The sequence below is a fragment of the Streptomyces sp. NPDC002896 genome, from assembly GCF_040295225.1.
Lineage (GTDB): Bacteria > Actinomycetota > Actinomycetes > Streptomycetales > Streptomycetaceae > Streptomyces.
This window is the reverse complement of sequence record NZ_JBEOVA010000009.1, coordinates 1-230,686: the sequence shown is the minus strand read 5'-3', so window position 1 is coordinate 230,686 and position 230,686 is coordinate 1. Positions and strand designations below refer to the sequence as shown.

At 70.5% G+C, this 230,686-nt stretch carries 197 protein-coding genes and 9 pseudogenes (1 of these 206 cut by a window edge); 79 read left to right on the top strand and 127 right to left on the bottom strand.

Features of this window, described 5'->3' with window-relative positions; all coding sequences use genetic code 11:
- Together ABT009_RS18910 and ABT009_RS18905 are read right to left on the bottom strand one after the other, a co-directional pair.
- Positions 1–2,280, bottom strand: the 5' portion of a protein-coding gene (locus tag ABT009_RS18910; protein ID WP_351295612.1) for an ATP-dependent helicase. It extends 1,599 nt beyond the left edge of the window; the window shows 2,280 of its 3,879 coding nt (coding positions 1–2,280); the start codon lies at positions 2,278–2,280; the stop codon falls past the left edge of the window.
- Between the two features lie 300 nt (positions 2,281–2,580).
- Positions 2,581–2,943: an MGMT family protein gene (locus ABT009_RS18905; protein ID WP_351296013.1), complete on the bottom strand. Its 363-nt coding sequence runs from the start codon at positions 2,941–2,943 to the stop codon at positions 2,581–2,583.
- Positions 2,944–3,107: 164 nt separating this feature from the next.
- Here ABT009_RS18905 and ABT009_RS18900 point away from each other — a divergent pair, with 164 nt between their 5' ends.
- The 3 genes from ABT009_RS18900 to ABT009_RS18890 all read left to right on the top strand — a co-directional run bounded on the left by ABT009_RS18900 (position 3,108) and on the right by ABT009_RS18890 (position 9,181).
- Entirely contained in the window at positions 3,108–5,879 is a 2,772-nt protein-coding gene (locus ABT009_RS18900; RefSeq protein ID WP_351295609.1) for a lysylphosphatidylglycerol synthase transmembrane domain-containing protein, read from the top strand.
- A 111-nt stretch (positions 5,880–5,990) separates the two neighbouring features.
- Positions 5,991–7,538 (top strand): alpha/beta hydrolase, encoded by a 1,548-nt coding sequence (locus tag ABT009_RS18895; RefSeq protein ID WP_351295606.1) that lies wholly within the window; start codon positions 5,991–5,993, stop codon positions 7,536–7,538.
- Positions 7,539–7,633: 95 nt separating this feature from the next.
- Positions 7,634–9,181, top strand: coding sequence for an alpha/beta hydrolase (locus tag ABT009_RS18890; RefSeq protein ID WP_351295603.1), 1,548 nt, complete (start codon positions 7,634–7,636; stop codon positions 9,179–9,181).
- Between the two features lie 113 nt (positions 9,182–9,294).
- Here the strand turns inward: ABT009_RS18890 and moeZ are convergent, their stop codons facing one another.
- The 7 genes from moeZ to ABT009_RS18855 form a co-directional block, all read right to left on the bottom strand.
- Complete coding sequence (moeZ, locus tag ABT009_RS18885) at positions 9,295–10,473, bottom strand: adenylyltransferase/sulfurtransferase MoeZ (protein WP_351295600.1); 1,179 nt, start codon at positions 10,471–10,473, stop codon at positions 9,295–9,297.
- 62 nt (positions 10,474–10,535) lie between these two features.
- Entirely contained in the window at positions 10,536–11,336 is an 801-nt protein-coding gene (locus ABT009_RS18880) for a spherulation-specific family 4 protein (protein ID WP_351295597.1), read from the bottom strand.
- Positions 11,324–12,289 carry an NAD-dependent epimerase/dehydratase family protein gene (locus ABT009_RS18875; protein WP_351295595.1) on the bottom strand — a complete coding sequence of 322 codons (966 nt, stop codon included), beginning with the start codon at positions 12,287–12,289 and terminating at the stop codon, positions 11,324–11,326. The genes ABT009_RS18880 and ABT009_RS18875 overlap by 13 nt, the downstream gene beginning before the upstream one ends.
- A 160-nt stretch (positions 12,290–12,449) precedes the next feature.
- Complete coding sequence (locus ABT009_RS18870) at positions 12,450–13,748, bottom strand: hypothetical protein (protein ID WP_351295592.1); 1,299 nt, start codon at positions 13,746–13,748, stop codon at positions 12,450–12,452.
- 434 nt (positions 13,749–14,182) lie between these two features.
- Positions 14,183–16,096, bottom strand: coding sequence for a DUF3492 domain-containing protein (locus ABT009_RS18865; protein ID WP_351295589.1), 1,914 nt, complete (start codon positions 16,094–16,096; stop codon positions 14,183–14,185).
- A gap of 298 nt (positions 16,097–16,394) precedes the next feature.
- Complete coding sequence (locus ABT009_RS18860; RefSeq protein ID WP_502989909.1) at positions 16,395–17,624, bottom strand: DUF3152 domain-containing protein; 1,230 nt, start codon at positions 17,622–17,624, stop codon at positions 16,395–16,397.
- Between the two features lie 662 nt (positions 17,625–18,286).
- Positions 18,287–19,267: an alpha/beta fold hydrolase gene (locus ABT009_RS18855; protein ID WP_351295583.1), complete on the bottom strand. Its 981-nt coding sequence runs from the start codon at positions 19,265–19,267 to the stop codon at positions 18,287–18,289.
- A 264-nt stretch (positions 19,268–19,531) separates the two neighbouring features.
- On the opposite strand from ABT009_RS18855, the gene ABT009_RS18850 reads away from it, so the two are divergent.
- The 4 genes from ABT009_RS18850 (at position 19,532) to ABT009_RS18835 (ending at position 21,592) form a co-directional block, all read left to right on the top strand.
- Complete coding sequence (locus tag ABT009_RS18850) at positions 19,532–19,753, top strand: Rv3202a family protein (RefSeq protein WP_351295580.1); 222 nt, start codon at positions 19,532–19,534, stop codon at positions 19,751–19,753.
- 228 nt (positions 19,754–19,981) lie between these two features.
- Complete coding sequence (locus ABT009_RS18845; RefSeq protein ID WP_351295577.1) at positions 19,982–20,623, top strand: TetR/AcrR family transcriptional regulator; 642 nt, start codon at positions 19,982–19,984, stop codon at positions 20,621–20,623.
- Between the two features lie 144 nt (positions 20,624–20,767).
- On the top strand, positions 20,768–20,995 hold the full coding sequence (locus tag ABT009_RS18840) for a DUF3107 domain-containing protein (protein WP_351295574.1): 228 nt from the start codon (positions 20,768–20,770) through the stop codon (positions 20,993–20,995).
- Positions 20,996–21,328: 333 nt separating this feature from the next.
- A complete protein-coding gene (locus ABT009_RS18835) occupies positions 21,329–21,592 on the top strand; it encodes a hypothetical protein (protein ID WP_351295571.1) in 264 nt (87 codons plus the stop codon).
- Positions 21,593–21,828: 236 nt separating this feature from the next.
- On the opposite strand, the gene ABT009_RS18830 is transcribed toward ABT009_RS18835, so the two are convergent.
- Positions 21,829–22,578: a ferritin-like fold-containing protein gene (locus ABT009_RS18830; protein WP_351295568.1), complete on the bottom strand. Its 750-nt coding sequence runs from the start codon at positions 22,576–22,578 to the stop codon at positions 21,829–21,831.
- A gap of 335 nt (positions 22,579–22,913) precedes the next feature.
- On the opposite strand from ABT009_RS18830, the gene ABT009_RS18825 reads away from it, so the two are divergent.
- Both ABT009_RS18825 and ABT009_RS18820 read left to right on the top strand, forming a co-directional pair.
- Positions 22,914–25,316: a DEAD/DEAH box helicase gene (locus ABT009_RS18825; protein WP_351295565.1), complete on the top strand. Its 2,403-nt coding sequence runs from the start codon at positions 22,914–22,916 to the stop codon at positions 25,314–25,316.
- A gap of 220 nt (positions 25,317–25,536) precedes the next feature.
- Positions 25,537–26,436: an alpha/beta fold hydrolase gene (locus ABT009_RS18820; protein ID WP_351295562.1), complete on the top strand. Its 900-nt coding sequence runs from the start codon at positions 25,537–25,539 to the stop codon at positions 26,434–26,436.
- Positions 26,437–26,479: 43 nt separating this feature from the next.
- On the opposite strand, the gene ABT009_RS18815 is transcribed toward ABT009_RS18820, so the two are convergent.
- Positions 26,480–27,394, bottom strand: a complete 915-nt coding sequence (locus ABT009_RS18815) for an NYN domain-containing protein (protein WP_351295559.1) — start codon at positions 27,392–27,394, stop codon at positions 26,480–26,482.
- Between the two features lie 265 nt (positions 27,395–27,659).
- Here ABT009_RS18815 and ABT009_RS18810 point away from each other — a divergent pair, with 265 nt between their 5' ends.
- Positions 27,660–27,812, top strand: coding sequence for a DUF8834 family protein (locus ABT009_RS18810; protein ID WP_198547427.1), 153 nt, complete (start codon positions 27,660–27,662; stop codon positions 27,810–27,812).
- A gap of 195 nt (positions 27,813–28,007) precedes the next feature.
- On the opposite strand, the gene ABT009_RS18805 is transcribed toward ABT009_RS18810, so the two are convergent.
- The 4 genes from ABT009_RS18805 to ABT009_RS18790 form a co-directional block, all read right to left on the bottom strand.
- Positions 28,008–28,613, bottom strand: coding sequence for a MarC family protein (locus ABT009_RS18805; RefSeq protein WP_351295556.1), 606 nt, complete (start codon positions 28,611–28,613; stop codon positions 28,008–28,010).
- A 220-nt stretch (positions 28,614–28,833) separates the two neighbouring features.
- Entirely contained in the window at positions 28,834–29,694 is an 861-nt protein-coding gene (locus ABT009_RS18800) for a PHP domain-containing protein (RefSeq protein ID WP_351295554.1), read from the bottom strand.
- A gap of 174 nt (positions 29,695–29,868) precedes the next feature.
- Complete coding sequence (locus tag ABT009_RS18795; protein ID WP_351295552.1) at positions 29,869–30,510, bottom strand: DUF6758 family protein; 642 nt, start codon at positions 30,508–30,510, stop codon at positions 29,869–29,871.
- Positions 30,511–30,662: 152 nt separating this feature from the next.
- A complete protein-coding gene (locus ABT009_RS18790) occupies positions 30,663–31,247 on the bottom strand; it encodes a suppressor of fused domain protein (protein WP_351295549.1) in 585 nt (194 codons plus the stop codon).
- Between the two features lie 498 nt (positions 31,248–31,745).
- Between ABT009_RS18790 and ABT009_RS18785 the strand changes: the two genes are divergently transcribed.
- The 5 genes and pseudogenes from ABT009_RS18785 to ABT009_RS18765 all read left to right on the top strand — a co-directional run.
- Positions 31,746–32,864, top strand: coding sequence for a magnesium and cobalt transport protein CorA (locus ABT009_RS18785; protein ID WP_351295546.1), 1,119 nt, complete (start codon positions 31,746–31,748; stop codon positions 32,862–32,864).
- A gap of 135 nt (positions 32,865–32,999) precedes the next feature.
- Positions 33,000–33,506, top strand: coding sequence for a hypothetical protein (locus ABT009_RS18780; RefSeq protein ID WP_351295543.1), 507 nt, complete (start codon positions 33,000–33,002; stop codon positions 33,504–33,506).
- A 597-nt stretch (positions 33,507–34,103) separates the two neighbouring features.
- Entirely contained in the window at positions 34,104–34,754 is a 651-nt protein-coding gene (locus tag ABT009_RS18775; RefSeq protein ID WP_351295540.1) for a DUF4230 domain-containing protein, read from the top strand.
- Positions 34,741–35,616 carry a DUF1206 domain-containing protein gene (locus ABT009_RS18770; RefSeq protein ID WP_351295538.1) on the top strand — a complete coding sequence of 292 codons (876 nt, stop codon included), beginning with the start codon at positions 34,741–34,743 and terminating at the stop codon, positions 35,614–35,616. Before ABT009_RS18775 ends, ABT009_RS18770 begins: the two co-directional genes overlap by 14 nt.
- A 95-nt stretch (positions 35,617–35,711) precedes the next feature.
- Positions 35,712–36,146 (top strand): annotated as a pseudogene (locus ABT009_RS18765) (VanZ family protein); the annotation flags it as partial.
- A gap of 40 nt (positions 36,147–36,186) precedes the next feature.
- On the opposite strand, the gene ABT009_RS18760 reads toward ABT009_RS18765, so the two are convergent.
- A complete protein-coding gene (locus ABT009_RS18760) occupies positions 36,187–36,942 on the bottom strand; it encodes a hypothetical protein (protein ID WP_351295536.1) in 756 nt (251 codons plus the stop codon).
- A 176-nt stretch (positions 36,943–37,118) separates the two neighbouring features.
- Here ABT009_RS18760 and ABT009_RS18755 point away from each other — a divergent pair, with 176 nt between their 5' ends.
- From ABT009_RS18755 to ABT009_RS18745, 3 genes are all read left to right on the top strand, one after another.
- Positions 37,119–38,441 (top strand): magnesium transporter MgtE N-terminal domain-containing protein, encoded by a 1,323-nt coding sequence (locus ABT009_RS18755; protein ID WP_351295534.1) that lies wholly within the window; start codon positions 37,119–37,121, stop codon positions 38,439–38,441.
- The gene (locus tag ABT009_RS18750; protein WP_351295532.1) at positions 38,431–38,991 is read left to right on the top strand and encodes a DUF1003 domain-containing protein; all 561 of its coding nucleotides are present in this window, start codon (positions 38,431–38,433) and stop codon (positions 38,989–38,991) included. The genes ABT009_RS18755 and ABT009_RS18750 overlap by 11 nt, the downstream gene beginning before the upstream one ends.
- Positions 38,992–39,103: 112 nt before the next feature.
- The gene (locus tag ABT009_RS18745; RefSeq protein WP_351295529.1) at positions 39,104–40,237 is read left to right on the top strand and encodes an Mrp/NBP35 family ATP-binding protein; all 1,134 of its coding nucleotides are present in this window, start codon (positions 39,104–39,106) and stop codon (positions 40,235–40,237) included.
- A gap of 60 nt (positions 40,238–40,297) precedes the next feature.
- Here the strand turns inward: ABT009_RS18745 and ABT009_RS18740 are convergent, their stop codons facing one another.
- From ABT009_RS18740 to ABT009_RS18730, 3 genes are all read right to left on the bottom strand, one after another.
- Complete coding sequence (locus ABT009_RS18740; RefSeq protein WP_351295526.1) at positions 40,298–40,960, bottom strand: hypothetical protein; 663 nt, start codon at positions 40,958–40,960, stop codon at positions 40,298–40,300.
- A 223-nt stretch (positions 40,961–41,183) separates the two neighbouring features.
- On the bottom strand, positions 41,184–41,642 hold the full coding sequence (locus tag ABT009_RS18735; RefSeq protein WP_351295523.1) for a sec-independent translocase: 459 nt from the start codon (positions 41,640–41,642) through the stop codon (positions 41,184–41,186).
- Between the two features lie 257 nt (positions 41,643–41,899).
- Positions 41,900–43,693 (bottom strand): S1C family serine protease, encoded by a 1,794-nt coding sequence (locus ABT009_RS18730; RefSeq protein WP_502989918.1) that lies wholly within the window; start codon positions 43,691–43,693, stop codon positions 41,900–41,902.
- Between ABT009_RS18730 and ABT009_RS18725 the strand changes: the two genes are divergently transcribed.
- Positions 43,625–44,026: a hypothetical protein gene (locus tag ABT009_RS18725; RefSeq protein ID WP_351296059.1), complete on the top strand. Its 402-nt coding sequence runs from the start codon at positions 43,625–43,627 to the stop codon at positions 44,024–44,026. The two genes, ABT009_RS18730 and ABT009_RS18725, sit on opposite strands and share 69 nt — an antisense overlap.
- Positions 44,027–44,512: 486 nt before the next feature.
- Here the strand turns inward: ABT009_RS18725 and ABT009_RS18720 are convergent, their stop codons facing one another.
- A complete protein-coding gene (locus ABT009_RS18720; protein ID WP_351295520.1) occupies positions 44,513–45,457 on the bottom strand; it encodes an anti-sigma factor family protein in 945 nt (314 codons plus the stop codon).
- The gene (sigE, locus tag ABT009_RS18715) at positions 45,454–46,257 is read right to left on the bottom strand and encodes an RNA polymerase sigma factor SigE (protein ID WP_351295518.1); all 804 of its coding nucleotides are present in this window, start codon (positions 46,255–46,257) and stop codon (positions 45,454–45,456) included. The genes ABT009_RS18720 and sigE overlap by 4 nt, the downstream gene beginning before the upstream one ends.
- A 142-nt stretch (positions 46,258–46,399) precedes the next feature.
- Here sigE and ABT009_RS18710 point away from each other — a divergent pair.
- Positions 46,400–47,099, top strand: a pseudogene (locus tag ABT009_RS18710) (O-methyltransferase).
- A 93-nt stretch (positions 47,100–47,192) separates the two neighbouring features.
- On the opposite strand, the gene ABT009_RS18705 reads toward ABT009_RS18710, so the two are convergent.
- Complete coding sequence (locus tag ABT009_RS18705) at positions 47,193–47,360, bottom strand: DUF3117 domain-containing protein (protein ID WP_003966491.1); 168 nt, start codon at positions 47,358–47,360, stop codon at positions 47,193–47,195.
- Positions 47,361–47,680: 320 nt separating this feature from the next.
- Between ABT009_RS18705 and chcB the strand changes: the two genes are divergently transcribed.
- Positions 47,681–48,484: a 2-cyclohexenylcarbonyl CoA isomerase gene (gene chcB / locus ABT009_RS18700; protein WP_351295515.1), complete on the top strand. Its 804-nt coding sequence runs from the start codon at positions 47,681–47,683 to the stop codon at positions 48,482–48,484.
- Between the two features lie 28 nt (positions 48,485–48,512).
- Here chcB and ABT009_RS18695 read toward each other — a convergent pair whose 3' ends face one another.
- A complete protein-coding gene (locus ABT009_RS18695; RefSeq protein ID WP_351295512.1) occupies positions 48,513–49,094 on the bottom strand; it encodes a DNA-3-methyladenine glycosylase I in 582 nt (193 codons plus the stop codon).
- Positions 49,095–49,297: 203 nt separating this feature from the next.
- Positions 49,298–49,609 (bottom strand): annotated as a pseudogene (locus ABT009_RS47455) (DivIVA domain-containing protein); the annotation flags it as partial.
- Positions 49,610–49,834: 225 nt separating this feature from the next.
- Here ABT009_RS47455 and folP point away from each other — a divergent pair.
- On the top strand, positions 49,835–50,695 hold the full coding sequence (gene folP / locus ABT009_RS18685; RefSeq protein ID WP_351295506.1) for a dihydropteroate synthase: 861 nt from the start codon (positions 49,835–49,837) through the stop codon (positions 50,693–50,695).
- 81 nt (positions 50,696–50,776) lie between these two features.
- Here folP and ABT009_RS18680 read toward each other — a convergent pair whose 3' ends face one another.
- Together ABT009_RS18680 and dapE are read right to left on the bottom strand one after the other, a co-directional pair.
- Positions 50,777–51,529 carry an LOG family protein gene (locus ABT009_RS18680; protein WP_351295503.1) on the bottom strand — a complete coding sequence of 251 codons (753 nt, stop codon included), beginning with the start codon at positions 51,527–51,529 and terminating at the stop codon, positions 50,777–50,779.
- A gap of 162 nt (positions 51,530–51,691) precedes the next feature.
- Positions 51,692–52,771: a succinyl-diaminopimelate desuccinylase gene (gene dapE / locus ABT009_RS18675; protein WP_351295500.1), complete on the bottom strand. Its 1,080-nt coding sequence runs from the start codon at positions 52,769–52,771 to the stop codon at positions 51,692–51,694.
- Between the two features lie 70 nt (positions 52,772–52,841).
- On the opposite strand from dapE, the gene ABT009_RS18670 reads away from it, so the two are divergent.
- Positions 52,842–53,858 carry a VldE C-terminal domain-containing protein gene (locus ABT009_RS18670; RefSeq protein ID WP_351295497.1) on the top strand — a complete coding sequence of 339 codons (1,017 nt, stop codon included), beginning with the start codon at positions 52,842–52,844 and terminating at the stop codon, positions 53,856–53,858.
- 328 nt (positions 53,859–54,186) lie between these two features.
- The gene (locus tag ABT009_RS18665) at positions 54,187–54,513 is read left to right on the top strand and encodes an ATP-binding protein (RefSeq protein ID WP_351295494.1); all 327 of its coding nucleotides are present in this window, start codon (positions 54,187–54,189) and stop codon (positions 54,511–54,513) included.
- Between the two features lie 77 nt (positions 54,514–54,590).
- Here ABT009_RS18665 and ABT009_RS18660 read toward each other — a convergent pair whose 3' ends face one another.
- Both ABT009_RS18660 and fdxA read right to left on the bottom strand, forming a co-directional pair.
- A complete protein-coding gene (locus ABT009_RS18660) occupies positions 54,591–55,685 on the bottom strand; it encodes a bifunctional succinyldiaminopimelate transaminase/glutamate-prephenate aminotransferase (RefSeq protein ID WP_351295491.1) in 1,095 nt (364 codons plus the stop codon).
- A gap of 166 nt (positions 55,686–55,851) precedes the next feature.
- Positions 55,852–56,172, bottom strand: coding sequence for a ferredoxin (fdxA, locus tag ABT009_RS18655; RefSeq protein ID WP_018089397.1), 321 nt, complete (start codon positions 56,170–56,172; stop codon positions 55,852–55,854).
- 140 nt (positions 56,173–56,312) lie between these two features.
- Between fdxA and ABT009_RS18650 the strand changes: the two genes are divergently transcribed.
- Complete coding sequence (locus tag ABT009_RS18650) at positions 56,313–57,335, top strand: GNAT family N-acetyltransferase (protein WP_502989917.1); 1,023 nt, start codon at positions 56,313–56,315, stop codon at positions 57,333–57,335.
- Between the two features lie 298 nt (positions 57,336–57,633).
- Positions 57,634–58,467 (top strand): transglutaminase family protein, encoded by an 834-nt coding sequence (locus ABT009_RS18645; RefSeq protein ID WP_351295486.1) that lies wholly within the window; start codon positions 57,634–57,636, stop codon positions 58,465–58,467.
- A 42-nt stretch (positions 58,468–58,509) separates the two neighbouring features.
- On the opposite strand, the gene ABT009_RS18640 is transcribed toward ABT009_RS18645, so the two are convergent.
- From ABT009_RS18640 to ABT009_RS18625, 4 genes and pseudogenes are all read right to left on the bottom strand, one after another.
- Positions 58,510–60,768: a hypothetical protein gene (locus ABT009_RS18640; RefSeq protein ID WP_351295483.1), complete on the bottom strand. Its 2,259-nt coding sequence runs from the start codon at positions 60,766–60,768 to the stop codon at positions 58,510–58,512.
- A 213-nt stretch (positions 60,769–60,981) separates the two neighbouring features.
- A pseudogene (locus ABT009_RS18635) lies at positions 60,982–61,368 on the bottom strand (DUF6113 family protein); the annotation flags it as partial.
- A gap of 233 nt (positions 61,369–61,601) precedes the next feature.
- Positions 61,602–62,558, bottom strand: a complete 957-nt coding sequence (mshB, locus tag ABT009_RS18630; protein WP_351295480.1) for an N-acetyl-1-D-myo-inositol-2-amino-2-deoxy-alpha-D-glucopyranoside deacetylase — start codon at positions 62,556–62,558, stop codon at positions 61,602–61,604.
- A gap of 85 nt (positions 62,559–62,643) precedes the next feature.
- A complete protein-coding gene (locus ABT009_RS18625; RefSeq protein ID WP_351295477.1) occupies positions 62,644–62,838 on the bottom strand; it encodes a hypothetical protein in 195 nt (64 codons plus the stop codon).
- A 199-nt stretch (positions 62,839–63,037) separates the two neighbouring features.
- On the opposite strand from ABT009_RS18625, the gene ABT009_RS18620 reads away from it, so the two are divergent.
- Positions 63,038–65,167 (top strand): S9 family peptidase, encoded by a 2,130-nt coding sequence (locus tag ABT009_RS18620; protein WP_351295474.1) that lies wholly within the window; start codon positions 63,038–63,040, stop codon positions 65,165–65,167.
- Between the two features lie 262 nt (positions 65,168–65,429).
- Here the strand turns inward: ABT009_RS18620 and ABT009_RS18615 are convergent, their stop codons facing one another.
- From ABT009_RS18615 to ABT009_RS18525, 19 genes are all read right to left on the bottom strand, one after another.
- Entirely contained in the window at positions 65,430–66,512 is a 1,083-nt protein-coding gene (locus ABT009_RS18615; protein ID WP_351295471.1) for an ABC transporter ATP-binding protein, read from the bottom strand.
- Positions 66,505–67,479: an ABC transporter ATP-binding protein gene (locus ABT009_RS18610; RefSeq protein ID WP_351295468.1), complete on the bottom strand. Its 975-nt coding sequence runs from the start codon at positions 67,477–67,479 to the stop codon at positions 66,505–66,507. Before ABT009_RS18610 ends, ABT009_RS18615 begins: the two co-directional genes overlap by 8 nt.
- 8 nt (positions 67,480–67,487) lie before the next feature.
- On the bottom strand, positions 67,488–68,510 hold the full coding sequence (locus ABT009_RS18605; protein ID WP_502989908.1) for an ABC transporter permease: 1,023 nt from the start codon (positions 68,508–68,510) through the stop codon (positions 67,488–67,490).
- Entirely contained in the window at positions 68,503–69,426 is a 924-nt protein-coding gene (locus ABT009_RS18600) for an ABC transporter permease (RefSeq protein ID WP_351295465.1), read from the bottom strand. The genes ABT009_RS18605 and ABT009_RS18600 overlap by 8 nt, the downstream gene beginning before the upstream one ends.
- Positions 69,427–69,469: 43 nt before the next feature.
- Positions 69,470–71,101 carry a peptide ABC transporter substrate-binding protein gene (locus ABT009_RS18595; RefSeq protein WP_351295462.1) on the bottom strand — a complete coding sequence of 544 codons (1,632 nt, stop codon included), beginning with the start codon at positions 71,099–71,101 and terminating at the stop codon, positions 69,470–69,472.
- 122 nt (positions 71,102–71,223) lie between these two features.
- Positions 71,224–72,354, bottom strand: a complete 1,131-nt coding sequence (locus ABT009_RS18590) for an ABC transporter ATP-binding protein (RefSeq protein WP_351295459.1) — start codon at positions 72,352–72,354, stop codon at positions 71,224–71,226.
- A gap of 26 nt (positions 72,355–72,380) precedes the next feature.
- Entirely contained in the window at positions 72,381–73,454 is a 1,074-nt protein-coding gene (locus ABT009_RS18585) for an ABC transporter ATP-binding protein (RefSeq protein WP_351295456.1), read from the bottom strand.
- A 33-nt stretch (positions 73,455–73,487) separates the two neighbouring features.
- Positions 73,488–74,480 carry an ABC transporter permease gene (locus tag ABT009_RS18580; RefSeq protein ID WP_351295453.1) on the bottom strand — a complete coding sequence of 331 codons (993 nt, stop codon included), beginning with the start codon at positions 74,478–74,480 and terminating at the stop codon, positions 73,488–73,490.
- 134 nt (positions 74,481–74,614) lie between these two features.
- On the bottom strand, positions 74,615–76,282 hold the full coding sequence (locus ABT009_RS18575; RefSeq protein ID WP_351295450.1) for an ABC transporter substrate-binding protein: 1,668 nt from the start codon (positions 76,280–76,282) through the stop codon (positions 74,615–74,617).
- Between the two features lie 83 nt (positions 76,283–76,365).
- Positions 76,366–77,397 (bottom strand): ABC transporter permease, encoded by a 1,032-nt coding sequence (locus ABT009_RS18570; protein WP_351295447.1) that lies wholly within the window; start codon positions 77,395–77,397, stop codon positions 76,366–76,368.
- 636 nt (positions 77,398–78,033) lie between these two features.
- On the bottom strand, positions 78,034–78,435 hold the full coding sequence (locus tag ABT009_RS18565; protein ID WP_351295445.1) for a VOC family protein: 402 nt from the start codon (positions 78,433–78,435) through the stop codon (positions 78,034–78,036).
- 116 nt (positions 78,436–78,551) lie between these two features.
- Entirely contained in the window at positions 78,552–79,571 is a 1,020-nt protein-coding gene (locus tag ABT009_RS18560; RefSeq protein ID WP_351295442.1) for an aldo/keto reductase family protein, read from the bottom strand.
- 191 nt (positions 79,572–79,762) lie between these two features.
- Positions 79,763–80,920: an ABC transporter ATP-binding protein gene (locus tag ABT009_RS18555; protein WP_351295440.1), complete on the bottom strand. Its 1,158-nt coding sequence runs from the start codon at positions 80,918–80,920 to the stop codon at positions 79,763–79,765.
- On the bottom strand, positions 80,913–81,962 hold the full coding sequence (locus ABT009_RS18550) for an ABC transporter ATP-binding protein (protein WP_351295437.1): 1,050 nt from the start codon (positions 81,960–81,962) through the stop codon (positions 80,913–80,915). The genes ABT009_RS18555 and ABT009_RS18550 overlap by 8 nt, the downstream gene beginning before the upstream one ends.
- An 11-nt stretch (positions 81,963–81,973) precedes the next feature.
- Positions 81,974–82,927 (bottom strand): ABC transporter permease, encoded by a 954-nt coding sequence (locus tag ABT009_RS18545; RefSeq protein ID WP_351295434.1) that lies wholly within the window; start codon positions 82,925–82,927, stop codon positions 81,974–81,976.
- On the bottom strand, positions 82,920–83,852 hold the full coding sequence (locus ABT009_RS18540; protein ID WP_351296004.1) for an ABC transporter permease: 933 nt from the start codon (positions 83,850–83,852) through the stop codon (positions 82,920–82,922). Before ABT009_RS18540 ends, ABT009_RS18545 begins: the two co-directional genes overlap by 8 nt.
- A 165-nt stretch (positions 83,853–84,017) precedes the next feature.
- Positions 84,018–85,643 carry a peptide ABC transporter substrate-binding protein gene (locus ABT009_RS18535; protein ID WP_351295431.1) on the bottom strand — a complete coding sequence of 542 codons (1,626 nt, stop codon included), beginning with the start codon at positions 85,641–85,643 and terminating at the stop codon, positions 84,018–84,020.
- Between the two features lie 1,040 nt (positions 85,644–86,683).
- Complete coding sequence (gene typA / locus ABT009_RS18530; RefSeq protein WP_351295428.1) at positions 86,684–88,591, bottom strand: translational GTPase TypA; 1,908 nt, start codon at positions 88,589–88,591, stop codon at positions 86,684–86,686.
- A gap of 197 nt (positions 88,592–88,788) precedes the next feature.
- Positions 88,789–91,254, bottom strand: a complete 2,466-nt coding sequence (locus ABT009_RS18525; protein WP_351295425.1) for an ABC transporter family substrate-binding protein — start codon at positions 91,252–91,254, stop codon at positions 88,789–88,791.
- 398 nt (positions 91,255–91,652) lie between these two features.
- On the opposite strand from ABT009_RS18525, the gene ABT009_RS18520 reads away from it, so the two are divergent.
- The 6 genes from ABT009_RS18520 (at position 91,653) to ABT009_RS18495 (ending at position 98,683) form a co-directional block, all read left to right on the top strand.
- Positions 91,653–91,940, top strand: a complete 288-nt coding sequence (locus ABT009_RS18520; RefSeq protein WP_351295422.1) for an Rv0250c family protein — start codon at positions 91,653–91,655, stop codon at positions 91,938–91,940.
- A gap of 67 nt (positions 91,941–92,007) precedes the next feature.
- Complete coding sequence (gene sdhC, locus ABT009_RS18515; RefSeq protein WP_351295419.1) at positions 92,008–92,829, top strand: succinate dehydrogenase subunit SdhC; 822 nt, start codon at positions 92,008–92,010, stop codon at positions 92,827–92,829.
- Positions 92,829–94,766 carry a fumarate reductase/succinate dehydrogenase flavoprotein subunit gene (locus ABT009_RS18510; RefSeq protein ID WP_351295416.1) on the top strand — a complete coding sequence of 646 codons (1,938 nt, stop codon included), beginning with the start codon at positions 92,829–92,831 and terminating at the stop codon, positions 94,764–94,766. The genes sdhC and ABT009_RS18510 overlap by 1 nt, the downstream gene beginning before the upstream one ends.
- Positions 94,763–95,533, top strand: coding sequence for a succinate dehydrogenase/fumarate reductase iron-sulfur subunit (locus ABT009_RS18505; RefSeq protein ID WP_351295413.1), 771 nt, complete (start codon positions 94,763–94,765; stop codon positions 95,531–95,533). Before ABT009_RS18510 ends, ABT009_RS18505 begins: the two co-directional genes overlap by 4 nt.
- Before the next feature lie 227 nt (positions 95,534–95,760).
- On the top strand, positions 95,761–97,914 hold the full coding sequence (locus tag ABT009_RS18500; protein ID WP_502989916.1) for a TPM domain-containing protein: 2,154 nt from the start codon (positions 95,761–95,763) through the stop codon (positions 97,912–97,914).
- A 55-nt stretch (positions 97,915–97,969) separates the two neighbouring features.
- Positions 97,970–98,683, top strand: a complete 714-nt coding sequence (locus ABT009_RS18495) for a PspA/IM30 family protein (protein WP_351295410.1) — start codon at positions 97,970–97,972, stop codon at positions 98,681–98,683.
- Positions 98,684–98,798: 115 nt separating this feature from the next.
- Here the strand turns inward: ABT009_RS18495 and ABT009_RS18490 are convergent, their stop codons facing one another.
- The 6 genes from ABT009_RS18490 to ABT009_RS18465 all read right to left on the bottom strand — a co-directional run bounded on the left by ABT009_RS18490 (position 98,799) and on the right by ABT009_RS18465 (position 105,529).
- Entirely contained in the window at positions 98,799–101,510 is a 2,712-nt protein-coding gene (locus ABT009_RS18490) for a SpoIIE family protein phosphatase (RefSeq protein WP_351295407.1), read from the bottom strand.
- Positions 101,511–101,746: 236 nt separating this feature from the next.
- The gene (locus ABT009_RS18485) at positions 101,747–102,154 is read right to left on the bottom strand and encodes an ATP-binding protein (RefSeq protein ID WP_351295998.1); all 408 of its coding nucleotides are present in this window, start codon (positions 102,152–102,154) and stop codon (positions 101,747–101,749) included.
- A 151-nt stretch (positions 102,155–102,305) separates the two neighbouring features.
- The gene (locus ABT009_RS18480) at positions 102,306–102,719 is read right to left on the bottom strand and encodes a (deoxy)nucleoside triphosphate pyrophosphohydrolase (RefSeq protein WP_351295404.1); all 414 of its coding nucleotides are present in this window, start codon (positions 102,717–102,719) and stop codon (positions 102,306–102,308) included.
- An 85-nt stretch (positions 102,720–102,804) separates the two neighbouring features.
- The gene (locus ABT009_RS18475) at positions 102,805–103,011 is read right to left on the bottom strand and encodes an SPOR domain-containing protein (RefSeq protein WP_351295401.1); all 207 of its coding nucleotides are present in this window, start codon (positions 103,009–103,011) and stop codon (positions 102,805–102,807) included.
- A 321-nt stretch (positions 103,012–103,332) separates the two neighbouring features.
- The gene (locus tag ABT009_RS18470) at positions 103,333–104,085 is read right to left on the bottom strand and encodes a GntR family transcriptional regulator (protein ID WP_351295398.1); all 753 of its coding nucleotides are present in this window, start codon (positions 104,083–104,085) and stop codon (positions 103,333–103,335) included.
- 172 nt (positions 104,086–104,257) lie between these two features.
- Positions 104,258–105,529: a DUF4190 domain-containing protein gene (locus ABT009_RS18465; protein WP_351295395.1), complete on the bottom strand. Its 1,272-nt coding sequence runs from the start codon at positions 105,527–105,529 to the stop codon at positions 104,258–104,260.
- A 244-nt stretch (positions 105,530–105,773) separates the two neighbouring features.
- On the opposite strand from ABT009_RS18465, the gene ABT009_RS18460 reads away from it, so the two are divergent.
- Positions 105,774–106,889, top strand: coding sequence for a pyridoxal-phosphate dependent enzyme (locus ABT009_RS18460; RefSeq protein ID WP_351295392.1), 1,116 nt, complete (start codon positions 105,774–105,776; stop codon positions 106,887–106,889).
- A 96-nt stretch (positions 106,890–106,985) separates the two neighbouring features.
- A complete protein-coding gene (locus ABT009_RS18455; RefSeq protein ID WP_502989907.1) occupies positions 106,986–109,610 on the top strand; it encodes a glycosyl hydrolase family 65 domain-containing protein in 2,625 nt (874 codons plus the stop codon).
- 38 nt (positions 109,611–109,648) lie between these two features.
- Here ABT009_RS18455 and ABT009_RS18450 read toward each other — a convergent pair whose 3' ends face one another.
- Positions 109,649–110,482, bottom strand: coding sequence for an oxidoreductase (locus ABT009_RS18450; RefSeq protein WP_351295389.1), 834 nt, complete (start codon positions 110,480–110,482; stop codon positions 109,649–109,651).
- 125 nt (positions 110,483–110,607) lie between these two features.
- Between ABT009_RS18450 and ABT009_RS18445 the strand changes: the two genes are divergently transcribed.
- Positions 110,608–111,522: a LysR family transcriptional regulator gene (locus ABT009_RS18445; protein WP_351295386.1), complete on the top strand. Its 915-nt coding sequence runs from the start codon at positions 110,608–110,610 to the stop codon at positions 111,520–111,522.
- Between the two features lie 30 nt (positions 111,523–111,552).
- On the opposite strand, the gene ABT009_RS18440 is transcribed toward ABT009_RS18445, so the two are convergent.
- Complete coding sequence (locus ABT009_RS18440) at positions 111,553–111,909, bottom strand: YybH family protein (protein WP_351295384.1); 357 nt, start codon at positions 111,907–111,909, stop codon at positions 111,553–111,555.
- Positions 111,910–112,014: 105 nt separating this feature from the next.
- Here ABT009_RS18440 and ABT009_RS18435 point away from each other — a divergent pair, with 105 nt between their 5' ends.
- Positions 112,015–112,920 (top strand): LysR family transcriptional regulator, encoded by a 906-nt coding sequence (locus tag ABT009_RS18435; protein WP_351295381.1) that lies wholly within the window; start codon positions 112,015–112,017, stop codon positions 112,918–112,920.
- A 278-nt stretch (positions 112,921–113,198) separates the two neighbouring features.
- Here the strand turns inward: ABT009_RS18435 and ABT009_RS18430 are convergent.
- The 9 genes and pseudogenes from ABT009_RS18430 to ychF form a co-directional block, all read right to left on the bottom strand.
- Positions 113,199–113,594: pseudogene (locus ABT009_RS18430) on the bottom strand (response regulator); the annotation flags it as partial.
- A gap of 210 nt (positions 113,595–113,804) precedes the next feature.
- The gene (locus ABT009_RS18425; protein ID WP_351295378.1) at positions 113,805–114,194 is read right to left on the bottom strand and encodes a glycosyltransferase; all 390 of its coding nucleotides are present in this window, start codon (positions 114,192–114,194) and stop codon (positions 113,805–113,807) included.
- A gap of 229 nt (positions 114,195–114,423) precedes the next feature.
- On the bottom strand, positions 114,424–116,640 hold the full coding sequence (locus ABT009_RS18420) for an MMPL family transporter (RefSeq protein WP_351295375.1): 2,217 nt from the start codon (positions 116,638–116,640) through the stop codon (positions 114,424–114,426).
- A gap of 5 nt (positions 116,641–116,645) precedes the next feature.
- Positions 116,646–116,861: a hypothetical protein gene (locus ABT009_RS18415; protein WP_351295372.1), complete on the bottom strand. Its 216-nt coding sequence runs from the start codon at positions 116,859–116,861 to the stop codon at positions 116,646–116,648.
- A gap of 430 nt (positions 116,862–117,291) precedes the next feature.
- Positions 117,292–117,786 (bottom strand): annotated as a pseudogene (locus ABT009_RS18410) (SpoIIE family protein phosphatase); the annotation flags it as partial.
- Positions 117,787–118,138: 352 nt separating this feature from the next.
- Positions 118,139–118,807, bottom strand: a complete 669-nt coding sequence (locus ABT009_RS18405) for a response regulator (RefSeq protein ID WP_351295369.1) — start codon at positions 118,805–118,807, stop codon at positions 118,139–118,141.
- Positions 118,804–119,964 (bottom strand): sensor histidine kinase, encoded by a 1,161-nt coding sequence (locus ABT009_RS18400; RefSeq protein WP_351295366.1) that lies wholly within the window; start codon positions 119,962–119,964, stop codon positions 118,804–118,806. The genes ABT009_RS18405 and ABT009_RS18400 overlap by 4 nt, the downstream gene beginning before the upstream one ends.
- Positions 119,965–120,443: 479 nt before the next feature.
- The gene (locus ABT009_RS18395) at positions 120,444–121,862 is read right to left on the bottom strand and encodes an ATP-binding protein (RefSeq protein WP_351295363.1); all 1,419 of its coding nucleotides are present in this window, start codon (positions 121,860–121,862) and stop codon (positions 120,444–120,446) included.
- Between the two features lie 341 nt (positions 121,863–122,203).
- On the bottom strand, positions 122,204–123,292 hold the full coding sequence (gene ychF, locus ABT009_RS18390; RefSeq protein WP_351295360.1) for a redox-regulated ATPase YchF: 1,089 nt from the start codon (positions 123,290–123,292) through the stop codon (positions 122,204–122,206).
- 438 nt (positions 123,293–123,730) lie between these two features.
- Here ychF and ABT009_RS18385 point away from each other — a divergent pair, with 438 nt between their 5' ends.
- Entirely contained in the window at positions 123,731–124,156 is a 426-nt protein-coding gene (locus ABT009_RS18385; protein WP_351295357.1) for a DUF6542 domain-containing protein, read from the top strand.
- A 38-nt stretch (positions 124,157–124,194) separates the two neighbouring features.
- Here ABT009_RS18385 and ppgK read toward each other — a convergent pair whose 3' ends face one another.
- Both ppgK and ABT009_RS18375 read right to left on the bottom strand, forming a co-directional pair.
- Complete coding sequence (gene ppgK / locus ABT009_RS18380) at positions 124,195–124,944, bottom strand: polyphosphate--glucose phosphotransferase (RefSeq protein ID WP_351295354.1); 750 nt, start codon at positions 124,942–124,944, stop codon at positions 124,195–124,197.
- 75 nt (positions 124,945–125,019) lie between these two features.
- Positions 125,020–126,024 carry a 4-hydroxy-3-methylbut-2-enyl diphosphate reductase gene (locus tag ABT009_RS18375; RefSeq protein WP_351295351.1) on the bottom strand — a complete coding sequence of 335 codons (1,005 nt, stop codon included), beginning with the start codon at positions 126,022–126,024 and terminating at the stop codon, positions 125,020–125,022.
- A gap of 99 nt (positions 126,025–126,123) precedes the next feature.
- On the opposite strand from ABT009_RS18375, the gene xseA reads away from it, so the two are divergent.
- From xseA to ABT009_RS18360, 3 genes are all read left to right on the top strand, one after another.
- Positions 126,124–127,359 carry an exodeoxyribonuclease VII large subunit gene (xseA, locus tag ABT009_RS18370; RefSeq protein ID WP_351295348.1) on the top strand — a complete coding sequence of 412 codons (1,236 nt, stop codon included), beginning with the start codon at positions 126,124–126,126 and terminating at the stop codon, positions 127,357–127,359.
- A 9-nt stretch (positions 127,360–127,368) separates the two neighbouring features.
- The gene (locus ABT009_RS18365; RefSeq protein WP_351295345.1) at positions 127,369–127,635 is read left to right on the top strand and encodes an exodeoxyribonuclease VII small subunit; all 267 of its coding nucleotides are present in this window, start codon (positions 127,369–127,371) and stop codon (positions 127,633–127,635) included.
- Between the two features lie 313 nt (positions 127,636–127,948).
- Entirely contained in the window at positions 127,949–128,539 is a 591-nt protein-coding gene (locus tag ABT009_RS18360) for a malonic semialdehyde reductase (protein WP_351295342.1), read from the top strand.
- A gap of 203 nt (positions 128,540–128,742) precedes the next feature.
- Here ABT009_RS18360 and ABT009_RS18355 read toward each other — a convergent pair whose 3' ends face one another.
- Complete coding sequence (locus ABT009_RS18355) at positions 128,743–129,261, bottom strand: DUF4245 domain-containing protein (protein WP_351295339.1); 519 nt, start codon at positions 129,259–129,261, stop codon at positions 128,743–128,745.
- A gap of 197 nt (positions 129,262–129,458) precedes the next feature.
- Here ABT009_RS18355 and glpX point away from each other — a divergent pair, with 197 nt between their 5' ends.
- Entirely contained in the window at positions 129,459–130,490 is a 1,032-nt protein-coding gene (gene glpX, locus ABT009_RS18350) for a class II fructose-bisphosphatase (RefSeq protein WP_351295336.1), read from the top strand.
- Between the two features lie 134 nt (positions 130,491–130,624).
- Here glpX and ABT009_RS18345 read toward each other — a convergent pair whose 3' ends face one another.
- On the bottom strand, positions 130,625–131,002 hold the full coding sequence (locus ABT009_RS18345) for a WhiB family transcriptional regulator (protein ID WP_351295333.1): 378 nt from the start codon (positions 131,000–131,002) through the stop codon (positions 130,625–130,627).
- A 157-nt stretch (positions 131,003–131,159) separates the two neighbouring features.
- The gene (locus ABT009_RS18340) at positions 131,160–131,915 is read right to left on the bottom strand and encodes a DUF1707 SHOCT-like domain-containing protein (RefSeq protein WP_351295330.1); all 756 of its coding nucleotides are present in this window, start codon (positions 131,913–131,915) and stop codon (positions 131,160–131,162) included.
- 215 nt (positions 131,916–132,130) lie between these two features.
- On the opposite strand from ABT009_RS18340, the gene ABT009_RS18335 reads away from it, so the two are divergent.
- On the top strand, positions 132,131–133,798 hold the full coding sequence (locus ABT009_RS18335) for a fumarate hydratase (RefSeq protein WP_351295327.1): 1,668 nt from the start codon (positions 132,131–132,133) through the stop codon (positions 133,796–133,798).
- Here the strand turns inward: ABT009_RS18335 and ABT009_RS18330 are convergent.
- A complete protein-coding gene (locus tag ABT009_RS18330) occupies positions 133,761–134,204 on the bottom strand; it encodes an ATP-binding protein (protein WP_502989906.1) in 444 nt (147 codons plus the stop codon). The genes ABT009_RS18335 and ABT009_RS18330 overlap by 38 nt on opposite strands.
- Positions 134,205–134,291: 87 nt before the next feature.
- Between ABT009_RS18330 and ABT009_RS18325 the strand changes: the two genes are divergently transcribed.
- Complete coding sequence (locus tag ABT009_RS18325; protein WP_502989905.1) at positions 134,292–135,068, top strand: DUF5753 domain-containing protein; 777 nt, start codon at positions 134,292–134,294, stop codon at positions 135,066–135,068.
- 14 nt (positions 135,069–135,082) lie between these two features.
- A complete protein-coding gene (locus ABT009_RS18320; RefSeq protein ID WP_351295320.1) occupies positions 135,083–135,277 on the top strand; it encodes a DUF397 domain-containing protein in 195 nt (64 codons plus the stop codon).
- A gap of 30 nt (positions 135,278–135,307) precedes the next feature.
- Here ABT009_RS18320 and ABT009_RS18315 read toward each other — a convergent pair whose 3' ends face one another.
- The gene (locus ABT009_RS18315) at positions 135,308–136,414 is read right to left on the bottom strand and encodes a serine hydrolase domain-containing protein (RefSeq protein ID WP_351295318.1); all 1,107 of its coding nucleotides are present in this window, start codon (positions 136,412–136,414) and stop codon (positions 135,308–135,310) included.
- A gap of 176 nt (positions 136,415–136,590) precedes the next feature.
- On the opposite strand from ABT009_RS18315, the gene ABT009_RS18310 reads away from it, so the two are divergent.
- The 5 genes from ABT009_RS18310 to ABT009_RS18290 all read left to right on the top strand — a co-directional run bounded on the left by ABT009_RS18310 (position 136,591) and on the right by ABT009_RS18290 (position 143,201).
- A complete protein-coding gene (locus tag ABT009_RS18310) occupies positions 136,591–138,000 on the top strand; it encodes a class II fumarate hydratase (protein ID WP_351295315.1) in 1,410 nt (469 codons plus the stop codon).
- A gap of 172 nt (positions 138,001–138,172) precedes the next feature.
- Positions 138,173–138,859 carry a cytidylyl-2-hydroxypropylphosphonate hydrolase gene (gene fomD, locus ABT009_RS18305; RefSeq protein WP_351295313.1) on the top strand — a complete coding sequence of 229 codons (687 nt, stop codon included), beginning with the start codon at positions 138,173–138,175 and terminating at the stop codon, positions 138,857–138,859.
- Positions 138,860–138,984: 125 nt separating this feature from the next.
- Positions 138,985–139,218: a hypothetical protein gene (locus tag ABT009_RS18300; RefSeq protein ID WP_351295310.1), complete on the top strand. Its 234-nt coding sequence runs from the start codon at positions 138,985–138,987 to the stop codon at positions 139,216–139,218.
- A 176-nt stretch (positions 139,219–139,394) separates the two neighbouring features.
- Complete coding sequence (locus ABT009_RS18295; protein ID WP_502989915.1) at positions 139,395–141,560, top strand: SpoIIE family protein phosphatase; 2,166 nt, start codon at positions 139,395–139,397, stop codon at positions 141,558–141,560.
- A gap of 177 nt (positions 141,561–141,737) precedes the next feature.
- A complete protein-coding gene (locus ABT009_RS18290; protein WP_351295305.1) occupies positions 141,738–143,201 on the top strand; it encodes a catalase in 1,464 nt (487 codons plus the stop codon).
- A gap of 72 nt (positions 143,202–143,273) precedes the next feature.
- Here the strand turns inward: ABT009_RS18290 and ABT009_RS18285 are convergent, their stop codons facing one another.
- Both ABT009_RS18285 and ABT009_RS18280 read right to left on the bottom strand, forming a co-directional pair.
- A complete protein-coding gene (locus tag ABT009_RS18285; RefSeq protein ID WP_351295302.1) occupies positions 143,274–145,589 on the bottom strand; it encodes a transglycosylase domain-containing protein in 2,316 nt (771 codons plus the stop codon).
- A gap of 242 nt (positions 145,590–145,831) precedes the next feature.
- On the bottom strand, positions 145,832–146,788 hold the full coding sequence (locus tag ABT009_RS18280) for a LysR substrate-binding domain-containing protein (protein ID WP_351295299.1): 957 nt from the start codon (positions 146,786–146,788) through the stop codon (positions 145,832–145,834).
- Between the two features lie 218 nt (positions 146,789–147,006).
- On the opposite strand from ABT009_RS18280, the gene ABT009_RS18275 reads away from it, so the two are divergent.
- Together ABT009_RS18275 and ABT009_RS18270 are read left to right on the top strand one after the other, a co-directional pair.
- Positions 147,007–147,561, top strand: a complete 555-nt coding sequence (locus tag ABT009_RS18275) for a peroxiredoxin (protein WP_351295297.1) — start codon at positions 147,007–147,009, stop codon at positions 147,559–147,561.
- Positions 147,562–147,581: 20 nt separating this feature from the next.
- The gene (locus ABT009_RS18270) at positions 147,582–148,115 is read left to right on the top strand and encodes an alkyl hydroperoxide reductase (RefSeq protein ID WP_351295294.1); all 534 of its coding nucleotides are present in this window, start codon (positions 147,582–147,584) and stop codon (positions 148,113–148,115) included.
- A 129-nt stretch (positions 148,116–148,244) separates the two neighbouring features.
- On the opposite strand, the gene ABT009_RS18265 is transcribed toward ABT009_RS18270, so the two are convergent.
- From ABT009_RS18265 to ABT009_RS18240, 6 genes are all read right to left on the bottom strand, one after another.
- Positions 148,245–149,654 carry an AI-2E family transporter gene (locus tag ABT009_RS18265; protein WP_351295291.1) on the bottom strand — a complete coding sequence of 470 codons (1,410 nt, stop codon included), beginning with the start codon at positions 149,652–149,654 and terminating at the stop codon, positions 148,245–148,247.
- A 141-nt stretch (positions 149,655–149,795) separates the two neighbouring features.
- Positions 149,796–150,494: an aggregation-promoting factor C-terminal-like domain-containing protein gene (locus tag ABT009_RS18260; RefSeq protein ID WP_502989904.1), complete on the bottom strand. Its 699-nt coding sequence runs from the start codon at positions 150,492–150,494 to the stop codon at positions 149,796–149,798.
- 428 nt (positions 150,495–150,922) lie between these two features.
- Positions 150,923–152,245, bottom strand: a complete 1,323-nt coding sequence (gene phoH2 / locus ABT009_RS18255; RefSeq protein WP_351295285.1) for an RNA 5'-3' helicase PhoH2 — start codon at positions 152,243–152,245, stop codon at positions 150,923–150,925.
- Positions 152,246–152,561: 316 nt separating this feature from the next.
- On the bottom strand, positions 152,562–153,323 hold the full coding sequence (locus ABT009_RS18250; protein ID WP_351295283.1) for an isoprenyl transferase: 762 nt from the start codon (positions 153,321–153,323) through the stop codon (positions 152,562–152,564).
- Positions 153,324–153,645: 322 nt separating this feature from the next.
- Entirely contained in the window at positions 153,646–154,404 is a 759-nt protein-coding gene (locus ABT009_RS18245; RefSeq protein ID WP_351295281.1) for a class I SAM-dependent methyltransferase, read from the bottom strand.
- Between the two features lie 75 nt (positions 154,405–154,479).
- Positions 154,480–155,214, bottom strand: a complete 735-nt coding sequence (locus tag ABT009_RS18240) for a prepilin peptidase (protein WP_351295278.1) — start codon at positions 155,212–155,214, stop codon at positions 154,480–154,482.
- Positions 155,215–155,359: 145 nt separating this feature from the next.
- On the opposite strand from ABT009_RS18240, the gene ABT009_RS18235 reads away from it, so the two are divergent.
- Positions 155,360–155,770: a DUF192 domain-containing protein gene (locus tag ABT009_RS18235; protein WP_351295275.1), complete on the top strand. Its 411-nt coding sequence runs from the start codon at positions 155,360–155,362 to the stop codon at positions 155,768–155,770.
- Between the two features lie 7 nt (positions 155,771–155,777).
- On the opposite strand, the gene ABT009_RS18230 is transcribed toward ABT009_RS18235, so the two are convergent.
- The 3 genes from ABT009_RS18230 to ABT009_RS18220 form a co-directional block, all read right to left on the bottom strand.
- Positions 155,778–156,503: a Rho GTPase-activating protein gene (locus tag ABT009_RS18230; protein WP_351295272.1), complete on the bottom strand. Its 726-nt coding sequence runs from the start codon at positions 156,501–156,503 to the stop codon at positions 155,778–155,780.
- Positions 156,504–156,524: 21 nt separating this feature from the next.
- Entirely contained in the window at positions 156,525–159,158 is a 2,634-nt protein-coding gene (locus tag ABT009_RS18225; RefSeq protein WP_351295269.1) for a hypothetical protein, read from the bottom strand.
- A 113-nt stretch (positions 159,159–159,271) separates the two neighbouring features.
- Entirely contained in the window at positions 159,272–160,405 is a 1,134-nt protein-coding gene (locus ABT009_RS18220) for a peptidoglycan recognition protein family protein (RefSeq protein ID WP_351295266.1), read from the bottom strand.
- A 390-nt stretch (positions 160,406–160,795) separates the two neighbouring features.
- Here ABT009_RS18220 and ABT009_RS18215 point away from each other — a divergent pair, with 390 nt between their 5' ends.
- The gene (locus tag ABT009_RS18215; RefSeq protein ID WP_351295263.1) at positions 160,796–162,232 is read left to right on the top strand and encodes an FAD-binding oxidoreductase; all 1,437 of its coding nucleotides are present in this window, start codon (positions 160,796–160,798) and stop codon (positions 162,230–162,232) included.
- An 18-nt stretch (positions 162,233–162,250) separates the two neighbouring features.
- Here the strand turns inward: ABT009_RS18215 and ABT009_RS18210 are convergent, their stop codons facing one another.
- The 8 genes from ABT009_RS18210 to ABT009_RS18175 form a co-directional block, all read right to left on the bottom strand.
- On the bottom strand, positions 162,251–162,679 hold the full coding sequence (locus ABT009_RS18210; protein ID WP_351295260.1) for a hypothetical protein: 429 nt from the start codon (positions 162,677–162,679) through the stop codon (positions 162,251–162,253).
- Between the two features lie 11 nt (positions 162,680–162,690).
- A complete protein-coding gene (locus ABT009_RS18205) occupies positions 162,691–163,407 on the bottom strand; it encodes a hypothetical protein (RefSeq protein WP_351295257.1) in 717 nt (238 codons plus the stop codon).
- Positions 163,408–163,424: 17 nt separating this feature from the next.
- A complete protein-coding gene (locus ABT009_RS18200; RefSeq protein ID WP_351295254.1) occupies positions 163,425–165,860 on the bottom strand; it encodes a Tox-REase-5 domain-containing protein in 2,436 nt (811 codons plus the stop codon).
- Between the two features lie 313 nt (positions 165,861–166,173).
- Complete coding sequence (locus ABT009_RS18195; RefSeq protein WP_351295251.1) at positions 166,174–167,448, bottom strand: hypothetical protein; 1,275 nt, start codon at positions 167,446–167,448, stop codon at positions 166,174–166,176.
- A 25-nt stretch (positions 167,449–167,473) separates the two neighbouring features.
- Complete coding sequence (locus ABT009_RS18190; RefSeq protein WP_351295248.1) at positions 167,474–170,065, bottom strand: hypothetical protein; 2,592 nt, start codon at positions 170,063–170,065, stop codon at positions 167,474–167,476.
- Positions 170,066–170,351: 286 nt separating this feature from the next.
- The gene (locus ABT009_RS18185) at positions 170,352–170,660 is read right to left on the bottom strand and encodes a helix-turn-helix domain-containing protein (protein ID WP_351295245.1); all 309 of its coding nucleotides are present in this window, start codon (positions 170,658–170,660) and stop codon (positions 170,352–170,354) included.
- The gene (locus tag ABT009_RS18180; protein ID WP_351295242.1) at positions 170,660–171,031 is read right to left on the bottom strand and encodes a type II toxin-antitoxin system RelE/ParE family toxin; all 372 of its coding nucleotides are present in this window, start codon (positions 171,029–171,031) and stop codon (positions 170,660–170,662) included. Before ABT009_RS18180 ends, ABT009_RS18185 begins: the two co-directional genes overlap by 1 nt.
- A 118-nt stretch (positions 171,032–171,149) precedes the next feature.
- On the bottom strand, positions 171,150–171,671 hold the full coding sequence (locus ABT009_RS18175; RefSeq protein WP_351295239.1) for an ATP-binding protein: 522 nt from the start codon (positions 171,669–171,671) through the stop codon (positions 171,150–171,152).
- Positions 171,672–171,960: 289 nt separating this feature from the next.
- Between ABT009_RS18175 and ABT009_RS18170 the strand changes: the two genes are divergently transcribed.
- The 3 genes from ABT009_RS18170 to ABT009_RS18160 all read left to right on the top strand — a co-directional run bounded on the left by ABT009_RS18170 (position 171,961) and on the right by ABT009_RS18160 (position 173,413).
- Entirely contained in the window at positions 171,961–172,812 is an 852-nt protein-coding gene (locus ABT009_RS18170) for a helix-turn-helix domain-containing protein (protein WP_351295236.1), read from the top strand.
- A 9-nt stretch (positions 172,813–172,821) separates the two neighbouring features.
- The gene (locus tag ABT009_RS18165; protein WP_351295233.1) at positions 172,822–173,013 is read left to right on the top strand and encodes a hypothetical protein; all 192 of its coding nucleotides are present in this window, start codon (positions 172,822–172,824) and stop codon (positions 173,011–173,013) included.
- 100 nt (positions 173,014–173,113) lie between these two features.
- Positions 173,114–173,413 carry an NIPSNAP family protein gene (locus tag ABT009_RS18160; RefSeq protein WP_351295230.1) on the top strand — a complete coding sequence of 100 codons (300 nt, stop codon included), beginning with the start codon at positions 173,114–173,116 and terminating at the stop codon, positions 173,411–173,413.
- An 86-nt stretch (positions 173,414–173,499) separates the two neighbouring features.
- On the opposite strand, the gene ABT009_RS18155 is transcribed toward ABT009_RS18160, so the two are convergent.
- From ABT009_RS18155 to ABT009_RS18090, 14 genes are all read right to left on the bottom strand, one after another.
- Positions 173,500–174,135 carry an OmpA family protein gene (locus ABT009_RS18155; protein ID WP_351295227.1) on the bottom strand — a complete coding sequence of 212 codons (636 nt, stop codon included), beginning with the start codon at positions 174,133–174,135 and terminating at the stop codon, positions 173,500–173,502.
- A complete protein-coding gene (locus ABT009_RS18150) occupies positions 174,135–174,728 on the bottom strand; it encodes a hypothetical protein (RefSeq protein ID WP_351295224.1) in 594 nt (197 codons plus the stop codon). Before ABT009_RS18150 ends, ABT009_RS18155 begins: the two co-directional genes overlap by 1 nt.
- Before the next feature lie 29 nt (positions 174,729–174,757).
- Positions 174,758–175,426 (bottom strand): pilus assembly protein TadG-related protein, encoded by a 669-nt coding sequence (locus ABT009_RS18145; RefSeq protein ID WP_351295221.1) that lies wholly within the window; start codon positions 175,424–175,426, stop codon positions 174,758–174,760.
- The gene (locus ABT009_RS18140; RefSeq protein WP_351295214.1) at positions 175,423–175,656 is read right to left on the bottom strand and encodes a hypothetical protein; all 234 of its coding nucleotides are present in this window, start codon (positions 175,654–175,656) and stop codon (positions 175,423–175,425) included. Before ABT009_RS18140 ends, ABT009_RS18145 begins: the two co-directional genes overlap by 4 nt.
- A gap of 254 nt (positions 175,657–175,910) precedes the next feature.
- The gene (locus ABT009_RS18135) at positions 175,911–177,041 is read right to left on the bottom strand and encodes a response regulator transcription factor (RefSeq protein WP_351295211.1); all 1,131 of its coding nucleotides are present in this window, start codon (positions 177,039–177,041) and stop codon (positions 175,911–175,913) included.
- Between the two features lie 84 nt (positions 177,042–177,125).
- A complete protein-coding gene (locus tag ABT009_RS18130; protein WP_502989903.1) occupies positions 177,126–178,469 on the bottom strand; it encodes a sensor histidine kinase in 1,344 nt (447 codons plus the stop codon).
- Between the two features lie 21 nt (positions 178,470–178,490).
- The gene (locus ABT009_RS18125) at positions 178,491–179,378 is read right to left on the bottom strand and encodes a DUF5936 domain-containing protein (protein ID WP_351295208.1); all 888 of its coding nucleotides are present in this window, start codon (positions 179,376–179,378) and stop codon (positions 178,491–178,493) included.
- Between the two features lie 35 nt (positions 179,379–179,413).
- A complete protein-coding gene (locus ABT009_RS18120; RefSeq protein ID WP_351295205.1) occupies positions 179,414–180,352 on the bottom strand; it encodes a type II secretion system F family protein in 939 nt (312 codons plus the stop codon).
- An 85-nt stretch (positions 180,353–180,437) separates the two neighbouring features.
- Positions 180,438–181,778, bottom strand: a complete 1,341-nt coding sequence (locus tag ABT009_RS18115) for a TadA family conjugal transfer-associated ATPase (RefSeq protein ID WP_351295202.1) — start codon at positions 181,776–181,778, stop codon at positions 180,438–180,440.
- Positions 181,779–181,803: 25 nt separating this feature from the next.
- Entirely contained in the window at positions 181,804–182,205 is a 402-nt protein-coding gene (locus ABT009_RS18110) for a TadE/TadG family type IV pilus assembly protein (RefSeq protein WP_351295199.1), read from the bottom strand.
- Between the two features lie 3 nt (positions 182,206–182,208).
- A complete protein-coding gene (locus ABT009_RS18105) occupies positions 182,209–182,535 on the bottom strand; it encodes a pilus assembly protein (protein ID WP_351295196.1) in 327 nt (108 codons plus the stop codon).
- Between the two features lie 120 nt (positions 182,536–182,655).
- Positions 182,656–183,942, bottom strand: a complete 1,287-nt coding sequence (locus tag ABT009_RS18100) for a CpaE/TadZ family protein (protein ID WP_351295193.1) — start codon at positions 183,940–183,942, stop codon at positions 182,656–182,658.
- Positions 183,943–183,949: 7 nt separating this feature from the next.
- Entirely contained in the window at positions 183,950–184,654 is a 705-nt protein-coding gene (cpaB, locus tag ABT009_RS18095) for a Flp pilus assembly protein CpaB (protein ID WP_351295190.1), read from the bottom strand.
- A 115-nt stretch (positions 184,655–184,769) separates the two neighbouring features.
- Complete coding sequence (locus tag ABT009_RS18090) at positions 184,770–185,651, bottom strand: hypothetical protein (RefSeq protein WP_351295187.1); 882 nt, start codon at positions 185,649–185,651, stop codon at positions 184,770–184,772.
- Positions 185,652–186,191: 540 nt separating this feature from the next.
- Between ABT009_RS18090 and ABT009_RS18085 the strand changes: the two genes are divergently transcribed.
- Genes ABT009_RS18085 through ABT009_RS18070 form a run of 4 tightly spaced genes read left to right on the top strand, consistent with a single transcriptional unit; the run spans position 186,192 to position 189,249 of the window.
- Entirely contained in the window at positions 186,192–187,652 is a 1,461-nt protein-coding gene (locus ABT009_RS18085; protein ID WP_351295989.1) for a hypothetical protein, read from the top strand.
- A gap of 41 nt (positions 187,653–187,693) precedes the next feature.
- Entirely contained in the window at positions 187,694–188,332 is a 639-nt protein-coding gene (locus ABT009_RS18080; protein ID WP_351295184.1) for a hypothetical protein, read from the top strand.
- A gap of 2 nt (positions 188,333–188,334) precedes the next feature.
- Positions 188,335–188,766: a DUF3592 domain-containing protein gene (locus ABT009_RS18075; protein WP_351295181.1), complete on the top strand. Its 432-nt coding sequence runs from the start codon at positions 188,335–188,337 to the stop codon at positions 188,764–188,766.
- A 30-nt stretch (positions 188,767–188,796) separates the two neighbouring features.
- Positions 188,797–189,249: a hypothetical protein gene (locus ABT009_RS18070; protein WP_351295178.1), complete on the top strand. Its 453-nt coding sequence runs from the start codon at positions 188,797–188,799 to the stop codon at positions 189,247–189,249.
- Positions 189,250–189,260: 11 nt separating this feature from the next.
- Here the strand turns inward: ABT009_RS18070 and ABT009_RS18065 are convergent, their stop codons facing one another.
- The 6 genes from ABT009_RS18065 to ABT009_RS18040 form a co-directional block, all read right to left on the bottom strand.
- Positions 189,261–190,670, bottom strand: coding sequence for an Nramp family divalent metal transporter (locus ABT009_RS18065; protein ID WP_351295175.1), 1,410 nt, complete (start codon positions 190,668–190,670; stop codon positions 189,261–189,263).
- A gap of 116 nt (positions 190,671–190,786) precedes the next feature.
- Positions 190,787–191,560, bottom strand: a complete 774-nt coding sequence (locus ABT009_RS18060; protein WP_351295172.1) for a hypothetical protein — start codon at positions 191,558–191,560, stop codon at positions 190,787–190,789.
- 139 nt (positions 191,561–191,699) lie between these two features.
- A complete protein-coding gene (locus tag ABT009_RS18055) occupies positions 191,700–193,229 on the bottom strand; it encodes a GntP family permease (protein ID WP_351295169.1) in 1,530 nt (509 codons plus the stop codon).
- Between the two features lie 273 nt (positions 193,230–193,502).
- Positions 193,503–193,913: a RidA family protein gene (locus tag ABT009_RS18050; RefSeq protein ID WP_351295166.1), complete on the bottom strand. Its 411-nt coding sequence runs from the start codon at positions 193,911–193,913 to the stop codon at positions 193,503–193,505.
- A 14-nt stretch (positions 193,914–193,927) separates the two neighbouring features.
- On the bottom strand, positions 193,928–194,719 hold the full coding sequence (locus ABT009_RS18045; RefSeq protein ID WP_351295163.1) for an IclR family transcriptional regulator: 792 nt from the start codon (positions 194,717–194,719) through the stop codon (positions 193,928–193,930).
- On the bottom strand, positions 194,716–195,789 hold the full coding sequence (locus tag ABT009_RS18040) for a sugar kinase (RefSeq protein ID WP_351295160.1): 1,074 nt from the start codon (positions 195,787–195,789) through the stop codon (positions 194,716–194,718). The genes ABT009_RS18045 and ABT009_RS18040 overlap by 4 nt, the downstream gene beginning before the upstream one ends.
- Before the next feature lie 131 nt (positions 195,790–195,920).
- Between ABT009_RS18040 and ABT009_RS18035 the strand changes: the two genes are divergently transcribed.
- Together ABT009_RS18035 and ABT009_RS18030 are read left to right on the top strand one after the other, a co-directional pair.
- Positions 195,921–197,186: an amino acid deaminase gene (locus tag ABT009_RS18035; protein WP_351295157.1), complete on the top strand. Its 1,266-nt coding sequence runs from the start codon at positions 195,921–195,923 to the stop codon at positions 197,184–197,186.
- A 9-nt stretch (positions 197,187–197,195) separates the two neighbouring features.
- The gene (locus ABT009_RS18030) at positions 197,196–198,830 is read left to right on the top strand and encodes an N-acyl-D-amino-acid deacylase family protein (RefSeq protein WP_351295154.1); all 1,635 of its coding nucleotides are present in this window, start codon (positions 197,196–197,198) and stop codon (positions 198,828–198,830) included.
- A 22-nt stretch (positions 198,831–198,852) separates the two neighbouring features.
- On the opposite strand, the gene ABT009_RS18025 is transcribed toward ABT009_RS18030, so the two are convergent.
- The 3 genes from ABT009_RS18025 to ABT009_RS18015 form a co-directional block, all read right to left on the bottom strand.
- Positions 198,853–199,524 (bottom strand): alpha-ketoglutarate-dependent dioxygenase AlkB, encoded by a 672-nt coding sequence (locus ABT009_RS18025; protein ID WP_351295152.1) that lies wholly within the window; start codon positions 199,522–199,524, stop codon positions 198,853–198,855.
- A 78-nt stretch (positions 199,525–199,602) separates the two neighbouring features.
- Positions 199,603–201,792, bottom strand: coding sequence for a bifunctional polysaccharide deacetylase/glycosyltransferase family 2 protein (locus ABT009_RS18020; protein ID WP_351295149.1), 2,190 nt, complete (start codon positions 201,790–201,792; stop codon positions 199,603–199,605).
- Positions 201,789–202,619, bottom strand: a complete 831-nt coding sequence (locus tag ABT009_RS18015) for a hypothetical protein (protein ID WP_351295146.1) — start codon at positions 202,617–202,619, stop codon at positions 201,789–201,791. Before ABT009_RS18015 ends, ABT009_RS18020 begins: the two co-directional genes overlap by 4 nt.
- 125 nt (positions 202,620–202,744) lie before the next feature.
- Between ABT009_RS18015 and ABT009_RS18010 the strand changes: the two genes are divergently transcribed.
- The 3 genes and pseudogenes from ABT009_RS18010 to ABT009_RS18000 form a co-directional block, all read left to right on the top strand.
- Positions 202,745–203,956 (top strand): pyridoxal phosphate-dependent aminotransferase, encoded by a 1,212-nt coding sequence (locus ABT009_RS18010; protein WP_351295143.1) that lies wholly within the window; start codon positions 202,745–202,747, stop codon positions 203,954–203,956.
- A gap of 158 nt (positions 203,957–204,114) precedes the next feature.
- Complete coding sequence (locus ABT009_RS18005) at positions 204,115–204,567, top strand: SCO4983 family protein (RefSeq protein WP_351295141.1); 453 nt, start codon at positions 204,115–204,117, stop codon at positions 204,565–204,567.
- 146 nt (positions 204,568–204,713) lie between these two features.
- Positions 204,714–204,896, top strand: a pseudogene (locus ABT009_RS18000) (hypothetical protein); the annotation flags it as partial.
- A 73-nt stretch (positions 204,897–204,969) separates the two neighbouring features.
- Here ABT009_RS18000 and ABT009_RS17995 read toward each other — a convergent pair.
- Together ABT009_RS17995 and ABT009_RS17990 are read right to left on the bottom strand one after the other, a co-directional pair.
- On the bottom strand, positions 204,970–206,700 hold the full coding sequence (locus tag ABT009_RS17995; protein WP_351295139.1) for a WD40 repeat domain-containing protein: 1,731 nt from the start codon (positions 206,698–206,700) through the stop codon (positions 204,970–204,972).
- 279 nt (positions 206,701–206,979) lie between these two features.
- Positions 206,980–208,812 (bottom strand): phosphoenolpyruvate carboxykinase (GTP), encoded by a 1,833-nt coding sequence (locus ABT009_RS17990; protein WP_351295136.1) that lies wholly within the window; start codon positions 208,810–208,812, stop codon positions 206,980–206,982.
- Between the two features lie 238 nt (positions 208,813–209,050).
- Here ABT009_RS17990 and trhA point away from each other — a divergent pair, with 238 nt between their 5' ends.
- The 3 genes from trhA to ABT009_RS17975 all read left to right on the top strand — a co-directional run bounded on the left by trhA (position 209,051) and on the right by ABT009_RS17975 (position 211,329).
- Positions 209,051–209,794, top strand: a complete 744-nt coding sequence (trhA, locus tag ABT009_RS17985; RefSeq protein WP_351295133.1) for a PAQR family membrane homeostasis protein TrhA — start codon at positions 209,051–209,053, stop codon at positions 209,792–209,794.
- A gap of 90 nt (positions 209,795–209,884) precedes the next feature.
- Entirely contained in the window at positions 209,885–210,505 is a 621-nt protein-coding gene (locus tag ABT009_RS17980) for a TetR/AcrR family transcriptional regulator (protein WP_502989902.1), read from the top strand.
- Positions 210,506–210,606: 101 nt separating this feature from the next.
- On the top strand, positions 210,607–211,329 hold the full coding sequence (locus ABT009_RS17975; RefSeq protein WP_351295127.1) for a Mut7-C RNAse domain-containing protein: 723 nt from the start codon (positions 210,607–210,609) through the stop codon (positions 211,327–211,329).
- Positions 211,330–211,404: 75 nt separating this feature from the next.
- Here ABT009_RS17975 and ABT009_RS17970 read toward each other — a convergent pair whose 3' ends face one another.
- Positions 211,405–213,438, bottom strand: coding sequence for a thioredoxin domain-containing protein (locus ABT009_RS17970; RefSeq protein WP_351295124.1), 2,034 nt, complete (start codon positions 213,436–213,438; stop codon positions 211,405–211,407).
- A gap of 54 nt (positions 213,439–213,492) precedes the next feature.
- Between ABT009_RS17970 and ABT009_RS17965 the strand changes: the two genes are divergently transcribed.
- Both ABT009_RS17965 and ABT009_RS17960 read left to right on the top strand, forming a co-directional pair.
- Positions 213,493–214,302: a class I SAM-dependent methyltransferase gene (locus ABT009_RS17965; RefSeq protein WP_351295121.1), complete on the top strand. Its 810-nt coding sequence runs from the start codon at positions 213,493–213,495 to the stop codon at positions 214,300–214,302.
- A 120-nt stretch (positions 214,303–214,422) separates the two neighbouring features.
- A complete protein-coding gene (locus ABT009_RS17960) occupies positions 214,423–217,644 on the top strand; it encodes a tetratricopeptide repeat protein (RefSeq protein WP_351295118.1) in 3,222 nt (1,073 codons plus the stop codon).
- An 85-nt stretch (positions 217,645–217,729) separates the two neighbouring features.
- On the opposite strand, the gene ABT009_RS17955 is transcribed toward ABT009_RS17960, so the two are convergent.
- Entirely contained in the window at positions 217,730–217,984 is a 255-nt protein-coding gene (locus tag ABT009_RS17955; protein ID WP_351295115.1) for a hypothetical protein, read from the bottom strand.
- Positions 217,977–218,858: a mycothiol conjugate amidase Mca gene (gene mca / locus ABT009_RS17950; protein ID WP_351295112.1), complete on the bottom strand. Its 882-nt coding sequence runs from the start codon at positions 218,856–218,858 to the stop codon at positions 217,977–217,979. Before mca ends, ABT009_RS17955 begins: the two co-directional genes overlap by 8 nt.
- 194 nt (positions 218,859–219,052) lie before the next feature.
- Here mca and ABT009_RS17945 point away from each other — a divergent pair, with 194 nt between their 5' ends.
- Both ABT009_RS17945 and greA read left to right on the top strand, forming a co-directional pair.
- Positions 219,053–219,484: a DUF4307 domain-containing protein gene (locus tag ABT009_RS17945; RefSeq protein WP_351295109.1), complete on the top strand. Its 432-nt coding sequence runs from the start codon at positions 219,053–219,055 to the stop codon at positions 219,482–219,484.
- Between the two features lie 223 nt (positions 219,485–219,707).
- Entirely contained in the window at positions 219,708–220,205 is a 498-nt protein-coding gene (greA, locus tag ABT009_RS17940) for a transcription elongation factor GreA (RefSeq protein WP_351295106.1), read from the top strand.
- Between the two features lie 81 nt (positions 220,206–220,286).
- Here the strand turns inward: greA and ABT009_RS17935 are convergent, their stop codons facing one another.
- The 3 genes from ABT009_RS17935 to ilvA form a co-directional block, all read right to left on the bottom strand.
- Complete coding sequence (locus ABT009_RS17935; RefSeq protein WP_351295103.1) at positions 220,287–221,138, bottom strand: ABC transporter permease; 852 nt, start codon at positions 221,136–221,138, stop codon at positions 220,287–220,289.
- Positions 221,135–222,169, bottom strand: coding sequence for an ATP-binding cassette domain-containing protein (locus ABT009_RS17930; protein ID WP_351295100.1), 1,035 nt, complete (start codon positions 222,167–222,169; stop codon positions 221,135–221,137). The genes ABT009_RS17935 and ABT009_RS17930 overlap by 4 nt, the downstream gene beginning before the upstream one ends.
- Positions 222,170–222,411: 242 nt before the next feature.
- Entirely contained in the window at positions 222,412–223,641 is a 1,230-nt protein-coding gene (gene ilvA / locus ABT009_RS17925) for a threonine ammonia-lyase (RefSeq protein WP_351295097.1), read from the bottom strand.
- Positions 223,642–223,797: 156 nt separating this feature from the next.
- Here ilvA and ABT009_RS17920 point away from each other — a divergent pair, with 156 nt between their 5' ends.
- From ABT009_RS17920 to ABT009_RS17910, 3 genes are all read left to right on the top strand, one after another.
- Complete coding sequence (locus tag ABT009_RS17920) at positions 223,798–224,298, top strand: MarR family winged helix-turn-helix transcriptional regulator (protein WP_502989914.1); 501 nt, start codon at positions 223,798–223,800, stop codon at positions 224,296–224,298.
- Positions 224,299–224,675: 377 nt separating this feature from the next.
- Positions 224,676–225,236, top strand: coding sequence for a sigma factor-like helix-turn-helix DNA-binding protein (locus ABT009_RS17915; protein ID WP_351295092.1), 561 nt, complete (start codon positions 224,676–224,678; stop codon positions 225,234–225,236).
- Positions 225,233–225,484: a hypothetical protein gene (locus tag ABT009_RS17910; RefSeq protein WP_351295089.1), complete on the top strand. Its 252-nt coding sequence runs from the start codon at positions 225,233–225,235 to the stop codon at positions 225,482–225,484. Before ABT009_RS17915 ends, ABT009_RS17910 begins: the two co-directional genes overlap by 4 nt.
- A gap of 37 nt (positions 225,485–225,521) precedes the next feature.
- Here the strand turns inward: ABT009_RS17910 and ABT009_RS17905 are convergent, their stop codons facing one another.
- The gene (locus ABT009_RS17905) at positions 225,522–226,676 is read right to left on the bottom strand and encodes a cystathionine gamma-synthase (RefSeq protein ID WP_351295086.1); all 1,155 of its coding nucleotides are present in this window, start codon (positions 226,674–226,676) and stop codon (positions 225,522–225,524) included.
- 134 nt (positions 226,677–226,810) lie between these two features.
- On the opposite strand from ABT009_RS17905, the gene ABT009_RS17900 reads away from it, so the two are divergent.
- Both ABT009_RS17900 and ABT009_RS17895 read left to right on the top strand, forming a co-directional pair.
- Complete coding sequence (locus tag ABT009_RS17900) at positions 226,811–227,929, top strand: hypothetical protein (RefSeq protein ID WP_351295083.1); 1,119 nt, start codon at positions 226,811–226,813, stop codon at positions 227,927–227,929.
- Between the two features lie 128 nt (positions 227,930–228,057).
- Positions 228,058–229,164, top strand: a pseudogene (locus ABT009_RS17895) (M48 family metalloprotease); the annotation flags it as partial.
- Between the two features lie 343 nt (positions 229,165–229,507).
- Here ABT009_RS17895 and msrA read toward each other — a convergent pair.
- Positions 229,508–230,020 (bottom strand): peptide-methionine (S)-S-oxide reductase MsrA, encoded by a 513-nt coding sequence (gene msrA, locus ABT009_RS17885; protein ID WP_351295080.1) that lies wholly within the window; start codon positions 230,018–230,020, stop codon positions 229,508–229,510.
- A gap of 385 nt (positions 230,021–230,405) precedes the next feature.
- Between msrA and ABT009_RS17880 the strand changes: the two are divergent.
- Positions 230,406–230,591, top strand: a pseudogene (locus ABT009_RS17880) (hypothetical protein); the annotation flags it as partial.
- Positions 230,592–230,686: the final 95 nt, after the last annotated feature.

Below are 230,686 nucleotides of genomic sequence, written 5' to 3'. Positions count from 1 at the left end.
CTCCGCGGTGCCTCCGCCCGCGAGCAGCTCACGCACCCTGTGCAGGAGCGCGCCCAGTCGCTGGGCGCCGCGCGCGTACGACGCGTCGTGCGCGGCGAGCCGCTCGGGCTCCGCGAGGGCGCGCGCGAGCAGCTCGTCGGAGGGCGGCGGCACGTGGTTGCCGCCGGCCCGCTCCTCCTCCCGCAGGGCGCGGCCCAGGCGGCGCAGATCGGCGGCGTCCATACCGCCCAGGGGCGAGGTGAGGAGGGTGAGCGCGGTCTCGACGTCGAGCCAAAGGGTGCCGGGGGCGCTGAACGCGTCGGCTCCGTTGGGCGCGGACGGCTCCTCCGGCCTGGCGGCTGGGTTGGGCGCGGACGGCTCCTCCGGCCTGGCGGCCGCATCCGCCGTATCGGCGGCATCGGCTGCATCGGCTGCGGACGACTGCCCGGGAGCGTCGGACGCCGCCGACTGCACACGCGCGTCCGATACGCCGGACTCCCCCGACCCACCGGCCGCCTCCGACGCAGGTGACTCCTGCCTGCTGGCGGCATCGGTCGCGCATGACTCCCCAGGAACGTCGGACGCCACCGACTGCGCACGCACGCGCGCGTGCGAAGCTGCCGACTCCTCCGGCCCACCGACTGCATCCGACGCGGGCGCCTGCCCGGGAGCGTCGGAAGCGCGCGGCTCCTCATGCGCGGCGGAGCGCTCGGCTGCGGCCGGGTGCTCGGGCTGCGGCCCGGCAGCGGGCGGCTGCTGAGGCATGCCGGGCTCCCCGGGCGCCAGCGCCGCCGTCGCCACCGCCCTGAGGGCGGTGAGCAGCGGTGCGACGGCCGGTTCGTGGCGGAGCGGGAGGTCGTCGCCGTCGATGTCGAGCGGGACGCCTGCCGAGGTCAGGGCGCGGCGTATCGAGGGGATGGTGCGGGATCCGGCGCGCACCAGGACGGCCATGTCGCTCCAGGGGACGCCGTCCTCCAGGTGTGCGCGGCGCAGGATGTCCGCGATGTTGTCGAGCTCCGTGCCGGGCGTCGGATACGTGTAGACCTCGACCCCGCCGCCGTCCCGCACCGCGGTCAGCTCGCGGTGCGCGCGCACCCTGTCGGCGGGCAGGCGGGTCAGCGGCATGCGCTGGGTGAGCAGCCGGGTGGCCGCCAGCAGTCCGGAACCCGAGCGGCGGGAGGTACGCAGCACCTCCACGGGCGCGGGTGTGCCGTCCGCGCGCCGGAAGTTATCCGGGAAGTCCAGGATGCCGTTCACGTCGGCACCCCGGAACGCGTAGATCGACTGGTCCGGATCTCCGAACGCGACGAGCGTACGGCTGGCCCCCCACACGCCGCCCCCACGCGCGTCGGCACCCCGCACGCCAACCACCGGCGAGTCGGCCCCACGCACGCCGGACCCGTGACGCGCGCGTGCGCCCTCGCCCGAGGACCGCCCTCCGCCGTTCCCGGCAAGCGCGACCAGCAGCCGCACCTGCGCCGGATCGGTGTCCTGGTACTCGTCCACGAAGACCGCGTCATAGCGCCCGGACAGCTCGTCCGCGACCGCGGGCCGCTGGGCGAGCAGCACCGCGCGGTGCACCAGTTCCGCGTAGTCGAGGACGCCCTGCATGTCGAGCACGTCGAGGTACTCGGCGAGGAACGCGGCCGCGGCACCCCAGTCCGGGCGGCCGATGCGCGCGGCGAAGGCCGCCAGCGAGTCCGGCCCCAGGCCGAGCTCGCGGCTGCGGGCCAGCACGGCGCGCACCTCGTCGGCGAAACCGCGCGTCGTCAGGCACGCGCGCAGCTCGTCCGGCCACCGGACGTGGGCCAGGCCCTCCTGCGCGAGGGCGGTCTGGCCGGCCAGCAGCTCGCGCACCGTCACGTCCTGCTCGGGCCCGGAGAGCAGCCGCAGCGGCTCCACGAACATCTCGGCGTCCTGATGGGCCCGTACGAGTGCGTAGCAGAATGAATGGAAGGTGGTGGCCTGCGGGGCGCGTGCGGCTCCGATGCGCAGCGCCATGCGGTCGCGCAGCTCCACGGCCGCCTTGCGGCTGAAGGTCAGGACCAGGATGCGCTCCGGGTCGGTGCCCTTCGCGATCCGCGCGGCGACGGCCTCCACCAGTGTGGTGGTCTTGCCCGTGCCCGGTCCCGCCAGGACGAGCAACGGACCGCCCGGATGGTCAACCACCGCGCGCTGCCGTGCGTCCAGACGAGGGGGATCCACCGGCACCGGCGGGGTACGCACCAGTCGGTACGCACCGCGGGTCCCCTGTCGTACCTGGGGGTGCGACAGGTGCCGGGTGGAAGAAGAGGAGCTCACGTGGTTCGCCGGTCCTGGTTGGTGTGCTGGTTGTCGGGCAGTCGCGCGGGCGGAGCGGCGGCTGCGTTGAGGGCGACGAGCGCGAAGCGCTCTTGGCTGAGGGCGGGGGAAGGTCCCGGCGCCCCCGGCCTCGAAGGTATCGCGGTCATCGGCGGCGCCCCGCTTCCCCCGTACGGGCCACCGGGCCTCCGCGCCGCCCCGGAATGCCGGAAGCTTTCTGGTGTGAACCCGCACGTGTGCCCCGGTTCCCTGTCCCGGGGAGCACCGCGACCCGACGGCCGTGGTGCCGGCGGCTGCGCCCTAGGTGCCTCTCTCGCCGTCCCATCTGGCCCGTCTCATGTCGATACGTGGCAGATGCCCCTCCGCGGAGCCGGCGGCCTCGCGCAGCGGGGTGCCCTCCGTGCGGTAGTGCCCCAGCGCCCGGAGCTCATGGCCGGGGAGCAGGACCCCGTCCGCGCGCACCACGCGCCACCACGGCACGGCGCCTCCGTAGAGCGCCATCACACGGCCGACCTGGCGCGGCCCTCCCTCCGCCAGCCACTCGGCCACGTCGCCGTACGTCATCACGCGGCCCGCCGGGATCAGCTCAGCGACCTCCAGCACCCGCTCCGCGTACTCCGGCAGCTCCCCCGCCGGGGGGCTCTCCTCGCTCATCCGACCCATCCTGCCGCACGCCACCGACACCGCGGCGGAGTCCTGACGGAGCGTGCACATATGAGCACCGAGCGGCAGACGGGGGCGCTTCGGCGGGGCCATGCTCCCCCGCAATGCACCCTGATGCCCACGTCTGTCGGCGGGGCATGCCACCATCGTGCGGGCGGTGTCTGGTGATACGAGATCAGGAAGAGACGACGGAGCAGCAGGGCGTGCACCCCGACGAGACGGCGGGCACCTCTGCGGCTGCCTCGCGCCCGGAGACCGGCCGGGACCCTGACCAGGGCAAAGGCCGGGCCGCCGGCCCGGACCCCACGGATGCCCACGCCGAAGAAGTCGAGGGCGACGAACCGCTGCTCCCCGCGCGCGTGCACCGTCCCTCCGACCTGATGCGGCTGCTCGTCGGCATCCTGGCGATCGTGGTGCTGCTGGCGATCGCCGGGTTCGCGCACGGCACGACGTCGGGGCTCGAGCAGGACATCAACAAGGGCACTGGCCAGGCGCCCGATCTGCTGATCAAGATCGCGGGCCTGGCGTCCAGCATCGCGATCCTCCTCGTGCCGGTCGCCTTCGCGATCGAGCGGTTGATCAAGCGGGACGGGCTGCGCATCGCGGACGGCGTCCTGGCAGCGGTCCTCGCACACGGCGTGACGCTCGCCACCGACCTGTGGGTCGCGAAGGCCGCCCCCGACTCCATCCAGGACGCGCTCACGCAGCCCTCGCCGGGCGACATACACGCGCTCACCGACCCGGTCCACGGCTATCTCGCCCCCGTCATCGCGTACATGACGGCCGTCGGCATGTCCCGCAGACCCCGCTGGCGCGGGGTGCTGTGGGTGGTCGTCGTGCTCGACGCCTTCTCGATGCTGGTCACGGGCTATACGACGGCGTTCTCGATCCTCCTGACGGTGCTGATCGGCTGGACCGTCGCGTACGGCACGCTGTACGCGGTCGGTTCCCCGAACGTCCGGCCGACCGGCCAGACGCTGCTCGCCGGTCTGCGGCACGTCGGGTTCCATCCGGTCAGCGCGGCCCGTGTCGAGGCCCCGGACGCCGCGTCCGAGAACGGCGACCGCGGCCGCCGCTACTTCGTCACGCTGGAGGACGGCCCGCCCCTCGACGTCACGGTGGTCGACCGTGAGCAGCAGGCACAGGGCTTCTTCTACCGCGTCTGGCGCAGGCTGACGCTGCGCGGCATCACGACGCGCAGGAGCCTGCAGTCGCTGCGCCAGGCGCTGGAGCAGGAGGCGCTCCTGGCGTACGCGGCGATCGCGGCCGGCGCCAACGCCCCCCGGCTGATCGCCACGTCCGAGCTCGGCCCGGACGCGGTGATCCTCGTCTACGAGCACCTGGGCGGTCGCACCCTCGACGCGGTGCCGGACGAGGAGATCACCGACGCGCTGCTGCACGACACCTGGCGCCAGGTGAAGGCGCTGCAGTCGCGGCGCATCGCGCACCGGCGGCTCGCGGGCGACGCGATCCTGGTGGACCCTTCCGGCAAGGTGATGCTCACCGATCTGCGCGGCGGCGAGATCGCGGCCGGTGATCTGGTGCTGCGCATGGACATCGCGCAGCTGCTGACCACCCTCGGCCTGCGGGTGGGCGCCGAACGGGCGGTCGCATCCGCGGTCGCCGTGCTGGGTCCGGACGCGGTCGCCGACTGTCTGCCGATGCTGCAGCCGATCGCGCTGACCCGCACCACGCGCGCGACGCTGCGCAGGCTGGCCCGCGAGCGCTCGCAGCGCGAACGCGAGGCTGTGCTGGCGGCAGCCGCGGCGGGCAAGGCGGCAGGCCCGGAGGAGGCGGAGGACGCCGGGGACCGGGTACTGGACAAACGGTCCGGCAACGAGGCCGCCCGAGCCGAGAAGCACGCGGTCCGCGCGGCGAAACGGGCCGAGAAGCGGGCGATCGACGAAGCCCTGGAGGAGGCACGCGAGGAGGATCTGCTCACCCAGATCCGCCACCAGGTGCTGCTCATCAGGCCGCAGGCGCCGGTCGAGCCGGCCCGGCTCGAGCGGATCAGGCCGCGCACACTGGTCAGCTTCATGGCCGGGGCGATCGCTGCGTACTTCCTGCTGTCGCAGCTGACCCACGTCAAGTTCGGCACGCTCTTCGCCGAGGCCGAGTGGGGCTGGGTGGCCGCGGCCGTGCTGTTCTCGGCGCTCAGCTACTTCGCGGCGGCGATGAGCCTGCTCGGTTTCGTGCCGGAGAGAGTGCCGTTCCTGAGGGCCGTGGCGGCGCAGGTCGCCGGGTCGTTCGTGAAGATCGTGGCGCCCGCGGCCGTGGGCGGTGTCGCGCTCAACACGCGCTTCCTGCAGCGCGCCGGGGTGCGGCCGGGGCTCGCGGTGGCGAGTGTCGGCGCCTCCCAGCTGGTGGGCCTCGGAGCCCACATCCTGCTCCTCGGCGCCTTCGGTTATCTGACGGGTACGGAGAAGACGCCTTCGCTGTCGCCGTCCCGCACCGTCATCGCGGGTCTGCTGACGGTCGCCGTGCTGGTGCTGGTCGTGACGTCGATCCCGTTCCTGCGGAAGTTCGTGGTCACGCGCGTGCGGTCGCTGTTCGCGGGTGTCGTGCCGCGCATGCTCGACGTACTGCAGCGGCCGCAGAAGGTGGTCACCGGAATCGGCGGCGTCCTGCTGCTGACCGCGTGCTTCGTGATGTGTCTGGACGCCTCGATCCGGGCCTTCGGCGACGAGTCGATGTCGCTGAGCCTGGCCAGCGTGGCCGTCGTCTTCCTCGCCGGCAACGCGCTGGGCTCGGCGGCGCCGACGCCCGGCGGCGTGGGTGCGGTCGAGGCAACGCTGACGGTGGGTCTGATCGCCGTGGGCCTGCCCCAGGCAGTCGCGGTGCCGGCGGTGCTGCTGTACCGGCTGCTGACGCTGTGGCTGCCGGTCCTTCCGGGCTGGCTGTTCTTCAACCATCTGACGCGCAAGGGCGCGCTCTGAGGCTCCACCGCCTCTCGCGCCCTGCACTGCGGGTCACGGCCGCTCCCGCTTCTCACCCGCACGGCCCGCGCCCCGCGCGCGGCAGGTCCACCGCCGCCGCAGGATTAAGGCATGCCGAACCCAGCTCGTCTGCGTACTGCTGCCCTCCTCGCCACCGCCGCCCTGCTGTCCCTCTCGGTCGCGGGCTGCAGCGACGACAGTCCGAAGGACGAGGACCTGACGACCCAGGAGCTGAAGTGGAAGGCCTGCCCGGTCCCGTCGCCGCTGGAGGGCAGCAGCCAGTCCCCGTCACCGCTGCCGGGCGGCGACGAATGGGAGTGCGCCACCATGAAGGCGCCCCTCGACTGGAGCGACCCCAAGGGCGACACCATCGGCATCGCGCTCATCCGCGCCAAGGCCAGCGGTCCCGAGAACAAGCGGATCGGCTCCCTCATCTTCAACTTCGGCGGCCCCGGAGGCTCGGGCGTGACCACGCTGCCCGCCTTCGGCGACCAGTACACGAAGCTGCGTACCCGCTACGACCTGGTGAGTTTCGACCCGCGCGGCGTCGGCCGCAGCGATCCCGTGGTGTGCGAGGACAACGAGCAGCTCGACGAGTTCTTCGAGCAGGACGGCACGCCCGACGACGCCGCGGAGCGGACGGCGCTCGTCGACAACACCAAGTCGTTCAACGCCGCCTGCGAGAAGAACTCCGGCACGATCCTGCCTCACGTCCGCACGACGGACGCGGCCCGTGACATGGATCTGATGCGTCAGGTCCTGGGCGACGACAAGCTGCACTACTTCGGCATCTCGTACGGCACGGAACTGGGCGGTGTCTACGCACATCTGTTCCCGAAGAGGGTCGGCCGTGCCGTGTTCGACGCCGTCGTCGACCCCACCCTGACGCCCGAGGAGAGCTCTCTCGCCCAGGCCGGCGGGTTCCAGCTCGCGCTCGACAACTACGCGAAGGACTGCACGTCCCAGGTCGAGGACTGCCCGGTCGGCGACACCGAGCAGGACGTCAAGGACCGGATCGCGAAGCTGCTGAAGGACCTCGAGGCCAAGCCGATCCCCGGCATCTTCCCGCGCGACCTGACCCAGACCGCCGCCACGAACGGGATCGTGCAGGCGCTGTACTCGAAGGACTTCTGGCAGTACCTCACCGACGGGCTGCAGCAGGCGTACGAGGGCAACGGCCAGATCCTGATGTTCCTGTCGGACTCGCTGACCGGGCGCAACGAGGACGGCGAGTACAGCAATCTCGTACCGGCCAACGTCGCGATCAACTGCTCCGACGACAAGCCGCGCTACACCGAGGCGGACGTGGACGCGAACCTCCCGGAGTTCCGCAAGGAGTCGCCGATGTTCGGCGACTATCTCGCGTGGGGCCTGCTCGGCTGCACCGACTGGGCCGTCCCCGGAGCGGCCGACCACCCCGACGTGAGCGCGGCCGGGGCGGCGCCGATCGTGGTCATCGGCAACACCGGCGACCCGGCCACGCCGTACGAGGGCGCGCGCAGGATGGCCCAGGCACTGGGCAAGGGCGTGGGCGTGGAGCTGACGTACAAGGGCCAGGGGCACGGTGCCTACGACAGCGGCAGCAGCTGCGTGACGGGCGCGGTGAACAACTATCTGCTGGACGGCACGGTGCCGAAGGCGGGCACGGTCTGCACGTGACGATGCGGCCCTCGGCCCCGACTGCCGTTGTCGGTGGGCCTGCCTACTATGGCCTGAAGTCGTCCGTGGGGCTGTCGTAGGGGGAAGGAAGTGCCATGCCGCGCTTTGTACGGTCAGCTGCGCTGGCCGCCGCAGCACTGCTGGTGGCCGGTTGCAGCGGCGCGGGCGACGGCGCCGCGACGGACGACTCGAAGCCGTCGGCTACCGCCTCGTCGTCGTCGGCGGGCGGCGAGGGCTCCGGCCTGCCCGCGTCCCTCACATCGCAGAAGCTCGACTGGGGCCGCTGCAGGGCCACAGCGGACGCCCCCGCCCCGGGCGGCGACTGGCAGTGCGCGACCCTGAAGGTGCCGCTGGACTACGCGAAGCCGGACGGCGAGACCATAGGCATCGCGCTCATCCGCGCCAGGTCCACCGGCAAGGACGAGCGCATGGGCTCGCTGCTCTTCAACTTCGGCGGTCCGGGCGGTTCGGGCGTCTCGATGCTCCCGTCCTTCGCCAACCAGTACGGGAAGCTGCGCGAGCGGTACGACCTGGTGAGCTTCGACCCGCGCGGGGTCGCCGCCAGCGAGGGCGTGCGCTGCCGCAGCGACAAGGAGCTCCAGACCGCAGAGTCGGTCGACCTCACCCCGGACACGGCGGCCGAGGAGAAGACGTACTTCAAGGACGCGGACGACTTCGGAACGGGCTGCGAGCGCGACGCGGGGAAGCTGCTGGCGCACGTCTCCACGGAGGAAGCCGCCCGCGACATGGACCTGACGCGCCAGGTCCTCGGCGACGACAAGCTGCACTACTTCGGCATCTCGTACGGCACCGAGCTGGGCGGTGTGTACGCACACCTGTTCCCGAAGAACACGGGCCGGCTGGTGCTCGACGCCGTGGTCGACCCCAGCGTCGGCGCGGTGGGCCATGCCGAGAACCAGACCCGCGGCTTCCAGCGGGCCCTGGACAACTACCTGAAGTCCACCGGCCAGGACCCGAAACAGGGCACCCAGAAGATAGTGGCTCTTCTCAAGGGGATAGACGCGAAGCCGCTGCCGACGTCGAGCGGCCGTCAGCTCAACCAGTCCCTGGCGATCATAGGAATCACGGTCACGCTTTACAGCCAGCAGTCCTGGCCCTCGCTGACCAGCGCGCTTCAGGCGGCGGAGGCGGGCGACGGCACGGAGCTGCTGGCGCTGGCCGACTACTACAACGAGCGCGACGCGTCGGGGCACTACAGCACGCAGAGCCACTCCCAGCGCGCGATCTCCTGCCTCGACGACAAGGAGCGCCCGACGCCCGAGGAGGCCGAGCAGCGGCTGGCCCGCTTCCGGCAGATATCACCGGTCTTCGGGCCGTTCCTGGGCTGGGACACGGCGGGATGGTGCCACGACTGGCCGGTGCAGGGGCTGAACGAAACCCCCGACGTGAGCGCACCGGGTGCCGCGCCGATCCTGGTCGTCGGCAACACGGGGGACCCGGCCACGCCGTACGAGGGCGCCCGGAAGATGGCCGACGAGCTGGGCGAGGGCGTCGGTGTGGAGCTCACCTGGAAGGGCGAGGGCCACGGGGCGTACGGGAGCGGAAGCGACTGCGTCGACGGGGCGGTGAACGACTACCTGCTGGACGGCACGGTGCCGAAGGACGGCAAGGTCTGCTCCTGACCTGCGTCGGAGCGCCGCATGCCGTGGCATGCAGAAGGGCCCCGCTCGCATGCCGCGAGCAGGGCCCCTTCCGAGAGAGCGAGGTGCGCGAAGGCCGAGCAGGCCCGCGCGGCCTAGTAGACCGGCTTCTGGGGCTCGATCTGGTTGACCCAGCCGATCACGCCGCCGCCGACGTGCACCGCGTCCGCGAAGCCCGCGGACTTCAGCACGGCGAGGACTTCCGCACTGCGGACACCCGTCTTGCAATGCAGGACGATCTTCTTGTCCTGCGGAAGGTCCTGCAGGGCGTTGCCCATGAGGAACTCGTTCTTCGGGATCAGACGGGCGCCGGGGATCGAGACGATCTCGTACTCGTTCGGCTCGCGGACATCGATGATGTCGATGTTCTCGCCGTCGTCGATCCACTCCTTGAGCTGCTTCGGAGTGATCGTCGAACCGGCGGCCGCCTCCTGGGCCTCCTCGGACACGACGCCGCAGAAGGCCTCGTAGTCGATCAGCTCGGTGACGGTCGGGTTCTCACCGCAGACCGCGCAGTTGGGGTCCTTGCGGACCTTGACCTGGCGGTACTGCATCTCCAGGGCGTCGTAGATCATCAGGCGGCCGACGAGGGGCTCGCCGATGCCCGCGAGGAGCTTGATGGCCTCATTGACCTGGATGGAGCCGATGGACGCGCACAGCACACCGAGCACGCCGCCCTCGGCGCAGGAGGGGACCATGCCCGGCGGCGGGGGCTCCGGGTAGAGGCAGCGGTAGCAGGGCCCGTGCTCGGACCAGAAGACGGACGCCTGGCCGTCGAAGCGGTAGATCGAACCCCAGACGTACGGCTTGTTGAGCAGCACGCAGGCGTCGTTGACCAGGTAGCGGGTCGCGAAGTTGTCCGTGCCGTCGACGATCAGGTCGTACTGGCTGAAGATGTCCATCACGTTCTCGGCCTCGAGCCGCTCTTCGTGAAGGATCACGTTCACGTACGGGTTGATGCCCTTGACGGAGTCACGCGCGGACTCCGCCTTGGAACGGCCGATGTCCGCCTGGCTGTGGATGATCTGGCGCTGCAGGTTCGACTCGTCGACCTCGTCGAACTCCACGATGCCGAGCGTGCCGACGCCGGCCGCGGCGAGGTACATCAGGGCCGGCGATCCGAGGCCGCCGGCGCCCACACACAGCACCTTGGCGTTCTTCAGCCGCTTCTGCCCGTCCATCCCGACGTCGGGGATGATCAGGTGGCGGGAGTACCTGCGGACCTCGTCTACGGTGAGCTCAGCTGCTGGCTCGACCAGGGGTGGCAGCGACACGGGGACTCCGTTGATCGGTATTACGGAAGGTTGTTCTCCGAGTAACACTGCCACGCCCATCTTCATTCCGAGACACCTGGTCCGAGCATCGAGACGATTTCGTCCCAGTAGCCGGGCATGCCCGCCCAGGGATCGGCCGAGCCCGCGCGGGCGGTGCGGTCGGTGAAGTAGATGGTCGAGGCGCCCTGCCAGCGGGCGATCCGCAGCGCCTCGTCGAGGTGGCCGCGGGGCACGCCGTGCACCAGGTGGCAGAAGCGTTCGGGCGGATGGTCGGCGGTCCACTCCGCCACCTGCGACCAGCGGTAGTCGCTCCACGGCCCGGAGAAGGTCACCAGCTGGTCGGCGACTTCGGCGTAGCCCGGGTACGGGTGCGTGCCGTGGCCGAACACGATGTGGGGGTCGCCGAGCAGGCCGCGGAGGGTGCCGACGGTCCGCTGTATCTCCGGCAGCGCGGCGCGCTCGGTCGGGCAGTGGTCGATGAGGAAACCGTCGACCTGGTACCAGTCGAGATAGCGGTGCGCGTCGGAGACGAGCTCACCGAAGGAGCGGGCGCCGTAGCGCGCGTCCAGGTGACCGAGAACACGCCCGGCGCCCGCCGGACGGCGGGCGCCCCGCGCGGCGTCGCGCGCCTGTGCCCGCGCGGTGTTCCGTACGCGACCCACCGCCTCCAGGCAGTGGGGGTCGGGCCATACGCCCGGCCCGCCCGCGACATTCAGGACGACCCAGTCCAGGGGGGTACCCGGGCGGGCGAGTTCGGCCCATTCCACCGGGGCGACGAGGGGGTGGGCGTAGCCGGGGACGCCGAAGCCGACACCTACATCGGTGCTCGTGGTGCCCATGGCGGTGCTGGTCAGATGCGGCATGCCGCCTCCATCCAGATGTCGGCGAGGGACTCCTCGAGGTGGATCCGGGGCCGCCAGCCGAGCCTGTCGCGTGCGGTGCGCACATCGGCCTGCTGCCAGCTGCCGCAGCCGTCCGGGTAGGGGACCGCGGTGGCGGGCGGGGCCGGATGGTCGGGGTCGGGGCGGGGGTGCCCGAGGACCGGCCGTACCGGCCCTGGGGGTGTGTCGAGTTCGTGCAGCGCGCCGCCGAAACCGGCCACCCGTGCGAGGACGGCGGCGGCGTCCCGCAGCCGCACGGCACGCCCCGAACCGATGTTGACGACGCCCTGCGCGGCCGACAGCGAGGCGGCATGCACGGCGCGCGCCACGTCGCGTACGTCGACGAAGTCGCGTTGTACGCCGAGTCCGCCGAGCTTGAGCTCGCCGTCGCCGGACTGCATGGCGCGCCGCATGGCCTCGGCGAGCCGGCCGAGCGGGGATCCGGCGGGCGTGCCGGGTCCGGCAGGCGAGAACACGCGCAGCACGACCGCGTCGAGCCCCGACCCGAGGACCAGCTCGGTCGCGGCGAGCTTGCTGACGCCGTACGGGCCGCCCGGGCGCGGTACGGCGTCCTCGGCGGTGGAGGATCCGGGCTGGCTCGGCCCGTACTCGGCGCCGCAGCCGATCTGCACGAGGCGTGCCGCGCAGCCGCTGCGGCGCATGGCCTCGCAGACGGTGGCGACGGCGACGGTGTTGTGCCGGGTCAGTTCCCGGGCGCCGCCTCTGGTGGTGCCTGCGCAGTTGATGACGACCCCGGGGTGCACGGCGTCCAGGAAGCGGGTGAGCGCGCCGGGGCTGCCGCTGGCGAGGTCGAACCGCACGTCTGCGTCGTCGCCGCGGCCGAGCGTGGTGAGCTGGACGGCCGGGTCGGCCACCAGCCGGTCGGCGACGAACCGTCCGAGGTATCCGTTGGCTCCGATCAGCAACACCCTCATCGGGCGGCTCCTGGGACGGACTCTCCGGGGAGAGTGGTGGTCATCTGGTCTTCTCCTTCGGGGACTTGCCGTGGGTCAAGGGGTGAGTACGTGGCTGCTTCTCGTGGCGCAGCGCCGGCCGGGGCGCTGCGCAGAGCGGGCCCAGCCCCGCTCGTATGCCTCATGACGCGTCCTCGGTCGTCGCATGGGCGGAGGCGCAGGCCAGCTTGCGGACCGCATGGACCAGCAGGACCAGAGCCGCGGCACCGCAGGCGGCGGCCGGGACCAGTCCGGGCCCTCCGGCGTCGACGGCGGCCTCGACGGGCACGGCCAGGACCGAGAAGCCTGGGAGTCGTCCCGCGAACGCCGAGGCCAGGGCCAGCAGCTCCGTGCCGGCCGCCGCGCCGAGCACGACCGCGGGAACGTGGCCCGCACCGTGCGCGGCGAGGAGGCGCCCGAGCAGCAGCAGGGCCCCGAGGGCACCGGCTCCCGCGTATGCGGCGTCCTCGCCGAGAAACGCCCCTGACAGCCCGAGCAGCGCGGCCAGCGCGGTCAGGAACAGGGCGAAGACGCCGAGCAGCAACGGCCGTACGGCTGCGCCGAACTCGTCCAGGCCCCGGCTGACGGCCAGTTTGCTGCGGGCTTTGGCGGCGAAGAGGTACGCGCCCCAGGTGGCAGGCGCCACGGCGAGCGCGAGGCCGAGGGCAGGCGCAGTCGCAAGCGGCCACGGCCCGTCGGGCCCGCCCGCGAGGACGGCTGCCAGCAGCCCGTCGCCGCACACGGCGTAGACGATGAGCCAGCCCGTCCACGCGCGCGTGGCGGTTCCGGCACGTCCCGGGGACTGCAGGGGTCCGTGGCGGAGTGCGAGGCACAGGGCGGCCGTGACGGCGATGGCGCCGGCGATGGCAGCGACCGGCCGGAGGTGGCCGCCGAGGGCATGCATGCCGACGACCGCGAGACCGCACACGGCGCCGGGCAGCAGCGCCGACGCGGCCCATGCGGCGCGCGGCTCGGGCGTGCCACGCGTCGCGGGCGTCTCGGCGGGCTCGCCGGCGCGCGGCACGCGCGCGTACATCTCCTCGGCGAGCGAGAAAACGTCCCTGTGCCGGAATCGTGCGGCCGTCCGGTCAGTCAGGCCGTGGCCCTCGAGCCCGGCGGCGATCTCGAGCGGGTCGATGGCCCGCTCGCAGAGCTCGCGGTGCTGGTGCATCAGCCCTTTGACGGGGTCGACGGCCCGGCGCCGGGCGCCATCGGGCCGCCGCTCGCGCCGGTCCTGACGCCCGTCACGCGGGGTTGTGCGGCCCTCGCCCTCGGTACGGACTGCGGCGCGACCGCCGTCGCCGTAGCCGCCATCGCCGACGGCACGGTCAGGGATGCCGTGATCCAGGGCAGCCTCCGCGGTACCCGAGGCTGCCGGACCACTCCCCTCGGCCGAACTCCGTCCGGGCAGCTCCACGAAACGGTCCGTTGCCGCAGCCATGGACCGGCCCCCTGCCGCAGCCACTGAATCGCGCTCCGCGAGAAACAGAGAACCGTCGCCCGCCGACGACCCCGAACCGCCCTTCTCCGCAGAGCCCGTGTGGCCCTCCGCCTCGGATTCGGGCCCTCGGCGCCCCATCGAGCCGGGCTCCGACCCCAGTCCGGAGCCCAACCGGGCCCACGGATCCAGCAGGGCCCAAGCGTTCGGTTCACCCCACGCGCCCGACCCGGCCCCGGCCTCCGCCTCCGGCGCAGTAGCCGTCCCCGACGCCGGCTCCAGCTCCGGCCCAGGGTCCGGCGAAAGCGCAGACCCGTCCAAGAACATCCCGGACAACCCTCTCGACGCCTCGTCACCCGACGAGCCCGACGCAGCCGACGAGCCCGGGGAGCCCGCCGCGTCGAACGCCGCCCGTGCCTCCTCCGTGTCCTGCATGTTCACAGTGCCCCCTCCCCCGGGATGAAGGCGGCCCGGGCACCGGCAGCGGACCCGCCCCGGGCCCCTGCCCTCATCGGCGTCACCCAGCGCGGCGCCGTCCGCCCGGACGCCGGTCCGCCGGCCCGTCCGTCTCCGGACCGCCCTGCCGCCTCGGACGCCGCCGTCCAGGTGCCTGGCACATGGGCCTCGGGCGGCACGCCGAAGGGCAGTGGTTCTCCGGTGTCGTCCACGGCCTCACGGCGTACGGGGCAGTGCGAGACGATCTCCAGGTAGAGCGAGCCGAACGCCGCGATGTTCTGCTCGACCGTGAACAGTTCGAGCGCCCGCGCACGCGCCGCCGCACCCAGCCGCGCGCGCCGCTCGGGGTCACGCAGCAGCGCGAGGCACGCCTCGGCGAGGGCGCGCGGATTGCGTGGCGGTACGACGAGCCCGGTGCCGCCGATGACCTCCACCACGGCGCCGACGTCGGTGGACACGGTCGCGCGCCCGCAGAACATCGCCTCGACGAGGCCGATGGGGAAGCCCTCCACGACGCTCGACAGCACGACCACGCTCCCGGCGGCGTACGCCTCCGCGAGATCCGGCACCGCGGGCGCGCCCAGCTCCTCGAACGACACCGGGTTGTCGCCGACCGCGTGCACGCCCTCCGCCTCGTCCGGGAAGAGCTGCGCGGCCAGTGCGCGGCACTGCGCGAGATACGTCGCGGCTTCCGCGCCCTCGGCGGGCGCGCCGACGATCCGCAGCCGTGCCTTCGGCTCGTCCTTGCGGATCTCAGCGAACGCGTGCAGTAGCGAGACCAGGTCCTTGCCGGGTTCGATGCGGCCGACCCACACGAGGGTGCCGGGGTCGGCGCACTCGGTGCTCTCGCCGACCTCCGCGAAGTGGGAGGCCTCCATGCCGGGGTAGACGGTGCGCAGTTTGGCGCGGTCGGCGCCGCACCGCTCCTGCCAGCGCCGGGCGTGCGTATTGCCGGGGGTGATGAGCGCGGCCTTCCGGTAGACCTCGGCCGCGAGCCGCCCGTGGAACGCGGCCAGCAGCGTGCGGACCGGTGCACTCGAGTACTCCTGGGCCGCCGCCAGGTAGTGCGCCCGCAGCTGCACGCCGTACTCGGTGACGAGCAGGGGGACTCCGGAGAACTCCTTGGCGAGCAGTCCGGCCAGGGCGGCCGCGCCGCCGGACGTGGCGTGGCACAGGTCGACCGAGCCGAGCCCGTCGTCCTCGTACCAGTCGAGCGAGAGGGGGCGCAGTGCGCGTTCCAGGTGGGCGGTGACGGCGAGCAGGTCGGGCACTCGGGCGAGTTGTGCGGCGCGTGGTGCGCCGGGCGCCCGGCAGGCGCGCTCGAGTGCCTGTACCGCCGTCTCGGAGCGCAGGGCGGCGGCCAGTCCGCCCTCGTCGCGGGCGAGTTCGGCGAGCCCGTACAGCGCACTGCAGAAACGGTCCTCCTTGGTGCCGACGCAGGTGTCGGCGCCGTCGGATGCCTCCGCGGATCCCGGCTGCGAGCGCGGCGCCGGAACGCGGGCGGACCCGTCAGCCGATGCCTCGGCCGCGTCGTGACCGCGCACGCGGCGTGCGCCCCCAGCGCTGCCCGTGCCACCGGCAACTGCGCCTGCGACGCCGGCCCCGCCCGCGCACAGCGCCGCCGCCAACTCTCCGTAGCACTCGGCGAACCGCCGCCGCGCGCGCCGCCCGTACGCCACGCCCCCGCCGTCCGCGGACCACAGCGACGCCGTCCGGACCCGGTTGACCTGCGGCGGCAGCGCGATCCAGCCCTCGTCCTCCTGCTGCCGGCTGCGGCTGAACGCGTAGACGTCGAATTCGTGCTGCCCGAGCCCGCGCACGAGCCGGTCGCACCAGAGCCTGGCATCACCGCTCATATACGGATAGCCACCCTCCGTAAGTAGTCCGATGCGCACGAGTACACCCCCGATCTCCCGTAGGCCGCCGCCAATGGCCGGGCGGCCCGCAGCAGGACGAACGTATGCGGACATGCCGGTGGCGCGATGGACGGTTGTCCATCGCGCCACCAAAAGGGGTGAACGGACGTAACTTTCCCGTGCAGGGTGCGTTTCGTCGCGCTAGGAGATTGCTTGGCTACGTATCGTCACACTGTGGCCAATTCCCGCCGACCGGAGCGTCGTTGCGCAGCGAGGTCCGGGTGGAGGGAGGGGCGCAGCGGTCACCTCCCGCCGGCCCACCGGCTCCTCGGATGAATCAACTGTTGGGGTACGGCCAGGGGTTTGGCTTGCAGGTGATTCCGCCGTACGTCAGGAACTTCGTCTGCTGCTGCATGACCGGTGCGAGCGCACCGTTCCGGGTGCAGGTCACATGGTTGAAGCCGAGGCGGTGGCCGACCTCGTGGTTGATGAGCATCTGCCGGTACGCGTAGATGCGGTCGCCGTAGGTCTTCGCGCCCTGTGCCCAGCGGTAGGCGTTGATCATGACGCGTTCCGTGGCGGCCGAGTCGCAGGACACGTTGTCCTCGGTCGTGTCGAGCCCGGACTTGGCGCACCAGACCGCCGTCGTGCCGGGGCTCGCCAGCGTGATGACGAAGTCGGCCTTGCCCGATGAGACCCGCTCGAAGGTGCGGCCGCCGTTGTGGGCCCAACTCCGGTCGTCGTTCAGGGTCTTCTGCACGGCCTCCGCGAAGAGTTCGCCGTCCAGGCCGAGCCCCTGCTCGACATCCACGCGGTAGCGGAACAACTGCCCCTTTCCGGGCGCCTTGTCGAACCCCGGGACGACCTCGAACTTCCCCGAACCCTTCAGCTGCGGGTCGAGAGCGTACTTCTTGCTCATCTTCACGGCGTACGTCGCCGGGACCGCGGCAGCCGTCTCGGAGGGCGTGGCCCGGCCGTCGGAGCGCGAGGCCTGGGCGTCGGTGTCCCGATCGGCCTCCGCGGCCTGCGTCTGCGTGCCGGCGCTGTCGTGGCCGCCGGCCACCTGCCCGGCGACGACCACGGCGAGGACGGTGGCGACGGCGGCGGCCGCGACACCGGTCAGGGCGCGGCCCTTGCCGCCCTTGGCCTCCTTGGCGCGCGTCGGTCCGTCGAAGCCGTCGGGGTCGTCGGGTCCGCCCGGCGCGGCTGTCGGCGGCTCGTCGGTGCCATCCGCCGTGCGCCGGCCGGTGACGGGCGCGTACGGGCCGGCGGGCGCCGTCGGGCTCGCCGCCGGGTTGACCGTCGGGGCGTTGCGCGGGGCGAACACGTCCACGTCGTCGAACGCGTCGAGGTACTCCCTGCGCGGCCCGGGGATCCGCGGACCGGCAGGCGCGACCGAACCGGCATACGCACCGCCCGCCCGCGGCGCACCACCACGGGCGCCCCAGCCACCGCCGGTCGCCGACTCCCGCTCCTCGGGGTGCCCACCGCGCACATGCGGTACGCCGTGGGCTGGGGTGCCGTCGGCTATCCGCGGAACACCACGTGCCGGCGTGCCATCCCACATACGGGGAACGCCCTGAGCCGGAGTCCCGTCCGGCACCCGAGGAACCCCATGGGCCGGAGTCCCGTCGGGAAGTCGAGGCACTCCGTGGGCCGGAGTCCCGTCGGAAGATCTGGGCACCCCACGCGCGGGAGTACCGTCAGGGAGCCGCGGCACCCCATGGGCCGGAGTGCCGTCCGGCAGCCGCGGCACCCCACGAGCCGGAGTCCCATCAGGCAATCGCGGGACCCCGCGAGCCGGAGTCCCGTCCCACATCCGCGGACCGCCAGGCCCAGGGGTGCCGTCGTTCATACGCGGGGCGGCACCCCCAGGGGTGCCGTCCTGTCGTGCCCTTGGAACGCCATGTGCAGGCGTCCCGTCCCACATCCGCGCTGCGCTGTTCGCCGGAGTCCCCTCCGGCCAGGGCGCCGGTGCCTGGCCCGATACCTGTGGCCGCTGCGGAACCGGCCGCGCCTGCCCCTGGCTCCCCGGCTGCCCCTGGCTCCCCGGCCCCGGCCGGTGCGCCGAGCCGGGAGCCGTGGGGCGGGCCTCCGGCCCCGTCTCCGGCGGCGCGGCAACGCCCGCCCGGATGTCCGCTGTCCGAATGTCGGTGGTGCCGCCGGCGTCTGCCGGCCCGCGGCGGTTTTCCACCGGACCCCGGCGGCTATGACGTCCCACGCGCCGTCTCAGCTCCCCGCGCTCACGTAGGCCTGCCCGTCCGTTTCGGCGAGCAGTTCCCGGAAGGCCTTCGCGACCGCCTCCGGGTACTCCATCATCGCGACGTGCCCGGCGTCCGGCAGGGTCAGCAGCCGGGAGTCGCGGAAGGCACGCGCCGCCCGCTGCGCCATGCGGTACGCGACCAGCTGGTCGCGACCGCCGTAGATGAGCTGGGTCGGGGCGAGTACCCGCTCGGCCTGGCGCCACAGCCCGTGCTGACCGCCCAGCGTGTAGGCGTTCACGATGCCGCGCGCCGAGCGCGCCATGGCATCCCAGAAGTAGGGGAGCCGGAGCCGTCGCTCCATCTCCTCTACGGCGGCCCTGAATCCCTCCGCCGTGACCCGCCCGGGGTCGCCGTAGCAGAGCTGCATGACGCCGTGGACCCGCTGCTCCGCCGTCCAGTCCCGCGTCATCCGGGTGAACAGCAGGCTGACCCCGGGCAGCGCGAGCAGGGCCGTCGGCACCGCACCCCGCTGCACCCGGAGCTCCGGCAGTGCGGGGGAGATCAGTGTCAGGGTGCGCACGAGGTCGGGCCGGACCGCGGCGACGCGTGTGGCGACCGCGCCGCCCAGCGAGTTACCGAAGAGATGGACGGGCCCGCGCTCCTGCGCGTCGAGATAGCGGATGACGGCCCGGGCGTGCCCGGTGACCGAGTAGTCGCCGTCGTCCGGCGGCGGGGAGTCCCCGAAGCCGGGCAGGTCGACCGCCTCGCCGTCCACGACGTCCTCGAGCAGCGGCATCAGGTCCGACCAGTTCTGCGAGGAGCCGCCCAATCCGTGGACGTACAGCGCCGACGGCAGTCCCTCGCGGGCCGGCGGCCGTGCGCGGACGCTCAGTGTGAGTCCCGAAAGGGCCACCGAGCGGAGCTGCTCACCGTCCGCGACCCTGACAGCGCCCACCCTGGGCGCGACAGTGGCGGCGAGGGCAGGCGGCAGCTCGGTCGAAGACATGCGGCAATGTTACGAGACGATCACGCGCCTGTTTGTGTGTTCGCCGTCACAGATCGCGTAGCGCTGGGATCGGGTGTTTCCTACGCTCTTAAGGAGAGCACTCGGACGTCGCACACGGTTCATCGGCCCGCAGAGGGCCGGAGCTCGGACCGCAACGAGAACACAATCGGACCATACGAGGACACACTCGGACCGCACGAGAACAACCTCGGACCGACTGCACTCGGACAACGAGCGCGCTCGCACCGCTCGGGAAGAGGACACATGACCGTCGACCCCACCGACCCCGAGACGTTCGAGGACGCCGCGGAACCCGTACCCGAGATCGACGTCGAGGCTCCGGAGGCGGACGCCGCCGAACAGCACGCGGATCTCGCGCCGAACCGCGACGACTCACTGCAGGACTCGGACCCGGACAAGGCCAACGAGGCGGACCGGGTGGAACAGGCACGCGTGGTCGCCCTCGACGAGGACGACTACCGATGAACAGCACCCATGGACCGGTACCGCCGGCCGGCTGCCGCTGACAGACCGCCGGTGACCGGCCACCGCGACCGACCACCAGGAGATCTTGCCCCCGTCCGGCCGTTTATGTTCCGATCCGACCCTGTCCGGTCCGTGAAATTCTGCACGCGCACCGCGCACACCACGGTTACTGAAAAGTACGATGGCGGACGCGGCGCACACCGCACTTGGACGATCTTGGGAGGCGGCGTGACAGCCATCGAGCAGACAGAGGCGGCGCGCCCGCGGGGTACGCGCCTGCCGCGCCGTGCCCGACGGAACCAGCTGCTGGGCGCGGCACAGGAGGTCTTCGTCGCGCAGGGCTACCACTCGGCCGCGATGGACGACATCGCCGAGCGTGCGGGCGTCAGCAAACCCGTCCTCTACCAGCACTTCCCCGGCAAGCTCGACCTCTATCTCGCCCTGCTGGACCAGCACTGCGAGTCCCTGCTGCAGTCGGTGCGCACCGCGCTCGCGTCGACGACCGACAACAAGCAGCGCGTCGCGGCCACGATGGACGCCTACTTCGCGTACGTCGAGGACGAGGGCGGCGCGTTCCGGCTCGTCTTCGAGTCCGACCTGACGAACGAGGGCGCGGTACGCGAGCGCGTGGACAGGGTCACGCTGCAGTGCGCCGAGGCCATCTGCGACGTGATCGCGGAGGACACCGGTCTTTCCAGGGGCGAGTCCATGCTGCTGGCGTCCGGCCTGGGCGGCCTGGCGCAGGTCGTCGCGCGGTACTGGCTGCACAGCGACCGCAGCGTGTCGCGCGACCAGGCGGTGCAGCTGCTGACCTCGCTGGCGTGGCGCGGCATCGCGGGCTTCCCGCTGCACGGCATCGAACACCCCTGACGGCACCGCACCGCGTTTTTGTTCCCGTCCGCTGTTCGCTACCGGCGTGTATGCCCGGCGGCTGAGCATCCCCTCACCGGGCTAGTGTGTGCTGGTACGGCGCGGACGGCCGCGCACATCACTGACCGTCGGAGGGACAAAGCCGTGGAGGTCAAGATCGGCGTGCAGTACGCGCCCCGCGAGATCGTTCTGGAGAGCGGTCAGACCGCCGAGGAGGTCGAGAAGGCGGTGTCCGAGGCGCTGTCCGGGAAGGCTCCGCTGCTGAGCCTCATGGACGACCACGGCCGCAAGGTCCTGGTGCCGGCCGACCGCCTCGCGTACGTGGAGATCGGCGAGCCGACCGCCCGCAAGGTGGGCTTCAGCGCCCTCTAGGCGCGAACAGGCGCGAACGCGACCAGTAAGGGGTGCGGCCCGGCAGACCAACTGCCGGGCCGCACCCCTGTGTTGCGTGCACCGCGGACGGAGTACGGGTTCCACTGCGGACGGAGTACGTCTTCACCCATGGGCGCGGCCGAATTCACCCATGGGTGCGGCCGAACCGCGGCTGCGCCGTGACCTGGCGGGCCACCTGCGGGCATGGCGGATATGCGGTGACGCCTTCACAGTTGCGCCACATGTTCCTCTCAGCGGAGGATTGCGTTCCGGACGCCCCGGGTAGGACGGGCTACGACCGACACGACATGGCCGCGCGGGAGGGAACCACAGATGGTGTTGGAAGCGCTCGGCTCCGCAGTCATCGGTCTTGCGCTGGCCTGGGTGGCGACACGGCTCCTGCCGCACCGCCTCCCTGCCCGCACCCTCGTTCTACCGACGGGTGTCGTCGGGGCACTGTTCGGGGCATTCGTCACGCACAGCGCCCTGGGCGCGGGCCACACACCGCTCACACTCCTCGGCGCGCTGGCCGTCGCGGCGGCTCTGCTCTCGCTGCTGATCCGCCCGGCGGGACTGCGCCGATCAGCCACCGCCTAGGGACCGGCCCCTTGGCGACCGGCCCCTGGGCGAGGGAAACCGAGCACCGGCTCTGACCATTGCGGGCGACTCTGACCGCTGCGGCCGGCGTCTCCGACCACTGCGAGCAGCCTCTCCAACCACTGCGGGCAAACCACTGCGGGCAGCCGTTCCGCCCCCGGCCGGCGCCCGAAGGCGCCACCGACGCCCGAAGGCGCCCCAGGGCGAACGACTGCCCGCAGGCTGTCCCTGTCGCGCTACGCCGCCAGCCCCAGCGCGGCCATCCGCTTCGTGTGCGCCTCGGTGATACGCGAGAACATCCGCCCGACCTCCGCAAGGTCGAACCCGTCCGCGACACCCCCCACCAGCATCGTCGACAGCGCATCGCGCTCGGCGACCACCCGCTGGGACTGCGAGAGGGCCTCGCCCATCAGCCGCCGCGCCCACAGCGCGAGCCGCCCGCCCACACGCGGCTCCGCGTCGATGGCGGCGCGCACCTTCTCCACGGCGAAGCTCGCGTGCCCGGTGTCGTCGAGGACGCCCAGCACCAGAGCGCGCGTGTCGGAGTCCAGGCGCGCGGCCACCTCGCGGTAGAAGTCGCTCGCGATCGAGTCGCCGACGTAGGCCTTGACCAGGCCCTCCAGCCAGTCCGACGGCGCCGTCTGCTTGTGGAAGCCCTCGTACGCGGCCACGAACGGCTCCATCGCCCCGGTCGGCTCCTCGCCGATGGACGCAAGCCGGTCCCTGAGCTGCTCGAAGTGGTGGAACTCGGCCGACGCCATCTTCGCCAGCTCAGCCTTGTCGGCGAGGGTCGGCGCCAGCTTCGCGTCCTCCGCGAGGCGCTCGAACGCCGCCAGCTCCCCGTACGCCAGGGCGCCGAGCAGATCGACGACCGCGGCACGGTACTGGGGATCGGCGGAGGCCGTCGCCCAGTCCTGGGCGGCGATTCCGGTCGGCTCAGCGGATGCGTCGGCGGCTTTGTCAGGGGCGTTGTCAGGCGAGGTCATGCAGCGCACAATAGTCCGCTTGCCGTCGCACGGAAGTCCCTGGTCAATCACTGTGACGACGACTACGTGACCAATTCGGCCATCGAGTGTGCGCCGTTCCGGGGTACAGTGGTAATGCGCTCGCCGAGTTCATCGCCGCATCTTGACGGTAAACCGACGAGCCGCACGAATGAGGATGCCCGGTCGGTGGCCCGATCGGCTCCGACCCGACAGCCCTCCAGCCGTACGCCTCAGTGCGTACGGCTTCCCATGGAGGGGCCCTCAGCGGTTCGAGCGCTCGAGCGTCGGCAGTGGTCCCGCGCCGTCCGCCCCGCGAAAACAAGGCGGCCGGCGTCATGACGGCACGGTCACGACCCCCAGCGTTCGCCTCGCACCGCATACACAGAAGAGGCAACACCCTGACTACGCAGCGTACGACTTTCCGAGAGCTCGGGATTCTCCCCGAGACCGCCGAGGCCCTCGAGGCCGTCGGCATCGTCCACCCCTTCCCCATCCAGGAGATGACGCTCCCCGTCGCGCTCTCCGGCACCGACGTCATCGGCCAGGCCAAGACCGGTACCGGCAAGACGCTGGGCTTCGGTCTCCCCCTCCTCGAGCGCGTCACCGTTCCGGCGGACGTCGAGGCCGGCCGGGCGCAGCCCGAGCAGCTGACCGACGCGCCGCAGGCGCTCGTCGTCGTCCCCACCCGCGAGCTGTGCACGCAGGTCACCAACGACCTGCTGACCGCGGGCAAGGTCCGCAACGTCCGCGTCCTCGCGATCTACGGCGGCCGGGCCTACGAGCCGCAGGTCGACGCCCTGAAGAAGGGCGTCGACGTCGTCGTCGGCACCCCCGGCCGACTGCTCGACCTCGCCGGCCAGAAGAAGCTCGACCTGAGCCACGTGAAGTGCCTGGTCCTCGACGAGGCCGACGAGATGCTCGACCTGGGCTTCCTGCCCGACGTCGAGAAGATCATCAACATGCTGCCGGCCCGCCGCCAGACGATGCTCTTCTCCGCGACCATGCCGGGCGCCGTCATCGGCCTCGCCCGCCGCTACATGTCGCAGCCCACGCACATCCGCGCCACCGCGCCGGACGACGAGGGCGCGACGGTCGCCAACATCTCGCAGCACGTGTACCGCGCGCACTCCATGGACAAGCCGGAGATGGTCTCGCGCATACTGCAGGCCGAAGGCCGCGCTCTCGCCATGATCTTCTGCCGTACGAAGCGGACGGCCGCCGACATCGCCGAGCAGCTGCAGCGCCGCGGGTTCGCCTCCGGCGCCGTGCACGGCGACCTCGGCCAGGGCGCCCGCGAGCAGGCGCTGCGCGCCTTCCGCAACGGCAAGGTGGACGTGCTCGTCTGCACCGACGTCGCGGCCCGCGGCATCGACGTCGAGGGCGTCACACACGTCATCAACTACCAGTCTCCTGAAGAGGAGAAAACGTACCTGCACCGCATCGGCCGCACGGGCCGAGCGGGTAACTCTGGTACGGCGATCACGCTGGTCGACTGGGACGACATCCCGCGCTGGCAGCTGATCAACAAGGCGCTGGACCTCCCCTTCAACGACCCGCCCGAGACGTACTCGACCTCGCCGCACCTCTTCGAGGAGCTGCGGATCCCCGAGGGTACGAAGGGTGTCCTCCCCCGCTCCGAGCGCACCCGTGCCGGGCTGGCGGCCGAGGAGATCGAGGACCTGGGCGAGACGGGTGGCCGCGGGCCGCGTGGCCGCGGTGGTCGTGGTGGTCACTCGCAGTCGGCGGAGCGCGAGCACGAGCGGGAGCGTCCGGCGCGTACGCCGCGGCGGCGCCGCCGTACGCGCAGTGGGGCGCCGGTGGACGGTGCCGCTGCCGCCACGGACGGTGCCACGACCGCGGGGACCGCGGAGGCTGCCGAGTCGGCCCTCTCCGCTTCCGCTTCCGCGAGCGAGTCGGCTGAGGCGCGTACGCCGCGCCGTCGTCGCCGTACCCGCAGCGGTGTGAAGACCGAGGCGTCGGTTGCCGCGGTCGGTGTCGACGTGGCCGAGGCCCCGGTCACGCCCCTGCCCGAGCAGACGGCTCCGGCTGCGGACACGACTGCTCCGGCTGCGTCGGATGCTGCGGCGGCCGTGACGGCGCCCGTGTCGGAGAGCACCGAGACGCCGCGGCGCCGCCGTACCCGCAAGGCCGCGGGAACGGCACCGGCGACTGCGACTGCGACGGCGACCGAGGCCGCCCCGGCGGCGGAGGCGGTTGCGACGGTCGAGGCCGGAATCCCCGCCCAGACGACGCACGAGCCCGAGCCGAAGCCGCGCCGCCGCACCCGCAAGGCTGCGGCGGCAGCGGTGACCACGGCGGACGGCACGGCAACCGCCGAGGAGGCGGAGGCCAAGCCGAAGCGACGCACCCGCAAGGCGGCCGAGGCAGCAGTGGCCACGGCCGAAGGCACCGCGGACACCGAGGCGCCCGAGGCCAAGCCCAAGCGACGCACCCGCAAGGCTGCGGAGACAGCGGTGACCACGGCAGAGGGCGCGGCAACCGCCGAGGAGGCGGAGGCCAAGCCCAAGCGACGCACCCGCAAGAGCGTCGCTGCCGCCGAGGCCACGACCGCCGACGAGGCGACGGCGCCCGCGGCCGAAGCCAAGCCGCGCCGCACTCGGGCGAAGGCGGCTCCGAAGGCCGCTGCCGTCGAGGCGGGCGCGGACGCGGCGGAGGCCCCGGAGGGCGCACCGCGTCGCCGTCGTACCCGCAAGGCTGCGGAGGCGGCGGAAGCCTGATCCACCCACCATTGTGATGGCCCGACCCCGTTTCCTGGGGCCGGGCCATCACGCACGGGTGCGGGGTTCTCTGGAGCGAGCCCGTTTCTCCCCCACCCCACCCCTTCCCGAAACTGAGGGCTCCGCCCCCAGACCCCCGGATCGCCTCGGGCTCGTCCTCAAACGCCGGACGGGCTGCATGCCCGCCCGGACCCGTCGGACGACCCGCTAGCCTCGTCGCATGAGCAGGCCGCCGACCTTCGACCCGCCGCCCGGCGCCCGGGCCTGTCGCCTCGTCACCGAACGGGGCGACTTCGCCGTCATCGACGCACCGCCGGCAACGGGTCGGCCGTACAAGGGAACCGCCCTCCTGCTCCCCGGTTTCACCGGAAGCAAGGAGGACTTCATCGCCCTCCACCCGCTGCTCGCCGCCGCCGGCTACCGCACGGTCGCCGTCGACGGCCGCGGACAGTACGAGTCGGACGGCCCACTCGACGACGAATCTCCCTACGCACAGGCCGAGTTGGCGCGTGACGTCCTCGCCCAGGCCGCCGCGCTCGGCACGTCCGTGCACCTCCTCGGCCACTCGCTCGGCGGCCAGATCGCCCGCGCGGCCGTACTCCTGGACCACACGCCCTTCGTCTCACTCACCCTCATGTCCTCGGGCCCCGCCCAGATCTCCCCCTCCCAGCAGGAGCGCGTGAAGCTGCTGCAGGAGGTGCTCTACCTGATGGACATGGCCGAGGTGTGGGAGGCCATGCAGGCCGTCGAGACGCCCGAGGACACGGAATTGGATGGCCCTCCGGGCGACCCGGACCCCGCTCCGGACCCCGATCCGGGGCTCGACGGCGCACGGGACCTGCGCCACCGCTGGCTGCGCAACAGCCCCGCCCAGCTCATCGCCACCGGCCGTCAGCTGTGCACCGAACCCGACCGCGTCACCGAGCTCAGCGCCGTACCGCTGCCCAAACACGTGCTCTCCGGCGAGCGCGACGACACCTGGCCGTTGCCGCTGCTTGACGACATGGCCGCACGTCTCGCCGCACACCGCACCGTCGTACACGGGGCCGAGCACTCCCCCAACACGGACCGCCCGCAGGAGACGGCGGCGGCCATCGCCGCGTTCTGGGACGCCTGCTGAGCGGTACAGCGGTATCGCACGTCGCGCCGCCCAGCGCAGCGTTTCAGTACTGCGCCTGCAGGTGATCCCAGAAACCGTCCCGCAGCGACCGCCGCAGGTCCGACTGCCCGCGCAACGAGTACTGCAGCAGCCCCTCCGCCTCCACCAGCAGGTCCTGGTCGACCGAACCGGGCAGATACGGATGCCCGGGCAGCAGCTCGGCCAGACTCTCCCGCCCCCGCGCCGCGAGCCACTTCGCCGCGATCTGGGCGCCCACGAACCGCACCTCGTCGCGTGTGGGCCGCGGCACCGACGGCGTCTCGTACGAGGGGACGGTGCGCCGCGTTATGTACGGCTTGAAGAACTCGAGGTCGAAGGTGCGCTGGCTGTCGACCTCCCAGAGCAGCGGCTCGGCCTGGTTGCGGCCCTCCGGCGCCTCGACGCCCCAGAGGTGGACGCGCGCGCCGTATCCCTGCGCCGCCTCCACCGCGGGGACCAGGTCCTCGTCGCCGCCTATGAGCGCCGCGTCGCTGATGGCCCGATGGCGTGCCAGTGACTCCAGGTCGCTTCTGATCAGGGAGTCGACGCCCTTCTGCTGGTTGTTGGCGTTGAGGTTGCCGAGCCGTACCTTGACGTCCGGCAGCTCCGCGATGGACTGCTGCTCCGCGGTGTGGATACGGCGGCGGGCGCCGTCGTACCAGTACACGCGCAGCAGCCGGCTGTCCGCGAATATCGAGCGGGCCTTGTCGATCAGTGCGTCGATGAGCCCTTCGGCGTCGAGGTCGAAGGCCCTGCGGTCCTCCGTGCCGGCGGCGAGGCGTCCCGCGGCCGCGTAGAGATACCCGGCGTCGACGAAGATCGCGTGGGTCGAGGGGGTCTTCGCCACCTCGGCGAGCATGCGCTCGAGCAGCTCGTTGGTGCGGTCGATGCGGGCGCCCAGCGCCGCAGGTCCGTCGCGTCCCACGAGTTCGTCGTTCATATGTGCCTCATTGTCCGTGTGGTCACGGAGAGAGCACAAGCCGTCCACCCGCGGCACCTAATTAGGCTCTCGAAAAATTTCCTTAGCGTAGGGAATGTTGGCCCCATGCAACGTGTTGTGACCATACGGAGCGCGGTGCACTGTAGCCACGCAATCCACTCTTAACGGTCGGGCAACTGCCCGGCCGCAGCCCGGGGCGAGAATCGTGTCCCGGATCACAGCAGTTCTCCTTCAGGAGGATCACCAGACGAAGGGAGAAGCCTTGTTGCGCTTCGAAATCATGCGACTCGACGACGTCGACGGCACCGCCGTGGACAGCACCGTCGTGGACGCCGCCTCCGTCAACCGGATCGTGCAGCAGGCAGCCGCCATCGGGCAGCGCCTCTACATCCGACCGGCCGAAACCTCGGCCTCGTAACTCCGGCACCGGCTCGCGCCCCCTCGTAACGGGTCGCGGCCGCGACATCTCGTAACGCGTCGTATCGACGCCGCCGACGACGCCACCGCGTCGACGACGCTGCACAGCACTGCAGAGCCCCCGTACCCAGCGGTACGGGGGCTCTGCGTGTGTGTGCGGCCCGCGCGCTCGTGCGGCCAGGCTCGGCCCGCGGGCTCAGGCGCCCTGGATCACCTGCGTCACGCCGTTGATGATCTGCTGCACGGCGATGGCGGAGAGCATCATGCCCGCGAGCCGCGTCACCAGCACCACACCACCGTCCTTGATCACGCGGATGATCAGCAGCGAGTAGCGCATGACCACCCACAGCACGAGGTGGATCGCCACGATCGCCGCCCACACCGACAGCTGCGTCCCGAAGCTGTCGGCCTTCTGCACCGCCAGGATCACCGAGACGATCGCGCCGGGACCGGCCAGCAGCGGCATGCCGAGCGGTACGAGCGCGACGTTGACGTCCTTGGTCTGCTTGGGCTCGTCGGTCTTGCCGGTGAGCAGGTCGAGCGCGATCAGCAGGAGCAGCAGACCGCCCGCGATCATCAGCGCGGGCACGGAGACGTGCAGGTAGTCCAGGATCTGGTGACCGAGCACGCCGAAGACGGCGATCACTCCGAAGGCCACGCACACAGCCTGGAAGGCCATCTTCCGCTGCGCCTTGGCGGGACGGCCCGCGGTCAGCGCGAGGAAGATCGGAGTGACCCCGGGGGGATCCATGATCACGAAGAGGGTGAGGAAGAGGGAACCGAAGACAGCGAGATCGAACACGGAAGGCCTTGCAGGGTGTTGGGTCGGTCGTACGACGGGCACGGGGATACGGCGGCGGTCTCTTGCCGCCGTACCGGGGGAGCTTCAGGCGCGGTGCGCGGGGATGACGAGATGCGGTCCGCGCTTACGCGGGACAGGCCGCGGATGACGAGGTGCGGTCCGCGCTTACGCGGGACGAGCCACGGTTTGCGAGGTGCGGTGCACGCTCACGCGGGACGGGCTACGGGCGCCCGCCGGTGCCCGGCACGGGAAACGCCCCGGTGGCCCGTCGCGTGATCTCCCCGAAGATCTCGGGGTCGGTGGTGAACTCGCCGAGGACGCACGTCTTCCGGCTGCCGTGGTAGTCACTGGACCCCGTGGTCAGCAGCCCCAGGTCGGCGGCGAGCCCCCGCAGCCGTGCGCGGGTGGCCTGGTCGTGGTCCATGTGGTCGACCTCGACGCCGTCGAGTCCGGCGGCGGCGAGCTCCGCGATCGCGGTCTCGGGGACGACCTCGCCGCGCTTGACGGCGAGCGGGTGCGCGAAGACGGCGACCCCGCCCGCGGCCTTGATCAGCCGGATGGCGTCGAAGGGGTCGAGTTCGTGCTTCTCGACGTATGCGCGTCCGCCGTCCGCGATCCAGTCCGGCGTGAACGCGTCCGAGACACTGGAGACGACGCCGAGCTCGACCAGCGCCTCCGCGATGTGCGGGCGCCCCACGGAGCCGTCGCCCGCGATGCGCGCGACCTGCTCCCAGGTGACCGGGACGCCCAGCTCCTGGAGCTTGGCGATCATGCCCTTCGCGCGCGGCACCCGGTCGTCGCGCACCAGCTCGCGCTCGCGCAGCAGCTCGGGCTCCTCGGCGTCGAACAGGTACGCCAGCATGTGCAGGCCGACGCCGTCGAGGCGGCAGGAGAGCTCGGCGCCGGTGACCAGCGTCAGCCCGGCCGGCACGGCGGCGATCGCCTCGGCGTGTCCGCGGGTGGTGTCGTGATCGGTCAGCGCGACGACGTCCAGACCGGCGGCGGCCGCGTTGTGGACGAGCTCGGCTGGGGTGTCCGTGCCGTCCGAGGCGGTGGAGTGGGTGTGCAGATCGATGCGCACGACGCGTACTCCATGCTCTGACGGGACCGCTACGAAGGGGACGCTCAAGGATAACGGGAATCGAACACGTCCCTGTCCCGGGCCCAGCCCCGTTCGCGTCCCGGCCCCACGAGGCGCCCGAGCGGGCGCGCCGACCGCGCGCCGTACATGCCCACAGCGGGCTGGTGCGGGCGCCTACGGCGACAGGATCCGCGGTGTCAGTGCCCCGCACGGCAGCAGGTCCATTTCTGCTCCCGCCTCGCGCAGATCCGTCAGCACCAGTTCGTCGTACATCAGCAGGCCCGACTGCTCGGGCCATACGACCGCCCACAGCCACAGCCCGAGGGCCTCGCCCGCGAAGACGGCACGGTCGTCGGGGGTACCGCCCACAAGCCACAGCGGGGTCGGCCGGCCGGCGGCGAGGACCTTGGCCTGGGGCGGTTTCTCGACGTCCAGGTACGGGCCGGGGTCAGGGCCCTCGATGCCCGCGTACCGCGCGCCGAGCCCGACGCCGAGCTCCTCGGCGACCAGTATCAACTCACCCATACCGCCGAGCGGTCCCGGCCCGGAGCACGCCACCGCGGTGGCGCGCCCTCCGGTGCGGTCGTCGCCCGCTGAGGCCACCCCGGTGAAGAGCCAGCCGACCGGCAGCGGCCACGGCATCCACACCGGTACCTGCGCACGGTGCACCACGACGCTGAGGGCCTCGACGCTGGGCGGGATCACGGGCTGCAGCGGGTGCACGGGCCCGTGCACATCACACTGCCAGGAGTCGGCAAAGAGTCCGGGAGCCCTGACCCGGCCACCACACTTCGGGCAACTGGGTTCGCCCCTCATAGGGCTCAACGGTCCTCCCCGGCTGTCGCCGCGTCAAGGACGATCACCCGTCCGGAGTGCGCGACCGCCGGCCCAATTTAGATGTAGCTTGCATCGATCAGGTGTCTGACTTTCGCCCGCTTTCGATCGAGTGCCGGCGGGCTCAGTCGGGTTCAGTCGAGCGCGACGGACCTGCGCAGCGGATCACGCAGATCCGTCCCGCTGCCGAGCCACCGCTCCTGAAGCGCCCCCGCGCCGTGCACGCGCTTCCAGGCGGCCTCGTTCGGCGTCATCGGCAGCAGCGGCAGAAAACGTACGGGGTCCAGGGGCGCGTCCAGATCGAGGTCCTCGACGAGGCCGCCGGACTCGGCCACCAGCACGGTGGTGAACGGCGCACCGGGCCACAGCGGTTCGCCCACGTCGAGCGAGGCGCCCGGGGCCACGACCACCCCCTCGACCTGGGGCGACGCGGCCAGCACGGCGAGCGGGCGCAGCACCTTGTCGGTGTCGGCGAGGCCCGCTCGCACGGAGAGCAGGAGCTCCGCCCGCGGGCCCTCGACCGGGTCCGCCAGCGGCGATGTGGGGTCGGCCATCGGGGCCGCCGACATCCCGAGCGTGGCGTATCTCACGATGTCCCCGTCGGTGAACCGCAGGACCTCGATGCGGTCCGCTCCGAGGAACGTCACCGCAGCACGCGCGTCCGGTTCGCCCAGCGCCATACGCAAACGAGCCTCGACCAGAGCAAGTACATCAGCCATGCCGCGAGCATAGAACTGGTCAGTGACGGGCAAACTGGCGACTTGACACTTCAGTTCGCTGATAAGCTGAGCCGCCGGTCGGGCAGCACTGCAGACGGGGCCCTCGCAGCAGCAGCTGGAGTCGCTCCCGCGCCCCGACCGCGTGGGACATCCCTTACGGGGGACCGGCCGGAGGAGGTGGGGCTGCAATGGACCGAAGTCGACCGTGCAGTACCACCCGCTCTTCCGGCCGCTGAGTCGCACAGCTTTCGCAAGCTGTCCCACCCTGCGCGCGCATTTCCGGCGCTCGACGGAAGAGCACTTCGTTTCCGCCTGATCTGTCTGATCTGTATCAGTACCGCTGGTCTCAGTACTGCTGATCTGAGTCAGCGGCGAAGCTGCCACCGCGACGATGCGGTGCTCCCCGCTTTGTGGACGAGCCAAACATCGAAGTCAGGACGTCCTCATTCCGGGTAGTTCCACCCGTCGCCGGCGGCTCTGTTGCGAAGGAGCCAGCCCATGTCGATGATCCGTGACCTGCGTGCCGCCGTCCGTCCCGCCCAGCGCAAGGACGGCGGCAGCCACAGCGCGTACGACACGACCCGTGACCCCGCGACGCCCTCCGCCGTCGTGGACTGCGCCGTCTACCGCGACGGCCACCGCGTGACCTCCTACGACACCCTGACGCCGCACCAGGCGATGCTCCAGGTCCGCCGCGACGGCGGTTTCGCCTGGATCGGGCTGCACGAGCCGACGGAGGCCGAATTCGCCGGTATCGCCGCCGAGTTCGGGCTGCACCCGCTGGCCGTGGAGGACGCCGTCCACGCCCACCAGCGGCCCAAGCTGGAGCGCTACGACGAGACGCTGTTCGCCGTCTTCAAGACCGTCCACTACGTCGAGCACGCCGAACTCACCGCGACCAGCGAGGTCGTGGAGACCGGTGAGGTGATGTGCTTCACCGGCCGGGACTTCTTCATCACCGTGCGGCACGGCGGCCAGGGGTCGCTTCGCGCTCTGCGGCACCGGCTGCAGGAGGAGCCCGAGCTGCTCGCCAAGGGGCCGTCGGCCGTGCTGCACGCCGTCGCCGACCATGTCGTCGACGGCTATCTCGCGGTCGCCGACGCCATGCAGGACGACATCGACGAGGTCGAGACCGAGGTCTTCACGCCGGGCCGCAAGGGCGGCGTCTCGCGCGGTGTCGACGCCGGGCGGATCTACCAGCTCAAGCGTGAGGTCCTGGAGTTCAAGCGCGCGGTGGCGCCGCTCGCGCGGCCCATGCAGCTGCTGAGCGAGCGGCCGATGCGGCTGATCGACCCGGACATCCAGAAGTACTTCCGGGACGTGGCCGACCACCTCGCGCGCGTGCAGGAGCAGGTCGTCGGCTTCGACGAGCTGCTCAACTCGATCCTGCAGGCCAACCTCGCGCAGGCGTCCGTCGCGCAGAACGAGGACATGCGCAAGATCACGTCCTGGGCGGCGATCATCGCCGTGCCGACGATGGTGTGCGGTGTGTACGGGATGAACTTCCAGTACATGCCGGAGCTGCACTGGAAGTTCGGGTACCCGCTGGTGCTCGGGGTGACGGTGGGGATCTGTCTGACCATCCACCGCACGCTGAAGCGCAACGGGTGGCTCTGAGGGGGCCCCGGGTGGCTCTGACGGGGCCGGGGCATGGGGGTCCCCCCTACTCGAGCGCAGCCGAGAGCTTGGGGGAGGCCGGCTGTCGGGCGACGCGGTTGTCGCCCGCCGCCCGGGCCTCACTACGCTGGTCCCATGACGGATCCCCTGCTCGACCAGGCCCTCGTCGAGGAGGCCACCAAGAAGTCCGGGCTCATCTGGGTACAGGGCAGCGGCCCGGCCCGGGCGCTGTGGCACGCGTGGCACGAGGGCGCGGCCCATGTGGTCGGCGACGGGCCCGGCGAGCAGCCGCTCCCGGGGCTCGCCGACGGGGGCACCGCGACCGTCACCGTGCGCAGCAAGGACAAGGGCGGCCGCATCGTCGAGTGGGCCGCGAAGATCGTAGAACTTCCGGCGGGCTCGCCCGAGTGGGAGGCCGCCGTCGCCGAGCTCAAGGGCAAGCGGCTGAACGCGGTCGACGGCGAGGCGATGCCGGAACGCTGGGCGCGCGAATGCCGCGTGCTGCGGCTGGAGCCGCTGGGGACGACGGCGGAGCTGCCCGGAGGCTCGCTGGCCGCCGCGCCCCTGCCGAGCGGGGCGACGACGCGCCGGCCGATCCCGGCGGCGCTGCCCCGCCTGCTGCTCCGCCGGAAGCGCCGGTAGTTCCCCCGCGCGTCGCCGAGCCGGGCCGGTCCCGGCATGGAGGGAACCTGGCGTTCCGCAGCCAAGAAGCATCCGCGCGGCAGGGGACGGCGGAGCGACATCCGGACGACCGACGCAGCATGGGGACACCCCGGCGACGTCCGCAAGACCGCGCGGCATGGGACACCCCGGCGACGTCCGCAAGACCGCGCGGCACGCGGACGACCGGGGCCACAGGCCGGCCAAGCGACATGGGGACGATCCGCAGCGAGGGCCGCCGAGCAGTACGAGAGCCGCCCAGCACTACGAGACCCGCCGCGCGGCGAAGGTGCAGGAGGCCTGGGCCGGGAAACTCGAGAGGCTGCTCGCCAGGCGACGGACGGGCGACGGGGTACCGTCCGGGCCGCCCGAGCTCGGCTTCCCAGGAGGCGAGACCCGGCTGATCGGGCCCCGTCCGCCCTGCCGAAGCCTCAGCCCCATGGCGATGTCCAGCCGACAGGCACCGTCGGGGGCTCCCGGACGCGAGCCCCCAGCGGCGACATCCGGCCGACCTGCGCGTCCGGTGCCTGATCGCGCATGCCGCGGGCACTCGTGGCGACGGAAAGGAGTACCGCCGCCATGACGTCTGGCAAACGTGTGACCTGGTGGGCCCGTGTGGCCGGCGCTGCAGTGCTGCTCTTCGCCGCGCTGTTCGCCGTGGGCCGTTTCGATCTGCTGCCGGGACCCGGCGACTTATTCGAAGAGGACACCCACGACCGCTCTGGACCCGCGCTCCTCAAGTCCCTTCAGGACATCAGCCGTTACGACGCGGCGTCGGGCAACTTCCAGGTCGTCGTGGACCTGGAGAAGGATGCCCGGTTCCTGCCCGACGCCATCCGCGGGACACGGACCCTGTACGTAGGGGCGGGCACCGTGGACGCCTATGTCGACCTCGGGAAGATCGGGCAGGACGACGTCGTCGACGACGACGACCGCACGGCGGCCTCCCTCGAGCTGCCGCACGCCCGGCTGGGCGAACCCGCACTGGATGCGGACCGCTCGTACGCCGTGTCCAAGCAGCGGGGCCTGCTGGACCGGCTCGGTGACTTCTTCTCCGACAACCCCAGCAGCGAGCGGGCCGTGCAGCGGCTCGCGGTGCGGCACATCGCGGACGCGGCCGAGGAGAGCGGCCTGACGGCGCGCGCGGAGAAGAACACCACCAGCATGCTCGACGGCCTGCTGCGCTCCCTCGGGTTCAAGGAGGTGAAGGTCACCTATGGCCACGCGTGAGGGACATCTGCGGCGGCCGAGGCACATTCGGCTGCGCAGCGCGGACCCCGGCAGGGCGGCCGGTGCCCCGCCCGAGCGGGCCGCGGTCTCGGCCGGAGCCCGGGCCGGATTCGCCGCGCTCGGGGTGCTGTACTTCCTGGTCGGGGTGCTGGCCCTGAGGATCGCTCTCAACGACAGTGAGGGGCAACAGGCGGACCGCGGTGGTGTGCTCGCCGAGCTCTCCGACAAGCCCTTCGGGGGCGTCCTGCTGTGGGCGCTCGGGATCGGCCTGGCGGGCATGGCCCTGTGGCGGCTGTCCGAAGCGGTGTCCGGGGGCGGTCGGCCGGCCGGCAAGGGGACGGGCAGGCGGCTGCTGTCGGTCGGCAGCTTCCTCTTCTACGGATTCGTCTCCTACTCCGTTCTCGCGTTCGCACTCGGCGACAAGGGCAGCGGCAGCGGCTCGAGCGACCGCCAGTCTCAGGACGTCACGGCGAAGGCGCTGGACCTGCCGGGCGGGCGGTGGCTCGTCGGGGCCGTGGCGGTGGCGCTGGTGGTGGCGGGCCTCTGGCTGGCCGGCCAAGCAGTGCTCGGCCACTACCGCCGGGATCTCGACCGTGCCGCGATACCGCGGCGGCTGCGTCCCTGCGTCGATGCCTGCGGGGTGTTCGGCGGCGCGGTGCGCGGAATCGTGCTGGCAGCGGCCGGGGGATTCGCCCTCACGGCGGCCGTACGGTACGAGCCCGGCCAGGCCAAGGGGGTGGACGACACACTGCGCTCGTTCGCCGAGGCCCCCGCGGGCCCGTGGCTCCTCGGTCTCGTCGCCCTGGGTCTCGCCGCGTTCGGTCTGCACTCCTTCGCACACGCGCGCTGGCACAGGCTGTGATGAGGCCTTCGATGAGCACTGTGCTGCGGCCGGGCCACCGTCGACGCGGAAGGGGAAGGCGTTCCCGCGCGCCCCGCACCCGGGGCCGTCCGCTGATGCGTCTGGTGATGTTCGGCGCGGCCTTCGTCGCGCTCGTCGCGTTCTCTGCCGTGCTGGCCAAGCTGACGCTGACACCGTCTCCGGCGTCCGCGCAGGTCGCGGGCGCCAATCTGCGGCCGGGCCACTCGCTGCGGCAGTACGCGGAGGACTATCCGTTCCTCGCCGCATGCCGGCAGGTCGGCGGCAATCTGCTGCTCGGCGCGCCGTTCGGGCTTCTGCTGCCGGTGCTGGTGCCGCGGCGGCTGCGGCTGGTGCGCGTGGTGGTGCTGACCGCGCTCGTGATGGTGCTGGTGGAGCTCGCGCAGGGCGCCGTCGTCCGCGGGCGCGCCTTCGACGTGGACGATGTGATCCTCAACACCGCGGGCGCACTCATCGCGTACGCAGCGGCAGGCCACCGTATCGGGCGCCGATTCCACGCACTTGCCGCACCGACGGGACGTACGCCTTCGGGCCGCGTCCGGGCATGAGGGCCTACGACCGGGGCAGCTGCTTCCCGTAGTCCACCATCTCCTTCTCCGTGGGCTCAGCGAGCTTGAAGTCCTTGCCCCACTCGGAGAGTTCGAGCGTGCCGCCGTTCCCGGCACGCTCGAGGAGGAGGGGGTAGGGCTCGCCCTCCAGGGACACCGCGAGCGTGCCGCCCGCACCCTTGTCCCCGGTGACCTCGACGGTGCGGACCCCGTCCGCGGTGGAGCGGTCCCCCTGGGCCAGCGTCCCGTGCAGCGTCAGCAGCCCGTCGAGCAGCACGTCCTTGTCCGTGAAGCCGCTGAGCTGCTTGTACGAGGGGTCGCCCTGCGGCACCTTCACGTACTTGTCGTCGAGTTTGCCGGCCGCCGCCCCGGCCGACTGACCGCCGCCCGCCTCGTCGTCCTGGGCCCAGAACCCCGCGTCGGCCTTGAGATAGAGGTGCGTACCGACCCGCAGCAGCCAGAACGTACTGCCCTTCGTGGTGACCGAACCGCTTCCGCCGTCGTCCTTGAGGCGCATGTCCAGCTTGTACGTGCGGCCGCTCACCACGACCTTGCCGGACAGCCGGACGGAGTCCGCGGCCTCGGCGGCCTTGCGCGTCTTGCTCTGGATCTGTGCCGGGGGCAGTTTGCCGACCCCGTTCGTGCCCGCGTCGGGGTCCTCGCTGCAGCCCGTCAGCACACCCCCCACGGCGACCAGCCCGGCGCACATCGTGCTGATCAATGACGCCCTGCGGGTGCGGCCCAGGGGAAATGCAGACACAGGTGGGGCTGCCTCTCATGCGGTTGTCCTCGACGGCGTACGGCAGCGTACCTGTGCCTCAGTGCCGTAGCGGAGCCAGTCCGTCCGGACCGCCTGCCAGGGCGGACGCGACCTGCACGGGCTAGCCTGAAGCCCGTAGTAACGGGACAAACCGGCGTGAAAAGGAGGCGCGTGGCATGGCAGCGAGCGCCCCTCGGATCTTCGTCTCGCATCTCGCCGGTGTCGCCGTCTTCGACCCGAACGGCGATCAGGTGGGGCGCGTGCGCGACCTCGTCGCCATGCTCAGGGTCGGGCGCCGGCCGCCGCGGCTCCTCGGGCTCGTCGTGGAACTCTCCAGCCGCCGCCGGATCTTCCTCCCCATGACCCGCGTGACCGGTATCGAGTCTGGCCAGGTCATCAGCACCGGCGTCATGAACGTGCGGCGCTTCGAGCAGCGGCCGACCGAGCGGCTCGTCCTCGGCGAGATGCTCGACCGCCGGGTGCGCCTCGTCGAGATGGACCAGGAGGTGACCGTCCTGGACGTGTCGATCCACTCGCTGCCGGCCCGCCGCGACTGGGAGATCGACCGCGTGTTCGTACGGAAGGAACCGGAGAAGCGCGGAGGTCTTTCCTGGTCGAGCGCCGGCAGGCGGGCGGGCGGCGCCTTCCGGCGGCACAAGGGCGAGACGCTCACTGTCGAGTGGTCGGCCGTCACGGGCTTCTCGCTGGAGGAGACCGGGCAGGGCGCCGAGAGCCTGCTGGCCACCTTCGAACAGCTGCGTCCCGCGGACCTGGCGAACGTGCTGCACCACCTCTCCGCCAAGCGCCGAGCCGAGGTCGCCGCGGCCCTGGACGACGACCGGCTCGCCGACGTGCTCGAGGAGCTGCCCGAGGACGACCAGATCGAGATCCTCGGCAAGCTGAAGGAGGAGCGGGCAGCGGACGTCCTGGAGGCGATGGACCCGGACGACGCGGCCGATCTGCTCTCCGAGCTGCCCGAGGACGACCAGGAACGGCTGCTGAGCCTGATGCAGCCGGGCGACGCCGCGGACATGCGCCGGCTGATGGCGTACGAGGAGCGCACGGCGGGCGGACTGATGACGACCGAGCCGATCGTGCTGCGGCCCGACGCGACGGTCGCGGACGCCCTCGCGCGCGTCCGCAACCCGGACCTGTCGCCCGCGCTCGCCGCCCAGGTCTATGTGTGCCGCCCGCCGGACGAGACCCCGACCGGCAAGTTCCTGGGCACCGTGCACTTCCAGCGGCTGCTGCGCGACCCCCCGTTCACGCTGGTCGGCTCGCTGCTCGAGGAGGATCCGCAGGCGCTCACGCCGGAGACCGCGCTGCCCGCGGTGGCAGGGTTCTTCGCGACGTACGACATGGTCGCTGCGCCCGTCGTGGACGACAGCGGATCGCTCCTCGGCGCGGTCACGGTGGACGACGTGCTCGACCACATGCTGCCCGAGGACTGGCGGGAGTCGGAGTTCCACATGGCCGGGGAGGCCGGCGGTGGCGCCTGACCGCGATCGCGAAGTCCGCACCGAGGCGCCCCGGCAGCCCAGGTTCCGTCTGGACCAGCCGCTGCCGCAGCGCCGCAGGATGCTGCCCGAGTACGACCCGGAGACCTTCGGGCGGTTCTCGGAGCGGATCGCCCGGTTCCTCGGCACCTGGCGGTTCATCCTGTGGATGACCGTCACGATCATCGTGTGGGTCATCTGGAACGTCTTCGGCCCACCGGGGCTGCGCTGGGACGAGTACCCGTTCATCTTCCTGACGCTGATGCTCTCGCTGCAGGCCTCCTACGCGGCCCCGCTCATCCTCCTCGCGCAGAACCGCCAGGCCGACCGCGACCGCGTCCAGTACGAACAGGACCGCAAGCAGAACGAGCGCTCCATCTCGGACACCGAGTACCTCACCCGGGAGATCGCCGCGCTGCGCATGGGCCTGGGCGAGGTGGCCACCCGCGACTGGATCCGCTCAGAAATCCAGGACCTGATGAGGGACCTCGAGGAACAGCAGGTCGTCATCCGGCCGGACGGCGGCCGCGGAAGTGATCTGAGCGACCGTTGAGACGTGAGCCACACAACAGCTGAGACGTGACCCACACGACTGCCAGGACGTGACCTAAGCGACCGCTGAGGGCCTTTCCGGGCCCCCCGCCCGGCGCCGTACCATCGTGCGTATGGCTACGGAAGACGCGGTGCGCGCAGCACTGGCGACGGTGAACGACCCCGAGATCGGACGACCCATCACCGAGCTGGGGATGGTCAAGTCGGTGGAGATCGGTGAGGACGGTGCCGTCGCGGTCACCGTCTACCTCACGGTCTCCGGCTGCCCGATGCGCGACACGATCACGAAGCGCGTGACGGACGCGGTCTCGAAGGTCGAGGGCGTCACACGCGTCGACGTGTCGCTGGACGTGATGAGCGACGAGCAGCGTCGCGAGCTCGCCACCGCGCTGCGCGGCGGCCAGGCCGAGCGCGAGGTGCCGTTCGCCAAGCCGGGCTCGCTGACGCGTGTGTACGCGGTGGCGTCCGGCAAGGGCGGCGTCGGCAAGTCCTCGGTGACGGTCAACCTGGCGGCCGCGATGGCGGCGGACGGGCTGAAGGTCGGCGTCGTGGACGCGGACATCTACGGCCACTCCGTGCCCCGGATGCTGGGCGTGGACGGGCGTCCGACCCAGGTCGAGAACATGATCATGCCGCCGTCGGCGAACGGCGTGAAGGTCATCTCGATCGGCATGTTCACGCCGGGCAACGCGCCCGTCGTCTGGCGCGGCCCGATGCTCCACCGCGCGCTGCAGCAGTTCCTCGCGGACGTCTTCTGGGGCGACCTGGACGTCCTGCTCCTCGACCTGCCGCCGGGCACGGGCGACATCGCGATCTCGGTCGCGCAGCTCGTCCCGAACGCCGAGATCCTCGTCGTCACCACGCCCCAAATGGCGGCGGCCGAGGTCGCCGAGCGGGCCGGCGCGATCGCCGTCCAGACCCACCAGAAGATCGTGGGTGTCGTCGAGAACATGTCGGGCCTGCCGTGCCCGCACTGCGACGAGATGGTCGACGTGTTCGGCACGGGCGGTGGCCAGCTGGTCGCGGACGGCCTGACGAAGACCACCGGCGCGACCGTCCCGGTCCTCGGCTCCATCCCGATCGACGTACGCCTGCGCGAGGGCGGCGACGAGGGCAAGCCGGTCGTCCTGACGGACCCTGACTCCCCGGCTGGCACGGCCCTCCGCGCCATCGCCGGCAAACTGGGCGGCCGCCAGCGTGGCCTTTCGGGGATGTCCCTGGGCATCACCCCGAAGAACAAGTTCTAGCCGGACCACGCGAAGGGGGCACCGTCAAAAGACGGTGCCCCCTTCGCGTTCAGCCCGCTGCTAGGCGTACGTCGCGATGTCCTTGATCATCGAGAAGCCCACCCCATACGCACTCATCCCCCGCCCGTACGCCCCCACATGAACCCCTTCCGGCGTGGACCCGGCCAGCACCCACCCGAACTCGGACTCGCGGTAGTGGAACTGCGTCGGCACCCCGTCGACCGGCAGGGACAGCGTCGACCACTCGGACCCCGCAAGGTCGTCCGCAAGCGCCCACGCGGTCTCGGTCTGCTGCTCCAGCCAGTCGTCACGCAGCGTGTAGTCCATCTGGGCGGGCCAGGTGACCGACAGCAGACCGACCCCGGCGAGCCACGCCGCCGAGGACACCGAGGTCGCCTCGAGCACGCCCGTCCCGTCGGCGCTGCGCCGCACGGGGTTCGCCGCGACGGTCACCACGACGGCGAAGCGCTCCTTCTCCTCCTGGGCATCGGCGCGCACCGTGGGCTCGTCGCCGTGGGCGATCGAACCGTGTTCCACGCAGCCGTCCGCGGCAGTGCCGACGCTCAGCAGCCGGCGCGGACCCGTGAAGGCCTCGTCGAGGCCGTACCAGGGAAAGGGCGCCAGCAGGAAACTTTCGACCGTCTCCGTCTCCCGGGCGACAAGGGCCTGTTGTTCGCCCTCCGCGGCCGACGGCTGCGCATCTACCCGACTTGTCGTCTCCATCTGGCCGGACGCCTCCTCGCTCTCGTCGGACCGGGGCGGCCCGCCCCCCACGGGCGACCTCACGTCCGGTCCGTACAACAACAAGGCAGGATAGCCACACCGGTTCCAGGAGTCCGGTATGCGGGAAATACGTGGGTCGTACCTGTCGGACTTATATAGGCTGAATGGCCCATCGGTCGAACCGTGTGACGGCCGCGTGCCAGGCCGGGGCCCCGCGATCGGCTCAGGTCGCGTCGGCGTCGAACGGCGGGCGCTCGTCCGGCTCGAGACTCTGACGCTTCTTGGTCATGTCGACGCTGCCGCCGGAAGTCCCCGACGAGGAGCCCGAGGAGCCGGACGACGCGGCGGCCGAGTCGCTGTCGCGGCCGTGCACGGCGTCCGTGACCTCGGCCATCTCCTTCTTGAGGTCGAAGCCGTTACGGATCTCCTTCAGCCCCAGGTCGTCGTTGTCCAGCTGCTTGCGGATGAACGTCCTGGGGTTGAGGTCCTCGAACTCGAAGTCCTTGAACTCCGGGCCGAGTTCCTGCCGGATGTCCTGTTTGGCGCTCTCCGAGAACTCGCGGATCTTACGAATGGTCCGCGAGACGTCCTGAATCATTTTGGGGAGCTTGTCCGGGCCGAAGACGAGCACGGCAAGGACGACGAGCGTCACCAGCTCGAGTGGTCCTATGTCATTGAACACCTTGCGCTCCTTGCGATGTCCTCGGCCCGCGGCAGGTCGTGCGTGGTCCGGACCGGCTCCACGGTACCCGCCGATCCTGTCGATCCGGTACTGTCCTGGGCGCCCGGATTCATGGCACGGCCATTCGCGGGGAATTCACGGCCGACTCCCGGGCACCGCCGGGGCGGCCACTGTCAGCCGGTGCCTGCCGACAGCCCTCGAAAGGCCGTGGAAGAGCCCCCGGACGGCCGCTGGACGGCCGTCGGCCGTCCGGGCGCTCAGTCGCCCTCCGACGAGCCGAGGACCAGTGTGACCTTCTTCTCGTCTCCGTCCCGCTTCAGCGTCAGCTCCAGGCGGTCGCCGGGGCGATGGGCCCGGATCTTGACGATGAGCTCCTCGCCCGAGTGAACGCGCTGGCCGTCGACGTCGGTGATGACGTCGCCCGCCGTGATCCCCGCCTTGTCGCCGGGGCCGCCCCGGTTGACCGGCGAGCCGCCGTCGTTGCCCTTCGTGGCGACGCGGGCACCGTCGCCCGTGTAGTCCATGTCGAGTGTGACGCCGATCACGGGGTGCGTGGCCTTCCCGGTGTTGATGAGCTCCTCGGCGACGCGCTTGCCCTGGTTGATGGGGATGGCGAAGCCCAGCCCGATCGAGCCGGCCTGGCCGCCGTCCAGATCCGATCCGCTGTCGGCGGACCGGATGGCGCTGTTTATACCGATGACGCGGGCCTTGGAGTCGACCAGAGGGCCGCCCGAGTTGCCGGGGTTGATGGGTGCGTCGGTCTGCAGCGCGTCGACGTACGAGATGTCGCTGCCGTCGCCCTTCTCGCCGCCCGCCGTGATGGGCCGCTCCTTGGCGCTGATGATGCCGGACGTCACGGTGTTGGCCAGGTCGAAGGGGGCGCCGATGGCCACGACCGGATCGCCGACCCGGACGTTGTCGGAGTTCCCGAGCGGCAGCGGCTTGAGGCCGCTCACGCCGGAGACCTTGACGACGGCGAGGTCGTAGCCGCTGTCGCGTCCCACGACCTCCGCCTCGGCTGTCTCGCCTCCGCTGAACGTCACCGATATCTTGCCGCCGGTTCCCGCGGGCTCCACGACGTGGTTGTTGGTCAGGATGTGACCACGGTCGTCGAGGACGAACCCGGTGCCGGTGCCCTGTCCGTCGTCGCCGCTCACGTGCAGCGTCACGACGCTCGGCAGAGCACTGGCCGCGATCCCGGCGACGCTGCCCGGGGTACGGTCCGCGGACTCCTTCCCGGCCTGCGGGAGTTCGACCTCGCTCACTCCGCCGTTGCGCTCCAGGTAGGCGCCGATCACGCCGCCCACACCGCCGGAGATGAGAGCGATGAGCGCGGCTCCGACGACCAGCACCCTCTTGGCCTGCTTCCGCCGCCGCTCCCTGGACACCGGCACGGCCCCGTTCTGCTGAAGCGGCGCCGCCCGCCAGGGGTCGTACTGCTGCCAGTGCGCACCGGAACCGGCCGGGGGCTGGGGCATGTGAGTGGACTGGGGCATGTGGGGCTGAGGCATGTGGGGCTGGGGCATGTGAGGCTGGGGCATGTGGGGCTGCGGCGCGGGCCCGGCCCCGTGCGCCGGCAACGCTTGTTGGGGTACGGCGCCTTGCGGCAGGCCTGGCTGCGGGGGTACGGGGCCCTGGGCGACCTGCTGATGCGGGGGCTGCGGGACGGCTCCCTGCGGGGGTGCCACCTGCGGCGCACCGCCGTACGGAGGCGGGGGGGTGCCGTGCGCGGGGGTGCCGAGCGGTTGGGCGGCATGGGCCGCGGTGCCGTATGCCGCAGTGCCGTGCGCCGGAGTGCCGTGGCCCGCCGCTGCGGCGGGCGCCCCTTGGAACGGAGCGCCCCCAGCGGGGACCGCCCCCGTGAGCGGCGGTCCGGAGACAGAGGTGCCCTGCGCAGGAGTGGCCCCCGGGTGCTGCACCGGCGGCGCAGGCGCCCACGGCCCCGGCTCGCCGTACGGCGGGGTGCTGTAGGGGTCCGGATCATGCAACGGCCGCACCTGCCCGGCGACCGAGCCCCCGGAACCACCCGAGGCACCCGACTCACCGGGCACCGAACCGCCCGCCACACCCTCTTCGACGGGCGCCGAACCAGCCACCACGTGACCGTCCGCCACCGGCTCCCCGACGGCGGTCTGGCCGTCTGTCACCGACTCTTCTATAAAGCCGCCCGGCAATGCGGCACCGCCGGACGCGCCCGCGGCCGCTCCGTTGGCTTCGCCGCCCCCGGCGTACGGCTCGCTGGGCTCCGCCGCCGATCCGTCGTCCACGCCCGGTACAGCATCAACCGGTTCAGCCACCGTCGAGGCCACGCCGTCCGCTCCGCCGAAGTCTGGACCCGCGCCACCGTCCGCTGCCGCCACCGTCAGCTCGGCGTCGCCTCGTGAAGCGTCCCCGGCCACCGCCTCGGTGCGATCCCCGGCCAGCGCCTGCGGGGACGATTCGCCGCCCACCGCCTGCGACTCGCGACCCCCGCCGTGCCCCTCCGAAACGTGCCCGCCGCCCGGCCCCTGTCGGACGTCCCCGGCCCCTGCCTGCGGCTCGGCTCCGGCGCCCGGCACATGCGGCCGGGGGCGGCTCCACCACTTCGGCTTCGTGGGCTTCCCCTCGTCCATGCTCTCCCCACACCTGGCCCGCGAGGCGCCCCACGGGCAGCCCCACGGTGATCACCGCGGACCGAATCATCAACGCCACGCCCGTCGTCGACCATCGGGCGCGACCCTCCCCCCCAGCTCTTGGCTTCTCCCCCAGTGCCTCAAGGGCCTGGGAGGTGCCCCCAGAGCAGGGGGGACCCCCAGCGATTCAACCAGGTTCACGCGCCACGGCGCAGAGCAAGGTTCAGCCGAGCAAGGGTTGCCCTGGCGGAGCAGGCGTCAGTGGAGAGGTGCCGAAGGCGTATGGGACGACGAGGATCCGGGCGCCGGCGTCGCGGCGATCTCCCACATGGGGCCCGCGGGCCCCATGAGCTCCGCGGACGCGTCGGTCGTCGCCGCGGCGGGCGGGAGCGGACGTATGAGCGGGGACATGGCGGCCGCCCCGGCCACGATGGGCGCCATGAGCGGGTGCAGCGTCTGCCCCGTGCCGAACCCCGCACCGAAGGCCGGTGAAGGCAACGCGGGCAGCAGCGGGGCACCCACCCCCGTGGCGTCGACCGGATCCGAGAGGGCACCGCCCGGCCGCTGTCCCTGCGCCAGCAGCGGACCGCCACTGCGGCGGCGCAGGGATTCGGGGGTGCCGAAGGCGCCCCCGCTCTGCGTACGGAACGGCGTCACGTTGGTGCCGCCGCCGGAGCCGCCGCGCGCATCGGCGGTGCCCGTCGGCACACCGGTGGACACCCCGCCCAGCGCGATCGCGGCCAGCGACACCGCACCGGCCGCGGCGAAGGCGAACCGCCTTCCGCGCGACGCGGAGCGGCCGTCGTGACGGCCGACGTCATGGATGCGGAAACCGCGCTCCTCACCGGGGAGGACCCCGGTGTGGGCGGCCGTCGGGACGAACCCGAAGGACGTGCCCTGCCTTACTCCGAAGACTCCGTTCCCCCCGAGGCCTCCCCCGCCGAAGGGATCCCCTTCGTTGTCATCACCTCCGGGCAGCCCCTGAAGGCGTGCGAGGAAGGTTTCGGAGGGCGGCGGAGGGGCGACTTCCGCGAAGACGTTCTTCAGCCGCCGCTGGGCGTCGGCTTCGGCCTTGCACTTGGGACAGGTGGCGAGGTGCGCGAGGACACGCTCGCGCGAGTCATGGCCGAGCTCTCCGTCGACCAGGGCGGCGAGCCGGTCTCCCAGATGCTGCTCTGCGGGTGTAGGACGTGATCCACTCACGCGGTCGCGCCCCCTCCTCCCAGCGCGGGTACCGCGGTCACGAGGGTGCGACGCCCCGCACGCGCCTCGGGCGACCGGTGCTGGAGGGCCTTGCGCAGCTGCGAGCGCCCGCGGTGGATCCGGCTGCGGACGGTGCCGAGCTTGACGCCCAGGGTCGCGGCGATCTCCTCGTACGACAGTCCTTCGATGTCGCACAGCACGACGGCGGCGCGGAACTCGGGCGCCAGGGTGTCGAGGGCCTGCTGGACATCGGCGTCGAAGTGGGTGTCGTGGAAGGCCTGCTGCGGGGTGGGCTCACGGCTGGGCAGCCGCTCCGCCGCGTCATCCCCGAGGGCGTCGAACCGGATGCGCTGCTTGCGGCGCACCATGTCCAGGAACAGGTTCGTCGTGATGCGGTGCAGCCAGCCCTCGAAGGTGCCCGGCGTGTACGTCGACAGGGAGCGGAAGACGCGGACGAAGACCTCCTGCGTGAGGTCCTCGGCGTCGTGCTGGTTGCCGGTCAGGCGGTACGCCAGCCGGTAGACCCGCCCGCTGTGGGTGCTGACGATCTCCTCCCACGTGGGCGGAGTCCACGCCTGGGAATCCGCGTCGGTGGCGAAGGTCGCGGTCGATACGGATTCGGCGGTGGACGCGCCTCCCATGCCCTTGAAGGCCTGGGTGCGGAATCGATCAGCGGTGTCGGTCACGGATTTCGGCTCACCCGCCGACCTGAGAAAGCGCCGAAGCACGCTTCTCCGATCCACAGGCGCAGCCGCACCTCCCCTGTCGGCTCTGGTGGTGTCCAGTGGAGCCCCTACCATAGCCACCTCGCCCGTTAGCTCCGTATAAGCGCTTTTCCGTGAATTTGGTGTGCGCTTCTGGTCTTGCGTCGCGACTTGCTCGCTGTCCTGATCCATCCGATAGCCCCCCGTCCCCTTCCCTCCCCTCTAAACGCCCGGTCCCATCTCCGGGTTCCCGGGGTCAGCGGCTACAGTCACGGCCAGGCAACTACGGGGAACAGGAGAGGGCCATTACCGGCTACCGGCAGACGAGCTGGGCGTTCGCCGACGCCTATGTCGCCGAGGACGAAGCACTGCTCTGGGCCCGCGACCGGGCCCGGGACGCAGGGCTGCGCTCGGTGTCGCCCAGCACCGGCGCCGCGCTGCGGATGCTCGCCGCCACCGTGGGCGCCAAGGCCGTGGCCGAAATCGGCACCGGCACCGGGGTGTCCGGAATTCATCTGTTGCACGGGATGCGCGCCGACGGGGTGCTGACCACGGTGGACCCCGAGCCGGAGCGCCAGCAGTTCGCGCGCCAGGCATTCCGTGCGGCCGGTTTCGCGGGAAACCGCGCCCGGTTCATCCCCGGCCGCGCTCTCGACGTACTGCCGCGGCTCGCGGACAGCGGTTATGACCTCGTCTTCTGCGACGGCGACCGCCTGGAGTGCCTGGACTATCTCGCTGAATCGTTGCGGCTTCTGCGTCCCGGCGGTCTCGTCTGTTTCGAGGGCGTCTTCTCGGACGGCCGGACGATCGGCTCGGGCCCGCAGCCGGCCGAGGTGCTGCGCCAGCGTGAGCTGCTGCGTGCGGTGCGGGAGAGTCAGGACCTGGTGCCTTCGCTGCTGCCGGTGGGCGACGGGCTGCTCTGCGCGGTCAAGAAATAGCGGTCAAGAAACAGGAAAGACCCCCTGATACAGCTCTGCCCCGGCACGACGTACGATGCCGGGGCAGCTGCAAAAAGGTGTGGGCGTTATGCGTCAGCCGACGACCTTCTTGAGGGCGTCGCCGAGCGCGTCGGCCTCGTCCGGGGTCAGCTCGACGACAAGCCGTCCGCCGCCTTCGAGCGGAACGCGCATGACGATGCCCCGCCCCTCCTTGGTCACCTCGAGCGGGCCATCACCCGTCCGCGGCTTCATGGCCGCCATGCTCGTTCCCCTTCCTGAAACCGCTCATCGTCAGCCGTCGGCCCACGAAGGGCACGCGTAACGGCCTCGAACACATTGCTTCCAGGCCATTATCCCGCATCTCATGACCCGATGACCAACATCGGTCGGCATCGCTTGGGCAACGCACTTTCGCAAAACCACTCAATTCGGCGATGTGGTTGCGATACTGCTCCGAATCGCGCGTTCGGCCGGACTGGAATTCTTTGATGCAGGTCACATACGCACGCCAGATGATCTCCGACATGCTGTCCTGAGACGTCGAGACAACACCTGAGCCGCTACACAGGAGGGGACCCGCCATGCCCGACACCGTGCTCTACGAGGTGCGCGACGGACTCGCGACGATCACGCTCAACCGCCCCGAGGCGATGAACGCGCTGAACACCGAGACCAAGGTCGCCCTGCGGGACGCGGCCGAGTCGGCCGCCCGGGACGAGTCGGTCCGTGCCGTGCTGCTCACGGCCGCCGGTGACCGGGCGTTCTGCGTCGGCCAGGACCTCAAGGAGCACATCGGCCTGCTGGCGGCGGACCGCAAGACGGGGGCGGGGGTCACCATGAGCACGGTCCAGGAGCACTACAACCCCATCGTCCGCGCGCTCACCGGTATGCCGAAGCCCGTGGTGGCGGGCGTCAACGGCGTCGCGGCCGGGGCCGGCTTCGGCTTCGCCCTCGCCGCCGACTACCGCGTCGTCGCGGACACGGCCAGCTTCAACACCTCCTTCGCCGGGGTCGCCCTGACCGCCGACTCGGGCGTCTCGTGGACGCTGCCGCGGATCGTGGGCCCGGGCCGCGCCGCCGACCTGCTGCTCTTCCCGCGCACCATCAAGGCGCAGGAGGCGTACGAGCTGGGCATCGCGAGCCGCCTCGTACCGGCGGCGGACCTGGCCGCCGAGGCCCAGCAGGTGGCCCGGGCGCTGGCCGAGGGGCCGACGCTGGCGTACGCGGCGCTCAAGGAGTCAGTCGCGTACGGGGCGTCCCACTCGCTCGGCGAGACGCTGGAGAAGGAGGACGAGCTCCAGACGCGGGCGGGCAGCTCCGAGGACCACGCGATCGCGGTGCAGGCGTTCGTGGAGAAGGCGAAGCCGACGTATCTCGGCCGCTAGGTCCAAAGCGCCGGACGGGCTGAAGGTGTCACGGGCGGCGCGCTACGCAGTCCACGAGGTGGTCGTCGACCAGCCCGCAGGCCTGCATCAGCGCGTACGCCGTCGTCGGGCCGACGAAGCGCAGCCCGCGCTTCTTGAGGGCCTTGGACAGGGCCGTCGACTCGTCCGTGACCGCGGGCACGTCCGCGACGGAGCGCGGGACCGGGCGGGACGCCGGATCCGGTGCATACGACCAGATCAGGGCGTCCAGCTCGCCCGGGGACCAGTCGGCGAGCACGCGCGCGTTGGCGAGCGTCGCGTCGATCTTGGCGCGGTTGCGGATGATGCCGGGGTCGGCGAGCAGACGCTCGCGGTCGGCGTCCGTGAAGGCCGCCACCGATGCGACCTTGAAGTCCGCGAAGGCGGCGCGGAAACCCTCGCGGCGGCGCAGGATCGTGATCCACGACAGCCCCGACTGGAACGCCTCCAGGGACAGCCGCTCGTACAGCGCGTCGTCGCCGTGGACCGGTCGGCCCCACTCCTCGTCGTGGTACGCCACATAGTCCTCGGTGGACAGGGCCCAGGGGCAGCGCAGCCCTCCGTCGGGACCTGCCAGCGCGGTGCCGGTCACCGGTCCTCCTCGGGAGTCGGACGCCCGGGCGCGTCCTCGGGGGCCTTGGCGTCGTACGACCCTGGCCCGGATCCGTACGACCCTGGCCCGGATCCGTACGACCCAGGGCCGGATCCGTACGACCCAGGGCCGGATCCGTACGGCCCAGGGCCGGATCCGTACGCCTCGGACGGGCCCGGGGCACCCGTGCCCGGGAGCCCGCCGGCGGACCGGGTACGGGCGCCGGCCAGCGCCGACTCAAGCTCCTCGATGCGTGCCTCCCGCTCGGCCAGCTCGGCGCCGAGACGGCCGAGCGCATCGTCCACGTCCGCCATGCGGTAGCCGCGGACGGTCACCGGGAAGCGCAGCGACTCCACGTCTGCCCGGCCCACCGGGCGGTCCGGGGGCAGTGGGTCCGCGAGCCGCTCGGGCGGCACCTCGGGCAGCGCGGCGCTCTCGCCGCCGCCCACGACGGCCAGCGTCACCGCGGCGACCACCACGACGAGCGCGACGACCAAGAACAAGAACAAGACCATCTCTGCGGTCCCCCACGCTCGGATACCGACTGACTCTGAAAAGCTGCTCGTAACCCCTCGTATGGAGAATCCGTACGAGCAAACCCGCACGGAATGCCCGCGCAGACGCCTCCGGCACGAAGCCAGGGGCCTCGAAACCGTCAGAGTCCGATCGTGCCATGCGACGCTGACAGTTAAGGTCGCAGGCGGCCGAACAGGGAAACCGGATCAGGAGGGTCACAGGGGATGCTCAGGCTGGGCAGGCGCGAATTCGAGGCGCACGAGCCGGTGATCATGGCGATCGTCAACCGGACCCCGGACTCCTTCTACGACCAGGGCGCCACGTTCCGCGACGAGCCCGCGCTCGCCCGCGTCGAGCAGGCGGTGTCAGAGGGCGCTGCCATCATCGACATCGGTGGGGTCAAGGCCGGTCCCGGCGATGAGGTCTCGGCGGAGGAGGAGGCGCGCCGCACGGTCGGCTTCGTGGCCGAAGTGCGCAGGCGCTTCCCCGACGTGATCATCAGCGTCGACACCTGGCGGCACGAGGTCGGCGAGGCGGTCTGCGAGGCGGGCGCGGATCTGCTGAACGACGCGTGGGGCGGGGTCGACCCGAAGCTGGCCGAGGTCGCTGCGCGGCACGGCGTGGGCCTGGTGTGCACGCACGCGGGAGGGGTGCAGCCGCGCACGCGCCCGCACCGGACCGAGTACGACGACGTGATGGCCGACATCCTGCGGGTCACCCTGGGGCTGGCCGAGCGGGCGGTGGCGCTCGGGGTGCCGCGCGAGTCGGTGCTGATCGACCCGGGGCACGATTTCGGCAAGAACACCCGGCACAGCCTCGAGGCGACGCGCCGGCTGGGCGAGATGGTGGAGACGGGCTGGCCCGTGCTCGTCTCGCTGTCCAACAAGGACTTCGTCGGCGAGACCCTGGACAAGCCCGTCAAGGAGCGGGTCTTGGGCACCCTCGCCACGACGGCCGTCTCGGCGTGGCTGGGGGCCCAGGTCTACCGGGTGCACGAGGTGGCGGAGACGCGGCAGGTCCTCGACATGGTGGCCTCCATCGCCGGCCACCGGCCTCCGGCGGTGGCCCGCCGGGGGCTGGCCTGAGCCGCCCCCGGCGCGCGCCTGCCACACGCTGTCCCCACAACGGAAACGGCCCGCCCACCGAAGTGGCGCGGGCCGCAGGCCTCAGCGGCCCGCTTCCTTGGTCACCAGGGTCACCGCCTCTTCCACGTCGTCCGTGACGTGGAACAGCAGCAGGTCCCTCGCGGATGCCTTGCCCTGGGAGACCACCGTGTTGTGGAGCCAGTCGACGAGGCCGCCCCAGTAGTACGACCCGTACAAAACGATCGGGAAGCGGGTCACCTTGCGGGTCTGGACGAGGGTGAGCGCCTCGAAGAGCTCGTCGAGGGTGCCGAAACCGCCGGGCAGGACCACGAACCCCTGCGCGTACTTCACGAACATCGTCTTGCGGACGAAGAAGTAGCGGAAGTTGACGCCGATGTCGACGTGCGGGTTGAGCCCCTCCTCGTACGGGAGCTCGATGCCGAGGCCGACCGAGATGCCGCCCGCCTCCCGCGCACCCTTGTTGGCGGCCTCCATCGCTCCGGGCCCGCCGCCCGTGATCACCGCGAAGCCCGCCTCGGAGAGCCCCTTGCCGAGGCGTACACCGGCCTCGTACTCGGGATCGCCCGGTCGTGTGCGCGCGGAGCCGAAGACGCTGATCGCGCTGGGAAGCTCGGCGAGGGCGCCGAAGCCTTCCACGAACTCGGACTGTATGCGCATGACCCGCCACGGATCGGTGTGCACCCAGTCGGAGTCGCCGACGGTGTCCAACAGCCGCTGATCGGTGGTGCCGGGCTTGACCTGCTGGCGCCGTCGCACCACCGGCCCGAGGCGCTGCTCCTCCGGTGGCGGGCCCTGCGCTTCCGGACTCCCCATGTGCCTCCCCTTCCGCTGACGTCCTGCCGTATCAGCGTAGGTCTACGGGCGTTACGAACGCTGTAACACGGCATGTCCGGGGAACTGCGGAGCGTCCCAGGCGTGGGACACGGGGCGGATCAGCACGGGCCGCGGCACGGGTGCAGGCCCAGCACGGCCCGGTCAGGCCGTCAGCCAGGCCCGCAGCCGCTCCTCGCCCGCGAGGATCTTCGCGGTCTCGACGCGCTCGTCGCGCTTGTGCGCCAGGTGCGGGTTGCCAGGCCCGTAGTTGACGGCGGGGACGCCGAGAGCGCTGAAGCGGGAGACGTCCGTCCAGCCGTACTTGGGCTGCGCGGTCCCGCCGACAGCCTCGATGAAGGCCGCTGCGGCCGGATGCGAGAGGCCGGGCAGCGCGCCGCCGCTGTGGTCGTCGACGACGAACTCCTCGACACCGCAGTCCGCGAAGACCTCATGCACATGCGCAAGGGCCTCCTCCTCGCTGCGGTCGGGGGCGTAGCGGAAGTTGACGGCGACGACGCACTCGTCAGGAATGACGTTTCCGGCGACACCGCCCTCGATACGGACGGCGTTGAGGCCCTCGCGGTACTCGAGCCCGTCGATCACGGGGTAGCGCGGCTCGTACGCGGCCAGGCGGGCGAGGATCGGGGAGGCCGCGTGGATGGCGTTGGACCCCATCCAGCTGCGCGCCGAGTGCGCCCGCTCGCCCTTGGTCTTCAGCAGGACACGCAGGGTGCCCTGGCAGCCGCCCTCGACCTGCCCGTCGGAGGGCTCGAGGAGGATCGCGAAGTCACCCTCCAGCCAGTCGGGGTGAGCGTCGGCCACATGACCCAGGCCGTTCAGATGGGCTTCGACCTCCTCGTTGTCGTAGAAGACAAACGTCAGATCGCGATTCGGCTCGGGCACGGTGGCCGCGATGCGCAACTGCACCGCCACACCCGCCTTCATGTCGCAGGTGCCGCAGCCCCAGAGCACACCATCCTCGTCGAGCCGGGACGGCACGTTGTCCGCGATCGGCACGGTGTCGATGTGCCCGGCGAGGATCACCCGCTCCGGGCGTCCCAGCTGCGTACGTGCCACGACGTTGTTGCCGTAGCGGTCCACCGTGAGGTGCGGGAGCGCGCGCAGCGCCGCCTCCACGGCGTCGGCGAGCGGCTTCTCCTGGCCGCTCTCGGACGGGAAGTCGACGAGCTGAGCGGTGAGCTGAGCGGCATCCAGCGAGAGGTCGAGCGAGGTGCGGTCCATGCTGTGACCCTAACCCGCCCCCGCAGACCGGCCTGCCGGCCCCCTTGTGACCCTCCAGTACCTTGTACGCGTGTCACAGCCCCGCACCCCCGTCCGGCGCAGCCGTCTCCTCCGTACCGTGGTGGCCGTCGCGACACTGCTCGCGCTCGCGGCCTACCTGATCGTGCAGTACGTCTACGGAGGCCGGGCCGCCCCGCGCTGCGAGGTCGTGGCGGGCGACGGCGACGGTGCCTCGTACGAGCTCACTCCCGAGCAGGCGGTGAACGCCGCGACGATCTCGGCAGTCGGCACCTCGCGCGGCATGCCCGAGCGGGCGGTGACGATCGCACTGGCCACCGCGCTCCAGGAGTCCGGGCTGGACAACATCCGCCACGGCGACCGGGATTCGCTCGGCCTGTTCCAGCAGCGGCCCTCGCAGGGGTGGGGAACGCCGAAGCAGATCCTGGACCCGGCGTACTCGGCGGAAGAGTTCTACAAGCATCTGGCCAAGATCCCGGGATATTCGCGGCTTCCGCTGACGGTCGCCGCCCAGCGCGTGCAGCGCAGCGGCTATCCGCAGGCGTACGCGAAGCACGAGCCGGACGCCGCGCTGCTGGCCGCCGCCCTGACCGGCCGCGCGGCCGCATCCCTGACCTGTACGACGCGTCCCGCCACCCAGGCCGGCGACCCGTCACGGGTGCGCACGGCCCTCGTACGCGACTTCGGAACGGACGTGCTGCAGGACAGCGCCGCGACGGTATCGGAGGAGGCCGCGTCGTCGCCGTCCGCGGCGTCTCCGTCGCCTTCGCCCAGCAGGAGCGGCACGGTGGTCGTGCCGGTCGCCGAGACCGCGTCGGCCGGGGGCAGCGCGCGGCAGCGCGGCTGGGAACTGGCGCACTGGGCCGTGGCCAACGCGACCGCGCTGTCCATCGACCGGGTCTCCTACGGGGGCCGGGTCTGGATCGCCGCGGATTCGGAGGACGGGTGGCAGACGGAGGGCACCGCCGGCGACAGCGCGGCCGGTGACACCTCGGACGGCGCCGGTCAGCGCGCCGCCCGCAGCGGCGGGAAGGCCCTCGGCGAGGTCCGTATCGTGTGCGGCCAGTAGTTCGGGCTCTCACCCTTGAGGGGCGCCCGGGGCTGCGTCCCGCACATCCTTTGGCCTGTGGTCGCACCGACCGCCAACGCCCTTGAGAACTCCGCGGAGTAAGGAATCAGCAGCAGCTTCGGACGGCACTGCGGATGGCGCTGATTTGCCCGCTTTTATCCGGAGCCGATAATGCGACGCATTGCCAATTCTTTACGTTCGGCCACCGCAACCTTCGCGGTCCTCGAGCGGTAGTCACTGCGTCCGAGCGCCGGGGGCGATCAAGCGGATCGGCCGCTGAAGGGGCCCGGACTTCTCGACCTTTCTCTCTTGTTCTCGAAGGAGCACCATGTCCCTCCCTCTGTCCCGCCGGATCGCCCGTGCCGCGCTGCTCGTCGCGGCGGGAGCGGCGCCCGTGGTCGGTGCGGCCGGGTCCGCCAGTGCCGTCGACCTGCCTACCGCCGCGCCGAACCTGGGCGGGCTGACCGCGCTCGACGCCGGCTCCGTCGAGTCCGCCGCGCCTGCCGTCGAGTCCGGCGTTACGCCCGTTGTGGGGCACGCGCAGGGGGCGGTCGGGGACGCCGTGGGTTCCGCGGAGGGGCTGCCGAAGGCGGACCTTCCGCCGGCGGACCTTCCGGCGCCGGAGCTGCCGGCGGCCGAGCTGCCGCTTGGCTGAGCGCCTCGGCTGTTACGACAAGGGGTCCAGGAAGCGTGAAGCTTCCTGGACCCCTTCGCGTACCCCCCACGGTGCAGTCACCCCAGGCGCCGTACCGCCTCCGCCACCCGCTCGTCCGTTGCCGTCAAGGCGACCCGTACGAAGTGGTCGCCCGCCGGGCCGTAGAAGTCGCCCGGGGCCACCAGGATGCCGAGGTCGGCGAGGTGGCCGACGGTGTCCCAGCAGGACTCGTCGCGGGTGGCCCACAGGTAGAGGCTGGCCTCGCTGTGCTCGATGCGGAAGCCGTGTCGCAGCAGGGCGTCACGCAGGGCGGCACGGCGCGCGGCGTACCGCTCGCGCTGCTCGTGGACGTGGCGCTCGTCGCCGAGCGCGGCGACCACGGCGGCCTGGGTCGGCGCGGACGTCATCATCCCGCCGTGCTTGCGGATCTGCAGCAGGTCGCCGAGCACGGCCGGGTCGCCTGCCAGGAACGCGGCCCGGTAGCCCGCCAGGTTCGAGCGCTTCGACAGCGAGTGGACGGAGACGATCCCCTCGTACGAGCCGCCGCAGACCTCCGGGTGCAGCACCGACAGCGGGTCGGCCTCCCAGCCCAGCTCGATGTAGCACTCGTCGCTGAAGATCAGGATGCCGTGCTCGCGTGCCCAGGCGACGATGCGGGTCAGCTCGTCCTTGGCCAGCACCCGGCCGGTCGGGTTCGAGGGCGAGTTGAGCCAGAGCAGCTTCAGGCCGGTGGGGTCCAGCTCGGTCGGGTCGTCGTAGACGACGTGGTCGGCGCGGGCCAGGCGAGCGCCGACCTCGTACGTCGGGTAGGCGAGCCGGGGGTAGGCGACCTTGTCGCCGGGGCCGAGGCCGAGCTGGGTCGGCAGCCAGGCCACGAGCTCCTTGGAGCCGACGATCGGGAGGACGTGGCGGTGCGTGATGCCCTGCGCGCCCAGACGCCGCTCACACCACCCGGTGATGGCGTCCCGCAGCTCGGGCGTGCCCCACACGGTGGGGTAGCCCGGGGAGTCGGCGGCCGCGATCAGGGCTTTCTGGATGAGCTCCGGGACCGGGTCGACCGGGGTGCCGACGGACAGGTCGACGATGCCGTCGGGGTGTGCGGCGGCCGTCGCCTTGTACGGCTCGAGCTTGTCCCAGGGGAAGGTGGGAAGCCTGTCGGAGACTGCGGACACGGGATCGGGCTCACTTTCTCGTACGTCGTGCCGTACCGGCGTTTCCGTATGTGCGCTGTATGTGGCTGCGCATACGGGCAAATGCCTCGGTCCCGTACGGCGGGCGACCGTACGGGACCGAGGCGACGCTCCTCCAGCGACGGCTGGGATGCTCCCAGCGGGCCGCTTACTGGTTCTGCGGCGGAAGCGCGGCGATGAAGGGGTGGTCGCGCTCGATCAGGCCGAGCTTGCTGGCGCCGCCGGGCGAGCCGAGCTCGTCGAAGAACTCGACGTTCGCCTTGTAGTAGTCCTTCCACTCTTCCGGAGTGTCGTCCTCGTAGAAGATCGCCTCGACCGGGCAGACCGGCTCACAGGCACCACAGTCGACGCATTCGTCCGGGTGGATGTACAAGGACCGGGAGCCCTCGTAGATGCAGTCGACCGGGCACTCCTCAATGCACGCCTTGTCCTTCACGTCGACACAAGGCTGCGCGATGACGTAGGTCACGCTGTCGTTCCTCCTCGATAGGGCGCTGGCGGGCCGCTTCAGGCTCCGCCGCCTGGCGCGCGGGAGCGCGGCGTCGTCGATGCCCGCACCTAGTATCTCCGTTCCTGGGCATGATCCGAACAGGAGGGGTGGACACAGCTGTGGAATTCATGGCGGGCGGTCGGCTCGAGGTCCGTATTTCCGGCTCTGACGTGGGCAAACGCGTTTCGGTACGACGCTTGGAGGAACACGCTGCCGAGGGTGAGAAGTTCACCGACACGGTCGGTGTTCTCACATCCTGGGACGAGGGTGTGCTCGTGATCACACGGCGTACCGGCGAGAGCGTCCGGATTCCGGAATCCTCGCTGGTCGCGGCCAAGGTCGTGCCCGCCGCCCCGGCACGCCGTCGGGGTCCCGCAGCGTCGTACGAGGAGCTGTCGAGGGTCGCGGCGCGGGCCTGGCCGCCGGTGGAGAGCGAGCGGCTCGGCGAGTGGGAGTTGCGGGCGGCCGGCGGGTTCACCCGGCGAGCGAACTCCGTTCTGCCGACCGGCGACCCGGGTGTGCCGCTCGACGAGGCGCTCGCGTACGTACGGGACTGGTACGGGAAGCGGGGGCTGCCCGCGTACATCCAGACGGCCACGGGCGCGGAGGGCACGCAGGAGGTGCTCTGCGCGGAACTGGAGCGGCGCGGCTGGGTCCGGGAGGTGACCGCGCTGCTGCGGATCGCGCCGCTGGCGCCGATCGCGGATGCGGGCACGGACGACGCGGTGGCGCGGGTGCGGCTGGCGCGCTCGCTCGACGAGGCCGGCGAGGGGTGGCTCCTGCGTTACCAGCGGACCAGTGTGCCTGGGCCCCATGTGCGGGCGGTACTGGCCGGGGGCCCGTCGGTGTGGTTCGCGTACGTACCAGGCGCCGCCGGGGAGGTGCCCGCAGCGATCGGCCGGTGTGTGGTGGACGGCCGTTGGGCGGGGTTCATGGCGGTCGAGGTGGATCCGGCGCACCGCCGCCAGGGGCTGGCCACCGCCGTGATGGCGGCCCTTGCGCGCCAGGCCCTGTCCGAGGGGGCCTCGGCGGCGTGGCTGCAGGTGGAGGACGACAACGGGGGTGCAGGGGCGCTGTACGACGGGCTGGGGTTCGCGACGCATCACGCGTACCACCACTATCGGGCGGCGGACGCGCGGTGACGGAGGGCCGTTCCGTTGTGGGCATGCGTTCCTCCCCCAGTGCCTTAAGGGCCTGGGACGTACCCCCAGGGCGATGGGGGTCCCCCCTGCTCGAGCGAAGCCGAGAGCTTGGGGGAGGGTGGGCAGAGCCCACGACGGCCGGCGCCCTCGCGCATGACGTGCATCCGGCGTCGGGTGGGACGCACCGCGGACGGCGGTGCGCCCCGGCGGGGGCGGCGGCCCCCGCCCATCGGCAGTTCCCGGCCAAGCCGGGAACGGCCCCCGTATCGAACGCCCCCTGAGAGGGCACGAGGCACATATGCGCGCAGAGCACGTCAGTGAAGGACGGCGGCGGTTCGCCGAGGAGGCGCGGGCCGAGCGGCCGGACCTGTCGCTGCTGTGTCTGCTGGTGGCCGCGGAAGCGGACCCGACACTGGACGAGGCGGGCATGGACGCGGCGCAGATCGAGCTCGACCGGCTGGCCGGGCAGCTGCCCTTCCGGCCGGGCGGCCCGCGCTCCTGGGCCACCGCCCTCGCCGAGCTGCTGGGCCGCCGCTGCGACTTCCGCGGTACGCCCGGCGACTACCAGCGCCTGGAGTCCTCGCTCCTGCACGAGGTCCTGCGCCGCCGCCGCGGGCTGCCGATCCTGCTGTCGGTGGTCTGGATGGAGGTCGCCCGGCGGGCGGGCGCACCGGTGTACGGGGTGGCGCTGCCGGGCCATTTCGTCGTGGGGTTCGGGCCTCCCGACGAGCAGGTGCTGGCGGATCCGTTCGACGGCGGCCGCGTGCTGACGGGCCCCGACGCGGAGCTGCTGGTGGCGGGGGCCACCGGGTCGCCGCTCGACCCGTCGATGCTGATCCCGGCCGATCCGCTGGATGTGATCCTGCGCATCCTGAACAACATCCGCGCCTGGGCCGCCGCCCGCCCCGAGCGCTCGGACGTGGCCCTGTGGGCGGTAGAGCTGTCCCTGCTCCTGCCGTCGCACCCGGCCCGCCTGCGCCATGAACACGCCCAGCTCCTCGTCCGGCGGGGCGACTTCCTGACGGGCGCCGAGGAACTCGACGCGTACGCGGACGTGGTGGCCGCGGTCGACGAGTCGGCGGCCGACAGCATCCGCAGCCAGGCGCGGGCGGCCCGGGCGATGCTCAACTGACGTCGGCGCACCGGGCGAGGACCGCCGCGGCCCAGGGGCCCCTTATCGAGGGTTCGTCGGGATCGTCACGACCCGCTCCGCGGCCGTCTTCCCGCGCAGCGCCTGACCGAGCGCGGAGGCCACGTCCTGCGGACTGACCGGCTTCTTGCTGCCGTCGCCCTTGGTGATCGTGACACCGTCGAAGGCACTGCCGTACAGGCTCTCGAGCACCTTGAGGTCGTAGTGCTCGACCAGCTTGCCGTCGACAGCCCGCACGCTCAGGAACTTGTAGATCGAACGCTCCGGGCTGAAGCTCACCAAGTGCGCTGCGTCCGTTTGCACCGTCACCAATCCGGACATCGCGGGCTTCGCGAACGCCTTCATCATGCGGTCGACCTCGGCGTTGGTGACGGTCGGCCGACGCGTGGTGGTGGGGACCTGCACCGGGGCGGTCCGGCCGGTCTCCACCTGGGTGCGGTAGGCCTCCTCGATCGCCGTCGCCGCCTTGGCGGGGTCTATGCCCTTGCCGGCCTTGCCGTAGACGGCGACGGCCTTGCCGGACTGGAACTTGATCGTGCCCTCGGTCACGGAGCCGGACTCGCCGGCGACCAGCTCGAGCGCGGCCTGCAGCTTCTCCCCGTCGACGGGCATCACCGGGTCGACGACACGCTCGCCGCCGAACAGCGAGCCGATCACGGACACGGGGTTGTAGTCGCTGCCCGCGGCGGCGCTGACCGTGGACTGGCTGTCGAGCCGCAGACCCGCCTGATCCGGCTTGAGTGCGACCGTCTTGCCGTCGACCGACAGCTGGAGCGCCTTGGTGGTCCGGTCGTCCAGGGCGCTGTCGAGCTTCTGGACGGCCTCGTCGCGGGTGCCGCCGCCGATGTCGACGCCGAGCACGGTGGTGCCCTTCGGCACGTCGGAGTGGTTCATCAGCAGCCCGGCGCCGTAAGCGACACCGCCCGCAAAGACGACACCGACGGCCGCGAGCACCAGCTTGCTGCGCCCCTTCTTCTTGGGGGGCGTGGCGGCCTGCACGGTGGACCGGGAGGGCTCGGGCAGCCTCGGGGTGCTGTGCGGCACCGGCCCGTCGGTGTGCCCTCCGGGTGCGAACGGGGAGTTCGGCGACGGGGGCACGACGGGGATGCCGCTGGTGACGGTGTGCCCGGAGATGTTGTCCCCCGGGATCCCCGGCGCTCCCGCGCCGGGTCCGCCAGGTCCTGCCGGTCCGCCCGGACCCGGCACGGGTGCGGGCCGCTGGGGGGTGAGTATCGCGGTGTCGTCGCTCATGCGCGGGCTCGCCGACGGTGCCGGGTCCCCCGGCGGTACGAGCAGTGGGCCTTCGCCGGTCGCGGTGCCACCGGTCGGGCCCGCGGGGCCGCGGCCGTTGCCGCTCTCGGAGAAGTACGGGAGGCCGCTGCTCTGCGGGTCGGGCCCGAGCGATCCGTGCTCCCCCAGTGCCTTAAAGGCCTGGGAGGCACCCCCATCGGGGGCCGACGTGTCGTACGAGTCGAACGGGCTGGTGCCGCCGGTTCCGGCACCGGAGCCGGAGACGCGCGGCGAACCCGGCGCGCCGGGGCCACCGGGGCCGCCCGGCCCCGCAGGACCGGAAGCTCCGCGCGCCGGGGGCCTGGAGCCGAACGGTCCCGGACCACCCGGTCCCGCACCGAGTCCCGCGCCCGTACCGGAGGTGCCCGCGCCCGCGGCCCCGGGGCCGCGCCCGGGACCACCCGTGGCGCCCGCACCGGTCCCAAGTCCCGTGCCCACACCGGCCCCTGAGCCCTGCGGGCCCGAGCCGCCCGGCGTCGTAGGCGAGTTGGCCGAGCTGCCGCCCGCCGTGCCGCCGCCTGCCGGGGCGCCGCCGCGGCCCGCGGCCGGCTTGCGCGGCGCGAACCAGTCGCTGGTCTTCTCCTCCGCCGACGCGGAAGGCGCGGCGGCGGGGGACGAACCGGTGCCGGACGGTGCCGACGACCCGGACGCGGCGGCGCCCGGCCCGGACGCGCCCGCGTCGCTCCGCGGACCCCCCGCACCGTCGGTGCCCTCGGTCCGGCCCGCCGGCCCCTTCGCGGCCGACGCGTCCGCGTCGGAGACCGGTGTCCGCATGACGACGGGCGGAATGGGCCGCGAACCCGGGATGTTGATCCGGATCCGCGTGGTCAGCGTCGTCTCGGTCTTGCGCTCCTCCGGCCGCGCGGCGGCGTCGGCACCGTCCTCGGGAGCGGCGCCCTGGGCGGGAATCCCGTACGGCGGCGTGCCGGACGGATATGCGGCTCCGCCGCGCCCCTGGGGCCCGGAGGACGAAGTGTCAGTTTCACGACTCAAGGCAAGTTCTCCCGGTTGGCTCCGCCGCCCGTCCCGTTGTCGCTCTGGGTCCCCTGGCTCTGGGGGCGCCTCCCAGGCCACTGGGGAGGAGCCGAGAGCGTGGGGGAAGCTCGGCAGCGGCACAACCATACTGGCCGTCGTCGGCCGGTAACCCGCGACCGCGGAGGAAAACCGCGCGGCCCAGGGCCCGTCCTGGTACGGAGAAGCGGTACGTCAATTGGCAAGTCGGGCAGGCGGGCCGTCGGGTTGCCGGGTCCGCCCAAGGGTGGCACACATCACAGCGACGGCGATGCCGCCGAGCAGGAAGAGATAGGAGCCGGCTCCCGCGGCGAACATGAAGTCCCCTTCCGGGCGGCTCGTGGTGAGCAGGATGACGGCGACCAGCCACCCGGCGGCGGGGGCCACGGCCCCGGCTCGGGTGCCGGTCACGCGCGCCCCGCCGAGGAAGAGCCCTGCCGCACCGGCCAGCGCGAGCAGCAACCCGCCCGGAAACCAGCCGCCTTGTACGATCGCCCCGGCGACGCCGACCAGCACGCCGAGCACGAACAGCCCTACGTAGGCGGCCGCACGTCCCGGCCGTGGCGGCTCGGCGAGATAACTCCCGCCCGCACCACCCGAACCCGCCGAACGGGCCGCAGCCGGACGGACTGCCGCCGAACCCGGCTTGCCCGCACCGGACTTACCCGCCGAAGACCTGCCCGTCCCGGCCGCGCCCGCACCGGACTTACCCGCCGAGGACCTGCCCGTCCCAGAGGGTCTGCCCGTCCCGGGCTCACCCGCACCGGCCTTACCCACTCCCGGCCTGCCCTCTCCCGGCTTACCCGTCGCGCCCATCAGGCAGCACCTTCTTCCGTCACAACCACCCCGGCGAACAGGTCCGTCTCCGGCGACCCGTCGGAGGCGTCGACGCCCCGCTCGCCCCGCACCAGCTCGTAGTACTCCACCGCGGACAGCGGCTGCGCGAGCTGGTTCGACAGGGCGAACCACTCCTCGACGACCTCGATCTGTGTGGCGTGGGCGCGCATCGCAGCCGCCTTGGCGGCCACGAAGCCGCTGCCGTCGATCACCGTGGTGATCACGTCGTCGTCCACCACGCCCGGCACGTCGGCGACGGACGCAGCGGCCGGGAACGGCAGCTCGGGAAGCGCGTCCTTCAGGCGGGCGAAGCCCTCCTCGACCACGGAACGCGGGGCCCGGTTCCAGTAGATCTTGGCGATGGTGTGCGGCCGGCCGAGGTCCGGGCGGTGGGCGGGCTCGGCGGCGAGGTCCGCGGCGCGCATGGCGACGCGGTGGGCCTGGATGTGGTCGGGGTGGCCGTACCCGCCGGCAGGGTCGTAGGTGATGAGGACCTGCGGGCGGACCTCGCGGATGACCTGGGCCAGCGCGGCCGCCGCCTCGTCGATGTCGGCCTGCCAGAAGCAGTGGTGCCGCTCGTTCTGCGGGGCGCCCAGCATTCCGGAGTCGCGGTACCGCCCGGCGCCGCCCAGGAAGCGGTGGTCGGTGACGCCCAGCTCGGCCATCGCGGCGGTGAGCTCCCCGACCCGGTGGTCGCCGAGGCGATCGTCGCGGTCGGGCGCCAGATGTGCCAGCTCCGGCGGGATGACCTCGCCCTCCTCGCCGAGGGTGCAGGTCACGAGCGTGACATGGGCGCCGTCGGCCGCGTACTTGGCCATGGTCGCGCCATTGTTGATCGACTCGTCGTCGGGGTGAGCGTGCACGAGGAGCAGGCGCCGTGGGGGTCCCCCCTGCTCGAGCGAAGCCGAGAGCTTGGGGGAGGGCAGGTCCGTCATGCGCCCAAGCCTACGAGGGCGGTCCGACAGAGCGATCGAGGGCGCCGCAGGCGCCCCCGAGCAGGACAAACCCGTGGCGGGCGGCTCAGAACTTGATGGAGCCGATCATCCCGGCGACGTTCGTGGTGAGCTCGCTGATCGTGGGAGCTATGGAGGAGCTCGCCAGGTAGAAGCCCAGAAGCATGCACACGACCGCGTGCCCCGCCTTCAGGCCTGACTTCTTGATCAGCAGGAAGACGACGATCACCAGCAGCACCACCGCCGAAATCGAGAGTGCCACGGCGGTCCACCTCCCCAGACTCGTCCCGCGTCTTGATCACCGCGGCCGTCGATTACGGTCAGCACGATCACCGGCACGGAGAAACCTGGTGGCCCCCGTCCGGTCTTAGGGATCATAACTATGCATCCCAGGTCATGGATCGGAGCACGGCAGCACGAGGGGGCGCATGGATCAGGCCCTGTCGGCCTAGGCTCGGGGGATGACCACCGAGCCTGTCTCATTTCCGCGTCAGCACGCCCGTACCCAGCGCTTCTCGCTCGGTTCGCCCCGCGCCTTCACGGTGGCGCCCGACGGGTCCCATGTCGCGTTTCTGCGCTCACGTTCCGGCACCGATCGGGCGAACCTTCTCTGGGTCCTGGATCTCGCGGACGGCGGGGAGCGGGTCGCCGCCGACCCTGCGGTGCTGCTGGGCGGCGCGACGGAGCGCCTGTCGGCCGAGGAGCGGGCGCGCCGCGAGCGCAGCCGTGAAGGCGGGGCGGGCATCGTGGGCTATGCGACGGACACGGCCGTGGAGTTGGCGGCGTTCGCCCTCTCGGGCCGGCTGTTCGCGGCAGAGCTGCGCGCCGGCACGGCCCGCGAACTGCCCGTTCCCGGACCGGTGATCGACCCTCGCCCCTCCCCGGACGGACGGCACATCGCGTACGTCGTCCGGGGCGCCCTGCGCGTGGTGGGCGCCGAGGGCGACGGCGACCGGGCGCTCGCTCAGGCCGAGTCCGAGACGGTGACGTACGGCCTCGCGGAGTTCATCGCGGCCGAGGAGATGGCGCGTTCGCGCGGTTTCTGGTGGTCGCCGGACTCGGACCGGCTGCTGGTCGCCCGGGTCGACGACGCCCCCGTACGGCGCTGGTGGATCGCGGACCCGGCGCAGCCGGACCGGGAGCCGGCGCGCGTGGCGTATCCGGCGGCCGGCACGAACAACGCGGAAGTGCGCCTCTTCGTCATCGGCCTGGACGGCTCGCGCACCGAGGTCGCGTGGGACCGCGCCCGCTACCCGTATCTGGCGCGGGTGCACTGGTCGGAGTCCGGGGCTCCGCTGCTGCTCGTACAGGCGCGCGACCAGCTCAGCCAGGTGTACCTCGCGGTGGACCCGGACGACGGGTCGACGCGCATGGTCCACGCGGACGGCGCCGCAGGGGACACGGGCTGGCTGGAGCTGTTCGCCGGGGTGCCGTGCTGGTCGCCGAGCGGGCAGCTGGTGCGGATCGCCGACGAGGGCGGGGCGCGGGTGCTGGCGGTGGGCGAGCGCCCGCTGACGGGGCCGCAGCTGCATGTCCGCGCGGTGCTCGACGTGACGGGCGACGATGCGCTGGTCTCGGCTTCGGCTGGGGACGCGGCGGCCGATCCGGAGATCGGCGAGGTGCACGTGTACCGCGTCAACGAGCTGGGGGTGGAGCGCGTCTCGCAGGAGCCCGGCGTCCACTCAGCTGTGCGCTCGGGCGGGGTGACGGTTCTCGTCTCGGCGAACCTCGGCGCTCCCGGCTCGCGTGTCCAGGTGCTGCGTGAGGGCAAGCCGGTGGCGACCGTCGCGTCGTACGCGGAGCGCCCGGTTCTCGCCCCGCGCGTGACGCTCACGCAAGGGGGCACGCGCCGGATCCCGTGCGCCGTCCTGCTTCCGGCCGGTTATGAGGAGGGCAACGGGCCGCTGCCCGTGCTGCTCGACCCGTACGGCGGTCCGCACGGCCAGCGCGTCGTGGCCGCGCACAACGCGCACCTGACCTCGCAGTGGTTCGCCGACCAGGGCTTCGCGGTGGTGGTCGCGGACGGGCGTGGGACGCCCGGCCGCTCCCCCGCATGGGAGAAGGCGATCCGGGGCGACTTCACGATCACGCTGGACGATCAGGTCGACGCGCTCCTGGGGCTGGCCGAGTCGTATCCGCTGGACCTGGCGAAGGTGGCGATCCGCGGCTGGTCGTACGGCGGCTATCTGGCGGCGCTCGCGGTGCTGCGCCGCCCTGACGTCTTCCATGCGGGCATCGCGGGCGCTCCGGTCACGGACTGGCGGCTGTACGACACCCACTACACGGAGCGCTATCTCGGCGACCCGGGCCGCACCCCGGAAACGTATGCGACGAGTTCGCTGGTGACCGACGACGGACTGTCCGATCCCGCCGGGACGCACCGCCCACTGATGATCATCCACGGTCTGGCCGATGACAACGTCGTGGCGGCCCACACCCTGCGCCTGTCATCGGCCCTGCTCGCCTCGGGCCGTCCGCACGAGGTGCTGCCGCTGTCCGGAGTGACGCACATGACCCCGCAGGAGCAAGTGGCGGAGAATCTGCTGCTGCTCCAGGTGGACTTCCTCAAGCGCCATCTGGGGCTGAGCTAACCGCGAAGAAGTCTGTGCCACCGGCCTCAACCATTAATTGAGGAACCCAGACGAAGCACCAACCAGGTCCGCGAGAGCGGCGCCGGTTTAGGCGCAAAGGGGGGACATGCAACCGGCCGGGGCGACATGGCGCGCCCCGGCCGGTCTACGGCACCCGCACGGCCGTACGCTGTTCAGCCTGACGCGTCCGTATATCGGAGCTGCGTCAGGCAAGTTGCCTACGTGTTAACGAAATTGATGGGCATTTATCGTGTTATGTCGCTTACTGCGCAGGCACGACGCGTTTCTCCTCTGCGAAGTGGCAGGCCGAGTCATGGGCTGCAGGCCCCGACGCCGACCGGAACTCCTCGGGCACCGCGAGCAGCGGCACCTCGATCTCGCACCGCTTCTGCGCCTTCCAGCAGCGAGTGCGGAAACGGCAGCCGGACGGGATGTTGGCCGGTGACGGCACGTCCCCGGTGAGGACGATCCGTTCGCGGTGCTCACGCGCCTCCGGGTCCGGCACGGGGACGGCGGACAGCAGCGCCTGCGTGTAGGGATGTGTGGGGTGTTCGTAGATCTCCTCGTCCGTGCCGATCTCGACGATCCGGCCCAGGTACATCACCCCGACCCGGTCCGAGATGTGCCGCACGATGGACAGGTCGTGGGCGATGAAGACGTAGGACAGGTCGAACTCGTCCTGCAGCCGCTCCATCAGGTTGATGACCTGCGCCTGCACGGACACGTCGAGGGCCGAGACCGGCTCGTCGGCGACGATGATCTCGGGGCGCAGGGCGAGTCCGCGGGCGATGCCGATGCGCTGCCGCTGGCCGCCGGAGAACTGGTGCGGATAGCGGTTGATGTACTCGGGGTTGAGGCCCACCACGTCGAGGAGCTCCTGAACGCGCTGCCGGCGCGAGCCCTTCGGCGCTGCCTCGGGGTGGATCTCGAAGGGCTCGCCGATGATGTCGCCGACGGTCATCCGCGGGTTGAGGGACGTGTAGGGGTCCTGGAAGACCATCTGGATGTTGCGGCGTACGGCTCTGAGGGCGCGGCCGGACAGCGCGCCGATGTCCTCTCCCCGGTATGTGATCCGCCCGGCCGTCGGCCTCTCAAGCTGGACGAGGAGCTTCGCAAGCGTCGACTTGCCGCACCCGGACTCGCCGACGATGCCGAGGGTCTCGCCGTGCCCGAGGTCGAAGTCGACGCCGTCGACGGCCTTGACGGAGCCGATCTGCTTCTTCAGGACGATGCCCTGGGTGAGCGGGAAGTGTTTGACGAGGCCGCGCACCTGGAGGACGGGCTCGCCGACGGCGGGCGGGGCGACATGCCCAGCCGCTCCGAAAGACTCGGCAGACTCAGCCATGGAGCGTCTCCCTCCAGTAGAAGCACGCGCTCCGGCGTTCCCCCGACACCTCGAAGAGGTCGGGAACGTCGGTGCGGCACACGTCCTGGGCCAGCGGGCAGCGCGGGTGGAAGGCGCAGCCGGGCGGGATGTGCATCAGGTTCGGCGGCAGTCCCTTGATCGCGTAGAGCTCCTGGCCCTTGCGGTCGAGCCGGGGGATCGACTCCAGCAGGCCCTTCGTATAGGGGTGGGCCGGTGCCTTGTAGATGTCGTGGACGGGTGCCGACTCCACGATGCGGCCCGCGTACATGACAGCGATCCGGTCGGCGACGTCCGCGACCACGCCCAGGTCGTGGGTGATCAGGACGAGGCCCATGTGGTACTCGCGCTGCAGGTCGGCCAGCAGGTCCATGACCTGGGCCTGGACCGTGACGTCGAGGGCGGTCGTCGGCTCGTCGGCGATGATCAGGGCGGGTTCCAGGGCCATCGCCATGGCGATCATGATGCGCTGGCGCATGCCGCCGGAGAACTGGTGCGGGTACTGCCCCACGCGCTCCTTCGCGGCCGGGATCCGCACCCGCTCCATGAGCTCGACGGCTTTCGCCCGCGCGTCCTTCCGCGACATGCCCTGGTGGACGCGGAACATCTCGCCGAGCTGGTCGCCGACGCTCAGCACGGGGTTCAGCGAGGACAGCGCGTCCTGGAAGATCATCGCCATTCCGGCGCCGCGGACCTTCCGCCGCTCGTCCTCCTTGAGCTTCAGCAGGTCCCGGCCCTGGAAGAGGACCTCGCCGCCGGTGATCCGGGCGGGCGGGGTGTCGAGGATGCCCATGACGGCCTGTGCGGTGACCGACTTGCCGGAGCCGGACTCGCCGAGGACGGCCAGCGTCTCGCCCTCGTCCACGTGGAGATCGACCCCGTTGACGGCCTTGGCGATTCCGTCCCGGGTCCTGAACTCCACGTGCAGATCGCGCACTTCGAGCAGCACGACGCGACTCACCTCAGCTTCGGGTCGAGGGCGTCGCGCACGGCGTCGCCGAGCATGATGAACGCGAGCACCGTGATCGCCAGCGCGCCGGCCGGCCAGAGCAGCATGTGCGGGGCGTTGCGGATGTACGGGGACGCCGCCGAGATGTCGATGCCCCAGCTCACGCTCGGCGGCTTCAGCCCGACCCCGAGGTACGAGAGGGTCGCCTCGAGCGCGATGAACGTACCGAGCGCGATGGTCGCCACGACGATGACCGGTGCGACCGCGTTGGGCGTGATGTGCCGCAGCAGGATCCGCGTGCTGGAGGCGCCGAGGGCCCGCGCGGCCTGGACGTAGTCGTGCTGCTTGGCGGTGATGACCGCCCCGCGGGCGATACGGGAGATCTGCGGCCAGCCGAGCAGCACCATGAACCCGACGACGGGCCACACGGTGGAGCTGGTCACCACGGACAGCAGCACCAGGCCGCCGAGGACGACCGGGATGGCGAAGAAGACGTCCGTGACGCGGGAGAGGATCGCGTCCCACCCTCCCCCGAAGAATCCAGCAAGGCCGCCGAGGACCGAGCCGAGCAGGGCGACGCCGAGGGTGGCGCAGACGCCGACGGTGACCGAGGTGCGGGCGCCGTACACGGTGCGCGTGTAGACGTCGCAGCCCTGGCCGTCGAATCCGAAGGGGTGCCCTGGCTGGGAGCCTTGCTGGGCCTTGGCGAGATCGCAGCTGAGCGGGTTGCCCGATGCGATCAGCGACGGCCAGATCGCGATGAGGACCAGGAAGACGATGACCAGGCCGGAGACGACGAAGACGGGGTTGCGGCGCAGGTCGTGCCACGCGTCGGACCACAGGGAGCGGGGCCTGCCGGACGGGCCCCTCTCCCCCGGTCCGCCGGGTGCGCCCGGTGGCCTCTCGAGCGTCGTCGCCTCGCTCGCCGCGAGGTCCATCGCGCCGCCCGCGCCGGTCGCGGCGATACGGCCGTCGTCAGGGGAGCGGCCCCCGGATCCCCGCAGAGCCTCCGGCCGCTCGGTCTCAGGCATAGCGGATCCTCGGGTCGAGTACGGCGTAGAGGAGGTCGACGAGCAGGTTGGCCACCAGGAAGACCAACACGAGGACGGTCACGAAGCCGACGACGGTCTGGGTGTTCTGCCGCAGAATGCCCTGGTAGAGCTGGTAGCCGACGCCGTGGATGTTGAAGATGCGCTCCGTGACGATCGCGCCGCCCATCAGCGCGCCGATGTCCGTGCCGATGAAGGTGACCACCGGGATCAGCGAGTTGCGCAGCAGATGCCGGACGATCACCCGCTGCCGCGGCAGGCCCTTGGCGATGGCGGTGCGGACGTAGTCGGCGCGGCGGTTCTCGGCGATCGAGGTGCGGGTGAGCCGGGTGACGTACGCCAGTGAGACCGACGCGAGGACCAGGCCGGGGACGAGCAGTTCGTTGAACGGGGCGTCGGGGGAAACGGACGGCTTGATGACGCCCCATTCGACGCCGAGCAGGAGCTGCAGCAGCAGACCGGTGACGAAGGTCGGGACCGAGATGACGACCAGCGTCACGAGCAGCACGCCGGTGTCGACGGGACGTCCGCGGCGCAGGCCGGTGAGCACACCGAGCGTGATGCCGATGACGATCTCGAAGACGATGGCGACGATCGTGAGCCGGATCGTCACGGGGAAGGCCGAGCCCATCAGCTCGGTCACCGGCTGGCCGTTGAAGGCGGTCCCGAAGTCGCCGGTGAACACATTCCCCATGTACGTCAGATATTGCTGCCACACGGGCTTGTCGAGGCCGAACTCCTTCTTGAGCTGGGCGGCCGTCGCCGGGTCGCACTGCCGGTCCCCGCACAGTCCCGCGATGGGATCGCCCATCACGTTCACCATCAGGAAGATCAGCAGGGTGGCGCCGAGAAAGACCGGGATCATCTGCAGCAGACGCCGGATCACATAGCGTCCCATGGCGGGCTCCGTGGGTGGCTCCGTTGGGTGGCTCCGTGGGTGGTCAGCCGACCTTGATTTCTTCGTACACCGGAACGCTGAACTGGTTCAGCGCCACATTGGAGAGCCGCTCCGAATAGCCGGCGCTGCCGTTCTGGTACCAGAGGGGAATCGCGGCCATGTTGTCCCGGACCACCTCCTCGGCTTGCTGGAAGATGCCGACGGCCTTGGGCGCCTCGGTCTCGGCGTTGGCCTTGTCCACGAGGTCGTCGAATTCCTTGTTCGACCATTTTCCGTCGTTGGACGAGGCGCCGGTGTAGTAGAGCGGCTGAAGGAAGTTCTGGATCAGCGGATAGTCCATCTGCCAGCCGGCCCGGAAGGGACCCGTCAACTTGGACTGGGTGATCTGGTTCCGGAAGTCGGCGAAGGTGCCTACCGGGTTTCCGACGCAGGCCCGGTTGTTGCCGAGCGCGTTGTTGATGGAGTTGCAGACCGCGTCCACCCACTCCTTGTGCGAGCCGGCGTCCGCGTTGTACGAGATCTTGACCTGTCCGCCGGGGAGGCCGCCGCCCTCCTGGACCAGCTTCTTCGCCTCGTCCGGGTGGTACTCGCAGGCCTCGCCGCACAGGCCCGCCTTGAAGCCGCCCTCCTCGCCGAGGACCGGCGAGGTCCAGTCGGTGGCGGGGGTGCGGGTCTTCTGGAAGATCGTGTCGGTGATCTGGTTCCGGTCGATGGCCATGGACAGGCCCGTGCGGACCTTTTCCATGCCGGGCTTGGACCACGCCTCGTCGTAGAACGGGAAGGCGATGGTCTGGATGATTCCGGCCGGGGTGTTGATGTACCGGCCACCGAGGTCGGCCTGGACGTTTCTGAGCTGTGCCGCCGGGATATCGTCGACGAGGTCGAGATTTCCCGCCATGAGGTCGGTGTAGGCGGTGTTGTTGTCGGTGTAGACCTTGAGGTCCACTCCGCCGTTCTGCGCCTTGTCGTCTCCCGGATAGCCGTCCCATCTGCGCAGGGACATCTGCGAGCCCCTGGTGTACGAGTCGACGGTGTACGGGCCGTTGCCGATCGGTTTCTTCAGCCAGGCGTCGTGGTCGTCGAAGAACGCCCGGGGAAGTGGGGCGAAGGCCACATAGCCCAGAGTGTCGGGGAACGTCGAGAACCGCTGGTTGAGCCGGACGGTGAAGGTCCGGTCGTCGACGACTTTCAGCCCGGAGAGCGTGTCGGCGGTCTGGCTGCCGGATGTCGGGTGGACCTTGTCGTATCCGTCGATGTAGCCGAAGAAATAGGCGTTCCGCTGGTTGTTCTTCAGGCTTGCGCCGTAGTTCCAGGCGTCCACGAAGGACTTCGCGGTGACCTTCTCGCCGTTACTGAAGGTCCAGCCATCCTTGATGGTGATCGTGAAGTTCTGCGAGTCGGAGGTCTCGATCTTCTCGGCGAGCATGTTCTCGGCCTCGCCGGTCTTGGCGTCGTACCGCTTCAGGCCGCGGAAGATCATGTCGAGGACCTTGCCGCCCTGCACCTCGTTCGTGTTCGCCGGTTCGAGCGGGTTCTGCGGGTCGCCCCACGAGGAGCTGAGGATTCCGGAGCCGTCGCTGCCGCCGGTGCCGCCGCCCCCGCCCCCGCAGGCCGTCGCCGCGAGTGCGACGGCCACCGCGCTCGCGGCCCACCGGGCGTGCGTGGCTCCACGCATGGAGTTCCTCCTCTGAGTGCGCTGTGCTCCAGCGCCGGGGGCGCTGTCCCGCTATCGGACGATATAGACCAATAACGCACACACCACACATTGACCCCGCCCGTCTGGGTGCGGCGTCGCCGTCAGGAGGTCCTCTCGGCACGTGTCTCCTCGAGCGCGGCGAGCGCCGGGTCGAGGACGATGTCCTCGTCACGTGCCTCGACCGTCGGCTCCTCGGGGAAGTGGCAGGCAGTCAGATGACCCTCGGGGTTGCCTTCGACACGGACCAGCGGCGGCTCTTCGGCCGCGCACTTGTCCTGGGCCTTCCAGCAGCGCGTGCGGAAGCGGCAGCCGGAAGGCGGGAGGATCGGGGAGGGCACGTCCCCGGCGAGACGGATGCGCTCGCGCCGCTGCGTGCCGTCCGGATCGGCCTCGGGGACGGCGGACAGCAGGGCGTGCGTGTAGGGGTGCCGCGGCCGTGCGTAGAGCGTCTCCCGGTCGGCGACCTCCACGATCTTCCCGAGGTACATCACCGCGACGCGCTCGGAGAAGTGGCGGACGACGGCGAGGTCGTGGGCGATGAAGAGGAAGGCGATGTCGAACTCCCGCTGCAGGTCCTGCAGCAGGTTGACGATCTGAGCCTGGATGGACACGTCCAGCGCCGACACCGGTTCGTCGGCCACGATGAGCTTCGGCCGCAGGGCGAGCGCGCGGGCGATGCCGATGCGCTGGCGTTGGCCGCCGGAGAACTCGTTCGGGTAGCGGTTGTAGTGCTCGGGATTGAGGCCCACCGTCTCCAGCAGTTCCTGAGCGCGCCTCTTGTGGCCCCCCGGCGGGTCGATGCCGTTGAGCTTCATCGGCGTCTCGATGATGGTGCCGACCGTGTGCCGGGGATTCAGCGAGGAGTACGGATCCTGGAAGATCATCTGGAGATGCCGGCGCGCCTGCCGCATCTTCGATGCAGGCGTGTGGGCGATGTCCTCGCCGTCGAACATGATGGTGCCGGCGGTGGGTTCCAGCAGCCGGGTGACCAGGCGGCCCGTCGTCGACTTCCCGCAGCCGGACTCGCCGACCAGGCCCAGCGACTCTCCGGCCCTGACCGAGAAGTCGATTCCGTCGACAGCGCGCACGGCCCCGATCTGCCGCTGGAACACGATGCCGTGCCGGATGGGGAAGTGCTTCTGCAGACCGCTGACCTCGAGCAGGTTCTCGCCGGCCGGTGGCTTCGCGGCAGAAGCGGCCTGCTGCTCGGGGATGGGCTTGGTGGTGCTCACGCCATGCTCCTGTTCGTCCGCCGCCGTCACTTCTCGGCCCCGGCGGTTCCGCCACGGATCTGTTGCTTGGTCTCCGCCGTGAGGTGGCACGCGGCGATGTGCTTGGCGGTGCCGGAGACCGCCAGCAACTCGGGCCGTTCCACCGTGCAACGCCCCTGAAGCTCCCAGCCCTTGTAGGGGCAGCGCGGGTGGAAGGCGCAACCGCTCGGGAGGTTGATCAGACTCGGCGGGGAGCCGGGGATCGGGTTCAGCCGGCGGCCGACGTCGCCGGCGATGTGCGGCATCGACTGGAGCAGCCCCCAGGTGTAGGGGTGCTCGGGCTGCTTCAGTACGTCGCGTGCGGTGCCGTACTCGATCCGGCGGCCGCCGTACATCACCAGGATGTCGTCGGCGACATCGGCCACCACGCCCAGGTCGTGCGTGATGATGATGACCGCGGAGCCGAACGCCTCCTGGAGGTCGCGGATCAGGTCCAGGATCTGCGCCTGGACGGTGACGTCCAGTGCGGTCGTGGGCTCGTCGGCGATGAGCAGTGCGGGGTCGCAGACCAGGGACATGGCGATCATGACGCGCTGCCGCATTCCGCCGGAGAACTGGTGCGGGTAGTCCCTGACCCGGCGCTCGGGCTGCGGGATGCCGACCCGCTTCAGCATCTCCACCGCCCGGTCCTTGGCCTCTTTCTTGGAGACCTTGTGGTGCACCTGGAAGGCCTCGGCAATCTGGGCGCCCACGGTGAAGAACGGGTGCAGCGCGGACAGCGGGTCCTGGAAGATCATGGAGACCGTGTCGCCGCGTAGCTCGCGCATCTCGTTCTCGGGCAGGGCGACGAGTTCCCTGCCCTCCAGCCAGATCTCGCCGGAGACCTCGGCGCGCGTGCCCTTGTGCAGCCCGAGCAGGGCCAGCGAGGTCACCGACTTGCCCGAGCCGGACTCGCCGACGATGCCGAGGGTCTTGCCCTTCTCCAGGGTGAAGGACACTCCGTCGACGGACTTGACGATGCCGTCCTCGGTCGGGAAGTGCACGCGCAGGTCTCGCACGTCGAGGAAGGAGGAGGACTCGGACGTGACGTCCGCGGGCTGTGGCGAGGTCTGCAGGGACACTGGTGTTTCCTTGGGGGGCTGCGGGGTCGGGTGTCAGGCGAGGCGTACGCGCGGGTCGATGAGTCCGTACACCAGGTCGACCGCCACGTTGGCGAGGACGACGAACGTGGCGGCGAAGAGAGTGGTGCCGAGGATGACCGGCAGGTCGGAGTTCTGCACCGAGTCCACCGCCAGCTTGCCGATGCCGTTGATGCCGAACACCGACTCGGTGATGACCGCTGAGCCGCCGATCAGCGAGCCGACGTCCATGCCGAAGATGGTGATGATCGGAGTGATCGCGGCCCGCAGCCCGTGCTTGAGGACGACCTTGCCGGCCGGCAGGCCCTTGGCCCTGGCGGTGCGTACGTAGTCCTCGCTGAAGACCTCCAGCATTGAGGAGCGCGTGAGCCGGGTGTAGAGGGCGAGGTAGAGGATGACCAGGGTCGCCCAGGGCAGGATGAGTCCCTGGAACCAGCCTGCCGGGTCCTGGGTGATCGGGGTGTAGCCGGCGGTGGGCAGGATCTGCCACTTGTCGACGAACACGTACAGCAGCAGCAGACCGACGAAGTAGATCTGCGTGGAGACGCCCAACAGCGCCAGTCCGACCGCCGCCTTGTCGGCGGCCTTGCCCCTGCGGACGGCGGCCAGCACGCCGAGGCCCACACCGAGGATCAGGAAGACCACCGCGGCGCCGAGGCCGAGCGACAGGTCTGCCGGGAAGTCGTCCAGCAGGGTGGTGAGGACAGGCGTGTCGGTCTGGAAGGAGACCCCGAGGCAGGGCGCGCCGCAGTGGATGCGCATGCTCTGGTCGCCGTAGTCGCGGCCCACGAAGAGCCCCTTGAAGAACTCCCAGAACTGCGTCGTGATGCCCTGGTCGAGGCCCAGCGAGTGCTTGATTTCGGCGAGACGGGAGGGGGAGCAGGTCTTTCCGCAGGCCAGGAGTGCGGGGTCGGACGGCAGCGCGAAGAAGATGAAGAACGTGATCACGCTGATCACCAGCAGGATCACGGCCGCTGCCAGCAGGCGTCGGATGAGATAACGAAGCATGTCGTGCTGGGACCTGGCGGGTGCCCGGTCCGCCTCCCTCTAGCTGTGGGCCGATGGGCTGGTGCCTGCGCCCGGTGGGGATGGACGTGGGTGGGTGCCCCGTCGGCGGCGGACCGCCGACGGGGCGACCGGGGTTACTGCTTCACGTAGACGTGCAGGAGGCTCGGCTCGGCCAGGATGGTGTCCGCGATGACACCGCCCACCTTGGAGCCGCTCACTGCGCTGAAGTTCATGTACATGAGCGGAACTACGGAGGTGTCCTTCATGATCTGCTCGTCGAGCTTGCCGTAAGCGGCGTTGCGCCGGTTGATATCGGCCATCGTCGCGATCTTGGTGATCTGCGTGTTGACCTTGGGGTCGTTCAGGTACGACAGGTCCTGGTTCGCCTGCGGGTTCTTCGCGATCAGCCGGCCGTCGAACAGGGTGGGGAGCACGGTCGAGGCGTTCGGCCAGTCCGCGATCCAGTCGCCCCAGGTCAGGTCGTACTGGTTCTTGGTGTTGCTCACGGTGTTGAAGTAGTTCGCCAGCTGGATCGGCACGAGGTTCACCTTGATGCCGATCTTGGCGAGGGAGGTCTTCACCGCGTCACCGAAATGCGCCTGGGTGGGCGTGTTCTCGAGCGCCATCGACATGGTGAGCTTCGGGTTGCCGGCCTGCTTCATCAGCGCCTTGGCCTTGGTGACGTCACCGGCCGGGTTGGTGCTGTACAGGTCGAACTTCTTGTAACCGCCGACGCCGGGGCTCAGCATCGTGCTCGCGTAGTCGCCGTACGCCGAGCCGCCGAAGGCGCCGCGGACGGTGGTCTTGTCGATCGCGGACTCGATCGCCTCGCGGACCTTGATGTCCTTGACCCGGCGGGTGTTGATCGCCAGGTAGTTGATGCCCGGAGCCGAGTTGTTGTAGTAACGCGACTTGAGCGCCGCGTCGTTGGCGAACGAGTTGAGGTCGGAACCGGCGAGCGGATACTGCTCGAGCGCGGTCTGGGCGACCCCGGCGTCCGACTTGATCTGCTGGTCGATGGCCGCCTGGTCCTGGCCGAACTTGAAGTCGAACTCGTCGACGTTCTGCTGGCGGATCGGGTCGGACGACTTCTGCCAGTACTTGTTCTTGACGGCGATGAGTTCCTTGTTCTTGGTGTACGACTTGATCATGTACGCGCCGTCGGACCAGACGTGCGTGTCGTACGTCGAGCCCGTGTCGTGGGCCTTGGGCACCGCCGACCACCCGGACATGGCCGTCGTCTCGTTGAAGTCGGCGACCGGCTGGTTCAGGTGGAAGACGACGGTGTACTTGTCCGGCGTCTGGATGGAGTCCAGCTGCTTACCGCTGTACGGGCCCTTGTAGTCGGCGCCACCGACGAGCCACTGCGCCGCGTACGGCGGGCCTCCGTTGATGTCGCCGGAGAAGGCGCGCTCCACACCGTATTTGACGTCCTGGGCGGTGACTTCGGTACCGTCCTGCCACTTGATGCCGTGGCGCAGCTGGAAGGTCCACACCGTGTCGCCCTTGCTGGGTGTTCCCGTGGTGGAGGCCAGGTCACCGACCAGCTTCGGCGTGGAGCCCGACTCGTCCCATCCGGTGAGGGCACGGACGAACAGCTCGTCCGTGCTCTGCCCCTCGGTCGTGTAGGTGCGCTGCGGGTCGAGGTGGTCGAAGTCCGACTCGTCGAGGACCGACAGCGTGCCCCCCTTGGCCGGGGCGCTGCTGCTGGTGTTGCTGGAGGAACCACCGCACGCGGTGGCCGCCAGGGCTATCGCCACGGCTGATGCCGTAAGAGCGACCGTGCGCGTTCTGCGCATCATCTGGAAACACTCCGTTCTTTACATGGGCTCGGCCACGGCCGTCGTTTGTGGGATTGCCGGTGCCGACACTCGGGAGCAGCGCTTCAGCTGCGGTGGGCACGGGGATCGAGGGCGTCCCGTACGCCGTCCCCGAGGAGATTGAGAGCAAGGACGAGGATGAGCAGCAGGACACCGGGGATGAACAGGTACATCGGGTCCTGGAGGAAGAACTCCGAAGCGTCCGACAGCAGGGCTCCCCAGTCCGGAGCGGGCGGGACGACGCCGACGCCCAGGTAGGACAGGGCAGCCTCGGTGGAGATGTTCTGCGGGACGGCGAGCGCGAACGAGATCAGGATCGGTGCCCACAGGTTCGGCAGCAGCTGACGGAAGAGGATGTGACGCCGGCCGGCGCTCATGATCCGCGCGGCGTCGACGAATTCCCGCTCGCGCAGGGACAGCACCTGACCGCGTACCAGGCGGGCGGTGTAGGCCCAGGCGAAGATCGCGATGTTGAGGACCAGGACCAGCAGCCGGAGGTTCTCGTCGGTACCGCCGTGGCTGTTGGTCTGCAGCGCGTTCTGGATCACCGGGGTGAGCGCGATGATGAACAGGAGCTGCGGGAACGCCAGCATCACGTCCATGATCCGCGACAGCACGGAGTCGACCCAGCCGCCGAAGTAGCCGGCCGCCAGCCCGGCCACGACTCCGACCACGGTGGACACCACAGCCGACGCGAAGCCGACGAAGAGCGAGGTGCGCAGGCCGTAGACCACTCGGGCGAAGAGGTCGAACCCCGTCCCCGGCTCGACCCCGAGCAGGTGATTGAGGCTGATCCCGCCCAGCGATCCGTACGGCTGGTTGCCCGTGTCCGGGTTGATCGCCTTGTTGTCCGGGGTGATCGGCCCCCAGCTGGTCAGCCAGGTGAGCACCGGGGCCAGCAGGGCGATCACGATGAACAGGACGGTGATGACCAGTGCGGTCATGGTGGCCTTGTCCTGCCGGATGCGCTTCCAGGCCATCCGGGACGGTGAGCGCCCGGCGATGGCGGTGCCGCCGGGCCGGGAGTCCTGCGTCGGTTCGTCGGCCAGAAGCGCGGTGCCGCTGCCGGTCTCGACCGGCTGGTGTTGCATGGTCATCGTACGGACATCCCGGATATGAGCTCAGACTGTCGCGGGGAGCACCCGCCCAGCACACATGCGACCGTTGCTCTTCTCTCGCCGGCGGGGCGCGAGCAGACCGGGACCGGGCGCGCGGCCGCCGTCGTGGTCGGAATCGTCATTCGGAATTGCCCCTGGGCGAAAGAGAAAATGAGTGGCGGCCGTTGCCGACACCATGAGACTCTGCGGACTTTCGCAACCGTGAGCGCAACCGGTCAACCCGGATAGGAGTTCAGAGGTTGGTTTTTTCTGCTTGTTGACGAGAACTGGCGAGAGTGGGATAGATGAGTGACTCTGACTTGAACTGATTACTACCATTCCCTGGAAATCGCCGAGCGTGACGCAGGCCTCCACCTCGGAGCGGACTCGCGCGCAGCTCCGACCTCGTCGGGCGAACCGCAGCACCCGACAACGCAGATCGATTCCCAAAGCTTGGGGAATAGTTGATTCATCTATTGGGCGATCGTGAATAGGATTTGGGGCCCCCGGGGAAACCGAAGGCCCATGCCGCCCCCTTGCGGGGTGGGCACGGGCCTCCGGCAGCGGGTCCGGCCGAAATCGGAAGGCGGCGTTTTACGCGCGAATTCCGCGGTCTTTACTCTCCGCCCCGCACCCTCACTCGCGCACCAGGCAGAACGGGTGGCCCGCCGGATCCGCGTACACGCGCCAACTGCGGGTGCCGCCCCCGTCGTCGAGACTCACGGCCCCCAGCTCGAGGGCCCGGGCCTCGGCCACATCGAGGTCGTCGACCCCGACGTCCAGGTGGAACTGCTGCGGGGCGGACGGGTCCGGCCACCGCGGCGGCCGGTAGTCGTCGGCACGCTGGAAAGCCAGCACCAGGCCGGTGGCGGTGTGCAGGGTGGACCACTCGTCGTCCAGCGACCACCGCGGGTCGGGCCGGTCGACCTCACCGCCGAGGAGCCCGCGGTAGAAGCGGGAGAGAGCGCGGGGGTCGGGGCAGTCGAGTACGACGCACTGCAGGGAGGCGCGTGCCCTCGGCTCATCCTCGTCCGTCATGCCCGCCCCTCTACCCGCTCCGCAGCCCCTGCGCTGCCACCAGTTCGACTTCGAATCCGTCCGCGTCCTCGAGATACGCAGCGTAGTGCCCAGAACCGCCGGCGTAGGGACCTCCCTCAGCCCTGCCATTCACCGCGGACCGCCATCATTCGCGCCGTTTTGGACGGGTCGTGGTCGACCAGCCCCTCGAGCACGCCGTCAACGCGCTGCACCACCTCGTCGTCGAGTGCGCGCCCGGCCGCTGCTGCGTTCTCGACGACCTGCTCGGGCCGAGAGGCACCGATCAGCGCGGTGGAGACACCGGGCCGGCTCAGGACCCAGGCGATCGCCAGCTGGGCCATGGTCAGCCCGGCCTCGTCCGCGATCGGGCGGAGCCGCTGCACCCGGGCCAGCAGCTCGTCGCCGAGCACCCGGCCGATGAAGCGCGGGGCGCGCCCCCCGGCGACGGCTCGGGAGTGTGCAGGCGGGGCCTCTCCCGGAACGTACTTGCCGGTCAACACCCCCTGCGCCAACGGCTGGAAGGCGAGCTGGCCAATGCCCTCCTTGCGGCACAGCGGCAGCACCTCGGGTTCGATGACCCGCCAGAGCATGTTGTACTGCGGCTGGTTGGAGACGATGCGGCTGCGCAGTCCCAACTCATCGGCAAGCGCGAGCGCGGACTCGATCTGGGCAGCGGTCCACTCCGAGACTCCGAGGTACATCACCTTGCCCTGACGTACCAGATCGTCGAAGGCGACCAGCGTCTCCTCCAGCGGTACCCGGTCGTCGAACCGGTGGGCCTGGTAGAGGTCGACGTAGTCGGTGCCGAGCCTGCGCAGCGAGGCGTGGCAGGACTCCATGATGTGTTTGCGGGACAGCCCCCGGTCGTTGGGTCCGTCCCCGGTCGGCAGGCAGACCTTGGTGGCGATCTCCACCGAGGACCGCCTGACGTCGGACAGCGCCTCGCCCAGCAGTTCCTCTGCGGCACCCTGGGCGTATACGTCCGCCGTGTCGAACGTCGTGATGCCCGCGTCAAGGGCGGCTCCGACGCAGGCCACGGCCGCCTCGCGGGCGACGGTCTCACCGTGGGTGAGCCAGTTGCCGTACGTGATCTCACTGATCATGAGGCCGCTTCGGCCGAGCGCTCGATGCTCCATGGCAGCGACACTAACCAGCGCCGGCCACGACCGTTCGCAGTTCGATCATTTGTGTCCGCCGGCAGGCGCGCACAGTGCTGCGCCACAACCAACCGTCTCATCCATGTGTATGGATTACGACGACGAGGGCGCCCGGAACCATCAAGGGATTCCGGGCGCCCTCGTGCGTGTACGAAGTGCTGTGCCGCGAACTATGCCGCGTGCACCACGTCCTTCTCCTCAGCGAAGTGGCACGCCGACTCGTGCGCGGCCGGGGTGTCTTGCCCGGCGAACCGCTCAGGCACCGCGAGCAGCGGCACCTCGGTGGCGCACTTATCCTGCGCCTTCCAGCAGCGGGTGCGGAAGCGGCAGCCGGACGGCGGGTTGGCGGGCGAGGGCACGTCCCCGGTGAGGATGATGCGCTCGCGGCCCTCGCGGGCCTCCGGGTCGGGCACCGGGACCGCCGACAGCAGCGCCTGCGTGTAGGGGTGCGTCGGGTGGTCGTAGATCTGCTGGTCGGTGCCGATCTCGGCCATCTTGCCGAGGTACATCACGCCGACCCGGTCCGAGATGTGCCGGACGATCGACAGGTCGTGCGCGATGAAGATGTAGGACAGATTGAACTCGTCCTGCAGCTTCTCCATCAGGTTGATGACCTGTGCCTGGACGGAGACGTCCAGGGCGGAGACCGGCTCGTCGCAGATGATGATCTCGGGGTTGAGCGCGAGGCCGCGGGCGATGCCGATGCGCTGGCGCTGACCGCCGGAGAACTGGTGCGGATAGCGGTTGATGTACTCGGGGTTGAGGCCGACGACGTCCAGGAGCTCCTGGACCTTCCGCCGCCGGTCACCCTTCGGCGCCACCTCGGGGTGGATGTCGAAGGGCTCACCGATGATGTCGCCCACCGTCATACGGGGGTTGAGCGAGGTGTACGGGTCCTGGAACACCATCTGGATGTTCCGGCGAACCGCCTTCAGCGCGCGCCCGGACAGCTTGGTGATGTCCTGGCCCTTGTAGAAGACCTCGCCCGCCGTGGCGCGCTCGAGGTTCATCAGGAGCTTGGCCACGGTGGACTTGCCGCAGCCGGACTCGCCGACGATGCCGAGCGTCTCGCCCTGGTAGAGGTCGAAGGAGACCCCGTCCACGGCCTTGACCGCACCGACCTGGCGCTTGAAGAGGATGCCCTGGGTCAGCGGGAAGTGCTTGACCAGGTTGCGCACCTGCAGGATCGGCTCGCCGCGCTCGACGGGCGCTTCGATGGCCGCGACCATCTCGGCCTCGGAGTGGGCGTCGACGACCTCCACGTCGCTGACGTTCGGAGTCGCGTCCACGGCGTCCTGCGGCTCGTCCGACTTCCTGAGCTCAGCCATGGATCGTCTCCTTCCAGAAGTGGCACGCGCTGCCGCGGCCGACCAGCTCGCTGCCGTCCCGCTCGGTCACGGGGTGCAGTGCCGGGATCTCGGTACGGCAGATGTCCTGCGCCTTCGGGCAGCGCGGGTTGAAGGCACAACCGGTCGGGACGCGCAGCAGGTTGGGCGGCAGGCCCTTGATCGCGTACAGCTCCTGGCCCTTCTGGTCCAGGCGCGGGATCGAGTCCAGCAGGCCCCGGGTGTACGGGTGCGCCGGGCGCTTGTAGAGCTCGTGGACCGGGGCGCGCTCGACGATCCGGCCCGCGTACATCACCGCGATCTTGTCGGCAACGTCCGCGACCACACCTAGGTCGTGGGTGATCAGGATCAGGCCCATGTTGTACTCGCGCTGCAGCTCCGCGAGCAGGTCCATGACCTGGGCCTGGACCGTCACGTCGAGAGCCGTGGTCGGCTCGTCGGCGATGATCAGCTCCGGCTCCAGGGCGAGCGCCATCGCGATCATGATGCGCTGGCGCATACCGCCCGAGAACTGGTGCGGGTAGTCGCTGACCCGGGCCGCGGCGGCCGGGATCTTGACCTTGTCCATCAGCTCGATGGCCTTGACCTTGGCCTCCTTCTTGGAGAGGCCCTGGTGGACGCGGAACATCTCGCCGAGCTGGTAGCCGACGCTGAGCACCGGGTTGAGCGAGCTCAGCGCGTCCTGGAAGATCATGGCGATGCGGCGGCCGCGGATCTTGCGGCGCTCCTCGGCGGACATCTTCAGCATGTCCTGGCCACGGAAGAGGATCTCCCCCTGAGGGATCTTCGCCGGCGGCATGTCGAGGATGCCCATGATGGCCTGCGCGGTGACGGACTTACCGGAGCCCGACTCGCCGAGCACGGCGAGCGTCTCGCCCGCCTGCACGCTGTAGTTGACGCCGTTGACGGCCTTGGCGACGCCCTCGCGGGTGTGGAACTCGACGTGCAGGTCACGCACTTCGAGCAGCGGGCCGCCGTCGCCGTCGCGAGGCGAGGGCACGGCTACTTCTTCGATGATGGTCACGTACGCCTCCCTCAGCGCATCTTCGGGTCGAGGGCGTTGCGGACCGCCTCACCGAGCATGATGAACGCCAGCACCGTGATGCTGAGCATGATCGACGGGTAAAGCATGATCCACTGGGCCACGCGGATCTGGTTGCCGCCGTCGGAGATGTCGTTGCCCCACGAGACGCCGTTCAGGCCGAGGCCCAGGAAGGACAGCGTGGCCTCGGCGCCGATGTAGACACCGAGCGAGATGGTGGCGACGACGATCACCGGGGCGAGGGTGTTCGGCAGGATGTGCCGGAACATGATCCGCGGGGTGCTCGCGCCCAGCGCCTTGGCGGCATGCACGTAGTCGGCCTGCTTGGTGGTGATGACCGCGCCGCGCATCACACGGGCGATCTGCGTCCAGCCGAAGAAGCCCAGCGCTCCGATGACCACCCAGGGCGTGCGGTCCTGGAAGGAGTTCAACACGACCATCGTGCCGAGCAGGAACGGGATTCCGAAGAAGACGTCCGTCAGCCGCGACAGGATCGAGTCGACGACGCCGCCGAAGTATCCGGCGATCATGCCCATCAGGCCGCCCAGCAGCGTGACGACGACGGTGGTGCCGAAGCCGACGGCCACGGAGGCCCGGGTGCCGTAGATGACGCGGGCGTAGACGCTGCGGCCTTGCTGGTCGTAGCCGAGCCAGTCGGGCGAGCCGACGTTGCCCAGCTTGGGCTTCTGCAGGTAGTGCTTGGCCAGGTCGCCGAGGATCGGGTCCGCGCTGGTGAACCACCCGGGGAAGAAGGTGATCAGCAGCAGGATGAAGATCAGCACGCTGGAGGTGAGGAAGATCCAGCTGCGGCGCAGGTCGGCCCAGGCGTCGCCCCACAGGCTGCGGGTCTTCTCCGACTTGCCGGGCTTCGGGGCGATCTCGGCGGCGACGACCGCGTTCTGCGCGTCGATGGCCCCGTCCGAAACGGTCTTGGTCACGTCAGGCATAGCGAATCCTCGGGTCAAGGACCGCGTAGAGCAGGTCGACGAGCAGGTTGGCAAGGAGGTAGACGATGACGAGGATCGTCACCAGACCGACCACGGTGGTCCCCTCACGGCGCACGATCGACTCGTAGATCGTGCCGCCGACGCCCTGGATGTTGAACAGACCCTCGGTGACGACGGCGCCGCCCATCAGGGCGCCGATGTCGGTGCCCAGGTAGGTGACCACGGGGATCAGCGAGTTGCGCATGAGATGGACGCCCACCACACGGCTCTTCGGCAGGCCCTTGGCGATCGCGGTGCGGATGTAGTCGGCCCGCAGGTTCTCGGCGATCGAGGTCCGGGCGAGTCGGGTCACGTAGGCCAGCGACGCGGTCGCCAAGACGATGGCGGGCATCAACAACTGACCGTAGTCGGTGGAGTCGTTGACGTTCGGATCCAGCCAGTGGAGCTGCTCGGCGAAGACCAGCTTGAGGATGAAGCCGAGGACGAAGACCGGTACGGAGATGAACAGCAGTGTGACAAGCAGGACCGCGTTGTCCGTGAACCGCCCGGCGCGCATACCCGCCAGGACTCCCAGGCCGATGCCCAGGACGACCTCGATGGCGAAGGCCAGGGAGGCGAGGCGGAGAGTCACCGGAAAAGCGTCACCCAGCACGTCGGTGACGGGGCGGCCGCTGGCGACCTGCGTGCCGAAGTCACCATGCAGGATCATGTCCTTCATGTAGTTCCAGTACTGCACCAGGATCGGCTGGTCCAGGCCGTACTCATGCCTCAGGGCCGCGATCACCTGCGGGCTTCCGGCCTTGTCGCCGAAGAGCCCTCGCACGGGGTCGCCGGGCAGGGCGTAGACCATGAGGAAGATCAGCAGGGTTGTCCCGATGAAGACCGGGATCATCTGGAGCAGTCGTCGTGCGACATAGCGCCCCATCATGCCTCCATGTAAGTCACAGCGGCAGCCGACGGGCCCTTCCCGTGCGAACGCGTACGTAGATCGTACGGATTTGCACGGAAAGGGCCCCCCGGCCGCTACCGCCAACCCGGCGGCGGGTGTGACGCGTGGTCACCCCGCCGCCGGAGGACGGGCTGTTCTTGGTTACTTCTTGACCTGAACGCCGGTCAGGATCGGGTCTCCGTCCTGGGCGTACTTGACGCCGCTGACCTTCTCCGAGTAGCCCGCGTTGACCTTGTAGTACCAGAGCGGAATGCTCGGCATGTACTCAGGGAGCTTCTTCTCGATCTCCTGGTACAGCTTCTCGGACTCCTCCTGCGTGGCGGCGGAGTCGGCCTTCTTGATCAGCGCGTCGATCTCCTTGTTGGAGAAGCCGCTCTGGTTACCGGCCGACTTGGTGCCGAACAGGTCGCGGATGAAGTTGGCGTTGAACGGGTAGTCGAGCACCCAGCCGGAGCGGTACATCGACTTGACCTCCTGCGCGTCACGCGCGTTGAGGTCGGCCTGGAAGTCGGCCTTGGAGTCACCGGTGCACTTCACGCCGGTGGCCTTGGTGATGGAGTTGCAGACCGCCTCCACCCACTCCTTGTGACCGCCGTCGGCGTTGTACTGGATGGAGATGGCGTTGCCCGGAACGCCGCCGCCCTCCTTGATGAGCTCCTTGGCCTTGGCCGGGTCGTACTTGAAGATGTCGGTGCCCAGGTCCGCCTGGTAGCCGAGGACGCCCTTGGCGACCCAGCCGGTGGCCGGCTCACGGGTGCCCTGGAGCACCGTCTTGGTGATGGTGTCGCGGTCGATCGCCATCGACAGGCCCTGCAGGACCTTGGGGTCGATGTCCTTCCACTGCTTGGTGTAGAAGGCCGGGGCGACCGTCTGGATGGCAGAGTACGCCTGGTCCACGGCGCGGTCGCCGAGGTCCTGCTTGTAGACGGGCAGGTCCTTCGGGGCGATCTGACGCAGGACGTCGACGTTGCCGGACTTCAGGTCCTCGTAGGCCGTCTCCAGGTTGGTGTAGTTCTTGAAGATCACACCACCGTTCTTGGCCTTGTTCGGACCCTTGTAGTCGTCGTAGCGGACGACCTCGATCTGCTTCTTGTGGTCCCAGCTCTTGAACTTGTAGGGACCGTTGCCGACCGGGTTCTCGCCCGCGGCCTTCGGGTCCTTGTAGAAGGACTCGGGCAGCGGCGAGAAGACCTCGTAGCCGAGCTTGTAGACGAAGTACGGGATCGGCGAGTTCAGCTCGATGGTGAACGTGGTGTCGTCGACGACCTTCAGACCGGACATCGTGTCCTTCTTCGGGTCACCCTTCGCGGGCGCGACATCGTCGTAACCCTTGATGTCGGAGAACCAGAAGCCGTTGGTCTGCTTGTTCTTGACGTTGGCGGCCCAGTTCCACGCCTTGACGTAGGACTCGGCGGTCACCGGGGTGCCGTCGTGGAACTTCCAGCCGTCCTTCAGCTTGACGGTGAAGGTCTTGTTGTCCTTGGTGTCCACCGACTCGGCGTTCACCATGACGATGTTGCCCTTGGAGTCATAGTCGACGAGCCCGGAGAAGAGCGCCCTCGTGACGATGCTGCCGTTGGACTCCATGGTGTTGGCGGGCTGCAGCGGGTTCTGCGGCTCACCGACCTCGATGGAGAACACGCCGTCCGGGTCGATGGCGGCCTTGCTCTCGCCGCCCTTGTCACCGTCGCCGCCACCACAGGCGGTTGCTGCCAACGCGACGACGATTGCCCCCGCGACCCACTTGGCGCTCTTGGCACCGCGCATGGGTTCCTCCTCATGAGTCCACTTGTTCACTGCAAGAGGGGGCACATGACACGACGCCGCCACCCCTGACGGCGAAGAGTTCCGGTGCCCCAGTGTGCTCGTGAGTCGGCGCTCCCCACAGCGCGTGACCCATTGACCCGAGCTCTACGCGCCTAACTATTAGCCATGGGGTACGGCCCGGCCACACCCTTTTGGTCTCGGTTCGATCACACCTGACACGTACTTAGTCCAAAATCCGGACAAACCGATCCGAGATAGAGGACCACGAAACGGACGCGTTACATATCTATCGGGCAGCGGTGTCCGCATTCCGGACACCCACTTAAGGAAAACCAGTTGTGGACATGGCGATGATCTGCCGTACCCTTCCCGGCACCCCACGCCTCAACCCTCGCCCGCCCCTAACAGGAAGGGTAGCTGCCAGTCCCCGCGCGTAGATATGGGTGTGACGCGCTCCTCTGGCGGCGTCAATGGGGGCCCAAGTTCGCAAACTTGGGCATTCCGGTACGACAGCGCTTCGGGCGCCCCCTGGTCGGAAGCGTCCGGGTCTGTGGTATCGGCCGGATGTTTCGGCTGAATGCCGACGTTGTATCCGTCGGCGTCGGGAGGCGGCGCTGAGGTCGGGCGCGAGGGCACCGTACGTCGTGGGTTGTGCCCACCCTCCCCCAAGCTCTCGGCTCCGCTCGAGCAGGGGGGGGACCCCCATCTCCTGGGGTACCTCCCAGGCCCTTAAGGCACTGGGGGAGGAACGCCTGCCCGCAACAGGTGAGACCTGCAGCCGCCCGACGGCCGAAGGGGACGTGGCGGGATGTGCGCCCGCAGCGGCTGGCGCAAACTCCGGGCTCGCCTGACGACGTACGGCTCGGCACCAGACCGAGGACGTACATCCCGGCACGGCCCCGACCCACCCACCGACGGGTGGCGAACCACCGACCGCCCGGAGGCAGCCGTCAGGCGTCAGCCGCACCGCGCGGCGCAGCCGAAGGCCGAAGCTGCGTGCGCCGGGCCCCCAGGGGCCCGGCGCACAGAAGCAGGAAACGTCAGGCGTGCTTCGCGCGCGACGCCGCGCGAGCGCGGTCCCGCTGGTCCAGCACCACCTTGCGGATGCGGACGGCCTCCGGGGTGACCTCGACGCACTCGTCGTCGCGGCAGAACTCCAGCGACTGCTCCAGCGAGAGCTTGCGCGGCGGGACGATCGCCTCGAACGAGTCAGCCGAGGACGACCGCATGTTCGTGAGCTTCTTCTCCTTGGTGATGTTCACGTCCATGTCGTCGGAGCGCGAGTTCTCGCCGACGATCATGCCCTCGTACACCTCGGTGCCGGGGTCGGTGAACAGCACACCGCGCTCCTGCAGGTTCGTCATCGCGAACGCGGTGACGGCGCCGGCGCGGTCGGCGACCAGCGAACCGTTGTTACGGGTCGTCAGCGTGCCGAACCACGGCTCGTGGCCCTCGTGGATGGAGTGGGCGATGCCCGTGCCGCGCGTGCCGGTCAGGAACTCCGTACGGAAGCCGATCAGACCGCGGGACGGTACGACGAACTCCATGCGGACCCAGCCGGAGCCGTGGTTGGACATGTTGTCCATACGGCCCTTGCGGACACCCATGAGCTGCGTGACCGCGCCCATGTGCTCCTCAGGCACGTCGATCGTCATGCGCTCGACGGGCTCGTGGACCTTGCCGTCGACCTCCTTGGTGACCACCTGGGGCTTGCCGATGGTCAGCTCGAAGCCCTCGCGGCGCATCTGCTCGACCAGGATGGCGAGCGCGAGCTCACCACGGCCCTGGACCTCCCAGGCGTCCGGTCGCTCGGTGTCGAGCACACGGAGGGAGACGTTACCGATCAGCTCGCGGTCGAGACGGTCCTTGACCTGGCGGGCGGTGACCTTGCGGTCCTTGACCGCGGCCTTGGCGTCCGCGCCCTTGCCGGTGCCACCACGGCCGACCAGCGGCGAGGTGTTCGTACCGATGGTCATGGAGATCGCCGGCTCATCGACCGTGATCAGCGGCAGCGCGATCGGGTTCTCGGGGTCGGCGAGGGTCTCGCCGATCATGATGTCCGGGATACCGGCAACCGCGCAGATGTCACCCGGGCCAGCCTTCTCGGCGGGCTTGCGGGTGAGCGCCTCGGTCATCAGCAGCTCGGTGATGCGCACGTTGGACATCGAGCCGTCGCGCTTGATCCACGTGACGGTCTGGCCCTTGCGCAGCTCGCCCTGCTCGACGCGGAGCAGCGCGATACGGCCGAGGAAGTTGTCGGCGTCGAGGTTGGTGACGTGGGCCTGGAGGGGGGCGTCCTCGTCGTAGGACGGGGCCGGGATGGTGTCCAGGATCGTCGAGAAGAACGGCTCCAGGCTGTCGCTGTCGGCCGGGACGGTGCCGTCCTCCGGCTTGGTCAGCGAGGCGATGCCGTCGCGGGCGCAGGCGTAGACGATCGGGAACTCGATCTGGTCCTCGTCCGCGTCCAGGTCCAGGAACAAGTCGTACGTCTCGTTGACGACCTCGTCGATCCGGGAGTCCGGGCGGTCCGTCTTGTTGATGCAGAGGATCACCGGGAGGCGGGCGGCGAGGGCCTTGCGCAGCACGAAGCGCGTCTGCGGGAGCGGGCCCTCCGAGGCGTCGACGAGCAGGACGACGCCGTCGACCATCGACAGGCCGCGCTCGACCTCGCCGCCGAAGTCGGCGTGGCCGGGGGTGTCGATGATGTTGATGGTGATGGGCTCGCCGCCGGCCTTCGGGTGATACTTCACCGCGGTGTTCTTGGCGAGGATCGTGATGCCCTTCTCACGCTCCAGGTCGTTCGAGTCCATCATCCGGTCGTCGAGGTTCTCGGCGGCGTGGGCTGCGAAGGCGCCGGCCTGCTTGAGCATGCCGTCGACGAGGGTGGTCTTGCCGTGGTCGACGTGGGCGACGATGGCGACGTTGCGGATGTCTTGGCGCGTGGCCATAGTGCGGCGCTTCTCCCGGGGTGAGTGGACGGCCTGCGCGTACGTCTCTTCGTACGCGGGCCCTGCCGGGCTGGACACGCCACGGCCTCACCCCATCGTACGGTGCCCTCCGGGGTGGGGCTTCCTCGGGCCTTTGGGTGCCCTCCCTTGGGGGTGCCCTGGCCCAGAATGGTGGCGACGGCGCCTGCCCTCGACAGTCAGCGGGTCGGGCTCTCCTTGGGGGCGCCCGGATGGACCCCCTGCTTCAGGAAGCCCATGTCCTCGTAGGCCGGGGTCTCGAAGCCGAAGGCGCCTGCGTTGGCGAGGCTGGGGCGGGCGGCGACCAGCTGGGGGCGCTGGTAGAGGGGGATGGAGCCGGCCGCGGCCCAGATGCGGGCGTCGGCCTGCTTCATCAGCGACGTCGCCTCCTTCTCGTCCAGCTCGGCGATCGCCTGGCTGAAGAGCTGGTCGATCTGGTCGGTGCCGACGCGTGTGTAGTTCTGTTCGATGCTCAGCGAGCCGTCCGCGGCGGGCACCGGCTTGGCGAAGATCGGCCGGTCGTCGGTCGCCGGGAAGGCGGTCGCGGGCCACGAGTACAGCGCGAGGTCGTACTGGCCGGACGCGATGTGGTCCTTGAAGTAGCTGTCGTCGGAGACCTTGGACATCTCCGTGCGGATTCCGATGCGCTCCAGCATCTGCGTGATCCGTTCGCCCACGGCGCGCAGCTGCTCCGATCCGGGGCCCGAGGGCAGCACGAAGCGGAGCGTCAGGGGCTTGCCGTCCTTGGCCACCTGACCTGCGGCGACACCGTCGGCTACGGCATCGGCCGGGGATGCCGGGGTCCCGCTCGGCTTGGGGGCGGCCGTGCCCTTCGGCGCGTAAGCGCCCGGGACGCCGCCACCCCTGGCCTGCTGCCTGCCCTCCTGGCCCCGCGGGTCCTGCTGCTTCTCCCGGTCGGCCTCACGGGGCATGAGCAGGGCGTCCGCCTGGCGGACGAGCGCCGCTCGCTGGAGAGCGACGGCCGGGGACGGCGCGAGCACCGCGTTGCCGCTGTCGCCCGGCTTGTCGTCATCCCTGCGATCGCCAGGCTCGTCGTCATCCCTGCGGTCGCCCGGCTTGCCGTCCTCGCTGCGGTCGCCGGGCTTGTCGTCCTCCTCGCCGACGATGTACACGCCGTCGTCGTCCTCGGCCGCGTCCTCCGAGACACCGGCCTCGTCGGACCGCTCGGAGTGCCCCGAGGTGTCGGAGGAGCGGCCCGGTGCCCCGCCGGCGGGCTTCCCGGAGTCCTGGCCCTGGCTGCCCGCGGCGTTCCCGGTCCCCTTGTCCGTGCCGCCCGGCACCCACCCGGCATCCGCCAGCAGCGCCCGCGCCGCCTCCGTGTCCTGGCCTCCGATGGCTCCGCTGTTGTCGGCGTACGCCACCTGGCCGGCCAGTGCGAGATGGCTGCCGACCGGCTCGGCGGGCAGTCCGAGCGGCGTCAGTACGAGCCGGGCGAGTTCCTCGCGGTTGAGGGCGCGGGCCACTGCGCGGCGTACGCGTTCGTCGGCGAGCGGGCCCTGGGCGCCGTTGAGGGCCAGCTGCGTGTAGGCGGGCTCCAGGGACTTGCGGAGGACGTAGTCGCGCAGGTCGGCCTGCTCCTCGGCGTACTTCTCGGCCGCCTCGCTCAGCTTCTCGCGGGCGAGCTTCTCGGCCTGGGCCGCCTGCTGGTCCGAGCCGTGCGCGATGGCCCAGGAGCGCAGCGCCTGGCCGGGAGTGGTCGCGGCGGCGGGCCCGCCCAGGGGCGCCCCCTCGGCTCCCTTGTCGCGGGCGGCGAGTGCGATGCGCTGGGCGTCGGCCGGCTCGACGTCGGCGAGGTCGAGGCGGCCCTCGGCGAGCGCGGCGGCCCGCTGGTCGCGTGGCACGGCGCGCAGCACGATCGTGGAGAGCTTGGCCTGCCTGCCCCACCAGCGCGGGTTGCGCTCCAGCGTCACGTCGCCCGCCGCCCGGTCGATCTTCGTGAGGGTGAACGGCCCGGCGTTGACCTTCAGCTTGGCCCGCGCACCGTCGTTGAAGGTGTCCGGGGTGCCCATGACGTCCTTCGGATACAGCGGCGAGAACAGCGAGCGCCAGTCCGCGTACGGCTTGCCGAAGGTGACGCGTACCTCCAGGTCGTTGGCGCCTCGCTCGACCTTCTCGATCCGGTCGTAGCCGGCGTTGCGCGCGGTCCAGTACGCGGTGTCCTTGCCGGACAGGGCCCGCCACTGGGCGGCGAAGTCGGCGGCGCCGATCTCGCGGCCGTCGCTCCACACCGCCTGCTGGTTGATCTTGTAGAGCACGACCTGCTTGGGTTCGCGCTGGACGATCTCGGCGGACTCCAGGAAGTCGGGGTTGCGCTGCGGACGGCCCAGCTTGTCGACCCGGAACAGGGACGGCAGGACGGCGCCGGCGATGCGCGAGGTGGTCGCGTCGGCGTCGGCCTGGAAGGCGTTGAGCGTCTCGGGCAGGGCGTCGACGGCCCAGTGGAGGGTGCCGCCGTCGCTGATCAGATCGCGCCCCGCCGACGCGATGTCCTGCCCGGCGGCCGGGCGGCTCGCCTCCTCGCTCTCGCTGCTGCAGCCGGTCAGGGCGGGCACGACGAGGACTCCGGCCGCGAGGAACGCGACACATCGCAGGACATGGCGCAGCCTGCCGCCGTCGAGAGACATCACTGGTACCTCCGGGGCTCGCGCGGGCGCCCGCCGCCCGGGCCGGGTCGGACCCGGACTGCTCAGGTTGTACGGAATGCTGTGCGGAATATGGAGCTGATCACACGTATCGCCCTACTGAAGTGGATCGTGCGGGTTTGTCCTTGGCGACACGACGACGAGAGCACCAACGTCACCCATGCGGCGGAAGTGGCCGGAGAGGCCGGCGCGGCTCCTGTAAACAGCGAAAGCCCACGTGACCGGTGGGGCCCACTGGGCCGATCGGGGGCGCGTACGGGGCGCATGTGTGGCACACGAGCCAGGAATCCGGCCGGATCCCTTCACAAGGCCAGATGTGACGCGCGACACTCGCAGGCGCGTGAGCGTTGCCACCGCAATCGCGGAAGTGAGGGCAAGTCATGTCCCTGCAGGACGATCTGACCGCCGTACAACGCTGCATCGACGACCTCGTCCGGTCCGTCGGACGACTCGAGCAGCAGGCCGGGAGCAGCCTGGAGATCCGCCGGGTGCGCACCGACGCCGACCATTTGCGGGAGAGCGTCGCGCTACTGCGCGAGGCCGCCCCCACCCTCCGGGCGCAGAAGAAACCCGAGCTCGTGGGCATCCCGGACACGCCGTACGACAGCGCGCTGTGGACGGACTCGGACGACGAGGGGCTGGGGGCCCGCGACCGGCACGCTCCCTGAAACCCGCCACGGCCCGTCGGCGCATCCCGTCCACAGACGAGTCGTCCACGAAGGAGTGGAAGCTCAGTTGGCCACTGGTACCGAACCTCAAGTGAATAGCGGCGGTGTACGAGAAGGCACCCGCGCCGCCATCGCCTCCCCGCATCTGCGGACCGACCGCTGGTGGCTGGCGCCTGCCGCGACCGCGGCCGGGCTGCTGGCCTTCGTCGTCTACTCGACGTGGCGGGCCTTCTCGAACGCCGACTACTACGCGGCACCCTACGTCTCGCCGTTCTACTCGCCCTGTCTGGCCGAGAACTGCAAGCCGATGCACGCGGGCCCGAACTGGGAGATCTTCGGCAGCTGGTGGGGCCTCTCCCCCGCCCTGCTCATCCTGATCTTCCCGCTGGGCTTCCGGCTGACCTGCTACTACTACCGCAAGGCCTACTACCGGGGCTTCTGGGCGTCCCCGCCGGCCTGCGCGGTCGCCGAGCCGCACAAGAAGTACACCGGCGAGACCCGCTTCCCGCTGATCCTGCAGAACATCCACCGGTACTTCTTCTACGCGGCGATCCCGGTCGCCGGGATCCTGACGTACGACACGGTGCTCGCCTTCCGCGACGAGAACTACGAGTGGGGCCACATGGGCCTCGGCACGCTCGTGTTCCTGGTCAACATCGTGCTGATCTGGGCGTACACCTTCTCCTGCCACTCCTGCCGGCACATCGTCGGCGGCAAGCTGAAGCACTTCTCCAAGCATCCCGTGCGCTACCGGCTGTGGCAGTGGATCGGCAAACTCAACGCCCGGCACATGCTGCTCGCGTGGACCTCCCTGGTGAGCGTCGCGCTCGCCGACTTCTACGTGTTTCTGGTCGCCAGCGGTGCCTTCGACGATCCGAGGTTTTTCTGATGTCCGAAGTGGAACGGCAGCAGTGGGACGTCGTCGTGGTGGGCGCCGGCGGCGCGGGGCTGCGGGCCGCGATCGAGGCGCGCGAGCAGGGTGCGCGTACGGCCGTGATCTGCAAGTCGCTGTTCGGCAAGGCCCACACGGTGATGGCCGAGGGCGGCATCGCGGCGGCTATGGGCAACGTCAACGAGCGCGACAACTGGCAGGTGCACTTCCGCGACACGATGCGCGGCGGCAAGTTCCTCAACCAGTGGCGGATGGCGGAGCTGCACGCCCAGGAGGCTCCGGACCGGGTCTGGGAGCTGGAGACCTGGGGCGCGCTCTTCGACCGTACGAAGGACGGGCGGATCTCGCAGCGGAACTTCGGCGGGCACGAGTACCCGCGGCTCGCGCACGTCGGCGACCGTACAGGCCTGGAGCTGATCCGCACGCTCCAGCAGAAGATCGTTTCGCTGCAGCAGGAGGACAAGCGCGAGTTCGGCGACTACGAGGCGCGGCTGAAGGTCTTCCAGGAATGCACGGTGACACGCGTGCTCAAAGACGCTGACGGCCGTGTCTCGGGCGTCTTCTGCTACGACCGCGAGTCCGGCCGCTTCTTCGTCCTGGAGGCGCCCTCGGTGGTCGTGGCCACCGGTGGCATCGGCAAGTCCTTCAAGGTGACGTCGAACTCGTGGGAGTACACGGGTGACGGGCACGCGCTGGCGCTGCTGGCGGGGGCGCCGCTGCTGAACATGGAGTTCGTGCAGTTCCACCCGACGGGCATGGTCTGGCCGCCGTCGGTGAAGGGCATCCTCGTCACCGAGTCGGTCCGCGGCGACGGCGGTGTGCTGCGCAACTCCGAGGGCAAGCGGTTCATGTTCGACTACATCCCCGACGTCTTCAAGGACAAGTACGCCGAGTCGGAGGACGAGAGCGACCGCTGGTACGACGACCCGGACAACAACCGGCGCCCGCCCGAGCTGCTGCCGCGCGACGAGGTGGCGCGGGCCATCAACGCCGAGGTGAAGGAGGGACGCGGTTCGCCGCACGGCGGGGTCTTCCTCGATGTGTCGACGCGTATGCCCGCCGAGGTGATCAAGCGGCGGCTGCCATCCATGTACCACCAGTTCAAGGAGCTCGCCGACGTCGACATCACGGCCGAGGCGATGGAGGTCGGCCCGACCTGCCACTACGTGATGGGCGGCATCGCGGTCGACTCGGACACGGCGGCGGCCCGTGGGGTGCCCGGCCTGTACGCGGCCGGGGAGGTCGCCGGCGGCATGCACGGCTCCAACCGGCTCGGCGGGAACTCGCTGTCCGACCTGCTGGTCTTCGGGCGGCGGGCCGGCCTGCACGCCGCTGAGTACGCGTCCGGGCTCACCGGAGAGCGCCGTCCGGCCGTGGACGCCGAACAGGTGGACGCGGCGGCGGCCGAGGCGCTGCGCCCGTTCTCGGCGGAGGGCCCGACGCCCGGGGAGCCGCCCGAGAACCCGTACACCCTCCACCAGGAGCTCCAGCAGACGATGAACGACCTGGTCGGCATCATCCGCCGCGAGGCGGAGATGGAGCAGGCGCTGAGGAAGCTCGGTGAGCTGCGGGTACGGGCGCGGCGGGCCGGCGTCGAGGGGCACCGCCAGTTCAACCCCGGCTGGCACCTGGCCCTCGACCTGCGCAACATGCTGCTGGTCAGCGAGTGCATCGCGAGGGCCGCGCTGGAGCGTACGGAGAGCCGCGGCGGCCACACCCGTGAGGACCATCCGACGATGGACCGCGAGTGGCGGCACATCAATCTGCTCTGCCGGCTCGCGGACCCGACAGGCGGTCTCGCGGCCACCGACCCCGTCCGCGGCCAGATCTCCCTGGAGCGGGAGACGACGGAGCCGATCCGACCCGACCTGCTCGCCCTGTTCGACAAGGAAGAGCTGGTCAAGTACCTCGCCGAAGAGGAGCTGTACGAATGAGTTCGTACGAGGCGCGATTCAAGGTGTGGCGGGGGGACATCGAGGGCGGGGGGCTCGAGGACTTCAAGGTCGAGGTGAACGACGGTGAGGTGGTGCTCGACATCATCCACCGCCTCCAGGCGACCCAGGTCCCCGATCTCGCGGTCCGCTGGAACTGCAAGGCGGGCAAGTGCGGTTCGTGCAGTGCCGAGATCAACGGGCGGCCGCGGCTGATGTGCATGACCCGCATGTCCGTGTTCTCGCGCGAGGAGACGATCACGGTGACGCCGCTGCGGGCGTTCCCGGTGGTACGGGACCTCGTGACGGACGTCGGTTTCAACTACGAGAAGGCGCGGGAGATCCCCTCGTTCGTGCCCCCCGCGGGGCTGGGTCCGGGCGAGTACCGGATGCAGCAGGAGGACGTCGACCGCTCGCAGGAGTTCCGCAAGTGCATCGAGTGCTTCCTGTGCCAGGACACCTGCCATGTGGTGCGCGACCACGAGGAGAACAAGGCGGCCTTCGCCGGCCCCCGCTTCCTGATGCGCGTGGCCGAACTGGACATGCACCCGCTGGACGCGGCCGAGCAGACCGGCATCGACCGCAAACGCACGGCCCAGGACGAGCACGGCCTCGGCTACTGCAACATCACCAAGTGCTGCACGGAGGTCTGCCCCGAGGGCATCAAGATCACGGACAACGCGCTCATCCCCCTGAAGGAACGGGCGGTCGACCGGAAGTACGACCCGCTGGTGTGGCTGGGGTCGAAGATCGGGCGGCGATCACCGTGAGGACCAGTGACGGTCTCGGGACCAGGGTCGGTCTCGGGACCAGGGTCGGTCTCGGGACCGGGGACGGTCCCGGTCGCCCTGGTCCGGCGCCCGCATCATGGCGCCGGGATATCGGTCTCCGCAGGTCCCGCCCCAGCCCGGGGCGGGCCCGGTCGCGATAGGCCAGAAGCGGTCATACCCTCACAAACGTGACGCTTCCCCGGAGCCGAGGTCCGTCGCAGAGCGGCATACGCTCCCCGCACACCCTGCGCCTCGCGTATGCCCTGCTCTGCGCGCTGGCGGCACTGTGCTGGCTCGTCGCGCCCGCCTCGGGCGCCCGTGCCGACGACCCGATCACGCTGTCGCGGACCGGCCAGATCACCGACAAGGTCGACGCGCTCGGCGACCGCAAGAGCGCCGTCCAGGCGGCACTGGAGGATCTCGACAGCGATCAGGGCGTCCAGCTCTTCGTCGCCTACGTGCGTGACTTCTCCGGCCGCACCGCGCAGAGCTGGGCCGACGCGACCGCCCAGCGCAACGGGCTCGGCCTGAACGACGTACTGCTGGCCGTCGCCACGCACGACCGGCAGTACGCGTACTCCGTGGACCAGGACATGCGGCTGACCGACGCCGAGCTGCGAGACGTCGCCCAGACCGCCATCGAACCGGCGCTGCGGCAGAACGACTGGGCGGGTGCCGCCATCGGCGCGGCGGACGGCATCGGCGCGGTCCTCGCGGGCCGGCCCGTGCCCACTCCGGCGATCACCCCGGGCGAGTCCGACCCCGGCGGCGCCGACGGCGAAGCCTTCATCGGCGACCTCTTGCTGCCGATCGCGGCGCTCGGAGTCGCGGCCGCCCTCGCCGCGTACACGTACACCCGGCGCAAGAAACGCGTCCAGACCCGCACCACCCCCGGCGGAGGCTGGGGCAGGCGCGGTGAGCAGGCCGTGCCCCTGCCCGAGCTCGACCAGCGGGCGAGGCAGCTGCTCGTCGAGACGGACGACGCGGTCCGCACCAGCACCGAGGAACTCGGCTTCGCCACCGCCCAGTTCGGCGAAGAGGCGGCCGCTCCGTTCGGCGAGGCGCTCGCGTACGCGAAGGCTGAGCTCACGGCGGCCTTCCGGCTGCGGCAGCGGCTCGACGACGCGATACCGGAGGACGATGCGACGAAGCGCCGCATGCTGGACGAGATCATCGCGCGCTGCACGGAGGCCAATCGCCGGCTCGACGCGGAGGCCGAGGGCTTCGACCGGCTGCGCGCCCTGGAGCAGAACGCGCCCCAGGCGCTGGAGCACGCCGAGGCGAGGCTGCGGGACATCACCGGCCGCACCGACACCGCGCAGGCCACGCTCACCGCGCTCGGCACGCGGTACGCGCCCACCGCGGTCCTGCCCGTCAGGGGCCACGTCGAGCAGGCCAAGGATCGGCTCGCGTTCGCCGCGACCCACATCGGCCAGGCCCGCGAGGCGATCGGGGCGGGCGCGGGCGGCACGGCCGCGGTGCATCTGCGGGCCGCCGAAGGCGCCGTCGACCAGGCGGGCACGTTCGTGGACGCCGTCGACCGGCTGGCGAAGGAACTCGCGGAGGCGGTCGGCAAGCTGCCCGGCGCACTGACCGAGACCGAGACCGACCTCGCGGAGGCGCGGGGCATGCTCGTCGGCACCCCCGAGGGCATCTCCACCGCCGACCTGCACGGCCGTATCGCCCGCGCCGAATCGGTCGTCAGCGAGGTGCGGACGCAGGTCGCCGCGGGATCGTACGACCCCATCGACGCGCTTCGCCGTGTGGAGGAGGCCGACGCGGCCCTCGACGACGCCCTCGCGGGAGCGCGCGCCCGCGAGGTGAGCAACCAGAAGGCGCGCGCCCTGCTCGACCAGGCTCTGCTCACCGCGCGCAGCGCCGTGGGCGCCGCGTCGGACTTCATCACCACGCATCGGGCCGCGGTGGGCAGCGAGGCCAGGACGCGCCTCGCCGAGGCCCAGCGGCACCTCGCGCTGGCACGGGCTTCCGCGAACGGCGACGGCACGGGCGGCGCCGGACCGGCAGCCGGGGTGCCCGCCGATCCCTCGGCCGCGCTCGCCGAGGCCCAGCGGGCGGACGCGCTGGCCCGCGAGGCGCAGCAGCTGGCCGAGCGGGACGTGCGCATGTACGGCAATCCGTACGGCGGTCCTATGGGTGGCGGGCGCGGGGGCGGCGGCATGGGCGGTGCGGTGCTCGGCGGCATCGTGCTCGGGGGCATCCTCGGCGGTATGGGCCGTGGGACGGGTGGCGGCGGCGGCTTCGGCGGGGGACGCGGTGGCGGCTACGGCGGCGGCTTCGGCGGAGGTTTTGGTGGGGGCGGCCCCGGCAGCTTCGGCGGCGGAGGGACGCGCGGGCGGAGGGGCGGGGGCGGCAGGTTCTGAGCGAGGCAGTCCAAGCAACGCAACTCGGGGGAAAGCGAGAACGAGAGGTGGTCCCATGACCAAGCAGACGATCCTCGGCCGCGTCGCACAGCTGGCGAAGGCGAACATCAATGCCCTACTGGACCAGGCGGAAGACCCGCAGAAGATGCTCGACCAGCTGATCCGCGACTACAGCAACAACATCCGCGAGGCCGAGCAGGCGGTCGCGACCACCATCGGCAATCTGCGCCTGCTGGAGCAGGACCACCAGGAGGACGTGGAGGCGGCCACCGAGTGGGGCAGAAAGGCACTGGCCGCCAGTAAGAAGGCGGACGAGCTGCGGGCCGCCGGTTCCGGCGCCGAGGCCGACACGTTCGACGGCCTCGCCAAGGTGGCGTTGCAGCGGCAGCTCCAGTCGGAGCGCGAGGCGAAGGACGCCGAACCGACGATCGCCACGCAACGGGAGGTGGTCGACAAACTGAAGTCCGGCCTCGACCAGATGAAGACCAAGCTGACGGAGCTCCAGTCCAGGCGCGACCAGTTGATGGCCCGCGCCAAGACGGCCCAGGCGCAGAACCAGATGCTGGACGCCGCCAAGAACATCAATGTGCTCGATCCGACGACCGAGTTGAGCCGCTTCGAGGAGAAGGTACGCCGCGAGGAGGCGAAGGCACTCGGCAAGCAGGAACTCGCCGACTCCTCGCTGGACGCTCAGTTCGAACAGCTCGACAGCATGGGTGACACGGCGGAGATCGAGGCCCGGCTGGCCGCGCTCAAAGCGCACGCGTGAAGCGCATGCCTGAATCGCACTGCTGAAGCGTGTGCCCGAATCACACGTCTGAACCGCACGCGTGAACCGCCCGTGTGCTCGCGCGGCAGAGCCAGAACGGGAACAGCCATCGGCCTCAGAACAGGCTGAGCAACGCCTCCGTAGGATCCGCAGGCCCCGAGTCCCCATCCGGCAGCGGCAGTTCGAACCACACCGTCTTGCCGCGGTGCGTCCGCCGTGAGCCCCACGACGCGCTCAGCAGTCCGACGAGCTGCAGTCCGCGGCCGCCCTCGTCCGTGGCGCGCGCTCTGCGGCGGCGCGGCTGGACGAGTCCGGCGTCCCACACCTCGCACACGAGCGTACGGTCGAGCAGCAGCCGGAGCCTGATCTCGCCCTCGCCGTAGCGCAGGGCGTTGGTGACGAGCTCGCTGACCAGCAGTTCGGTGGTGTCGACCAGGGGCTCGAGGTCCCAGGTCAGCAGCTGGGCGCGGGCGTACTCGCGGGCGCGGCCGACGCTGCGCGGTTCGCGTGGCAGCGTCCAGTCGCCGACGGCATCCGCGGGCAGGCCCTGGACGCGGGCCATGAGCAGCGCGACGTCGTCCTCGCCGTGGTGGGTGTCCAGGGTGCCTAGGACGTGATCGCAGACGTCCTCGAGCTCCGGACCGGGATCGGCGAGTGCTCCGAGGAAGGCCTGCAGGCCCTCGTCGAGCGGATGGTCGCGGGACTCGACGAGCCCGTCGGTGTAGAGCGCGAGCAGCGCTCCCTCGGGGAGCTCGACCTCGACCTCCTCGAACGGCTCGCCGCCGACGCCGAGCGGCAGGCCCGGCGGTACGTCGAGCATGAGGGCCGGTTCGCCGGGCTCGACGAGGACCGGCGGGAGGTGGCCGGCGTTGGCGAAGGTGCAGCGGCGGGTGACGGAGTCGTAGACCGCGTACACGCAGGTGGCGAGGTAGACCTCGGAGAGGTCGGCGTCCTGCGACTTGCGGGCCGTGCGCGTGGCCTGCCGGACGCCGCCGGGGGCGCCGAGACCGCGGGCGATCTCGTCCAGTTGCGAGAGCACTTCGGCGGGTTCGAGGTCGAGCAGCGCCAGGGTGCGTACGGCCGTGCGGAGTTCGCCCATCGCGACGGCGGCGCGCAGGCCGCGGCCCATGACGTCGCCGACGACCAACGCCGTGCGGTGGCCGGGCAGTTCGATGACGTCGAACCAGTCGCCGCCGACCTCGCTCGGCCGGCCTGTGGCCCCGCTGCCCGGCAGGTAGCGGCAGGCGATCTCGAGGCCGGACGCCTCGGGGGCACCGGGCGGGAGGAGGGAGCGCTGCAGGATCAGGGCGCGCTGGTGTTCGCGGCGGTAGAGGCGGGCGTTGTCGATGCAGACGGCGGCGCGTGCGGCGAGTTCCACGGCGAGGGCCCGGTCCCGTTCGCCGAAGGGTTCGCTGCCCTTCGTACGGGAGAACTGGACGAGGCCGACGACGGTGTCGTGGGCGACCATCGGCACGGCGAGCGTGGACTGTATGAGGCTCCCGCCCTCGGCGGGGACCAGCCGGGGGCGGGCCGTGCGCAGGGCTTCGGCGGGGGCCGAGTTGAAGGGGTAGTGGTGGACGGCTCCCGCGGCGACGGGCGCGGGTCCCGCCATGTACGGCGTGTCGGCGACCGCGCTCGCGAAGGCGACGCGGCGCAGCGCGGCGCTGCCTCCGGCGGTCTCGGGCCGGGACGTGCCCCACCCGCCCGCCGACGCCTCGTCTCCTTCAAGGAGGCCCTGGTAGAGGTCGACGGAGGCGAGGTCGCAGAAGCCGGGGACGGTGACGTCGAGGAGTTCGCGGGCGGTGGTCTCCAGGTCGAGGGAGTTGCCGATGCGGGCGCCGGCCTCGTTCAGCAAGGCGAGGTTGCGGCGGGCGTGGGCGGCCTCGCGGGCGGCGGCGCGGCGGGCGGTGACGTCGGTGCCGAGCCAGGCGATCCCGATCGGCCGGCCCGTTCCGCTGTGCACCCGGTAGAGGTTGACGGACCAGTGGCGGCTCGCAGTGGAGCCGGGGACGGTGCCGGTGATCAGCATGTCGGTGACGGCCTCGCCGGTCTCCAGGACGCGGCGCAGGGTGGCGACCACGCGGTCGGCCTCGGGGCGCGGCAGATAGTCGTGGACTTCCCGTCCGCGGTGGGCGTCGACGTCGCCGCCGAAGACCGAGGCGAAGCGCTTGTTGGCGCGCCGGACCCGCAGATCCGTGTCGAACAGGAGGAAGCCGAAAGGAGATTGGCCGAATATCGCCTGCGACGCGGCAAGATCCGTCTCGATGCGGCGGAGCGTCCGGACGTCGACGACGATGCAGACGGCGGCCTGTTCGCCGGACTCCGTCTCGGTCGGCATCACATAGACCTCGGCGATCCCGTCCCTACCGTCGGCGCGGCCCCTACGGGCGGTACCGCCGACGGCGCCCGAACCGGCGACGCTGCCCGAACCGGAGCCGACGCCCGCACGGGACCCGACGCCCGAACCGCCGACCTCGCCGATGCCGCTGTCGTAGTCGCTGCCGCCGTCCCGCTGCGCCGGCATCCGGAACGGGACCACGCCCGTCCACTCCCGGCCGTCGAGAATCTCCGCCATCTTGCGGCGACCGCTGTCCCGCAGGTCATCGGGCACGAACGCCTCGATGGGGTCCTTGCCCACGGCATCCCTGGCCGACAGGCCGAACAACTGCTCCGCGCGGCGGCTCCACTGGTCGATCAGGCCGTCAGGGCCGATCGAGAACGAGGCGACCTTGATGTAGTCGTAGATCGAACCGGGCGGACTGCTCTGCCATGTCGCGTCGCCCGACGGGTCCTCGGACGCCGTGGCCTTCGCTGGTATCTCGCTCACGCGAACCGTCCCCTCCAGCTCACCGCGTCCGGCACCGGTCACCGGAGGCGGCTGCCCGCAGTATCCAGCACTACGGAGCCGCAGGGCACGGCGTTCACGATCACAGCACGGTCTCGACGGTTTTTGGTCCGTAACGTCCGGACCGGTTTGAACCTGTTCGAACCGCCCGACCGGCCCGAACCGCCCTGACCAGCTCTACTGTCCTCTCACCGTCTTCTCACCGGCGGAGCGCTGCGCTAATCCGGCAACGACAGTTCGAACCACACGGTCTTGCCGCGTTCGCCGCGCCGGGTCCCCCAGCGGCGTGCGGTGTGTGCCACCAGCTGCAGCCCGCGGCCCCCCTCGTCGTCGAGCGCGACAGGGCGGGTGCGGGGCGGCTCGGGAAGCGGGTCGGAGACCTCGACGAGCAGGGCGCCTATCGACGCGAGCCGCACCAGCCGTACGCCGATGGGACCGGAGGTGTAGCGCAGGGAATTGGTCACCAGTTCGCTCACCAGCAGGGCGGCGATGTCCCCGAGCGCGTCGAGCCCCCAGTCGGCCAGCCGTTTGCGGACGAGGGCCCGGGCGGTGCGTACGGCGCCGGGCTGCGCAGGGAAGGTCCACTCGGCGCAGTCGACGTCGGAGTCGTCGCTCACGCCGACCACTTCCAAGACGAGCTGGGGCGACCGGGAGGGGTTTTCGTCCGGTGTCGTGGGGCCGTTCATAGGCGTTCAACAACCCCATACCCGATGCGCCGGACGCAGTACCACATATAGGGACATCTCATCGGGGCGTCTGGCGAGTGTGCGCCGCGGTTCAGGCTCTCGGTGGCCGGGCGGCCGCCTGGCGGCGCGTCGCCTCCTTCACGGCGGGAACGTCCGCGTCCAGCCAGGGCACGTCCCAGACCTCGTCGGGGCCGAGCCAGCGCAGGTCGTCGTGGTCCTGGAGCGGCTTCGGATGCCCGGAGACCAGGCGCGCGGTCCACACCTGCAGTGCGTACCCGGGCTTCAGCGGCCATTCGCCGGGCACGCGCGCCACCGCCTCCGCCTCGACGCCCAGTTCCTCGCGCAGCTCGCGCACCAGCGCCTGCTCGGGGAGCTCACCCGGCTCGACCTTGCCGCCGGGCAGTTCCCAGCGGCCGGCGAGTTCGGGGGGCGCACTCCGGCGCGCGGCCAGCAGACGGCCCCGGTCGTACAGGGCGGCGCCGACCACCACGATCCGTTCGCTCATGCGCCGGAGCCTACGGGAGTCGACAGTGCTCGCCCACGTGGGCCGCACCCAGAGCCCGAACGCGCGCGAGCGGCAAACTGCGCGGTCAGCGCATGCCGTTCTGGTCGGAGTCCGACGTGCCGCTCTGGCCGACGCGCTCGACCCAATAAAGCTGCTTGTGACCGCGGCCGTCGAGGCTGTCCGCGATCTTCTGGGCCTCCGCCCTGGTCGCGTACCTGCCCACGCGATAGCGGTTGCCGTTGTCGTCCTGCCGTATGACGAGCCATGGGAGTGTCGCCATGCTGTCGTTCATCGCGCCCCTCCTCTGACCGCCACCAGCCCGTGCTCCGCCCCGATCTCTAAGGAAACCGCAATCCGCATATGCCTGAGCCTACGCCCGACCTTCACGCAGCGGATACGGGTTTTCACAAAGAGGTACGCAACAAGCCATGACCGATGGTCAATGAAGCCGCTTTCGAAGTGGCAAGAAGCGGACGTCAAGGCACAAAAGAGGGGGCGCATCCTTCCGGATGCGCCCCTCTTGGTTCAGGCGTTCGGCCCGAGCGTCAGTCGGTCGGCCCGAGTGTCGGGGGCCCGGCCCGAGGCCGCGCTCACCTCACCGGCGGCGGATGTCTCACTTCACCGGCAGGTGATACGCCACCCGGTACCGGTCGGCGGGCACGACGAGGTCGGCCGTTTCGACGGGTCGCCCCGATGCGTAGTACGTCCGCTGGATGACGATGACGACATGGCCGGGGACCCCGCCGAGCGCCTGGAGCTCCTCCGCCAGCCCCGGGCGCGCGCCGACCTCCTCCGTCACGTTGTCCACGACCAGGTCGATCGCCGCCATGCGCTCGACCACGCCCATGCCGCCGACGGGCCCCTCCTCGGGGAGCATGACCGGCGTGCGCCCCGTGACGGCGAGGGGTTCCCAGGACGTGGAGAGCATCATCGCCTCGCCCGCGTCCCGGAAGACGTACTTGGTGCACATCACGCGGTCGCCGGCTTTGACCGCGAGGCGCTCGGCGATCGCGGCGCTCGCCTCCGTCTGCTCGCTGCGGGACTCCCAGGTGCCGCGCGCCGCGGTGTCGGCCTGCTCCTGCCGGAAGGGGCTGGCGCCGCTCGGCGGCCGGAACCCGGAGCGGGCGATACGGCGGGGCACGGGCCGCTCGCGCACATACGTGCCGGATCCGGAGCGGCCCTCGACGAGCCCTTCGGCCATCAGCACCTTGCGGGCCTCCAGTGCGACGGTGTCCGAGACGCCGTACTCCTCGCGGATCCGGGCCTGGGACGGCAACCGGGTGTGCGGCGGCAGCGAACCGCTGACGATCTTCTTTCGGAGATCACCCGCAACGCGCAGATAGGCAGGCTGCTCACCGAAGGTCACGTGCCACTCCCATCAGATTGACAGACAGCAACAGCCTGGCAACCGTGGGTTGTTGGCCGCAAGCAAGGGCCAAAGAATCACTCGATGTGATGGGTCTGCGTTTACGCAGCACCTTTCCGAGCCGCCTCCGGCGCGCGTCGATCAGGACGAGACTTCCTCGATCCTTGCGCGCTCACACCTCGGTGCCGACCGCCGAACCGCTCGCGCCCGATCCCTCATTGCTCAGCGTCGTATCGAGCCCCAGAGCCTTGCGCACCGCAATCACCTTTTCGTGGCCGAGGAGCTTGTCCCCCGCCTTGTAGTGCTTGTAGAAGGTGTCCGCGTCGGCGGCGCGCGCGGCGAGGGCCCAGTGCTTGCGGGCCGCCTCGATGTCGCGCAGAAGCGCAGCGACCTGGCTTTTCGCCTTGGCGGGCCAGATGTGCGAGCGCAGGCCGCGCGACTCGTCGGCGAGCGCCGACGACACCCGGCCCGCCCATCTCTTGTGGCCGGGCAGATCGTCCTCGACGTACTCCTCGTCGGGGGCCGAGGCGTACGCGTCGTCGAGGATGTTGGCCGCCTTCAGATAGGCCACCTGGTCGTCGTCGAGGGTCGTCTCGTCGCGGCGCAGCGAGCCCTTCAGGGTGCCGCCCCCGTCGGTGCTGCCGAAGAAGCAGGTGATCTCGCGGTCACCGAGCTGCCAGCTCTGGCGGGTGGGTGTGAAGTAGTAGACGTCGACGTCGTCGGGCATCGCCCAGGTGTCCATCACGTAGGACTCCCGCAGCGCGTAGCACTTCTCGTCGGCGACCTCGGTGATCCTGCTGTCGCCGGGGTACGTTCCGCCGGTCATGCGGAAGGCCGCGAACACTTCGCCGTCGTGCTCGCCCGAGCACGGCACCTCGTCGACGTCGTACGCCACGCCTTCGAGCGAATCGCCGGGCGAGTCGAAGCACTGGCCCTTGTCGACCGAGAACGTGCCGCCGTTCTCGCCCGCCTCCCCGGCGGCGTCGCGGAATCCGTCGACGAAGTCGCCCGCGGCGCCCGTGACGAGGGAGACGGCCAGCAGCACCACGCCGAGCGAGGACAGCGTCATCCCGGCGACGGCCATGCCCTTGCCGCGCTCACCCTTCCGCTTGATCTGCCCCAGCGCGACGAGGCCGAGGACCAGGCCGACGGCGGGCAGGAAGCACAGGATGCCCAGCACGAGGGCGGCGATGGCGAGGCCGTTGACGGGTGGCTGGGCGGGCGGCGGGACGGGCGCGAAGTAGGGCGGCTGCGGCCAGGGCTGGTACGGGGGCTGGGGCGGCGGCTGGTACGGGGGCGTGGGCTGGTACGGGGGCTGGGGCTGGTCTCCGGCCGCGGGCCGACCGCCCTCGTACGCGCCGTACGGGCTCTGGCCCGGAGGGGCGTAAGGGCTCTGTGGCGGCTGCTGGGGGCCGCCGGTGCGGGGCGACGGCGGTATGTCCACGAGTTGCTTGCTCCTCGGGCAGAACAGGGAGAACACGGATGAACAGGGGGAACAGACAGGACGCGGAGCACGTGCAGAACGTGCGTACGACTTGGCGCATCGTAGGGGCAGCGGGCCGCCCGGGCGGAACGCGGGCCCGCGGTGGACGCATGCTCCGGGGCGGCCGGGTGGTTGCGGGCCGAAAGCCCAGGGGCTCGGCCGCCATAACACAACGTCACGAAACAGTGCAAACTAGCCTGTTCCCATGACGCCACTGCCGGACTCCTTCTGCCCGAGCGACGGCACGCGGGTGCCCTCGGGGTCGCTCGCCTGGTGCTGCCCGCTCTGCCGCGGCCCCCTCGACCTGGACTTCTCACCCACGCCCGCGCCCCTGAAATCGCTGACCGGGCGCGTGAATTCGCTGTGGCGGTACGCCGAGGTGCTGCCGCTGGCCACACCGTCGGTCTCCCTCGGCGAGGGCCGGACCCCGCTCGTGGCCCTGAAGGACGGCATCTCGGCGAAGCTCGACTACCTGATGCCGACCCTGTCCTTCAAGGACCGCGGCGCCGTCATGCTCGCCGAACTGGCGCTCCAGCTGCGGCCGTCGCGGATCATCGCCGACAGCAGCGGCAACGCGGGCACGGCGATCGCGGCGTACTGCGCCCGCGCCGCGCTGCCGTGCACGGTGTACGTCCCCTTCGGTACGTCGTCGAAGAAGCTGGAGCAGATCCGTGCGCACGGCGCGCGCGTGGAGGTCGTCCGCGGCGGCCGTGAGGCGACGGCGACGGTGGCGCGCGAGGCGGCCGACGACCCGGACGCGTTCTATGCGAGCCACGCCTACAACCCGTACTTCCTGCACGGCACCAAGACGTACGTTCACGAGTTGTGGGAGGACCTCGGCGGGCGGCTGCCCCAGGTAGTGGTGGTGCCCGCCGGCAACGGCACGCTGCTGCTGGGCGCGGCCCTCGCGGTCGCCGAGCTGTACGGGGCGGGCCTGCTGGACCGCCGTCCGGCGCTGTACGCGGTGCAGGCCGAGGCCGTCGCCCCGCTCGCCGCGGCGTGGCGAGCGGGCGCCGACGACCTCGTGGAGGAGACCCCGGCCGCGGACACCTTCGCGGAGGGCATCGCGATCCCGCGTCCGCCGCGGGCGCGGCAGATCCTGCGGGCCGTAAGGGACTCGGGCGGCACGTTCGTGACCGTCACCGAGGACCAGATCCGGCACGCGCAGCTCGATCTGGCGTCGCGTGGGCTGTATGTGGAGTCGACGGCCGCCGCGTGCTGGGCCGCGGTACGGGACGGGGCGGTCGGGGAGCGGACGGCGGTGGTGCCGCTGTGCGGGGCGGGGTTGAAGTCGGGGCTTGCGGGATCGTCGGCCGCCTGAGAGGCGGGGCTCGGCACCGGAGCCGATCCCTCCATCCGGGGGACACCCGCGTGCCGTGCGCCGGGCGCGGACGCGGCATCAGCGCATCGTCGGGGAGTGAACGTCTCGCGTACGTACCCGCTCATCGCCCCGTTCGCCGCGGCCGCCCTGATCCTGCCGCCTCCCGCAGCGCACGCCGAGCACGGGCCGCGGCCCGTCGGCGTCTGCGAGCCCTCGCCCGGCTGGGCGCCCACGGCGGACCGGATCGATCCGCAGGACTCGTACCACGCGTACGTGGGCAACGGATATCTCGGCGCGCGCGTACCACCCACCGGTGCCGGCTACGCCGCGACGGGCGAGAAGACCGGTTGGCCGCTGTACACGCCGCGCTACGACGGTGCGTTCGTCTCCGGGCTCTACGGGCGCGGCCCGGCGAGCACCGAGGGGCGGGATGCGATCGCCGCCCTGCCCACCTGGACGGGGCTGGACATCAGCGCGGGCGGCGAGACGTACGGCCAGGGCAGCCGGATCTCCCACTACCGCCAGACGCTGTTCCTGCGCTGCGGTTTCGTCCGCACCGCGGTCACCTGGACCGCCGCCGACGGCCGCCGCACGGACCTGGTGTACGACGTGCTGACGGACCGCACCGCCGCGCACACCGCCGCCGTACGGCTGCGGCTGACGCCCCACTGGGACGGAGAGGCGACGGTCACCGACCGGATCGACGGGCGCGGTGCCCGGCGCATCGCCCAGACGGGCGGCGGGGCGGCTGGGGCACGGACGATGGACATCGCCTTCCGGACGGACGGCACGGGCGTGGAGGGCGCCGTGGCCTCGACGCTGCGGGCGCCGGGAGGGTTCCGCCGGGCCGCTGCCGCACGGGAGTTGAGCGCCGAGCAGTCCGCCACCTTCGCCGTCCGGAGCGGCAAAACGTACGACATCTCGAAGTACGTCGGGGTCGACACCGCGCTCACCTCCCGATCCCCGCGCGCGGCAGCGCAGCGGGCCTCTCGGCTGGCCGCCGAGCGCGGCTGGCCCACCCTGTTCGCCGCGCACACCGCCGCTTGGCGCGGCCTGTGGTCGTCGACCATCGAGGTGCCGGGGCGGCCGGACATCCGGCTGTGGGTGCGTTCCGCGCAGTACGGACTGCTGGCCGGCACGCGCCGCGGCGCTCGCGACAGCATCGCGCCCACTGGCCTGACCAGCGACAACTACGCGGGCATGGTGTTCTGGGACGCCGAGACGTGGATGTTCCCCGCGCTGCTGGCAACGCGGCCCGAATTCGCCCGGACTGTGCTGGAGTACCGGTACAGGACGCGCGCTGCCGCCGCTGACAACGCGGCGGAGACCTCCGTGAAGGGCCTGTTCTATCCGTGGACGAGCGCGAGCCGCGGCGCGCTGTACTCGGAGTGCCAGAGCTGGGACCCGCCGCACTGCCTCACCCAGAACCACCTCCAGGGCGACATCGCGCTGGCCGCCTGGCAGTACTACCTGGCCACGGGCGACCGCGGGTGGCTGCGCTCGCGCGGCTGGCCGCTGCTGCGCGGCCTCGCGGAGTACTGGGCGTCGCGTGTGACGGCGAACAGCGACGGCAGCTACTCGATCAAGAACGTGGCGGGCCCGGACGAGTACAGCAACGGCGTCGACGACGGCGCCTACACCAACGCCGTGGCCGCCACCGCCCTGCGCAACGCCACGCGCGCGTCCGCCCTCGTCGGCGCCACCGCCCCGCCCGCCTGGACGAGGATCGCCGACGGCTTGCGGATCCCGTACGACGCGCAGCGCAAGGTCTTCCTGCAGTACGACGGCTACGCGGGTTCGCAGATCAAGCAGGCGGACACGGTGCTGCTGACGTACCCGCTGGAGTGGCCCATGCCGGACGGCGCCGCTGCCGCCACGCTCGACTACTACACCGAGCGGACCGACCCGGACGGCCCCGCGATGACGGACTCCGTCCACGCGATCGACGCGGCCGCCATCGGTGAGCCGGGCTGTGCCGCGTACACCTTCCTGCAGCGCGCCTACCGGCCCTTCGCGCGTGGCCCGTTCGCGCTCTTCTCGGAGGCGCGCGGCGACAAGGCGGGCGAGGGCGATCCGCTCGCGGGATCGCCCGCGCAGGACTTCCTCACCGGCAAGGGCGGCTTCCTGCAGGTCTTCACCCACGGCCTGACGGGCCTGCGCCTCCGCGAGAAAACGGTCCGTCTGGACCCGACACTGCCGCCTCAACTCGACGACGGCGTACGGCTGTCGGGGCTGCGCTGGCAGGGGCGTACGTACGACATCGCGATCGGGCCCGAGGAGACGACGGTACGGCTGGTGTCCGGCGAGCCGTTCACCGTCGAGTCGCCGCAGGGGCGCGTGACGGTGAGCGAGGGCTTCCCCGCCCGTCTCAAGACCCGCCGCCCTGACCTGGAGCCGACGACGAACACGGCCCGCTGCCGCCCGGCGACGGCGACCTCCGAGGAACCGGGGCTGTACGCGGCCGCGGCCGTCGACGGCAACCCAGCGACGTACTGGCGCCCCGAGGTCCCCGACGCCTCCCTGACCGTCGCGCTCGCCCGCACGGCACCGCTCTCCGAGATCCGGGTGACGGGCACGCGCGCGTACACCACCGAAACGTCGACGGACGGGGCGCACTGGCAGCCGCACGAGCCGGGGGTCGCCGCCCGCTACGTGCGCATCACTCTGACGGGGCGTGAGGGAGACGATCCGGGGGAGGTGCGGGAGCTGAGCGTGCGCTGACGGCCTCTGCGTACGGGCTGCCTGCTCCACTCAGCGTGTCACTCGTCGAACGCCGTGGCCCTGGTGCGCTTCTCCCAGGCCGCGATGTCGGCGCGCACCTGGTCGAGGTGGCCGAGCACTGCGGTGACGCCGTCGTCGCCGAGCGGCAGCCGCAGCGGGGTCTCGTCCGCGTCGAGTGCCGCCAGGATGAGGTCTGCCGCCTTCGCGGGGTCGCCGGGCTGGGTGCCGTTCCCCTCGGCGACCATGCGCCGTGTCGCACCGACGGTGGCCGCGTAGTCCTCCAGTTCCGCGCTCGCGCCGGCGCTGCCCGCCTGGAACAGCGACGTGCGGAACGCCCCAGGCTCGACGATCAGCACCTTGATGCCGAACTCCCGCACCTCGTCCGCGAGCGCCTCCGACATCCCCTCCAGCGCGAACTTCGTACCGCTGTACGCCGAGAACCCGGCGAAGGACATCTGCCCGCCCACGCTGCTCATCTGCACGATGGCGCCCGACCGCCGGGCCCGCATGTGCGGCAGCACGGCGCGCACGAGCGCCGCTGGACCGAAGACATGCAGCTCGAAGAGGTCGCGCAGTTCGCCGTCCGTGGTCTCCTCGAAGGCGCCGACGTGGGTACGGCCCGCGTTGTCGACCAGGACGTCGACACGTCCGTGACGGGCGAGCACCTCGCGTACGGCCGTGTCGATCCGGGCCGTGTCCGTGACGTCCAGGCGCAGCGCCTCCACCTGGTCGGGGTGGGCCGCGACCAGGTCGTCCAGCGCCTCGGGCCGCCGCGCGGCGCCCACGACCACATCCCCGGCGGCCACCGCCGCCTCGGCGATCGCCCGCCCGAAGCCGCTGGTCGCGCCCGTGATCAGCCAGACCTTGTTCATGGCGTAAGTCCCTTCGTTCCGGTCGTGCGCTTAAGGTCCTGCTCCGCGATTTCAGTAAGGTCCTGCTCTGCGATCCAGCCTGTCGGGCGATGCCGTGGACCGTCCAAGACACACCGTGATAGCCGTTGGTTATGGATGTGCACGGGCGCGATCTGCGGTACTTCGTGGCAGTGGCCGAGGAGCTGCACTTCACGCACGCGGCGGAGCGGCTCTACGTGTCCCAGCCCGCGCTCAGCAAGCAGATCCGCGCGCTGGAACGGCAGCTCGGTACGCCCCTCTTCGAACGGGACCGGCAGGGTGTGGCGCTCACCGCGGCGGGCGCGGCGCTGCTGCCCCACGCACGGCGGGTGCTGGACGCCTGGAGCGAGGCCTCAGCCGCGGTCGAGCACGCCAAGGCGGCCCAGCGCAGCACGCTCGTGGTCGGCATGAGCACCAGTCCGGGCCGCGGCGGGCTGCTGCCCGCCATCCGCTCGCGGTTCACGGGCGCGCACCCGCAGGCTGTGGTGCGGCTTCGGCAGGTGACGTGGGAGGACCCGTCGGCGGGCCTGTCGAGCAGCGAGAGCGACGTCGCCTTCGTCTGGCTGCCGCTGCCCGACCAGGAGCGGTACGCGTGGACGGTGGTCGCCGAGGAGCCGCGTCTGGTCGCCCTCCCGGACGCACATCCGCTCGCGTCCCATGAGGAGATCGACTTCGCCGATCTCCTCGACGAGCCCTTCCTCGCCCTGCCCGAGAGCGCAGGGCCCCTGCGCGACTACTGGCTGGCCACCGACGCCCGCGGCGGCCGCCCGCCGCGCATCGGTGCCGAGATCGCGAGCACGGAGGAGACCTACGAGGCCCTCGTCGGCGGCCTCGGCGTGGCACTGCTGGCCTCGGGCAACGCCCCGCTGGTGACCCTCGGCGGAGTGACCACACGCCCCGTACGCGGCATCAGCCCGAGCCGGTACGCCCTCGCCTGGCGTACGGACGACGACCGCCCGCTCGTACGCGCGTATGTGGAGGCGTGCCGGGCGGCCACGGGACACAGCCCGGACCCTCGATAACCCGGCATGCCCGGCCGTCTCGCTTTGCGGCTACCGGGCCTCGGGGCGGTCGATGATCCGCAGCCAGGTGCCGTCCGGCTGGCGGCGGGCGACCTGGACGCGGCCGCCGGTGTTGTCGGCCGGACGCGTCGACGTGAGGGCGAGGTCGCCGTACCGGACCGTGGGCAGCGGTTCCTCCAGCGCGAAGTGCGGCCGGTCGGCGAGCAGCTTTTCGACCACGGCCCGGATGGCCTCGCGTCCGACGGTCTCGCTGCCGGGCGGGAAGGCCAACACGGCGTCGGGCTCGTAGAGTTCGGCGATCCCTTCGGCGTCACCGGCGTTCCCCAGCTCCACGAACAGCCGCGCCAGGTCCTCGGGCTGCTGGGCCTTCTCGCGTACGTCACTCATCTCGGCGCCTCCTGCCTCGGTTCTCGGTGCCTCTGTCCACCATGCTGCGCGGGCGCCGATCAGAAGTCCAAGATCTGGATCGTCTGGGAACTAGAATCACTGGTTATGGAACTGCGCCAGCTCGCGTACTTCGTGGCCGTGACGGAAGAGGCGAACTTCACCAGGGCGGCCGCCCGGCTGCACGTCGCCCAGCCGGGTGTGAGCGCGCAGATCCGCCAACTGGAGGCGGAGCTCGGCCAGCCGCTGCTGGACCGCTCGGGGCGAACGGTCCGCCTCACGGAGGTGGGCGAAGCGGTGCTTCCGTACGCACGGGCCGCACTCGCCGCGGTGGAGGGAGCGCGGCTCGCGGTCGAGGAGCTCACCGGGCTGATGCGCGGACACGTCACGGTCGGAATGATGACGTCGCGTGCCGAACTGGGCCTTCCGGCCCTCTTGGCCGACTTCCAACAGGCCCATCCGGCCGTGGAGATCACGCTCACCGCGGACCACTCGGACCGCCTGCTGGAAGCCCTGCGGACCGGGCGGCTGGACCTGGCGGTGGTGGGTCTGGCGTCCCCCGAGGCGCCCCCGGGCGTCACGATCCAGGTCGTCGTGGACGCGCCACTCGTCGCCGCCGTCGGCCACGGCCACCGACTCGCCACGAAGACCACGATGCCGGTAGCCGGCCTCGATGAGCACGCTCTCATCAGCCTTACGCGCGGTACGGGACTGCGCACCAGCCTCGACCAGGCCTGCGCCGCGGCAGGCTTCCGCCCGCGGATCGCCTTCGAGGCCGGCGACCCGAACCTGCTGGTCGAACTGGCGGGCCGCGGCCTCGGCGTCGCCATCCTGCCCGAGTCGCTGGCCGCGGCCCACCCCGACGAACTGCACACCGTCCGCCTGACCGACCCGGCTCTGCATTCGTACCTGGCCCTGGCATGGCGGAGCGCCGACCAGGGGCCCGTCAGCCCGGCGGCCCGGGCGCTCATCCGGCGTGCGCGGGAGGCACTACGACCGTCGGCGGACCGCTGACATGATGCCCCGCCGCCCGGGGCGGGGCCATCATCGGGGACCTACCGCGACGGGCCTACCGTGACAGGACCCACCGCGACGGGCCGTACCGCCACGGGACCTAACGCGACGTCGTCCCATCCGACACCGCTCCCCGGCACAGGCGCGTAACCGGTGGCCCGGGTGGTGAGGTCCCCCGGCCCTGGGTCCGGCTACGCAGGGGCATGGAAGGAATCGGCAACGCACCCACGCTGCCGAGCCACACGACCATGCCGCGCCCGAAAAGCCCGGAACCCCTGACGCCGGGTCAGGCTGGGGGCCACGACGGCGTCGCCGGTGGCGACCGCGTGGATGCCGGCCACGATCCCCTCGGGGCGGGCGTCCTTGAGCAGGAAGCCGCTGGCTCCGGCGCGCAGTCCGTCGTGGGCGTACTCGTCGAGGTCGAAGGTGGTCACGATGAGGATGCGCGTCCGGCCGCCGGCGGCGGTGATCCGGCGAGTTGCCTCCAGGCCGTCCATGCCGGGCATGCGGATGTCCATCAGGACGACGTCGGGGCGCAGTTCGGCTGCCATGCGGACGGCCTGGGCGCCGTGCTCGGCCTCGCCGACGCAGGTCAGGCCCGGGGTGCCCTCGATGAGCATGCGAAAGCCCATGCGCTGCAAGGGCTGGTCGTCCGCGATCAGCACGGTGGTCATGGCAGGGGTTCTTCTCCTGGTGCCGGCGGGCCGGGCGCGTCGGATGCGTGGAGTACGACGTCGACGATCCAGCCGGGCCGGTCGTCGCGCGGGCCGATGGTGGTGGCTCTTCGAGGGCTCACTGGTACTGCGGTACCAGGGAGCCCTCACCAGCAGGACAACGCGGCGGGGACGCCGGGGTGTCAACGGCCGTGTAGTGAGTGCTCCCCGTCAGCCGGGCGCCGGAAGGCCACGCAGGGCTCGCGCCGCCTGGTCATAGAGACCCTCGAACGCGGTCAGGGTACGGGTGATGTCGTGGTCGGTGATGAGGGCGCGGCTTGCCTCGCCCATCCGCACCCGGGCTTCGGCGTCGTCCAGGACAGCGGCGAGAGCTGCGGTCAGGGACCGGATATCGCCGGGAGGACAGAGATGGCCGTTGTACCCGTGATGCACCGGATGTGGCAGTGCCGTAGCCGCGGCGGCGACCACTGGTTTGCCGGCGGCCATGGCCTCCGTGGTGACCAGGCTCTGCAGCTCGGCTGTGCCTGGCATGCACAACACATCACAGCGGGCGTACGCCTGGAGAACGTCCTGGGGGGAAGCCCCCTGGTGCGGGGGCACGCTCCGCACCACAAGTGATCGCGTACGAGCGCGACGGCGGGGAGCTCGCCCGACGACGGGGCCGCTCCGCTGTCCCGATGCCCGTGCCGTTCGGAGGGCCCTGCGCCCAGTTGCAGCTGTGTCCAACTGCCGTCCACGCGCTGGGCTCGGATGGGTGTCCAGCCGAACCCGGCGCGGGGACGTGACGCCGCCTGATCAACGCGTAGCGGCAATCATGGGGACCTGCCGGTCAAGGGGCAGGGCTCTCGCTGGACGCTGGTGGACTGTCCGCGGGGCGTTCCAGCGACACCTTGGGCAGCCACCGGGCGAGCGGGGCGGGTAGCCACCAGGCCCACTTGCCGAACAGCTGCATGAGGGCCGGAACCATCAGGCAACGGATGACCAGCGCGTCCATCAGAATCGCCACCGCGAGGCCGAGGCCGAACTCCTGGAGCATCCGGTCGGCACTCAGCATGAAGGCGCCGAACACCACGATCATGATGGCTCCGGCCGCCGTGATCACCTTGCCGGTGGAGGCCAGTCCCTCCCGTACCGCGAGGGAATGGTCCTTCGTGCGCTCCCACTCCTCGTGCATGCGCCCGCCGAGGAACACCTCGTAGTCCATGGAGAGCCCGAACACGATCGCGAAGATCAGTACGGGGAGGAAGGCTTCGATCGGGCCTGGCTGCACCCCGAACAAGCCGTGCTGGAACACGAGGGTCATCGCGCCGAGCGCGGCAGTGATCGAGATCAGGTTCAGCAGAGCTGCCTTGATGGGAATCAGGATCGACCGGAAGACCAGCATCAGCAGCAGTGACGAAAGCCCGACCACGACGGCGATGAAGAGCGGCATCCGCTTGGAGACGGTCTCCGAGAAGTCCTGGGAGGCGGCGACTGCTCCGCCGACGTAGACCTTGGCGCCGGTGTCCTGCTCGACCTGCGGGGCCACGTCGTCGCGCAGATGGTGCACGAGGTCGGCGGTGCCCTCCGACTGCGGGGACGTCTCCGGGTAGACGATCACGGTGGACAGGGCGCCGTCCTCGGAAGGCATCGCGGGACTGGCCGCAGCCACGCCCTCGGTCTCGGCCAGGGCGGACGACACGGCCTTGCCGGCTGCCTCGTCTCCTTGCGCCAGGACGACCAGCGGACCGTTGAAGCCCGGGCCGAAGCCCTCGGCGAGCAGGTCGTACGCCTGCCGGGAGGTCGTGGACTTCGGGTCGTTGCCCGCGTCGGCGAAACCGAGGCGCATGCCCAGCGCCGGTGCGGACAGCGCCAGCAGGGCGATGACGGCGGCCAACAGGGCCGGCAGCGGACGGCGCTGAACCGCTGCGGCCAGGGCCCTCCAGCGACGGCCTTCGACCTTGCCCTTGGCCTCGCTCTTGGCCGCATGCTTGAGCACATGGCGCTGAATGCGCTTGCCGAACAGCGCCAACAGCGCGGGCAGCAGGATCAGCGAGGCGGCCATCGTGGTCAGCACGGTCAGGGCCAGGGCGAGGGCCACGCCCTGCAGTGAGCCGAGGCCGAGCGCGACCAGGCCGAGCAAGGCGATGATCACGGTGCAGCCGGCGAAGAAGACCGTACGTCCGGCGGCATCCAGGGCCTTGCGGCCGGCTTCGGCCGGGTCGGTACCGTCGGTGAGCTCGTGCCGGTAGCGGTAGAAGATCAGCAGGGCGTAGTCGACGCCGACACCGAGCCCGACGAGCATGGTGATGGGCGGTGTGAAGTCGGCGATGGTGAAGACGTGCGAGGCGAGCACGATCAGGCCGAGGGCGCTGCCGACTGCGAAGAGGGCGGTGATCAGCGGCACGGCAGCTGCTACCAGCGAGCCGAAGAGCAGTCCGAGGATGACCAGGGCGGCTGCGATGCCGGCCAGTTCCGCGGTCGGGCTGCCCTTCTCCTCGGCGCCGCGCACCGCCTCGCCGCCGACCTCGACCTGGAGATCGCCTGACGCGGCGCCCTGGGCGGTGTCGATGATCTTGGCGACGTCCTCCTTGGGCACGGCCTCGGCCTTGCCGTCGAGCGTGACGGTGGCGTAGCCGATCGTGCCGTCCTTCGACACGGCGGAGGTGTCCGTGTAGGGACTGCGTACCTCTGCGACGCCCGGCAGCCGCTCGACCTTGGCGAGCATCGTCTCCACGGCGGCCTTGGGCTGGTCGATGCCCCGGGTGTCCTTGAGGACGATGTCGACGCTGTCCCCGGCCTGATCGGAACCGTGCTTGGTGAACAGGTCGGTGGCGGTCTGCGAGTCGGTGCCCGGCAGCGCGAAGTTGTTCTTGTACGCGGAGCCTGCGGCCTGCGAGCCCAGCGTGACGGCGGCCAGGACGGCCACCCAGATCAGCAGGGCGGCCCAGCGGTGACGCTGGGCCCAGCCGGCCAGGGCACCGAACCGGCCGACGCGCGCTTTGGCTCGTCGGCCTGGTGGTGCGGGTGGGGCAGGGGGCGCGGGTGCGCCTCGGGTGGGAGACATGGTGACTACCTCCGATTCGAGCGTGAGTTGCCAGGCATGACGAACGCGCCCACTACCGCGCCGCACAACGTGGGTACGCCGATCGCCGGGATGGCGAACACTCCGTCGATCTCCAAGGCCAGGGCCCCCGCAGCCGTGACCAGCAGAATTCCGGCGGCAGCTCCGACGAGAGCGCCGACGAGCACGGTCGTGACCCGTCCGGGAGAGGGAGGTGCGTTCATGCCCTTGATCGTGCACGCGCGACGAGGTCGAAATCGTCAGTCCCGGGACGACACTGGGCGTACCACTGCGGATGTACGCGACGCGGCACCCCAGAGGTAGGGCGGCGTCCGCGGGCGGCTGGTCAACCGGGGCGAACTCGGCTGTCCAGCCCGGATTGGCCGGGGGTGATCACCGACTGGCCCGGTGCCATCGCGGTCGCCGTACTGGGGTGCGGCGGGCCCGGATGGCCGAGGCAGCGGGGAACGTCGGCATCAGCATGCTCGGCGGCCGGCTCGCCGACGCTGCGCCCCGACGGCCATGGGGCCGCCGGTGGTGCGGGCTGGATTCGCTGGACGTCTGCTGTCGGCAGCACGCGGTCAGCGCGTCATCACAGGGCGTCCGTCGGAAGAGCGCCGTCGGGCTGTGGTTCCGGTGGCTGATGCGAGGAGCGGCGGTGAGCGTCGGCTCGCGATGTGCGGCCTCGCGGAAGGCGCCGACGACGGCCATGGCAGCGCCGATGGCGGCGAGCCCCTTCCCCTGGACGTCGCCGATCAGGACCCGGGTGCCCCAGGGGGTGGCGGCGACCTCGTAGATGTCACCGCCGACGAGCTCGTCCTGCTGTACCGGCTCGTACGCCGTCCACCAGAACGTCGTCCGTGAGCACTGGCAGCGGCCGCAGGATCTGCCGTTGCATCGCGGCCGCGGACGACCGCAGTCGCACCAGCTCCGGGTGCGCAGTGCGGCGGCGAACGCCGGCAGGAACACGAGCAGGCCGAGGAGGAACACTGGGTTCCCGGTCAGCAGGCCGACGGCGACCACCACGGCGGTCGCCACCACCATGGCCAGGACGACGGTGCGCGTGGGAGGAGTGCGGATGGACGCGCTCTCGCCCCCGCCCGCCTGACGGTCCAGCGACGCGAGCACCGCGCGCAAGGGACGGGACATGCGTACTTCCCGGGCAAGCGAGGTGATCCAAACAGGTACAGGTGCAGGTACAGGTGCCGTTGCCCGGCAGCAGGCATGCCGGGTCAGCGAACCACCCCGGACGGCCGCGAAGAACCCCGCCCACGCTCCAGCGGCGGCTGGTCATACCGAAAGCCCAGGGCCGTCAGCACGCAGCGGACTTCCGTGGCCTGTACCGAGGAGGGGTGCGTTCGTACCCTTGATGGTGCACGCGGGACCAGGTTGAAATCGTCAGTCTCGGGATGACACAGGGCTTACCTCAGCGGATGTACGTAAAGCGGTACCCCGGGGGTAGTACCGCGCCTGCGGTCAGGCAGGTGAGGGCCGGGCCTGCCTAGCCCTCCAGCCAGCCGGGGCTGACCATTCCGGACTCGTACGCCAGCACCACGAGCTGTGACCTGTCTCGTGCACCCAGCTTCGTCAGGATGCGGCTGACGTGCGTCTTCGCCGTCGACAGTTGCAGTACCAGCCGCTCGGCGATCTCGTCGTTCGTGCATCCCGCGGCCACCAGCCGCATGACCTCGCGCTCCCGGTCGGTGAGCACATCGAGCCGAGGGTCCGGCCGAGGGCCCTTCACCCGGCCGGCGAACTCAGCGATGAGCCGCCGGGTGACCGACGGGCTGATCAGGGCATCGCCCCGGGCGGCGACCCGCACCGCGTGCAGCAGTTCCGCTGGCTCGGTGTCCTTCACCAAGAAGCCTGTCGCCCCGGCGCGCAGCGCCCCGTACACGTAGTCGTCGAGATCGAAGGTCGTCAGGATGACCACCTTCACCGCCGCCAGCCGCTCGTCCTCCGTGATCACCAGGGTGGCGTCCAGACCATCCAGCCCCGGCATCCGGATGTCCATCAACACCACGTCCGGCTTCAGCTCGCGGCAGGCCGAGACCGCGGCTTGCCCGTCGGAAGCCTCGCCCACCACCTCGATGTCGTCCTCGTCCTCCAGGACCGACCGGAACCCTGCCCGGACCAGCCAGTGGTCATCCACCAGCAGGACCCTGATCATCGGCTGCTCCGCTCCGTCGGCTGTCCTGTGATCCCGTACGGTAGCCGGGCCCGCACCGCGAATCCGCCTTCCGGCCGTGGGCCCGCGACCAGTTCGCCCCCCAATGCCCGCGCCCGCTCCGTCATGCCGGCAATGCCGCTGCCGCCGCCCGCCCTGGCCGGGCGGGCGGCCGCGCCCTGGCCGTCGTCCTCGACGGCCACAGTCAGATCCCGGTCCCCGTAGGCGATCCGGATCGTGACGTGTCCGGCGCCGCTGTGCCGGGCAGCGTTGGTCAGCGACTCCTGCACGATCCGGTACGCGGCCAGGTCGACTTGGGCGGGCAACGCGCGCTCAGCCCCGGTCCGCTCGATCCGCACCGCGAGCCCCGCGAGCTCTGCCGAGGCCACCAGCGCATCCGTCCGGGCCAGCCCCGGCGCGGGTGCCCTGGGCGCGTCCTCGTCGACCCGGCGAAGCACGTCGAGGGTGGCCCGCAGCTCCTGCAAGGTCTCCCGACTACCCGCCTTGATGGCGCTCAGCGCCGCCTCAGCTTGCGCAGGGTCCTTCTTCAGCCGGTGCAGGGCCGCACCCGACTGCACGTTGATCATCGAAATGTTGTGCCCGATCACATCGTGCAACTCCCGGGCGATGCGCAGCCGTTCCTCGGTGGCCCGCAGCCGCGCCTCCTCCTCGGCGTACGCCACCCGGCCGTGCCGCACACTGCCGAGCGCCACGACGGCGACCAGCCAGCCGGCGAGCATGAACACCGCCGTACCCGTGACATCGCTGTGGGGCATAAGGGCGCCCACGCCGACGCCGATCACCATCGCCGCCGCGATGGCGATGGCCGCCTGCATCCGGCCCTGGGACGCGATGGCGTACAACGCCACGATCGGAACCAAGACCAACGGCCCGTCGACGGCACTCAGTGCGTAGTAGCCCCCGGTGGCCAGCGCCGTGAACCAGCCCACCGCCACCGGACACCGGCGCCGGAAGAACAGCGCGCCGCACACCGCGACGATCATCAGCCAGGACACGATCAGCGAGGACATCGAGCCCTCTCCGCCGCGCAGCCGCTGCCCCTCGGCGATCGCCACCAACACGAACGTCCCCAAAGCCAGTGCGGCGTCAGCACGGGTGCCACGAGGTAGCCGGAAGCGGGTCTGGGTGAGAGGCGGCACGAGTCCATTCTGCCCGTGATGCCGATCTGAGCCGTTCCGGGCAGTCCAGAGCCTCCGATGATCCCGGAACGGTTCATTCAAAGGTGGCCACCAGGGTGGGCAGGCAGGCGGCCAGGGGACCCGCGGCACGCAGGGGCCATGGACCGCTTCACCGGCATAGTCCTGATCGACTTCGCGTGGAGGTCGCCACGAGACGTGGCGTATCAGAATCGGCGTTCGCCCGTGCATTCCCTGTCGCCAGGCACTGGACAGTGCCCGACCCGGCACGGGCGTCCTCATCCCATCCCAGCACGATCCCAGCACGGGAGCCGCGACAAAGTACGAGAAGGCTCAGGACCGCCAACGCTACACAACAGCGCCGACAACGGGCCGAGGTCTGTCGGGCTTCTCCGCAACGTCTTCGACCTGATCGCGCCCGCCAAGTCCGTCATCTCGATCTTCCGCAAACAGCGCACGTCGCCTCGCCTGCGATCCGCCGCTCACAGCGGCCAAGCTGTCAGCAAGTCGCCGGGGCCGTAGACGGCATCGAGCCCCGGGCAGTCGACTCCGCTGCGCGAGACCGCCACGGCTGGAACGGGTTCATCGGTGAGGGCGGCCCGGTGGCGGTGGAGGGCTGCCAGGTCGTGCCGGTCGAAGGGCGACTGCTCCAGCCACTTGATGGAGCCTACGAAGAGCAGCTCCTTGGCGATGGGTGCGCGGTCCGCCCCGACGATGTCGATTTCGACGTTGTGGGTACGCGTCCAGTAGCCACCCACCGCCGGGGCAGCAGGCAGCTGCTCGTCGGGCAGTATCCGGGCGAGCGCCTCGCGGATGAGCGGCTCGACGGCCCGGCCGCGCCAACTGGTCCAGTTCTCCCGGATCCGCGCCAGGGTCAGGTCGCCCCGCCCCCGCTCGATCTCCCCCATGGAGGGCCCGAGCAGATGCAGCCAGAACCGCAGATAGGGATCCGTCACCCGGTAGCGACGGTCCTTCGACGGACGCAGCGATACGGGCAGCTCCCCGGCGACAATCCGCTTGTCCGCCAGCAGCTCCAGCGCTCGCTGCAGCGGGGTCGCTCCGATCCCGCCAGCCGAGCGGGCGATGTTGGTGAAGGTCCGCTCGCCACTGCCGATCGCCGCCAGCACCGCACGGGCCTGGGCCTGGGGCGGGAACTCCGCTGCCAGCGAGCGCTCGGCCGATACCAGTAGAGCTGAGACCGGATCGTTCAGCGCCTCGCCGAGGAAGTCCCACAACCCCGCGCCGTGCGGCCACTCCGCGCAGATCAGCGGCAGCCCGCCGGTGACCAGCGCGGCGTCGGCGGCATCCGCCGGATCCAACCCGAGCATGCGCCCCACCTCGGCGGGGTTCAGTGGCCCGAGCACCATCTCCCGGCCGCGCTGATGGAAGGGTCGCCCGTAGCTGTTCAGCGCCTCCATCATCGACAGATCCGAGCCGATGAGTACCAGCAACACAGGTTTGGTCTCCAGCACCCGGTCCCAGGCCCGCTGCAGCATTCCCTCGAAGGCCCCATCGGCATCCATCAGGTACGGCACTTCGTCGATGACCAGCACGCTCGCCCGGTCGGCGGGCAGCGCCGCGGCCAGCACATCGAACGCGGCATCCCAGCTCTCCGGCCGCGCGGCAGCCACCAGCTGCGCCAGCGGCAACGTCGACGCCTGAGCATCCCGAGCCAGCCGCGCCAGATCATCCCTGGGGGACGCACCGGTGGCCGCGTAGAACAAGAAGGGCACCCCGGACTGCTCCGCAAACCGCTCGACCAGCCGCGACTTGCCCACCCGGCGCCGCCCACGCAGCATCACGCAACGACCCGGCCGCTCGCTCCCTGCGCCTGTCGCCACCTTCCGCAGCTCGCGGTCCAGCGTCGCCAGCTCCTGCCGACGACCCACGAAGTCCACCATGCCCGCCGACCTCCACGCATGATACTAACAACAATGTTAGTAACTTCGACATTAGCATCATGAACGTCTGCGGTAACACCCGATCGCGCGAAGCGGCTCACCAGCCAGGAGACTGACGACGTCGGGGCGCCGCACGGTTCACGCCCCAGCACGGGCGTCCTCATCCCATCCCGGCACGATCCCAGCACGGCAGGGATGACCAGGGGTGATGACAGGTGACGAGGGGTCAGATTTCCCAGCATCATCCCAGCACGGGAAAAAACCAGGGGCCCGACTCCGAAAAGTCGAACCCCCTCTGACCTGGATATTTGCCAGATCAGCGCGTGGTGATATAGCGCCCGCTACACGTTGAAGCGGAACTCCACCACGTCCCCGTCCCGCATCACATAGTCCTTGCCCTCCATGCGGGCCTTGCCGGCCGCGCGGGCGTCATGGACCGAGCCGCATTCGACCAGGTCCTCGAAGGAGATGACCTCGGCCTTGATGAAGCCCTTCTGGAAGTCGGTGTGGATGACGCCGGCCGCCTCGGGGGCCGTGGCGCCCCTCTTGATGGTCCAGGCGCGGGACTCCTTGGGGCCCGCGGTCAGGTACGTCTGCAGGCCCAGCGTGTTGAAGCCGACGCGGGCCAGCGTGGCGAGGCCGGGCTCGTCCTGGCCGACGGACTGGAGGAGCTCGAGGGCCTCGTCCTCGTCGAGCTCGGCAAGGTCCGCCTCGAGCTTCGCGTTGAGGAAGATCGCCTCGGCGGGGGCGACGAGGGCGCGCTGCTCCGCCTTGAAGGCCTCGTCGATCAGCTCTTCCTCGTCGACGTTGAAGACGTAGAGGAAGGGCTTGGCGGTGAGCAGGTGCAGGTCATGGAGGAGGTCCTCGTTGGCCTCGCCCTGCTTGATGCCGGCCGCGAACAGGGTGCGGCCGCCCTCCAGGATCTCCTTGGCCTCCTCGACCGCCTTGACCTTCGGCTGGATGTCCTTCTTGATGCGCGACTCCTTCTGGAGGCGCGGCAGGACCTTCTCGATGGTCTGCAGGTCGGCCAGGATCAGCTCGGTGTTGATCGTCTCGATGTCGCCCTTCGGCGAGACCTTGCCGTCCACGTGGACGACGTTCTCGTCCTTGAAGGCGCGGATGACCTGGCAGATCGCGTCGGACTCGCGGATGTTCGCGAGGAACTTGTTGCCCAGGCCCTCGCCCTCGCTGGCGCCGCGGACGATGCCGGCGATGTCGACGAAGTCGACCGTGGCGGGCAGGGTGCGCTGCGAAGAGAAGATTTCGGCCAGCTTGGTGAGGCGGACGTCCGGGACGCCGACCACGCCGACGTTGGGCTCGATCGTGGCGAACGGATAGTTGGCCGCCAGCACGTCGTTCTTGGTCAGGGCGTTGAACAGGGTCGACTTGCCGACATTCGGCAGACCGACGATTCCGATCGTGAGCGACACGTTGCGACTTCCCGTACGTGAGACGTGGGGCTGGGTGGACGGCGCCCGGGGCAGCGGGCGGACCGATCCACCAGTCTACGGCGTGCGGGGGCCGGGGCCCCCGCCGTCCCGGAAGCCGCCCCTGAGCCGCCCCTGAGCCGTCCTCGGCCGTAAGGGCCCATGGCGTCCCGCAGTACGGCCAGGCGCGGGGAACGGATGGCCAAGGTCGGCCAAAACGCGTGTCTCTGGACGTATTCCGCCTATTACCCGACCTAGGTTGGACCGGTGGAGCAACACAGGATGCGTCCCCCCAAGCCCCGGCCGCGACGCACCGCGCCTCTCCCCCCGCAGAGCGGACGTGGCCGGCCTGCCACGGTCGAGCGGACGGCGTCCCGTCCGGACCGCCCCGCGGCATCCTTCGTGCTCAGTGTGCGCAGGCTGGTGCAGGCCGTGCGCCGGATGCCGAATCCGCGCCTCACCGGGATCGGCATCGGGCTGTTCTGCACCGCCTCCATGTTCGTGCTCGCCTGTGTCGACCAGGTGGTGTTCGGCGGCTCACTCACTGTGTACGGCGTGCTGTTCCTGCCGGTGAGCGCGCTGACCGCGCTCTGGGTGCGGCCGGCCGACCTGGTCACAGCGCCGATCGTGGTGCCGATCGCCTTCGTCGTCGGGCTGCTGCCGATCACCGACGGCTCGGGCGGCTTCGGCGAGCGGATCATGGGGCTGGTCACGGCGCTGGCGATGCACGCCGGCTGGCTGTACGGCGGCACGCTGATCACCGGGGTCATCACGACCGTGCGCAAGATCAGGCTGATGGCGCGTAAACGCGCACAGCTGCGGCGCCGCCCGCCACGACCGCCTCGGCCGCGGCGCCGTACCGCCTAGCCTGAGGCGCCGGGGCGTCGGCTCCCCCGTGCCGCGTCTTACGCCTGCTCCGCCGCCGCCCGCATCGCCGCCCCCACGATGCCCGCGTTGTTCTGCAGCTCCGCGGGCACGATCTCGGCCTTGATGCCCTTGATCAGCGGCAGGAACTTCTGTGCCTTACGGCTGACGCCGCCGCCGATGATGAACAACTCGGGCGAGAACAGCATCTCGACGTGCGCCAGGTACTTCTGCACGCGGTGCGCCCACTGCTCCCAGCTCAGGCCCTCGTCGTCCTTGACCTTCGTCGAGGCGTGCTTCTCGGCGTCGTGGCCGTGCAGCTCCAGGTGGCCCATCTCCGTGTTCGGCACGAGCCTGCCGTCGATGAAGAGCGCGCTGCCGATGCCGGTGCCGAAGGTGAGCAGGATGACCGTGCCCTTACGGTCACGCCCAGCGCCGAATTGCATCTCGGCGACGCCCGCCGCGTCCGCGTCGTTCAGCACGGTCACCGGGAGGCCGCCGAGCCGCTCGCTGAGCAGGGCGCGCGCGTCGACGTCGATCCAGCTCTTGTCGACGTTGGCCGCCGTGCGGATGGTGGCGCCGCCGGTGACCACACCGGGGAACGTGACACCGACCGGGCCGCTCCACTCGAAGTGGTCCACGACCTCCTTGACGCAGTCGGCGACCCCGTCCGGTGTGGCCGGATGCGGCGTCAGCACCTTGAAGCGGTCGTCCGCCAGATCGCCCCGATCCAGGTTCACGGGAGCGCCCTTGATCCCTGAGCCGCCGATGTCCACACCGAAGATCTGCATGGGCACCACGTTACGGCGCCCGGCCGACACTCTCTTCCGGACCGCGCGAACCACCGGAGGTTCAGGGGCGGGCGGTCACTTCCCCTCGGTGCGCTCCGCGATCAGCGCCGCCGCCTCGTCACGCAGATCGCGGCGGAGCTCCTTGGGCAGCGAGAAGGTGATCGACTCCTCGGCGGCCTTGACGATCTCCACGTCCTCGAAGCCGCGGCCCGCAAGCCACTCCAGTACGCCTTCGACGAGCACCTCGGGGACGGAGGCGCCGGAGGTGACGCCGACCGTCGCCACGCCCTCCAGCCAGGCCTCGTCGATCTCCTCGGCGAAGTCGACGAGATACGCCTCGCGCGCGCCCGCGAGCTTGGCGACCTCGACGAGCCGTTTGGAGTTGGAGGAGTTGCGGGAGCCGACGACGATGACGAGGTCGGCCTCGGCGCCCATCTGCTTCACGGCCAGCTGGCGGTTCTGCGTCGCGTAGCAGATGTCGTCGCTGGGCGGGGAGATGAGCTGCGGGAACTTCTCCTTGAGCGCGTCGACGGTCTCCATGGTCTCGTCGACGGACAGCGTGGTCTGGGAGAGCCAGACCACCTTCGACGGGTCGCGCACCTCGACGTTCGCCACGTCCTCGGGGCCGTCGACCAGCGTGATGTGGTCGGGTGCCTCACCGGACGTGCCGATGACCTCCTCGTGGCCCTCGTGGCCGATCAGGAGGATGTCGTAGTCATCGTTGGCGAAGCGGACGGCTTCCTTGTGCACCTTGGTGACCAGCGGGCAGGTCGCGTCGATCGTCGCGAGCTTGCCCTTGGCCGCCTCCTCGTGGACGACCGGCGCGACACCGTGCGCCGAGAACATCACGATCGACCCCTCGGGGACCTCCGCCGTCTGCTCGACGAAGATCGCGCCCTTCCGCTCCAGGGTCTGCACGACGTACTTGTTGTGGACGATCTCGTGACGGACGTAGATCGGGGCCCCGTACTGCTCAAGGGCCTTCTCGACGGCGATGACGGCGCGGTCCACACCCGCGCAGTAGCCACGGGGGGCGGCGAGCAGGACCTTGCGGGAAGGCGAAGCAGTCATGCCCACCATCGTAAAGGCCGCACCCGGCGGCCCGGAGATCCACTCCTCGGCCCCTGGGGGGAGAGGAGAGCCCCCGGGATTGTCGGTGTCGGCGGCTAGGCTCGCCGCATGGCTGTGAACTCGTCTGTCGAAGCACCGCTGCCCGTCGGTGAGGTGTCGCGGCTCATCGGGGGCTGGATCGACCGGCTCGGGGCCGTGTGGGTCGAGGGCCAGATCACCCAGCTCTCGCGGCGCCCGGGTGCGGGCGTCGTCTTCATGACGCTGCGCGACCCGTCGTACGACATCTCGGTCGGCGTCACCTGCTACCGCCAGGTGTTCGACGCGGTGGCCGACGTAGTGTCCGAGGGCGCCCGCGTGGTGGTGCACGCCAAGCCGGAGTGGTACGCGCCGCGGGGGCAGCTGTCGCTGCGGGCCGCCGAGATACGGCCCGTGGGAATGGGCGAGCTGCTGGCCCGGCTGGAGCGGCTCAAGAAGACACTGGCAGGCGAGGGACTCTTCGCGCCCGAGCGCAAGAAGCCCCTGCCCTTCCTGCCGCAGCTCATCGGCCTGGTCTGCGGCCGCGCCTCGGCGGCCGAGCGGGACGTACTGGAGAACGCCCGGCACCGCTGGCCGGCCGTCCGCTTCGAGGTGCGCAACGTCGCCGTGCAGGGCGTGCACGCGGTCCCGCAGGTCGTGCAGGCCGTGAAGGACCTGGACGCGCTCGACGAGGTCGATGTGATCATCGTCGCTCGCGGCGGCGGCAGCGTGGAGGACCTGCTCCCGTTCTCGGACGAGCAGCTGGTACGGGCGGTGGCGTCCTGTCGTACGCCGGTGGTCTCGGCGATCGGGCACGAGCCGGACAACCCGCTCCTCGACTTCGTGGCGGACCTGCGCGCCTCCACGCCGACCGACGCGGCCAAGAAGGTCGTGCCGGACGTCGGCGAGGAGCTGGAGCGGGTTCAGTCGCTGCGGAACCGGGCCCGGCGCTGCGCGGAGGCCTTCGTCGACCGCGAGGAGCGGGGGCTCATGCACGCCCTGAGCAGGCCCTGCATGCAGGATCCGCACCGCATGGTCGAGGAGCGCGAGCAGCACGTCGAGGCCCTCCTCGCGCGCAGCCGCCGCACACTGGCCCACTGCCTGGACCGCGCGGACTCGGAGCTCACGCACACGCACGCGCGCGTGGTGGCCCTCTCACCCGCGGCGACGCTGCGACGGGGGTACGCGGTCCTGCAGAAGGCCGACGGCCACGTGGTCCGGGCGCCGGACGAGGTGGCGGCCGACGAGGAGCTCCGGGCCCGGGTCGCCGAGGGCGAGTTCACGGTGCGGGCCACAGGGCCGGCACGGACGGGACGAGTCGATGCATAGGGTGGGCGCATGACCAGCAGGACGGACGGGGCCAGGCCGAACGAGTCGGCGAGCACTCTCGGCTACGAGCAGGCGCGGGACGAGCTGATCGAGGTCGTACGACGCCTCGAGGCGGGCGGCACCACGCTCGAGGAGTCCCTGGCCCTGTGGGAGCGGGGCGAGGAGCTGGCCAAGGTGTGCCGGCACTGGCTGGAGGGTGCTCGGGCTCGGCTGGACGCCGCACTGGCGGCGGACGAGGAGGCCGACGGGGGTACGGGGGACGGCGCCGACGGCTGATAGGCCTCTGGGCGGATGGCTGGACCCGTATATCGGGGGCCCGTGGCCGGGCCCTTCGCCCATACCGAGAGGGCACTTCGCCCGTCCGGCTCAGGCACATCGGCCGTGGAGGCCGACGGCCCGCGCCCGGCACCGTGGAAGTGTCACTCCACCGAGGGTGCGGCCGTCCCAGGCGTAGCAGGTTCGTGAAACCGGTCACCGGAGCCCCCGGCTTTGGTTGAACTTTAAACGTCATCTGGGTACGGTCGCTCCTGCCAGCTTGATCCGCGCCCTGACCTGCCGGATCGAACGCGTATCTCGAAAAGGTTCATTCATGTCCCTCGTTCTTGACCCCGCCGCCCAGGACCTGCTCTTCCGTGAGGCCCGCACCGCGAACACCTTCACCGACGAGCCGGTGACCGAGGAGCAGGTGCAGGCGATCTACGACCTGGTCAAGTACGGTCCGACCGCCTTCAACCAGTCCCCGCTGCGCATCACCCTGGTCCGCTCCCCCGAGGCCCGTGAGCGCCTGGTGAAGCACATGGCCGAGGGCAACCAGCCGAAGACCGCCTCCGCCCCGCTCGTCGCGATCCTCTCCGCGGACAACGAGTTCCACGAGGAGCTGCCGCAGCTCTTCCCGCACTTCCCGCAGGCCAAGGACGCCTTCTTCTCGGAGCGCCCGGTCCGCGAGCAGGCCGCGGGCCTGAACGCCGCGCTGCAGGCCGCGTACTTCATCGTCGGTGTGCGTGCCGCCGGGCTGGCCGCCGGGCCGATGACCGGCTTCGACTTCGCGGGCGTCCAGAAGGAGTTCCTGGACGACGAACACACGCCGCTGATGATCGTCAACATCGGCAAGCCCGGTGAGAACGCGTGGTTCCCGCGGTCTCCGCGGCTGGAGTTCGAGCAGGTCGTGACCACGGTCTGACGTTCCTGCGCCAGCGAGAAGGCCCCCGGCGAATGCCGGGGGCCTTCCTTTTTCTCACCTACGCCTTAAGGGGCACCGTACGTCGTGGGTTGTGCCCGCCCTCCCCCAAGCTCTCGGCTTCGCTCGAGCAGGGAGGGACCCCCATCGCCCTGTGGAACGCCTGCCCACAACGGTTAACGCCTGCCCACAGCGGTCAAGACGTCTCACGTCGCCTTCAGCGCGCCCGCCATCTTCGTGAGCTGGCCGAACGAACCCGTGCCCGTCACCACCGTCGTGTAGCCATCGCCCTCGAGTACGAGCGCGTCGTACTTCGGGCCCTCGTAGCGCTGCCACGTCTGGTCGCCGATCTGCTGGGTGACCTTCGTCTTCTCGGCGCCCTGGCTCTTGCTCTCGATGAACTGGGACGGCTTCTCGGTGGACTGCTCGATGGCGACGTACTGGCCGTCGGCCGTGTGGAAGCCCAGGTGCCACGCGTCATGGTCGGCGCCCTGATACCGCACCGACGTCGGCTTCCACTCCTTGGGCAGGCCCTCTGGCGCCGCCACCGGGTACGCCGCCGCGCGGCGCGCCGTCAGCAGCTCGACGCGGTAGTCGACACGCTTCACGGGTGTTTGGGAGCCGTCGTGCGGGATGAAGAGGTATATGAAGAACGCGACGAGGACGATCACGCCCATCGACAGCACCATGTCCCGAACGGTCTGCTTGCCTTTCATGCCTGCCACGCCCCCATCGTCGCAGGTCCCCCGCGGCCGCCCGGCACCACCCTGCATGGAAAGGGACGAAGTGTGACGAGCGCTATGCCCGGCCCCCATCCCACCCGCTCAAACGTGGGGCCCACTGCTCATTTTGTCAGCCTGCCGATAGAGTCAGGACACATCACCCTCGTCCGGCCGTCGTCGTATCAGAAAGGTGCGTCTCGATGACCGAGAATCATCTGCCTTCCGAACTCGAGGTCTCACCTGAGGCCCCCGACCGCAACCTCGCCATGGAACTCGTCCGTGTCACCGAGGCCGCAGCGATGGCCGCGGGCCGCTGGGTCGGCCGCGGGGACAAGAACGGCGCCGACGGCGCCGCGGTACGGGCCATGCGCACCCTCGTCTCCACCGTCTCGATGAACGGCGTCGTCGTCATCGGCGAGGGGGAGAAGGACGAGGCGCCCATGCTCTTCAACGGAGAGCACGTCGGCGACGGCACCGGGGCCGAGTGCGACATCGCGGTCGACCCGATCGACGGCACCACGCTGTGCGCCAAGGGCATGCCGAACGCCATCGCGGTGCTGGCCGCCGCCGACCGCGGCACGATGTTCGACCCGTCCGCCGTCTTCTACATGGACAAGCTCGTCACCGGCCCCGAGGCCGCGGACTTCGTCGACATCAACGCTCCGGTCTCCGTGAACATCCGCCGGGTCGCCAAAGCGAAGGGGTGCTCCGCCGGGGACGTGACCGTCGTCATCCTCGACCGGCCGCGCCACGACGGGATCATCAAGGAGATCCGGGAGACCGGCGCCCGTATCAAGCTGATCTCCGACGGCGATGTCGCGGGCTCCATCCTGGCCGTCCGCGAGGGCAGCGGCATCGACCTGCTGATGGGCATCGGCGGTACGCCGGAGGGCATCATCTCGGCGTGCGCGATCAAGTGCCTGGGCGGCACCATCCAGGGCAAGCTGTGGCCCAAGGACGACGAGGAGCGGCAGCGCGCCATCGACGCCGGCCATGACCTCGACCGCGTCCTGTCCACCAACGACCTGGTCTCCGGCGAGAACGTGTTCTTCGTCGCGACCGGCATCACCGACGGTGAGCTGCTGCGCGGTGTGCAGTACCGAGCGGAGACGGCGTCGACCTCGTCGCTGGTCATGCGGTCCAAGTCCGGCACGATCCGGCAGATCGACTCGGTGCACCGTCTGTCGAAGCTGCGTGCCTACAGCGCCATCGACTTCGACCGCGCGAAGTAACGAACGGCCGGTCTCCGGCCACGCGACGTGGGGCGCCCTCTGTGCGGGAGGGCGCCCCACGTCACGTACGGGCTTTCGGGTGCGGGCTCTCTCGTACGGACTGCCTCGCCGTACGGAGTGCGTCTCCGTACGGACTATCCAGCCGCAGCCATAGGGTCCGCGGCCCGGGCCGTCTTCTTCAGCTCCAGCTCGCGCCTGCGGCGGCGGGCCAGGACCACGCGGCGCTCGGCGGCGGTGAGGCCGCCCCAGACCCCGTAGGGCTCGGGCTGCAGCAGGGCGTGTTCGCGGCACTCGACCATGACGGGACAGCGGGCGCAGACACGCTTGGCCGCCTCTTCACGGGAGAGCCGTGCGGCGGTGGGCTCCTTGGACGGGGCGAAGAACAGTCCGGCCTCGTCACGGCGGCACACGGCCTCCGTGTGCCATGGATTGTCCTGATCGCGGTCTCGCACTGGGACCCGCCGGGGCGGAACGGCAGCTACCTGCAGGGACTGATGCGGCGGTTGCAGCACGGTCTACTCCTGACGACGGCTTCGCGAGCGGCGGCGATGCAGCATGGTCTACCCGCTGTGCGCGCGCCTATGCACTGAGTTCCGATGCACGGGCGTTCGCCGCACAAAAGCCGCGTTCGCTCACCACCCCCGGACGCCCCGGGAGGCGCGAACCGGCTCAGTGCCCCAGGTGCTTACGCAGGTGGCGGTCGAGACGGTCCTGCAGGTCGCGGACGAGCCTGCCCCGCTTGGGCCTTGCCTCGATGTTGCCGAGGACGGCGAGGCCGTCGACGAAGACAACGGGGGCGTCGCGCTCGGCCGAGTCGAGCGTGTCCACCTCGAAGTTGCCCAGCACACCGCCGCCGTTGCCGCGCAGCGAGATGTTCTCCGGGACGCGGATCTCCACGTTGCCGAAGACCGAGATCGCCTTGATCACGACCTGCTGGTACTCGAAGATCGCCTCGCTGAGGTCGATCTCGACGCTGCCGAAGATCGCGTACGCATGGGTCCTGCGGCCCACGCGCCAGCGGCCCTTGCGGACGGAGCTGCTGAACACCGCGACCAGGTTGTCGTCGGCGACCGCCGGCACCGCGCCCTCGGTCGGCCGCGACGGCGCCGTGACGTAGTCCGCGGAGGCCGAGGCGGCACCGGATGCGGCGGCCTCGCGGCCTGCCGGCAGATCGCGGATCAGCGGTTCCAGCTCGGCGACGGTCTTCGCGCGATAGACGCCGTCGATCCGCTCGGCGTGCTCGTCGGCCGTGAGCCTGCCCTCGGCGAGGGCCTCGCGGAGGATGTCCGCGATCCGGTCCCGGTCCGCGTCGGAGGCACGGAGCGCCACGGGCTCCGGGTCCGGGGCCGCGGCCGGAAACGCGCCCGCCGCCTGAGCCCGGCCGTCGCCTTGAGCCATCGCTGATTCTCGCTTCTCGAGGTCCACGACAGCAGCGTACCCAAACGCGATAGATCGCGACTACCCCACAATCCGGCCGGAGCGGCCACCGACCGCGACCGATTCGCCGCGACCGATTCCGCACAGACGAACTGAGCCTTACCTCACAACCTCAGCCGACTCGCCAAGTTCTACGCTGGTGGACGCTGTGAGCGCTGCCGATGAGGGCCGCCGCCACGTCTGTCGAGTGAGGAATGGGCGAAATGCCGGAGTTCGCATATACCGATCTGCTGCCGACGGGAGAGGACACCACGCCGTACCGGCTGGTGACCTCCGAGGGTGTCTCCACCTTCGAGGCCGACGGGCGGACGTTCCTCAAGGTCGAGCCGGAGGCGCTGCGCAAGCTCGCCGAGGAGGCCATCCACGACATCCAGCACTACCTCCGCCCGGCGCACCTCGCGCAGCTGCGGCGCATCATCGACGACCCCGAGGCGTCGTCGAACGACAAGTTCGTGGCCCTCGACCTGCTCAAGAACGCGAACATCGCGGCCGCGGGCGTGCTGCCGATGTGCCAGGACACCGGCACCGCGATCGTGATGGGCAAGCGCGGCCAGAACGTCCTCACGGAGGGCGGCGACGAGGAGGCCCTGAGCCGCGGCATCTACGACGCGTACACCAAGCTCAACCTGCGCTACTCGCAGATGGCTCCGCTCACCATGTGGGAGGAGAAGAACACCGGCTCCAACCTCCCGGCGCAGATCGAGCTGTACGCGACGGACGGCGGCGCGTACAAGTTCCTGTTCATGGCCAAGGGCGGCGGAAGCGCCAACAAGTCGTTCCTGTACCAGGAGACGAAGGCGGTCCTCAACGAGGCTTCGATGATGAAGTTCCTCGAGGAGAAGATCCGTTCGCTCGGTACGGCCGCCTGCCCGCCGTACCACCTGGCGATCGTCGTCGGCGGCACGAGCGCCGAGTTCGCCCTGAAGACCGCGAAGTACGCCTCCGCGCACTACCTCGACGAGCTGCCGAGCGAGGGCTCCCCGCTGGGCAACGGCTTCCGTGACAAGGAGCTGGAGGAGAAGGTCTTCGAGCTCACGCAGAAGATCGGTATCGGTGCGCAGTTCGGCGGCAAGTACTTCTGCCACGACGTCCGGGTCGTCCGCCTCCCCCGCCACGGCGCGTCCTGCCCGGTCGCCATCGCCGTCTCCTGCTCGGCCGACCGCCAGGCCGTCGCGAAGATCACCGCCGAGGGCGTCTTCCTTGAGCAGCTGGAGACCGACCCGGCGCGCTTCCTGCCGGACACCACGGACGAGCACCTCGAGCAGGACGGCGACGTCGTCAAGATCGACCTCAACCAGCCGATGGACGACATCCTCGCCGAGCTGACGAAGTACCCGGTGAAGACCCGCCTGTCCCTGTCCGGCCCGCTGGTCGTGGCCCGCGACATCGCCCACGCGAAGATCAAGGAGCGCCTTGACGCGGGCGAGGAGATGCCGCAGTACCTGAAGGACCACCCGGTCTACTACGCGGGTCCGGCCAAGACCCCCGAGGGCTACGCGTCCGGTTCCTTCGGCCCGACGACGGCCGGCCGCATGGACTCGTACGTCGAGCAGTTCCAGGCGGCGGGCGGCTCCAAGGTCATGCTCGCCAAGGGCAACCGCAGCAAGCAGGTCACGGACGCGTGCGACGCCCACGGCGGCTTCTACCTCGGCTCCATCGGCGGCCCCGCCGCCCGCCTCGCCCAGGACTGCATCAAGAAGGTCGAGGTCGTCGAGTACGAGGAGCTCGGCATGGAGGCCATCTGGAAGATCGAGGTCGAGGACTTCCCGGCGTTCATCGTCGTAGACGACAAGGGCAACGACTTCTTCCAGGACCCGGCACCGGCTCCGACGTTCACGTCGATTCCGGTTCGGGGACCCGGGCTGGCGTAACCGCATATGTCTGATGGACCGCCCTCACCTGCGTCGCGTCGCAGGTGAGGGCGGTGCCGTTTGGGGCAGGAAACCGGGCGGCACCGAGTTCACACCACAGCAGCTTTCCGCCCCTGCCGAAGAGGTCATCACCCAAGGGCCAGCCACCCCAGGCCTGCGCGTAATGGCATACGAGAAACAACCCGCGCCCGCGCTCGGCCTCCCCCGGTACGACCACTGGGCGAAACGGACCGTGCCCACGGTCGAAGGGAGGCGGGATGTGCGGATTGCTGTCCCACACGCTCAGCCGCAGCCGCCCACCGTCTAGCGCGCGCAGCCGCAGGGCGGCGGGCCCCTTGGAGTGCCGGTAGGCATTGGTGACGAGCTCGCACGTCAACAGCTCTGCTGGATCAGCCAGTTCGGTCATGCCGTGCTCGGCGAGGACGGCGCGCAGGGTTCGGCGGGCGATACGTGCGACACGGGGGTCGTACGTGTACGGAATGGAGCTAGCGACATGGCCCCGAGGAGTGCCCCGACGGCGCGCCGACTCCGCGAGCGAGCAGGCATGACCGCCGCTCAGGCCGCCCGCGCCCTGGGCGACGCGGATCGCGTACGCACCCTCGCCCACATCTACGGCTGTACCGATCATGCTCTGGTCGAAGCCCTCGCCGGCATGGCGGCGGAGCGCACACGCGGATGGTGGGAGGAGTACCGCGACACCCTGCCATCCCCGCTACTGGACCTGGCCGAGATGGAGCACCACGCGACCGCCTTGCGTGTCGCCCAGGTCATCAACATCCCCGGGCTGCTGCAAACCCCCGAACACGCTCGCGCGCTGTTCCGGGAAGTCGTGCCCGCCCTACGCCCACACGAGATCGAGTTCCGCGTCTCACACCGCGTCAAGCGCCAGGCGGTCCTCGTACGCGACCAACCGGTGCCGTACACCGCGATCATCCACGAGGCCGCCCTGCGCATGCAGTTCGGTGGCCGCGAGGTGAGCCGGGCTCAGCTTGGTCACATCGCCGAGATCAGCGAACAGCCGCACATCACCGTCCGCGTCATCCCGTTCGACGGCACCTCGTTCCCTACTGCGGGCCATGGTGTGGATTACGCCTACGGCCCCGTGACGACCCTGGACACCGCACAGCTGGACACCACTCACGGCAGTGAACTCGTCGATGCAGCAGGAAAATTGGAGTCCTACAGGCTCGTACTGGACCGCATGGAGCAAGCCGCCCTCGCGCCGCACGCGTCCCGAGACCTGATCCACAACATCGCCAAGAACCTCTGACGGAAGACGTAACCGTGACCGAACTCAACTGGCAGAAGTCCACCTACAGCGAGACAGCCTCCTCCTGCGTCTACCTGGCCGCCGCTCCGGACGGAACGATCCTCCTCCGAGAGAGCGATGAGCCTGAGGTGATCCTGTCCACCGGCCCGCGCCAACTCCGGGCTCTCATAGCCAACTTGCGGACCGTAGATCTCACGAAGCCCGTATGACGCTGGTGGGGCTCGTTTCATGCTGCCCTATCAGGCCAGTTCGGACGAGTTGGGCACCACCGCCCGCGAGACGCCCACCAGGAGCGACTCGACCCCCGCCCCCCAGCGCGAGCTGATCACCAGGTCACGCGCCGGATCGACCCACAACAGGTGGCTACCGCCGTTGCCGCGGGCGCAGCGCCCGGTCGCGGGCGCTGCGGGCCACACCGCGCGGTCGTCGTTCAACCACCAGGACAGGCCGTAGTTCGGCTTGACACGGCAGGGCGTCCACAGCTCCTCGATCCACCGCTGCGAGACGACCCGACGCTCGCCCCACAGCCCGCCGCGCAGACAGAGCTGGCCGATGCGAGCCAGGTCGAGGGCGCTGATCCACAGGCCGCCGCCCCAGTGTGCGCCGCCGGACACCACGGGCACCCGGGCGCCGTCGACCTCGACCACCGAGTTCTCGTAGCCGTGCCAGGACCACCCGTCGGATGCGCCGATCGCCGTCATGATCCCCTCGCGCAGGACGTCCGGCAGGGAACGGCCCGACAAGGCCGTGAGCGCGAGGGCGGTGAGGTTCACGCGTACGTCGTTGTAGGCCCAGCCCTCGCCGGGCGGGCCGCCCGCCGACTCCGTGCCCTCACGGGTGCGCTGCGCGTCGACTCGCGTCGGCTTGCCCCACAGCTCGCCCTCCCACTGGCTGGTCTGGTCGAGCAGATGCCGCCACGTGATCGCGCGCCCATGGGCGTCGGCGAACTGTGGCAGGTCGACCGACGTGGACACCGGCTCGTCCAGGCGCAGCAGCCCGTCGTCGAAGGCGACGCCGGCCACCAGGGACAGGACGCTCTTGGTCGCGCTGTAGGCCATCTCCTCGCGCGCCGGGTCGCCCCACGAGGCGATGACCACGCCACGCCGCACCACGACACCGCTCGCGCCCTGACCGTCGAGGAGCGGGCCCACCACCTCGCGGTGCGAGGTGTCCGACACCTGGGCCGCGAGATAGGACGCCATGTCGTCCACGCCGAGCACCGGCCGCTCGGACTGCTCACGGACGGCCCGTGCCAGGGCATCCCCGTCCACTCCCTGCCAGGGGTCGCCGAGCTGGGCCCCGCCCTCCATGACGTCCCTGTCGCGCTGCGGCGTCACTGCACCCATCCCAAACCTCCGTCAAACATCCAGCAGCCGCATTCGACCGAGAGCTCCCTACCCTCGTGATCGGGAAGGCCTAACCGAGTCCTACTCGCGCCTGAACGGAAAGACCTGTGAGGGGAAGATCCCGAAAGGGGAATACGTCCCACCGACCCCACGCTCTCCTCCCTGGAGGTACGACGATGACGACGACCGAAGACAGCGGCGGCCAGCGCTACCGCATCGAGCACGACTCCATGGGCGAAGTACGCGTCCCCGCGCACGCCAAGTGGCGGGCCCAGACGCAGCGGGCCGTGGAGAACTTCCCAGTCTCCGGGCAGCGTCTCGAGCGGGCGCACATCGAGGCGCTGGCGCGTATCAAGGCCGCCGCCGCCAAGGTGAACGCCGAACTCGGGGTGCTCGACAAGGACATCGCGGACGCCATCGTGGATGCGGCGGAGGAGGTCGCCGAGGGGCGGTGGGACGAGCACTTCCCCGTGGACGTGTTCCAGACGGGGTCCGGTACGTCGTCGAACATGAACACCAACGAGGTGCTGGCCACCCTTGCCAGCGAGCGGCTCGGACGGCCCGTACACCCGAACGACCATGTGAACGCGTCCCAGTCGTCCAACGACGTCTTCCCGTCCTCCATCCACATCGCCGCCACCGCCGCCGTGACGCACGATCTGATTCCGGCTCTCGAGCATCTGGCGGCCTCCCTGGAGCGGAAGTCGGCCGAATTCGCGGACGTGGTGAAGTCCGGGCGTACGCACTTGATGGACGCCACGCCCGTCACCCTCGGCCAGGAGTTCGGCGGGTACGCGGCCCAGGTGCGATACGGCGTCGAGCGGCTGCAAGCCTCGCTGCCGCGGCTGGCCGAACTGCCGCTCGGGGGTACGGCCGTGGGCACCGGTATCAACACGCCTCCCGGCTTCTCGGCCGCCGTGATCGCCGAGGTGGCGCGGGCCACCGGGCTGCCGCTCACCGAGGCGCGCAACCACTTCGAGGCGCAGGGCGCGCGTGACGGCATCGTGGAGACGAGTGGGCAGCTCCGTACGATCGCCGTCGGTCTGACGAAGATCGCGAACGATCTGCGGTGGATGTCCAGCGGCCCGCGCACCGGGCTCGCCGAGATCGCCCTGCCCGACCTCCAGCCCGGTTCGTCGATCATGCCGGGCAAGGTCAACCCGGTCATCCCCGAGGCCGTCCTGATGGTCGCCGCGCAGGTCACGGGCAACGACACGACGGTCACGGTGGCCGGTGCCGCGGGGAACTTCGAGCTCAACGTCATGCTGCCGGTGATCGCCAAGAACGTGCTGGAGTCCGTCCGGCTCCTCGCGAACGCCTCGCGGCTGCTGGCCGACCGGACCGTGGACGGCATCACGGCGAACCGCGAGCGGGCCCGTGAGTACGCCGAGTCCTCGCCGTCCGTCGTGACCCCGCTGAACAAGTACATCGGGTACGAGGAGGCGGCGAAGGTGGCGAAGCGGGCGTTGGCCGAGCGTAAGACGATCCGCCAGGTGGTCCTGGAGGCCGGGTACGTGGAGCGGGGCGACCTGACGATCGAGCAGCTGGACGAGGCGCTGGACGTCCTCCGGATGACGCATCCGTGAGGTCGCCGCAGTCCTGCACCGGATCGGCTCAGGCCACACCGGCGTGTTCGCAGGTTGCGGTCACGTTGCGCCGTGACGCATTCGTGTTTCGCCTTGGCGCATCCGTGTTGCCACTCCTGCATCCGTGACACGCGCCGCAGCGTCGTATGCCCTGGGCACCTAATATCTGCGCATGACAGACAGGGCGAGCAGACTCATGGACGGAAACGGTCCGGCGTACTGGGCTCCCGGCGACCACATCCTGTGGCGCTACCGGGAGAACGCCGGCGACCGCTTCCACATCTGCCGTCCCGTGACAGTCGTTCAGGACACCGCCGAGCTGCTCGCCGTATGGATGGCGCCCGGCACGGAGTGTGTGAAGCCGGTGCTCGCGGATGGCACGCCGGTGCATGTCGAGCCGCTGGACACGCGGTACACGAAGCCGCGCACGGTGCGGCGCGACCGCTGGTTCGGTACGGGCGTGCTGAAGCTGGCGCGGCCGGGTGAGCGCTGGTCCGTATGGCTGTTCTGGGAGCCGGGCTGGCGGTTCAAGAACTGGTACGTGAACCTGGAGGAGCCGCGTGTGCGTTGGGCCGGAGGTGTCGACTCCGAGGACCACTTCCTGGACATCTGCGTGTACCCGGACCGCACCTGGGAGTGGCGCGACGAGGACGAGTTCGCGCAGGCGCAGCAAGCCGGTCTGATGGACGCGGGTCAGGCCGAGTCCGTACGCCGGGCCGGGCGCGATGCCGTCGACGTGATCCGCTCGTGGGGCGCACCGTTCTCGGACGGCTGGCAGCACTGGCGGCCGAACCCGGAATGGTCGATACCGGCTCTTCCGGACGACTGGGATCGCACGCCCGCTCGAGTGCCGTCGTGAGACCCTTGATGCGCCCCCGTAGGGCAAACGTAGGATCGTCCTCCGCAAGTACACAGTTGCGGCACAGCATCAACTCCTTTCACTTGGACAAGGCCTGACACGACGTCATCGAGGGGCGGCGGGACGTGAGCGAGGGTAGCGAGGCATACGGCTGGTACGGCACCACGCCGTACCGGGCGGACGGTACGGCGAGCAGGGCCGCGGCGTACCTGGCCCACCGCGGGGGCCGGTACGGCTCCTGTCCGACGCCCCGCAGGCAGGGCGTCGACAATCCGTTCCCGGCACACGTAATCCGGGTATCGGCCCGCAGAGGCCCCGTTCCCGAACAGCACCTGTTCCCCAACAGCCAGCGCTCCTGAGACCCATGGCGCGCACGGCGCGCAGCCCCGGACGGACGGATTCGACACGCGTGACGGAGCATCCCACCTCCCACGAGCGCGGGCAGCCCACCGCTGCCCGGCCTCCCGCCCCCGCGGACCCTCGCGGGGCGCTGCTGCGTACCCCGGAGAGCCCGGAAGTCCCTGACGCAGCGGGCATGGTCGCCTTACCGGCACAGGGCCGGCCCGGCGACCCCTCGGCCGCGCACGGCGCCACCGCGGCGCCCGGCGGCAACCCGGGCGCGGCGGACTGCGCCTGCCCCGGGACCTCCTCCGGTGCGAACCTTTCCGGTGCCGGGGACGCCTCCGGCGTGCCCACCGCTGCCGGGGCCGCCGGACCTGCCGGCCCCGCCGGACCTGCCGGTACCGGCGGTCCCGGCGGTCCTCTGGCCGGCGCCGGCGCCGAGCACTCCCAGCCCTCGGCCGCCGAACCCGACCCGCACCGGCCGCGCCCCGCACCGCAGGGCGCGCCGCTGCCGCGGGCCGGCGAGAGCACGCAGTGGGCCGATGCGAGGGCGATCGCCGAGGCCGGGCACCGCCCGGGCGAGGCGGCGTCGCACGCCCTGTCCGGGGTGGTTCCCTCTCCCGCCCTCGGCCCGGCCTCGATGCAGCGCGACGGCGACCGACTGCGGTTCGTCGGGGCCGCGACCCGGCGTATCGCCCGGGGCATGGACCTCGACGAGATCGTGATGGGCCTGTGCCGGGCCACCGTGCCGACGTTCTCCGACGCGATCCTGGTGTATCTGCGCGACCCGCTGCCGGTCGGCGACGAGCGGCCCTCCGGGCCCCTGGTCCTGCGGCTGCGGCGCACCGACCGGCTGCGGCGGATCGAGGACGGCACCGAGGACGCGGACACCGACGGGGGCCTGCTGCCGGGGCTGCAGCTGCAGCCCGACTTCGCGGCGACCGAGCTGTGCGAGGTGCGGCCCGGGGGTCCGCTCGCCGAGGTGCTCCGCGGCGTACGTCCCGTCTTCCCGGACGCCCCCACCGCACTGGGCGCGCTGCCCGAACTGCTCGGCGCGGAGCGGCGGGTGCCCGGCGGACAGCACACGATCCTCGCTCCGCTGCGCGGCCGCCGGCGCGTCATCGGTGCCGCGGTCTTCCTGCGCCGCCCCGACCGGCCGGCATTCGAGATCGAGGACCTGCTGGTCGCCGCCCAGCTCGCCACGCACAGCGCGCTCGGCATCGACAAGGCGGTGCTGTACGACCGCGAGGCGTACATCGCGGACGAGCTGCAGCGCACGATGCTGCCCGAGTCGCTGCCCCAGCCGCACGGCGTGCGGCTCGCGTCCCGCTATCTGCCCGCCGCCGAGACGGCCCGCGTCGGCGGCGACTGGTACGACGCGATCCCGCTGCCCGGCAACCGCGTCGCCCTCGTCGTCGGCGACGTCATGGGCCACTCCATGACGTCGGCGGCGATCATGGGCCAGCTGCGGACGACCACGCAGACCCTGGCCGGCCTGGACCTGCCCCCGCAGGAGGTGCTGCACCACCTCGACGAGCAGGCACAGCGGCTCGGCACGGACCGCATGGCGACCTGCCTGTACGCGGTCTACGACCCGGTGACGCACCGCATCACCATCGCCAACGCGGGCCATCCGCCGCCGGTCCTGCTGCACCTGGGCGGGCGCGCCGAGGTCCTGCGGGTGCCCGCGGGCGCGCCGATCGGAGTGGGCGGCGTCGACTTCGAGGCCGTCGAACTGGACGCGCCCGCCGGAGCCACGCTCCTGCTGTACACGGACGGTCTCGTCGAGTCCCGGCTGCGCGACGTGTGGACCGGCATAGAGCAGCTGCGCGAGCGCCTCTCCGCGACCGCGCAGCTGACCGGCCCGGACCATCCGCCGCCGCTGGAGGCGCTGTGCGACGAGGTCCTCGACATGCTCGGCCCGGGTGACCGGGACGACGACATCGCGCTGCTCGCCGCCCGCTTCAACGGAATCGCGCCGAGCGACGTCGCGTACTGGAACCTGGACCCCGAGGACGCGGCTCCCCGCAGGGCCCGCCGGCTGGCCCGCAAGGCGCTGGCCCGCTGGAACCTGGAAGAGCTGACGGACTCGGTGGAACTGCTGGTCAGCGAGGTCGTCACCAACGCCGTGCGCTACACGTCACGGCCGGTCACGCTGCGCCTGCTGCGCACCGACGTGCTGCGCTGCGAGGTCGGCGACGACGTGCCACAGCTGCCTCGGCTGCGCCAGGCACGGGCCACGGACGAGGGCGGGCGCGGGCTCTTCCTGGTCAACAAGATGGCCCGCCGCTGGGGCGCGACCCGGCTCAGCACGGGGAAGGTGGTCTGGTTCGAGCTGTCGACACGCGCGTCCGGCTGAGACGGCCCGGTCAGGGGGCCCGGTCCCGGGGAGGCCCAGCGGCGGCCACCCGGGACTTTCGTACGAGTTTCAGAGTTGGACCTGGTCCAAAAGTTGCCGATGTCGTGGGGGCGGAGTTGACTGCTGTGGTGGGCGAAGCGACCTGACCTATCCCAAATGCACGACGGGAGGACGCTCGTGACCGAAGCAGTACAGAAGGTCCCGTACACCACGACGAACGCCGGAATACCGGTGGAGAGCGACGAGCACTCGCTCACGGTCGGCGATACCGGCCCGATCCTGCTCCAGGACCACTACCTCATCGAGAAGATGGCCCAGTTCAACCGCGAACGGGTCCCCGAGAGGGTGGTGCACGCCAAGGGATCGGGTGCGTACGGAATCTTCGAAGTCACCAACGACGTCAGCCAGTTCACCAAGGCCGATCTCTTCCAGCCGGGGAAGCGGACAGAGATGCTGGCGCGTTTCTCGACGGTCGCCGGGGAGCAGGGCTCCCCCGACACCTGGCGCGACCCACGCGGCTTCGCACTCAAGTTCTATACGGAGTACGGGAACTACGACCTGGTCGGCAACAACACGCCGGTCTTCTTCGTCCGCGACCCGATGAAGTTCCAGGACTTCATCCGCTCCCAGAAGCGCCGCCCCGACAACGGCCTGCGCGACAACAACATGCAGTGGGACTTCTGGACGCTGTCCCCCGAGTCCGCGCACATGGTGACGTGGCTGATGGGCGACCGCGGCATCCCGAAGACGTACCGCAACATGAACGGCTACAGCTCCCACACCTACATGTGGGTCAATGGCGGCGGCGAGAAGTTCTGGGTCAAGTACCACATCAAGACCGACCAGGGCATCGACTTCCTCACCCAGTCCGAGGCCGACGAACTCGCGGGCACGGACGGCGACATCCACCGCCGCGACCTGTTCGACTCGATCGCCTCCGGCAACGCCCCGTCGTGGACGATGCTCGTGCAGGTCATGCCGTTCGAGGACGCACCGGACTACCGCTTCAACCCGTTCGACCTGACCAAGGTGTGGCCGCACGGCGACTACCCGCTGATCGAGGTCGGCCGGATGACGCTGAACAAGAATCCGGATGATTTCTTCGTCCACATCGAGCAGGCCGCCTTCGAGCCGTCGAGCCTGGTGCCGGGCATCGGCCCGTCCCCGGACAAGATGCTGCTCGGCCGGCTCTTCTCGTACCCGGACACGCACCGCTACCGGATCGGCCCCAACTACGCGCAGCTGCCACCGAACCGCCCGCGATCGGCCGTCAACTCGTACGCGAAGGACGGCCCCATGCGGTACGAGCCGGCGAACGTGGGCGCCGTGTACGCGCCCAACTCGTACGGCGGCCCGGCGGCCGACGTCCAGGCCTTCGGCGATCCGGCGGGCTGGCAGGCGGCGGGCGAGATGGTCCGCGAGGCGTACAAGCTGCACCGCAACGACGACGACTGGGGCCAGCCGGGCACGATGGTCCGCGAGGTCCTGGACGACGCGGCCCGCGAGCGCCTGGTGTCCAACGTCAGCGGCCACCTCACCGCCGGCGTCTCCCGCCCCGTCCGGGACCGCGCCCTCCAGTACTGGCGCAACATCGACAAGGACTTGGGCGACAGGATCGCGAAGCGAGTAAACGGCGGCTAACCGTTCCGGCGGGCGCCGAACGCAAAGGCGCCCGGAACCCCAAGGTCCCGGGCGCCTTCGGCCGTGCAACGGTCAGCCGGAGTCCCCACCACGACTGTCACCGGTACTCTCCGGAATCCCGAACGTCGGCGTGGTAGCCGGCGCAGTCGGCTGCCGAGTAGTAGCCCCATCCGTAGGCTCGACGGTCGGCTCCTCCGTAGGCGCCTCACTCGTAGGCGCCTCGGTCGACGGCTCAGCACTGGTCTCCGGCGCCGACGGCGTATCCGACGGCGTCTCCTCAACGGTCGGCGTGGGCTCGACGGTCGGCGTGACGGCCGCCCCCATGTCCGTGTCGAGGTCGAACTCGCTCGTCGACCCCATCGCGTCGAAGGTGTACGCGGCCCAGATCTGGGCCGGGGGCCCACCACCGTTGACGCGGCCGCCGCCCATGGCGCCCGTCAGGGAGACATGGTCGTACTTCTTGATCGCCTTGTCGTCGCACGTGGTGCCGCCGGCCTTGTTCGCCTCGCCGAACAGGCCGACCGACGTCACCAGCTTGGGGGTGTAGCCCGTGAACCAGGCCGAGCGGTTGCAGTCGGACGTACCCGTCTTGCCCGCCACCTGCTGGCCGTTGCGGTCGACCGCGTCCCGCACCGACGCACGGGCCGTACCGTCGTCCACCACGCCGGTGAGCACGGAGGTCACGGAGTCGGCGGCCTCGCGGCTGATCACCTGCTTGCCGATCGCGTCCGGGAAGTCGATCGTGCGGTCCTTGTGCTCGGCGGACTTCACGATCGCCGGGGTGACCTTCTTGCCGTGGTTGTCGAGGGTCGCGTAGATCCCGGCCATCTCCAGCGGGCTGGCGCCCATGGAACCGAGGGTCTGGGCGGGCACGGCCTCCAGGCCCTCGACGTCCATGCCGAGCTCGCCCGCGGTCTCCATCACCTTGTCCATGCCCACGTCGACGCCCATCTGCGCGAAGACTGAGTTGATGGACTTGTTCATCGCCGTCTGCACGGTGACGTCGCCGTAGTTGCCGTCGTCCTCGTTCGGCGGCGCGAACCCGACCTTCTGGCCGTCGTCCACGACGGGACGCTCGCTCGTGCCGTCGTAGACGGTGGACGCCGTGATCGGCTGGCCGTCCTGCGTCGTGGAGCCGTTCTCCAGCGCGGCCGCGAGGATCAGCGGCTTGAAGGTCGAGGCCACCTGGTAGTCACGGCGGGTGGCGTTGTCCCGGTAGTGCTTGACGTAGTCCACGCCGCCGTAGAGCGCGAGGACCTTGCCCGTCTTCGGGTCGACGGACGCGGCTCCCGCCTGTACGTCCGCGTCGACCTTGCGCTCCTTGGGGTCCAGCTTGCTGGTGAGCTTCGCCTTGACGGCCTGCTCCAGGAGCTTCTGCTTCTTCTTGTCGATGTTGAGTGTGACGGTCCAGCCGCCGGCGTCGACCAGCGCCTTGGCCTCGTCCAGATCGGCGGCGGTGCCCTCGGAGACGAGCTGCTTCTCCAGAGCCGTCTTGGCCTCGTCCACCAGATAGCCGGTCTGGCCCTCCAGACCGGGCGCCGCCTTGGGATCGTCCGGGACGGGGAACTTCAGCTCCTGGCGCTTGGAGGCGTCCAGCCACCCCTCATCGACCATGTTGTTCAGCACGTAGTTCCAGCGCGCCTTGACGAGCTTCTTGCCCTCTGCCGAAGCGGCCGCCCAGTCGTACTGGCTCGGGGCCTGCAGCAGCGCCGCGAGATACGCGCCCTGCGCCACGGTCAGTTCGCTCGCGTCGGCGCCGTAGTACGCCTGGGCCGCGGCCTGGATGCCGTAGGCGCCCCGGCCGTAGTAGCTGGTGTTGATGTACCCGGCGAGGATGTCGTCCTTGGAGTACTGCTGGTCGACCTTGAGCGAGATGACCAGTTCCTTCAGCTTGCGCGTGACGGTCTGGTCCTGGCTCAGGTAGTAGTTCTTGACGTACTGCTGGGTGATCGTCGAACCACCCTGCTTGCCCTTGCCGGAGAGGGTGTTGATGAGACCGCGGGCGGTGCCCTTGAGGTCGACGCCGGCGTCCTTGTAGAAGGACTTGTTCTCGGCGGCGACGAAGGTCAGCTGGACCTTCTTGGGGACCTCGGCCAGGTCCACGATCTCGCGGTTGACCGTACCGGTGCGGACGAGAACCGAGCCGTCGCTGTACTTGTAGACGTTGCTCTGCTTCTGCGCGTCCGCGTTGCCCTTTGGCACGTCCACGACCATGTACAGCACGACGAAGGCGCCCATGCCCAGCAGGCAGAGGCCGAAGAACGTGCCGAGGATCTTCTTCCAGGTGAAGAGGCGGCGTATCACCCCGCGCTCGGCGCCGGACGAGCGCATGCGCGCCGCCCGGCGCGCACCGCGCTGCCGTGCCCGTCTCGCTTCCGCTCGCCCCATTAGTCCGTTTCGCTCCGCTTCGTTCTCGTATGCCTCACTCGCATACCGGCCAAGTCAGCTCAGAAAGCTAACACCGCACCCTGGGGCAAAGGTCTCCCGATCCGGTCTTTTCCGGACGTGAGAATGAGCACCTGCCTCTATGGAACCGACGAGCAGAACGCCCGGAAGGTTGCATCCGAGCAGCTCACAACTGCCCCACAGCATCACGAATTGCCGCCTGGTCGCGCCGCGGCCCCCGCAGGTCAGAGCACCCGCACAGGCAGCGGCCGCAACGCCTCCCGCAGGGCAGCGGCCAGCTCCTCGTACTCCGCACCCCGCGCCGCCCCGCTCCGCATCGCCAAGGCGATACGGCGGCTCGGCGCGGGCGCGGCGAAATACCCGGTGAGCAGCTGGTTGCTGCGGCTGGTCTCCACCTTCACGGCGGTACGCGGCAGCAGGGTCACCCCCACACCGCCCGCGACGAGCTGGACGAGCGTCGACAGCCCGGCCGCCGTCGTCGACACCGGGGCGTCGTCGCGGCCCGCCTCCCGGCAGATCTCGAGGGCCTGGTCCCGCAGGCAGTGCCCCTCGTCGAGGAGCAGCAGCTTCAGCTCCCGCAGCGCCTCCCGCGGAATCCCCTCGCGCCCGCCGAGCCAGTGGTCGAGCGGGGTGACGAGCACGAAGTCCTCGTCGAACAGCGGCAGCTCGGTGACTCCGGGGACACCGAGGGGCACAGCGAGCAGCAGCAGATCGAGCCGCCCGGCGGCCAGCCCGTCCAGCAGCGACGCGGTCTGCTCCTCGTGCACCTGGAGATCGAGGTCCGGGTACCTGTCGTGGAGCAGCCGGAGCACGGTCGGCAGCAGATACGGGGCCACGGTCGGGATCACGCCGAGTCTGAGCTCGCCCGTGAAGGGCGCACGGACCGCCTCGGCCTCCTCGAGGAGCGCCCCGACCTCGGCCAGCACGGCCTTCGCCCGGGCGGCGAGCCGCTCCCCCGCGGGCGAAAGGAGCACCTTGCGCGTCGTACGCTCCAGCAGCTGTACGTCGAGGACCTCCTCCAGCGCCGAGACCGCGCCGGACAGTGCGGGCTGGCTCATGCCGATCGCGGCGGCCGCGTCCCGGAAGTGGAGATATTCGGCCACGGCCGCGAAGGCGCGCAGCTGCGCGAGGGTGGGCTGGCGGGCCCTGCCGCTGCCCGGCACCGCACTCCGCTTGTTCACCTGTCGCTCACCACCATGCACGGACTGTCACCTCGCGCCGCCTCTCGTCCCACATCGTGCACCGTCATCGGTCACCCACCGCTACTGATAGCTGCCGTCAATCAACCTGACCGAGTCTAGCTATTTCACTAATCAATGCAGCGTGTGCCACCCTCGTGATCAGTCCAACCCAATGGAACTCCCGTCAGCGGGATTCCTTTTTGCTGCAAGGAGAGCGCGTGCTCACTGTCGGTGACCAGTTCCCCACGTACGACCTGACTGCCTGTGTGTCGCTGGAGAGCGGCAAGGAGTTCGAGCAGATCAACCACAAGTCCTACGAAGGCAAGTGGCGCGTGGTGTTCTTCTGGCCGAAGGACTTCACCTTCGTGTGCCCCACCGAGATCGCGGCCTTCGGCAAGCTGAACGACGAGTTCGCCGACCGCGACGCCCAGATCCTCGGCGCCTCGGGCGACTCGGAGTTCGTGCACCACGCCTGGCGCAAGGACCACGCCGACCTGCGTGACCTGCCCTTCCCGATGCTGGCCGACTCCAAGCACGAGCTGATGCGCGACTGCGGCGTCGAGGGCGAGGACGGCTTCGCGCAGCGCGCGGTCTTCATCATCGACCCGAACAACGAGATCCAGTTCACCATGGTGACTGCGGGCTCCGTCGGCCGTAACCCCAAGGAGGTCCTGCGGGTCCTCGACGCGCTGCAGACCGACGAGCTGTGCCCGTGCAACTGGAAGCAGGGCGAGGACACCCTCGACCCGGTCAAGCTTCTCTCCGGCGAGTGAACGAAAGCGGTCTGAACTGCATGGCTCTCGACGAACTGAAGTCCGCCGTACCGGACTACGCCAAGGACCTGCGCCTGAACCTCGGTTCGGTGATCGGCAACTCCGAGCTTCCGCAGCAGCAGCTGTGGGGCACGGTGCTCGCGTGCGCGATCGCGTCCCGGTCCCCCCGGGTCCTGCGCGAGCTCGAGCCCGAGGCGAAGGCGAACCTCTCGCCCGAGGCGTACACCGCGGCCAAGTCGGCCGCCGCCATCATGGCGATGAACAACGTCTTCTACCGCACGCGCCACCTGCTCTCCGATCCGGAGTACGGGACGCTGCGCGCCGGCCTGCGGATGAACGTCATCGGCAACCCCGGCGTCGACAAGACCGACTTCGAGCTGTGGTCGCTCGCGGTCTCCGCGATCAACGGCTGCGGGCAGTGCCTCGACTCCCACGAGCAGGTGCTCCGCAAGGCGGGCGTCGACCGCGAGACGATCCAGGAAGCCTTCAAGATCGCTGCGGTGATCCAGGCGGTCGGCACGACGCTGGATGCGGAGGCGGTGCTGGCCGAGTAGGCCCGCCTCCCGGTCTGGGGGCTTCGCCCCCAGACCCCCTATCGCCCTAACGGGCTAGTCCTCAAACGCCGGACGGGCTGGAAGATCCAGCCCGTCCGGCGTTTGAGGACTAGGCGGCGCAGCCGCCGATCAAAGCGCCCCGCCATCAGAAGGCCGACGCTCCACCGCCGCCACCCCCATGGCAGTAGACCCATGCGGCGGCGGCGAATGCCGCAACCCCGCGGTCCCGCGGTCATACGCGTTGAGGTAGCCGACAACCGTATTGGTCACCGCAACAAGCGGCACAGCCACCACCGCTCCCCCGATCCCCGCGACCATCCCGCCCGCGGCGACCGACAGGACGACCGCAAGCGGATGGACCCGCACCGCGCGCCCCAGGATGAACGGCTGCAGGATGTGGCCCTCGATCTGCTGGACGGCCAGCACCACCGCCAGCGTCATGACGGCCGTGAAGACCCCCTGCGTCACCAGCGCGACCACCACCGCCAACGCGCCCGAGACCACGGCACCGACCAGCGGGATGAACGCGAACAGGAAGATGAAGACGGCCAGCGGCACGGCCATCGGCACATCGAGGAAGTAGATGCCGAGCCCGATGAAGATCGCGTCGATCAGGGCCACTATCACCGTGCCGCGCACATACGCCGTGAGTGTCCGCCACGCCCGCGGCCCCGCACCCGCGACACCGGGCCGGGCGTGCGAGGGGACCAGCTTGAGCGTCCACTCCCAGATGCGCCGCCCGTCGTAGAGCAGGAACAGCGTCGAGAACATCGTCAGCAGGATGCCGGTGAGCGCCTCGACGACGACGGTGACACCTTCGAGCCCCGCGGACGTGATCGCGTCCGTGTTCGCGCCGATCGCCTCGCGCAGGTTCTTGGCGATCTCGTTGATCTGTTTCTCGGTCACATGGAACGGGCTGTTGAGCAGCCAGTTCCTGAGCTCGTCGATGCCGTCCTGGATCTGGTCGGAGAGGTTGTCGATGTTCTCCACGACCTGCCAGGCCACGAACCAGCCGACGAGGCCCATCACGACGAATCCGAGTATCGCGGTGAGCGCGGTGGCAGGCCCGCGGGGCACGCCATGCCGGCGCAGGCGCGCCACGGTGGGCTGCAGCAGCGCGGTGATGAGCAGGGCGGCGACGAACGCCAGCACCACGAGCTGCACAGCGCTGATGACCTTCATCAGCACCCAGAGCGTGCCCGCGAGGACGAGGACCCGCCAGCCGACCTCGGCCGCGACGCGCACGCCCCAGGGCACGGCGGCGGCGGGATCGGGCCGGGGGATCACGCCGGGGGCGACGGGCATCCTCTGTGGGACCGCGGCCGGGCCCGAGTCCTGGCCGCCGGAGGGGGCGGAGGGGCCGGACGGGGCCGGCACATCATGGCCGGGGCCCGAATCGGAGGGCTCGGCGCCGACCGGGGGGAACCCGTCTTCGTCCGCGTCCTCCTTCTCGGCCTGGGCACGGCGTTCGGCCAGCCGCTCCCCCATACGGCTCAGTCCGGCGCCAAGCCGGTCCAGCCACCCTGGCACTCGCGACATATCCGTCCTCTTCCCCCCGTTTGTCCCCACCACTCCCCCGGGATTCGTCCGGTCCGACCGTACATGGCGGAAGCCCCTCACCGTAGGACGGCGAGGGGCTTCGGAAGGTTGAGCGGCTCCCGGGCGGGGAGAGGGGACGGCTCAGTACCAGTGGTTGGCCTGCCAGAAGGACCAGGCGCCGCAGGGGCTGCCGTAGCGGTCGTTCATGTAGTTCAGGCCCCACTTGATCTGGGTGGCAGGGTTGGTCTGCCAGTCGGCGCCGGCGGACGACATCTTGGAGCCGGGCAGCGCCTGGAAGAGACCGTAGGCGCCGGAGGAGGCGTTGACGGCCTTGTAGTTCCAGCTGGACTCGTGGTCCACGATGTTGCTGAAGCACTGGAACTGGTCGCTGGAGACCATCTGCCGCGCCATCGCCTGGATCTGGGCGATGGTGTACGAGCCCTGGACGTCGAAGCTGGAGGCGTCGCGGGTCGCGCTGCGGCTGGCCGCTTCCTCGGCCTCCTTGCGCTCCTTGGCCTCCTGCTCGGCCTTCTCCGCGGCCTTCTGCTTGGCGATCGCGTCCTCGGCGGCCTGCTTGCGGGCTGATTCCTCGGCGGACTTCTTCGCGGCGGCGTCGGCGGCGATGGCCTGTGCGTCGGCCTGCTGCGTCAGCGAGGCCGTCTGCACCTGGGCCTGCTGGCCCGCGGGTATGTCTGCGAGGAGGGTCGCGTCGCCTGCCGTTGCCTCGAAGTCGTTCGAGGGCTGCTGGGTGCTGCCCGAGGCAACGCCCACGACGGCGCCAACAGTGGTGACCGCGGTAGCGGATGCCACAGCGAATCCCCGGACCGAAATCCGGCTCACTCGGTTTCCTTCCAGCATCGCCCGCTTGTGGGTGACCCTCGCGGACGCAATCGTGCCCCTGGCACTGGCCTCCCAACGACGGGTCACGGGAGGCACGGGCCCGGTGGGCAACTCCCTTGGGGGGAGCGCCGCGTGGTGCTCGGGCGGCATACGACGGTCTCTATGTAGTTCTGTTACGCCGATGGGGCTGGCGGGACACAAGTGTCGTATGCGGGGCCTGACAGGACCCACACACTGCCGCAGCCGGACACTGCAAGGCAATTCTGAGGTACGTGTGAAAGCTCACACGTCGTTTGTCCCAGGAGTTTTCCGGAAAAGCGCAGACGCCAAGGCGCCGCCCGGCTAGGCTCTACGCCTTTGCCAGACGGCGCCAACTACCGCGTAACCGCCACTCATTGGACGAGCGGGGATGGTCCCGGACGAACGGGTCAGATCTGCCCGTCCTCCAGCATTTCGGTCACAAGTGCCGCAATCTGCGAGCGCTCCGAACGGGTGAGCGTGACGTGCGCGAAGAGCGGATGCCCCTTCAGCTTCTCGACGACGGCGACGACTCCGTCGTACCGGCCGACCCGGAGATTGTCGCGCTGGGCCACGTCATGGGTCAGTACGACACGGGAGTTCGCCCCGATTCGGGACAGAACGGTCAGCAGGACGTTCCGTTCCAGCGACTGCGCCTCGTCGACGATCACGAAGGCATCATGCAGGGAGCGGCCGCGGATGTGGGTGAGCGGCAGCACCTCCAGCATCCCTCGCGCCGTCACCTCCTCGATGACCTCGCGACTCGTCACCGCGGACAGCGTGTCGAAGACCGCCTGCGCCCAAGGGCTCATCTTCTCGGCCTCGCTGCCGGGCAGATAGCCGAGCTCCTGCCCGCCCACCGCGTACAGCGGCCGGAAGACCATCACCTTCTGGTGCTGCCTGCGCTCCAGCACGGCCTCGAGCCCCGCGCACAGCGCCAGCGCCGACTTGCCGGTGCCGGCCCGGCCGCCCATCGACACGATCCCGACATCCGGGTCGAGGAGCAGATCCAGCGCGATCCGCTGCTCGGCGCTGCGCCCCTTGATACCGAAGGCCTCCCGATCGCCGCGTACGACGCGGACGTTGCCCTCGGGCGTGACGCGCCCCAGCGCCTTGCCGCGCTCCGAGTGGATCACCAGACCCGTGTGCACCGGCAGCTCGGCCGCCTCCGGGACGAACAGGGTCTCCTCATCGAAGAGGAGGTCGACCTGCTCTCCCGAAAGGGTGAGTTCGGACATTCCGGTCCAGCCGGCGTCCGTGATGGCGAGCTCCGCGCGGTACTCCTCGGCGAGCAGGCCCACCGACGACGCCTTGATGCGCAGCGGCAGGTCCTTCGACACGACCGTGACGTCGTACCCCTCGGCCTGGAGGTTGCGGGCCACCGCGAGGATCCGCGAGTCGTTGTCCCCCAGTCGGTAACCGGCCGGGAGCACGGCGGGGTCGGAGTGGTTCAGCTCGACCCGGACAGACCCGCCGAGGTCCCCGATCGGTATCGGGGCGTCGAGGCGCCCGAACTTCACCCGGTAATCGTCGAGCAGGCGCAGTGCCTGCCGGGCGAAGTAACCGAGTTCCGGATGGTGCCTCTTGGCCTCGAGTTCCGTGACCACCACGACGGGCAGCACAACCTCGTGCTCGTCGAAGCGGGACAGGGCGTTCGGGTCGGCCAGCAGGACGCTGGTGTCGAGAACGTAGGTGCGCCGGTCTGGCTTGGGGCGCTTTGTGCTGGTCACCACGGAAGGACGTACCCCCTCGGATGAGGTCGGGGAGCGACGAAAGGGATCGGGACCGGTCTCCGGCCGCGATGCACGGGCCGAGCGCCGGCCCTCCAGCTCTCCGCCGGAAGTGATGCTCCCCGCGCGGTCGTCCTGGTGCAAAGGGCCTCCCGGGCGGACGGCCCCGTGCCGTCCGCTGAGATACGACGCCCACGTGCAGGGCGTCGACCTGGAAGGCTTATTCCCTCGAACACGCGCAGCCATGCCATGGCATATGACGGCGCGTTGGTGAACTCTGCGTTACTCGTGCCCCAGGCGGCCCTGTCGGCCGGGCGGACTATCCGCCGTAACGCCGGTGCCGTGCCGCGTAGTCACGCAGGGCACGGAGGAAGTCGACCTTGCGGAAGGCCGGCCAGAAGACCTCACAGAAGTAGTACTCGGAGTGGGCCGACTGCCACAGCATGAAGCCCGACAGGCGCTGCTCGCCGCTGGTGCGGATGACGAGGTCCGGGTCGGGCTGGCCGCGCGTGTAGAGGTGCTCGGAGATGACGTCGATGTCGACGAGCTCCGCGAGCTCCTCGAAGGTGGTGCCCTTCTGGGCGTGGTCCAGAAGGAGGGAGCGGACGGCGTCGGCGATCTCCTGGCGGCCGCCGTAGCCGACGGCGACGTTGACGAGTATCCCCGCGTTGCCCTGGGTGGCCTGCTCGGCCTCCTTGAGTACGGACTGAGTGCCGGCCGGGAGCAGGTCGAGCGTGCCGACGTGGTGGATGCGCCAGCGGCCGTCGGCGGCGAGGCCGCGTACCGCGTCCTCGATGATGCCGACCAGCGGGATGAGCTCTTCCTCGGGCCGGTCGAGGTTGTCGGTGGACAGCATCCACAGGGTGACGACCTCGACGTCCGTCTCGGCACACCAGCCGAGGAACTCGGCGATCTTGTCGGCCCCGGCGCGGTGTCCCTGCACTGTCGTGCCACCGGACGCCTTCGCCCAGCGCCGGTTGCCGTCGAGGATGACCCCGACGTGCTTCGGCACCTGGTCGTGGTCCAGACGGCCTTCCACCCGGCGTGCGTAAAGTCCGTACACCAGGTCGCGCAAGTTCACGTGTGGTCAGTCCCTCCGTGTGGCCGTGCAGCGGACGACAGTCCCGAGGGCGACACCCTACCGCCGGAGTATGTGGACTCGGGCACAGGGTTCGTCACAGCCGGTTTCGTCACAGCCGCGCGGCTTCAGCCGGGTGAAGAGAAAACGGGCCGGTCCGTGGGGGGGAGACGGACCGGCCCGAGGGGGGGTTTCCACCATAACCCTTCGTGAGTGATGCTGCGTGCATTGGCGCGCCACAACTACTCTCCGGAGTCGTGCAGCGACGATTCGCGCCCACCCATCGGGGTGCGCGTCCGACGCTGCGGCACCGCCGTCGTCGGGTCTAACCCGACTTGCGGGCCTCGATCAGGAAGCGGGCGCTGTGGGCCGTGAACGGGCTCTCCGACTCGATCTGCTCGTGCAGCGCGCGCAGCCGCGGCCGGTACTGGTCGACGGTGAAGCCGGGCACCATCCAGACGACCTTCCGCAGGAAGTGGACGACGGCCCCGACGTCGTGGAACTCCATCCGCAGCCGCTCCGAGCGCAGGTCGACGACCTCAAGACCCGCCGCCTCGGCCGCGGCCCGCGCCGCGTCGGGATGCCGTCCGTTACGCACCTCCTCCGGCTGCGGCCCGAGGAAGTACTCCACGACCTCGAAGGCGCTCGCCGGGCCGACCTCCTGCGAGAAGTACGTGCCGCCGGGCTGCAGTACCCGCGCGACCTCGTCCCAGTGGATGCGCACCGGGTGCCGGCTCACCACCAGGTCGAACGCCTCGTCCGCGAACGGCAGCGGCGCGTCCTCCGGCGATGCCACGACGACCGCGCCGCGCGGCCGAAGCAGTGCGGTGGCCTTGGCGATGTTGGGTGGCCAGGCCTCGGTGGCGGCGGTCAGCGGCGGAAGCTCCGGGGCGGAGGCGAGGACCTCTCCTCCCCCGGTCTGGATGTCCAGCGCGGCCGATGCCCGCGCCATGCGCTCGCCCATCGCGCGCGCGTACCCCCACGAGGGCCGCTCCTCCGTGGCCCGGCCCTCGAACCAGGAGAAGTCCCACCCGTCGACGGACGCGGCCTCGGCCTCTGCGACGAGCTTCTCGAACCTGTCCATGAGCTGATCGTCCCAGCGCGCCGCGGGCGCCCGCGACCGAATTAATCGGCTGAGTCAATGGGCGGCCGAGGGCCGTCAGCCCGCCGCGAGCCCTCCCAGCACCAGGCCCAGGAACGCCCCGCCGATCATGAACGGGCCGAGTGGGATCGCCGACTTGCGCCCCGCCCTGCGCAGTGCCACCAGCGACACCCCGTAGACGGCACCGAAGAGCAGCCCGGCGAAGGCGCCGGTGAACAGGACCGTCCAGCCGTACCAGCCGAGGGCCGCGCCGAGTCCGACCGCCAGTTTGACGTCGCCGAACCCCATGCCGGCGGGGTTGATCAGGAAGAGGACGAAGTAGGCACCGCCGAGCGCGAGCGCACCGAGCAGCGCAGTGGGCCAGGAGCCCGCGCTGCCCGGCAGCAGGGCGGCGAGCCCCAGCAGGAGGGCGGCCGCGGCGGCGAGGGGCAGGGTGAGCACGTCGGGCAGCCGGTGCACGGCGTAGTCGGTGAGCGCGAGCAGTACGGCGAAGGGTGCGGCGAGCAGCCAGACCGCGAGTTCGGGGCGAGGCCCTGTCGCCGCGGCGAGCAGCGCGCACACCAGCGCGGTGACGGCGGCGACGAGGGCCGTACGGGGCCCGTACGCGGTTCCGTCGGCGCACCGCGCCCGGCCCACCCAGCCGCCGAGCGGCCCGGTGATGGGGTGCCCGGCGGGGCAGTCGCCGCGCCACGGCTCCTCGGGTTCGACGGCGAGCCGGTAGGCGGCGCGGGGCAGCAGGGCCCCGGTTGCGGCGCCCCACGCGGCGGCCACGGCGATCAGCAGCTGATACACGCCGGGGACCCTATTCGCCCGCGACCCGGGCGGCATGGGCCCGTGGGCCCATGACAGGACCCACTGTGGTGCGGATACGGTCGGGGCGGAGTTCGACGGACAGCCGTAGGACAGTCGAAAGACAACGGACGGACAGGGGCGGGCGATGGGGCGCTGGCGCGACGGCCGGGCGAAGCTGGTCGTACACGCGGACGGACACGGGGGCAGCGGTTACGGGGAAGGGGCCGAAGGCTCCGCCGTCACGGTCCCGCTGGAGTTGGCGACCTCGTTCCGCGCGCGCACCCGCGGCCTCCTCGGGCGCGACGGGATCGACGGCGCGATCCTGCTGTCTCCCGCGAGCAGCATCCACACCTTCCGCATGCGCTTCGCGATCGACGTCGCCTATCTGGACCGCAAGCTGAACGTGCTGAACGTCCACACCGTGAAGCCGGGCCGCCTCACCCTTCCCCGCCTGAGGGCCCGGCACGTACTGGAGTCGGATGCGGGGACGATGGCGGGATGGGGGCTGCGGCCCGGTGCACGGGTGACCGTGGAGGAGAGCACCCGGCTGTCCTAGGACCGCGTCACGTTCTCCGGTCCTCCAGTTCGGCGAGCATCCCCAGGGCGGCGTCCGCGTTCTCCCAGCTCGCCGGGGTGTCCGTCTTGTCGGCCAGGCGCCGCAGGACGGCGACGGCATCCGCGTCGCCGATCGCGCCCAGCAGCTCGATCGCGGAGTCGGCGCCGATGTCCGCCGCCACGCAGCGCTCGGCCAGACCGACCGCCCAGTCGGCGAAACGCCCCGGGGTGGGGTCCAGGGCCAGCCAGCGGAACACCGAGTCGGCGATGTCGTCGCGCAGCCAAGCGATCAGGTCGAGCATCACGACCTCGACGTGGTCGAGGACGTGCCGCTGCAGCGGGTACAGCCCGCCCCGCTCGCGCCGCTCCCGCACCAGGCCATCCACGCCGGCCCAGGTCACCAGGTCCGTACGCGGCATCCTGACCGCGGTCTCCCGCTGGAACTCCTCCCATGCGTGCCGCAGCAGACCGGGCGACGGCGGCTGCGGTACGTACGGTGCCGCCTCCGGGTCGTCGAGGAGCGCGGTCAGTATGCGGCACACCTCCGCCAACCGCTCGTCCGTACGGGGCAGTTGGGCGATCCGGGGCCAGTCGGCGCCGACCCCGTTCCAGGGCTCGGGCAGCTCGCGCAGGACGCGGGGCAGGACGTAGTCGCCGTCGGCACTGTGCCGGCGCGCGACCCCCGGGTCCCACGCCTCCTCGCTGCGCTCCGCGCCCGCGCTCTGCTCACTCATGGTCGTCCCGTACGCACTCGTTCACTTGATGCCCAGATACGCCTTGGCGCTCTCCGGGTCCTTCATCTTCGACCAGTCCATCGTGCCGTTCGCCGTCCGCTCGTCGATGGCGCGCTGCATCCTGCCCAGCTCGTCGGCGGACAGGCCCTGGCCGGCCACCTTCACGTCCACGCCGTTCTTGGCCATCTCGCCGGCCGCCGTCCGGGTGTCCTTCGCCGCCTTCCCGTTCCGGGCCTGCTTGAACTCGCTGAAGATCGACGTCCAGCGGTCCGTCGTCTCGATCTCCACGGTGGCCTTGCGGCCCGGCTCCTTGCTCGCCCACTTCTTGAGCCGCTCGACCTGGTTGGCGAAGTCCGCCTTGCGCGTGGCCGAGCCGGCGTTCTTGACCTCCTTGACGTGCACGATGCCGTTCTTGTCCTTGTAGACCACGTCGGCGTCCGGGATCTCGTCGAGGTTCACCTTCTCGCCGTTGCCGAGGTCGCCCTCCGTGCGGTTCATCTTGCTGCCGACTCCGGCGTCCACCTGGGTGCCGGGGGCCGCGTCGTCGGCGGCGCGCCGTACGGCGTTCACCTCGGCGCGTGCCTCGGCGAGCTTGTTGGCGTCGGAGGCGTTCGCGACCTTGCCCTCGAGCGCGGCTGCCGCGTCGCCGTTCACGTTCTTGCGGCGGGCGAGGTCGGTGATGTCGTCGAGTGCGTCGGCCGCGTCCTTCTTGCCGATCTCGCCCTTGTTCGGGTCGGGGTTGTCCTTGGCGCGGTTGACGAGGCCGTCGATCTGGTCGTCCGGCACCGAGGAGCCCCGCTCCCGCAGAGCGGCCTTCGCCGCCTCGGCCCTCGCTTCGAGCGCCTTCTGCTGGGCGTCGTGCGCGTCCTTCTGGTCCTCGACGTCGCACTTCTCCTGCACCTGGAGGACGGAGGGTGCGTTCGCCGAGTACACGGCGGGGGCCGGGGCGCTCACGGTGCCCGAGACACCGGTCGTGTACGACGCGGTGACGATGCCGCCCGAGGAGCCCGCCGGCGCCGGGTCTCGGCCGTACTCCCCGCCGCCGTACGGGACGCGGAAGCGCGGCGCCCCCACGACGCAGCCGCTCTTCCGGGCCTTCTCGGCCGCCTCGTCCGCCGCCTCCTGTGCCTCGTCCGCGGCCTTCTTTGCGCCCTTGACGTCGCCGAGCCTGGCCGCCTTGCGGGCCCTCTCGGCCGCCTCGGTCGCCTTCTCGACGGCCTTCACGACCTTGGAGACCTTCTCCAGCTTGTTGAGCTTCAGCAGGAGGTTGCCGAGCTTGCCCTCGCCGTAGCCCGGGATGAAGTACGAGCCGCCGTTCCACAGGGTCAGGCCGACGGCCTCGCCGTAGTCACCGCGGTTCCAGGCGTTGCGGACGTCGTCGGTGAGGACGAAGTCGTTGATCATTCTTCCGTTGTTGCGGATGCCGAAGGTCAGGGCCTGCTTGCCCATGCCCCAGTAGTCGCCCTTGTTCCACTTGTCGACGTACCCGTCCCACTCCGTTACGACGATGTCCTTGCCGTAGTTCCACAGGCCGGTGACCGTGCCGGTGACGGTGTCGATGGGGTGGATGACGCCGTCGATGGCGTCGACGACGTCTCCGCCGACGCCGTCGACGACCACACCCTTGACGAAGCCGCCGGTCTGTTTCGCGGCGCAGCCGAAGAAGGAGCCGACGCCGGAGAAGCAGCCGTCGTCCTTCTTCTCGTCGCCGCCGCCTCCTCCGCCGTCGCCGCCGTTGTCGCCGTCCCCGGCCTGGGTGTCGCCGGTGGATCCGGAACCGTTGCCGTCGTCGGAGCCGCCCGATGCGCTGCCGGAACCGCCAGAGCCACCGGAGCCGCCGGATGCGGATCCACCGCCCGCACCGCCGCCGCCGTTACTACCGGTGCCACTGTTCGCACCGCCGTTGCCGTTGGCGCCGTTCGCGCCCCCGTTGCCGGAACCCCCGTCAGCGGCACCCCCGTTCCCACCGCCGGCCGTGGCACCCCCGTCGTCACCGGCCCGGACGTCCGAACTGTCGTCCCCGCCACCCGGATCGGCCGGACACGACGTACCCGTGACCTTGCAGACCGCGGACTGGAACCCGCCGGCTATCTGCGGTCCCACGCCGCTGACCAGCAGCGCAATGATGATCGCGGCCACGACGACCACCAGCCCGACGTACTCGGCCGCGCTCTGTCCCTCGTCGCTGTGCCGCAACTTGAGCATGCGCGGCAGGCTGAACTCCGGCCGGTTCTCGCGCTCCAGCTCGGGCAGCCGGAACCACGCGCGGGACGCGCGCCGCGTCAGCAGCACGATCAGGGTGACGGGCAGCAGCAGTTGTGTGAGGCCCCGGCCGCTTCCCTGGGCCATGGTGCCGAAGGCCTCCAGGACCAGCCAGCCCTGTACGCCGACCAGTGCCCAGCCAACCCAGGGGCCGCCCGCCCACATACGGCGAGCGAGGAGCATCCCGGCCGTGCCGGGCGCGATGGCGTACAGCAGTGCGCCCAGAACCGCGCCGTCGAGCGGGGCCGCCACCAGCACACCCAGTGCGGGCAACACGCTCAGGACGAAGAGGACGACGAGCAGCATGAGGGCCGTCGCGAGCGCCCGCGGCATACGCGCGGGGCCCGCGACGGCGGACGTGGAGGCCATTCCCCCGTCATTGGTCCACGACATGAAGCGACGGTACGTTCACGCACCGCGCAGGGCATGGGCCCGGGGACCCAACCCCGGTCCCAATCAGTCCCGTTCAGCCCCGTTCAGCCCCGTTCACAGGACCGCCCGAGGGCTCAGGAGCGGCCCACAGCCGCCGCCTCCCGCACCCGCACCAGCTCCGCGTACATGACCTCGCCCGGGCACTCCGTCGCCATCCAGTCGCGGTGGCCGCTGATGGACTGGACCTCCTTCTGGGTGCCGGTGATGGGGTTCGTGTAGGTGAGCCGCGCCTGCGGGTCGAGGCCGTGGAAACGGCTCAGGACCCGGACCAGCCGGGTGAGGGCGGTGCGGGCCGCGTCCGTCGGGCCCTGTTCCATCAGGTTGCCGAGGAGGGCGATGCCGAGGTTGCCGGAGTTGTAGCCGGCGACGTGGAAGGCGGTGACGAGCTTGCCTTGCCCGTCGTGGGCGGGGATGCCGTCGTCTCCGGAGTAGCGGCCCTCGTAGATGCGGCCTTCCTCGTCGATGAGGAAGTGGTAGCCGATGTCGCCCCAGTCGTTGGTGATCGCGTGGAGCTCGTAGATGGCGCGGACGGTGGCCGCGGGGTCGGGGTCGCCGTTGGGCGTTGCGGTGTGGTGGACCGTGATGGTCTGGAAGGGGTAGTACGCGGTCGGCGTGTTCTCCGTGCCGTCCGGCTTGAACCGCTTCGACTCGTCGGCGCCCCAGGCCGCCCGTGACAGATACGCGACGCCGCGTACGCGGGTGGTGTCCGACGGGACGTCCACCTTGCGCTCGGGTCCGTGGCTGGTGTCGAGGGCGACCGACCTCAGCCCGGTGGCGCCGTCGGGGGCCTTCACCTCGTACCCGGACGCGCTGCCGGCGGGGACGAGCAGCGCGCCGCCGTTCGCCTCCGAACAGCCGCTGCCGCTCAGGGACTTCCAGTCACCGCTCGCACCGTCGGCGGCGCGCAGCCGGATGGAGCCGCCGTCCGCGGAACCGGTGGCCGCCCAGCGGACGCCGACGTAGCCGATGGGGAAGGCGGCCTCTACGGGTGCCGCGCCGGCGGCCGCCTTGGAGCGGGTCTCGGGGAACGTCTCGACGGTTGTGCCGCTCTGAGCGGCACCACTCGAATCGGTGGGCTCGCCGGAGTCGGTGGTTGCGGCCATGACCGCGGGAGTCACCACGGCCCCGGTGGCGACCGCGCTCGCGGCACCGATCAAACCGCGGCGCGTGAGGCGGGACTTGGCGCGATGGGAGGGGGGAACAGCCATGTGGGGGTTCCTTACGTGTTCCTTGGTCGGTCCTGCCGGCTGACCGGCCCGGGGCAGGGCACACGTGTCCCCCACCCAGCCAGTGCTTGAAGACTCAAGGAAGCGTACGCGCTCAACAGAACGACTCGAAAGCCACCTTGGCCCCATCCGTCACAGCCGAAGCATAGTCACCTCATCGCGAAATCAAGGGAATTGGGCTACTAGAGGCGTGCGGATGCATCGGTACAGCCATGAGTGACCACAGACCACCCTGACCGTCCGACCGCCGTGATCAGCGAGCTCGGATCATGATCAGCGAGCTCGGATGGCGTCCCACCCCGCTGGCCCTGATCCTGAAGGTGGAAGGCCTGAAGGTGGAAGGCGTGACGGCTTGCGCGGGAGGTGTCCGCCATGAGCCGAGGCACTGACAGGGACGACCCCGGGGAGAAGCTGGCGGTGGAGCTCGTGGACGAGTTCGCCTCGAGGCTGCGCGGGCAGCTCGTACGACCCGGGGACCCGGACTACGAGGCGGCTCGCAAGGTCTGGAACGGCCTGATCGACAAGCGCCCCGCACTGGTGGCACGGTGCGACGGCGACGAGGACGTGATCGCCGCGGTGAACTTCGCCCGCGACAACGACCTGCCGCTCGCGGTGCGCGGCGGCGGGCACGGCGTCGCCGGCCTCGCGCTCTGCGACGGCGGGCTGGTCATCGATCTGTCGGGGATGACCGGGGTCGACGTCGATCCGGACGGTCGTACGGCGCGTGCGCGGGGTGGCTGCACGCTGGCGGACGTCGACCGCGCGACGCAACGCCATGGGCTCGCCGCTCCCCTGGGCCTGGTCTCGAAGACGGGGATCGCCGGTCTCACCCTGTCCGGGGGAATGGGCTGGCTTCGGCGCGCGTACGGGCTGAGCTGCGACAACGTCGTATCGGCGAGGGTGGTGACCGCCGACGGGAGGCTGCTGACCGCCGACGGGAGCGAGAACGGGGACCTCTTCTGGGCGATCCGCGGGGGCGGCGGCAACTTCGGCGTCGTGACGTCGTTCGAGTACCGCCTGCTTCCCGTGGGCCCCGAAGTCTTCTTCTGCAATGTGTACTACCCGGCGGACCGTGCCGGGGAGGTGCTGCGGACCTGCGAGCAGTACCTTTCCAAGGCACCCGACCAGCTCGGTCCGCTCGGGGTGCTCGGCCGGGTTCCCGAGATCGAGGAGTTCCCGTCCGAGGCGCACGGAGAGCCTTTCGTGGCGCTCCTCGCCCTGTTCCCTGGCGACCCTGCGGAGGGCGAGGAGGCGCTCGGCCCGCTCCGCGAGATCACCGAACCGATCTGCGACCTCAGCGGCCCCCTCTCCTACGTGGAGGCGCAGACCGTCCTGGACGAGGACTATCCGGACGGCGGGCGCTACTACTGGAAGTCCCTCAACGTGCCCGAGCTCAGCGACGCGCTGATCGAACGGATCCTCGAACACGCTGCCGCCGCGCCGTCACCGACCTCGACCATCGACGTCTGGTACCAGGGCGGCGCGATGGCGCAGGTAGGCGAGGAGGAAACCGCGTTCGCCAACCGTGGCGTCCCCTATCTGCTCGGCATCGAGGGGAACTGGGAGGAGGAGGCCGACTCGGCAGCGAACGTGGCCTGGGTGCGCGACACCTTCTCCGACCTGCGCGACTCCTTCTCCACCGGGGGCCTGTACCTCAACTTCCCCGGCTTCCTGGAGGAGGGTGAGCAGCTACTGCGTGAGAGCTTCGGCCCGAACTACGAACGGCTCGCGGCGGTGAAGGCGACGTACGACCCCGGAAACCTCTTCCGTCTCAACGCGAACATCGAGCCGAAGAAGCCGAACAGCTGATGCCGACCTGACGCCGGCCTACCCGGGGAACCCCTCGTCGGAGCCTGTCACCCCGGCGAACAGCACGACCGGCTCCTCCTTGTCCTCATGCCCGACACTCGCCGCGACCAGGCGGTCGCCGACCCGCCAGTACAGCAGGTCGCCGAAGTACCCGCTCTCGACGAGCTCCCGGAAGAAGGGCGGGAGCTCGTCCTCATCCGGGTCCATGTAGGAGTAGTCCTCCATGGACATGGACTCGTGCGGGCCCCACCGGGCATCCAGCGCGGCCGCCAGCTCCTCCAGTTCCTCCTGGAACTCCTCACTTGTCCGCATGAGCTCGTCCCAGTCGTCGTTCGGGGGAGCGAAGTCCCGGCTCTCGTGCAGGGTGACGAGGTGGTAGGCGTCGTCGCCGCTCAGGGGGCGGGCGAGGAGTTCGTCGATCAGCGGTAGGTAGCGCTGCACGCTCATGGACGGATCACTCACATTTTCGCTCGCGGGGCGGGTACAGGCATGGGCTCCAGGGCGCCGGCCTCGGCAAGCGCCTTGTGAGCGGCAAGCACCGTTTCTGTGGACGGAGTCCCGCCAGGGATGTCTGCCAGATCCAGGACGATTCCGTCGTGATCGGTGGGGACGCGACGTGCCATGAAGTCGTCCGGGACACGGGCGGCACGGTTGGCTGACAGATGCACCGCCCAGCCGCAGCGGGGGTGTGCGGCCTTCAGGCCGTAGGCCGCCTTGACCTCCTTGAACAACGCCCTGTCGTAGGTGAGCCCGTAGTCCGCGTCCCACACGCCCGCCAGCGCGGCCAGCGCCTCGGTGTACCGGCCCGCGAGCGGTCCCGCCGCCGAACCGGGTGCAGGGAACAGCTGCCATACGGCCGTGAAGGGGGAGTACCCGTCCGTGCCTCCTCCTTGCACGCGACCGCGAACGTACGCTCCGTCCGGCTGAGTGGCGACCACGTTGGCGGTGTAGCCGAGGATGTCCAGGTCGTCCTTGACATTGGCCGCCTCGAGCGCCGCCGCGAAGTCTTCGGCTCCCGTCGGGACGAGCCCGCCCTCGTCCCAGCGCCACTCGGCCAGTGCCCCCTCCGACAGCTCCGCCAGCCGGTCCAACAGCTCCAACCAGCGCCGAGCCAGCTGCACGGGGGTCTCGGCCCTGGGGCCCCAGGCAGCCTTCACAACCACTTCGCTCGCCATGCGTGCTCCTCCGCTCCCTATTTCTCCACCGGAGTGTGTTTGACCACCACGTCTTCGAGACCGGCGTCTTCGAATGCCCTCTCAGCCGCGTCGGCCACCCGCTTGTTGGAGAAGTTCCACTCGACCGTCTTCCCGTTCGCCGCACGCACCTGGCGCCGCGCCTGCTCGATGAACTTCTCCGCCTGGGCCTTCTGAAGGTTTCCGTCCGCGTCGAGCTTCTTGCTGTACCCGAACTTCGCCTCGACGTAAGTCTGCCGCGACGAGTCCCAGCCGTCGAAATCGACGTCCCTGCCGGTCTCCGGGTCCTTGGCAGCGTATTCCTTGCCTCGCTTCACCTTGGAGACCTGCTCCTGGTAGCGCATCCAGCGCTCCATGCTCGGCCAGTACGCCACCGCCTTCTTCGACTTCCAGGAGCCGTCGCCGCCGTCCTTCGAGCCCTTCCGCGGGTTCTTCAGGTCTTTCTGCCAGGACGGCTTCTTCCACTTGGCGACCTTCTTGCGGCTCTCTTCCTTCTTCGCCTCCTTCTCGGCCTTCGCGGCCTCGTCGGCCTGCTTGCGGGCGTCCTCCGCCTCCTGCTTCGCCTTCGGGTCGCACTGCTCCTCGGCCAGCAGGACGTACGGGGAGCGGGACCCGCCGACGGCGAGGACCGTGGTGCCGGTGCCGGCGGAGCCGGTCAGGCCCGGGGCATCGCCGTACGGGATGGTGCGGCGGGGGGCCGAGGTGATCGTGCAGCCGGACTTCCTGGCCTTGTCCTCGGCCGCGTCCGCCGCCTCGTCGGCCTCCTTCGATGCCTTCTCGGCGGCGCCGACGTCGCCGGCCTTCGCCGCCTTGCGGGCGTCCTCAGCCGCCTTGACGGCGTCCTCGGTGAACTTGCCCAGCTTGCCGAGTTTGCCCAGCTTGCCGAGCTTCTGGACGATCTTGGCTTCGCCGTAGCCGGGGATGAAGAGCGAGCCGACGTTCCAGACGACGTTGGTGACGGCACGGGTCTTCTGGCCGTTGTTCCACTGGTCGCGGACCTCGTCGCCCACGAACATGTCGTCCAGGACCTTGACGCCGGTGTTCCACGAGGCGCCGCCCCAGTCGGTCAGGGCATCGAAGTAGTCGCCGTTGTCCCACTTCTTTCCGGCGTCCTTGGAGTCCTGAGACCACTTGTCGCCCAGGGAGCTGCCGTAGTCCTTCAGGCCCTCCCAGGCCTTGCCGGGGTCCGTGACCGTGTCCCAGATTCCGGTGACGTCGCCCCAGATGCCGTCGACGAACAGCCCTTCGCCGACCTGCTTGATCTGGTCGCCCGCGCACCCGAAGAAGGCGCCGAAGCCGGAGAAGCAGCCCTCGTCGCCGCCGTCCTCGGCGGCCTGCTCGTCCTCCTCCCAGCCGGGCTCGTCCTCCGCGGCGGCGTTCTTCTCGTCGTCGGTCTCGTCGCTGTACGAGGCGCCGGAGTCTTCGCTCGACGTACTGCCGGAGTCGCCGCCAGTTCCCTGGGATGCCGAGTCGGAGCCGCCTGCTCCGTTGCCGGCTCCGCCGTTGTCCTGGCCCTCGTTGCCGCCTGCGCCGCCGCTGCCTTCGCCCCCGTCGTCGCCGGTGCCGCCGTCTCCCTGGCCGCCGTCGCCCTGACCACCGCCGTTGTCCTGGCCGCCCTGGCCCTGGCCGGCGTCCGTGCCGCCGTCGGCCCCGGCGTTGGCTCCCCCGTCGGCACCCGCGTCAGTCCCGGCGTTGGCTCCCCCGTCGGCACCTGCGTCAGTCCCGCCGTCGGCGCCCGCCCCGTCCTGGCCGTCCTCGGCCTGGACGTTGCCCTCGTCGCCGCCGTTCCCGGCAGGGCAGTTCGTCCCGACGACCTCGCACACCGCCGAGCGGAACCCGTCGGACACCTGACCGCCGACCCCGCTGAGCAGCAGGGCCACGATGATCGCGGCGACCAGCGAGATGAGCCCGACGTACTCCAGCGTCGACTGGCCGTCCCCGCTCCTCCACTTGATCATCCGGGCGAGCGAGAACGGACGGCGCTCCACCCGATCCCGATCAGGTAGCCGGAACCACTCCCGGCTCTCCGGACGAGTCAGGAACACGACAATCAAGATGGGCAGGAAAAGCTGCGTGAAGCCGCGCCCGGAGCCGTCGCCGATGTTGCCGACCGCGGCGACGATCAGCCACGCCTGCAGGGCGAGCAGCCCGCGCCACACCCACACCCCGCCAGTCCATGACCGGCGGGCCAGCACCCAGCCGACCGTGCCGGGCGCCGCCGCGAACGCCACCTGACCGAGCAGCCAGCCGTCGACGGCGTCCAGCGACGCACCGGTCAGCAGCAGACCGAGCCCGCCCACCACCGTGAACGCGAACAGCGTGTGTACGAGGACCAGCGCGACCAAAAGCGGTCTGGGCAGCTCCTGGCGACTTCCACTCCCCGACGACGACCAGCCGCCGCCCCCGAACGCCGGGACGCCCCCAAACGCAGACATGCCACTCCTCAACTCGCCCGTCACGAGGATGAGTTCAGGGGCAGAGGCACCCAAGGATGCGGCTGAGGGCTGTGCGCTTCAGAGGCCGACCGCCCCCGAACGCGTCATGCGCGACCGAGCCCCGTCGTGGTCAGGACGGTGACCCGCGCATGGCTCCCCAGATCCCCCTCGTCAATCCGAGCCCCGAACGTAACGTTCCGTCGCCTCACACCACATGGGCCCACGGGCCCAAATCAGGGACCTAATCCCCTTAGCCCGCAGGTGCGTTGAGACGTCGGACGCCGCGACACCGAGGCCGGGTCTGCGGCCTCTCTCAGCTCTCCCCGGCCTGTTCCCTCACCTCAGGCGGCAGGGAGTCGTCGGCCGCGATACGAGCGAGGGCCTCGCGGCTCTGCGGGACGCTGTCCCACCAGCGCAGCATCGATACGGCCTGATCGGCGGCCACGCCGTTCCGTGCGTACCGCTCGGCGAACTCCATCGCCCATGGGGTGATGGGTGTCTCGTCGTCGACATACATGCCGAGCCAGGTGAAGACCTCGCCCGCGATCCAGCCCGCGATCCACGTCGCCCACTGCTGGATGAAGCGTTCCGCTTCCTCGCTGCCGGGGTCCTGCGGGACGCCGGGGATGCCGAGCAGGGCGCATTCCTGCATCGCCTCGGTCAGGCGCTCGCGGGTGACCAGGCGGGCGTACGGCATCAGGTCCCGCATGACCTCGCGGATTTCGAGCCAGACCGGCTGCTCCTCGTCCTCGAAGCCCCGCCATGAGGGGTTGGGGACGGGTTCAGGTACTGGGCCCGTCGGTGCACAGGATTCGAGGATCGCTCGCGCGTAGGCGAAGTTCTCCTCGGTCTCGGCGAGGTCCTGCGGCCATTGGAAGCCGGAGCCCCACGTGTACGGGAGGTCCTGCACGGCGGGCGACAGGAGAGGCTCTTCGCCCTGCACCGGTTCCTGGGCACGGGCGTCGTAGCGGGGTCGACGCATGTGCACGAGCCGATTCCGCGCCCAGTCACGGCTGACTGCGCTCACGCCTTCCGCCCGCACCAAACGTAGGAGTGCGTTTTCCCCGTGGGGCGAGCCAAGGGCGTCCAGCAGGTTCACCGCCTCGTGAGACGAGAGGCCGTTTTCGGCACAGCGCTCTGCGAGAGCCGCGATGCGCCCCTCGTCCCGTGGCTCCGGTTGCCGATGCAGCCAACGCAGTACGTCATGCGCCCAGCCCGAGAGCGCCGAGTCGGCCCAGGCGCGGGCGATCTGGTCCGACTGCTCCTCGAGCCACCACTCCGGCACCGGCGGTTCCGCCTTCTCCGCCCACCCGCGAAGTACGTCGGTGACGCCCTCGCGGGTGAGGCGGTCGGCCGTCGGCATGACCTGTGCGATCCGGTGACCGGCTTCCGCGCGGAGCCGGTCGAAGAGCTCCCAGGACTCGTCGCCCCAGACGCCCTGCACGCCCCGCGCGCCCGGCGGCGCGGACAGCGCGGCCGTCAGCGCGTCGAGCGCCGCGTGCTCGTTCGCCTCCGTGTGCGGCAGCTCCTCCAGATTCCGCTGCCGCTCCCGCGTCAGGTCGTTCCACGGCTGAGGCAGCTCGCGCATGGCCGCGGGCAACAGATGGTGTGCGTCAGGAAACACCCAGGTACTCCATGGCGGTCTTGGGGTCCTTCATCTTGCCCGAGTCCCGCGCCGCCTGCTGTTCGGCGGGGGTCTTCTTGTTCCAGGCGTCGCTCATCGCCTTGAGCTGCTGCGCCGAGATGTCCTGCCCGGCGACGCGAAGGTCGAGGCCCTGGTCGGCGAGAGTCTCCGCGGGGCTGCCGTCCGGGACCTGCCCTGTCTTCTTGTCCTTCTGGAAGCCGTCGAAGACCTTGTCCCAGCCCTCCTGCGTCTCGATCTCGTAGCGTGCCTTGCGGCCCGGATTCGCCTTCTGCCAGTCGGCCAGCCTCTTGGCCTGGGCGGGCATGGATGCCTGGGTCGCGGCCTGCCCGGTGTTCTTGACCTCGACGACGTGGATGTTGCCGTCCTTGCCCTTATAGACGACGTCGGCGTCGTCGATGGCGCTGACGTCGGCGACGGTTCCGTCGCCCAGGTCCACCTTGCTGCGGCCCTTCTTCGCGCCGATTCCGGCGTAGACCTTGGTGCCCTCGGCGGCTTCGTTGTCCGCCGCCCGCTTCGCCGCCTTGACCTCGGCCATGGCCTCCGCCAGCTGATGCCGGTTGGTGGCCTTGAGCACGGGGGCGCCCAGCGCGCCACGGCTCTGGTTGTCGATGTTCTTGGTCTTCAGCATGTCCGACATGTCCTGGAGGGACTTGGCCAGTTCGTCTTTCCCGAACTCGCCCTTGCTCTTGTCCGGGTTGTCCTTCGCCCTGGCCACCAGGTCGTCGATCTTCTTCTCGTCGAGCTGGAACCTGTCGCTCTTCGGCGTCTTCTGCTTGTCCTTGGCGTCCGCGATGGTCTTCTTCGCGTCCTCCGCCGCCTGGTCCAGCTCCACGCCGTCGGCGACCTTGTCGGCCTCGTCCGCCTGCTCGCGAGAGTCCTGGGCCTCCTTCTTGGCCGCCTCGTCGCAGCCGTCCTCGGCGAGGATGACGTACGGAGAGCTGGACCCCCCCGCGGCGATGACCGTCGTGCCAGTACCGGAAGAACCGGTGAGGCCGGGCCCGCCGCCGCCGTACGGGACGGTGAGAGCGGGCGCGGAGAGGGTGCAGCCGGATTCCCGGGCCTTCTTCTCGGCCTCGTCGGCGGCCTTGTCCGCGTCGTTCGCCGCCTTGCGCGCGGCGCCGGCGTCGCCGATCTTCGCGGCCTTGCGGGCCTTCTCGGCCGCCTCGGCCGCCTTCTCGGTGAACTTCACCAGCTTGTTCAGCTTGTTGAGCTTGTTGAGCCGGTTGAGCCACTTCACCTCTCCGACACCGGGGATGAACATCGAGCCGATGTTCCAGGCGGTGTTGCCGATGCCGTCGCCCCAGTTGCCCTTGTTGAAGGAGTCGACGTCCACGAAGGAGTCCACGAGGAAGTCGGCGGTGAACTCGGCGGGAGTGGCGACCCATTCCAGCGGAACGCCGATGTAGTTCCAGCCGCCCTCGTCCCACCGTTTGCCGAGCTCGTCGGACTTCGTGGACCACCAGTCACTGGTGTACGTGGACAGGCCGTCCCACATCTGCTCCACCGAGTCGATGGGGTGCAGGATCATGTTGCCGGTGTCCTTGACGTCGCCCCACGCCGCCTTGAACGGCGAGGTGAACATGTCACCGATCTGATCGAGGGTGCTCTTCTTCTCACCGCCGTCGCCCCCGTCGCCTCCGCCACCACCGTCGTCCTGCGACTGTGCGGCGGTGCCGTCGGCGGGGATGGGCTCGTCGGCGGGCCCGACGGAGTCGTCGTCATCGCTGGTCGCGCTGCCGTCCGTATCACCGGAGCCGGAGCCGGAACCTGAGCTGGAGTCGGAGCCGGAACCCCCCGACGCGGAACTCCCCGAGCCGGAGCCGGCACTGGAGCCAGTTCCCGCCGATCCGGAACCCCCCGAACCGGTTCCCGCCGAACCAGAGCCACCCGACCCAGAGCCACCCGACCCGGCGTCGGATCCGCCGCCCTGCGTCCCGGTCGCGTTGTCCCCGTGACTGTCCCCCGCCTCGACCTCCGTGCCCCCGTTGCCCTTCGGCGCAGGGCAGGCCGAGCCCGTCACCTGGCACACCGCCGACTGGAAGCCGCCGGATATCTGCCCGGCCACCCCCGTCACCAGCAGCGCCACGACGATCCCCGCCACCAGCGTCACCAGGCCGACGTACTCGAGCACCGACTGGCCCTCGTCACTGTGCCGCCACTTCAGCATCCGCGCCAGGCTGAACCCCGGGTTCTCCGCCCGGTCCAGCTCCGGCAGCAAAAACCACTCCCGCGCCGACCGCTGCGACAGCAACACGATCACGGCGACCGGTATGGCCAGCTGCACGAGCCCCCGCGGATCCCCATGCCCGATCGACCCCAACGCCTGCAGAAGCAACAGACCTTGGACACCGATCAGCGACCACCGCACATAACGGCCCCCGGTCCACGCCCTCAACGCCAGAACCAACCCGGCCACGCCCGGCGCGGCCGCATACACCAGCAGCCCGAGGATCTCGCCGGTCAGCGACGCAATCGCCACCAACGCACCGAGAACACCGATCGCGGTGAAGCCGAACAGCACGAACAGCAGAACGCGCGCCGCCACAACGGTGCGCGGCATACGCACCCGTCCCGCGCCGTATGGGGGGTAAGGCCCGAAGGGTGCCCCGGAGCCGTAGAAAGCCGACATAGCCGGTGATCATATGAAGGGCCACAGACATTCGGCGTGGGCCCCTGGACCCAACTCGGGGCCCACTACCGGCTTTTCGCAAGGCCAGCCAATCGACCGGCCGCCGCAGGGGCTGGAGCGTCCGCCGGCTGCCGATCACCCGACTCGACGCGGTCCTCGGACAGCGCTCTCGCGCTGCCGTCTGGGCCCGCGGTCGGCTGGCGCTGGATCCGGCCGTTCAGGCGGCGTGGCCCTCGAAGCGGAACTCCGGAGTGGCGTGAGGGTCGATCCGGGCGCCCGACTCGAGGGCGGAAGCCAACCGCTCGATCAGTTCCAGAGAGGGATCGACCCCGCTCTCTTCGATCGACTCGATGTCCTCTTCGGACATGTCGGCTCGGCGAGCCAGTTCGGCCGTGCTCCAGCCCAGTGCGGAGCGCCGCTCGTAGACCGCCTGAGCGAAGTCCATGCGCCGGCCCGCGGCACGGTATGCCGGGTCCTGCTGGTGCTCAGCCGGGACCTTCCAGCTGGTGTGATAACCGCCGCTCATCAGGCCTCCTCGTCCCTACTGTAGACGTCGTGCTCGCCGGCCGGAGGATGCTCGGCCTCGCACAGCTTCCGCGCCCGCTGACCTCGCAAGACTTCGTCGGATTCCCGCATCTTCTTCTTTCGGAACACGGTAAGCAGAATCGCCCTGCGGCCAGGAGCCAACCAGTACGTGACACGTATGGCGCCGATGCGCAGCTCCCTGAGTCCATCCCCGAGATGGCTGGCCAGGGGGAAGGGCAAGGCTGGGCCGTCCACCGCGAGCCTGTCGGCGAACCGCTCGACGGCGCGGTAGTCGGGCGATGCGAGGGTCGCCAGCCATGCGCGCACCTCCGGCTCCAGCTCGATTGTGTACAGGTCGGGTGGTTCCGACATTGCTACTCCGTTCTGGTTGCGAGTCCGAAGATCCACTCAAGCGGTCAGCCAGCTGTGACCTGGCTTGTTCTGCCGGGCGTCACCGGATCCGGCCCTATGGCCGCAGCAACATTGACGTTCACCACGACTGCGGATCCCCGCCGCGCGCCGGGCCGGCCTCCGGGTAGGCGCGGGCGCCCTCCCTCGGCAGCACCGCCCACATCCGCGTACCGCCCGTCGGTTCCCGGGCGTCGCCGAAGCCCCAGTCGCCGCCGCACGCCCGGACCACGCAGGCGAGCAGCCGCAGGTCCGCCCTGCGTCGTGCCTCGCAGGCCGCGGCGAGGCGCGGGTGTGTGTGGCGAGGGTGCCCGTCGTAGACGATCACCCTCAACGCGCCCTCCCTGTACCGCAGCGACACGTACACCTCGACGGGCGTGAACCGGCATGCGCACGCCGTCAGTTCGGCCACCACCTGCACCGCTGCGTCCGTCACGTCCTGCAGGCCGTGGGTCCGCAGGATCGTGCGGGCCGCGGCCCTCGCAACCGCCGGGCTCGCCGGAGCGGCGGGGAGCGTGAGGCTGTACGCCAGCGTTTCGGGGGTCGGCGGTGTCGTGGGCTCTACGGGGGCCGGACTCGGGCAGGACGAGATGGTTACGGACACGGGGACTCCCTCTGGTGTGCGGGGATCGTTGAGCGGTGGTGTCTACACGTCTGCGCGTGACCGGTGGCCTCTCTCCCTGGCGCGGGCCCGCCCCTCCCAGGGCAGGAGGCCGCGGGCAGGCTCGCGCGATGCGCTTCCGGTTACGTCGTGCGTAAGCGTCGCGTTACTCACTGTAGGGCAATTCGGAGTACGTGTACTACCGCTTCGCCGAGTCGGCTTCGGTCGCGGTGGACCGGCTGCGGAGTACGGAGGCAGACTGACCCCGTCGCCGGGTCGGACAGGAGGGCTGATGGCGCCGAGAAGTACCCCAACTGAGCGTCAACGGCGCCTCGGTACCGAGTTGCGCAAGATGCGCATGGCCGCCGGGATGACCACGGAGTACGCAGCCGGGCTGCTGGGTGTGCCACGGACGAACGTGCCCAACATGGAGTCCGGCCGCTCCGGCATCAGCCCCGAGCGTGTACGCACGCTCGCGAGCAACTACGGCTGTGTGGACCAGGCACTCGTCGACGCACTAGCCGCCATGGCCGCCGAGCGGGACAAGGGCTGGTGGGAGCCGTATCGGGGCCAACTCCCCGTCAGCTTCCTGGACATCGCCGAGATGGAGTGGCACGCCAGGCGTCTGCGGATCGCTGTGAGCGTGCACCTGCCCGGCCTGCTCCAGACCGCGGACCATGCTCGCGCGGTGTTCGAGGCCGTGATCCCGCCCCTGCCGCCGGCTGACGTCGACGTACGGGTGGCGCATCGGATGGACCGGCAGCAGGTACTGGACCGGCCTGAGCCGCCGGCGCTCGACGTGATCGTCCACGAAGCCGCCCTCCGGATGGAGTTCGGAGGTTCCGCCGTGGCGCGGAGGCAGTTGGAGCATCTGCTGCGCATGTCCGAGCGGGAGGCGGTGACCGTACGGGTCATCCCGTTCAAGGCCGGTGGCTTCCCGGGGGCGGGACAGTCGGTCGTGTACGTCGAAGCCGCCGTGCCCCAACTGGACACTGTCGAGCTCGACAGCACGCACGGCCCCGAGTTCATCGACTCGGAGATGCAGCTGCACAAGTACCGGGCCCAGCTCGACGCGGCGGAGGCCGTGGCGCTGCCCCCGGAAGCCTCACGCGAATTCATCCGCGCTCTCGCCGACGACCTCTAGGAGAACCCCGTGCCCGACATCACCTGGGAAGCGCCCTTGTGCGGTGAAGGCGCCAACTGCTTCCGCATAGGCACCGACGACCAGGGCAACGCGTACATCACCGTCGCCGGACAAGAGGACCACTACGTCACCGACACCCGCGAGGCCCTCCGTACCCTCATCCGGGACATCAAGGCGGGGAAGGCCGACCACCTGCTGTAGGGCTCCCCCACAACGCACGGCACGAAGCCGCATCTCAGTAAGGGCGCCGCGGTGATCGTAGACTCGATGCCGTTCATGCCGCGTTGCAGGGGAGGCCCCCGTGTCTGATGGCCAGCCGAGTGTTCACATCGTGATTTCGCGGCTGCGCCCCGGGGCGAGCCGTGAGGGATTCCTCGACGTCACCCGCCGGATGGTGAACTGGCTCCGACTGCAACCCGGTTTCGTGGGCTATGAGCTCTACGAGGGAGAAGACAACTGGGCCGACCGTCTCGAGTGGGAGAGCACCGCGTACGCCGAGCACGGCAGGCAGGCCTTCCTGGCGACGGACATCTACGCCGAGATGATCCAGTTCGTGGCTGACGATCACCGGGGCATCATCGGCCGCAGCGTCCCGCTCTGAACACCTGCTGTACGGCCGCGCCGGATACGCACGGCACGAGGCCGGCCCCGCGTCGGCGCGCGGGACCGGCCTCTGGTGGGGGGTGGTCAGCTCTCCGAGCGAGGGAACGAGACCTCGACCCGGCGATTCTTCTTGCGGCCTTCCTCCGTCGAGTTGTCCGCGATCGGGTACTGCTCTCCGTATCCGCGGACCTCGAACGTGACGCTCACGCCGTCGAGTTCCTTGGCCAGCACGTTCTGTACGGCCTGGGCGCGCTGCTTCGAGAGGACGAGGCCGTGGGCGGAAGAGCCCAGGTTGTCCGTGAAGCCGAAGACCCGGACCTTCGTCGCGTTCTGCTTCTTGATCTCGTCGGCGATGGCCGCGATCCGCGACGTGGCCTGGCTGCTCAGCTTCGCGCTGTCCTTGCCGAACAGCACCTCGGACTGAAGCGCGAACTTCACATCCGAGTTGGTGTCCTCGCGGCGCTCGTCGCCGTCCAGGTCCTCGACGACCGACTTGATGTCGAGCACCTTGGGAGCGGCCAGGGTCGCACCGTCCGGGAGCTTCAGATCGGGGTCGTTGCCGTCGACCTGGACGGCAGCCGATGCCGACGCGGACGGGTACGGATCGTCGTCGGCCAGGGCGTTCGGCGCGGCGAAGAGGCCGAACGCCAGTGCCCCGGCGACGACCGCGACCGCCGACCGGGCGCCGGCCCGCTGGGTACGGGTGGTGGCGGCGCTCATCAGGAGATCTCAATCGTCGCGTTGGGGAAGCCCGGGAACTGCAGGTCGACCGAGGTGGTCGAGTCCGCCGGAGCCGGGAACTGGGCGAAGAAGGTCAGGCTCTTCTCCGCGGCGATGCTCGGGTCGAAGCCCGAGGTGGTCAGCGGACGGTTGTCGGTGTCGCGAAGCACGTAGTAGCGCTTCTTCTCCTTCGAGTCCACCAGTGTCATCGCGGCGACGGAGCGCCCGGTTCGCGCGACCGCGGTCTCCTGTCCGCTCCACTGGATCGGAATGGTGTACGTCGCTTGGCTGGTGTTCTTGAACTCACCACTCACGGTGACGAATCCGCCGCTGTCACGCTTCGCCTCGTGCACGACCATCTCGATTCCCTTGTCGCCCTTGAGCGTCGCGATGGTCTTGCTGGTGTCGGGCTCGGTGTTTCCGCTACCGCTGCTGCCGCTCTTGCCCGTGTCCTGGCTGGCGCTCGAAGAGGACGACGCCTTCGTGTCCCCGCCGTCGTCACCGCCGCACGCCGTCGCCGTGAAGGCGAGGGCCGCGGCGACAAGGGTGGACGCTGCGGCCCGACGAAGGCGCCTCGCGTGCCGAATACTCATGAGTGGTGTTCCTTTGCGCTCGTTCGCGGTCAGTTATCGGCCAGTCGGACGGTGAAAAGGTCCGCCATGTCCGGGAGGAGATCCAGGTTCTTGGGGTCGATGGGCCAGTCCTTGCCGTCGCAGACGATCTTCCCGGGCGAAGGCTTGTTGTCATCGCCGTTACCGGGCGGGTCGTCGCTCTCGTCGGGCGACGGCGTGGCCTGGTCGTCCTCGTTCGGGTCGAACTGGCATCGCGGCTCGACCACGGCCGTGGCCGTCGCCTTCGCGTGCTTCTTCTCCGTACCGGGGAGGATCGTGTCGCCCATCGACTTCTTGGAGACGACGTTGACGGTGAACCCCCAGCGCCCATCGTTCAGCTGGGCGCAGCTCACCTTGTCCGGGTCCAGCTCGGCGTCGTTCAGTTCGGCGAAACGGACCGCGGCCTGGCAGCCGTTGTACGTGCCGATCTGATTGCCGTCGAGGATGTCCCGGAGGTAGTCGCCGTCAAGGATGTTCTCCAGGAAGCCGTTCCGCAGCTGGTCCCTGGACTCCTGTGCCGCCGCCAGGGCGGCGGCATCGGCCGCAGACTGAGTGCTGTTGCGCGCCGCGTCGGCTTTGCCGAACGCGAAGAACAGGAGCGCAAGAAAGAGCAGACCGACCACCGCCGTGATGTACAGCGGTGCGGCCTGCCCCTTCTCGCTGCGGACTGCCCGGGTCACCCGTTCAGGACCTCGTTGACCTTCTCGGTGAACTTGTTGGCGATCGTGTCGCCCATCTTGGTGTTCAGGAGAGCGACGATGATCGCCACGACGAGGATCGTGATGCCCACGTACTCCAGCGCGCCCTGACCCTTGTCGCTGCGGCGCTTCATCTTCTCGACCGTGGTGTTCGCCCAGTGGCCGACGTAGACCTGAGCAGCGGTGGCGGCCTTCAGCGTGACGTCCTTCATGGTGTTCCCCTCCATGCTCGGCCGGCCGCTCACCGGCCGACGCAATCGCGTAAGTCTTGGTGTCTCCTGCGCTTCCGGCTTCCTCCTTGCCGGTCTCGCTGGCGACACCAAGAACGTACGGCCGAGGGGACCCCTGGAGCATGGGCCTGCGGGCCCAACCCCGGGCCCAAAACCCGCGTTGGGCTTCCGGGCCCATGAGCCCGCGGGGACCCACGGAGCCCTCGGGGGCAGGCCCCATCGGACCCATCGCGCGCTCAGACATGCCGCGATCCCCCACCCCGAGCCGTTCCCAGCCAGATGGCGATCGCCTCGCTGCGGCTCCCCGCGTGCAGCTTCGTGAAGATGCGGTTGATGTGGTTCTTGACGGTCTTCTCGCTGATGAAGCAGGTGGCGGCGATCTGCTGATTCGACATGCCCGACGCGATCAGGTCCATCACCTCCACCTCCCTCTGACTCAGTCCTGACGGCACTCCGCGTGCCTCGCGTCCCCCCGTGGCAGACGGGGGTCCGGCTGCGGCCGACGGAGAAGACTGTGCCATATTCGCTTGCGATAGCGAAGGGTTTTGCGGGAATTTTTGCTGCCCCGTAATTGGCTCAACGCTTGGCCGTTGCTGGTTCATTGGCCAGGCATCCGGTATTTGCGCTGCCGTATCGTGTGCGGGTGCAGATGGTTGCGCGTAGGACTGCACAGATGGTTGGGCGTAAGGCTGCGACTGGGGAGCGGGCTGGTAACCGGGCCCGCCGGTGAAGGCCGTTCCCAGGCCCTCCGGCAGCGGCGGCGGGGCCTCCCCTGGGGCCCCCGGCCCACCTCGCACGGCCGCGAGCAGCGCGCTGGAAGCCGTGTGGGTGAAGGGGGCGCGGCCCGCCTTGATGTCGCGTACGGCTGCCACCAGCTGGTCGGCGGTGAACTCACCATGGACGAGGTAGCCGCCGGCGCCGAGGCGCAGCGCCTCATGGACGATTTCGGCCTCTCGGCTGTACGTCATCATCAGCACCGGCGCGAGCCGCACGAGGTGCGGGAGTGCCGAGATGCCGTCGACGCCCGGCATGCGGACGTCGAGCAGGATGACGTCGGGGCGGTGGCGCTGGGCCTCCTCGTAGGCCTGGCGGCCGTCGGCGGCCTCGGCGATGACCTCGATGTCGTCTCGGCCGGAGAGCAGGACGGTCAGTCCGGCCCGTACGACGGGGTTGTCGTCGGCGACGACGACGCGCAGCGGTTCGGCTCGGGGCGGGCCGGGAAAGGCGGGGAATCCTTCAGACGCCGCGGCCGACGGAGGTATGGGGACGTGCGTCGGAGTGTGCTCGGAACGGGGGACCGAGTTCCCTGAGGTGTGCTGGGACACGTGGTGTGACAGGTGGTGCCCGGTCTGCGGTTCGTCCGGCATCGTGCGGCCTCCTCTCCGGAGGTGGGGGGACGGTCGGGGAGCGGATGGATCAGTTGTCGCGCTGAATCAGGTTGTCGTGGTGGGTCAGGTTGTTGCTGCTTGAGCGGGTTCTGCGGTTACTGCGGTGGGGATCTGGCGCGGGGTGACGGCCGCCAGCGGAAGGTCCACGCGGACCTCGGTGCCGGTGGCCGCGTGGCCCTTTCCGATGCGGATGCGGGCCCCGACCGAGGCGGCCCGCTCGACCATGCCGACGAGCCCGAAGTGGCCCGCGCGGCGGAGTTCGTCGAGGGTCGTACCGGGCGGAAGGCCTCTGCCGTCGTCGTAGACGCTGAGGCGGACCTGGTCGCCGACGATGCCCGCGGACACGTCGACGCGGGTCGGGTGGGCATGGCGGTGGGCGTTCTCCATCGCCTCGGAGGCGATCGTGAGCAACTGCCGTCCCACGGCGTTCGGCATCGATGGCAGGGGCATGCCACCTAGCGGGTGGTAGGACGCCGAGAGGCCCGTACGGCGACCGAAGTCGGCCGTACGCGCGGCCAGTTCGGAGGCGACGTCGACGCCTCCGTCGTAGCCGGCCTCGCGGCGCAGGTCCGACAGGAGTTCGCGGGACTCCGACGCGGCGCGGCGGGCCGAGCGCGCGACGAGTTCGGCCTGGTGCTTGACGGTGAGCGGGTCCATGCGGTCGGCGGATGCGGCGAGGCCGTCGGCGGCGAGCGCGATGCCGTGCAGGGTCTTCGCGACCGAGTCGTGCATCTCGCGTGCGAGGCGGGCTCGTTCGCCTTCCACCGCGTCGTTGACGGCGAGCCGGGCCCGGGTCTCCGTCAGGGCCTGGGACGCGGCACCGAAGCGGAGCAGCAGGCCCCGGAGCGTACTGCCGACCGCGCCCGCGATGACGCAGAGGCCGGCGAGCAGCAGTGCGGAGGCGTGCGCTTCGACCTCCTCGTTCACGCCGTACGCAGCGGCGAGGAGCAGCACCTGGAGTGCGGCGAAGACGCCGCCGCCGCGCCAGCTGTAGACGAGGCCGGCGAGCAGCGGAGTGCAGATCGTGACGAACGCCAGGGTCGAGTTCGGCGAGGCGCTGAACAGCAGCAGCGCGCCGAAGAGCATGTCGAGGGCGAGCAGCCCGGGGTGGCGCAGCAGGACGGGGCCGAACCGCTCCCAGTCCCGCAGCAGCAGGTAGCTGACCATCACGGTGACCAGCACGGCCGCGCCGACCAGCCAATTGGACAGCTCCGAGTGGGTCGCGGAGAGCGCGAACGGGGTGGCGAGCGCCGTCATCGCCAGCCGGAAGGCGAACAGCTGACGGCACAGGGCCTGGAGCGCGTTGACCTGGATCGGCAGCGCGGGCACATGGCCGGGGTTCGTCTCGGGGCCGCTCGGGGTGGAGCCCCCGGTCAGCGCGGGGGCCGCGGCGAACTGCTGGAACACGGCACTCACCTCCTTCCTTGCTCAGCCGCCGAGCACATCGTTGAAGTCGACGCCGGACGCGTAGTAGAAGCCGACGCCGATCAGGATCATCGTGGCGGGGAGCATGACGCTCGTGACGATCAGCGTGGCCTTCGGCACGGCCTTGGACGCCTTGCGGCGGGCGTTCTGGGCGTCGGTGCGGCGCATGTCGTTGGCGATCTGGATGAGCGTGTCGACGATCGGGGCGCCCAGTTCCTCGCCCTGCTGGAGCGCCGAGACGAACATCGAGACCTGCTCGGAGTCGTTGCGCTTGCGCAGCTGGTCGAAGGCCTCGCGGCGGCTGACGCCCATGTCCATCTGGCGCAGCGTGATACGCAGTTCGTCGGCCCAGGGCCCCTGGTACTTCTCCGACACGCGCTCCAGGGCCTGGCGGAAGCCGAGGCCCGCGGAGACGACGACGGCGAGGACGTCGAGGAAGTCGGGCAGGGTGCGCTCGATGTCGTCCTTCCTGCGGCCCATCGCGGAGCGGATCAGGACCTCGGTCCAGAAGAAGCCGTAGAGGGCGAAGAGGATGGCCAGGAAGACCTGGCCGTTCATCAGCATCACCAGTGCGGTGATGGAGCCGAGGCCGGTGTAGACGGCGCGGCGGGCGGCGTACCGGTCGATGGTCATACCGCCGGGGTTGCCCGCCATGTCGAGCTTGCGGCGCATCTGGTCGACGCGCTTGGGGCCCATCATGTTCAGGACCCGGGGCGCGTACCGCATGCCGATCCGGTCGACGGCGGAGCCCGCGGCGGTGGTCCGCGAGGCACCTACCTCGAGTGCCACGGCGAGGTCGTCGGGAAGTCTGGCGTCGGCACGGTAGAGGCGTATGCCTTTGAACGCGCCGAAGACGGAGAGTCCGATGACTAGGGCGAGCAGCAGATCCATCGCGTGTCCTCCTTTCTGGGGTTTCCTGGGTTCCGTCAGATCCGGACTCGGGTGAGCCGGTTGATGAGGAAGAAGCCGAGCCCGTACAGCCCGGCCGAGATGATCACGGCCACCTTGCCGACGAAGGAACCGGTCATGTCGTCGAGTGCGCCCGCGCGCATGCTGTTGAGGATCAGCAGGAAGCAGAGCCCGAGGAGCGGGACCGCGAACGCGGTGACCTTGACCTGGGACAGCAGCGTGGTGACCTCGCGCCGGGTCTCCTTGCGCTCCTCCAGCGTCTCGGTGAGATTGCGCAGGCTGGAGACGATGGTGCCGCCCGCCCGGTTGGACAGGATCAGCGTCGTGACCAGGACGGTAAGCTCGCGCGACGGGAGCCTTTCGGCCAGCTCGTTCATGGCGTCGTCGAGGGAGTGCCCGACGGCCAGCTGGTCCGCGACCCGCCGAAGCTCCTCGCCCGCCGGGTCGTCCAGCTCCTCGGCGGCCATGCCGATCGCCGTACGCAGCGCGAGGCCGGCCTGGGTGGCGTTGGCGAGGATGCGGGTCAGCTCGGGAAGCTGGGCGATGAAGGCCTCGGTGCGCTTGTTGCGCTGCCAGTTGAGGAAGGCGTTGGCGCCCCAGAGTCCGATGATCGCGGCGATGATGCCGAAGAACGATGCGAAGAGGGCACTGGCGACGAAGTAGAGGCCGAGCAGCGCGGCGACGACGTACACGAAGTACTCGCCCGGTGTGATGTCGAGGCCGGTCGTCGCGATCCTGCGCTCGATGCGGCGGCCAAGTCCGGTGCCGCGCAGCCGCCGGTCGATCTTGCGAAAGCGGCGCCGCCGGCCCGTGACGATGGGGATCTGGCCGGTGGCGCTGAGCCGGTCGACGAGTGCCTGCCGCGCGGCCTTGCCCGCCGAGAACGTGTGCAAGCCGACGACGGCGAGCACGCAGGTCAGCAGCGTGGCTCCGATCGTCAGAAGTGAGAGATCCATGGGGACGGGCTTTCTCCGGAGCGGGGGTTCGGGGACGGGGAGGGCAGAGGCGGGAGGGGCAGGGGGCGGCGGGCAGGCGTATGCGTCACAGCGGCGCCGAACGCCTGACGAGTTGGGCCTCCGAGTCCGCGACGCCGAAGACGGGCGAGATGGATTCGTTCCTCATATAGAGCCGGTCGGCGATACTGCGCGGCAGCGGGAAGTACTCGAACTTGCCGTAGATCCGGCCGTCACCGGCCATGGGCTGGGCGTGGAAGCGGCACGCGGACGCCATGCGGTACTCCTCGCGGCCGTGGGAGTCGACGAAGGCGATCTCGGTGATGCGGCGGGCGCCGTCGGCGAACCGCGTCAGCTGGACGATGACCTCGATCGCGCTGTTGATCTGGTCCTTGATCGCCACGAACGGGATCTCGACCTCCGACATCGAGGCCAGGGTCTGCAGACGCATCAGTGCGTCCTCGGCGTTGTTGGCGTGGACGGTGGCGAGCGAACCGTCGTGACCGGTCGACATCGCCTGGAGCATGTCGAGGGTCTCGCCGCCGCGGACCTCACCGACGATGATGCGGTCGGGGCGCATACGCAGCGAGTTGCGGACGAGGTCGCGGATGGTGATGCGGCCCTTGCCCTCGACGTTCGGGGGCCGGGACTCCAGCGTGATGACGTGGTTCTGCTGGAGCTGGAGCTCTGCGGAGTCCTCGATGGTGACGATCCGCTCGCCCTCGGGGATCAGGCCGGACAGGGCGTTGAGGAGCGTCGTCTTTCCCGTGCCGGTGGCGCCCGAGACGATGATGTTGAACTTGGCCCGCACCAGGCTCGTGAGCAGCATCATCATGTGCTCGTCGAGCGAGCCGAGGTTGATCATCTCCTGGAGCGTGAAGGCGCGGGGGAAGCGCCGGATGGTGAGGATCGGCCCGGTCAGCGACAGCGGCGGGATGATGACGTTGACGCGCTCGCCGGACGGCAGGCGCGCGTCGACCATCGGGTTCGCCTCGTCCACACGGCGGTTGACGGTGGAGACGATGCGTTCGATGGTCTGCATCAGCTGCTCCTGCGAGCTGAAGCGCATCGGGAGCTGCTCCAGGCGGCCGCCGCGCTCGACGAAGACCTGGTCCGGGCCGTTGACCATGATCTCGCTGATGGACGCGTCCTCGAGCAGCGGCTCCAGGATGCCCAGGCCCAGCGCCTCGTCGACGACGCGCCGGATCAGCGCGGACCGCTCGTGCGTGGAGAGGACGGGACCCTCGCGCGAGATGATGTGGCCGAGCACCCGTTCGAGGCGGATGCGCCGGTCGGCCAGGGCGAGCGCCGACATCTCCGCGAGGTCGATCTCCTCCAGGAGCTTGGCACGGTAGACGCCGACGAGGTGGTTCTCCTCGTTCTGGCCGCTCTGTGGCTCGGGGTTGCTGATTCGGGCCCGCAGGCTCATGGGCGTGACTCCTCGTGGGGGGTAACTAGTCGCGCGGCATGGTGACGGAACGCTTCGCCTCGCCGAATCCGACTCCCGGGATGACGGAGGGGACGTCGACCTTGGCGGTGACCTTCACCTCGTCGAAGGCGCCCACCGGGTCGAGCTCGACCTGGACGTCGAGCCAGTCGCTGACCGAGTCCCGGCCCGCCGTGCGGTAGTCGACGTCCGTGTTGTCGTGGGACGCGACGCGGGCGGCGGCCCGGGCCGCGGTGCCGGCCTGCTGGGCGGCGTAGAGGGCCAGACCCAGCTGGACGGCGAGGAGGCCCACGATCAGCAGGATGGGCAGCAGACCGACGTACTCGATGGCGACCTGGCCCCGTTCGCGGCGGCGTACTGCGCGGAGGCGTTCACCGGTACGCCGCGCGCGACCCGTTCGGCTCACCATGGCTCAGCTCTCCTTCGCTGCGGCGGACTTGCCGGGAACGGTGAGGGGCATGTCGACGAAGCCGGGGAAGAGGAGCGGCACCTTCAGGTCGGCGTGGGCCTTGACGAGGTCCCCGTCCGCGCGGCAGCCGATGTCGGCACCGTCGCGCCACGCGGCCGGAAGATCCTGCTCGCCGGCCTCCCGGCACACCTGGTTGCGGCCCTTCCACCAGTCGGCCTGGGCTCCCGCGTGCACCGCCCTGTCGGCCGCGTTGCCCGCGAGTACGAAGGTGTAGCCGACCAGCACCGCCTGCCAGAGCACGATGACGGTGGCCAGGATCACCGGCGTCATGGCCGTGAACTCCAGCGCCAGCTGGCCTCGGTCGTCGCGTGCTCCGCGCGGGCAACGGTCGGCCCGGGCGCTGAGTAAGCGCCGGTGTATGCCCGGAACCCTCATGGCTCTTCTCCCCCCTCAGCTGTCTCTCGTCGTCTGCGGGTCGGCGCCGCCGCCCCTGCCGCGGCGGCGCAGACCGATCGATCCCCGGTCGTTGCCACGGAACTTGCCGCTCTTTCCCTGTGCGCCCGCGGGCGCCTTGACCAGGCCGAGTTCGCCGGCCAGGGCCCACAGCGCCTGCTTCACCGTGGACTTGGCATCCAGGTCCTGCATGCGGCCCGCGTCCACGACGGGCTGGAGCTCCTTGAAGTTCGCCGGCACCGCGATCGGGGCCACGTTCGTGCCAGTGATCTTCTGGACGAGCGGCGGCTGGATCTCGGTGTTGCGTATGTGGCGGTTGATGAGGGTGACGGTCTCCTCGGCCTTGCGGATCTGCAGCCGCTTCCACATCCGCACGACGCGCTTGGCCGCGCGCACCGCGACCACGTCGGGCGTGGTGACGAGCAGGGCCGTGTCCGCCATCTCGATGGCCGCCGCGTTGGCTCCGTTCATCTGGGTGCCGCAGTCGATGACCACGACCTCGTACCGCGAGCGCAGGGCGCTCACGATCTGGCGTACGGAGCGGTCGGCGACCTCCTCGCCCCGCTCGCCCTCACCGGGCGCGAGCAGGAGCGCCATGCCGGTGGTGTGGTTGAACACGGCGTCCTGCAGCACGCGCGGCGAGATGTCCTGCACCGACGCGAGGTCGACGATGGACCGGCGGAACTGCACGTCCAGGTACGAGGCGATGTCGCCGGCCTGCAGGTCCATGTCGACCAGGGCGACGGTGCTGCCCGAGGCCCGCGCCGCCAGGGCGAGCTGGACGGCGACGACGGTCGTGCCGACACCGCCCTTGGCACCGGAGACGGTGACCACGGTGCCGCCGGGGCCGGTGGGGATGTCGGCGCCGCTGCCGAGATGGCGCCGGACGCCCACCGACCACTGGGCCGCGGTCTGCACCCGGCTGGCGAGCTCCTCGTAACTCAGCGGCAGCGCGACGATGCCCCGTGCGCCGGAGTCCATGGCCGCGGTGAAAAGACCCGGGCTTGCGTCGGCGGTGATGAGGATGACCCCCACCGCCGGGAAGCGCAGGGCGATCTCCCGGATCAGCTCGAGCGCCGGCACCGGCCCGATCCGTTCGTGGACCAGGACGACCTCGGGCACCTCGTCCAGCGACTCCGACGCGAGCCGGGCCAGCGTGTCCAGCAGCGACGTGGAGTCGCCGACGGGCGCCGCCGGTTCGGCGTCGGGCAACTGGCTGAGCAGTGTGGTGACCGACCGAGCCGCGTCGAAGTCACCCACCGCCGGGAGGATCCTTGTGCTCATCCGAACCTCACTGGTCCTCGTCGAGGGAGTACGAGCGGTCTCCCGGGGGGATGGTCGTGTCGCTGCCGGGCGCGACGAGGGCGAGCCGCACGTGCGCGGCGAAGGACTCGGCGTAGGCCACGCGCTGCGCGTTCTTGGTGTTCAGGGCGAAGGTGATCGGGACGGCCTCCGTCGGCGCGTTCTGGTCGTCGTTCTTCGGCTCGAGCGCGGTGAGCCGGCCGACGTCGAGGACGCGCGCGTTCGGCACGATGATCCGCGACATGGGCTTGTCGCGGTCGGTCTCTCCGCCGAACGTCGCGTAGATGTTCACCGTGGAGCCGGGGGTGATCTTGCCCGCGACGCCGGTCTCGGCGTCGATCATGATGGCGATCTCCTGCTCACCGGCCTGGAGCGCGGGCTGCTTGACGATCATGTCGCTCTGCAGCAGCGAGCCCTTGCGCAGCGTGGTGACGGCGATCTTCCCGCTGATCTGGGAGAGGTCGGTGACGGCGGTCTCCGGCAGCCAGCGCTTCGGCATCTTCACCTTCTCGAAGGCGCCGCTGTTCAGTTTGGTGTACGGCGGGATGTCCGACTTCAGTTCGTACGCTGCGACTTCTGGGCCCACCTTTGAATTCACATCGCTGATCACCGACAGGACGCCTACGAATGCACCGAAGGCGCACAGGACCGAGATGAGCAGAAGTATGACGCCGCGACGCTGACGGGAATTCATGAGCGGATGAACCTCGTTCGGGATCTGGGCCGTTGACGGTCGTGCATCTCACACGGCTCGTATGGGGGGACGGGAACGGTGCAAGTGAGGTGTGGAAAGTGGGGTTCGTGCACGGTTATGACGTGCGGGGTGCCTGCGCCCCATGGGTAGGGACACCGGAGGCATGCGTTTGGTTCTCGGGCGGAGTGAGGGGCGCGGTGCAGAAGCAGCAGCGGTCGCCGATCAGTTCCATGCCGCACCAGCCGCAGCGCTCACGCCGTACGGACGCGACGAGCTGGTAGAGCGTGTACAGGTCGGCGAGGTGCGTGGCGAACTCGATCAGCTTCGGAGTGCCCCACCAGCGGGCCGAGTCGGCGGGCAGCGCCACCTCCTGCACGCCCTGCACCTGCCACGACGGGGCGAGTGTCCCGGTGACCCAGTCGGACTGGAGCTGGCCTCGGGCAACGGCGAGGTTCGTGGCGTACTCGGGTCCGGCCAGCCGCGCTTCGGGGCCGATCCTGACCAGCTGGGGCTGCGGAGCCGCGACGACGCCGAACTGGGAGCCGGGGACCCAGGACTTGGCGTGCGTCTTGAGGCTGACGGGGACGTGGTCGAGCTTGGCGACCGAGTTCAGCACGGCGCCGGCGTGGATGTAGTGAGGCAGCAGGCGGGAGGCCGCGGCCACGACGCCCGCACTGAAATCGCAGACGGAGAGCTGGCGGAGCTGGCGGACCAGGACCGCGACGCCCAGCGGCGGCAGTTCCGACCTGACGATCGCGATGCGGTCGCTCTCGAGGATCGACCGTACGGTGTGCAGCCGCCGCTCGTACGCCACGTCCAGCGACGTCGGGTGGACGATCACCACGTACCCGAACTGCTCGATGAGCAGGTGCATTTCGCCGAGCGCCGCCTCGAGCGGCTGCTCCTGAGGCGGCTGCAGTACGGCTGCCGTCGGTGTCTGCTGGTCCGTGGCCGGTAGCACCAGGTCGGCACTGGTGACTGCTATCGCGGTCGGCACGTCGGGATCCCCGTTCCCCCGTTGTTGTCATCGATCACCGGTGGACCCGGCGGTCGTTGGCGTTCACTGCTGCGTCCAGCTGTCTCAGCACTTTATCCATGACTTACAGCCCAGAAAACGGTGGTTCTTCACTGTGTGGGGGTACGTACGGCTCAATCCAGACCAAAGACGGACAGGGCGGACGTGATGGTTCCGTGTGCGTGACACTTTTGTGACGGATCGCCGACTGAACAGAAAATGAACGGGCCGCGGGAACGCGCGGACGTCGCAGGGAATTTCCGGGAGTTGCCTGACGGCTTTTCATGTTTTCTCGAATTCCCCGCGGTCTCCTTCTTTGGGCCTCATCTTGGGCCCGCGGGCCCATGTAGGCCCGGGCGCCCGACGGTTAGCCTCCCAGCGCCACAGCGGACTGGTGTGAGGGGTGCAGAAGTGGTCCTGGGGGACGGCAAACCGCCGGCATTCAAGCCGGCAGTCAGACCGGCATTCAGAGGAAACGACCGGGGTGCCGGTGCGCTCGAGTACGTCGGCGCTGTCATCGTGATGGTGGCGATCGTCGGCGCGCTGCTCGCCACCGAGGTCGGACAGCGGATCGCCGGGAGCTTCGCCCAGCACGTCTGCCAGGCGCTGGGCGGCAGCAACTGCGGGTCGTCCGGCCCCAACGCCGGCAAGCCCCTCACCGACGCCGACTTCGAGCCGCCCCTCTGCCAGATCTCCACCATCACCGACAAGGCCGGCGCCAAGGCCAAGGTGCTGTTCATCGAGTTCGGCAATGAGTACGGCTTCCAGGAGCAGCGGTTCAAGGCCAACACCGACATCAACAAGGACGGCAAGGTCGACGACAAGGACGAGCTGGTGTACATGACGTTCACCGACGCCGCGTCCGTCGCCGCGAAGAAGGACTGGAAGCCGGGCGCCAAGGTCGGGAAGTTCGGCTCGGACAAGGTCGAGCTCGGCGCGGGCATCAAGGTGACCAACGGCGACACCTGGGTCTTCGAGAGCGAGGACGAGGCCAAGAAGTTCCGGGACGACATCGAGAAGCTGCAGATGTACGAGATGCGGCGCCAGTCCCCCGGCGGCGCCGAGGCCAGCATGGGCGACAGCATCATGTACCTCTTCGGCAAGGGCCCGCTCAAGGACGAGGAGGAGACCCGCGAGCGGGTCGAGAAGGGCCTGGGCGGCGACCGGCAGATCTCCTACGGCAAGGTCGGCCTCGAGATGTCGGCTGCGGGCGGCATGAAGCTGTCGGCCGGCGACGAGAAGAAGCTCAGCGCCACCCTCGGCGGCAACTTCAAGTTCACGCCCGACGTGACATGGACGGACAACAAGTACAAGAACACCAAGTCGTACACCTACTCCGCGGCCATCGAGTACGGCACCAAGGTCGGGTACGAGGCAGGGCCCATCAGCGGTGAGGCCTCCGCGTCGACCACGCAGACCGGCACCATCACCGTCACGCACGACAAGAAGACCGGCAAGCTGATCCGCATCGACATGACGCGCACCGTCGAGAAGGGCGCCACCAAGGACGGCGCCAAGGTCGGCGGCGACAACGGCAAGAGCGGTGACGACAAGCGGGGCGGCAGCGGCGGCGTCAAGGGCACCGACAACGAGACCGGCATCGAGGTCGTCACCAACTCCGTCAGCTTCGACCCCGGCCCCGGTCGCGACGCCGACCGCGCGGTCGCGGAGAAGTGGCTCGACGGCTACGGCGACAACGCGGCCCCCTTCACGTACATGTTCGACGACCACGCGCCGACGTCGCGACCGGGCGCCGACGACCCGTTCGGCCAACTGCTCTTCGACAAGGGAAAGTCCAGCAAGACGGTGTACACGGGCCAGACGGAGGCGGCGGAGTACGGCTTCGAGCTGAACCTCGGGCTGAGCCTCGGCTTCTCGGTGAGCACCGAGAAGAAGGAGGAGATGCTCAACGACGCGCAGTTCCTAGGCGCCCCGCGGGACGGACACCGGTCGTACGTTCCCTACAGCTACTGTGCGCAGTGATCAGGGACCAGGGACCACGGCAGGCCAGGGAGCGATCGCGGATGAACATCACGAAAAGCGGAAACCGCAGCAACGCCGTGAACGGCCGGAATGACGCGAACAGCCGCAGCAGGGTCAGGACCTTCGCCGGGCTCGTCTCGGGGGTGTGCGCCGCCGCCCTCCTCCTCACCGGCTGCGGTGGCGGCGACCAGGATGCGGGCTCGGTACCCAGCGGCTGGGGCACGCTGAAGACGAAGGGTGTGGACGTCTCGTACCCCAAGGGCTCCGGCGGATACGTGGAGCAGAGCGCCGCCGAGCGCAGCAAGCACAACGCGGCCGCGGCAGTCCGTACCGAGAACGGCACCACCGTTTCCACGATCACGGTGCAGCTGGACTTCACCAACGCCGACTCGGCGGAGGAGGCGGCCATCGCCGCCGAGGCCGGTGTACAGCTCGGCTCGACCCTCAAGGGCGAGAAGGACGTGAAGCTGGCGGGGACGGACGAGGCGAAGCGGGTGGACTTCGAGTTCAGCTCGACCGGCGAGAAGGGCACTCCGCCCAAGGGCACCCGTATCCAGGGCGTGATCCTCACCGGGCTCGACTCGCGGAAGAAGACCTTCGCGGTCCGCATCGACGCGCAGAAGGGTGCGCTGGACGACGCCGACCTGAAGAAGATCATCGACTCGGTCCAGGTGCACTGACCATGGAGATTCCCGGTTCCGGGTACGTCGTCGTCGGGGCCCTCGTGGTCTTCTTCGGCTGGCTGACGGTGAAGCACGCCCGCCGGCTGGTGACCGTCGCGCGGATGGTGCGGAGCGGTACGCGGACCACGGGGACGTGCGTCCGCGTCGAGACCGAGCCGTACAACCGCTCCGACGCGACGCGGCACTTCTTCGCCTTCCGCACCGCCGACGGCCGCGACGTCGAGTTCGAGGACCTCGCGGGCTGGTCGGTGAAGGAGGGCACCGAGGTCACGGTCGCCTACGACCCGCGCGATCCCGAGCGGACGGCGACCATAGCGGGCCGCGGCAGCTGGTCGCCCGTCCTGCAGTGTCTTGCGCTGGTCGCGGGGTGCGGCATGGCCACGCTCGGCTTCACGGCCGTCTTTCTCTACCAGGTGATAGGAGGCAACTGAAATGCCCTGCTCGTCCTTCGGAGGCAAGTAATGTCGTACTACCGCGCGTCCGCGGCCACGTCCCGCAGCGACCGGAAGGGGAACGTCTTCGCGTTCACGCGCGCGTGGGCGGTCGGCGTCGTCGTGCTCGCCGTCTCCGAGTACGTGCAGATGTCCCTGGTCTACGACACGTTCGTCGGGCCGCGCGGCCCCCGCTCCTTCGGCGGCGCCGTGCTCCTCGTCCACCTGCCGAACCTGGTGTGCCTCGCACTGGCCACCTGGGCCGCGGCCCACGCCCACCCCGAACCCCACCGCGACCACCTGCTGCGCCACGCGACAGCCGCCTTCGCCGTCCCGGCGGCCGCCCAACTCCTCACCCTCGCCCTCTCCTGGAACCGCCCCGGCTTCGGCGCCCTCGACCTGGGCATGTCCAGCGCCGTGCTCCTGGCGGGCTGCGCGGTGGGGTGGGCGGCGGAACGGTGGCAGGGGCAGAGGGACGGCTGAGGCGCGGAGGGCTAGAAGAACTCCGCCCACGGCTGGTCCCAGATCTGCTTCACGCACAGGACGACGAACAGGAGGCCGGCGATGGTCAGCATCGCGTTGCTGAGGATGCCGTTGCGCCATTCGCGGGGAGTGCGGGAGGAGTTGAGGAGCCAGATCAGGGTGAGGGCGAGGAACGGCATGAAGGCCGCCCCGAGGACGCCGTAGAGGATCACCAGGCGGAACGGCTGGCCCTGGAAGAGCAGGATGATCGGCGGGAACGTCAGCCAGAGGAGGTAGGCGCGGAAGGGGAGGGACTTCTCGCGGCGGCCGGAGGCGACCTCCTCGCCTGTGACGGCGGCCTCCTGGCCCGGGATGGCCGATCCGGCCGCCCGTACCCGGTCCTTGCGGTACCGCTCCACGAAGTCCGCGAACATCAGGCTCACGCCGTGCCATACGCCGATCAGCGACGTGAACGACGTGGCGAAGAACCCGACCAGGAACAGCTTGGCGGTCGCCGTGCCGTACTCGTCGTCCAGGATCGCGGTGAGGTCGATCAGGCCCTTGTCGCCGCTCGCGATGGCCGTGTGCGAGGCGTGCAGCAGTTCGGCGCCGACGAAGAGCATGGCGATGACGAAGATGCCGGTGGTGATGTACGCGACGCGGTTGTCGAGGCGCATCACCTTCATCCAGCTCGTGTTCGTCCAGCCCTTGGCGTTGACCCAGTAGCCGTACGCGGCAAGCGTGATCGTGCCGCCGACGCCGCCGATGAGGCCGAGCGTGTTGAGCACCGAGTCCTTCTCGTCGGGCAGGACGGGCAGCAGGCCCGCGAAGGCGTCGCCGAGGTTCGGCGTGACGCGGATGGCCAGGTAGACGGTGACGACGAACATGACGCCGACGAGGACCGTCATGACCTTCTCGAAGACCTCGTACTTGTTGAACCAGACGAAGGCCAGGCCGACGAGACCGCAGATGACCGCCCACGGCTTGATCGACCAGTCGGCCGGGAAGACGTCCGGGAACAGCGCCTGGAGCGGCAGCGCGCTCGACGACATCGCCGCCGCGCCGTACACGAACCCCCAGATGACGACGTACACGACGAAGAAGGCCGTGGTCCAGCGGCCCAGGCTGTGCCAGCCGTCGAAGAGGGTGCGGCCGGTCGACAGATGCCAGCGGCCGGCCGCCTCGGCGAGTGAGATCTTGACGAGGCAGCCGACGACGGCGGCCCACAGCAGGGTGTATCCGAAGTTGCTGCCCGCGACGAGCGTCGCAACGAGGTCCCCGGCGCCGACGCCCGTCGCGGCGACGACGATGCCGGGGCCGATGTACTTCCAACTCGACTTGCGGGGCGGGGAGATCGAGCCGTCGGCTCCGGTGCCTGCCCCGTTCTCGTTGTTCCTGTGTTCTTCCGGCCCTGTCCCTGTCGTGTCCGTCGTCTCCGCCATGCGGATCAAGAAAGCGTAAAGAGCACGAACGCACAAGGGGGCACGCAGGGAGCTTTTGACCGATCCTTGACCGGACCATGCCACCATGCCATGGCCGGTCGGTCGGCGGCCGGGTCTCAGGCGTCCCTGTCGCCTGCCCCGATCTTGGCCTCGTCGCTGTCCTCGGTCTTGTCGATCTCGTCGGCGACCTCAGCGTCGTCCTGGGCCTCCTCCTCGAAGTACGCGTCGAGAACCGCGTCGAGCTGGTCCGTCCACTCCTTGATGCGGGTCTTGTCCTTGACCTCGATGTCGGCCGGGTACCAGCGGCGGTCCGGCGTGTGCACCGTGACCGTGAACCAGCGCCCGAACCGGGACGTCTCGATCTCGACCGCGCCGATCTCGTCCCAGCGGAACTCGCACTCCTGGTCGTCCAGGCGGAGATGTACGCCGGCGCGATCCGCGGTGATGGAACCGCGGCGGTCGGATGCCTCGAAGACCGGGTCGTCGTCGCCGGATTCGCCGTCTGCGGCGCTGTCGGCATCGTCCTCGGCGGATGCCTCGGCTGCGTCCGGTTCGGCGGAGTCGCCGGCGTCATCGGAACCGTCGGGCTCGACGGACTCGCCGGACTCTCCGGGCTCGACGGACTCCTCGGCTTCCGGGGCCTCCGAGGTTGCGTCGCCGTCGTCGGCCTCGGCCGCCTCCGCGGCCTCGTCGACCTCGACTTCCTCCGCCGCGGCGGCCTTCTCCTCGGCGACGGCGTCCCCGGACTCCGTCTCCGTCGCGGCGTCCGCCGACGACACCGCCTCGTCCGGTTCGGTGGCGAGGCGGGGAGTCGTGATGCCGGGGACGTACGCCGGATCGGTCGCGGCGGCGTGCACGGGCTGGATGTTCGGACCTCTGCGCTGCTCCACGGCGGCAGTATGGACGACGATCCTGTACCCGCGGCGCCCGACCCCCCGATTGCCCGGCGGAGAGAGTCCCGGCTGTTCCGGTACGGCCCGAACTGCCGCACCGGAACAGCCGCTTGCACACCTATACGAAGATGCTCGGCTACACGAAGATGCTCAGCACCGCCGCCACCGCGAAACCGGCCACCGACAGGACGGATTCCAGCACCGTCCAGGACTTCAGGGTGTCCCGCTCGGAGATCCCGAAGTACTTGGCGACGATCCAGAAGCCGCCGTCGTTGACGTGCGAGGCGAAGATCGAGCCCGCCGAGATGGCCATGATGACCAGGGCGACGAAGGGCTGCGAGTGGTCGCCGGCCTCGATCAGGGGCAGGACGATGCCCGCCGTGGTGACGATCGCGACCGTGGCCGAGCCCTGGGCGACGCGCAGGACCAGCGAGATCAGATAGGCCAGGACGATGATCGGCAGACCGATGTCGCTGAAGGTGTCGGAGAGCGCCTGGGCGACGCCGCTGCCCTTGAGTACGGCGCCGAAGATACCGCCGGCGCCGACCACGAGCAGGATGTTGCCGACCGGCTTCAGCGACGAGGTCGACACCCGCTCAAGGGACTTGCGGGACCAGCCGCGGCGGATGCCCAGCAGGTAGTACGCCATGAGCAGGGCGATGGTCAGCGCCACGAACGGGTGGCCGAAGAACTCGACGACCGAGCGGCCCGTGGACGGATCGAAGGCGATCGAGGAGAAGGTCGCGGCCAGGATCAGGACCAGCGGGGTGCCGATGATCAGGAAGACGGTGCTCAGGGGGACGGGCTTCTCCGACGCCTTGCCGCCCGCGGCCTCCTGCTCGGCGACGACGGCGGCCTTGGCCTCGTCGGCGGCCTCGACCATGTCCTGCGGGACGGGTACGAAGATGCGGTTGCCGATCCACGCGGAGTACGCCCAGGCAGCGAGCACGGCCGGGATGCCGCAGACGATGCCCATCAGGATGACCCAGCCGAGATCCACCTTGAGCAGACCCGCCGCGGCGACCGGACCGGGGTGCGGCGGCAGGAACGCGTGGGTCATCGACAGGCCGGCGAGCAGCGGCATGCAGTACAGCAGGATCGACTTGCCGGACCGCTTGGCGGCGGCGTACACGATCGGCGCCAGGACGAAGATGCCGACGTCGAAGAAGACCGGGATACCGAAGATCAGGCCCGTGAGGCCCATGGCGAGCGGCGCGCGCTTCTCGCCGAACAGGTTCAGCAGACGGGAGGAGAGCACCTCCGCACCGCCGCTGACCTCGAGGATCGCTCCGAGCATCGTGCCCAGACCGATGATGATCGCCACATGGCCGAGGATGCCGCCCATGCCGGACTCGATGAGCGAGACGGCGTCGGACTTCTGGACGGTGCCGAAGAGTTCGGTGACGGACAGACCGGCCGCGAGGCCGACGGCTATGGAGACGGCGAGCAGCGCGACGAACGGCTGCAGTCTGACCTTGATGATCAGGAAGAGCAGCAGCAGGATGCCGAGGGCCGCGACGGTGAGCAGGCCCGCGGTTCCGTCGATGAGGGCGAGGAGACCACCGGTGTGGGGCGGGGTCTCGGCGGGAGCGGACGCCGCAAGCGTGGACGTGTGTGCTGGGAGTGGGGACGCGTGCGCAGCGGGCAGGGACAGGGGCAGGGACATCGAGGGGGACCTCGTGCTTCCATGACGCTTTCGGGCAGGGGGGATCGCGGCACGGCGCCCTGGGTGTGGGCGCCGCGCCGGGATGTACGGCGTGCGGGGAGTTGAGGGGTGTCAGCCTGCGGGTCAGGCGGTCCCGGGAGGGACGGGGACGGCCGGAGGGCCGGGGGTGTTCGGCGGGCCGTTGGGGGCGGCGGGCTGGTGGCAGTGGCGGGCGGCGACGGCCCGCCACTGGAGCACGTGGGGAGGGGTGACCCGGGGGGCGGGTGTGCGACGTCAGCCGAGGACGGCCAGCGCGTCGATCTCGATGAGCAGGCCCTTGGGCAGACCGACGTAGACCGTCGTACGGGCGGCCGGGGGCTGCTTGAGCCCCTGCTCCTCGAAGTACGCGTTGTAGATCTCGTTCATCTCCGCGAAGTGGTCGACGTCCGTGAGGTAGACGCGCATCATCATCACGTCGTCCCAGGTGGCGCCGCCCTCTTCGAGGATCGCCTTGACGTTGGCGAAGGTCTGCAGCGTCTGCTCGCGCAGGGTCGGGCCGGCGGGCGTCGGGGCCTCGCCCTCGACGGCCGGGAGGAAGCCGACCTGGCCGGCGACCTGAAGGATGTTGCCCTTCCTGACTCCGTGCGAGAACTTGGCCGGCGGCGTGGTGTGGGTGGCCGGGGTGATGGCGGTCTTCTCGGTCATGTCGCTCATTTCTCTTACGGGGCTTTGTGGGCCGGGGTGTGCGGGGCCGGGGTGTCCCTCGCGGGGGCACTGCCCGAGTACTCGCGGCTGATGGCGTCGGCGGTGCGGCGCACCAGCGGGAGCAGCGTGAGGAGTTCCTCGGCGGTGACGACGACGTTCGGCGCGGAGACGGACATGGCGGCGACGACGCGCCCGTCCGCACCTCGGATGGGCGCGCCGACGCAGTTGATGGACTCCTCGTGGCCACCGAGGTCGGTGGCCCAGCCCTGTTCGCGTACGGTCGCCAGCTCCTTGAGGAAGGCGGCGGCGTTCGGGATGGAACGGGCCGTGTACATGGGGTAGTCGAGCTTCTCGGCGAGCGCGCGCCGCTCGGCCTCGGGAAGGTCGGCGAGGATCAGCTTGGCGACGGCGGCGACCGTGATGGCGACGGGCTTACCGATGCGCGAGTACATGCGCACCGGGTAGCGGCTCTCGACCTTGTCGATGTAGAGGACCTCGTTCTCCTCGTACACGGCGAGGTGCACGGTGTGCCCGCACTTCTCGTTGAGGTCGACGAGGTACGGGTGGGCGATCTCCCGTATGTCGAGGTTCTCGACGGCCTCCTGGGCGAGGGCGAAGAGGCGGGCGCCGAGGCGGTAGCGCTGGTCGGCCTGGCGGTGGACGAGGCCGTGCTCGTGCAGGGTGCGCAGGAGCCGGAGCGCGGTGGACTTGTGGACGCCGAGGCGGTCGGCGACCTGCCCGAGGTCGGCGGGGCCCTCCGCGAGCAGCGGCAGGATGCTCAGCGCGCGGTCGACGGTCTGGCTCATGGGTTGCGTACCTCCTCCTTGGCCTCCGTCTCGTGCACGTCCTCGGTGACGGCGTCCGTCCAGCCGGGGCCCAGTCGCAGTGTCCCCCACGCGTCGTCGTCGAGGGCGGCCAGTCGGTCGGCGTGGCTCCGGGCCGGCGGAGCGCCGAGGTCGCCGGGGACGGTGAGGGCGGCGGCGGCCATGAGGTGGCCGTGCCGAAGGCGGTCGCGTACGGGGAGGCCGCGCAGGGTGGCGGAGAGGAACCCGGCGGCGAAGGCGTCGCCCGCGCCGACCGGCGCCACGACGTCCACGTGCAGGGCCGGTACGGAGGTGACGGTGCCGTCCTGCTCGAAGACGGTGGCGCCCTCCGCGCCCTGCTTGACGACCACGATCTCCGGCTCGGGCAGCGCCTCGCGGACGGCACGTGCGCCGTGCAGGCCCCACACCTCCCGCGCCTCGTCGTCGCCCACGAACACGATGTCGGCCCCGCGGGCCAGTTCCAGCAGTACGCGCGGCCCGTCGGCTTCGCGCCACAGCCCGGGCCGGTGGTTGACGTCGAAGGAGACGATCGGGCGTCCGGGACGGGATGCCGTCAGCTCCCGCATGAGACCCAGGCACTCCTCGGACAGCGCGGCCGTGATCCCGGAGAGGTGCAGGATGCGGCCCGCACGGAGCGCGTCGAGGTCCACGCTGTCGACCGCCATCGCCGAGGCCGCCGATCCCGCCCGGTAGTACGCCACCTCGTGATCGTCGGTGGCCCGGTCGCTCGCCGTACGGAAGTAGACGCCGGTGGGGCGGGCCGGGTCGCGCCGTACGGACGTGACGTCGACTCCGTACGCACCGATCGTCTCGACCAGGTGGTCGCCGAACCCGTCGGCGCCGACGCGGCTGACCCACCGCGCGGAATGGCCGAGGGCCGCCAGTACGCACGCCACGTTGGACTCGGCGCCACCGATGGCCCGGTCGAACGACGGTACGTCGGCGAGGCGGCCCGGGTGGGAGGGCAGGAAGGCGACCATGGACTCGCCGAGCGTGACGACATCGGCGATGTCCACGCCGTCGGGGAGATGGGTGAGTCCGTCGGTGGTCACGATGGTGGCGGCTCCTCGTCGTCTCAGGTCGCGGCGGCTGCGTTGACCGGCGTTCGCTGGGATGTTAGACAGCATGAAACGACATACGCAATGTGCGTTGCATTCTCTGCAACAGACTCCAGGGAGGCTCCATGAGTGCCGAAGCGCTCGCCCGCCTGACCGCCGAACGCGTCGACCACCGTTTCAAGGGCCTCCCGCCGGACGCCGACGGCCTGACCGTCGGCGAGCTGGCCGCCCAGCGCCGCAACCTCTTCACCGGCGGCTTCGCCACTCCGGTCCTCGCCCTCTCCGCCGAGCGCCTGCAGCACAACCTCGAGCTCATGGAGGAGTACGCGACCCGCCACGGCCTCGCCTTCGCGCCGCACGGCAAGACCTCCATGGCCCCGCAGCTCTTCCACCGCCAGATCGAGCACGGCGCATGGGGCATCACGCTCGCGGTGCCGCACCAGGTCCGCGTGGCGCGGGCGTTCGGCATCCAGCGGGTGTTCCTGGCCAACGAGCTGGTGGACGCGGCGGCACTGAAGTGGATCGCGGCGCAGCTCGCCGCCGACCCGTCCTTCCGCTTCATCTGCTACGTCGACTCCGTCCGCGGCGTCGAACAGATGGACGCTGCGCTGCGCGGGGCCTCGCGCCCGGTGGACGTCGTCGTCGAACTCGCCGCCGGTGAGGGCGCCCGTACCGGCGTCCGTACGGAGGCGGAGTGCGCGGCGGTCGCCGATGCGGTGGCCGCCAGCGGGACGCTGCGTCTTCTCGGCGTCGCGGGCTACGAGGGGGAGGTCCCGGGCGCCGACCCGGAGCGGGTGCACGCCTGGCTGCGCCGGCTCGTCGCCCTGGCCGTCGACTTCGACAAGGCGGGGCGCTTCACGGACACCGGGGAGATCGTGGTGAGCGCGGGCGGCAGCGCCTGGTTCGACGCGGTAGCCGACGTGTTCGCCGAGATCCCCGAACTCTCCCTGCCCGTCCTGAAGCTGCTGCGCTCGGGCGCGTACGTCTCACATGACGACGGCCACTACCGCAAGCTGACCCCCTTCAACCGCGTCCCGGAGGAGGGCGCCCTGGAGCCCGCCTTCCGCCTCTGGGCCCAGGTGGTGTCACGGCCGTCGGCGGAGCAGGCGTTCGTCAACGCGGGCAAGCGGGACGCGGCGTACGACCTGGACCTGCCCTTCGCGCAGGTCGTACGCCGGGACGGCACCGAGCGCCCCGCCACGGGTGTCTCGGTCACCGCCCTGTCCGACCAGCACGCCTGGCTGCGTACGGCTCCGGAAGCGGACCTCGAGGTCGGCGACTGGCTCGGCATGGGCCTGTCGCACCCGTGCACGTCCTTCGACAAGTGGCAGCTGATCCCGGTGGCCGAGGCCGACGGGACGGTCGTCGACTACATCCGCACGTTCTTCTAGGAGGCCGCAGTGGACCTCGTCATCCGTGACGCGGACGTCGTGGACGGCACCGGGGCGGCCTCGTACCGCGCCGATGTGGTCGTCGACGACGGCAGGATCGTGTCGATCGTCAAGGAGGCCGCGGCGGCCGGCTGCCAACGCCCCGCCGCCCGCAGGGAGGTGGACGCCGAGGGGCTCGTCCTCTCCCCCGGCTTCATCGACATGCACGCCCACAGCGACCTCGCCCTCCTCCGCGACCCCGACCACAGCGCGAAGGCCGCCCAGGGCGTGACCCTGGAGGTCATCGGCCAGGACGGCCTGTCGTACGCACCCGTCGACGACCGCACCCTCGCCGAGGTCCGCGCGGCGATCACCGGCTGGAACGGCGGCGGCCCCGGGGACGACAGCATCGACTTCACTTGGCGCTCGGTCGGCGAGTACCTGGACCGCCTGGACCACGGTTTCGACGGCGAGGGCATCGCCGTGAACGCGGCTTATCTGATCCCGCAGGGCACCGTCCGCATGCTCGCCGTCGGCTGGGACGACCGCGAGGCGACGCCCGCCGAACTGGACCGCATGCGGCAGCTGGTGACGGAGGGAATGGAGCAGGGCGCCGTCGGCATGTCGTCCGGCCTCACCTACACGCCCGGCATGTACGCCAAGGACTCCGAACTCGCCGAGCTGTGCCGGGTCGTGGCCGCGCACGGCGGCTACTACTGCCCGCACCACCGCTCGTACGGCGCGGGCGCCCTCGAGGCGTACGCGGAGATGGTGGAGCTGACCCGCTCCGCCGGCTGCCCGCTCCATCTCGCCCACGCCACGATGAACTTCGGCGTGAACAAGGGCCGCGCCCCGGAGCTTCTCACCCTCCTCGACGACGCGCTCGACGCCGGCGCCGACATCAGCCTGGACACGTATCCGTACACCCCCGGCTGTACGACGCTCGTGGCGATGCTGCCGAGCTGGGCGAGTGAGGGCGGCCCGGAGGCGATCCTCACGCGCCTCAAGGACGACGCGACGGCCGAGCGGATACGCCACCACCTGGAGGTCGTCGGCTCGGACGGCTGCCATGGCGTGCCCATCGAGTGGGACACCATCGAGATCTCGGGCGTCTCCCAGCCGGGCCTCGCGTCGTACGTCGGCAGGACGGTTCGGCAGTCGGCGGACGAGCGCGGCGAGGACCCCTGGGTGACCGCTCGCCGCCTGCTCGTCGAGGACCGCCTCGGGTCGACGATCCTGCAGCACGTGGGCCATGAGGAGAACGTGCAGGCGATCATGCGGCACCGCGTCCACACCGGCGGCTCGGACGGAATCCTGCAGGGCGACAAGCCGCATCCGCGCGCGTACGGGACCTTCCCGCAGTATCTGGGCCGGTACGTACGGGACTTGGGCGTCCTCTCCCTGGAGGAGTGCGTCGCCCATCTCACCGGGCGCCCGGCGGCCCGGCTCCGTCTCCCCGACCGGGGGCTGGTTCGCGAGGGCTACCGCGCCGACCTGGTGCTGTTCGACCCGGACACGGTCGCGGCGGGGTCGACGTTCGAGGCGCCGAGGGTGCTGCCGACGGGCATCCCGCACGTGCTGGTCGACGGCCGTTTCGTGATCGAGGACGGGCGGCGCACCGGTGTCCTCGCCGGGCGCGCGGTCCGCGGCGCCGGGGCGCGCTGAGCGGACGCCTCGCCCGCCCCTGTCAGCGCACGCCCTCGGGCCGGAACTGGATGCTGATCCGCGGCCCCGTCGCATGCGCGCTCTTGGGCACGGCATGTTCCCAGGTGCGCTGGCAGGAGCCGCCCATCACGATCAGATCGCCGTGGCCGAGCGACTGCCGTACGGTCGCGCGGCCACCCTGGCCCGCGCCGCCCCCGGCCCCGCCCGGGGGCCGGCGCGGGCGCAGCAGCAGATCGCGCGGTGTGCCCACGGACAGGATGGCGACCATGGTGTCCTCGCGGGCGCCGCGGCCGATCCGGTCGCCGTGCCAGGCGACGCTGTCGCGGCCGTCGCGGTAGAGGCAGAGCCCCGCGGTGGCGAAGGGTTCGCCGAGTTCGGCGGCGTAGTGCACGGAGAGCGCGGCCCGCGCCTCGTCCAGGACGGGGTGCGGGAGGGGGTCGTCGGCGCCGTAGAAGGCGAGCAGCCGCGGCACGTCCACCACCTGCTCGTACATCTGGCGCCGCTCGGCACGCCAGGGCACCACGTCGGCCAGATGCTCGAACAGCGCGTCCGCCCCGTGCAGCCACCCCGGCAGCACATCGATCCAGGCCCCGTCGCCCAGCACGGTCCTGCGGGCGCCGGTCAGCGGGCCGAGACGGATGTCGTCGGTCTGGTCGAAAAGCGAACCCTGGAGTCCCTGAAGGTGCGCGGACATGGCTCCAGAGTACCCACCAAACCGAACATGCGATCTATTTGAACGGGCGCGTCGCCCAGGCGGCGGCCCGCCCCCGCGTCACACGCGCTGCAGCTGATCCGCCGCCGATCCCGTGCGCTGCATCCGGTGCCACCGCAGCCTGTTCCCCAGCAGGGCCGTGACGACCGACTGGACGACGACCAGGTACATCAACTGCCGGTACACGAAGATCTGCAGCGGCAGCGTCCACAGCGGCTCGAACCTCTCGCGGTCCAACCGCAGGGCATAGAGGGCCGCGACGACCTGCACCGCCGTGAAGCCCACCCAGATCGACAGTGCCTGTGCGGCCCCCTGGAACAGCAGTCCGTACACCGCGAAGACGTCGACCAGTGGCGCGAACAGCGGAAGCAGGGTCTGGAAGACGGCGAGATAGCTGAGGCCGCGGCGGCCGAACCTGCCGCCCGCACCCCGCTCGACCAGCGCCCGCCGGTGCTTCCACATCGCCTGCAGGGTTCCGTAGCACCACCGGTAGCGCTGCTTCCACAGCTGTCCGATGGTCGACGGCGCCTCGGTCCAGGCGATGGCCGACTCCTCGTACACGATCCGCCAGCCCGCGCGGCACAGCGCCATCGTCAGATCGGTGTCCTCGGCGAGCGTGTCGTCGCTGACCCCGCCGACGCCCTCCAGCGCCTGGCGGCGGAAGGCGCCGATCGCGCCCGGCACGGTCGGCATGCATTCCAGTACGTCGAACATGCGGCGGTCGAGGTTGAAGCCGATGACGTACTCGAGGTGCTGCCAGCGTCCGAGGATGCCCTGGCGGTTGCCGACCTTCGTGTTGCCGCTGACCGCGCCCACGCGCGGGTCGGCGAACGGCTGGATGAGGCGGCGGATCGCGTCGCGGTCGAAGACCGTGTCGCCGTCGATCATCACGACGAGATCGAACTGCGCCCAGGACAGGCCGGTGTTGAGCGCTGCGGCCTTGCCCGCGTTGGCCTGGCGCACCACCATCACACGCGGGTCCTGCGTCCGCATCCACTCGGCGATCTCGAAGGTGCGGTCGCTCGACCCGTCGTCGACCACGATGACCTGCACGTACTCGTGGGTCGACGCGAGCAGCGAGCGGATCGTCGCCTCGATTCCCGCTTCCTCGTTGTACGCGGGGACGATCACGGACACGGGTTCGGTGACCGGAGGCGGGCGGTGACCGCGGCGGCGCTGGCGGCGGGTCCGGCGTACGTGCACCCGGGCGACGGTGAACAGCAGCACGAGGCGAGCCACGGTGATCACTCCGGCGGCCGCCATCAGCCAGGTCATGGCGTCGGAGAAGCCCCGGGACAGGGTCTGCGCCCAGACGACGGCGGTGCCCTTCACCTCCGCGCCCGCCGACACCGGGTAGGTGACCTCGCGGATCCCGAGCCCGGCACCGACCGTCGTGAACCGCAGGCCGCGCGGCGCGGACGCGAAGAGCTTCTCGGTGGCCTCGACGGCCCCCTGCGACCCCGCGAACTGGGGGATCGCGCCCTGCTTCAGGCTCCGGTCGGACGCGTCCGCGGCGACCAGGACGTAGCCGTCGTCGACCGCGCGCTGCCCTGCCGCCCACTCGTCGGCGCACAGCGACGCCGCACTCGTGGTGTGCGGCAGCCGCACCAGATGGGTGCCGATGCCCGCGGCGCCCGCGAGCGTGTTCTGGGAGAGGGCCAGTTCGAGGCGCGCGCGGGCGGGTGCGACCTGCGCGAGGTCGGCGTCGCTGTAGGTGTGCGAGCCGATCTGGTGGCCCTCGTCGCGGATCCTGCGCACCAGGTCCGGATGGGCTGCGACCTGGGTGCCGGAGAGGAAGAAGGTGGCCTTGGCCCGATGCTTCTTCAGTACGTCGAGCAGGCGCGGCGTCCAGGCGGGATCGGGGCCGCCGTCGTAGGTGAGGGCGACGGTGCGGGCGGGAAGCTCCCCGCTGCGCAGCTTTCCGTCGGACCGGCTGATGACGGGGCCGCCCTTTCGTATCGCGGCGGGGGCGGCCGTGGTGCAGTGGCCTGCCGGTGCCGCGGTGTCGGCTATCTCGTGCCGTCCGTAGCCGCTGAACAGCAGCGCGGTGGCGGCGACCGCGAGGGTGAGCAGGAGCAGCAGCCAGTGGGCGCGCGGGTCGCGCCGCAGGGCGCGTCCGGTGGTTCTGGCCGGTGGTGCGCTCCGCGGCGGCCGCGTGGAATGCGTGGTGCCGGCGGAGGGGGCGGAACGGGCAGCACCGGTGGGGACGGTGGTGCGGCTCGTTCCGGTCAGGCGTCGTGATCGACTCACTTGGGTCCCTTGGTCGCCCCCTGGCCTTGGCCGGGGTTGTTGCCGGAGTTCCCCCTGCCCGGCGTGGTGGTGGAGGCCGCCGTGGTCGTGGGCGCCTCGGTGGTGGGTTCCTTCGTCTCGTGCCCGGTCCCGGAAGCGCTCGCCGACGCGCTCGGGCTCGCGGACTCCGGGGCCCTGGCGGGCGGGGCGGCGGTGGGCTCGGCGCCGCTCGAGCCGGTCCGGCTCGGGGTCGGCTTCGCATCCTCGCCCTGGTGGTTCTGCTTGCTGTCCTCGCGGTCCCAGGGCGCCGAGCCCCCGGAGGGCCCCGCGCCGAAGAACCCGGCTATCACCACGCCGATGAACACGACGAAGACGGCCGCGACCGCGATGGCCGCACGGCTGATCAGCCGGCTGCGGCGGCCCGACCCGTCGACGAAGACGGAGCGGTCGTCGTCGGCAGCTCCTTCGTCGCCGTCGGAGCCGTATGCACCGCCACCGCTCTCGCCGTGGCCGTACGGGTCGCCGCGCTCAACGCCGTAGGCACCACCTGCGTCGTCCCCGTACGCGCTCGTCCCGTCCCCGTACGCACCATGGCGGTCGTCGTACGCACCATGGCCGTCGTACGCGCCATGGCCGCCCGCCGGCGCTTCCTGCCAGCCGTGTGCGGCCGCCGGGTCCGCGTACCCGTCGTAGGCCTGGGTCGTGTTCCCGTACGGGTGGTACACGTTCGGCAGACTCTGGGTGTCGCCTTCGTTCGGATACGGGCCATTGGAGCCGTGTGCGCCATACGCCCCGTCCGCGCTGTTCGCGCCGTGCGTACCGGTGCCGTGGTGAGGGTGCCAGGACATGAGCGGGGATTGTAGAGACTCCAGGGAAAGCTGGTGTAGCCGAGGGACATACCGCCCCCGCGCCCGCGTCTCACGTGGCGGATAACACGGAGCGAATCCGGCTACACGGCCGTAAGCTCGCGGACATGCAGGTGATCCAGTCGACCAAGCTCGCCAACGTCTGTTACGAGATCCGGGGCCCGGTTCTCGAGGAGGCGATGCGGCTCGAGGCGGCAGGACACCGCATCCTCAAGCTGAACACCGGCAATCCGGCCGCGTTCGGCTTCGAGTGCCCGCCCGAGATCCTCGAGGACATGCTCCGCAACCTCTCCGGCGCCCATGGCTACGGAGACGCGAAAGGCCTGCTCGCGGCGCGACGTGCGGTGATGATGCACTACCAGACGCTGGGCGTGGAGACGGACGTCGAGCACGTCTTCATCGGCAACGGCGTCTCCGAGCTCATTGTGATGGCCATGCAGGGCCTGCTCGACGACGGCGACGAGGTGCTGGTCCCGGCGCCGGACTACCCGCTGTGGACGGCCGCGGTCTCGCTGTCCGGCGGCACGGCGGTGCACTACCGCTGCGACGAGCAGTCCGACTGGATGCCGGACCTCGCCGACATCGAGCGCAAGGTGACCGACCGCACCAAGGCGCTCGTCATCATCAACCCGAACAACCCGACGGGCGCCGTATACAGCGACGAGGTGCTGCGCGGCCTGACGGACATCGCCCGCCGCCACAATCTCCTCGTCTGCTCGGACGAGATCTACGACAAGATCCTCTACGACGGCGCTACGCACCGCCCGACCGCGTCCGTCGCCCCGGACCTGCTGACCCTGACCTTCAACGGCATGTCGAAGGCGTACCGCGTCGCGGGCTACCGCGTCGGCTGGATGGCGATCTCCGGACCCAGGGCGCACGCCGACTCGTACATCGAAGGCCTGACGATCCTGGCCAACATGCGGCTGTGCGCCAACATGCCGGGGCAGCACGGTGTGGTGGCGGCGCTCAGCGGGCGGCAGACGATCAACGACCTCGTCCTGCCTGGCGGCCGGCTGAAGGAGCAGCGCGACACGGCGTACGAGCTGCTGACGCAGATCCCGGGCGTGACGTGTGTGAAGCCGAAGGGGGCGCTGTATCTCTTCCCGCGCCTCGACCCCAAGGTCTTCAAGATCAAGGACGACCGGCAGATGGTGCTCGACCTGCTCCGCTCCGAGAAGATCATGGTCGTGCAGGGCACGGGCTTCAACTGGCCGGAGCCGGACCACTTCCGCGTGGTCACGCTGCCGTCGGTGACGGACCTCAAGGACGCGGTGACCCGCATCGGGAAGTTCCTGGACGGCTACAGCCAGCCCTGACGGCTACAGCCGGCTCTGACGCCGTGCGACGCCCCCGGCACCACCGCCTTGTCCGGTTCACCCTGTGTAAAGACTGTGCTCCATTCCGCGACCCGACTCAACTTTAGACTGATTCCAAGCTAGGATGGTTTCCTGTCAGAGCACAGGAGGCCATCCCCATGTACGAACCGATCCGCACCAAGTCGGTCCACACGATGGCCGACGCCCCCGAGGACTTCCCGCACCGCTCTCGCGAGGAGGAGCTGGACATCCAGCTCGCCGGGCATCTCGCGGCGCTGCTCGCCGTCACCGACGACCTGCGCGCGCTCTCCCCCGGCACGGATCTGGCGGACCTGGACGCCGCCGCCGAACAGCTTGCGCGGGAGGTGGCCCGGTTGCGCGACGGTGAGCCGCCGGTGCGGGCGGGTGCCGCCCCTGGGGACGGCTCCCCTGCGGCGGACACCGGGACGGACCCTCGTGTGGCCGCCCTGCACCAGCGTGCGCATGCCCTTGCGGGGCGGGCTCTGGTGGTGGCTGCGTCGCGCGCTGACACCGCTGCCGCGATTCTTGCGGCGCGGCGTATGGATGCGCATGCGGCGGCCCAGGAGGGCCGCCAGCTCGCGGCCTGCTGACCCGTCCCGGGTCCCCATGTCGGCCCCGGTCCGCGTGCACCCACTGCGTGGCGCGGACCGGGCGCCACCAGACTGCGTCCACTTGAGCCCTGCTCCTCCGGAAACCGCTGCCTTTGAGAACGCCTGACGGACCGACTTGTTCCGTCGTACGGACCCGGTGGTGGACCCGGCTGACACCCGGTCAGGAGCCGCCGGAGCGCCATCTCGAGCGGCAGCTGTCGCTGCTGCACGCGGAGGCGGACCGGCTGGCGGCGGGCCTCAGGGAGATCGAGGCCCGCCGCCAGGAGTCCCACACCCGGTACCTGGAGGACCGGGGTGGATCGCTCTGACCAGGCGTTACGGACTCCGGCCCGGGTTACGGACTCTGACTGGGCGTTACGGACTCTGTCCCGGGTTACGGCGTCAGCGCCGCACGAGGACCGTCGCCGACGCCGTCGAGGCCTCGTGGAGGTCGTCGCCCGCATAGCTGACCGTGTAGGTCGCGTCGCGGTTGGTGCGCGGCAGGTCGTTGACGGTGAACGTGCCGTCGGCGGCCACCGTCACCGACGTCAGCGGCCCGGTGCCGATGCGGTCGGTGCGCTGCACCGTGAGCACGGGCCGCTCGGCGGGCGTCTTGCCCTGCACGGTCAGCTTGCCGGTGATCTCCACGCCCGTGTCCATGTCCGCCTCCGCGGGAGCGGTGAGCGCGATCGAGGTGGGCGCCTTGGCGACGGACACCGTGGTGGTCACGTCCTCGGCTGGGCGGTGGGTCAGGTCGCCGAGGAAGGACACGGTGTACGTGGCGTCGCCGACGAGGTCCGGCTCGTCGAGGACGGTGAAGGTGCCGTCCTCCTTGACGGTGGCGGTGCCCAGTTCGTGGGTGCCGCTCGCGTCCGTGCGCGTCGCCGTGACCTTCAGCGGCTCGGCGGGCGCGGGTCCGCCGAACTCCAGCGTGCCGCGCACGGCCAGCGGCTCACCCGCGACGGCCTGGGCGGGGCTATGGCTGAGCCCGCCGGTGAAGCGGGTGTCGTACTGGACGGCCGGGGGCTGGATGACGTGCAGCCAGTACTGGCTGCCGGTCGCGTTGGTGGTGACCGCGAACAGCCGGGAGCCGTCCGCGGACCACTCCAGACCGCGCGGCGCGACCCGGTCGCCGTCGAGACTGCCCTCGAAGGCGAACTCCAGCGGAGCCGTCGAGTCCTCCGGGTCGGCCGGCTGGAGCAGCAGGTCCGGCGTGGAGCCGGTCGCCGCCGCGCCGCGCGCCAGGTACTTGCCGTCGCCGCTGAAGGCCACCGCCGACGACGTCGCCCCGGACGGGAGCACTGGGTAGCCAGTCGCCGCGTCCGAGAGGTCGTCGGTGTTGAGCAGCCGGGTGCCGTAGGAGGCATCGGCGACGGCGACCTTGCTGCCGTCCTTGGAGAACGCCACGTCCTTCAGATTCAGGGCGCCCTTGCCGTCGCTGTCGGCGAAGCGGCGCGCGGCACCCCGGACCAGGTTCCCGCCGCTGGTGTCGTACACCGTGAGGAAGGGGTCGGCGGCCTGCCCGTTGAGCGGCTGCCCCATGACCATACGGTCCCCGGGGCCCGCCTCCAGCTGGAGCTTGCCGTAGTCGCTCCAGCCCGTGCGCGGTGTGCCGGTATCGGTGTAGGAGTCCAGGTAGGTCAACACCGAGTCGCACTGCGCGGTGTAGTACGAGTACGTCGTCGTGAAGTACGGCTTGCCGCCGGAGAAGGCGAGGCTGCGGCCGCAGGTGTCGAGGGACGTGTACACGCCGCCGGTCTGCTGGTAGGTGGTGGTGTCGTACTTCAGGATCCGCTCGCGTTCGCCGGCGTACAGCGTGGAGCTGTCGGCGCTGAGCGCCAGGCCGGAGACGTAGTACTGCGTGCTGATCGTGGTGATCTGCTCGCCCTGGAAGTTGTAGACGGCGATGATGCCCCTGTTGTAGACGCTGCCGGTGTTGCTGTCCGCGACGAAGACGCGTTCGTGCACGGAGTCGACCGCCAGCGCCGAGTACGACGAGATCGGCAGCTTGGCCACGGCGTCGGACACCGCCGCGTGCGCCGCGGGTGCCGTGGCGACGGTCAGCCCGGTCCCGGCGAGTGCGGCGGCGAGCAGCGTGGCCGCGAGACGTCTGGGACGGTGTGCAGTATTCAACTGTGCCCCCCACAGGCTGTGTTGAGCGCCCACTGAGATCAGTGAGGCGCCTGTAATGAACATGAAACAGCCGTGAAGATCCAGTGAGCAAGGGGGACGTGCGCGAACAAAGACAACGGCCCCGCACGCCGTTGTGCGGGGCCCCTGCCTGCATTGGGGTGCCCGCTCCCGGCGTTCGTGCGCTCGAGAAGGGAACCCCGTCGCGGCCGGCCGTGGCGACATCGCGGGTCAGGGCAAGTCGGACCGGCCGCGGAGTTCACACCGTGGTGAGGGGGGACGTCAGCCCAAACGCTGCACCAGCGCCCGGTACTCGTCCCACAGCTCCTTGGGCGTGTGGTCGCCGAAGGTGTTCAGGTGCTCGGGGACCAGCGCGGCCTCCTCGCGCCAGACCTCCTTGTCGACCGTGAGGAGGAAGTCCAGGTCCCCGTCGGCCAGTTGCAGGCCCTTGGTGTCCAGAGCCTCCTTCGTCGGCAGGATGCCGATCGGGGTCTCGACGCCCTCGGCCTTGCCCTCGAGGCGCTCGACGATCCACTTCAGGACGCGGCTGTTCTCGCCGAAGCCGGGCCAGACGAACTTGCCCTCGTCATTCTTGCGGAACCAGTTGACGTAGTAGATCTTCGGGAGCTTCGCCTGGTCCTTGTCCTTGGCGACGTCGACCCAGTGACCCATGTAGTCACCCATGTTGTAGCCGCAGAACGGCAGCATCGCGAACGGGTCGCGGCGCAGCTCGCCGACCTTGCCCTCGGCGGCGGCGGTCTTCTCGGAGGCGACGTTGGCGCCGAGGAAGACGCCGTGGTTCCAGTCGAAGGACTCCGTCACCAGCGGTACGGCGGAGGCCCGGCGGCCGCCGAAGAGGATCGCCGAGATCGGCACGCCCTTCGGGTCCTCCCACTCGGGCGCGATGATCGGGCACTGCGAGGCGGGGACGGTGAAGCGGGCGTTCGGGTGGGCGGCCGGGGTCTCGGACTCCGGAGTCCAGTCGTTGCCCTTCCAGTCGGTGAGGTGCGCCGGGGTCTCCTCGGTCATCCCCTCCCACCAGATGTCGTCGTCGTCCGTCAGCGCGACGTTGGTGAAGACGGAGTTGCCCCAGAGCGTCTTCATCGCGTTGGCGTTGGTGTGCTCACCGGTGCCGGGCGCGACACCGAAGAAGCCCGCCTCGGGGTTGATCGCGTACAGCTGGCCGTCCTTGCCGAACCGCATCCAGGCGATGTCGTCGCCGATGGTCTCCACGGTCCAGCCGGAGATCGTCGGCTCCAGCATGGCGAGGTTGGTCTTGCCGCACGCGGACGGGAAGGCCGCCGCGACGTACTTGGACTCGCCCTGCGGCGGGGTGAGCTTGAGGATCAGCATGTGCTCGGCGAGCCAGCCCTCGTCACGCGCCATGACGGACGCGATACGCAGCGCGTAGCACTTCTTGCCGAGCAGCGCGTTGCCGCCGTAGCCCGAGCCGTACGACCAGATCTCGCGGGTCTCCGGGAAGTGCGAGATGTACTTGGTGGAGTTGCAGGGCCACGGAACGTCCTCCTGGCCCGGCTCCAGCGGCGCGCCCAGCGTGTGGACGGCCTTCACGAAGAAGCCCTCGGAGCCGAGCTCGTCGAGGACCGGCTGGCCCATGCGCGTCATCGTGCGCATGGACACGGCGACGTACGCGGAGTCGGTGATCTCCACGCCGATCGCGGAGAGCGACGAGCCGAGCGGGCCCATGCAGAACGGCACCACGTACATGGTCCGGCCGCGCATCGAGCCGCGGAAGATGCCGCCCCGGCCGTCCTGGCCGGCGAATATCTCCCGCATCTCGGCCGGAGCTTTCCAGTGGTTCGTCGGGCCCGCGTCCTCCTCCTTCTCGGAGCAGATGAAGGTGCGGTCCTCGACCCGGGCGACATCGGTCGGGTCGGAAGCCGCGTAGTAGGAGTTGGGGCGCTTGATCGGGTCGAGCTTCTTGAAGGTGCCCTTGGCGACGAGCTCCTCACACAGTCGCTCGTACTCGGCCTCGGATCCGTCACACCAGACCACGCTGTCCGGCTGAGTCAGTTCGGCGATCTCGTTGACCCACGAGACCAGTTCCTGATTGCGGGTGGGGACGGTGCTGGGAGCCGCGATGTCGCGCGCCACGGTTGCTCCTAGAAAGAGGGGATTTTGACTTGGTGCCCCGTGGGGGCTGCGACCCGGATGCTGTGCGCTTCAATCTTTCGCGCTCATCCGGTGCCGACCGCACTCATCTGATCATCCGCCGTATTCGCGCATCTGTCCAGACGGCCTCACACCTGAGCGGAGTGAGCATCACCACTCTGTGCGCTTTTGTTCACCGGGAGGCATAGGTGACTTACGGCTCCGTAGGTACGATGCGGCAATGACTGTGCCTGCCGCCGACGCCAACGGGAGTTCAGCGGCCCCCGAAGGGGGGCCGGCATCGATCCCGCACCAGTCCTCCCAGACGCCGCTCCAGGCGGCCCTGGCCCCGATGAAGCCGCACCTCCGCGGCTGGCTGCACGCCGGAATGTTCCCTGCCGTGCTCATCGCGGGCCTGGTGCTCACCGCCCTCGCGGACTCCACCCGCGGCCGGATCGCCTGCGGCATCTACGTCCTCACGGCGTGCCTGCTGTTCGGTGTGAGTGCCCTGTACCACCGCGGCAACTGGGGCCCCCGCGCGGACGGCATCCTGCGCAGACTGGATCACGCGAACATCTTCCTGATCATCGCGGGCACGTACACGCCGCTGACCATGCTGCTGCTACCGGGCGCCAAGGGGCAGTGGCTCCTCTGGGGCATCTGGGCGGCGGCAGCGGCCGGCATCGTCTTCCGCGTCTTCTGGGTCGGTGCCCCGCGCTGGCTCTACACCCCGTGCTATCTGGCGATGGGCTGGGCCGCCGTCTTCTTCCTCCCCGACTTCATGCGCACGGGCGGCATCGCCGTCCTCGTCTGCGTGATCGTGGGCGGTCTGCTCTACAGCGCGGGCGGCGTGATCTACGGCATCCAGCGCCCCAACCCGTCACCACGGTGGTTCGGCTTCCACGAGGTCTTCCACTCCTTCACCCTTGCGGCGTTCGTCGTGCACTACGTCGGCATCTCCCTGGTGGCGTACCAGCACGCCTGACCGCGCCCCGTACGCCTGTACGGAGCGTGAAGCAAGCTGTACCCGAGAGTGACATGGACCACTGACAGTGAGTGGCCGACAATGAGCGGTATGACGGCCGCACGCACCACGTCCCCTGCCGACCGCCCGCAACTGGGTCTCCGTGAACGGAAGAAGATCAAGACCAGGGCGGCGATCCGCGAGGCGACGTACCGGCTGATCGACGAGCAGGGGTACGACGCCACGACGATCGAGCAGATAGCCGAGGCCGCCGAGGTGTCGCCGTCCACCGTCTTCCGGTACTTCCCGACCAAGGAGGACATCGTCCTCACGGACGAGTACGACCCGGTCCTCGAAGAGGAGATGAGGTCCCGGCCCGAGGACGAGCCACTGCTCGACTCCCTGCGGTACGTGCTGCGGAGGGTCGTGGGCTTCGGGTTCGAGGAGGAGCCCGCCGTGTCCCGGCTGCGGACGCGGCTGATGGTCGACGTGCCCGCCGTGCGGTCCCGGACGACGGAGAGCATGGCGGTCACCGGCCGCCTGCTGCGCCGGGCCATCGCCCGCCGCACCGGCCGCGACACCGGCGACCTCGAGGTACGCGTCCTCGCCACGGCGATCGTCGGCGCACTGCTGGAAACCAGCCTGTACTGGGCCGAGCACGACCACCAGGACGATCTGTCCGACCTCCTGGACCGCGCGCTGAGCACGTTCGAGGGCAGTCTGGTCCGCTGATCCGGTTGAGGCCCGCCGCCCGTGCGGCGGCGGTCACCGGCCCGTGCGCGCGCCGGGAAATGAGGGGGCAGCGGGCCCGGACCGCATGACATTCTGAGCGGGTGAACGGACCCGAGATCCAGGTGGACTTCGCCCCCGAGCTGGGCACCTTCGTGCCGGCCGGGCGACGCGGCCGTCCCACGCGGCTCGTCACCGACGGCGCCTCGACACTCGGGCATGTCATCGAGTCGGCCGGTGTGCCGCTGACCGAGGTGGGCGGGCTCGTCGTGGACGGCCGCGAGGTCACCGTCGCGCACATCCCCACGGCCGGGGAGTCCGTCGAGGTGCGGGCCGTCGAGCGCCCGCAGGAGGTGCCGGGCGCGCCGCTGCGCTTTCTGCTCGACGTCCATCTGGGCACACTGGCCCGGCGGCTGCGACTGCTCGGCGTCGACGCGGCGTACGACTCCGCCGACCCCGGAGACGCCGCGCTCGCCACCCAGTCCTCGGCCGAGCGGCGCGTCCTGCTCAGCCGCGACCGCGGGCTGCTGCGCCGCCGCGAGCTGTGGGCCGGCGCGTACGTCTACAGCGACCGCCCCGACGACCAGCTCCGCGACGTGCTTGGCCGCTTCGCACCCGAGCTGCACCCGTGGACCCGGTGCACGGCATGCAACGGCACCCTGCGCGACGCCCGCAAAGAGGAGGTCGCCGACCTCCTCCAAGGCGGCACACAGCGGTCGTACGACGTGTTCGCACAGTGCCTGGAATGTGACCGCGTGTACTGGCGGGGCGCCCACCACGACCGCTTGGAGCGGATCGTGGGGACGGCCCTGGCCGAGTTCGGCTGACGCGGTTTGCGGTCCGTGGGCAGCCCGCGGGCCCGCGGTTTGTGGGCAGGCGTTCCGCAGGGCGATGGGGGTCCCCTACGGGCGGGCGCCCACAGCCACCCGCAACCCCTCCACATCCGCCGTCGGCGCATCACACGTGAAGTTCCGGCACACGTAGGCGGCCGCGCGCCCATCAACGAGGGGCCGATCGGCAAGCAGTGGCAGCTCATCGCTGCCGGGCTCACCGACGGCGACCACCGCCCCCGGCGCCGTACCAAGCAGCGCCGCGCGGTGCAGCTCGCGCGTCGCCGGGTCGTCCGCCGACCCGACGACGGCGACCTCACGGGGCCCGTCGAGCACCGCCTCCGCCACCGCCAGCCCATGCCCGATGAAGCGCGGCACCCGCGGACCCAGCACCTTCACCACACCCAACGCCCCCTCGGCAGCGACCCGATGCGGCTCCGACCCGGTCTGCGCCGCATACGACAACAGCGCTCCCGCCGCAGCCGTCCACCCGGACGGCGCCGCGTTGTCCGTGGGGTCCTGCGGACGCCGGATGAGCTGCTCGGCATCGGCCGCGGTGTCGTACAGCTCGCCGTTCTCACCGGTGAACTGCACCAGCACGTGGTCCAGCAGGAACCCCGCGAACTCCAGCCACACGCCCTCGCCGGTCACGGACGCCAGCGCCAGGAAGCCCTCCGCGACGTCGGCGTAGTCCTCCAGCACACCCGCGTTGGATCCCGCCCGGCCGTCCTTCGACGTGCGGGCGAGCCGTGCGTGGTCGTCCATGTGGAGGCGTACGAGCAGGTCGGCCGCCCCGATCGCGGCCTCGACGAGATCGGGCCGGTCGAAGAACGCGCCGGTCTCCGCGAGCGCGGCGATCGCGAGCCCGTTCCAGGCGGCCACCACCTTGTCGTCGCGGCCGGGCACCGGGCGCTGCTCCCGCGCGGCGAACAGCCGCGCACGCACGGAAGCGAGCCGTGCCGCGTCCACCAGGCCCTCGGCCTGCGGAAGCTGCAGCACCGATGCGCCCTCCTCGAAGGTGCCCTCCTCGGTCACCCCGAAGTACGCGGCCGCAAGCTCGGCGTCCTCGTCACCGAGCACCTCGCGCAGCTGCGCGGGCGTCCACACGTAGTACGCGCCCTCGACATGCCGCCCCGTACCGTCGTCACTGTCGGCGTCCAGCGCGGACGCGAACCCGCCCTCGTTCGTACGGAGTTCGCGGACCATGAAGTCGGCGGTCTCCAGCGCCACGCGCCGCGCGAGGTCCGACCCGGTGGCCCGCCACAGATGCGCGTACACACGGCACAGCAGCGCATTGTCGTAGAGCATCTTCTCGAAGTGCGGCACCACCCACTCGCGGTCGACCGAGTAGCGCGCGAAGCCGCCGCCCAGCTGGTCGTAGATCCCGCCGCGCGCCATCCGCTCACAGGTGTCGGCGGCCATCTGCAGCGCGCCCTCCGCGCCCGTGCGGGCGTGGTGCCGCAGCAGGAACTCGATCACCATCGACGGCGGGAACTTGGGCGCGCCGCCGAACCCGCCGTGCATCGGGTCGTACTCGCGCGTGAGCCCGAGCAGCGCCTGCGCGAGCTCCTCCTCGCCGGGCACCCCGCTGCCGCCGTACGACAGCTCCCGCCCGGCGAGATCCCGCACGATCTTCCCCGCGACCTCGGCGACCTCGTCGCGCCGGTCGACCCAGGCCTGCTGCACGCCCTGCAGCACCTGCCGGAACGACGGCATGCCATGCCGGGGCGCGGGCGGGAAGTACGTACCGAAGTAGAACGGCTCGGCATCCGGCGTGAGGAACACCGTCATGGGCCAGCCGCCCTGCCCGGTCGCCGCCTGCACGGCCTCCATGTACACGGCGTCGACGTCGGGCCGCTCCTCACGGTCGACCTTGACGCTGACGAAGTGCTCGTTCATGAGCGCGGCCGTGTCGCTGTCCTCGAAGGACTCGTGCGCCATGACATGGCACCAGTGGCAACTCGAATACCCGACGCTGAGCAGCACCGGCACGCCCCGCTTGCGCGCCTCCTCGAACGCCTCGGCCGACCAGGGCCACCAGTCGACCGGGTTGTCGGCGTGCTGGAGCAGGTACGGGGACGTCTCGTGGACCAGGCGGTTCGACATACACCCATCCTGCCCGAAGGCCTCGACCTACCATGTGTGGCAGGAGGGGGCAAAGTGACGGCATTTGACAAGAGTGAACGCCTGATCTGGGCCGACCGGGCGCAGGCGTACGCGAACAGCTTCGCCAGGCTCTGCGCCCATCCGGTGCCGGTGCTGCTGGATGCGGCGGCGGTCGGTGACGGCGCGCGGGTCCTGGACGTGGGGACGGGTCCGGGTGCCGCCGCGGCGGCGGCCTGTGCCCGGGGTGCCAAGGTGACGGCGGTAGACGCCGAGCCGAGCATGGTCCGGCTCGCCGCGCGGTCCGCGCCGGACGCCGACGTACGGCTTGCGGCACTTCCCGATCTGCCCTTCGCCGACGGCGAGTTCGACGCGGTCGTGAGCAACTTCGTCCTCAACCACGTCGGACGTCCTCGTGCCGCCGCGGCCGAGCTCCGGCGCGTCACCCGTGCGGGCGGCCGTGTCGCCCTGACGATCTGGGCGGCGCCGCCTGCCGCGGGCCAGACCCTGATCGGACGCGCCATGGAGGCCGCAGGGGTGACCCGGCCCGCTCACCTTCCCGCGCTCGACCCCGAAGAGGACTTGCCCCGCACCACGGACGGGCTCGCCGAGCTGCTCCGGGCCGCCGACCTGCGGGAGGTGCGCTGCGAGCTGCTCACCTGGGATCACCAGGCCACCGCTGAAGATTGGTGGGCCGGCCCGGCGTCCGGTGTGGCGTGCGTCGGGCACCTCCTCACCTCGCAGTCTCCGGAGGTCATCGCCGAGGCCAGGCGGCATTACGACCTGCTCAGCGGCGAGTTCGCAGGCCCTGACGGCACGTTGAGCCTGCCCCATGCGGCACTGCTGGCTCACGGGCGGGTGGAGTAGCCGGGATCACCGTCGTAACTCCCCTGCGGCTGCTGGTCCTTCACGTGATCCCCTCCCATTCCCGCCCCGTACGCAGGACACTTGTCCGCGAATGCCGTAGCCACCGGAGGGGGACGTGACATGCGGGACAGCCATCGGGCTGAAGCCGAGCGGCTGTTGGCCCGGGCCGTGGAGGAGGAGGTGCGGCGCTCGGGCGGTCGGATCGACGGGGGTGTGCTGCTGTCCCGGGCCCGTGGGGGGCTGGACGCCATGGCGCAGAACGCAGCCGAGGAGTACGGCGCGTATACGGCCGCGCTCGACGAGGCCGATGCGGGGCAGCTGTCCTTCGGGCAACGGTTCGCCCGGGAGGGGGGCGGAACCGCCTTTCTGGTGGCGGGCTCCGCGGCCGTCGCGGCGTGCCTGGCGGACCTGCTCGTCGGCACGAGCACCAGCACGGCGATGGGCGTCGGCGCGGTCACCGGTGTGGTGGGCGCGGCCATGACGGTGGTGAAGGTGACCGCGTCGCATGTGCCGGCCGCGAGCCGCAGCGCCGGGGCCCGCAACCAGCCCGGCGGTCCCGAGCAGCTGCGGCTGCAGTGGCTGACGGCCCTTGAGGTGCGGGGCATCCGGCCGTTCCTCGATCAGCAGAGGGTGATCACCGCCAGCACGTCGGGCGGTACGAAGAAGGCGGCGCCGCAGCTGCGGCGTACGGACAAGAGCGCGGAGGCGCGGCGCCGCCGAGTGCTGGAACAGTCGTTCGGGCATCTGCCGGAGCCGGAGGGGCCGTTCGCGGGCCGGCGTCAGGAGATGGCGCGGATCGCGCAGTGGGTGCATGCCGCGCGGGCGAGCACGGAGACGCGGCCGACGGTGGTGGTGCTGCACGGTGCGCCCGGGTCGGGCCGTTCGACGCTGGCGGTGCGCGCGGCGCTCGGGCTGAAGGACCAGTTCCGGGGCGCGTGCCTGGTGGATCTGCGCGGCGACAACCCTGACGCGCCGCCGCTGTCCACGCGCGATGCGCTGCTGCATCTGCTGAACCGGCTGGGGGCGCCACGCGAGCAGCTGCTGTTCCGGGAGCGGTCGTCGCAGGACCAGCAGGTACGGCGGCTGAGCGAGCTGTACCACCAGCATCTGACGGGGCTGCCGGTCGTCGTGGTCCTCGACGACGCGAGCGACGTGGAGCAGGTGCGCACCCTGGTCCCCGAGCGCTCCGAGAGCCTGGTCCTGGTCACGGCCCGCAAGCCGGTCGAGCTCCCCGCCGACCTGCCCGCGTGGGTGCACCATCTGTCCGTCGAGCCCCTGGAGGCGGCGGGCTCCGACGAGCTGCTGCGGGCGTCGGCGCAGGACGCGTCGGGGCCGTACGACGCCGAGTCCTCGGACCGCGTGCGCGAGCTGTGCGGGGGTCTGCCGCTCGCGCTGCGCGTCGCGGGTTCCTCACTGGGGGCGCGTTCGGCGCGTCAGCTGGCGGTGGATCTGGGGGCCTACGGGCCGGTGGAGCCGGTGGGGCGTGCGCTGTGGCTGCGCTACACGGATCTACCGGACACGACGCGGCGGCTGCTGCGGCGGCTGGCGCTGGCCGGGCGGGCGTCGCTGGGCGCGGCCGCTGCGGCGGCGCTGCTCGGCACGGACGAGACGGAGGCCACCCGGCAGCTCACAGCGCTGTCCCGCGCGGGTCTCGTCGACCATGTCCGCGGCAATCGCTACCGCCTCCACGATCTCGTACGGGCCTTCGCCCAGGCACGGCTGCTTGACGAGGAGGATCCCGCGGAGCGCACGGCGGCGCAGGAGCGGCTGATCGTCAACTACGCGGAGCTGGCGGACTCGGTGATCCGTCTGGTCGACGGCAAGACGTCGACCAGGGCGGACACGTCCTTCCAGTCGAGCACGGTCGGTCCGCACGGCTTCACGTCGCTCGACGCCGCGCTGCGCTGGCTGGACGACGAGTCGAGCTTCATCACGGCGGCGCTACGGCACGCGGAGGGCGTCGACCAGGGCGCGGTGCTGAACCTGCTGGGGGCGCTGTGCGACTACTGCCTGCTGCGCGGCGACCTGTACCGCCTGGGCGAGATCAGCGAGCTGACGCAGGCCATAGACCAGGGCCTGCTGGTACGGAGCGTCCAGTGGCGTACGGGCATCGCGGCCCGCCAGCTCGGCGAGCTCGACAAGGCGCGCTCGACCCTGGCGTCGGTCGTGGATCTCTACTTCGAGGCGCACCACGACGCGGGGGCGGCCCGTGCGCTGTGCTCGCTGGGGATCACGCTGCACCACCAGGGCAATCTGACGGAGGCGGCGGCGAAGCTGCGCGAGGCGCTCGATCTGCAGGCATCGGACGCGCTGGCCGCCGACCGGGCGTGGACGCTGCACGCGCTGGCCGCGGTGGAGCGCGACCAGGGACGGCTCGCCGAGGCACTGGGGCAGCTGTCGACCGCCCTGGCCCTGCACCGGGAGAGCGAGTCGGTGCACGGCGAGGCGTGGGCGCACTTCCAGCTGGGGCAGCTGTGCCTGCGCATGGGTGACGTACCGCGCGCGGAGAGCGAGCTGCGGATCGCGCTGGACCTGTTCGGGCGGACACGTGACGGCCGCGGTGAGGCGTGGGCGATGACGCAGCTGGCGCGGGCCCGGCTGGTGGACGGCGAGCCGTCGGCGGCGGTGGACGGTCTGCGGCAGGCGGCGGCGCGTCACACCGGCAACGAGGACGCGCGCGGCGTGGCGTGGACGGGGTACTACCTGGGCCAGGCACTGGAGGAGACCGGCGACCTGGACCAGGCGGTGCGCGAGCTGGAGCGCTCCCGCACGATGTTCTCGCGTATGCGCGACGTGTACGGGCTGGCGTGCGCCCGCCACCACTCGGCACGCGTCACCCGCGACCAGCGAGCGGCCCAGACGGGTTCGCTGCGCAACTCCGGCTTCGCCCGCCAGCTCCTGGTCGACGCGCGCGCCGACTTCCAGCGCATCGGCGTCGCCCACGGCGAGGCGTGGACGTGCCTGGAGCTGGCCGTGGTCGACGCCGGAAACGCCCGTACGCAGGCGGCCCTGGCCCTGTGTGACGAAGCGGCGGCCCTGTTCGCCGGGTACGGCGACCGCCGCGGCGAGGACTGGGCCCACTTCCTGCGCTGCACCCTCCTGCCGTACGCATCGCCCGGCGGCTCCGAGGTCGGCACGGCGGTCGCCGAGGAGGAGCTCGCCCAACTGGCCCGGACCCCGCATCCGGCCCGCGACGGCAAGCTGGACGACTACGTGGAGGCCTACCAGCTGCTTCTGGAACGCGGCGTGGACCTGGACGCCGGCTGGCAGGCCTGGCGCCTGGGCATGGTGCCGAGGCGGCAGTCCCGGGAGGTCATGGGGGTGCCGGTCGGGGTGGGGTGACGCCTGATCCCGGCCGGGCGCTTGCGGTCGCCCGAAGCGACCCGGCCGGGGATCAGAGGGCTGAGCCCACGCCGGCTCAGCCCTTTCAGCCCTTGGCTGCCGAGGCCGAGCCCCTCCGGCCGCCCTCGGAGGCGCCAGAGGAACCTTCCTCCGGTGCCTCCTTGAAGTCGACGTTCTTCATGTGCCGGTTCATCGACTTCATCAGGCCCCACACGGCCAGCGCCATCACGGCGAAGACGATGAAACCGAGGACGCCGGGGGTCACCTTGTTCTCGTCGACCTCGGCGAGGGTGACGAGATGCGTCATTGCCAGGCTTGCGCTTGCGCTCATGTCAGGCATTGTCTCGGATGCCCGCAAAGAGGTCGTCCTCGGGGAGGGACGTATCGACGAGGGACCTCGCGAGCTCGTACTCCTCGGTCGGCCAGACCGCCTTCTGAAGCTCCATCGGGACCCGGAACCAGCCGCCGTCGGGGTCGATCTGCGTGGCGTGCGCGATCAGCGCCTTGTCGCGGATCTCATAGAAGTCGGCGCACGGAATGTGCGTCGTCAGAGTGCGCTCCACGCGCTCGAACTCGTCCCAGCGCCTCAGCCACTCCCCGTACGGGGACTCCAGGCCCCGCTCGAGCATCGCGTTGTGCAGCGCCTCGGTGCGGGGGCGGTTGAAGCCCTGGTTGTAGTAGAGCTTCAGCGGCTGGTACGCCGGGCCGTACTCGCCCTCCGGGTACTTCTCGGTGTCCGCGGCGCCCTCGAAGGCCACCATCGAGATCTTGTGGGTCATGATGTGGTCGGGGTGCGGGTACCCGCCGTTCTCGTCGTAGGTGGTGATCACCTGGGGGCGGAACGTGCGGATGGACCTCACCAGGCGGCCGGCCGCCTTGTCGACGTCCTCCAGGGCGAAGCAGCCCTCGGGCAGCGGCGGCAGCGGGTCCCCCTCGGGGAGACCCGAATCGATGAATCCGAGCCACTCCTGCTTGACGCCGAGGATCTCGCGCGCCTCGTCCATCTCCTTCTTGCGCACCTCGTGGATGTGCTCCTCGATGTACTCGTCGCCCTGGAGCTTCGGGTTGAGGATGGAGCCGCGCTCCCCGCCGGTGCAGGTCACGACCAGCACGTCCACCCCCTCGGACACGTACTTGGCCATCGTGGCCGCGCCCTTGCTCGACTCGTCGTCGGGGTGGGCGTGAACGGCCATCAGTCGCAACTGCTCAGTCAAGACTCGTTCCCTCGGTGGTCTCAGCGGTCGGTGTGACCCGCCCACGGTCGTCGGACATCGGTGTGGGGCGGCGGTCGGCCGGCGGGTGGCAGGCTTCTATAGTGACCGACTCGGGGGGCGATTCATTCCAGGGCCCGTCCCGGCCACCCCGAACCGGCCGGATTCCGGCCCCGGCCCCTTCCGAGAGGACGATCATGAGCGCAGTGCGGGAAGCCGGCACCAGCGACTCCGCCGCGCGGCGGCCGGAGGGCCGCTACGGCCGCTCGGCGTCCGCGGACGAGCGCGCCGACCGCAAGCTCAGGATCATCGGCGCGGTGCTGGGCGCGGCCCTGCTCGCGTTCATCGGCTGGGCCGGCTACGACTACATCGCCGGGACGAAGATCAGCGGTGAAGTGATCAAGTTCGACGCGGTCTCGGACCGTGCGGTCGAGGTGCACCTCGAGGTGCGCAAGGACGAGGACGCCAAGGGCTACTGCACGCTGCGCTCCCAGTCCGCGGACGGCGCCGAGGTCGGCCGCGCGGACTTCCGCTTCGACCAGCGCTCGGGCCGGATCGACAAGGTCGTCACGTTGCGTACGACGGCCCGTGGCACCACCGCCGAACTGGTGGGCTGCCACAGCGACTGACACCGGGCCCGGCCCGCGCGGCCGGGTGGGGCGGACGCGCCCGGCGAGGAGCGCGGAGTGTTTTCTCACTCCGCCAGCTGACCTGCGCCGACGTAAATCCCAGGCCTCATGTCCTCCCCGTTCCGCCACTGAATTGTTAGGCTCGTGGTTTCGCCCACCTGTGAAGGAACATCCTTCTGGGTAGGGCGATGCTTTGTATTCCCAGTACCGACGAGGAGCACCTGTGACCCAGACCAGCGAGAACGTCACCTGGCTGACCCAGGAGGCGTACAACCAGCTCAAGGCCGAGCTGGAGTACCTGTCTGGTCCTGCACGCACCGAGATCGCTGCAAAGATCGCGGCCGCGCGCGAGGAGGGCGACCTGCGGGAGAACGGCGGGTACCACGCGGCCAAGGAGGAGCAGGGCAAGCAGGAGCTCCGCGTGCGCCAGCTGACCCAGCTCCTGGAGAATGCGAAGGTCGGCGAGGCGCCCGCCGCGGAGGGTGTGGTCGCGCCCGGCATGGTCGTGACGATCGCCTTCGACGGCGACGAGGACGACACGCTGACGTTCCTGCTGGCCTCGCGTGAGTACGCCAGCGAGGACATCGAGACGTATTCGCCCCAGTCCCCGCTCGGCACCGGCGTGAACGGCAAGAAGATCGGCGAGGACGCGCAGTACGAGCTGCCGAACGGCAAGCTCGCCTCGGTGAAGATCCTCGAGGCCAAGCCGTACCAGGGCTGACACCGCCACGGTCGTACGACGATGCCCCCGGTTGCTCCCGGGGGCATCGTCGTATGCCGGCTGTATCCGGGCGTCGGGCCGTCAGGCCGTCGCGTTGCGGTACTTGCGGACCGCCAGGGTCCGGAAGACCGCGATGATCAGCAGGGACCAGATCAGCGAGGCCCATACGGGGTGCTGCATGGGCCAGGCCGAGGAGTCGACCACGCCCGGGTTGCCGAAGAGCTCCCTGCTCGCCTGCACCGTGGCGCTGAAGGGGTTCCAGTCGGCGATGTGGCGGAGCCAGGGCGTCATCTGCCCGGAGTCCACGAAGGCGTTCGAGACGAACGTCACCGGGAAGAGCCAGATGAGGCCGCCGGACGTCGCCGCCTCGGGCGTGCGCACGGACAGGCCGATCAGGGCGCCGATCCAGGTGAACGCATAGCCGAGCAGGAGCAGCAGCGCGAAGGCGCCGAGCACCTCGCCGAAGGTGGTGTGGGTGCGCCAGCCGACGAGCAGCGCGACGACGGCCAAAACCAGCAGCGTCAGCGCGGTCTGCACGAGGTCGGCGAGGGTGCGCCCGGTGAGGACCGCGCCGCGCGCCATCGGCAGTGAGCGGAAGCGGTCGATGAGGCCCTTGTGCATGTCGTCGGCGATGCCCGCACCGGCGCCGGCTGTGGCGAAGGTCACGGTCTGGGCGAAGATTCCGGCCATCAGGAACTCGCGGTAGACGGACGAGTCGGTGGTGCCGCCGACGTTCATGGAGCCGCCGAAGACGTAGCTGAACAGCACCACGAACATGATCGGCTGGATGAGCCCGAAGATGATCATCTCCGGGATGCGGGTCATGCGGATCAGGTTGCGCTTGGCGACGACGAGGGAGTCCCGGACGGACTGCCCGACGCCGCCGACCCCCTTGGGTGCCGCGGCCGGCGCGGTATCGGTCACGGCGGTCACTTGACGGCCTCCTTCTTCGCCTTGGGAGCCTGCTGGGCCCTGCCCTGGGTGGCGGTGTCCGCGCCGCTCTCGCCGTTGTCCCCGATGGCGTCCTCCGCGGCGTGGCCCGTCAGGGAGATGAAGACGTCGTCGAGGGTGGGGCGGCGCAGCCCGATGTCGTCGATGGCGATGCCGCGCGTGTCCAGCTCGCGGATGATCTCGGCGAGCAGCTTGGCGCCGCCGGTGACCGGGACGGTCAGCTTGCGGGTGTGGCTCTCGGCCGTCACGTCGCCCTTGCCGAACCCGCGCAACACCTCGGTGGCGGGCGCGATCTCCTCCGGCTCGTGCACGACGACCTCGACACGCTCGCCGCCGGTCTGCGCCTTGAGCTGGTCGGCGGTGCCGCGGGCGATGACGCGGCCGTGGTCGACGACGCAGATGTCGTGCGCCAGGTGGTCGGCCTCTTCGAGGTACTGCGTGGTGAGCAGCAGCGTCGTACCGCCCGAGACGAGCTCCTTGATGACCTCCCACAGCGCCTGGCGGTTGCGCGGGTCGAGGCCGGTCGTCGGCTCGTCCATGAACATCACGGGCGGGGACACGACCAGCGCGGCGGCGAGGTCGAGGCGGCGGCGCATACCTCCGGAGTACGTCTTGGCGGGGCGGTCGGCCGCGTCCGTCAGGTTGAACCGCTCCAGCAGCTCCTCGGCGCGCGCCTTCGCGGCCTTGGCCCTCATCTGGTACAGCTGGCCGACCATCTGGAGGTTCTCGCGGCCGGTCAGATACTCGTCGACGGCGGCGAACTGGCCGGACAGGCCGATCGAGCGCCGCACCTCGTTGGGGTGCTTGAGGACGTCGATGCCCGCGACGACCGCTCGGCCGCTGTCGGGTTGAAGCAGCGTGGTCAGACAGCGCACCGCGGTGGTCTTGCCCGCGCCGTTCGGCCCGAGCAGGCCCAGCACGGTTCCCTCCGGGACATCGAGGTCGACGCCGTCCAGAGCCCTTACGTCGCCGAAGGTCTTCACCAGGCCTTCGGCGTAGATGGCGCCTGGCATATGGGTTCCCCCAGGGGTGTGGGTGATTTTTGCGGAAAGCTTAGGTTTGCCCGTTGGTGCTGGGCGGACGGGTGAGACGAGTCGCCCGCCTGGGCGAGTCGAATCGACAGGTAGGGCGACACCTCGCCCAGGTGTGCGAGTAAGCGAGGGCACACACTAACGCGATACATCGCGTCTTCTCAACGGATTTTCCAGAACCCGGTAAACCCTCGGAAACCGGGGCCGCCACCGTCAACGGATTTTCAGCCGATGACCTTGTATCCGGCCTGCCGCAGTGCCGCGCCCACCTCGGCGCAGTGCTCGGGTCCCTTCGTCTCCAGGTGCAGTTCGACCTCCGCCTCCGTGAGCCCGAGCCGGGGATCGGTCCGTACGTGACTCACGTCGAGGACGTTAGCGTCGACCACTGACAACACCCCCAGGAGCGTGGCGAGGGCACCGGGACGGTCGGTCAGCCGCAGCCGTACCGCGAGGTAGCGGCCCGCCGCGGCCATGCCGTGCCGCAGGATCCGCTGCATCAGCAGCGGATCGACGTTGCCGCCCGACAGCAGCGCCACGACCGGCCCCTCGAAGGTCTCCGGACGGCTCAGCAAGGCCGCCACCGGGCTCGCGCCAGCCGGTTCGACGACCATCTTGGCCCGCTCCAGGCACAGCAGCAGGGCACTGGACAACTCGTCCTCGGAGACCGTGCGCACCTCGTCGACGTACTGCTCGATGATCTGGAACGGCACGTCGCCGGGCCGCCCCACCTTGATGCCGTCGGCCATCGTCGCCGGGTTCTCCACCGTCACCGGGCGCCCGGCCGCGAGCGACAGCGGGTACGCGGCCGCGCCCGCCGCCTGGACGCCCACCACCTTCACCTCCGGGCGAAGCGTCTTCACGACGACCGCGATGCCCGCCGCGAGACCGCCGCCGCCCATGCCCACGATGATCGTGCGGACCTCGGGGCACTGCTCCAGGATCTCCAGGCCGACCGTGCCCTGTCCGGCGATGATGTCCCGGTGGTCGAAGGGATGGATGAACACGGCGCCCGTCTCGGCCGCGTACTCCTTCGCGGCGGCCAGCGAGTCGTCCACCACCTGCCCGTGCAGCCGCACCTCGGCGCCGTAGTCCCGTGTCGCCGCGACCTTCGGCAGCGGCGCACCGACCGGCATGAAGACGGTCGAGTGCACGCCCAGCAGGGAAGACGCGAGCGCGACGCCCTGCGCGTGGTTGCCCGCGCTGGCCGCGACGACCCCGGCCGCGCGCTCCTCCGGGAGCAGCCCCGCTATACGGACGTATGCGCCGCGCAGCTTGAACGAACCCGTGCGCTGCAGGTTCTCGCACTTGAGGTGGACCGGCGCGCCGACCAGGCCGGACAGATGCCTACTGCCCTCCATCGGGGTTACCCGGGCCACGCCCGCGAGCATCTTCTGGGCGCCGCGGACGTCGTCGAGGGTCACCGTCGGCAAGGAGTCAGCCGTGCTGTAGCTCATGTCGGTCAGTCTCGCAGCTAAAGCCGGGGGCCTCCCAGCATGGACGGGTTTGGCCAGCGCCGGTACGGTCCGTGCCCTAGCCGCGTACTCTGTCCCCCAACCCACCACCCACGCACGAATTGAGCCCCGGCCATGCCCACAACACAGGACTTGTCGATGGACATGACGACCGCCTCAGACGCCGGTCTCCTCGACACGCTGCAGCATGAGGTTGCGGTGTTCGCACGCCGCGCCGAACAGACCCGGCTCGGCGGGGTCGGGCAGGTGCGCAACTCCATGGACCGCGCCGCGTATCTGCTGCTCAACCGCCTCGACAAAGAAGGCCCGATGGGCGTCAAGGCGCTCGCCGCCAGCATGGGCATCGACTCCTCGACGGTCACCCGGCAGGTGGCACCGCTCGTCGACACCGGGCTCGTCAAACGCACGTCGCATCCCGAGGACGGGCGTGCGGTCGTGCTCCAGCTGTCGCCGCGCGGGCACGCACGGCTGGACGAGGTCCGGTCCTCGCGGCGCGCACTCATGGCCCAGCTGACGGAGGACTGGGCGCCGGAGGAGCGGGAAGCGTTCTGCTCGCTGCTCACTCGCTTCAACACGGCGCTTTCGGCTCGTATGGGGGCGCAGCCTGCCGGCGCCGGGGAGGCTCCGGCCGGCTCCTGAACCGGCCGCCGAGGGCCGCCCGGGCCGTGCCCGGGCGGCCCTTCCACGTGCGTGGCGCGCTGCGCGTCGGGGCTTCGCCCCCGAAGCTGCGCTGAGGCTGTACGTGAGGGTGCCCGCCGTCGTGGGTTGTGCCCACCCTCCCCCAAGCTCTCGGCTTCTCCCCCAGTGCCTTAAGGGCCTGGGAGGCACCCCCGCCCCAGAGCAGGGGGACCCCCATCGTCCTGCGGAGCGCCTGCCCACAGCGGTCAGCTGCCACCGGCCCGCAGCCGCCCGCCTGCCGAAGCGGCCGCCGCGCCCTTGACCCGCGGCGTCCGTCTGGCCTCATATGAGACCGGGGTCCCGTTCGCTCGGGTCACCCACCCAGGCGGGAGGTGCGCTTGCGAAGACCACAGGCGTCCCAGGACGCCCGCCGGGCCCGTGAGTTCGAGGCTTTCGTCGCGGGCGCGGCCGGGCGGCTGCTGCATGCCGCCACGCTGCTCACCGCCGAGCCGCGCGACGACAACCCGCGCGCGCGGAGCCTGTTGACCGCATCCCTAGCCCACACCTACGCCACCTGGGACCGGCTGCGCGGCGAGGACCCCTACGCCCGCGCCCGCCACCAGCTCGCCGTCCGCTTCGCGCGCGGAGCCTGGCACCGGTACCGCGGCCACGGCGGACTGCTCGAGCGGCTCGCACCCCAGGAACGGCTGATCCTCGTACTGCGGATGTATGAGGGCGTGGCCGAGGAGCAGACAGCGGCGCTGCTCGGGCTCCCCGTGGAGCGCGTACGGGCGATCTGCGCGCGGGCGATGTCGCTGCTGCTGGACCCCCCGCGCGGGCCGGCGCCGAAGGCGACCGGGCCGGACACAGCCGCCGCCCGACCGGACGGCGCTGAAGCAGGCGCGGACACGGGCGCCGTCATGAGCGGGGCCGACCGCAAGGAGGCGGCACCGTCATGAACCAATCAAGTCGCAAGGAGGCGGCGGTACGGCAGCTCCTGGAGGCGTCCCCGCCCCCGGTGCCGCAGGAGCTGTACGCGGACGCGGTGCGCCGCGGCGGCCGGCTGCTGCGACGCAGGGCGGCGATGCGCCGCGTCATGTGGTTGTTACTGCTCGCGGCGGCCGTCGCATTCGTGGTGTGGGCCTCGATGGCCCGCCCCTGGGTGGAGCCGCCGTCGGAGACGACTCCACCACTCACGGGCTGGTAGGCCGGAGCCCGAGGGCGCCCGACCGTGACACCAGGGGCTACCCCAGGGCCTGCTGCAGATCCGCCAGCAGATCGTCGACGGACTCGATGCCCACCGACAGCCTTACGAGATCGGCCGGCACCTCGAGGGCCGAGCCGGCGGTCGATGCGTGCGTCATACGGCCGGGGTGCTCGATCAGCGACTCGACGCCGCCGAGGGACTCGCCCAGCGTGAACAGCTTCGCGCGGTTGCAGACCTCGACGGCCGCCTCCTCGCCGCCCTCGACCTGGAACGAGATCATGCCGCCGAAGGCCCGCATCTGCTTGGCGGCGACCTCGTGACCGGGGTGCTCGGGAAGGCCCGGGTACAGAACGCGCGTCACGCGCGCGTGCCGCGTCAGCATCTCCGCGATCCGGCCGGCGTTCTCGCTGTGCCGGTCCATGCGGACGCCGAGGGTCTTGATGCCGCGCAGCACCAGCCACGAGTCGAAGGGCCCGGCGACCGCGCCCATGGCGTTCTGGTGGTACGCCAACTCGTCGCCCAGATCGGCGTCGTTGACGACGAGGGCGCCGCCGACGACGTCCGAGTGGCCGCCCATGTACTTGGTGAGCGAGTGCACGACGACGTCCGCGCCCAGGGCGAGCGGCTGCTGCAGATAGGGCGTGGCGAAGGTGTTGTCGACGACCAGCCGGGCGCCGACGGACCGCGCGATGTCCGCGACCGCCGCGATGTCGGTGATACCGAGCAGCGGGTTGGAGGGGGTCTCGACCCAGATCGCCTTCGTACGCGGCGTGATCGCGGCGCGCACCGAGGCGGGGTCGGAGGTGTCCGCCACCGACCACTCGACGCCCCACCGCGAGACGACCTTGTCGAAGAGGCGGAACGTGCCGCCGTACGCGTCGTTGGGGATGACCACGTGGTCGCCGGGGGTCAGCAGCGTACGCAGCAGGCAGTCCTCGGCGGCCAGCCCGGACGCGAACGCGAGCCCGCGGGTGCCGCCCTCGACGGCGGCGAGGTTCTCCTCGAGGGCGGTCCTGGTGGGGTTCGCGCTGCGGCTGTACTCGTAGCCGCCGCGCAGACCGCCGACGCCGTCCTGCTTGTAGGTGGACACCTGGTAGATCGGCGGGACGACCGCGCCGGTGAGGGGATCCGCGGTGTTGCCCGCGTGGATCGCCACGGTCTCGAAACTGTGCCTGCTGTGCCTGTCGCTCATGGGCACCGAGGGTAGTGCGGGACGGGGGTTTCCGACCTGTTGGCCGGTCCCGGCAGCGGGCGCGTGCCGTTCCCGCACGGAGTGGGTGCGGACTCGTTGGCCAATTGTCGTACCCGTCTGGTTCGCTTGGAGGCATGGAGATTCTCTGGGCCCTCTTCGCGCTGCTCATGATCGGGGCGATCGTCGGACCGATCATGTACCGCAGGCGCGGCGTGATCCGCCAGGTCGCCCCCGGCTCGCCGGACGCCGCCGACCCGGCGAACTACGGCTTCGTACGGCAGGAGCTGCTGGACGTCCGGATGCCCGGGCCCGACCAGGACCTGCTGGACGTGCTGGACCTGGTGCAGCGCACGCAGGACTGGCGGGCGGCGTCGCAGCTGCTCGCGGGCACGGCGACGGCCGGCGAGGAGCGCTGGCAGCGGGTGCAGGCCTTCGCGGGCTCGGCCTCGCTGGAGCTTCAGCAGCGGCCGGGCGGCGTCTCCGAGCAGCCCGGTGGGCAGTGGCTGCGGGTGTGGCGGGCCGAGGCGCCGAAGGACGCGGGCGGCGCCGCGGTGCACGCCGAGTTCCTGGTGCAGCAGGCATGGCGCACGGCCGCCTCCGGTACGGAGGAGTTCCGGATCATCCTGGAGGAGGCGCGGAAGGCGTGCGCGGATGCGGCCCTGCTCGCCCCCGGCGACCCCATTCCGTACATCATCGAGCTTTCGATCGCCCGCGGCCTGGGCTATTCGCAGCAGGAGTTCGAGCAGCTCTGGATGAAGATCCTGGATCGCGCGCCGTCCCACATGGGGGCACATCTCGCGGCTCTCCACTACTGGTGCGAGAAGTGGCACGGTTCGCGTGACCTGGCGTACTCCTTCGCGGAGGCCGCCGCGTCCCGCGCCCCGAGCGGCTCGCTGCTCGCGGCCCTGCCGCTCTTCGCGGTGTTCGAGCACCTGCCCGAGGTGGAGCTCGTCCGCGGCTTCTACCAGAGCGAGGTCGTGACCAAGGCCGTCCACGGCGCGCTCTTCGCGGCGCAGGCCGCGCGCCCGGACGACCCGATGCTGGCCCACGTCCGCCATCTGCTGCTCTTCTTCCTGGTCCGCTCCGAGCGCTGGGGGGAGGCCATGAACCAGCTGGTGCACATCGACGGCCACGTCGGCGCCCTGCCCTGGACGCTCTCCGCCGACCCCGCCGCGGACTACGCGGTGTTCCGGGCGCTGGCGGTGGCGGGGTACGAGGCGAACGGCGGCAGCCCGGCGACGCTGTTGCACTGACGGGCGCGCACCCCGCCCGCATGCGTGCACAGCCCGAACATCTTTGCGGCACCGCCCGACGGTAGGACATACTCCGGGTCCCCCCACACCACCTTTGACGTGCCCTTTTCCGTGGGGGGAAGTGCCCGATGGGCCCAACTCTGCGCGCTCTGCGCGCCCTTGTCCTGCTCGCAGGCTTCCAGTTGCTCAGCCTCGTCCTGCTCGCCGCGCTGCTCGCCGCCGACTGGGCGGCCGCCACCTGGACCCCTGCGAGCATCACGCTCAAGGTCTGGATCATCTCGGCGGTGCTCGCCATACCCGTCGTCCGGGGCATGTTCATGCTTCGCATGCCGAAGGACGAGAGGCAGCCCGGGGTCCCGCTGACCGAGTCCGACGAGCCCCGCCTCTGGGCCCTCGTACGCGGTCTCGCGGACGCCGCCGGCACCCGGGCACCCGACGAGATCGTGCTCACCGGGGACGTCAACGCGGCGGTCAGCGAACGGTCGCGCCTCCTCGGGCTGCTGCCCGGCCCACGCCGTCTCTACCTCGGCCTCCCCCTGCTCACCGGCCTGAGCGAGGCCCAGTTGAAGGCCGTCATCGCCCATGAGTACGGCCACTTCACCGGCGGCGACACCCGGCTCGCCGCCCTGGTGGTCCGCGGGCGCGTCCAGATCGCCCGCGTGATCGCCCACTTCCACGAGAAGGCCGACAGCAAGGTCGCCAAGGAACGCGCCCGCCAGGAGAACTCCGCCGCCAAGCGCCTCGCCAAGGGCAAGTCGGCGAAGGAGATCGACACGTCGGGCGCCGGTGTCACCTGCCGGATGATGGCCGCCGTCTACACCGCGTACGGCAAGCTCTGCCTGCGCGCGACGCTCTCCACCGCCCGCGCCCAGGAGTACGCGGCCGACGTGTCCGCCGTCCGGATCGCGGGCCGGGACGCCACGGCCGCCGCGCTGAGCGACATCCCCGCGCTCAGCGCCGCCCACGAGTTCTACCTGGAGTCGTACGCAACGCTCGGCCTGCCGGCCCGGACGCTGCCGCCTCGCGGCGAGTTCTTCGGCGGCTTCGCCCGGATGCTCACCGCCCGCGAACTCGAACTGGCCGACATGCGGGCCGAGCTCCCGACCGAACCCACCTCCCCGTACGACTCGCACCCGCCCATCGCCGAACGCGTCCGGCGGATCGAGGCCCTGCCGGACGACGGCCGCACCCATGAGGACAAGGCCTCCGCGCTGGCGCTGCTCACCGACCCGGAGGCCTCCGCCACGGGCGATTCCGCGGCGCGCGACCGCGAGCGCGCCCGACGGGACGGAATGCGGGCGGACGGCGTCACGTGCCCTCCTGGAGCTGTCGCATGACGAGGACCGTGCCGTTGCGCTGACTGCGGCGTACGTTCTTCAGCTACGCGACGCACGGTGACGGCTCTCTGGGTGCCACATACGCGGCCCGCGGGTTCCGGACTTGTCACCTCACCGTCCACCGCGAGGGACGGCGGACGACTCGCCCACAGCGGGGCACCGCCGGACCCGCAGAGGCAAGCACGGCCAGCTGCGGAGCCTCTGCCAGTCAGCCTCCGCCGTCCGCCGGACCGCCTCGCGGTCAGCCCTCAGCTCGGGCGGGCAGCCGCCATCCCGGGCGCGGGAAGTGGCAGGTGTAGCCGCCCGGGTAACGCTGCAGGTAATCCTGATGCTCGGTCTCGGCCTCCCAGAAAGGACCCACCGGCTCCACCTCAGTGACGACCTCGCCCGGCCACAGGCCAGAGGCGTCCACATCCGCGATCGTGTCCTCGGCGATCCGCTTCTGCTCGTCATCCACGTAGTAGATCGCCGAGCGGTAGCTGAGGCCGATGTCGTTGCCCTGGCGGTTCTTTGTGCTCGGGTCGTGGATCTGGAAGAAGAACTCCAGGATCGCGCGGAAGTCGGTCTTCGCAGGGTCGAAAAGGATCTCAATGGCCTCCGCGTGCGTGCCGTGGTTACGGTACGTCGCGTTCGGCACGTCACCCCCGGTGTATCCCACCCGGGTCGCCGTCACGCCCGGAAGTCGGCGGATCAGCTCCTCCATCCCCCAGAAGCATCCGCCCGCCAGCACGGCCCTCTGCGTCTGCGCAGCCATTGCGGCCCTCCGATATCTGTCAGCTCGGTCACTCGGGCTACTCGGCTCGCACACCACCGGCATCCCATACCCACCCTCCCCAACGCGCGAGGGCTCCAGGTGATTCCGTGCCCGTCGGACCGGCCCTGCGGTCGCCGACCACCGGCCACGGCGAGAAGCGCACCAACCTGTTGCCCACCCGTCGGCGAACCGATCAGCACCTGGCCGGAGCCCCGCTTCGTCGAGCACTGAGCTGCAGAGACCATGGCCCGAACCGGGGCCGTCCTCTCAGGTCGGTCCGGGCGCGTAGCTGTATCGCTTCTCCCTCACTCGTTCGAGCGGTGGGAAAACGCTCACGCCCGATACGCCGGCGCACGGGATCAGAATCACGCCCATGGGAGTAGCCATGACCACCTCCGCCGCTGGGCAACGGCTCATCCCCCAGCCTCCTGCCGCGGTTGCCGCGCTGCGGCAGGCCATCAGCCAGATCCCGCCTGCCGCGCTACCGGCCTTCACCCGGGAGTTGGACCAGGCGGCAGACCAGTCCCGGCAGGGCTCCGGCCTGGCGCCGCTCCAGCGGTTCATCATCCAGTGAAGCCGTAAGGAATCAACTTGTCGGTGTGTCGGTTTCTTCATCCGCGGCGGCGAGGAGTTCGGTGGCGGTGCGGTAGCGGGTGGTGGCCGGAG

Coding starts and splice junctions, on each gene's coding strand:
- ABT009_RS18905 (WP_351296013.1), bottom strand. CDS start 2,943: ATGGGTCGGATGAGCGAGGAGAGCCCCCCGGCGGGGGAGCTGCCGGAG.
- ABT009_RS18895 (WP_351295606.1), top strand. CDS start 5,991: ATGCCGAACCCAGCTCGTCTGCGTACTGCTGCCCTCCTCGCCACCGCC.
- ABT009_RS18890 (WP_351295603.1), top strand. CDS start 7,634: ATGCCGCGCTTTGTACGGTCAGCTGCGCTGGCCGCCGCAGCACTGCTG.
- ABT009_RS18880 (WP_351295597.1), bottom strand. CDS start 11,336: ATGCCGCATCTGACCAGCACCGCCATGGGCACCACGAGCACCGATGTA.
- ABT009_RS18875 (WP_351295595.1), bottom strand. CDS start 12,289: ATGAGGGTGTTGCTGATCGGAGCCAACGGATACCTCGGACGGTTCGTC.
- ABT009_RS18870 (WP_351295592.1), bottom strand. CDS start 13,748: ATGGCTGCGGCAACGGACCGTTTCGTGGAGCTGCCCGGACGGAGTTCG.
- ABT009_RS18860 (WP_502989909.1), bottom strand. CDS start 17,624: ATGTGGGATGGCACGCCGGCACGTGGTGTTCCGCGGATAGCCGACGGC.
- ABT009_RS18855 (WP_351295583.1), bottom strand. CDS start 19,267: ATGTCTTCGACCGAGCTGCCGCCTGCCCTCGCCGCCACTGTCGCGCCC.
- ABT009_RS18850 (WP_351295580.1), top strand. CDS start 19,532: ATGACCGTCGACCCCACCGACCCCGAGACGTTCGAGGACGCCGCGGAA.
- ABT009_RS18835 (WP_351295571.1), top strand. CDS start 21,329: ATGGTGTTGGAAGCGCTCGGCTCCGCAGTCATCGGTCTTGCGCTGGCC.
- ABT009_RS18830 (WP_351295568.1), bottom strand. CDS start 22,578: ATGACCTCGCCTGACAACGCCCCTGACAAAGCCGCCGACGCATCCGCT.
- ABT009_RS18825 (WP_351295565.1), top strand. CDS start 22,914: ATGACGGCACGGTCACGACCCCCAGCGTTCGCCTCGCACCGCATACAC.
- ABT009_RS18820 (WP_351295562.1), top strand. CDS start 25,537: ATGAGCAGGCCGCCGACCTTCGACCCGCCGCCCGGCGCCCGGGCCTGT.
- ABT009_RS18815 (WP_351295559.1), bottom strand. CDS start 27,394: ATGAACGACGAACTCGTGGGACGCGACGGACCTGCGGCGCTGGGCGCC.
- ABT009_RS18795 (WP_351295552.1), bottom strand. CDS start 30,510: ATGAGGGGCGAACCCAGTTGCCCGAAGTGTGGTGGCCGGGTCAGGGCT.
- ABT009_RS18790 (WP_351295549.1), bottom strand. CDS start 31,247: ATGGCTGATGTACTTGCTCTGGTCGAGGCTCGTTTGCGTATGGCGCTG.
- ABT009_RS18785 (WP_351295546.1), top strand. CDS start 31,746: ATGTCGATGATCCGTGACCTGCGTGCCGCCGTCCGTCCCGCCCAGCGC.
- ABT009_RS18780 (WP_351295543.1), top strand. CDS start 33,000: ATGACGGATCCCCTGCTCGACCAGGCCCTCGTCGAGGAGGCCACCAAG.
- ABT009_RS18775 (WP_351295540.1), top strand. CDS start 34,104: ATGACGTCTGGCAAACGTGTGACCTGGTGGGCCCGTGTGGCCGGCGCT.
- ABT009_RS18770 (WP_351295538.1), top strand. CDS start 34,741: ATGGCCACGCGTGAGGGACATCTGCGGCGGCCGAGGCACATTCGGCTG.
- ABT009_RS18755 (WP_351295534.1), top strand. CDS start 37,119: ATGGCAGCGAGCGCCCCTCGGATCTTCGTCTCGCATCTCGCCGGTGTC.
- ABT009_RS18745 (WP_351295529.1), top strand. CDS start 39,104: ATGGCTACGGAAGACGCGGTGCGCGCAGCACTGGCGACGGTGAACGAC.
- ABT009_RS18740 (WP_351295526.1), bottom strand. CDS start 40,960: ATGGAGACGACAAGTCGGGTAGATGCGCAGCCGTCGGCCGCGGAGGGC.
- ABT009_RS18725 (WP_351296059.1), top strand. CDS start 43,625: ATGCAACGGCCGCACCTGCCCGGCGACCGAGCCCCCGGAACCACCCGA.
- sigE (WP_351295518.1), bottom strand. CDS start 46,257: ATGGTAGGGGCTCCACTGGACACCACCAGAGCCGACAGGGGAGGTGCG.
- ABT009_RS18705 (WP_003966491.1), bottom strand. CDS start 47,360: ATGGCGGCCATGAAGCCGCGGACGGGTGATGGCCCGCTCGAGGTGACC.
- chcB (WP_351295515.1), top strand. CDS start 47,681: ATGCCCGACACCGTGCTCTACGAGGTGCGCGACGGACTCGCGACGATC.
- folP (WP_351295506.1), top strand. CDS start 49,835: ATGCTCAGGCTGGGCAGGCGCGAATTCGAGGCGCACGAGCCGGTGATC.
- ABT009_RS18680 (WP_351295503.1), bottom strand. CDS start 51,529: ATGGGGAGTCCGGAAGCGCAGGGCCCGCCACCGGAGGAGCAGCGCCTC.
- dapE (WP_351295500.1), bottom strand. CDS start 52,771: ATGGACCGCACCTCGCTCGACCTCTCGCTGGATGCCGCTCAGCTCACC.
- ABT009_RS18665 (WP_351295494.1), top strand. CDS start 54,187: ATGTCCCTCCCTCTGTCCCGCCGGATCGCCCGTGCCGCGCTGCTCGTC.
- ABT009_RS18645 (WP_351295486.1), top strand. CDS start 57,634: ATGCGCGCAGAGCACGTCAGTGAAGGACGGCGGCGGTTCGCCGAGGAG.
- mshB (WP_351295480.1), bottom strand. CDS start 62,558: ATGACGGACCTGCCCTCCCCCAAGCTCTCGGCTTCGCTCGAGCAGGGG.
- ABT009_RS18620 (WP_351295474.1), top strand. CDS start 63,038: ATGACCACCGAGCCTGTCTCATTTCCGCGTCAGCACGCCCGTACCCAG.
- ABT009_RS18615 (WP_351295471.1), bottom strand. CDS start 66,512: ATGGCTGAGTCTGCCGAGTCTTTCGGAGCGGCTGGGCATGTCGCCCCG.
- ABT009_RS18605 (WP_502989908.1), bottom strand. CDS start 68,510: ATGCCTGAGACCGAGCGGCCGGAGGCTCTGCGGGGATCCGGGGGCCGC.
- ABT009_RS18600 (WP_351295465.1), bottom strand. CDS start 69,426: ATGGGACGCTATGTGATCCGGCGTCTGCTGCAGATGATCCCGGTCTTT.
- ABT009_RS18595 (WP_351295462.1), bottom strand. CDS start 71,101: ATGCGTGGAGCCACGCACGCCCGGTGGGCCGCGAGCGCGGTGGCCGTC.
- ABT009_RS18580 (WP_351295453.1), bottom strand. CDS start 74,480: ATGCTTCGTTATCTCATCCGACGCCTGCTGGCAGCGGCCGTGATCCTG.
- ABT009_RS18575 (WP_351295450.1), bottom strand. CDS start 76,282: ATGATGCGCAGAACGCGCACGGTCGCTCTTACGGCATCAGCCGTGGCG.
- ABT009_RS18570 (WP_351295447.1), bottom strand. CDS start 77,397: ATGACCATGCAACACCAGCCGGTCGAGACCGGCAGCGGCACCGCGCTT.
- ABT009_RS18565 (WP_351295445.1), bottom strand. CDS start 78,435: ATGACGGACGAGGATGAGCCGAGGGCACGCGCCTCCCTGCAGTGCGTC.
- ABT009_RS18560 (WP_351295442.1), bottom strand. CDS start 79,571: ATGGAGCATCGAGCGCTCGGCCGAAGCGGCCTCATGATCAGTGAGATC.
- ABT009_RS18555 (WP_351295440.1), bottom strand. CDS start 80,920: ATGGCTGAGCTCAGGAAGTCGGACGAGCCGCAGGACGCCGTGGACGCG.
- ABT009_RS18545 (WP_351295434.1), bottom strand. CDS start 82,927: ATGCCTGACGTGACCAAGACCGTTTCGGACGGGGCCATCGACGCGCAG.
- ABT009_RS18540 (WP_351296004.1), bottom strand. CDS start 83,852: ATGGGGCGCTATGTCGCACGACGACTGCTCCAGATGATCCCGGTCTTC.
- ABT009_RS18535 (WP_351295431.1), bottom strand. CDS start 85,643: ATGCGCGGTGCCAAGAGCGCCAAGTGGGTCGCGGGGGCAATCGTCGTC.
- typA (WP_351295428.1), bottom strand. CDS start 88,591: ATGGCCACGCGCCAAGACATCCGCAACGTCGCCATCGTCGCCCACGTC.
- ABT009_RS18525 (WP_351295425.1), bottom strand. CDS start 91,254: ATGTCTCTCGACGGCGGCAGGCTGCGCCATGTCCTGCGATGTGTCGCG.
- ABT009_RS18520 (WP_351295422.1), top strand. CDS start 91,653: ATGTCCCTGCAGGACGATCTGACCGCCGTACAACGCTGCATCGACGAC.
- ABT009_RS18510 (WP_351295416.1), top strand. CDS start 92,829: ATGTCCGAAGTGGAACGGCAGCAGTGGGACGTCGTCGTGGTGGGCGCC.
- ABT009_RS18505 (WP_351295413.1), top strand. CDS start 94,763: ATGAGTTCGTACGAGGCGCGATTCAAGGTGTGGCGGGGGGACATCGAG.
- ABT009_RS18495 (WP_351295410.1), top strand. CDS start 97,970: ATGACCAAGCAGACGATCCTCGGCCGCGTCGCACAGCTGGCGAAGGCG.
- ABT009_RS18480 (WP_351295404.1), bottom strand. CDS start 102,719: ATGAGCGAACGGATCGTGGTGGTCGGCGCCGCCCTGTACGACCGGGGC.
- ABT009_RS18475 (WP_351295401.1), bottom strand. CDS start 103,011: ATGAACGACAGCATGGCGACACTCCCATGGCTCGTCATACGGCAGGAC.
- ABT009_RS18460 (WP_351295392.1), top strand. CDS start 105,774: ATGACGCCACTGCCGGACTCCTTCTGCCCGAGCGACGGCACGCGGGTG.
- ABT009_RS18450 (WP_351295389.1), bottom strand. CDS start 110,482: ATGAACAAGGTCTGGCTGATCACGGGCGCGACCAGCGGCTTCGGGCGG.
- ABT009_RS18440 (WP_351295384.1), bottom strand. CDS start 111,909: ATGAGTGACGTACGCGAGAAGGCCCAGCAGCCCGAGGACCTGGCGCGG.
- ABT009_RS18435 (WP_351295381.1), top strand. CDS start 112,015: ATGGAACTGCGCCAGCTCGCGTACTTCGTGGCCGTGACGGAAGAGGCG.
- ABT009_RS18420 (WP_351295375.1), bottom strand. CDS start 116,640: ATGTCTCCCACCCGAGGCGCACCCGCGCCCCCTGCCCCACCCGCACCA.
- ABT009_RS18415 (WP_351295372.1), bottom strand. CDS start 116,861: ATGAACGCACCTCCCTCTCCCGGACGGGTCACGACCGTGCTCGTCGGC.
- ABT009_RS18405 (WP_351295369.1), bottom strand. CDS start 118,807: ATGATCAGGGTCCTGCTGGTGGATGACCACTGGCTGGTCCGGGCAGGG.
- ABT009_RS18395 (WP_351295363.1), bottom strand. CDS start 121,862: ATGGTGGACTTCGTGGGTCGTCGGCAGGAGCTGGCGACGCTGGACCGC.
- ABT009_RS18385 (WP_351295357.1), top strand. CDS start 123,731: ATGCCGAATCCGCGCCTCACCGGGATCGGCATCGGGCTGTTCTGCACC.
- ppgK (WP_351295354.1), bottom strand. CDS start 124,944: ATGCAGATCTTCGGTGTGGACATCGGCGGCTCAGGGATCAAGGGCGCT.
- ABT009_RS18375 (WP_351295351.1), bottom strand. CDS start 126,024: ATGGTGGGCATGACTGCTTCGCCTTCCCGCAAGGTCCTGCTCGCCGCC.
- xseA (WP_351295348.1), top strand. CDS start 126,124: ATGGCTGTGAACTCGTCTGTCGAAGCACCGCTGCCCGTCGGTGAGGTG.
- ABT009_RS18365 (WP_351295345.1), top strand. CDS start 127,369: ATGACCAGCAGGACGGACGGGGCCAGGCCGAACGAGTCGGCGAGCACT.
- ABT009_RS18360 (WP_351295342.1), top strand. CDS start 127,949: ATGTCCCTCGTTCTTGACCCCGCCGCCCAGGACCTGCTCTTCCGTGAG.
- glpX (WP_351295336.1), top strand. CDS start 129,459: ATGACCGAGAATCATCTGCCTTCCGAACTCGAGGTCTCACCTGAGGCC.
- ABT009_RS18335 (WP_351295327.1), top strand. CDS start 132,131: ATGCCGGAGTTCGCATATACCGATCTGCTGCCGACGGGAGAGGACACC.
- ABT009_RS18330 (WP_502989906.1), bottom strand. CDS start 134,204: ATGACCGAACTGGCTGATCCAGCAGAGCTGTTGACGTGCGAGCTCGTC.
- ABT009_RS18325 (WP_502989905.1), top strand. CDS start 134,292: ATGGCCCCGAGGAGTGCCCCGACGGCGCGCCGACTCCGCGAGCGAGCA.
- ABT009_RS18315 (WP_351295318.1), bottom strand. CDS start 136,414: ATGGGTGCAGTGACGCCGCAGCGCGACAGGGACGTCATGGAGGGCGGG.
- ABT009_RS18310 (WP_351295315.1), top strand. CDS start 136,591: ATGACGACGACCGAAGACAGCGGCGGCCAGCGCTACCGCATCGAGCAC.
- fomD (WP_351295313.1), top strand. CDS start 138,173: ATGACAGACAGGGCGAGCAGACTCATGGACGGAAACGGTCCGGCGTAC.
- ABT009_RS18295 (WP_502989915.1), top strand. CDS start 139,395: ATGGTCGCCTTACCGGCACAGGGCCGGCCCGGCGACCCCTCGGCCGCG.
- ABT009_RS18285 (WP_351295302.1), bottom strand. CDS start 145,589: ATGGGGCGAGCGGAAGCGAGACGGGCACGGCAGCGCGGTGCGCGCCGG.
- ABT009_RS18270 (WP_351295294.1), top strand. CDS start 147,582: ATGGCTCTCGACGAACTGAAGTCCGCCGTACCGGACTACGCCAAGGAC.
- ABT009_RS18265 (WP_351295291.1), bottom strand. CDS start 149,654: ATGTCGCGAGTGCCAGGGTGGCTGGACCGGCTTGGCGCCGGACTGAGC.
- ABT009_RS18245 (WP_351295281.1), bottom strand. CDS start 154,404: ATGGACAGGTTCGAGAAGCTCGTCGCAGAGGCCGAGGCCGCGTCCGTC.
- ABT009_RS18235 (WP_351295275.1), top strand. CDS start 155,360: ATGGGGCGCTGGCGCGACGGCCGGGCGAAGCTGGTCGTACACGCGGAC.
- ABT009_RS18230 (WP_351295272.1), bottom strand. CDS start 156,503: ATGAGTGAGCAGAGCGCGGGCGCGGAGCGCAGCGAGGAGGCGTGGGAC.
- ABT009_RS18225 (WP_351295269.1), bottom strand. CDS start 159,158: ATGTCGTGGACCAATGACGGGGGAATGGCCTCCACGTCCGCCGTCGCG.
- ABT009_RS18220 (WP_351295266.1), bottom strand. CDS start 160,405: ATGGCTGTTCCCCCCTCCCATCGCGCCAAGTCCCGCCTCACGCGCCGC.
- ABT009_RS18215 (WP_351295263.1), top strand. CDS start 160,796: ATGAGCCGAGGCACTGACAGGGACGACCCCGGGGAGAAGCTGGCGGTG.
- ABT009_RS18210 (WP_351295260.1), bottom strand. CDS start 162,679: ATGAGCGTGCAGCGCTACCTACCGCTGATCGACGAACTCCTCGCCCGC.
- ABT009_RS18205 (WP_351295257.1), bottom strand. CDS start 163,407: ATGGCGAGCGAAGTGGTTGTGAAGGCTGCCTGGGGCCCCAGGGCCGAG.
- ABT009_RS18200 (WP_351295254.1), bottom strand. CDS start 165,860: ATGTCTGCGTTTGGGGGCGTCCCGGCGTTCGGGGGCGGCGGCTGGTCG.
- ABT009_RS18195 (WP_351295251.1), bottom strand. CDS start 167,448: ATGCGCGAGCTGCCTCAGCCGTGGAACGACCTGACGCGGGAGCGGCAG.
- ABT009_RS18190 (WP_351295248.1), bottom strand. CDS start 170,065: ATGCCGCGCACCGTTGTGGCGGCGCGCGTTCTGCTGTTCGTGCTGTTC.
- ABT009_RS18185 (WP_351295245.1), bottom strand. CDS start 170,660: ATGAGCGGCGGTTATCACACCAGCTGGAAGGTCCCGGCTGAGCACCAG.
- ABT009_RS18180 (WP_351295242.1), bottom strand. CDS start 171,031: ATGTCGGAACCACCCGACCTGTACACAATCGAGCTGGAGCCGGAGGTG.
- ABT009_RS18170 (WP_351295236.1), top strand. CDS start 171,961: ATGGCGCCGAGAAGTACCCCAACTGAGCGTCAACGGCGCCTCGGTACC.
- ABT009_RS18155 (WP_351295227.1), bottom strand. CDS start 174,135: ATGAGCGCCGCCACCACCCGTACCCAGCGGGCCGGCGCCCGGTCGGCG.
- ABT009_RS18150 (WP_351295224.1), bottom strand. CDS start 174,728: ATGAGTATTCGGCACGCGAGGCGCCTTCGTCGGGCCGCAGCGTCCACC.
- ABT009_RS18140 (WP_351295214.1), bottom strand. CDS start 175,656: ATGAAGGACGTCACGCTGAAGGCCGCCACCGCTGCTCAGGTCTACGTC.
- ABT009_RS18135 (WP_351295211.1), bottom strand. CDS start 177,041: ATGCCGGACGAACCGCAGACCGGGCACCACCTGTCACACCACGTGTCC.
- ABT009_RS18125 (WP_351295208.1), bottom strand. CDS start 179,378: ATGGATCTGCTGCTCGCCCTAGTCATCGGACTCTCCGTCTTCGGCGCG.
- ABT009_RS18120 (WP_351295205.1), bottom strand. CDS start 180,352: ATGGATCTCTCACTTCTGACGATCGGAGCCACGCTGCTGACCTGCGTG.
- ABT009_RS18115 (WP_351295202.1), bottom strand. CDS start 181,778: ATGAGCCTGCGGGCCCGAATCAGCAACCCCGAGCCACAGAGCGGCCAG.
- ABT009_RS18110 (WP_351295199.1), bottom strand. CDS start 182,205: ATGGTGAGCCGAACGGGTCGCGCGCGGCGTACCGGTGAACGCCTCCGC.
- ABT009_RS18105 (WP_351295196.1), bottom strand. CDS start 182,535: ATGACGCCGGTGATCCTGGCCACCGTCATCGTGCTCTGGCAGGCGGTG.
- ABT009_RS18100 (WP_351295193.1), bottom strand. CDS start 183,942: ATGAGCACAAGGATCCTCCCGGCGGTGGGTGACTTCGACGCGGCTCGG.
- cpaB (WP_351295190.1), bottom strand. CDS start 184,654: ATGAATTCCCGTCAGCGTCGCGGCGTCATACTTCTGCTCATCTCGGTC.
- ABT009_RS18085 (WP_351295989.1), top strand. CDS start 186,192: ATGGTGGCGATCGTCGGCGCGCTGCTCGCCACCGAGGTCGGACAGCGG.
- ABT009_RS18080 (WP_351295184.1), top strand. CDS start 187,694: ATGAACATCACGAAAAGCGGAAACCGCAGCAACGCCGTGAACGGCCGG.
- ABT009_RS18075 (WP_351295181.1), top strand. CDS start 188,335: ATGGAGATTCCCGGTTCCGGGTACGTCGTCGTCGGGGCCCTCGTGGTC.
- ABT009_RS18070 (WP_351295178.1), top strand. CDS start 188,797: ATGTCGTACTACCGCGCGTCCGCGGCCACGTCCCGCAGCGACCGGAAG.
- ABT009_RS18065 (WP_351295175.1), bottom strand. CDS start 190,670: ATGGCGGAGACGACGGACACGACAGGGACAGGGCCGGAAGAACACAGG.
- ABT009_RS18055 (WP_351295169.1), bottom strand. CDS start 193,229: ATGTCCCTGCCCCTGTCCCTGCCCGCTGCGCACGCGTCCCCACTCCCA.
- ABT009_RS18050 (WP_351295166.1), bottom strand. CDS start 193,913: ATGACCGAGAAGACCGCCATCACCCCGGCCACCCACACCACGCCGCCG.
- ABT009_RS18045 (WP_351295163.1), bottom strand. CDS start 194,719: ATGAGCCAGACCGTCGACCGCGCGCTGAGCATCCTGCCGCTGCTCGCG.
- ABT009_RS18035 (WP_351295157.1), top strand. CDS start 195,921: ATGAGTGCCGAAGCGCTCGCCCGCCTGACCGCCGAACGCGTCGACCAC.
- ABT009_RS18025 (WP_351295152.1), bottom strand. CDS start 199,524: ATGTCCGCGCACCTTCAGGGACTCCAGGGTTCGCTTTTCGACCAGACC.
- ABT009_RS18015 (WP_351295146.1), bottom strand. CDS start 202,619: ATGTCCTGGCACCCTCACCACGGCACCGGTACGCACGGCGCGAACAGC.
- ABT009_RS18010 (WP_351295143.1), top strand. CDS start 202,745: ATGCAGGTGATCCAGTCGACCAAGCTCGCCAACGTCTGTTACGAGATC.
- ABT009_RS18005 (WP_351295141.1), top strand. CDS start 204,115: ATGTACGAACCGATCCGCACCAAGTCGGTCCACACGATGGCCGACGCC.
- trhA (WP_351295133.1), top strand. CDS start 209,051: ATGACTGTGCCTGCCGCCGACGCCAACGGGAGTTCAGCGGCCCCCGAA.
- ABT009_RS17980 (WP_502989902.1), top strand. CDS start 209,885: ATGACGGCCGCACGCACCACGTCCCCTGCCGACCGCCCGCAACTGGGT.
- ABT009_RS17970 (WP_351295124.1), bottom strand. CDS start 213,438: ATGTCGAACCGCCTGGTCCACGAGACGTCCCCGTACCTGCTCCAGCAC.
- ABT009_RS17960 (WP_351295118.1), top strand. CDS start 214,423: ATGCGGGACAGCCATCGGGCTGAAGCCGAGCGGCTGTTGGCCCGGGCC.
- ABT009_RS17955 (WP_351295115.1), bottom strand. CDS start 217,984: ATGCCTGACATGAGCGCAAGCGCAAGCCTGGCAATGACGCATCTCGTC.
- ABT009_RS17945 (WP_351295109.1), top strand. CDS start 219,053: ATGAGCGCAGTGCGGGAAGCCGGCACCAGCGACTCCGCCGCGCGGCGG.
- ABT009_RS17930 (WP_351295100.1), bottom strand. CDS start 222,169: ATGCCAGGCGCCATCTACGCCGAAGGCCTGGTGAAGACCTTCGGCGAC.
- ilvA (WP_351295097.1), bottom strand. CDS start 223,641: ATGAGCTACAGCACGGCTGACTCCTTGCCGACGGTGACCCTCGACGAC.
- ABT009_RS17920 (WP_502989914.1), top strand. CDS start 223,798: ATGGACATGACGACCGCCTCAGACGCCGGTCTCCTCGACACGCTGCAG.
- ABT009_RS17910 (WP_351295089.1), top strand. CDS start 225,233: ATGAACCAATCAAGTCGCAAGGAGGCGGCGGTACGGCAGCTCCTGGAG.
- ABT009_RS17905 (WP_351295086.1), bottom strand. CDS start 226,676: ATGAGCGACAGGCACAGCAGGCACAGTTTCGAGACCGTGGCGATCCAC.
- ABT009_RS17900 (WP_351295083.1), top strand. CDS start 226,811: ATGGAGATTCTCTGGGCCCTCTTCGCGCTGCTCATGATCGGGGCGATC.
- msrA (WP_351295080.1), bottom strand. CDS start 230,020: ATGGCTGCGCAGACGCAGAGGGCCGTGCTGGCGGGCGGATGCTTCTGG.